This window comes from Streptomyces sp. NPDC005774, assembly GCF_042871645.1.
In the GTDB taxonomy this organism is placed as follows: domain Bacteria; phylum Actinomycetota; class Actinomycetes; order Streptomycetales; family Streptomycetaceae; genus Streptomyces; species Streptomyces pratens.
This window is the reverse complement of sequence record NZ_JBIAIV010000008.1, coordinates 1-230686: the sequence shown is the minus strand read 5'-3', so window position 1 is coordinate 230686 and position 230686 is coordinate 1. Positions and strand designations below refer to the sequence as shown.

Here is a 230686-nt window from a genome sequence, read left to right as displayed (position 1 = left end):
ACTTCGAGGTGAAGGACGGCACGGTGGCGCGGTCCTGGAAGGGCTGAGACGCGGCGACGACCCCGGTTCCACGAGGAAACCGGGGCAGGGGTGTGCGTACCGGGCTGTCGCCGCGGGGCCCGGCGGGACCGTCAGGAGCGGGTTGCCGGGGTGTTGCCGCGCGGATGACGTTCGCCGTGCGGCGGGCGGCGGCTGCCGGCCGGGGTGAGCGGTGTGCGCTCCGCGCGCGTCGAGTGCGGCCCCGGCGCCAGATAGGCGGGTGACCGGCCGGCCGGGCGGGACGCGGAGACCGGTTCGGGAGCCGCGCCGGCCTCACGGCCGGTGAGTGGCTTGAGCATGACCGGCGTCGCGACGGGGGCCGCGGGCGCCGTCCGGCCCCGCCGGGCGTACCAGCGGTCCCGCCAGTGGTCGCGCCGGTCGAAGATCCGGTCCTCGGCACGGGCGATCAGCGGCTCGAACCAGGGCAGGGCCAGCAGGATCAGCAGGCCCGCCACCCAGCCGAGCAGGACGTCGCTCAGCCAGTGGGTGCCGAGGTAGACGGTGGACAGTCCGACACCGAGCGAGGTCACGGCGGACACGGCGGACAGCCAGCGCCGCGCTCTCGGAGTGGAGGCCAGATAGGCCAGGATTCCCCAGGTCACCACGGCGTTCGCGGTGTGACCGCTGGGAAATATGCTGCCGCCGAGCCACATCTCGCTGGAGCCGATCTCGGTCGCGTAATGCGGTCCGAGGCGTCCCATGCCGTACTTCGCGGCACCGACGGTGAAATTGAGCAGCAGCAGGGAGACCGCGAGCGCGAGCAGCGGACGCAGGGTGTGCTGCCGCCAGGAGCGCCAGCCCAGCCAGGCCGCCACCATCACCGCGGTCGGGCCGCGCTGGCCGAGCACCACGTAGTAGTCGACGAAGGCGTGCAGCTCCGCCCACTGCTCGTACGGGCGGAAGAACATCACCTGCCAGTCCAGCCGGACCAGCCAGGACGCGGTGACGACGGCCCACACGATCGCCAGGTAGAAGGCCAGGGTGGAGCCGAAGAGCACCGTCCGGTGCCGGCTCATTCGAGGCACGTCGAGGTGGGCCGGTCGTTCCGGCTCACGATCCAGCCTCGCGAACACCCGGTCCAGACGGGTGGTCTTCCGTTCGGTACGCACCCAATCGACGTTACAGGGAGTGAACGGCCAGTCCTGGCGAATCAGCGGCTTTGTAATGACGATGTGATGTGGGATCGCTCTCAAGGTGGCCTTTGTTTTCCTCGAATCGGCAATCTCCGACCGTCGCCGCCTTCAATTCTTTTGATCATTCGAGAGGGTGGTTTTATCGCGCTTTTGGAATGCGTTCACCGAAGGTCGGCGCAAATTTTCCCCGGTGCTCACCGCCCGTCGGCAAGGGGAGGGGGCGGGCGGGGCCCGCGGGGCCTTTCAGGGCGGTCCGGAGCCGTTCAGCCAGAAGGCGCCGTACACCGCCGAGGCCACCGCGACGGACCCCACCACCAGCGTCGACCTGGGCGTACGCAGCCGCGACAGGGGCAGGGCGAGGGGCAGCAACAAGGGGAAGGCGGGCATCAGCAGACGCGGTTTCGAGCCGAAGTAGCTCGACGCGCAGAGGGCGAGGACGGCGACCGTGCCGGCGTACACCAGCAGTGGGAGCGGCTGGCGCTGCCGTGCGCAGAGCACGTACAGCCACACCAGCAGGCCGACCCCGACGATCAGCCCGAGCCCCGCAGGGGCCGACGGAAACGACGTGAACTTCTCTGCCGTGAACCGGGCGAAGGCAAAGCCGCCGTCGAACCCGTTCCGCCAGCCCGCCTGTACGTCGAGATACCCGAACGGGCCCTTCCCGGTCCGGTGCCCGACCCACAGAACGTAACCGGCGGTGCCGAGCGGAGCGGCGAACAGGCCGACCGCCCGGCGGACGCCCACGCCGGGGGCGCCCGGCGGGACGGGCGCGCCCCCGGCGGAAGGTGTGCGCGGGGTGTTCCCGCCGGAGGCGGCGCGGCCCCCCGAGCGAGCGCCGTCCACCGCCGCCGCGCCACGGCTCCCCCCGAACGAGTGGTGCTCCTCCCCGGCGCCGCGACGGTCGTGCAGGAAGGAGACGACGCCCGCCGCCCAGACCGCCGCGACCACCGCCAGCCCGACCGGGCGGGTCAGACCGGCCAGCGACGCCAGGACCCCGGCCGTCACCCAGCGCCCGGTCAGCACCGCGTACAGCGACCAGGCGGCGAGCGCCGTGAACAGGGACTCGCTGTACGCCATCGACTGGACGACCCCGACCGGCAGCACCGCCCAGAGCAGCACCGCGCAGACCCCGGCCCGCGGCCCGTACACATGGTCCGCCACCGCGAAGATCCCCCACGCCGCGGCGAGCGAGGCCAGCACGGCCACCACGAAGCCCCCGTCCGCGTACGACAGTGGCGACACCGCCGCAACCAGCCGCTCCAGCCAGGGGAGCAGGGGGAAGAAGGCCAGGTTCGAGTGCACGTCCCCGTTCGCCAGGCGCACCTCGTAGCCGTACCCCAGCTCCGCGACCCTCGTGTACCAGAGAGCGTCCCAGCGGGCCGTGAGCAGGGTGTACGCGCTTTTGCCGCGTGCCTCGCTCCACAGGGCCAGGACGAGGAGGCCCAGGGCACGCACGGCCGCGTACCCGAGGAGCGCCGGCGCGGCCCTGCGCAGTGCTCCGGGGCGGGCCGGGGCGGCACGCGTCTCGAGATCGGTCACGGGCCCGATTATCGACCGGTTGCGCGGCCGGTCCGTCCCGCGGGTGCGTGAACCCGGAGCGGGCCGCGGAAGTGGTGCACGCCACACCTGTCGGCCACAGATGTGAGAGGCCCACCACTCAATACCGGCACGTCCTCGCGTACGCTGCCTGTCACTCGCCGTTCGTTGCGCGGGCCGGAGTCCGTACCGATCCTCTCCGGCCGAGTCACGGGGGAGTCCCCCACCCCGTGAGCCCGCCGAGGGCGAGGGAGCATCTGGGAGGTCTGTGCATGTCCGGGACGACCACGGCTGCCGCGCTGCGCCGTCGGGCGGCCGGGGCCGGTGCCAACCGCTGGGTGGTACTGGTCGTCCTCTGCGTCAGCCTGCTGCTCGTGGCCGTGGACGCCACCGTGCTGCATGTGGCGGTCCCCGCCGTCACGCAGGATCTCAGGCCCGGTGCGATGGAACTGCTCTGGATCGTCGACGCCTACCCGCTGGTCTGCGCCTCGCTGCTGATTCTCTTCGGCACACTGGGAGACCGGGTCGGCCGCAGACGCGTGCTCCTGCTCGGTTACGCCCTGTTCGGTGTCGCCTCGGGGCTGGCGGCCCTCGCGGACAGCGCGCCCGTGCTGATCGCGGCGCGGGCGCTGCTCGGCGTCGGCGGCGCGATGATCATGCCCGCGACGCTGTCGATCCTGCGACAGGTCTTCCCCGACCGGCGCGAGCGGGCGTTCGCCATCGGTATCTGGAGCGCGGTGGCCGCGGTGGGCGCGGCGGCCGGACCGCTGCTCGGCGGCTTCCTGCTCGAGCATTTCTGGTGGGGCTCGGTCTTCCTCATCAACATTCCGCTGATGCTGGTCAGTCTCCCGGTGGGACGGATCCTGCTGCCCGAGTCGAAGGGCGACGGCATCGGTCCCTGGGACGTGACGGGCGCGCTGACGGCCGCCGCCGGACTGTTCGCGGTGGTCCTCGGTGTGAAGCGGCTCGGTGGTGAATCCGCCGGGGGCCCGTGGACCGTGCTGTCGCTGGCCGTGGGCGCCGCCCTGCTGGTCTTCTTCGTCCGCCGGCAGCGGCGACGCACGCACCCGCTGGTCGACCTGCGCATGTTCGCCCGGCCGGTGTTCAGCACGTCGGTGGGCTGCATCGTGCTGGCGATGCTCGCCCTGGTCGGACTGGAACTGATCGCCGCGCAGTACCTCCAGCTCGTCCTCGGGCTCTCCCCGCTGGAGACCGGGCTGAGGCTGGTGCCGCTGACGTTCGCCGCGATGGCGGCGGGGCTGGCGGGCGCGCGGCTGCTGCGCCGGTTCGGACCGCGCCGCATGGTCTTCTCCGGCTTCTGCCTGACGGCTGCGGCGGTCCTGCTGCTGACCCCGATGGGCGAGCAGGACAACCGGGCCCTGCTGCTGGGCGGGTTCGTCCTGCTCGGCTTCGGTCTGGAGACCACCCTCTTCGGGGCGTACGAGTCGATGCTGAGCGAGGCGCCCCCGCAGCAGGCGGGCGGGGCCGCAGCCATAGGTGAGACCTCGTACCAGCTGGGCGCCGGAATCGGGATAGCGCTCCTCGGCAGTGTGATGAACGCGGCCTACGCGCCCGGCCTCGGAGAGGTTCCCGGGGTGCCCGCCTCGGAGTCCTCCGCGGCGCGGCACTCGCTGGGTGAGGCCTACGAGGTCGCCGCCCAGCTGGGCGGGCCCGCCGAAACCGCCCTGAGGGACGCGGCCCGCCATGCCTTTGTGCACGGGCTGCATGTGACCCTGCTGGCCAGCGCGGTCCTGCTGCTGCTCGGGGCCGTGATGGCGCTGCGGTTGCCGCGGACGATGCAGTGCGAGCCGGCGGCCGCCGGGGAAACGCCCGCCGAGGCGCCCACGGGTGGGCCCGCCCGGGCCCGGGCCGAGGTGGCCGATGTCCCCGCGCCGAGGGAGGCCGCGGAGTCCCGCGTCCCGGTGTGAGGCGTGCCGCGGGGCAGCCGGGTGGACGTGCGCGACGCCGCGTCGTAACGTCGGCCCGAACCTGACTGGCAGCGCTGGTTGAGCAGCACGAGCCGAATCCGTACCGGTCGTATCCGTAGTGGTCGTATCCGCACCGGCCGAGCCCTGCCGGCGCGGCCGGTACCGGCCGCGTCCGCCCGGATCCGCACCGGCCCGATCGCCCCGGAGAGTGTCCATGTCCGCGTCCGCGAAGTTGCCGCCCTTCGACCCGGCCGACCCGCTCGGTCTCGACGACCTGCTGGAGCCGGAGGACCTGGCCGTCCGGGACACCGTGCGTGCCTGGGCGGGGGACAGGGTGCTGCCGTACGTCGCCGACTGGTACGAGAAGGGCGAGCTGCCCGGTGTCCGCGAGCTGGCCCGGGAACTCGGTGGGATCGGCGTGCTCGGCATGCCGCTCAGCGGCTACGGCTGCGCGGGGACCTCTGCCGTGCAGTACGGGCTCGCCTGCCTGGAACTGGAGGCCGCCGACTCCGGCATCCGGTCCCTGGTCTCCGTACAGGGCTCACTCGCCATGTACGCGATCCACCGGTTCGGCAGTGAGGAGCAGAAACAGCGGTGGCTGCCGGGGATGGCCGCCGGCGAGGTCATCGGCTGCTTCGGGCTCACCGAACCCGACCACGGCTCCGACCCCGCCGCCATGCGGACCTACGCCAAGCGCGACGGCGGGGACTGGGTGCTGAACGGCCGCAAGATGTGGATCACCAACGGGTCCGTCGCCGGCGTCGCCGTGGTGTGGGCGCAGACCGACGACGGGATCCGCGGATTCGTGGTGCCCACCGACAGAGCCGGGTTCTCGGCGCCCGAGATCAAGCACAAGTGGTCGCTGCGCGCCTCCGTCACCAGCGAGCTGGTCCTCGACGACGTACGGCTGCCCGACGATGCCGTACTGCCCGAGGTGACCGGGCTGCGCGGACCGCTCAGCTGCCTGACGCACGCCCGGTACGGGATCGTCTGGGGCGCGATGGGCGCGGCGCGCGCCTGCTTCGAGGCCGCCGTCGACTACGCGACGTCGCGGGAGCAGTTCGGGCGGCCCATCGGCGGATTCCAGCTGACACAGGCCAAACTCGCCGACATGGCGGTCGAACTGCACAAGGGGATTCTGCTCGCCCATCATCTCGGGCGGCGCATGGACGCCGGCCGCCTGCGGCCCGAACAGGTCAGCTTCGGCAAGTTGAACAACGTCCGCGAGGCCATCGACATCTGCCGTACGGCCCGCACGATCCTGGGTGCCAACGGGATCTCGCTCGAGTACCCCGTCATGCGGCACGCGACGAACCTCGAATCGGTGCTCACCTACGAGGGCACCGTGGAGATGCACCAGCTCGTGCTGGGCAAGGCACTGACCGGGATCGACGCGTTCCGGTAGACCGGTTCGGGAGAGGGAGAGGGAGAGGGAGAGGGAGAGGGAGAGGGAGAGGGAGAGGGAACGGGGGCAGGGACGGAAGGGAGGGGGCAGGGCCGGTGAGCGGCCCTGCCTCAGCTCTGGTTGAAGAAGCCGTCCGACCGGTGCGCCGCCGGTTCCCCGCTGACGACCTCGGTGTCGGCCGGGCTCAGCAGGAACACACGGCTGGACACACGCTCGATGGAACCACGCAGACCGAAGATCAGCCCGGCGGCGAAGTCGACGACGCGCTTGGCGTCCCCGGCCTCCATGGCGGTGAGGTTCATGATGACGGGGACCCCGTCCCGGAACAGTTCGCCGATGACGCGGGCGTCCCGGAAGCTGTCCGGGGTCACCGTGCCGATGCGGCGGCCCTTCTCCGCGGCGACGTCCGTGGCCACCCGGACCCGCGGATCGGTGACCCAGGCGTCCCCGGGCGCGGTCCCGTCGGAGTAGTCGTCGTCGTAGTAACGCTCGTCTTCGTTGTCGTCGACGAGGCCAAGCCAGGCACTTGCCTTGCGTACCGATCCCATGGACGCCTCCTCTCACAGCGGTCCTTCTTGCTTTCCGCATCCCTATGGTCGTCCATGATGCGGATGGCGCGCCAAGTGATGGGACGCCGTGCGGGGGGTTTGTGACGGTACTGGTGCAGGGCGCATCCGTCGAGAGCCCAAGCCCCCCAAGGGTCCTCATGTAAGCAAATGCTGACTGTGAGTGAAATATGATTCTTCTCGGCGCATGGGTGAGCGGCGGCGCGTACGGGTGAACGCGGCAGTGAGTACGATGCCGCCGCTCCACTTCGGATCTCCCACGGGGGGACGTCATGTTCGGAATGGTCAGGCCCTGCCGGCACCGGCTCGGTGAACGGCTCACGGCTCAGTGGATGGCGCATCTGTGCGGGCTGTGTCTGGCGCTGCGCGGGGACCACGGGCAGCTCGCACGCGTCGTCACCAACTACGACGGGCTGCTCGTCTCCGTCCTGACGGAGGCTCAGGCCGAAAGCGCCGCCGCCGGACGGCGCACGGCGGGGCCGTGTCCGCTGCGCGGCATGCGGACCGCCTCCGTCGCGCACGGTGAGGGTGCGCGGCTCGCGGCGGCCGTATCGCTGGTCCTGGCCTCCGCCAAGGTGCGTGACCACGTCGCCGACCGGGACGGGCTGCTGGCCCGCCGTCCGGTGGCGCTCGCCGCTCGCCGCGTCGCGGTGAGCTGGGACCGGGCCGGGGCGCGGACCGGTAAGGAGGTGGGGTTCGACACGGCCGTACTGGTCGATGCCGTCGACCGGCAGACCGGCATCGAGACCCTCGCCGGCCTCGGCACCCCGATCCTCACCGTCACCGAACCGACCGAGACCGCCACCGCGGCGGCCTTCGCGCACACGGCGGTGCTCGCCGGGCGGGTGAACAACGCCGGGCCGCTCGCCGAGGCGGGGCGGCTCTTCGGCCGGCTCGCCCATCTCCTGGACGCGGTGGAGGACCGGGAGGCCGACGCCGCGTCGGGCGCGTGGAACCCCCTCACCGCCACCGGTACTCCGCTCACCGAGGCCCGCCGGCTCGCCGACGACGCCGTGCGTGGCATCCGTCTCGCGTTGCGCGAGGTGGCCTGGGGGGCCGGGGTTTCCCCGGGAGGGCACAGCACCGACGGCGGTCTCGCTCACCGGTTGCTCGTTCATGAACTGCCCAACTCCGTAGATCGTGCCTTCAACACCGTTTCCTGTGCCCACGGTTCCCACCCCTACGCACCGCCCGGCGTGCCCGGAGCCCCGGGCGCGCCGGGCGGTCCCGGCGGTCCGGTGCCGCCCGGGCCGCCGCGCCGGCGTGGGCTGATCGCCGGGTGCGCGGTGTGGGTCGGGCTGTTCTGTACGTGCCAGTTGTGCTGCGGTACCCACGAGGACCCCTGGACCGGGGAGCGCAAGCAGGCCTGTTCCCCCTGCGACTGCGGCGGGTGCTGCGACTGCTGCGAGTGCTGCAGCTGCTGTGGCGAGGGCGGCGGCTGTGACTGCGGGTGCGACTGCTGAGCCCGTGGCGGGGGAGGTGTCCGTGGGCGGGTCTGAGCCGGGGGGGCGGCCCGGAGGGTGTACGGGGCCGGTCGGGCGGATGCCCGGTGGGATGTCCGGTCAAGCGTTCGGCGGTGCGTCGGACGGGGCGCCCGACGAGCGCCCGACGGGGTGTTCGAGGGTTGCCGAGTTCTTTGGTGGTGGGTTCGGAGGAAGGTCCGCAAGAACATTCGGAGGGTGTACTTCCGGACACCTCCGGGGTGGTGGCGGCCGGTCGGGGCGCAGGGGAACCGGCTGGTGGCACAGGGTTCTCGAGGGTCGCGCCGCACGGGTGGTTCCCAGGGTGACGTCCGAAAGGCACTCTTGCGTCGACCGGTCCGTCGGCCGAATACTCACCCCCAGCGCTTGTCAGGGTCACGGCATGTTCGGAATCCGGGCGACCGTTCACCTGACTGCGTCTCACGGGCCCGAACCCCACCGGGGCCCCCTACGTCCTTCATGGAGGAACGAGAAGTGAGGATCAAGCGCACCACCCCCCGCAGCGGCATATCGAGACGCACCCGGCTGATCGCCGTCTCCACCGGCCTCGTGGCCGCCGCCGCGATCGCGATCCCCAGCGCGAACGCATCCGAAGCTCCCACCACCTTCAGCTCCGCCGAACTCAAGGGCGTCAGCGGTTCGGTGCTGGAAGCGGACGTCCCGGGCACCGCCTGGGCCGTCGACAGCAAGACCAACCGGGTCGTCCTCACCGTCGACAGCACGGTGTCCGAGGCCGAGATCGCGAAGATCAAGCAGGAGGCCGGCGCCGACGCCGACGCGCTGCAGATCAAGCGCACGCCCGGCACGTTCACCAAGCTCATCCAGGGCGGCGACGCCATCTACGCGAGTAGCTGGCGCTGCTCCCTCGGCTTCAACGTGCGCAGCAGCAGCGGCGTCGAGTACTTCCTGACGGCCGGTCACTGCACCGACGGCGCGGGCACCTGGTACTCCAACTCCGCCCGCACCACGGCCATCGGCACGACCGCCGGCTCCAGCTTCCCGGGCAACGACTACGGCATCGTGCGCTACACCGGCTCCGTCAGCCGCCCCGGCACCGCGAACGGCGTGGACATCACCAGCGCGGCCACCCCGAGCGTGGGCACCACCGTCATCCGTGACGGCTCCACCACGGGTACGCACAGCGGCCGGGTCACCGCGCTCAACGCGACCGTGAACTACGGCGGCGGTGACGTCGTCTCCGGTCTCATCCAGACCACGGTCTGCGCCGAGCCCGGCGACTCCGGCGGCTCGCTCTACGGCAGCAACGGCACCGCGTACGGCCTCACCTCCGGCGGCAGCGGCAACTGCTCCTCCGGCGGCACGACCTTCTTCCAGCCGGTGACGGAGGCCCTGAGCGCCTACGGAGTCAGCGTCTACTAGGCCGGCGCCCGCCCACCAGCCCGCCGGGGCCGGCCGGTACCACCGGTCCCGCGGCACAGGGCCTCAGCACGGCCGACACACGACGACGAGCCCCCGCACGCAGCCGGCGTGCGGGGGCTCGCCCTTGCGCGGACACGGAGCTACCTTCGAGGGCCACGCCAGGACTCACCAGGACTCACCAGGCTCCATCAGGACGTATCAGGGCGTAGCGGACAGTACCGGCCGCGAGAGGTCACGCCAGTCCCCCACCAAGACGTACCGGGACGCACCGGGCAGCGCCGGCCGAGGGAGGCCCCGGAGCGGGCGCGGGAATCGGTGCAGGAGCAACTTCCGCCCGCCGCGCTCCGCTCGAATCCGGACCAGGCAAGGGTGATTTCAAGCCAAGGGTAGATCTCCCGAATCGGGGCTCCGGTTACTCGCTCGTAGTATTTGCAGTGCGAACTGCCCTGCGTGTCCATGACCTGTCAGGACATAGGGGGCGCACGTTCGTTGCCGTACGCGCGTCCTGAAGTCGGCCTTGTGTGCCCCTCGTGGATCTCGGAATAGTGGGCGGCGTTCAACGGCCAGGGGCTCGGCTTTTTCTGTGCGCCGCGCCCGTGGCCGTACGCCTTCCGGTTCGTGAGGTCCCCACAACCTCCCGAGCCGTCCCCCCCCCACAGGAGGACGCGAGTTGAAGCACCGACGCATACCCAGGCGGCGTGCGGCCGTGACGGGTGCGGGCATCGCCGCACTGGTCGCCGCGGGAGTCACCTTCCAGACTGCGAACGCCAGTGAGTCACCGGAGGCCTCCGCGCCCCGGACCCTCTCCATCACGGCGGCCGGAAACCTCGCCTCGACGCTCGCCGAGGACCTCGGCGCCGACGCGGCCGGAACGTACTACGACGCGAAGAGCAAGAGCCTCGTGGTGAACGTGCTCGACGAGGCCGCCGCCGGAACCGTCGAGGAGGCCGGCGCCAAGGCGAGAGTCGTGGTGAACTCCCTCGCCGAACTGAAGAGCGCGCGCACCACCCTCAAGCAGGACGCGACGATCCCGGGCACCTCCTGGGTGACCGACCCGACCACCAACAAGGTCGTCGTCACCGCGGACCGCACGGTCTCCGAGGCCGAGTGGGCCAAGCTGACGAAGGTCGTCGACGGACTCGGGGCCAAGGCCGAACTCCAGCGCATCAAGAGCGAGTTCACTCCGTACGCCGCGGGCGGCGATGCCATCACCGGGGCCGGTGGGCGCTGCTCGCTCGGCTTCAACGTGACCAAGGGCGGTGAGCCGTACTTCCTCACCGCGGGGCACTGCACCGAAGGCATCACCACCTGGTCGGACTCCTCGGGCACCGTGATCGGTGAGAACGAGGTGTCCAGCTTCCCGGGCGACGACTACGGCCTGGTCAAGTACACCGCCGACGTGGACCACCCGAGCGAGGTGAACCTCTACGACGGCTCCACGCAGGCGATCTCCGGCGCCGCCGAGGCCACTGTCGGCATGGAGGTCACCCGCAGCGGTTCCACGACCCAGGTGCACTCCGGCGCGGTCACGGGCCTGGACGCCACCGTGAACTACGGCAACGGCGACATCGTCAACGGTCTGATCCAGACCGACGTCTGCGCCGAACCCGGTGACAGCGGCGGCTCGCTCTTCTCGGGCGGCAGCGCGGTCGGTCTCACCTCCGGCGGCAGCGGCGACTGCACCTCCGGTGGTACGACCTTCTTCCAGCCGGTGACGGAAGCGCTCTCGGTGACCGGCACCCAGATCGGCTGATCCGCCCCTCGCGGAACCGCAGACCCGCAGGACCCGCAGTACCCATTGGACGTCCCGCCCCTCCGTGCGAGGGGCGGGACGTCCGCATGTGCGGCCCGCCGGGCCGCGAGGCCGGCCGTGCGGCGTGACGCCCCGCGGGTCAGTTGGCCCACGGCGGGGCGATCCGGGTGCCGTCGGCCAGCTCGTCGACGAGCTGGTCCGTAGGGGTTACGCCGAACGCCGGCCGCATCCCGCCGATGCGCGGGCCCGGCTGGTCGTGCTGACCGGATCGGGGTGGGCCTGCACGCGGGCCGCGGAGGAGGAGGCGGCGGAGGCCGTACGCGCATGGGTCGACGTGCTCGGCGAGGTCGAGGTCCGCGCGCTGCGCGACCGCCTGCGACGCGTCGCGCCCAAGGGGCCTGTGCGGCCTGTTTGGTGACCTTTTATCACCTGTGGTGCCGCCAATGTCGTTGGTCGCTGGAAGTTTTTACCGACCCGTAACTTCACAGTTGTACTACTCACTCGTAACTTGACGAGTGAACAGCATCCTCGTGATCCGGATCACAGGGCGTTCTTTCGCCGCAACTCCCCTGAGCCGTAAGGAGATCACTCGATGCTGCCTTGGAGACGAGTGCTCGGACCGCTGACCGCGCTGCTGTTGACCGTCGCGGTCGCCCTGCTCCCCGCCACCACCGCCCACGCCGCGGGGGCGCCCAGCTCCGGCTGGAACGACTACTCCTGCAAGCCGTCCGCCGCCCATCCCCGCCCCGTCGTCCTGGTCCACGGCACCCTCGGGAACTCCGTCGACAACTGGCTGGGCCTCGCGCCCTATCTGACCCACCGCGACTACTGCATCTTCTCCCTCGACTACGGCCAACTGGCTGGTGTCCCCTTCTTCCACGGTCTCGGCCCCATCGACAAGTCCGCGCAACAGCTCGACGCCTTCGTCGACAAGGTGCTCGCCGCGACCGGCGCGGCGAAGGCCGACCTCGTCGGGCACTCGCAGGGCGGGATGATGCCCCGCTACTACCTCAAGTTCCTCGGCGGCGCGGCCGAGGTGAACGCCCTCGTCGGGATCGCGCCCAGCAACCACGGCACCACCCTCGCCGGCCTCACCAACCTGCTGCCGTACTTCCCGGGCGCAGGGGACCTGCTGAACGGGGCGACTCCCGCCCTCGCCCAGCAGGTCGCCGGCTCGGACTTCCTCACCCGGCTCAACGCGGGCGGCGACACCGTGCCCGGCGTCCGCTACACCGTCATCGCCACCCGGTACGACGAGGTGGTCACCCCGTACCGCAGCCAGTACCTGAGCGGGCCGAACGTGCGCAACGTCCTGCTCCAGGACCTGTGCCCGGTCGACCTGTCCGAGCACCTGGCGATCGCGCTGATCGACCGGATCGCCTTCCACGAGGTCGCCAACGCCCTCGACCCCGCCCGTGCCCGCCCCACCACCTGCGCCTCGGTGTTCAGTTGACACGTGTAGTCGAAGCGGGCCGCTGACACGTGCAAGTCGCCGGTACGCATGTCGGGGCCTGTCCGGCCTGAGCCGCCGGACAGGCCCCGGTTCACGGTCGACGCGGGGTCAGCGGTCGACGTGGGGTCAGCGGCCGTGCCGCCCGCTCGCCGCGCGCCGCCGGGTGGAGGCGAACAGCGCTGCCGAGCCGAGTGCCAGGGCGGCGGCTCCGCCGACCATCAGGTACGCGGTGTTCCCGTCGCCGCCGGTCTCCGCGAGGTTCTCCGAAGTGCCGGCCGCCTTGGGCTGGTTGGCGGTGGCGTCGGCGGTGGCGTCGGTGCCGTCCGAGTCGGTGCCGTCGCCCGTCGCGTCACCGGCGGTGTCCTCGCCGGCCGGGGCAGGCTGCGCGGTGGTGTGCGGGTCGTCGTCCCCGTGGCCGTGGTTCTCGATGGTCGACTTGTCGGTGCCGTCGTCGATCTGTTCCTCGGAGGGCGCGGAGGCGACCGGGGCCGGGGCCGGGGCGGCCTCGTCCTTGGGCGTGTCACCGGCGCCGGACTCGCTTCCGCCGTCGTCGGGGCCCTCGCTCGCGCCACCTCCTTCTCCTCCTGCGAAGGCGACGTCGGAGCAGGAGTAGAACGCCTCCGGGCTGTCCGAGCGCTGCCACACCGCGTACAGCAGCTGCTTGCCCGAGCGCTCGGGCAGGGTGCCGGTGAACGTGTAGAAGCCGTCGGTGGCGGCCGGGTCGGTGGCCGTCGCCACCGGGTTCGCCAGGTCCAGGTCGCCCCAGCCCAGAGGCTTCGCCGGGTCGTAGCCGGGCTTGGTGATGTACACCTGGAAGGAGCCCTTGTGCGGGGCCGTCACCCGGTACTTGAAGGTGTACGAGCCGCTGCTCACCGACGTCGCGGGCCAGTCGGCGCGAGCCAGGTCGAGCCCCTTGAACGCCTCGTTGTCCGCGCTGCACAACTTGCCGTCGGGGATCAGCTCCTCGTGGCGTCCGCCCGCGTCGCCGATGCGTACGCCGTTCCAGTCGTAGAGCGCCTGGGTGCCGCCGGCCGCGACCGCCGCCCGGCACGCAGCCGACTTCGGGCTCTCCGGCCCCTCGGCGAAGCACTGCGCGACCCTGCTGACCGGATCACCCATCGAACCGTGCGCGGCCGCCGGTGAGGCGGACAGCCCGGTCAGGGCGAGCGGGACGATACCGACGGCAGCGACAACGGCCTTGCGGCGTGCGGGCATGGGACAGCAACTCCTCGGGCGATCACTGGGCTTGGGGAGAATCCCGTGGGGGGATGGTTCAGAAACTAGCCCCAGGAACCCGGGAAATCGCCTGCCGAGGGCCGCTCGCGGAGATCCTTATGGCCCCGTTAAGGAAGTGCTCAGGCTGGGATCAGGTAGGAGCCCGTGAACGGCCGGCCGAGGAGTTGTGTGGTGGGCGGGAGGGGGCGGACGGATGTGGTCAGGGAGTGGGCCACCAGGTCCGGGCTATGTCCTCGCGGATTTCCGGACGCGGGGCGGGACGGTCCTCGGGTTCGTCGCGAACCCGGGGGGTGTTCGTCCTCTTCAGCGGCTTGTGCACGGTGACACGGCGCATGGCTGCCTCCTTCGGGGTCCACGGGTGCCGCGGTCTCGCGGGGGGTGGGCCTTTCGGGGGAGAGTTCCTCATCGGCTCCGGTCTGTCTGTGGCCGCGGCCACCCGGCGAGTGTCAGTGGCGGGTGTCACTCTTGGCCGCATGACCGATGACAGTGAGGCCGCGGGCACAACGGGTGTCGACTGGGACGCGCGGGCGGCCGGTTTCGACGAGGAACCCGATCACGGCCTGCGCGACCCACGAGTGCGCGAGGCATGGGCGGGGCGGCTGCGTTCCTGGCTCCCCGAGCGGGCGAGCGATGTCCTCGACCTCGGCTGCGGCACCGGCAGCCTGTCGCTGCTCGCCGCGGAGCAGGGGCACCGGGTCACCGGGGTCGACCGGTCGCCGGCCATGGTGAGGCTCGCGCGGGAGAAACTCGCCGGACGCGACGCGGTGTTCCTCGTCGGGGACGCCGCGGCACCGCCGACGGGGGAGCGGCGCTACGACGTCGTGCTGGTCAGGCATGTCCTGTGGACGCTGCCCGATCCCGGCCGGGCGCTGCGGCACTGGCGGGGGCTGCTGCGCCCCGGCGGGTGGCTCGTCCTGGTCGAGGGGGTCTGGGGGACGGTGAGCCCGGTCGGGATATCCGCGGGCCGGCTCACCGCCCTCCTGGCTCAGCTCGGTGGGCAGGTGAGCGTGGAGCGGCTGTCGGACGACGCGGCGCTGTGGGGCCGGGAGGTGGACGACGAGCGCTACACCGTGGTCGCGGTGCCGGACTGATCCGGACCCTCACGCGAGCAGCGCGCCGAGCCCGCCCTCGCGGGCCAGGGCGTCCAGCTCGTCGAGGGCGGCCACCGCGGCGGCCGCGGCTCCGGGGTCCGTCGCGGCCAGGCCGCTCGCCGCGAACTCGTCCTCGTCCAGCCGCCGTACGTCCGTGCCGTCCGCCGAGACCCACAGGTCCAGGTCGAGATCCTCGACCACCACCCGTCCGGCCGAGAGCTCGGCCGGACGGGTGACGTCGCAGTAGTGGCCCTTGAGGGCGCCCGTGGCGGTGCGCACCTCCTTCACCGCGTACCACCGGTCGCGCCAGTAGTGCTCCGTGAAGACGTCACCGGGTTCGAAGCGCACGAAGCCGAAGTCCCGTACGCCGTCACCAGCCCAGGGGGCGCGCACGGTGACGCGGATGCCGTCGTCGGTGAGGAGTTCGGCCGGGTAAGTGATCTTCGTGCGCCCTGTCTTGACGAGGACGACGTCCAGGAAGGCCGGACGTTCAGCCGAGTTCACGGACATACCGCACCTCCGTGGCGCAGACCTCGTAGCCGAACCACTCGTTGATCGCGATCATGGGTCCGTTGCCGGTGTCGTTGCCCGTGAACGCCTCCGTGTACCCGGCGGCGCGGGCGCGGTGCAGGGAGTCGTTCTTGGCGAGCTTGGCCAGGCCCCGGCCGCGGTGGGCCCGGGCGGTGCCGGTCATGGCCGTGCCGTACCGGGTGCCGCTGTCCGTGCGGGCCGCGGAGAAGGCAGCGGGCCGGCCGGCCACCACGGCCACCGAGGTCAGCTCGGGGCTGAACAGCGGGTGCCGCCAGGTCTCCTCCAGCCAGGCCTCGTAGTCGGTGAACTCCGTGTCCACATCGCTCGGTTCGTCCGCCGTCGTCTCCGCGTCCAGTGCGAACAGCGGGCGCGGATCGTCGGCGAAGTCCGATCCCGTGCACAGTTCCACGCCGGGCGGCGGGTCCTGGAGCGGGGGGAGGGTGCCGTTCGCCAGGTCCAGGCGGAGGAAGTGGGCGGCGCGGCTCGCCCGGTAGGCGTGCCGCTCGGCGAAGGCACGGTTGCCCGGCTCGTCCAGCACCCAGGCGAGCAGCCTGGTCGCCCCGTGAGCGGCCAGGTGCTCCTCGGCGGCGCGCACGAGCAGTGCCCCGGCGCCCCGGCGCGTGTGCCCGGGACGCACGTACACGTTGACGTTGCCCTGGCCCGGCTCGGAGCTCTCGTGGGCCAGGTGGACCTGAGCCGTGCCGATCACCTCGCCGTCGGCCACGGCGACGAGGGGACGGTAATGGGCGTCAGGGTGCATACGGGTGAGGTCATGGGCCAGGGAGTCCGGGGTGAGGAGGATGAAAGGGAGAGCGTCGTGCCGGACGCGGGCGAAACCCTCGAGGTCGGCACGGGCGTCGGGGCGAAGATCGCGGACGGTCACAGTCACGGAGGTGCACGCTACGGGGGAAGGTGCTGCGGCTGCCTCTCATTTTTTGCCGGGTGCGGGACAATCGGGCCGTGACCTTGAAGATCCATGTCGACGACAGCGCGCCGCCGTACGAGCAGGTGCGGGCCCAGATCTCCGAGCAGGCCCGGTCGGGGGTGCTGCCGGTGGGCCACCGGCTGCCGACGGTACGGGGTCTGGCCCAGACGCTCGGCCTCGCCGCGAACACGGTGGCCAAGGCCTACCGCGCGCTGGAGGCGGACGGCGTGATCGAGACCCGCGGCCGCAACGGCACGTTCGTCGCCGCCGCGGGCTCGGCCGCGGAGCGCGAGGCCGCGGCGGCGGCCCAGGCGTACGCGGAGCGGGCGCGACGGCTCGGACTGGACGAGGACGCGGCTCTGACCGCCGTACGGGACGCGCTGCGGGCGGCGTACGAGGCGTAGTCGCGGGCGGCTGCGCAGGCGCGGGGGAGCGGGGGCGGCCGGCTCGGTCCCCCGCGCCCCGTGCCTACAAGTACAGCCCCGCCTCCGTGTTCCCGCGCGGTTGCGGCAGGGCTGTCGGGGAGGTGCCCCTGCGCAGGGCGTACAGCTCGGCCAGGGTGGCGCCCTCGCGGCCGACGCCGTCCTCGTGGCCCAGCCAGTCCACCGCCTCGGCCCGGGTCAGCGACCCGACCTCGATCCGGGCGAGACAGCGCCCCGGGCGGACGACGGCCGGGTGGAGGCGCTCCAGGTCCTCGTTGGTCGTGACGCCCACCAGGACGTTGCGGCCCTGGCCGAGCAGGCCGTCGGTGAGGTTCAGCAGCCGGGACAGGGCCTGTCCCGCGGTGTGCTTGGCCTCGCCGCGGATCAGCTCGTCGCAGTCCTCCAGCAACAGCAGCCGCCAGCGTCCCTTGCCCGTCGTCTCGTCCTCCTCGCCGATCGCGATGTCCATCAGATAGCCGACGTCGGAGAAGAGCCGCTCCGGGTCCAGGACGCAGTCCACCTGGCACCAGTCCCGCCAGGAGCGGGCCAGCGTGCGCAGCGCGGACGTCTTCCCGGTGCCCGGCGGACCGTGCAGCAGGAGCAGCCGGCCCGCGATGTCCTCCGGCGTGGTCTTCATCAGGCGGTCCATGGCGTCCGCCACCGGCGCGGTGTAGTTGGGCCGGATCTCGTCCCAGGTGCCCGCGGAGATCTGCCGGGTGGTGCGGTGCGGGCCGCGGCGCGGGGACACGTACCAGAAGCCCATGGTGACGTTCTCCGGCTGCGGTTCCGGTTCGTCGGCCGCGCCGTCCGTGGCCTCGTCGAGGATCTTCGCCGCGAGTTCGGCGGTGGTCGCGGTGACGGTGACGTCGGCGCCCCGGCTCCAGCGGGAGATCAGCAGCGTCCAGCCGTCGCCCTGGGCCAGGGTGGCACTGCGGTCGCCGTCCCGGGCGGCCCGCAGCACCTCGGCGCCCGTCGGCAGCAGGGTCGCGCCGGAGCGCACACGGTCGATGTTCGCCGCGTGCGAGAACGGCTGCTCGCCCGTCGCGAAGCGGCCGAGGAACAGCGCGTCGACGACATCGGACGGGGAGTCGCTGTCGTCGACGTTGAGCCGGATCGGCAGTGCGTCGTGCGGGTTCGCAGGCATACCGTCATGATCGGGTACACGGGCACCCCCGCGCACCCGGTTTCCCCGAGGCGCGCGGGGCGCGTGACGTGCGCCGCGCACCTGTGTCACTGCCGAACGCACGCCGCCGACCGCCGTGCGTGCCGGGCCCGGCGGACCACCGCGTACCCCTTGGTCAGGGCCCGGTCCCGGGCGAAGACGCGGGTGAGGCCGCGGCCGTCCACCAGCCGCTCGAACTCGGCGGTGTCCGTCGACCGGCGCACGGTCACGCGCCGCAGCGCGTAGGGCCCCTGCCCGCGACGGGCGAGCCCGTTGCCGACGGCGAGGGCCTGCGCGTACCCCGTCTCCCGTACCGCCTCCCGCACCCGGCGGCTCGAATAGCCGTAGGGATAGGCGAACGACGTGGGCGCGCGGCCCAGCTGGTCCGAGACGACCTCCTTGCACAGGATCAGCTCGGAGCGCAGCCGCCGGTCGTCGAGCTGGTCGAGCTGCGGGTGGCTGTGGCTGTGGCCGCCGATCTCCACGCCCGCGGCGGCCAGTTCGCGGACCTGGTCCCAGTCGAGCATGGTGTCCGGGCCGCCGCCGGTGTCGTGGGGCCCCCGGAGCCAGCCCGTGGAGACGAACAGCGTGGCGGGGAAGCCGTGTTCGGCGAGGACCGGCAGGGCGTGGCGGTGCACGCCCTCGTAACCGTCGTCGAACGTGATGAGGACCGGCCGTGCGGGCAGCGGCCGCCCGGTGCGCCAGCAGGCGGCCAGTTCGGCCGTGTCGACGGGGGTGAGGCCCCGCGCGGCGATCACCGCCATCTGCTCGGTGAACGCCCGTGGGGTCACGGACAGTGCGCGGGTGGCGTCATTGGGGTCGGCGGCCACCGAGTGGTACATGAGGATCGGCACCCGTTCGTCAGTCACGGTCACCCCCTCGCTCCCTGTCCGGGTGGTCCCCCGCACGGTGCGCCCCGCCCCCCGCGTCCGACACGTCGACCACGCAGAACGTGACTCCGCCCCGCCGGGCCCGCACGCTGCCCACCACGTATCCGCCCGCCGCCGTGAGCACTCCGGTGACGATCGCACCCGCGCGACCCGCGCCGCCCGGCCGGGCCAGCAGAGCGTCCCGCAGTCCCCGCACCACCCCGGCCGGCAGGACCCGCGTGGCGTACCGGCGTTCCGACTCCAGCCCTTTCCCGGCGCCGACGCTGCGCGCCACCAGTGCCTTGGACAGGCCCTCGGCGTAGGTGCGGGTGCGGAAGTAGCGGAAGTCCTCGCGTGCCTCGGGCACCCGGTGGTGGATCACCGCGCGGTCGTCGATCAGCAGGACCGCGTCGGGCCGGGCGCGGCTGAGGCGGATGCACAGCTCCGTCTCCTCCCCGCCCAGCGGGCGCTTGTTCCCGTCCCGCCCGATCCCGGTGGCGAAGCCGCCCGCCGCGTCGAAGGCGGTGCGCCGGAAGGAGGCGTTGCCGCCGAGGACGTTGCGCACCCGTACGCGTCCGGGGGGCAGGCCCCGGTAGGTACAGCCCACGACCCAGTCGAACTCCTCGGGGAACCAGCCGGGACGCCGCCCCGACGCCCAGAGGGGTTCGGTGCGCCCGCCGACCGCCATCACGCGCGGATCGGCGTACGCCTCGGCGAAGTGCCCGAGCCAGTCGCGTTCGGCCACGGCGTCGTCGTCGAGGAACGCGACGATCCCGCCGCGTGAGGCGGCGATGCCGGTGTTGCGTCCCGCGGACAGGCCCCGGGGGCCCGCGTTGGCGAGCACCCGCACGTCGTCGGTGTCCCGGTACTCCTTGGCCAGCCGGTCCAGCAGAACCTTGTTGTGGTCCACGACCAGCAGGGTCTCCAGGGCCGGCCGGGACTGCGCCCGCACCGAGGCGACCGCCGCGAGGACGTCCTCCCAGCGGTCCTCGGTGTAGGCACAGATCACGACCGAGATGCCGGGCGCGCCGGACGCGCCCGGCCCGCCCGGTGTGCCCGTGGTGCCGGACTCGCTCAAGACACCTTCCCCCGGACCGTGTCGAGCAGCGGGGAGTGGTGCGGGCGGCGGCGCAGCGCACGCCGGTTGGAGCGCTCGCCGAGGATCACCCTCAGGACGCGGAACCCGTCCCGCACGGCCCGCAGATTGCTCGTGCCGTGGATGCGCAGGTACTCGTGGCTCGGTATCTCCTGCACTCTCAGCCCGGCCTTGACGACCCGGATGTTCATCAGGGTCTCGACCTCGAAGCCGGTGCAGTCGAGGTCGATCTTGTCCAGGCAGTGCCGCCAGAACGCGTTGTAGCCGTAGCAGAGATCGGTGTAGCGGGCGCCGAACTTGCGGTTGACGACACCGCACAGGATCCGGTTGCCGAGCTTGCGGATGAAGGTCATGTCGTCGGTGCCGCCGCCGTTGGCGAAGCGGGACCCCTTGGCGAAGTCCGCGCCCGAGACGAGGGCGGAGACGTACGACACGATCTCGTTGCCGTCCGCCGAGCCGTCCGCGTCGACCATCACGATGATGTCGCCGGTGCAGGCCTGGAACCCGGTGTTCAGGGCATCTCCCTTGCCCTTGCCGCGCTGTTCGACGACCTTGACGTCCGGCCACAGCTCCCGGGCGACTTCGACGGTGTTGTCGGTGGAGTTGCCGTCGACCAGGACCACTTCGTGGATCCAGCCGGGAAGCGTCTTGAAGACGTACGGCAGGTTCTCCGCCTCGTTCATGGCCGGTATCACCACGCTCACCGGCGGTGCGATGGCCAGGTGCGAGGAGACGGGCCGGTACTTCTTGGCGGCCGGCGGATTCTGGTCCGCGGTCGCCGGCTGCAGAACGGAACTCATGAGTCTGGTCCCTCTCGTCCGGTGGGCCGCCCGCCCCTGGGCAGCCCGGCTATTCGTCCGGTTCGAAAGGGGGGTTCTCACCCGCGCACGATGCGAAAAGCCCCGTGCACGCCGGGTGAGCTGGCAAAACTGGCCGACCGCGGCACACGCCGGCCGACCGCGCGGCCCGGCCCGGTTCTCTTGCGGTCACCGAGCACGGCACCCCCCTACCGCGCCCCGCGCCGGTACGTCGCGGTCCTGAGCCCTCCCCTGGAGCCGCGTACTGACGGACCGATGCGGGTGAGATGTATTGCGATGTATGACGGTATTGACGATTGAGCCCGTATGGCAAGACCTGAAACCAGGCCTCACGTTTTTGTTGGTTTGGCTGTTACGTACCCCTCTGGTTGCCCCCGGGCCACCAGCGTGCCGCCGTGGCGCACGGATGCAACCACGCCCCGGGGGCGGTCGGTTGGTTCTGGCTGTTCGGCTCCGACCGTGCGGCGTCGACCGTGCGGTGGCGGCTCACGCGAAGAGGCGTGTGGGCGCGGATGGTCCGCATGGCCGTCTTTGCCCCCCGAAGCGTCGGATGCCGGGCTTCAATCTGACGCAGCCCGTTGTGGGCGTCAAGGGCCGAACGGGCCCAAGGCCTGAATTCGTCCAGGATTGAACAGGTGTTCCGGTGGCCGGTGATGGCGGTCCGGTGGCGGTCCGGTGGCGGTCCGGTGGTGGTCCGGTGGTGGGGGTGTGGTGGGGTCCTGGTGGTTGCAAGGTGAACAAGTTGTGGGGTTTCTGAGGAGTGGTCAATGTTTTTGGCATGGACACTTCCAGTCAACGCGCGTAGTCGCTATGAAGGTTGTGGCAGAGATCCTGCTAAAGGAGGTTCCATGAGACGTTCCCGACTTTCCGTCCTCCTCGGTTCCATCCTCCTCGCCGTCGGCACCGCCCTCACCGGGGCGACCGCGGCGCACGCGTCCCCACAAGCCGCCGCCGACGGCTATGTGGCGCTCGGCGACTCCTACTCCTCCGGCGTCGGAGCGGGCAGCTACATCAGCTCCAGCGGCGACTGCAAGCGCAGTACGAAGGCCTATCCCTACCTCTGGGAAGCCGCCAACTCACCCTCGTCCTTCGACTTCACCGCCTGCTCGGGCGCCCGAACGGATGAAGTTCTGGCGTCGCAGCTCGGTCCGCTCAGCACCAGCACCGGTCTCGTCTCGCTCAGCGTCGGCGGCAACGACGCGGGCTTCGCCGACGTCATGACGACCTGTGTGCTCCAGTCCGAGAGCACCTGCCTCTCCCGGATCAACACCGCGCGGTCGTACGTCACCTCGACGCTGCCCGGCAAGCTCAACAACGTCTACTCGGCCATCCGTAACCGGGCCCCGAACGCCAAGGTCGTCGTCCTCGGCTACCCCCGCTTCTACAAGCTCGGCGCCACCTGCATCGGTCTCTCCGAAGCCAAGCGGGCGGCGATCAACGACGCGTCCGACCTCCTCAACAGCGTCACCGCCCAGCGCGTCAACGCCCACGGCTTCGCCTTCGCCGACGTGCGCACCCCGTTCACCGGCCACGAGATCTGCTCCAGCAGCTCCTGGCTGCACAGCGTGAACTGGACCAACATCGGCGAGTCCTACCACCCGAAGGCGGCCGGCCAGTCCGGCGGTTACCTTCCGGCGTTCAACAACGCGGCCTGATCCGCCGGGGGGAGTCGCCTTCCTCGTGGGCGGCTCCCCCACAGGCCCTCTCAGGGAGCGGCCGCCGAACCGGTGGGAGAGGGGTAGGCCCCGTCCGGCGGGGTCTCCGTCTCGCACGTCACCGAGAACGGCACCGGGTCCGACATCGTGTGCACGGGCTCCCGCACCTCCACCCCGATGCTGTTCTCGAACGTCCCGGACTCCAGGTACGTCGTCACGATCACCGTGTCCTGCTTCGTGCGCCCGCCCCCCTGCGGGAACGACAGCGTCCGCCATCCCGGGTCGGCCACCGAGTCGTCCTCGCCCACCCAGCGGTAGGACACCTCCGCGGGCAGCCGCCCCACCGTGAACGTCGCCGTGAACGAGGGCGACTGCTCCTTCGGCGGAGGGCAGGCGCCGGAGTACTCCGTGTGCGTGCCCTTCACCGTCACACGCACCGACTGCTGCGGTGGGGGACTCTCCTCGCCGCCCTCCCCCTCGCCGTCCTCGCCGTCGTGCCCGGAGGTCGCCGGAGCAGGGCCGCCGGTCCGCCCGGTTGTGCCGTCGCTTCCGGTCCCGTTGCCGCCGTCACCGGTTCGCGCGGACGAACTCGCCCCGCCCGTAAGGCCGTCCGTGCCGTCCGTGCCGTCCCCGCGATTCAGCAGCGCGTACGTCAGACCGGCCAGCGCCAGGGCCAGTACGGCCACGCCCGTGACCAGGACGACGGCGGTCCGACGGCTGCGCCCGGGACGGGCGGCCGTAGTGTCCCCGGTGGACGGGGACGAGGGCGGGGTCTGCGTCGGGGCCGCAGGGGCGGGCCGAGGAGCGGGTGCCGCGTGCGGGTACGCGTGGGTGGTCACGATGGGGGCGTACGGGGCCGGTCCCGTCGTGCCGGCGCGCGCTGTACCGTCGCCCGGTGTGCCTCCCCCGGAGGGGGTACCCCCAGCGCCGACGAGCCGCAGGTCCTGCTGTGCCCGCACCGCGGACAGCCGCTCGGCCGGGTCCTTGCGCAACAGGCCCTCGATGACCGGGGCCAGCGGACCCGCCCGGCGCGGGGGCGGCAGCTCCTCGTCGACGATAGCGCGCAGCGTGCTCAGCGGGGTGTCCTGACGGAAGGGCGAGCTGCCCTCGACCGCCGCGTACAGCAGCACGCCGAGCGACCAGAGGTCGGACTCGGGACCGGGGGTGCGGCCCAGCGCCCGCTCCGGGGCGAGGAACTCGGGTGATCCGATCACCTCACCGGTCATGGTCAGCGCGGAGCTGCCCTCGACCGTGGCGATCCCGAAGTCGGTGAGCACGATCCGCCCGTCGTTCGCGAGCAGCACGTTGGCGGGCTTCACATCGCGGTGCAGCACCCCGGCACCGTGCGCGGCGCGCAGCGCGGCGAGCACCTCCGCGCCGACGTGCGCGGCACGCTGCGGGTCCAGCGGGCCCTCGGCGTCCAGCACCTCGGCCAGGGACAGGCCGCGGACCAGCTCCATGACGATCCATGGGCGTCCGTCCTCGGTCGCCACGTCGTACACCGTCACCACATTGCGGTCGGCGATCCGGGCGGCCGCCCACGCCTCCCGCTCCAGCCGGGCGTACATCCGCTCCACGTCGGGCGCCGGCAGCCCGGCCGGGGCGCGGACCTCCTTGACGGCGACCTCGCGGCGCAGCACCTCGTCACGGGCCCGCCACACGGTCCCCATGCCGCCCTCGCCCAGCGGTGACAGCAGCCGGTACCGGCCCGCGATCACCCGCTCACTGCCCGGTTCCTCGGACATGGCGCCCCCCATCACATCCGGGCGAATTCTCCGTTTCCTCATGAAAGTAGCTCAGCCCAGCGCGGATGCCGCCCCCCTGAACACCAATCCGGCTCCCAGGGCCACGACGACGAATGCCGATCCCAGGGGCGCACTCCGGCGTATCAGCGCGACCACCGGGCGTGCGGTCCAGTGCGGGCGCCGGGCCAGGAGCCGGTTCACGCCGCTGCCCGCCTTCACCACGGCGTACCCGGCGGCGGTGAGGGTGAGAGCCAGTCCGACGCCGTACGCGACGACGAGCAGCAACCCGAACCAGGCCTGCCCGAGCGCCGCGGCGCCCACCAGCACGACCACGGCGGACGGACTGGGCACCAGCCCGCCGGCGAGACCGAGCAGAATGGTGCCGCGCAGCGTGGGGGCGACGGCGTGGGTGTGGGTACGACCCCCGTGGGTGTGCTCGACGGTGTGGGCGTGGGTGTGCGCGACGGTGCGGGGGTGTGCCCCGTCCGCCTGGGCGTGGCCGTGGTCATGGTCGTGCGTGTGGTCATGCCCGTGTTCGTGCCCGTGGTGATGCGGGTGGCCCTGCCCGGCGTTCCGGTTGCGCAGGGCCCGGCGCAGGAGGCTCGCGCCCGCCAGGGTGACAAGGGCGCCGCTCGCGATGCCGAGCCAGGCGACGACCGAGGGCGTGGCGGCCGAACCGGCCGTGACCAGCAGGCCGAGCGCCACCACGCCGAGGGTGTGGGTGACCGTCACCGAGGCGGCCATCGGCAGGACGTCCCGCAGTCGGGCCCTGCCGCCCCGGGCCGCCGCCGTCGCGGCCATGAGCGTCTTGCCGTGACCCGGCGCGAGCGCGTGCATCGCGCCGAGAACCACCGCGATCAGCAGAGCGAGCGCCGCGAACCCCGCCGTGAGGTCGTGCCGGGCGACGAGGTCGTCGAGGGCACGGGTCCACCGGTCCGCACCGCGGGGCAGCACGGAGGCGGCGGGCGCTTCGGTGTCCTTCCCCGCCAGCGCCGGCCCGCCCGCGCGCACCCGGAGGGACGCGGTCGCCGTGTCGGCCGGTGAGGACAGCAACTCCTCAGGGTAATCGGTCAGTTCACGTGACATCGACGTCTCGGGCACGTCCGACGCGGCCAGCGTCATCCGGTCACCGCGGGCGGTGACCTCCCGCCAGCCGGGACCCGAGGACGCCCCGGCCCCGCGGAAGGAGACGTCCACCGTGCCGTCCTCGGGCAGCGGAGCGGCCAGCCCGCACTCCACGCGCAGCGTGTCGAGCCCGGCCTGACCGGGGCGCACCCGCGCGCGGCTGCTCCGCACGGTGACCGGGACCGTACGCCCGTCCACCCGGACCTCGCTGTCGCGGGCGGCTCCGGCGCATCGCCGACGCGCCCACTCGGCCGCGCCCAGTGCCTCGACGTCCGGCTTCGCCTGGGTGGCCGGGATCTCGGCGAGGTCCTCGACGTGGTGGACGCGGAGTTCGCCCGGCGCGGCGACCAGGCCGTCGTACCGGTTGACGGTGAAGTTGCCGAGCGGATGCGCGCTCGCCGCTGTCGCCGGGACCAGCGTGAGTGCGCAGGCGGCGGCGAGGAGGGCAGAACCGGTGGCGAGACGGCGGCCGGCGCCGTCGGCCGGGGAGCGGCGGAGGTTCACCGTGCCGCCTCCAGGTCCTCGAGGGCGGCGCGGGCCGCGCGGGCGCCGAGGAGGGAGAAGCCGGGGTTCAGTTCCAGGGCCGCAGTGAGGGACCGGCGGGCGTCGCCGTCGTGGCCGGTGGCGAGTTCGATCATGCCGCGGTGGTGGAGGAAGGCGGCGTTGCGGTAGCCGGTGGCCGTCGCCCGGCGGGCGTGGGGGAGCGCCTCCTCGGATCGCCCGCTCCGGTGCAGCGCCCAGGCGAGCGCGTCCGCGGTGTGCACACTGTGCCGGCGGTCCCATTCGGCGCGGGCCGCGCGCAGGGCCGTTTCGGGGTCGCCGTGGTCGGCGGCGGCGAGCGCGGTGTCGAGGTCGGCGTTGACCCCGCCGGCGCGGGCGAGGGCGGCCTGGGCGTCGACGAGGGCGTACTGGTCGGCCGCCTTCGTACGGTCGCCGTCGGCGCCCCGGGCCTCGTACAGCTCGCCGAGGGCGACCAGCGGGCCGGGTAGCGGGGAGCGGGCGACGACCCGTTCCAGCGTCCCGATCGCGCCCGCGCGGTCACCGTTCGCGGCCTGCGCACGGGCCCGGCCCTCCAACGCGGGAAGGTGGTTCTCGTCGGCGGCGAGAGCACGGGCGAAGTGGGTGAGCGCGGTCTCGTGGTCGCCCTGGTTCCAGGCCAGTTGGCCGAGCGCGGTCGCCACGTACGCCACGTCGGCGGGTGCGGACGCGCCCTTCAGGGCCCGCTCCAGCACCTCGCGCGCGGTCCGCACGTCGCCGTGCAGCTCCCGCACGTACGCGTACCGCGTGAAGACGGGCACCCCCGGCCGCCTGCTGTCCGCCGTGTCGGCTGCCTCGGCTGCCTCGTCGTACCGGCCGAGCTCCACGAGGGCGTCGATACGGGAGGACAGGGCGCGCTCGCTGTAGGGGTTCTGCTTCAGGGCCCGGTCGGCGTACTTCAGGGCGCCGGAGAAGTCGTGCCGGGCCGCGGCGAGGGCGGCACGGCCGGCCAGGGCCTGCTCATTGCCGGATTCGAGTGCGAGGGAGCGGTCGAACGCCCGCTCGGCCTGCGGGTAGCGTGACGGGTCCCCCTTGGTCCGCGCCTGCTCGACGTAGGCGAGCCCCAGGCTTGCCCAGGCGCTGACGTCCCGTGGCTGGGCGCGGAGATGGGACTGCAGGGCACGGATCCCCGCGTCCAGGTCACCCCCAGCGAGCACACCGGCCGCGAGCGCCCCGGCCGCGGGAGCGGCATCGGTGCCGGCCCGCGCTCCGGACTGTGCTCCGTCCCGGCCGCCGGCGGCGACCGCCCCGGCGGTCATCGCGACCGCCAGCAACGCGGCGCACACCGTGAGATGCGCCCCGCGCGAGCGGCGCGCGGCGGCGGAGAACCGGCGCAGAGAGGCCACGCGCACGCCGGGTGGGGAGGCTCCCGGGCCGGGCCCGGCGGTCTCGGCCCCGGCCCTGGACCCGGAGCGGCCGGTGGCCCCGGCCCCGGTTCCGGCCTTGGCCTCGGTCCTGGTCCCGGCCCTGGTTCCGGTCTTGGCCTCGGTCCCGGCCTCGGTCCTGGTCCCGGCCCTGGTTCCGGTCTTGGCCTCGGTCCCGGCCTCGGTCCTGGTCCCGGCCCTGGTCCCGGCCCTGGTCCCGGTCTCGGCCCCCGTCTGGGTGTGGGTGGCGGCCCCGGGCCCGGTGTCGGTGCGGGCGTCGGCCCGGTTGCCGGCGTCCGGCCGCGTGTCCGTGGTGCCCGGCGGTGCGGCGGGCCCCGTGGGTGCGGAGGGCCCGGACAGCCCTGTGGGCTCCGCCGGCCCGGTGTCCCGGCCGCTCTCCGGGTCGTGGTCGTTCGTACGCGGAGGCATGCCTCTCCTCGGTTGCTTGCTCACTTGCTCGTTTGCCCGCTTGCCCGCTGGGTGCGGGGGGTCGGCGGCGCGGCCCGTGCCGCGGGGATGGAGGGGACGGGCCGCGCCTGCTCACCGGGGCGGGCCGGAGGCCCGCCTGCCGGTGGGGGGAGGGAAGGCCGGAGCCCGGGACCACCCGCCCCGCTCCGGTGGACGCGGAGGGCTCAGTACGCCCGGCCGCGCATCCTGCGCCACCACATCAGGGCCCCGCCGATCAGCAGGATCCCGAAGGCTCCCGCCCCCGCGGAGGCGGCGATCAGAGTGGTGTCGTCGGAGCCCCCGGCCCCGGCCGGCCGCAGCGCGTCACCGAGCTGGTTGCGTACGTCGTTGCCGCTGTCCACACCCTCGGCGAGCGGACCGCGCGACCCCTCCGTCGGGTTGGCCAGATACGGGAACGAGGCGCCGAACTCCTTGTCGTTGGCGTCGACCGCGTCACCGAGGTCGTTCGCCGCGCCGACCAGCTCGCCCTCGACGACCTGGAGCGCCGCGTCGATCACGTCGTCCGTCAGCCGGCGCCCGTTGGGGAAGCCGGCGTTGTCGCCGTCCAGCACACCGAGCCGCTTCGGTTCGGCCGCGGGCTCGATCGACGTGTTGAGGCGCAGCATCTCCGACGGCGTCACGTGCGGCGGCTGGTTGAGCCCTTCGACGCCCTTGAGGAAGACGTCGACGAGGTCGTTGCGCGGCTCGGCGGGCGCCTCGATCTTGTAGATCGCCTCGATGAGCTTCGGCAGTTCCGGGTTCGTGACGTTCTTCAGGAACTGTGCGTCGTCCCACGGCGCGGACGCGTTGAACGTGTCCTTGTCCTTCAGCGGGTTGACGACCTCGTTCACCAGCGGATTGCCCAGCCGCGACACCTGGGTGAACTGCCCCTTGGCGTTCTTGCGCTGGGTCGTGGACCAGATGCCGACGACCGGCTGGTCCGCCGACTCGGCGATCATGTGCGTCGGCAGCTGGAGGGCCAGCGAGTTGACGTTGTACCCCTTGAGGGTGTCATTGCCGACCTCGGAGAGGTTCCCGCCGTACAGCAGGTCGAAGACGCGCAGGTCCAGGAAGAACGGGTCGTCGGCCTGCCCGGCGAACGTCGTCGCCCCGCCCGCCAGTTCGTGCACGGCCTGCTTGCGGAGCGCGTCGTAGTCCGGCATGGACGCCTTGCCGACGTTCGACGGCGCCACCGGGACGTCGTCCGCGATCTTCGTACGGGACACCAGGTGCTGGTCCTTCAGCTTCAGCAGCTCGATGTCGTAGGTCTGCGTGATGTTGAGGTCCGGGTCGTCCAGGCTGGTGACCGGGCCCGTGTTGTAGAGGAACGTCTTCTCGTTCTTCGTGTGTGTCCTGAAGGTGTAGCGGAACAGCAGCTCGCCCTGCGCGTCGCCGTTGGTGTCGATGTGGATGTCGTACTGCGCGTCCTCGGCGAACGTGAAGAAGTTCGGTCCGCCGGCCGGCTCCTCGAACGGGATCCAGTTCGCGATGATCGTCGTCGTGTCCGGCTTGTCGGGGCTGACGAACGCGTACAGGTCGGTGTTGTCGTACTGCGGAGTGCCCGAGACCAGCGGGGCCTCCCGGTGACTGGAGGCGGCGGCCGCCCCCGGTTCCAGCGCTGCCGTGCCGGCGGCGGCCAGCCCACCGGCGGCCAGCGCGCCACAGATCAGGGTCGCGAGGTTCCTGCGTCCCGCGCCGGTCCTGGAGTTAGGTGTCATGCCGTCCGTCCTCAGTGCCAACTTGCCTGACGCACCGGGATTCGGAGCCGCGCCCGGACCGGATTGGTCGGGAGGCGAAAATGTTCCGACGGGTCCGCCGCAGCTGAACGCCCTTAGTATTTCTCGCTGTTCGACCCGCGTTTTCGATCCGTTGATCCGTAATCCCATCCGGAGGCGCGCTCGCTGCGCATGCCTCGGGTGACCGGGTGGCCCGAAGGGGCCGGGAGAGGGGGGTGCGCGTTGGAGGCGGACGAGCTTCTGGTGCGGGTGGCAGGGGGCGACCAGAAGGCATTCGAGACGCTGTACGGACTGGTGTCCGGGCCGGTGTACGGACTGGTGCGAAGAGTGGTGCGCGACCCCGCCCAGTCGGAGGAGGTCGTCCAGGAGGTGCTGCTCGAGCTCTGGCGCTCCGCCGCCCGGTTCGACCCCGAGCGGGGCAGCGCACTGTCCTGGGTGCTCACCCTCGCCCACCGCCGGGCCGTCGACCGGGTGCGCAGTGCCCGTGCGGCAGGGGAGCGCGAGCAGCGTGAAGCCGCCCGGCGCGGCAGCGGGCCCGCGTTCGACCAGGTCGCCGAGGAGGTCGAGGCCGGCCTCGAACGCGAGTGGGTGCGCCGCTGCCTGGACCGGCTCACCGCGCTGCAGCGGCAGTCGGTCACCCTCGCCTACTACGACGGCTACACCTACCGAGAGGTGGCCGAACGGCTCTCCCTGCCGCTCGGTACGGTCAAGACCCGCATGCGCGACGGCCTGACCCGACTGCGCCACTGCCTGGGAGGTGCCGCATGAGCTTCCTGGACCGGTTCTTGGGCCGCGGGGGTCGCGGAGACCTCCATTCGCTGGCCGCACCCTACGCGCTCGACGCACTCGAACCCGCCGAACGCATCCGTTTCGAGCGGCATCTGACGACCTGCCGTCGCTGTGCCGCCGAGGTACGCGTCCTCGCCGAGGACGCCGTCCGCCTCGCCTGGTCCACGGCCGCCCCCGCGCCCCCCGCCCTGCGCGACCGGGTCATGGCCGCCGTGCGGGCCACCCCGCAGGACCCCGCACCCGGGACCCAGGAACAGAAGGGCGCGCGGGCACCGCAACTCCCGCCCCACGTATGGGGGACCGGGCCCGTGCCGCAGACCGGCGGGCCGCGCCGGATGCCGCTGTTCGTGCCCTTCGCGACGGCCACCGCCGCCGCTGCCCTCGTCGTCGCCGCGTTGTTCGCCGTCCAGGCGAACCGGACCCAGGACCAACTGACCGCCGAACGGGACCGGGGACGTGAGATCGCCCACGTTCTCGCCGCTCCGGACGCCCTCGCGAGCAGCGGCCGCGACGCCCGGGGCGGCACGATCGGAGTGATCGCTTCCGCATCGGAACGGAGCGCCGTTGTCACCCTCGGCGGATACGACAACCCGCCGAACGGACGTGTGCGTCAGCTCTGGCTCATGCGCCCCGGCGCGCAACCGCGCTCCCTCGGGCTCTTCGAGAGCGACGCGCCCCTCGTCGCCTCCGACCTCGACATCTCCGCGACGTCACTCGCCGTAACCGTCGAGCCGGGGGGAGGATCGCCGCAGCCCACAACTCAGCCGGTCGTCCAACTCGCCCTGAAAGCGGTTGGATTCGGAGAGTAACCGTCGAGTGTTCGTCAACCTCCTTACGGGGAAGGTGAATCCTGCGACTGAGATACGCGAGCGCCCGGGCGGGGCGATAGGGTTAACCTGCCCGGGCCGGGCGGACTCGTACGGGTGGGGAGTGACATGGATCAGATAACGGTGCGCAGCAGGGCCAGGGTCCCTGCGATCACCTGCGGAAGCAGCGCGACCAGTACGCGCCTGGACCGTCACCTCTCGGTACTGGCGGGACCCGCCGTCCCGCAGCGGGAGACGGCCGAGGCGACGTCACTGATGCGCGAACTGACAGCGCGTGACAGGCACGACCGCGGAGCCAAGGGCTCACGGGCACGGACGAGCCGTGTCTCGCTCTTCGCCCCGCTGCGCCGGCTGCGCCGCTCCCTCTTCGGCAGCCACTAGTTCCGCGTTCGGGCGGGCTCCCCGTCCCGGCGTGACACACCGCGCACGCGCCGCCCGCCACCCCACGGCGTGCGGCGCCGCCCACCGGTGCGCTCCGGCACAGGCACGTCGTCCTCCTCCGGCACCCCTCTCGGTACCTCGTTCTGGTCACGTTCCTCCCGGCGCCCCGATCCACCCGGCAGTGATCCGGGGGTGTGCGGGCTTCTGCCGTCCCGCCCCCGGCCCCTGTCGCTCCCCGGCACTCGCTCCTGCCGCCCACCGGCCTGTGCCCGTGAGCCCTGCGGCTACAACCTTCCGTGCGGCGTGAGTCCCACGGCCTCCCGCGTGTGTACCGCCGTACCGGGAGCGGAACGAACATCGCGACCGGTACCGCGTACCAGGTCGGCGATCCGCGACCGGGTGTGCCATGGGTCGGGCCGCCCCTTTTGGTACAGAAGCGTTGCCGAAGAGGTCCCGCAGCGCTGCCGGCACCGCGCCGATCGGATTCCGCTCCGCGACCGTGCGCAGCCGGCCCGGCGGCCCTGGTCGCAGGAGCAGGAGAGCGCGGGGCCGGCCGCCACGGATGCGGTGTTCGAACAGACCCCCGAACGGGTGCTCGATGGCTCCGGCGACGGTCACTGACGAGGGCCGGTGGGCCGGATCCGGTGGGGGACCGGCAGGGAGCGGGGCCGGTCCGGATCCGCGGTGTGTCGTGTCAGATCAGCGTGAGCTGGCCCTCCGGTCCTTCCTCGTGCGCGTCCAGGACCGAGGCGGGCCCGTGCGCCGACCGTGGTACGGGGAGCACGCCCGCCCGGCGCAACTCCGTCGGCGTGATCGGATCGGCCGTCGCACGGTCTGCCAACGCGGCTTGCCGCGGGCGCAGCTCGGCGAGCAGAGTGAGGACCGTGATCAGCTCCAACAGCTCCGACGTCCAGCTCTGCGGCCAGCAGGCCGGACGGATCGCCTCCAGCGTCCCGGGCTCGGCCTCCTCCGTACGGGCCGCACACCACTGCTCCAGCACCGGGACCCCGGCCACCTCATAGTCCCAGGCCGCCGGCGGCACCGGCGAGATGCGGCCCTCGTCGAAGAGCAGGGTCTCCTCGTCGCGGTCGTACCGGACGGTCGGCGGGCGGGACGGGAGCGGGGCGCGGACGTAGGGGCGGCGTCCGCCCGGGAGCCGGGGGCGCTCCCCGTCGCGCCGCATCAGCCACAGCACCCGGCGCCCCACCTCCACACCCGCGTCCCACACGCCGAGGTCCCCGGTGAGCGGCACCGCGAGCCCTCCGGGGCCGGGCCGCACCACGGCCGTCATCCAGGCGAGCACGTCGACGGCCGGTACCTCCCGGCCGAGGCGTGCCGTCAGGTGCCCGGACAGGCCCGGGGCCAGGTTCGGTTCCGCGCCCCCGGGCCGGCGGTACAACGGGCGGACCCGGCCGGGACGGAGCACCGGCAGCAGGCAGGTGACGAGGAGCTGAGGACCGGCGGTGGCACCGGCGTCGCCGGTGCCGGCAGCGCTGCCCCTGGTGCTTTCACCCCGTGTGCGTGCCCCGCGTCCCGTCACGGTCCCGGTCTCGACGAGGAAGATCTGCCGCTCGTCCGCCACCCGCCACAGCTCGGGGCGGGCCGCGTCGATCAGCCGTTGGTCGGGAATCAGCCACTGCTCGTCGAAGGGGGAGCGCAGCACGCGGACCGGCTCCGGGCACGGGCCCGAGGCGCGCGTCAGTCGCTCCGTGCCGCCCGACCGGCCCGGAAGCTGCCCGACCGCCGTGTGCCCGGTCCGTGAGCGGGTCGGCTGCAACAGGGTCTCCCTGTCCGGTCCCGCGGCCTTCATCAGAGCATCCCAACGGGCTTTCAGGGCCGCCGGATCGGGTGCCGCCGGCCATGCCCGGCCGAGCCGTGGCGGTGCGACGGACCACGGCATGAGGTCCGCCAGCAGCGGAGCGTCGTCGTGCGTCACGCTGGGCATCGTACGACCTGAGGGGCGGGCGGGATCAGGTGGCGTCCAGGGTCACGGTGAAGGAGAAGCGGTCGCCCCGGTAGTTGATCACGGCCACGTCCAGAGGGACGCCGTCGGTGTCGTAGGTGATGCCGGTGTAGTGCAGGATCGGGCTGAGCAGCGGAACCCGGAGCAGCCGGGCCGTCTCCGGATCCGCGAGCCGCGCCTGAACGGTGTCCGTGATGCGGCTGATCTCCACCCCGACGACGTCACGCAGCACCTTGGTCATCGGCCGGCGTCGCAGCTCCTCCAGGTCGATCCGGGCGGCGAGTTCCGGACGGACGTAGTTGCGGGCGTGGTTGGTCGGCTCGCCGGTCTTCTCGTCACTGCGCAGCCGGTGGTAGGCCGCCGCCTCCGTCAGCCCGGGGAAGTACTCGGCGAGTTCGGCAGGCACCGGCGCGGTGCCGTGCTCCAGCAGTTCGGTCGTCATGCCGGACTGCTGGGCCACGATCGCGTCCACCGACCCCAACAGCCGCACCGGGGCGCCCCGGAGGGCATGGGGCTCGATGAACGTGCCGCGCCGGCGGTGCCGGGTGATCAGCCCTTCGTCCTCCAGCTCCTTCAGCGCCTGCCGCATGGTCAGCACACTCACTCCGTAGTGCCCCGCCAGTTGTTCCTCGGTGGGCAGGCGCAGTGGGTCCCGGGCCGAGCGACCGAGGATCGAGGCACGCAGCGACTGCGACACCTGATACCAGAGCGGCAGCTTGCGGTTCAGGACGATCGAATCCGGCGCGAAGGAGGTCACGGGCTATCCGTACCGGTCGGGAACGTCCAGTGCAATGTGAGACGTGGGGGTGTGCCGACACCGGCTGTGACACCCCGGAGTCGAACCGGTCCGCCCGGGCCGTCCTTGACGACCCGGGTCACCCGGACTGCACCGTGCGGAAATGACGTTCGAGGCCCTGCCACACGTCGTCGTAACGCTGCTGCAGATGTTCCGCGCGTGCCGCCTGCGGTGTCAGGGACATCGGCCAGCGCGTCTCGAACATGAACGCGAGACCGTCGTCGATCTTCTGCGGGCGCAGCTCGGCGGCGCTCGCCCTGTCGAACGTCTCCCGGTCCGGCCCGTGCGCCGACATCATGTTGTGCAGCGAGCCGCCGCCCGGCACGAACCCCTCCGCCTTCGCGTCGTAGGCGCCTTCGATCAGGCCCATGTACTCGCTCATCACGTTCCGGTGGAAGTACGGCGGCCGGAAGGTGTCCTCGCCCACCAGCCAGCGCGGCGCGAACACCACGAAGTCCACCCCCGCCAGCCCCGGCGTATCGCTCGGCGCCGTCAGTACGGTGAAGACCGACGGGTCCGGATGGTCGTACGAGATGGTGCCCATCACATTGAAGCGGCGCAGATCGTAGGCGTACGGCACATGGTTGCCGTGCCAGGCGACGACATCCAGCGGGGAGTGGCCGTAGGTGGCCGACCAGAGGTTGCCGCAGAACTTGTTCACCACCTCCACCGGCCCCTCGACCTCCTCGTACGCGGCGACGGGCGCCCGGAAGTCCCGTGCGTTCGCCAGACCGTTGGCGCCGATGGGACCGAGGTCGGGAAGCCGGAAGGAGGCACCGTAGTTCTCGCACACATAGCCGCGGGCCATATCGTCCAGAAGCTCCACCCGGAAGCGCACCCCACGGGGAATCAGCGCGATGTGTCCCGGCTCCACATGCAGCAGCCCGAACTCGGTCCGCAGCACCAGCCCGCCCTGCTCCGGGACGATCAGCAGTTCACCGTCGGCATCGCTGAACACCCGGTCCATAGACGCGTTCGCGTGATAGAGATGCACCGCCATGCCGGCGCGCTGGGTGACGTCGCCGTTGCCGCCCAGCGTCCACAGGCCGGCCAGGAAGTCCGTGCCCTCGGCCGGTGCGGGCAGCGGGTTCCACCGCAGGCGGTTGGGGTCGGGCACCGTCTGGTTGAAGGGTGCGCTGCGGATCGCCCCGTTGCCCGTGCGGGTGAACGCCGGGTGCGCGGCCGACGGACGGATCCGGTACAGCCACGACCGGCGGTTGTGGGCCCGCGGCTCGGTGAACGCCGTACCGCTCAGCTGTTCCGCGTACAGCCCGAGCGGCGCGCGCTGCGGCGTGTTGCGTCCCTCGGGCAGGGCGCCCGGGACCGCCTCGGAGCTGTGCTCGTTGCCGAAACCGGAGAGGTGACCGAGTCCCTCGACGGCCTTGCGCGCTCCCCCACGCTCGAATGCGCTCGCGCGGGCGGTGCCCCCATCGCTCATCTTCGCTGCTCCCTTGCGTGCGATTCCTATGCATCACCGTAGGATTGCGATTTCCCCGGCGCAAGAGGGACACGCGACATCGCCTCCCGAGGTGCGGCGGTGCCCGCCTCCCCCGAATGCCGCTCGCCCCACTCCGGCCCACTCCACCCCGGCCCGACTGTCGCTCTCCTCCCGTAGTACCCCGCCCTCCTCTAGAGGGAGGAGGCGGAACCCGACTCCAGGGGGATCCGTGCGACCGGACGCCTGTTCTAAGCTCCCCCGCATGGCGTGGACGGGGAGGCTGATCACCGCGCTCGCGGTGTGCGGTGTACTGCTGGCCGGATCCGCGGGCTGCGGCTCGCGTGCCGCCCAGGAGAAGGAGCAGGGCGCCGGGACGCCGTCGCCGGTGGGCGAACTCCTGGAGGAGCGGGACGATGAGGGCCGGCCCTACCGCGAGGTGGAGGAGGAGGGTGCTCCCGAGGTCGGCGTAGAGGTCACGCCCGACACCGACGGCGGCTGGGACGTACGACTGCGCATACGCAACTTCCGCTTCTCGCCGGACGGCACCGCCGACCGGGCGGTGCCCGGCCGCGGCCTCGCGCACCTCTACGTGAACGACCGCCTCGTCGCCCTGCTGCGCACACCCGGCCACCACCTCTCCGCGCACACCGTCCGGCGCGGCACGCACCAGGTCACCGTCCGCCTCTACGCGGACGACGGCTCGGTGTGGGCCGTGGGCGGAAAACCGGTGGAGAGCACGGCCGACATCACGGTCTCGGAATCGAGCCCCACCACGGCCCCGAACGAGACGGAGCGAGGAACGGCGGCCCCCGGCCCCGCCGGGGGCCGGGGTTCACCCGACCGGGGCCGAAGGGCAGGATGAACCCGTGCCCGTGCCTGTGCCCGTGTCCCACGCGACCTCGCTGCGCCGCGCGCCCGTGCAGCGCCGCAGCACCGAACGGCTGGCCAGAATCCTGGACGCCTGCGCCGCGCTCCTCGACGAGGTCGGCTATGACGCCCTGAGCACCCGCGCCGTCGCGCAGCGCGCCGGTGTGCCCGTCGGCTCCGTCTACCGCTTCTTCGGCAACAAGCGTGAGATGGCCGACGCACTGGCCCAGCGCAACCTGGAGTGCTTCACGCGGCAGGTCACCGACCGCCTGAATGCGGTCACCGGCGACCCGGGCTGGCGGCAGGCCATGGACGTCGTGCTCGACGGTTACCTGGACATGAAGCGCACCGCGCCCGGCTTCTCCCTGGTCGACTTCGGCAACCAGATTCCCGTCGGCACCCGCCGGACCGAACCCAACCACCGCGTCGCCGACCACCTCACCGGCCTGCTGTCCGGCTACCTGGACCGCGAACCGGACGAGGAACTGCGCCGTGGCTTCCTCATCGCCGTCGAGACCGCAGACGCCCTCGTCCACCTCGCCTTCCGGATGGCGCCCGAGGGTGACGAGGAGATCATCGCCGAACTGAGGGAGATGCTGCGTGCCTATCTGGCACGCGTACTGGACTGATCCGGAAGCCGGCCCGCCCGCCTCTCGCCGCGGGACCGGGCGGCGAACCGGCCGTCGGCCCGCGACGGGCCCCTGCCGTTCGGCCGAGAACGAACCGGTACGGGGCTCCCGCGCATGCGTACCGGTCGGTATGCTCGGTCCGTCGGCCGGTCCGTGCGGCTGTCTCCGCGCTTGCCCGTGCGCCTGCCCGTCCGCCCGCCTGTCCGTGCGTCACCGCCGCCGTACCCGGGAGGTTCCATGTCCCGCACCGCCCTTCGTATCTGCCCTCTGTGCGAGGCCACCTGCGGCCTGACCCTCACCCTCGACGAAGGCAGGGTCACCGGTGCCCGGGGCGACCGCGACGACGTCTTCAGCAAGGGATTCATCTGCCCCAAGGGCGCCTCCTTCCCCGCCGTCGACGCCGACCCCGACCGGCTGCGCGGCCCGCTCGTCCGGGTCGACGGCGTGTTGCGCGAGGCCAGTTGGGAGGAGGCGTTCGACGCGGTCGCCGCCGGTATCCGGCCCGTCGTCGAACGCCACGGCCCGAACGCCGTCGGAGTCGTCCTCGGCAACCCCAACGTGCACACCGTGGCCGGCGCCCTCTACCCGCCCGTCCTGATCGCCGGGCTCGGCACCCGCAGTCTGTTCACCGCCTCCACCGTCGACCAGATGCCCAAGCACGTGTCCAGCGGACTTCTCTTCGGCGACGCCAACGCGATCCCCGTGCCCGATCTCGACCGCACCGACCACCTACTGCTGATCGGCGCCAACCCCCTGGAATCCAACGGGAGTCTGTGCACGGCACCCGACTTCCCCGGCCGCCTCAGGGCGCTCAGGGCCCGTGGTGGCACCCTCACCGTCGTCGATCCGCGCCGCACCCGCACCGCCCGCCTCGCCGACCGGCACATCGCCATCCGGCCCGGCACCGACGCCCTGCTGCTCGCGGCGATGGCGTCCGTGCTCGTCGAGGAGCACCTCGTCGACCTGGGGGACTGCGCTCCCCATGTGCAAGGTGTCGCCGAACTCGCCGACGCCGTCCAGGACTTCACCCCCGAGGCCGTCGCCCCGGCCTGTGACGTCGACGCGGACACCATCCGCATCCTCGCCCGCGAACTCGCCGCCGCCCCCACCGCCGCCGTCTACGGCCGCATCGGCAGCTGCACCGTCCCGCACGGCACCCTGGCCAGCTGGCTCGTCGACGTTCTCAACATCCTCACCGGCAACCTCGACCGGCCCGGCGGGGCCCTCTTCCCCCGTGCCGCCACCGACAAGACCCCGCGCCCCGCCGGACCCGGCCGCGGCTTCGCCCTCGGACGCTGGCACTCCCGGGTGAGCCGGCACCCCGAGGCCAAGGGCGAACTGCCGCTCTCCGCCCTCGCCGAGGAGATCGACACCGCCACCGAGGAAGGCGAACCGCTGCGGGCCCTCATCGCCGTCGCCGCCAACCCGGTCCTGTCCGCACCCGACGGTGACCGTCTGGACAAGGCCCTCGGCTGTCTCGACTTCATGGTCAGCGTCGACCCGTACCTCAACGAGACCTCGCGCCACGCCCACGTCGTCCTGCCGCCGCCCCCGCCCGCGCAGAGCCCGCACCACGACTTCGCCTTCAACACCCTCGCCGTACGCAACCAGGTCCGCTACACCCGCCCCGCCCTCCCGCCGGAACCAGGGCGCATGCCGGAGACCGAGATCCTGGCCCGGCTCGTCCTCGCCGCCACCGGCGGGCACGGCGCCGACCCGGCGGCCGTCGACCGGCTGGTCGTCGACCAGACCCTCGGCAGGGCGGTGAAAGACCCGCACTCCCCGGTGCACGGCCGCGACCCGGAGGAACTCGCGGGGCTGCTCACCGGCCACGACGGCCCCGAGCGGCGGCTGGACATGATGCTCCGCCTCGGCCCCTATGGCGACGGCTTCGGCGCAGACCCGGACGGCCTCACCCTCGACCGGCTGCTCGCCCACCCGCACGGCATCGACCTCGGACCCCTGAGCCCCCGCCTTCCGCAGCCCTTGAAGACCCGCAGCGGGCAGGTGGAGCTTCTGCCGGAACCGATCGCCGCCGACCTTCCCCGGCTGCGCGCCGCCCTCGACGAACGCCCCGACGGCTTCGTCCTGGTCGGCCGCCGCCATCTGCGCTCCAACAACAGCTGGATGCACAACGTGCCCGCCCTCACCGGCGGCACCAACCGGTGCACCCTGCAGATCCACCCCGACGACGCCGAACGCCTCGGCATCCGGGACGGACAGCCGGTACACGTCCGGGGCGCCGGGGGAGAGGTGACCGCGCCCGCCGAAGTGACCGACGGGCTGCGCCGGGGCGTGGTGAGCCTGCCGCACGGCTGGGGCCACGACCGGCCCGGCACCCGACTGCGGCACGCGGCGGCCGACCCAGGCGTCAACGTCAACCAACTGCTCGACGGCAGCCTCCTCGACCCACTGTCGGGCAACGCCGTGCTCAACGGGGTGCCCGTCGAGATCGCACCGGGGATCGCACCCGGGACCGCGTCCGGGGCAGGGCACGACGTCCCGGCGCAACTGCCCGACCTGGACGAGTGACGCGGCGAGCGCCGTCCGTACACACTCGTACACACCCGTACCCGCATCGGCCGCTGCCGGTCCGTGGCCGTGGCCCTCTGGCGTCATTAAATTAGCGCCGCTAGTTTATGAGGTGGATGACGACGCCCCGCCCCGGAGGAAGTGCGATGAAGGCATACGACGGCATGTACATCGACGGCGCCTGGCGCCCCGCCGCCGGCCCGGACGTGATCGAGGTCGTGAACCCGGCCGACGGGCAGGTGATCGCCACCGTCCCCGCCGGCACCGTCGAGGACGTGGACGCCGCCGTGCGGGCGGCCCGCGCCGCCCTCCCCGGCTGGGCCGCGACCGCGCCCGCCGAGCGCGCGGCCCGTCTCGCCGCCCTCCGTGACGTGCTGGTGGCCCGGCAGGACGAGATCGCGCAGACGGTGACCGCCGAACTCGGAGCACCCCTGAAGCTCTCGCAGACCGTGCACGCGGCCGTGCCGATCGGGGTGGCGGGCTCGTACGCCGAGCTGGCGGCGACGTACCCCTTCGAGGAGCGGACGGGCAACTCGACCGTCCTCCACGAGCCGGTCGGGGTGGTCGGCGCGATCACCCCCTGGAACTACCCCCTGCACCAGATCGTCGCCAAGGCCGCCCCGGCCCTCGCCGCCGGCTGCACGATCGTGGTCAAGCCCGCCGAGGACACCCCGCTGGTCGCCCGGCTCCTCGCGGAGGCGGTGCACGAGGCCGGTGTCCCGGCGGGCGTGTTCAACCTGGTCACCGGCCTCGGCCCGGTGGCCGGCCAGGCCCTCGCCGAACACCCGGACGTCGATCTGGTCTCCTTCACCGGTTCCACCGCCGTCGGCCGCCGGATCGGCGCCGTCGCCGCGGCCGCCGTCAAGAAGATCGCCCTCGAACTCGGCGGCAAGTCCGCCAACGTGATCCTCCCCGGCGCCGACCTGGCACGGGCGGTCAACGTCGGGGTCGCCAACGTGATGTCCAACTCCGGCCAGACGTGCAGCGCCTGGACCCGCATGCTGGTCCACCGCGACCAGTACGACGAGGCCGTCGAGCTTGCCGCGGCCGCCGCCGCCAAGTACGGCGACCGTATCGGCCCCCTAGTCAACGCCAAGCAGCAGGAACGGGTGCGTGGTTACATCGAGAAGGGCGTCGCCGAGGGTGCGCGCCTGGTCGTCGGTGGTCCCGACGCGCCGCGCGAGCAGGGCTGCTTCGTCAGCCCCACCGTCTTCGCCGACGTCACCCCGGACATGACCATCGCCCAGGAGGAGATCTTCGGCCCCGTCCTGTCCGTCCTGCGCTACGAGGACGAGGAGGACGCCCTGCGCATCGCCAACGGCACCGTCTACGGACTCGCCGGGGCTGTCTGGGCCGCCGACGAGGCACAGGCGACGGCGTTCGCCCGCCGCATGGAGACCGGTCAGGTCGACATCAACGGTGGCCGCTTCAACCCCCTCGCGCCCTTCGGCGGTTACAAGCAGTCGGGCGTGGGCCGCGAACTCGGCGTGCACGGCCTGACCGAGTACCTCCAGACCAAGTCCCTCCAGTTCTGAGCCGGTTCCGAGCCGGTTCCGAGCTGGTTTCGACCCGGCTCGGTACCGGCTCCTTGAGCACTGACCAAGTCCCTCCGGTTCCAGGGGAGTCCCACCATCATGGTTGTCCGCGCCGCCGTACTGTCCGCCGTCGACGCCCCGTTGGAGATCACGGGGATCGACCTGCCCGAACCCGGCCCCGGGAAGGTCCGGGTCCGGCTCGCCGCAGCCGGGGTCTGCCACTCCGACCTGTCCCTGACCAACGGCACCATGCGTCTCCCGGTCCCGGCCGTGCTGGGCCACGAGGGGGCCGGCACGGTCGTCTCCGTCGGTGAGGGCGTCACCCATGTCGCGCCCGGCGACGGCGTCGTCCTCAACTGGGCGCCCTCCTGCGGTGTCTGTCCCGCCTGTGTGCGCGGCGAGGTGTGGCTGTGCGCCGACGCCCTGAGCGGCGCCGCCGCGGTGCACGCCCACCGCGCCGACGACGGCACCGCGCTCCACCCCGGCCTGAACGTCGCCGCCTTCGCCGAGGAGACGGTGGTGCCCGCTTCCTGCGTCCTGCCCGCCCCCGACGGCGTGCCGCTCACCGACGCCGCCCTGCTCGGCTGCGCCGTGCTCACCGGCTACGGCGCCGTCCACCACTGCGCGCAGGTCCGGCCCGGGGAGTCGGTCGCCGTGTTCGGCGTCGGGGGAGTGGGCCTCGCCGCCCTCCAGGCGTCCCGGATCGCGGGCGCGGCGACGATCGTCGCGGTCGACGTCTCCCCGGAGAAGGAGGAACTGGCCCGCTCCGCCGGGGCGACCGAGTACGTCGTGGCCTCGGACACCACCGCCCGCGAGATCCGGGCCCTCACCGGGAAGCAGGGCGTGGACGTGGCCGTCGAGTGCGTGGGCCGAGCGATCACCATCCGCACCGCCTGGGAATCCACCCGGCGCGGCGGACGCACCGCGGTCGTCGGCATCGGCGGCAAGGACCAGCAGGTCACCTTCAACGCCCTGGAGATCTTCCACTGGGGCAGGACCCTGTCCGGCTGCGTCTACGGCAACTCCGACCCCGCCCGCGACCTCCCCGTCCTCGCCGGACACATCCGGGCCGGCCGGTTCGACCTGGGCGCCCTGGTGACGGAACGGATCGCCCTGGACGGCATCCCGGCCGCCTTCGACACCATGCTGGCGGGCAAGGGCGGACGGGCCCTGGTGGTCTTCTAGAGCCTGTCCTTCGGATCGGATCGGGCCGGGCCTGGCTCGCGGGCCCCGGCACCGCACCTCGCCGCGTTGCCGCGCACATGCGAAGGCGCCCGCAAGGGCTACGGCACGACACTCCGGACCCGGCGAGCGGGTCGGTGGGCGGGCCGGTGGCCGCCGGCCTCCGTCACAGGGTCGACTGCTCGATGCCCAGCAGCTCCGACAGTGCCCGCGCGCCCTCCTCCGTCACCTTCACCGCGCGCTCGGAGCCGATGCGGACGCACCACCGCACGTCCAGGGCATGCCGGCACAAGGCCGCCCCGGCGGCTCCGGCGAGGTGGGGGCGGCGTTCCGTCCAGTCCAGGCAGGCGCGGGCCAGCGGGCGGCGGGCGCTCCGGTCGAGGCCGATGCCGAGGGCGTCGAACCAGCGCAGGCCCGTCCCGGTGAGCGCGAACCCGGTGTCCTGGAGCAGCAGCCCGCGGGCCGTGAACGCGTCCGTGACCGCGATTCCGAGCCGGCCGGCGAGATGGTCGTAGCAGGTCCGCCCGCGGGCCGCCGCCGAGCCCGCACCCGCCTGCCGCAGGGTGCGCGGACGCCGGTGCGCATCCGGGGCGATCTGCGCGGTCAGTTCCTCCACCAGCTGGGCGGCCCGCGCGTCGGCGAGCCGTACGTACCGGTGCCGGCCCTGCCGTTCCTCGGCGAGCAGCCCGCCGGCAACGAGCTTGCCCAGATGCCCGCTCAGCGTGGAGGGGGCGACACCCGCGTGCCGCGCCAGCTCGCCCGCCGTCCAGGCCCGGCCGTCCAGCAGTGCCAGCAGACACGCGGCCCGGGTCTCGTCGGCGAGCAGTCCGGCGAGCCGTGCGAGTCCGGCGGCCCGGGGGTCCTTCGTGGTCATGCGCCCCAGCATGCGGTACGGACACTTCGGCGACGGCCGAACCGTACGGTCGGGCTGACCCCCTGACCCCCTGACCCCTGTCCGCACCCGTGTCGCCCGCGGGAGGTCCTGAGGTCCTACTCGGCGCTCCGCACCTGCTCGTACTGCCCGGCCAGGCCGTCCAGCAGCGCTGTCAGGCCCGTCTCGAAGGCTCGCTCGTCGATCTTCTCCTGCTTCTCGGCGAGCAGATGGGCCTGGCCGAGGTGGGGATAGTCGGCGGGGTCGTAGGCGCCGGCGTCGTCCACGAAGCCTCCAGCGAAGGAGCCGAGCGCCGAACCCATGATGAAGTACCGCATCAGCGCGCCGATGGACGTGGCCTGCGCGGGCGGCCAGCCCGCCTCGGCCATCGCGCCGTAGACCGCGTCGGCGAGCCGCAGGGCGGCCGGGCGGCGGCCGGGACCGCGGGCCAGGACCGGCACGATGTTGGGGTGGGCGCGCAGCGCCGCCCGGTAGGAGACGGCCCAGTCGTGCAGCGCGGTCCGCCAGTCCCGGGCGTCCTCGAACATCGACAGGTCGACCAGTGCGCTCACCGAGTCGGCCACCGCCTCCAGGATCTCGTCCTTGGTGCGGAAGTGGTTGTAGAGCGAGGGCCCGCTGACCCCCAGCTGTGCGGCGAGCCGGCGTGTGGAGAGGGCCGCCAGGCCCTCCGCGTCCACGAGCTCCCGGGCCGTTTCGACGATCCGGTCGGTGCTGAGCAAGGGCTTGCGCGGTCGGGCCATGGCGCACATAGTAGGGCTGGACCAGAAAACTAGCAGTGGTAATTAAAATCCCGGGGTTGGGTGACTGTCATGAACCTGGAGCTCAGCGAGGAGCAGAGCGCCGTCCGCCGGCTCGCCCGGGACTTCGTCGAGCGTGAGGTCGTGCCCCACGCCACGGCCTGGGACCGAGCGGAGGAGGTCGACCGGGGCATCGTGAAGAAACTCGGCGACCTCGGCTTTCTCGGGCTGACGATCGACGAGCGGTACGGCGGCTGCGGCGGCGACCATCTCGCGTACTGCCTGGTCACCGAGGAACTGGGCCGCGGCGACTCCTCCGTGCGCGGGATCGTCTCCGTGTCCCTGGGGCTGGTCGCCAAGACCGTCGCCGCGTGGGGCAGCGAGGAGCAGAAGCGGACCTGGCTCCCCGGGCTCACCTCCGGCACGTACGTCGGCTGCTTCGGCCTCACCGAGCCGGGCACCGGTTCCGACGCCGGCAACCTCTCCACCCGGGCGGTGCGCGACGGCGACGACTACGTCGTCAACGGCACCAAGGCGTTCATCACCAACGGCACCTGGGCCGATGTCGTCCTGTTGTTCGCCCGGTCCACCGACGCCCCCGGCCACAAGGGCGTGTCCGCCTTCCTCGTGCCCGCCGACGCCCCCGGCCTGACCCGCCGCACCCTGCACGGAAAGCTCGGCCTGCGCGGCCAGGCCACCGCCGAGCTGGTGCTGGAGGACGTGCGTGTGCCCGCGTCGGCGATGCTGGCCCCCGAGGGCAAGGGTTTCTCCGTCGCCATGTCCGCCCTCGCCAAGGGGCGCATGTCGGTCGCCGCGGGCTGTGTCGGCATAGCCCAGGCCGCGCTCGACGCGGCCGTGCGGTACGCGGGGGAGCGCGAGCAGTTCGGGAAGACCATCGCCCATCACCAGCTCGTCCAGGAACTGATCAGCGACATCGCCGTGGACGTCGACGCCGCCCGGCTGCTGACCTGGCGGGTCGCCGATCTGATCGACCGCGGCCGGCCGTTCGCCGTCGAGTCCTCCAAGGCCAAGCTCTTCGCCTCGGAGGCGGCCGTCCGCGCCGCCAACAACGCCCTCCAGGTCTACGGCGGTTACGGCTACATCGACGAGTACCCGGCGGGCAAGCTGCTGCGCGACGCCCGCGTCATGACGCTCTACGAGGGCACGAGCCAGATCCAGAAGCTGGTCATCGGCCGTGCGCTGACCGGGGTTTCGGCGTTCTGAGACGGGGAGACCGCCGGGCGGGACCGCACGGACGGGGCGGACCGGGCGGGGCGGATCAGGGGGAGGAGGCGGACCGGCCGGTCTGAGTAGCCGGTCCGTGGCGGGTCTGAGTATCCTGACGGATGCGCGGAGTACCGCGGTCGCCGACCCTGTTCCCATGAGCGACACACCCCTCAAGCAGCACAATACGGCGGCCTTCTACGGTCAGGCCGTCGCATCGTTCGCCGTCGCCCTGGGCGCGACCGCCTTCGGTATCGTCCGGCTCGACGCCAACGCCTGGGTGCGCGGCTTCATGGCGATCGCCGTCCTGTACCTCGTCACCTCCGCCTTCACCCTGGCCAAGGTCATCCGTGACCGCCAGGAGGCCGGGCAGATCGTGAGCCGGGTGGACCAGGCGCGGCTGGAGAAGCTCCTCGCGGAGCACGACCCGTTCGAAAAGCTGTGAGCGCTCCGTGGCGTGGCGGCCGGTCCCCGCTCGGGCGAGTGGGCGGGAACCGGTCCTAAGCGATCGCTCACCCTTGCCGGTATGGTGTTACCCCTGCCAGTGAATGGGGTGAGCGATGAGTACGGCGGAGGAGACGGCCGGCGCCGAGGCGCAGCCGTGGGGTGAGGTCACGCCCGACGCGGCCCGACGGCTGCTGCTCGCCGCCGTCGAGGCGTTCGCGGAGCGTGGCTACCACGCCACGACGACCCGCGACATCGCGGGCCGCGCCGGCATGAGCCCGGCCGCGCTCTACATCCACTACAAGACCAAGGAAGAGCTGCTCCACCGCATCAGCAGGATCGGCCACGAGAAGGCCCTGGACATCCTGCGTACCGCGGCCCGTGCCGAGGGCAGCCCGACCCGGCGCCTCGCCGAGGCCGTGAGTTCCTTCGTCCGCTGGCACGCGGGCGGACGCACCACCGCGCGGGTCGTGCAGTACGAACTCGACTCGCTCGGCTCCGACGCCCGAGCCGAGATCATTGCCCTGCGCCGGCAGGTCGACGCCGAGGTGCGCGGGATCATCGAGGAGGGTGTGCGCTCGGGCGAGTTCGACGTCCCCGACGTGCGGGGAACCACCCTCGCCGTGCTCTCCCTCTGCATCGACGTGGCACGCTGGTTCAACGTCAACGGCTCCCGAACCCCCGAGGAGGTCGGCGCCCTCTACGCCGACCTCGTCCTGCGCATGGTCGGCGCCGAGCGCACGGACACGACCCAGGGGGAGTAGCGCGCGGCCCGCCGGGCCTCAGAGGTAGTACCGGGCCACCGACTCGGCCACGCACACCGGCTTGTCGCCGCCCTCGCGCTCCACGGTGAACGCCGTGGTCACCTGGACACCGCCCCCCACCTCGTCGACGGCGGTGATCTTCGCGGTGGCGCGCACCCGTGATCCCACCGGGACGGGCGCGGGGAAACGCACCTTGTTCGTTCCGTAGTTGACGCCCATCCGCACGCCCTCGACGGAGAGCAGCTGCGGGCCGAACAGCGGCAGCAGCGACAGCGTCAGATAGCCGTGCGCGATGGTCGTGCCGAACGGCCCCGCCGCGGCCCGCTCCGGGTCGACGTGAATCCACTGGTGGTCCCCGGTGGCCTCGGCGAACAGATCGATCCGCTTCTGGTCGACCTCCAGCCAGTCCGTGTACCCCAGCTGCTCACCCACCGCCGCCTTCAGATCGTCGACGGACGTGAAGATTCTCGGCTCTGCCATGTCCCGGCCTCCCGCGTCACGTGATCGCACGCGCCACCCGCGCGCATGCCTAAGCGACTGCTTAGCATGGTCGGCCGTACGGCCCTTGTCAACGGACCGGCGACCGCGTCGGAGTGGGTAGCCTTCGGGGCGTGCCCCAGATTCCGGAGAAGATCCACGAGCTCACGGTCGGCCGGCTCGCCGCGCGCAGCGGCGCCGCCGTCTCGGCCCTGCACTTCTACGAGTCCAAAGGCCTGATCAGCAGCCGGCGCACCTCGGGCAACCAGCGCCGCTACACCCGTGACACCCTGCGCCGGGTCGCCTTCATCCGGGCCGCCCAGCGGGTCGGTATCCCGCTCGCCACGATCCGCGGGGCGCTCGCCGAACTGCCCCAGGAGCGCACCCCCACCCGGGAGGACTGGGCCCACCTCTCCGAGGTGTGGCGTACGGAGCTGGACGAGCGCATCAAGCAGCTCAACCGGCTGCGCGACCACCTCACCGACTGCATCGGCTGCGGCTGCCTCTCGCTGGACACCTGCGTTCTGTCCAACCCGGACGACGTCTTCGGCGACCGTCTGACGGGCTCCCGGCTGCTGACCGAGAAAGGACTCTCCGGGCCGGGCACCCCGCAGGCCGGCACCGGCACCGCGTGACAGTGGGGGCGCGGCATCCCCGGCGCACCCCCACACTCCTCAGGCCGACACCAGCGCCTTCGACCGCCTGGCGTCCGCCAGCGCCTCGGTCGTCAGGACGGGGCGCGGCACCAGGATTCCGCAGTTCGCGCAGACCGGTCCCGCCGATGGCTCGTGGTCCAGGCCGTACCGCCACCTGAGCCGTTCCCCCCGGCACACGGGGCAGGCCGCGCCCGGCTCGCGCTCCAGCGCGGCGATCAGCCGCCGCAGCACCTCGGCCAGCGCTTCCCGCGGATGCACCCCCGGGTCGTCGCACCAGGCCACGCCGAAACCGCCCCAGGTCAGCCGGTGCCAGTCGTCCACACTGCCCGGCCTACGCAGGCCGCCGTGCTTCTCCTTCCTGCGGCGCTCGGCGAATTCCACCTCGTAGCCCAGCCAGACCGCGCGGGCCTCCTCCAGCTCGTCCAGTGCGGCCACGAGCCGCGCCGGGTCGACGGAGCGGTCCTCGGGGTCGAACCCCGCACGCGCGCACAGATGGTCCCAGGTCGCCCTGTGCCCGTACGGAGCGAACCGTTCAAGGCACTTGCGCAGCGAATAGCGCCGCAGTGCCAGGTCGCACCGCGGATCTCGGACCTGTCTCGCCAGACTTCGGAAACCGGCCATCGTCCTGCACCTCCGTCACACCTGCACCTGTAATCCGGTCACTTCGGCGTCGTCGAACGGACGTCGTCGAATAGACGTATCGACAAGCGAATCGGCTCCATCCTTTTTTCCGACGGCCTCCCTCGGCCGGTCGCGCGGAGCTCTGAGTCAACTTCATTGACCCGTGCTTCAGTCGTGATTCCCCACGGCGGTCCCGTGGTCCGCTCCACGGTCGTCTCCGCGGTCATGCCCATGGTTGCCTCCCTCGCCGTTCCGCTCGCCGCCCCGGTTCCCGGCGGCTGCCCGGGCGGGCCCGTGCGCATACCCGGCGGGAACCTCCCGGCACTCCGGCCCGTCGGGGAGACGCCCGTGCCGCGGCGTACCGCGCGCATCACCCTCGACAGACGGAGAACTCCCCGCGGCCTCCACGGGTTCCTGAAGGCCGCGGTGTTATGCGCACCGATCGTGTCCCTGATCACCCCGCCGTCCCGGAGAGCGCCACCGGGGCGGTGTCCACGCAGGTGACAGCGGTGAAGGGCCGGCACATGCCGAGCGCCCCGGACGGCGGCGGTCGGCCGCTGTCCGGGGCGCCGGTGTCCGGGGCGCGCGCTCAGCGGTACAGCAGGTACTCCCGCCGCGTCTGCCGGAACGCCGCCAGTTCCTCCCGCCAGCCGGCCACCACCTCGTCCGTGTCCGCACCCGCGTCGACCATCGTGCGCACCCGTTCGGAGCCGGTGAGCTTGTCGATCCAGTAGTCCGGGCGCCAGGCGAAACCGCTCCACGTCCGTTTCGCGCTCACCAGCAGTCCCACCCCCGTACGTACCGGATCGAACGCCTCCCGGTCGTGCACATGGAGCTGCACACCCCCGACCGTCTTCCCCTGGAACTTGGAGAAGGTGGGGGCGAAGTACGCCTCACGCAGCCGCACGCCCGCCAGACCCAGGCCGTTCGCCTCGGCCGCCCAGCGCCCGTCGATCCCCTCCGCGCCCAGGAGCTCGAACGGCCGGGTCGTCCCGCGTCCCTCGGACAGGTTGGTGCCCTCGAACAGGCACGTCCCCGCGTACACCAGGGCCGTCTCGGGCGTCGGCATGTTCGGGCTGGGCGGCACCCAGGGCAGCCCCGAGGCGTCGTAGAAGTCGGACCGCCGCCAGCCCGACATCCGTACCGTCTCCAGCCGCACCGGCGCGGTCAGGAACTCGGCGTTGAACAGCCGTGCCAGCTCCGCCACCGTCATCCCGTGCGCCTGCGCGATCGGCTGCCGCCCGACGAACGTCGCGAACTCCGGGTGCAGCACGGGCCCCAGGGCTGCCCGCCCGGTCACCGGGTTCGGCCGGTCGAGGACCACGAACCGCTTGCCCGCGAGCTGCGCCGCTTCCATGCAGTCGTAGAGCGTCCAGATGTACGTGTAGAAGCGGGCGCCCGCGTCCTGGATGTCGAAGACGACCGTGTCGACGCCCGACGCGGTGAAGACGTCGGCGAGCGGCCGGCCGCTCTTCAGGTACGTGTCGTAGACGGGCAGTCCGGTCGCCGGGTCGTCGTAGCGGCCCTCCGAGCCGCCCGCCTGCGCGGTGCCCCGGAAACCGTGCTCGGGGCCGAACACGGCGGTCAGGTCCACGCGGTCGTCGGCGTGCATGACGTCGACGATGTGCCGCACGTCCCGGGTGATGCCCGTCGGGTTGGTGACCACGCCGACCCGCTCCCCGTCGAGCGGCGCGTAACCGTCCGCGGCGAGCTGCTCGAAGCCGGTGCGCAGGCGCCGGCCCCCGGTCGCCGGGGCCGCCCGCCCGGATTCCGTGGGTCCTTCCGTAGGGCCCGTACGGCCCTGGGCGGCCGCCGCGGAGGCCGCCGGGGTCGCGGCGGAGGCCGCGAGGGTGGCTGTGGTGGTGGCGAGCAGGCTCCGTCTGGACAGTCTCATACCGTGACCTCCGTGATCGCTGCCGGTGTCATGCCCACGCACGTTAACGCGCGTGAACCGCTCGGGGAACGAGCCGGACCGCCGCCGTTCGGCGCTTCTCTTCCGCACGGCATACCGACCGGTTAGTCTGGCGCGACGCGTCGCACGGCCACGTGGTCGTGCGGCCGAGGCGGCCATGTGGTCATGCCGTCACATGGCCGGGAAGCAACCGGGCAGCCGTGCCGAAGGAGCCGATGGTGGAAGCCGTACAGGGTGCGAAGGTGATCGTCACGGGGGCCGGGGGCGGCATCGGGGCGGCACTCGCCCGCCGCTTCGCCGGCCAGGGGGCCCTGGTCGTCGTCAACGACCTGGACGCCGACCGAGCCAAGGCCGTCGCCGACGAGATCGGCGGCATCGCGGTCCCGGGCGATGCCTCGTCCGTCGTCACCGACGCCCGCGACGCGCTCGGCGGCACGGTCGACGTCTACTGCGCCAACGCCGGCGTCGGCCGCGACGGCGGGGAACCCGGCGAACCGCTCGACGAGCAGGGCTGGGCGCTCTCCTGGGACGTCAACGTCATGGCCCACGTCCGCGCGGCGCACGCGCTGCTTCCGGACTGGCTGGAGCGCGGCAGCGGCCGCTTCGTCTCCACCGTCTCCGCCGCCGGACTCCTCACCATGATCGGCACGGCCCCCTACAGCGTCACCAAGCACGGCGCCTACGCCTTCGCCGAGTGGCTGTCGCTGACGTACCGCCACCGGGGGGTGAAGGTCCACGCGATCTGTCCTCAGGGCGTACGCACCGACATGCTCACCGCCAGCGGCAGTGCGGGCGACCTGGTCCTCAGACCGACCGCGATCGAGCCGGACGACGTGGCCGACGCGCTGTTCCGCGGCATCGACGAGGACCGCTTCCTGATCCTGCCGCACCCCGAGGTCGCCGAGTACTACCAGGCCCGCGCCGCCGACCCTGAGCGCTGGCTCGGCGGAATGAACCGCATCCAGCGGCACTGGGAGTCCACCCGGTGAAACCGGTACGCGGGAAGGTCCCGCGTACCGCGATGCGGTCCTGCCCGACGCGCCGGGGCCGCGGGGTGGGAAGATCCTTGTCGGGGTAACGGACCGAGCGCCCCGGCCGATGACGGCCGGCGGTACCGGCAGGGTCCGACGACGACCGGCAGTGACACGGAAGGCAGGTGGCGGAAGTGGCCAGGACGACGGACGGCGACGGGCCCCCGGTGCCGCAGCGGCTCCTGGCCGCCGCCACCCGGCTCTTCGCCGAGCAGGGCTACGACCGCACTTCGGTGCAGGAGATCGTCGAGGCGGCCGGAGTCACCAAGGGTGCGCTCTACCACTACTTCGGCTCCAAGGACGACCTGCTGCACGAGGTCTACGCGCGCGTGCTGCGTGTCCAGCAGGAGCGTCTGGACGCCTACGCGAACGCCGACGAGCCGATCGAGAAGCGCCTGCGGGGCGCGGCGGCCGACGTCGTCGTCACGACGATCGAGAACCTCGACGACGCGTCGATCTTCTTCCGCTCCATGCACCATCTGAGTCCGGAGAAGAACAAGCAGGTACGGGCCGAGCGCCGCCGCTACCACGAGCGCTTCCGCGCGCTGGTCGAGGAAGGCCAGGCGGCGGGCGTGTTCTCCACGGCGACCCCGGCCGACCTGGTGGTGGACTACCACTTCGGCTCCGTCCACCACCTGTCGACCTGGTACCGCCCCGACGGCCCCCTCACCCCGCAGCAGGTCGCCGACCACCTCGCCGACCTGCTGCTGCGCGCCCTGCGGCCCTGAGGCGCCGGGGGCCCCGGGCCCCGCAGAACCGGGGCCCGGGCACCGGGGCCTAGCGGTACTTCTTGATCTCCCGCCGCGCCAGCGACCGCTGGTGCACCTCGTCCGGTCCATCGGCGATCATCAGGGTCCGGGCGGCCGCGTACAGCTCGGCCAGCGGGTGGTCCTGGCTGACCCCGCCCGCACCGTACAACTGGATGGCCCGGTCGAGGATGCCGACGACCGTGCGCGGGGTCGCGATCTTGATGGCCTGGATCTCGGTGTGCGCGCCCCGGTTGCCGACCGTGTCCATCATCCAGGCCGTCTTCAGCACCAGCAGCCGCAACTGCTCGACGGCGACCCGCGCGTCCGCGATCCAGTTCTGCACGACACCCTGCTGGGCCAGCGACTTACCGAAGGCGTCACGGGACACGGCCCGCCGGCACATCAGCTCGATCGCCCGCTCGGCCATGCCGATCAGCCGCATGCAGTGGTGGATCCGACCGGGACCGAGCCGGGCCTGCGCGATGGCGAAGCCGCCGCCCTCCTCGCCGATCAGGTTCGACACCGGCACGCGGGCCCGGTCGAAGACCACCTCGGCATGGCCGCCGTGGGAGTGGTCCTCGTAGCCGAACACCCGCATAGCGCGTGTGATCGTGACGCCCGGGGTGTCGCGCGGCACCAGGACCATGGACTGCTGGCGGCGGACGTCGGCCCCGCCCGGGTCGGTCTTGCCCATCACGATGAAGATCCGGCAGTCCGGGTGCATCGCCCCGGAGATGTACCACTTGCGGCCGGTGATGACGTAGTCGTCGCCCTCCCGCTCGATCCGCGTGGTGATGTTGGTGGCGTCCGAGGAGGCCACGTCCGGCTCGGTCATCGCGAACGCCGAGCGGATCTCACCCGCCAGCAGCGGCTCCAGCCACTGCTTCTGCTGCCGCTCGTCGCCGAACTGCGCCAGCACCTCCATGTTGCCGGTGTCGGGCGCCGCGCAGTTCGTCACCGTGGGCGCCAGCTGCGGGGAGCGGCCCATGATCTCGGCGAGCGGCGCGTACTGGAGGTTGGTGAGCCCGGCACCGTGCGCGGAGCCGGGCAGGAACAGGTTCCACAGGCCCCGCCTGCGTGCCTCGGCCTTGAGCTCCTCCACGACCGGAGGGCTCGCCCACGGCGAGTCCAGCGCGGCACGCTGCTCGTCGGCGACCCGCTCGGCGGGGAGGACGTGCCCGTCCATGAAGGCGAGGAGTGCGGCCCGCAGTTCCTCGGTGCGCGCGTCGAACGTGAAGTCCATGGTTCAGCCCTTCCGGAGGCCTTCGCGAAGCGTGGTCAGACCGTGCTCGATAAAAACGGGGACGAGATCGCCGATGCGGTCGAAGCCGGGGCCGACGGTCTGCCCCAGCGTGTAGCGGTAGTGGATGCCCTCGAGGATCACCGCGAGCTTGAACCAGGCGAACGCCGTGTACCAGGCGACCCCGGAGACGTCGCGGCCCGAACGGGCGGCGTACCGCTCGATCAGCTCGGCGGGCGACGGATGCCCGGGGGCCTCGGCGGTCGTGGAGACCGGGGAGTCGGGCATGCCCAGCGGCATGCCGTACATCACCAGCAGACCGAGGTCGGTCAGCGGATCACCGAGTGTGGACATCTCCCAGTCGAGGACCGCCCGGATCGAGTCGGCGTCCCCCTCGGCGCTCGCGATCAGGACGTTGTCCAGGCGGTAGTCGCCGTGCACCACGGACGGCGCGGGGGAACGGGGCAGCTCCCGGCCGAGCGCGGCGTGCAGTTCGTCGATCCCGGCCAGCTCCCGGTTGCGGGAGGCGTCCAGCTGCTTGCCCCAGCGCCGCAGCTGCCGGTCCAGGAAGCCCTCGGGGCGGCCGAAGTCGGCCAGGCCCACCTCACCGGGGTCCACCGCGTGCAGGTCGACCAGCGTGTCCACCAGGGCGAGCACCACCCGCCGGGTGCGCTCCGGGCCGAGCGGTGCCAGCTGGTCCGCCGTCCGGTACGGGGTGCCCTCGACGAACTCCATGACGTAGAAGGGCGCCCCGAGCACCTCCTCGTCCTCGCACAGCAGCACCGTGCGGGGCACCGGGACGGGAGTGGGGTGCAGCGCGCTGATCACGCGGTGCTCGCGCCTCATGTCGTGCGCGGTGGCCAGGACATGCCCGAGCGGCGGACGCCGTACCACCCATTTCGCGGTGCCGTCGGAGACCGCGTAGGTGAGGTTCGACCTGCCGCCCTCGATCAGCCGGCCGGAGAGCGGGCCGTTCACCAGACCGGGCCGCTCCCGGCCGAGCAGCGCGCCCAGCCGGTCGAGATCCAGTCCGGGCGGGTGGTCGGGGCTCATACTCGCTCCTACGGGCCGGTGACAGTACCCGACACATGATGCCGACCAGTCGGTATGCCGTCCAGGGCGAGGGTGAAACGTGATCGGGGCCACGAGGAGAACCCGCCCCGCCGGTGTGCGGCAGGGAGGCCGTGCCGTGAACGGCCCGACCCCGGTATTCCGGCCTCGGTATTCCACTTGCGCGGCGGGAGACGACAGCGAAGGCTCTACCCCATGAAGGCGATCAGCTATGCGCGGTACGGCGGCCCCGAGGTACTCGAACTCACGGAGATGCCGGAGCCCCGGGTCGGCCCCGACTCGGTGCTGGTGAAGGTGCGGGCGGCAGCCGTCAACCCGGTCGACTGGAAGTGCCGCGAAGGCTACCTCGACCAGGTCCTGGCCCCGGTGTTCCCCGTGGTTCCGGGCTGGGACGTCTCGGGCGTGGTGGTACGACCGGGCGCCGCCGTCCCCGAGTTCGCCGCCGGCGACGAGGTCATCGGCTATGTGCGTGAGGACTTCCTCTCCCGCGGCACCTTCGCCGAGTACGTGGCCGCCCCGGTACGGGCCCTCGCGCGCAAGCCGCGCACCCTGTCCTTCGAGGAGGCCGCGGGACTGCCCCTCGCGGGACTCACCGCCTACCAGGTGCTGCACAAGGTCCTGCGGGTGAAGCGGGGCGAGACCGTCCTGGTGCACGCCGCGGCCGGCGGTGTCGGCTCCATCGCCGTCCAGCTCGCCGTGCACCTCGGCGCCCGCGTCCTCGGTACGGCGAGCGAGCGCAACCACGACTTCGTCCGAAGCCTGGGCGGGGAGCCGGTGGCCTACGGCGACGGCCTCGCCGAGCGGCTGCGGGGGCTGGCCCCGGCCGGCGTGGACGCCGCGTTCGACTCGGTCGGCGGTGACGCCCTGAAGGCCTCCGCCACCGCCCTGGCCTCCGAGGGCCGGCTCGCGTCGATCGCCGACCCCGCCGTCGTGGAGTACAGCGGCAGCTACTGGTTCGTCCGCCCCGACCCGCAGGATCTGGGGCACCTGTCCGAACTGGCGGAACGGGGTGTGGTGAGCGTGCACGTCTCCGAGACGTTCCCGCTGGAACGCGCGGCGGATGCCCACCGCCTCAACCAGGAGGGCCGGACCAGGGGGAAGATCGTGGTGACGGTGGACGGGGAGACGGTGGACGGGGAAGCGGGAGGGAGGGACGGCCGGTAGGACGGCCGTCCGTCGGCCACGTACGTCAGCCCTGGAGGACGAGGGCCGCCCCGCACACGGCCAGGGCCGTGGTGCACAGCACCGCAGCGGCGAGGTGCCGCGGGGTGGCGGCGGCCGGGGCGCCGGTGGCCGAGAGGGTGCGGATCCGGCGGTGGGCGACCAGGAGGAACCCCAGCCAGCAGGCGCAGCACAGCGCGCACAGGACCACCCCGGGGGCCGAGACCCCGCCGTGCAGCGCGGTCCGTACCGCCAGGACGGACGCGACCGTGCACGCCAGGGTCGTACGGCGCCACGCGAGCCGGGTCCGCTCGGGCTGCAGCCCCGGGTCCCGGTCCGCCCGTACCGCGGCCGGGCCGGTCACCCGTTCCACCCGGCGAGCACCACGACGACCATCACCACGGCGACGACGGCGACGACCAGACTCAGCATCACCGGGAACTGAGACACCGGAAGGTCCTCGCCGCGCCGCATGGCCCGCTCGCAGCGCACCCAGTGGTTGACCGCGCGCAGCGCGCACAGCACCCCCGCGGCGAGCAGCGCCAGCGCGAGCCCGACCCGCCAGCCCCAGCGCAGGTCCGGCAGGAACTGGTCCACGGCGAAGCCGCCGCCGATCAGTGCGAGCGCGGTCCGCAGCCAGGCCAGGAACGTGCGTTCGTTCGCCAGGGAGAACCGGTAGTCGGGCGTGTCCCCCTCCTGCCGCACGTCCTGGGGCGCGAACCACAACCGGACGTTCCGTACGAAGTCGATCACTCCGCGACCCTACCCGGGACGCCCGGACCCGGGCCCGGCCGGCCCGCTCCCTCGGCCGGTGCGAGCCCCGGTGGCGCGGTCACCCGCGCTGGGCCTTGAGGCGTTCGTACGCTTCCAGGCCGTCCGGAGTCCATGCCCATTCGCCCAGGCGGCGCTCCAGTTCCGGCTCGGTCAGGAAGGTGTGCCAGGCCACCTCCTCGGTCTGGGGCCGCACGGGCAGGTAGCAGCGGACCTCGTGGACCGCCGACCACCAGCTCCGTCCGTCGTCGGCGTCGTAGAGGAACGTGAAGAGGTGCGTGGGCTGCGCCAGCCCGGACACGCCCAGTTCCTCCTCGGCCTCGCGCAGGGCCGCCTCGGCGTAGCTCTCGCCGGCGCCCACGACCCCGCCGACGAACATGTCGTACAAGGAGGGGTACACCAGTTTCGTCGGGGTGCGCCGGTGCACGAAGATCCGGCCCTCGGCGTCCCTGACCAGGATGAACGAGCAACGGTGCCGTAGCTTCCGCGCATAGGCCTCGCCGCGCGGTGCCTGGCCGGTCACCCGGTCGTTCTCGTCCACGATGTCGAGGACCTCGTCCGCGGCGGGCGCGGGTTCATCGGCAGTGGTCATGCACCCATCGAAGCAGGACCGCGCCCGGCCCCGTGCACGAGGGCCTGATGACACGTCACGAACCCGCCCCGCGAACCCGAACTGGAACCCTCCTCCGGCCTCGTCCGTATGGTTGCGGCTTTCAAGTGATGTGTCTGTGACGCCAGTTGACGCGTGTAATGCCTCGGACGCCCTTGACGTCAACCGTTGGCTGGCGGTTTGCTGTCTGTGATCAGCCCATGGCTGACGGCAGCCGACCACTGCCGTACGGGCCGACCACCCGCCATGGGCCGAGCCACTGGAAGAACGCGTGAGGAAGTCCGCGGTGTCCCCACCTCCGCCTCCCCTCGGCCGTGTCCGCAGACGGGCGGCACAGGCCTTCGACGAGGCCCTCGACGACGAAGAGCTTGTTGCCGCGTGCGCCGCGCTGGCACAGGGCCGGTGGCAGAACAGCCGCTCGCTGCTGGTGCGCACGGGGGACGACTGGGACCGCCGCGGCCACCGGATCGCGGTGCTCGCCCGGGAGTCCTCCTGCGACGCCTGGGCCCGCGACTGGCTGCTGGCCGAACCCGACTCCGGGGACGGGACCGTCCTGCTCGCCCTGGCCCAGGTGCGGCGCGCCCTGCGCGGCAAGGAGAAGGCCGACCGCGCGCGCGAGTCCTGCCACCGGGCCGCCGCCGCGCTGCCCGCCGACCCCACCCCCTGGCTCGGCCTGCTCCTGCTGGAGTGCGCCCAGGGGGCCGACGGCGACGCGGTCCGCGTCTTCGAGCAGATCCGCTCCCGGTACGCGGACCACCACCACGCCCACCACCTGGTGGTCGCCTGGCTCGCCGAACGCCGTGTGGAGGCGGGCCCGGACCCGCTGCACGAGGTCTACGACTTCGCCAACTGGTCCGCGGAGCAGGCGCCGACGGACTCGCCCCTGGCGATCCTGCCGGTCATCGCGCACGCCGAGCGCTACCGCGCCCTCGCCGCCGCAGGTCAGGAGTGCGACGACCCGGCCGCCTCCGGACACTGGGTGGGCCGCCGCGCCCGGCAGGTGATGAAGGCCGCCTTCGACTGGTGGCTGGAGTGGGAGCACGAAGAGCATCCGCGCCGCCTGATCGACCTGAACTTCCTCGCCCACGCCAAGGTCTGCGAGGGCCGGAGCGCCGAGGCCGCCGCCCTGTTCCACCGGATCGGCGACAAGGCCACCCCGGTCCCCTGGTCGTACCCCGACCGCGACCCGCTCACCGCTTTCCGCACCGCGCGGATCGCCGCCCTCGGCACCGGATGACCCCCGTGCCCCTGTGATCCCCCGGAACCCGGCCCGCTCCACCCGCCACGCAGCACCCACTCCCGACCCAAGGACGGTTCTCCCGATGACGACGGACAGTTCGCGCAGTTCGCGCACGAGCAGATCCGCAGCGGACGGCATCAGCACCTTCAAGGGGCAGGAACGCGCCCTGCGTGCCGACCGTCTCGGCACGGGCGGTCTGCTGCTCTCCGTGCTCGCCGCGACCGCTCCCCTCATGGTGGTCGCTGGTGTCATGCCCACCACATTCGCGGTGATGGGTATCGTGGGTCAGCCGCTGCTCTTCGTCGTCCTCGGCATCGTGCTGGTGCTGTTCAGCCTCGGATACGCCGAGATGAGCCGGCACGTGCACAACGCCGGCGCCTTCTACGCGTACATCTCCCGCGGCCTCGGCGGCACCGCCGGAGCGGGCGCCGCGATGGTCGCGCTGGTCGCCTACAACGCCCTCCAGGTCGGCATCTACGGCATCTTCGGCTTCGAGGTCTCGGGGCTCTTCGCCACCTACGCCGACCTCGAGGTCGCCTGGTGGATACCGTCGCTGGTGGCCCTCGCCGCCGTCGGCGCGCTGGGCTGGCTGAAGATCGACGTCAACGCGCGCGTGCTGGGCGTCCTGCTGGTCATCGAGGTGCTCCTGGTCGTCGTCTTCGACATCGCCGCCATCGCCGACCCGGGCAAGGAAGGGCTGTCGCTGCACGCCTTCAACCCGGACACCCTCACCGGCGCCGGCGTCGGCACCGCCCTGTGCTTCTGCATCGCGGCCTTCCTCGGCTTCGAGCAGGCCCCGGTGTACGCCGAGGAGACCAGCAGGCCGCACGTCCTGGTGCCGCGCGTGATGTTCCTGGCCGTCACGGGCGTCGCCGTGTTCTTCGCGATCAGCAGTTGGGCCCTCACCGTCGCCACCGGTCCCGCGGGCATCGTCGCCACCTCGCAGGAGCAGAGCGCAGGACTGCTGTTCTTCCTCACCGAGTCCCGGCTCGGCGGCACCTTCACGGACGTCCTGCACATCCTCTTCGTCACCGGCATGTTCGCCGCGATGCTCAGCTTCCACAACGTCGTCGCCCGGTACGCGTTCGCCATGGGCCGCGAGGGCCTGCTGCCCTCCGCCTTCGGCCGCACCACCGGCACCAGCGGTGCCCCCGGCACCGGGTCGCTGCTCCAGACGGGTATCGCCGCGGTGCTGGTCCTCGCCTTCGCGTTCACCGACGACAAGCCGACCGGCGACCCGACTGCGCCCGTCCTGCACCTGTTCACCTGGGGCGGCAACATCGGCGCCCTCGGCGTGATCGTCCTGATGGCGATCGCCTCGCTGTCCGTCGTCGTCTTCTTCGTCCGCCGCGGTGCCGCGGGCGCCCAGGCCTGGCGGCTGGTCACCTCGGCGCTGGCGGGCCTCGCCCTGGCCGTGATCGCCGGCTACACCGTCAAGGACTTCGACGTACTCGTCGGCACCGGACCCGACTCCGCCCTGAGCCTGCTGCTGCCCGGCATCATCGGGCTGGCCCTCGTCGCCGGCCTGGTCCAGGGTCTGGTGCTGCGCTCCCGTGCCCCCGGGACGCACGCCCGGATCGGGCTCGGCAACGAGGCGTTCCAGCTGGACAAGGAGGCCGGGCGCAAGCCGTAGCCCGTGCCGAAGTACGGACGGGGCAGGCCGGCCGCGCGGCCGGCCTGCTTACGGAAATCCGACGGGCACCCGCGAACCCTGGTCCCACCGGGGCGCGGATGTTCGAATGGCATAGTGAACTCCGAACAACCGGAAGCACGCGACCATCCGGAAGACCGCGAACGGCCGGAAACACACGATCGGCCGGACGACCGGGAACGGCCCGCAGCACGCACACCGCCGGACGAGGCGGCGCCCGACGACCGGGGCCGGCCCATCGGCCGCCGGGTCCTCCTGGGCACCCTCGGACTCGGTGCCCTCGGCGTGGCCGCCGCCCCCGTACTCCAGCGCGGACTGGAGTCCTTCCTCGCCGGAGCCTCCGACAAGGACCCCACCGGACTGACCGGACTGCTCCCGAACGGCGGTGGCTTCCGCTACTACTCCGTCACTTCCTCCGTTCCGAGGAAGAACGCTCGGACCTACCGCCTCACCGTCGACGGCCTGGTCGACCGTCCCACCTCCTACACCCTGGCCGACCTGAAGGCCCTGCCACAGACCCGTATGGTCCGTGACGTCCAGTGCGTCACCGGCTGGCGGGTGCCCCGCACGCCGTTCGAGGGGGTACGCCTGTCCCGCCTCCTGGATGCGGCGGGCGTGCGCGCCACGGGCGGGGCGGTGCGCTTCACCTGCTTCGACGGCGCCTACTCGGAGAGCCTCACCCTCACCCAGGCCCGCCGGGCGGACGTCCTGGTCGCCCTGCGCATGCAGGACGAGGACCTCGGCCACGCCCACGGCGGCCCGGTCCGCCTCTACGCCGCCCCCATGTACTTCTACAAGTCGGCCAAGTGGCTCTCCGGCATCACCGTCACCGAGGGCGTCGAACCCGGCTATTGGGAGCAGCGCGGCTACGACATCGACGCCTGGGTCGGCCGCTCGAACGGACGCGACGATGAGCCCACGAACTGACCTCCCGTCCACCGCCCCCGCCACTGCCGCAACCGGCGTCGCGCGCTTCACCCGCGCCGCGCGGTGGGCACACCGCACCACGGCCGCGCTGATGGGCCTCTGCGTGTTCACCGCCGCCTGCCTGTACGTCCCCCAGCTCGCCCAACTGGTCGGGCGCCGCGCCCTGGTGGTCACCGTCCACCAGTGGTCCGGGCTCGCGCTGCCGGTCCCGGTCCTGGCCGGACTGCTCTCCCGGGCCTTCCGTACCGACCTGGGCCGCCTGAACCGTTTCGGCCCGCACGACCGCACGTGGCTGCGGGCCGCGCTGCGCCGCGACAAGCACCCCTCGCAGCGGCCGGCCGGAAAGTTCAACGCCGGACAGAAGATCTACGCGGCCTGGATCGCCGGTGCCACGCTGGTGATGCTCGGCACCGGTCTGATGATGTGGTTCACCCACCTCACCCCGCTGGTGTGGCGCACCGGCGCGACCTTCGTCCACGACTGGCTGGCCCTCACCCTCGGCGTCGTCCTCGCCGGCCATATCGGCATGGCCCTGGCCGACCCGGAGGCCCGACGGGGCATGCGCACCGGAACCGTCGGCCGGGACTGGGCGCAGCGAGAGCATCCGCTGTGGCGGCCCTGAGCACAGGGTGAACGGCCGCGACCGCGGCACCGCATGGGCGGTGCCGCGGTCGCGGCCGTTCCGGACGGTCAGCTGCGTGACCAGCAGGGCCGGCTAAATGACCAACGAGAGCAGCAGAACCAGCGCTCCCGCGACCACCGAGATGATCGTCTCCATGACCGACCAGGTTTTGATCGTCTGGCCGACGGTGAGCCCGAAGTACTCCTTCACCAGCCAGAAACCGGCGTCGTTGACATGGCTGAAGAAGACCGAGCCGGCGCCGATGGCGAGCACCAGCAGGGCGGCGTGCGTGGTCGACATGTCGGCCGCGAGCGGTGCCACCAGTCCGGCCGCCGAGATGGTCGCCACGGTCGCCGAACCGGTCGCCAGCCGGATCGCCACCGCGATCAGCCAGCCGAGCAGCAGGGCCGGGATCGCCCAGTCCGCGGAGATGTCGAGGATCATCTGACCCACACCGGAGTCGATCAGCGTCTGCTTGAAGCCGCCGCCGGCGCCGACGATGAGCAGGATGCCCGCGATCGGGCCGAGGCCCTTCTCGACCAGCTGCGAGATGCGGCTCTTGTCGTATCCGGCGGGCAGGACCAGCGTGAAGATGCCGACGAGCACGGACGCGAGCAGGGCGATCATCGGGGAGCCGATGACGTTGAACACGCGCTGAACGCCGCTCTCCGGGTCGTCGACGACGATCTCGACCAGGGCCCTGGCCAGCATCAGCACGACCGGCAGCAGAATGGTCGCCAGCGTCGGACCGAACCCGGGACGCTTCTCCAGGTCTTCGGAGGGGCGCTGCGGGATCATCCGGTCCGGGGCGGGGACGTCCACCCAGCGGGCGGCGTACTTGGAGAAGACCGGACCGGCGATGATCACGGTCGGTATGGCGATGAGTACACCCAGCGCGAGCGTCACGCCGAGGTTGGCGTCGATCGCGTCGATCGCGACCAGCGGGCCGGGGTGCGGAGGCACCAGGCCGTGCATCACGGACAGACCGGCGAGCGCCGGGATGCCGATCCGCATCAGCGAGTAGTTGCCGCGCTTGGCGACTATCAGCACGACCGGGATCAGCAGCACGACGCCGACCTCGAAGAACAGCGGCAGACCGATCACCGAGGCGATCAGCACCATCGCCCACGGCATGGTGCGGCCGTTGGCCTTGGCGAGGATCGTGTCGACGATCTGGTCGGCTCCGCCCGAGTCGGCGAGCATCTTGCCGAGGATCGCCCCGAGGGCGATGAGCACGCCGACACCGGCGACGGTGGAACCGAGCCCGGCGCTGAAACTGGTGATGACCTTGTCCAGCGGCGCACCGGCGAACGCGCCGAGTGCCAGCGAACCGATGGTCAGCGCCAGGAAGGCGTGCAGCTTGAAGCGGGTGATGAGCAGAACGATGACGGCGATGCCGGCCAGGACGGCGATGCCCAGCTGAGCGTGGCCCGCCGAGGTGATCGGCTCGGGTACGTCCGCTGCCAGCAGCTCGACTCTGAGACTGGTCACGGTGGATTCCTTGTGAGTACGGGGAGGAGGGGGATCAGGGAGAGGACCGGGACGGTGGGGGCGTCCCGGAGTTCATGGGGGTCCGGCCCGGGTGGGGGAGAACTCGCCGAGGCCGACGGGGAGGACCGGCCGATGCCGGTGCCGGGCGGGAGCTAGGAGGAGGCTCCGGAGAGATCCGCGAGGGCGGCGACCGCCTGGTCGGTGATCTCCTCGGGGCTGCCCGAGACCTCCACGGCGACCCCGGCCTCGTCCGGCTCCAGCGGCTGGAGCGTGGCGAACTGGGAGTCGAGCAGTGCCGTGGGCATGAAGTGCCCCTCGCGGTGCGACATCCGGTCCTCGATGAGCGCACGGTCACCGGTGAGATGCACGAAGACCACGCCGGGCGCGGCCGCCCGAAGCCGGTCGCGGTACGACCGCTTCAGTGCCGAGGAGCTGACCACACCGCCGAGTCCGGCCCGTTCGTGCGCCCACGCGCCGATGGCGTCCAGCCAGGGGTGGCGGTCGTCGTCGTCGAGCGGGGTGCCGGCCGACATCTTGGCGATGTTGGCCGGCGGGTGGAAGTCGTCGCCCTCGGCGTACGGGACGCCGTACCGGGCCGCGAGCAGGGGACCGATGGTGGTCTTGCCGGTGCCCGCGACGCCCATGACCACTACGACGTGGGGGGTGTTCATCGCTGCCTCACTGTCTGCTGTCGTCGTCGACAACCTGATGTCGAGGCAACTGAAACTTAAAAGTACGACAAATTCAAGAGTCTGTGACGAATAAGTCCGACCTTTGATTCCGGTGATCCGCCCCGTACTCTGAGTGCATGAGCACCAATGGCCGGGGGCTGCACGGCCACGTACTGGACACCCTCGGTCCCGAGATCACCGCCGGCGAGTACCCGCCCGGCAGCGTGCTCCGGACCGACGAACTCGCCCAGCGCTTCGACGTGTCGCGGTCCGTGATGCGTGAAGTGGTACGCGTCCTGGAGTCCATGTACCTCGTGGAGTCCCGGCGCCGCGTGGGCGTTACGGTCCGCCCGGCCTGCGACTGGAACGTGTACGACCCCCAGGTCATCCGCTGGCGGCTGGCCGGCGCGGACCGCCCCCGGCAGCTGCGCTCGCTCACGGTGCTGCGCTCGGCCGTCGAACCGGTCGCGGCGGGGCTCGCCGCCCGCAACGCCACCGCCGAGCAGTGCGCCGAACTCACCGAGTGCGCCCTCGGTATGGTCGCCAACTCGCGCGGCCACCGGCTGGAGGGGTACCTCTTCCACGACATGGCCTTCCACCGCGTGATCCTCACCGCGTCCGGCAACGACATGTTCGCCCGCCTCGGCGACGTCGTCGCCGAGGTCCTCACCGGCCGCACCCAACACGACGTGATGTTCGACGACCCCGACCCGGCCGCGGTCACCCTGCACGTCCAGGTCGCCGAAGCGGTCCGCGAGCGCGACGCCGCCCGCGCGGAGGAACTGACCCGCGAGATCACCGTGGGCGCCCTCCAGGAACTGGACATCCTGGCACCGTGACCGGGGCGGGCCGGGTCGGGGCGTCGCCTCGTCCGGCCGACGGCGACCGACGCGTCCGGAAGCGTCCGGCTCCGGCCGCGCCGGCGAACGGAGCGTTGTCCTGGTCGCTACGCGGAATGACGCTCCGCTCTGTCGGTGGCGGCCCGAAGCGAGGGGCTGGACGCGCCCGGCGGATGGGAGCCCGCCGACGGGCTCAGCTCAGGAACTCCCCGTCGACGTACACCCACGCCCCGTCCACCCGCTCGAAGCGGCTGCGCTCGTGCAGCGAGCCGCCCCGATAGGACGCGCGGAAGGTCACCGTCCCGGTGGAGTGGAAGGCGGACCCGCCGTTCGTCTCCAGGATCTCCAGCCCGGTCCAGCGCGTCCCGGGATCGAGATCGACCCGCTCGGGCCGCGTCCGCGGATGCCAGGTCCGCAGCAGATATCCGGCGTCCAGCCGTACGAAGGCGCAATACCGCGACCGCATCAGCCGCTCGGCGGTCGGCGCGGCGGCCGCCCCCATGGGGGTCCCCCCGGTCGAGCGGAGCCGAGACTGGGGGAGGAAGCGGCCGCAACAGGCCTCGTACGCCTCGGGGAGCCCGCAGGGGCAGGGGTGAGGGTGATCGGCCATGCTCTTCCTCCGTGACAGGACGCGACAATGCGCGAGGGCCGCGACCTGATGGTCGCGGCCCTCGCGTTCATGTGTCCGAGGGGGGACTTGAACCCCCACGCCCGTTAAAGGGCACTAGCACCTCAAGCTAGCGCGTCTGCCATTCCGCCACCCGGACAAGGTGTCTGACGCGCGGGTTTCCCCCGCTGCGACGACGTAAACATTACCAGGCTTTCCGGGGTGGCCGATCACCCCCGGTGGGCGGGTGACCCGGCCGCGCCCGTTCCGGCCGCACTTCCGCCCGGCTCGCACTCAGGGGTGTGCCCCGTCCCGGGGTGAACGCCGTGTGACGGGCCGGGTCCCGTCTTGGGGCGGGGCCGCGCAGGGGAGAGGATGAGGGGAGAGCCACGAACAGTGACAGCGTGCAGGGAACAACAGTGTGCAGCGACAGCGGGAGGAACGACGTGAGCGCGACGGACGGCACGGCCAAGGGCGTCACCGGTGAGGACGAGGTCGTGGACCTCTGCCGCGACCTGATCCGGATCGACACCAGCAACTACGGCGACCACTCGGGCCCCGGCGAGCGCAAGGCGGCCGAGTACGTCGCCGAGAAGCTCGCCGAGGTGGGGCTCGAACCGCAGATCTTCGAGTCGCACAAGGGCCGCGCCTCCACCGTGGCCCGTATCGAGGGGGAGGACCCCTCCCGGCCGGCCCTGCTGATCCACGGCCACACCGACGTCGTACCGGCCAACGCCGACGACTGGACCCACCACCCCTTCTCCGGCGAGATCGCCGACGGATGCGTGTGGGGGCGCGGCGCCGTCGACATGAAGGACATGGACGCGATGACCCTGGCGGTCGTCCGCGACCGCATGCGCAGCGGGCGCAAGCCCCCGCGCGACATCGTCCTCGCCTTCCTCGCCGACGAGGAGGCCGGCGGCACCTACGGCGCCAAGCACCTGGTCCGCGAGCACCCCGAGCTGTTCGAGGGCGTCACCGAGGCGATCGGCGAGGTCGGCGGGTTCTCCTTCACCGTGAACGAGAAGCTGCGCCTCTACCTCGTCGAGACCGCCGAGAAGGGCATGCACTGGATGCGGCTCACCGTCGACGGCACGGCCGGCCACGGCTCGATGACCAACGACGACAACGCGATCACCGAACTCTCCGAGGCGGTCGCCCGGCTCGGCCGCCACACGTGGCCGGTACGGGTCACCAAGACCGTACGGGCCTTCCTGGACGAACTCTCCGACGCCCTCGGCACCGAGCTCGACCCGGAGAACATGGACGAGACCCTCGCCAAGCTCGGCGGCATCGCCCGCATGATCGGCACCACGCTGCGCAACTCGGCGGCGCCCACCATGCTCGGCGCCGGCTACAAGGTCAACGTCATCCCGGGCCAGGCCACCGCCCATGTCGACGGCCGCTTCCTGCCCGGACACGAGGAGGAGTTCCTGGCCGACCTCGACCGGATCCTCGGCCCGCGCGTGAAGCGCGAGGACGTGCACGCGGACAAGGCACTGGAGACCGGTTTCGACGGCCGGCTCGTCGACGCCATGCAGCTGGCGCTCGGCGCCGAGGACCCGATCGCGCGGGCGGTGCCGTACATGCTCTCCGGAGGCACCGACGCCAAGTCCTTCGACGACCTCGGTATCCGCTGCTTCGGATTCGCCCCGCTGAAGCTGCCGCCGGAGCTGGACTTCGCCGGCATGTTCCACGGGGTCGACGAGCGGGTGCCGGTGGACGGCCTGAAGTTCGGTGTGCGGGTGCTCGACCGGTTCCTGGACGCGTCCTGAACGACCCTTTCAATAATCGTGCAGATGTGCGGAATTAGCTGGGAAGGGTGAATGCGACGATAAGCTCGTATCCCCATTACTCCCCCCTCGTTACCCGTGATGTGATCCGCGGATTTGGATCGCATTGCCAACGAGGAGGAACAATGCTCAAGAAGGTCGTCGCTGTCGCTGCCGCCACCGGTGGACTGGTTCTCGCGGGTGCGGGCATGGCCGCCGCCGATTCCGGTGCCCAGGGTGCTGCCGTGAATTCCCCGGGTGTCGCCTCGGGCAACGTCGTTCAGGCCCCGGTGCACGTCCCGGTGAACGCCTGCGGCAACACGGTCTCCGTGATCGGGCTGCTGAACCCCGCGTTCGGCAACACCTGCGTCAACCAGTGACGTTGTGCCTCGCCCATTAGGGCACGCCCTTTCAGGGTTTGAGCTTGTCGGCCCCGGAGTGCGCGCCATGCGCTCCGGGGCCGACCGGTTTTCAAGTACATCCCGAACAGCGAAAAGGGAATCCGCGGATTCCGGGGACTCCGAGAAATCCCAGAAATCCGTGGAACACCCTCCCGGTACTTGGTCGAAGGCAGGGAATCAGTACATGCGACAGGTCACCCGTAAGGGTCTGATGACCGTGGCAGCCGCGTCCGGCGTGCTCGCCGCCGCCGCGGGCGGGGTCGCGCACGCCGACTCCGGCGCGCAGGGCGCGGCCAAGGGTTCACCCGGAGTGCTCTCCGGGAACTCGCTCCAGGCACCGGTGCACGTCCCGGTCAACGTCTGCGGAAACACGGTCGACGCCGTCGGCGTCCTCAACCCGTCCGTGGGCAACTCCTGCGCCAACCAGGGCGGCTCACCGTCGAGCGGTCACGGCGGCGCGCAGGCCGACGGGTACACCGCCGACTCGCCCGGCGTGGCGTCCGGCAACCGCATCGAGGCGCCGGTCCACATCCCGGTGAACGTCTGTGGCAACAGCGTCAACGTCATCGGCCTCGGCAACACCGCCCTGGGCAACGACTGCGCGAACGGCGGATCCGGCGCTCAGGAGGCGCCCGGCCTGCCCGGCGAGCCGGACGAGGGTGAGCCGGACGAGGGTGAGCCGGACGAGGGTGAGCCGGACGAGGGCGAGCCGGGCACACCGCCCACCCCGGGTGAGGCCACCCCTGGCGGCTCCGCGCCCGGCAATCAGCCGGTCACCCACACCGCCGCCCAGCCCCTGGAAGAGGTGGAGCTCGCCGCGACCGGCAGTGAGTTGCCGATCGGTCTCGCCCTGCCGGTCGGCGCAGGCGCGCTGCTCGCCGGCGTGGTCCTCTACCGCAAGGCACGAGCCGCCGCGTGACACCGGCCGCGACAGCGGCCCGCACCCGGTCGTGCGGAGCGGCCCCGGCTGTGCCGGGGCCGCTCCGTGGGTGAAAGGGGACCGGTCGGCGGGGTGTCCGAACTCACCAGGTCGCACGTACCTGTCGGATGATCCGTCGCCGCAGCCGCACCTTGCGGCTCCCGTCGCGCAGCAGGCTCAGTCGGTCCAACTCCCAGTGACCGTACTCCGCGTGGTCCGTCAGCAGACGGGCCGCCTCCTTGCGGGAAACCCCACGCGGTACGTACACGTCGACAAATTCGTATTCCGGCATCGCATCTATTGTGCGGGCTGGGCCCCGGTACGGATAGCGTCTGCACTATGTCTGATGCTGCGCAGCCCACCGCTGCCGAGGTACGCGCCGCCGCCGAGGCGGTCAAGACCGCGCTCGACCGCCACCTGGCCGCGGTCGAACGCCGGTCGGGGGAGGACGACCCGGCCGTCTACGAAGCGTTCAACGAGCTGGCCGTGGCCGCCGAGTCGTACGACGAACTGCTCTACGACCGCTACGACGAGGTGACCCCCTTCGAGATCCCCGAGGCCGAGGACGCACTGCCGCCCTACACCGGCCCCGAGGAGCCCAGCGCGCTCAGCGTGCTGATCCGCCGCGACTACGCCGTCGCGGAGCCACAGCGACTGCTGGCGCACGCGCAGCGGATCGAGGCGGCGGACGACGACATCTCGGACGCCTCCGACACCTCCGACACCTCGGGCACCGTCCACGGCGCGCTCGGCCTCCTGTTCGGTGAGTACGAGCCGGACGAGGTCGCCTCCCGGCACAAGGAGTTCGGCCTGGAGGAGGGCGACTCCACGCTCTGGGTGACGGCATCGGACGAACCGACGGAACCCGGTGAATGGCTGGAGGCCCCGTTCGAACAGGTGGACCCGGCGCAGGTCGTGTGCCGCTTCGACGTCAGCGCCGTCTTCGACGAGGACCCCGACGACGATCCGGGCGACCCCGACGACGACCTCGAGGACGGGCCGGTTCCGGCCCTCGGCACCGATCGCTGATCACGCCCGGAGCCACGCGGACGGCATGGGCGACGGCGGCGGCGAGAGCGGCATCGGCAGTGGCGGTGGCACCGAGGGTGTCACCGCCACCGCGGTCACCGTCGCGGGTGAGGTCCGCAGTCAGCCGGCCGCTGCCGGGACCTGCGGCGCCAGCAGTACCGGCAGCCGGGTCGTCCGGGGCTTCGCCGCCACCTCCGCCACGGCACGCGGCAACGCCTGCTCCACCCCGTGGACCACGGACAGATGGCGGTCCGCCCTGCTGAACGCCGTGTACACCCAGGGCCGGCTCAACGCCTGCACGGCATCGCCGGGCAGGACCACGACCACGGCCGGCCACCGGCCCCCCACCGCCTGGTGCGCCGTCAGCGCCCAGCCGTGCCGTACCGACTGCTCCACCCGCTCCTGCGGCACGACGACGGCCTCGCCCGCGCAGGCCAGGTGCAGCCCGTCGGCATCGGCCTTCACCACCCGGCCCGGCACCGTACGCCCCAGGGCGGGGGAGTAGGCGATCCGGTCACCCGGGTCGAACCCGCCGAAGCGCCCCGGCCCCGGATTCAGCCGCTCCTTCAACGCCGCGTTCAGCGCGCGCGTGCCCACCGCACCCCCGTGCCCCGGCGTGATCACCTGCGTCTCCTCCGCCGGTACCCCGATCGCGCGCGGCACCGAGTCGACCACGAGCTGTACCGTCCGGTGCACGGCCTCACCCGGGTCCCGCACCGGCACGATGACGACCTCCTTGCCGGGTGCCGTCACCTGGTTCAGCTCACCGACCCCGATACCGGAGACCAGTTCGCCCAGCGGTCCGGGATCCGGCCGTCGGGAGGCGATCTGCGGGCACACACGCGCGGCCAGCACATCGGCGAACACCCGCCCCGGACCGACGGACCACAGCACGCCCGGGTCCCCGGCCAGCAGCAGCCGGGAGCCGTCCGGCAGCGACTCCGTGACCAGCGCGGCCGTCTCGACGTCCAGTTGAGGAGCGTCCAGCACGACGAGCAGGTCCAGCAGCAGCGCCCCGTCGGCGTCCCGCCCCGGTCCCTCGGCACCGGCCAGCAGCCCGGCGACGGTGGCGACCACGGGGCCCTCGGCCCTCTCGCCCCCCGCCGCGGTGACGCCGGCGTCCGTCCCTCCGGCGTCCGTCCCTCCGGTCTCCATGTCCCCGGCCGTGGCGGCCTCCAACAGGGCCGCGAACCGGGCACGCCCGACCGGGGTGTGGGCGGCGGCCCAGGCGCGCAGTCCGAGACCGTGCGCCGCCCGGAGCAGAGCCGCCGGCTCGACGAGGGACGCCTCCCCGCCCGTGTGCAGCACCAGTCCGTGACCGGCGACCGCGCGGATCAGCTCCCCCGCGGACCCGCCCGCCGAGGCGGCGGCCCGCTCCCACTCCGCACCCGGACCGTCCTGCTGGGGAGCGGAGTTGACGAGCCGGGCCAGCCCGTCGGCGAGGCTCTCCTCGGCCATCGCATACCGCTCGAGCCCCACGAGTACCCGGACGGGCCGCTCCTCCTCGGCGTCGTCCGCGCCGCCCGCGGCACCGTCCCGCCGGGGTGCTGCCGGGGCGCCCGTCTCCGGCAGCGGGTCCTGGAAGACCAGGACGTCACCGTCGGCGATTGCGGCCCGCACCGCCTCCTCGGGATCCGGTACCCCCTGCCGCGCCAGCACGGTGGTCAGCGCGGACATCTCCAGGGCGGTGTGCCCGGCCGCCGCGGCCTGCTCCAGCAGCCATCCGGTGATCGCCCGCTCGCGCCGCCCGTCCTCCGACCCGGCCTCACCGCCGAGCAGCGCCCGTGCGAAACCGTCCGCCTGCTCGGGCCGCACACCCGCCACCCGCAACAACTGCCAGGGATCGGCCCGCAACGCCTGTGCGGCCCCCTCGCCCAGCACACCGGCAGCCCGCACGGCGAGCCCTTCGGGCGCGCCGCCCTGGACGAGCACCTCACGCACGGCCGTGACCACGCCGTCGGCGGGGGCCGGCTCGACGGTCACCGGCGGCGCCGGCCGCACCGGTTCGGGAGCAGCCCGCCGCGGCGCGGGCCGGGCCTCCTCGGACACCGCGGTCGCCGGCTTCTCGCCGCTCTCCACAGCCCGTACGGCGGCGAGCAGATCGGCTGCCGTGCCGCTCAGCTTGCCGCCGGCCTCGATCGGCCCCTGCCGCTGTGCCTTCCGCCGCTCGATCCGCTCCCGCTCGGCCCGCTGCGCCAGCAACTCGGCCTCGGCCTCGGACACCTGCCGGGCCTCAGGCGTCTGCACGCCCTCCGCCTCCGTGCCCTCCGCCTCCGTGCCCTCCGCCTCCGTGCTCTCCGCCTCCGCGGGAGCATCCGGGGCGGCTCCGGGAGAGATCTCCGCGGTGCCCGAGGCCGCCGCGGTCTCCGAGGTGTCCGCCGCCTCGCCCGGTGTCCCCGGCTCGGCGTCCTCCGTGGTCTCGGGCGGCTCCGTGCTCACAGCGTGCTCCAGTCGTGATCGGGATAGCGGTGCACGGGCGCCGACACGTCGTCGAGCGCCCGGCAGATCTCGTCAGGAAGACTAAGGGCCTCCACTGACAACGCCGCCGCGAGCTGCCGCGCGTTGCGTGCGCCGACCACGGGGGCGGCCACGCCCGGCCGGTCCCGCACCCATGCGAGAGCCACCTGGAGCGCGGTCACGGCGAGCCCGTCCGCCGCCGTCGTCACCGCGTCCACGATCCTGCTCGCCGTGTCGTCCAGGTACGGCTCCACGAACGGCGCCAGGTGCTCGGAGGCGCCCCGCGAGTCCGGCGGCATGGCGCCGCCCCGGTACTTGCCGGTCAGCACGCCCCGCCCGAGCGGGGACGAGGGGAGCAGCCCGATCCCGGTGTCGACGGCGGCCGGCAGCACCTCCCGCTCCACGCCCCGCTGGAGCAGCGAGTACTCCATCTGGGTACTCGCGAGCCGGGCCCGCGAACCGGGCGCGGCGAGCTGCCAGGTCGCAGCCCTGGCCAGCTGCCAGCCGCAGAAGTCGGCCACGCCGGCATAGCGGGCCCGCCCGCTGGCGACGGCGATGTCGAGGGCCTGGAGCGTCTCCTCCAGCGGGGTGGCGGGATCGTAGGAGTGGAGGTGCCACACGTCGACGTGGTCGGTGCCCAGGCGTGCGAGCGAGGCGTCCAGCGCGGAGAGCAGATGACCGCGCGAGCCGTCGACCCTGCGATCCGGGTCCGGCACGCTGCCGGCCTTGGTCGAGATGACGAGATCCCGGCGCGGCACCAGCCCGCCCATGAGCTGCCCGAGCAGATACTCGGCCTCCCCGTCGCCGTACACGTCGGCGGTGTCGACGAGGTTCCCGCCCGCCTCCCAGAAGGTCTTCAAGAGGTCCGCGGCGTCGTGCTCGTCGGTGTCCCGACCCCAGGTCAGGGTCCCGAGACCGATCCGGGACACGCGCAGGCCGGTACGGCCGAGATGCCTCTGCTCCATGAACGCCGAGATTACTGGCCAGACCTTGTGGTGTGGGTACCTGTGGACAACGGATTCGCCCGGTCACCGGGCCGCCGGGTCCCTGCCCGGCCCTCGCCCGGCCCGAAGACCGGGTGCGGCGTCGCATGCCCCGCCCGGCCCCCCGCGGTATAAGGTCTCCGCACACACGACGTTACTGATCGGTAAGGGGAGACGGCCATGCAGCTCGGGATCAACCTCGGCTACTGGGGCGCCGGAATGGACGCGGACAACCTCGCCGTGGCACAGGAGGCCGACCGCCTCGGGTACGCGGTCTGCTGGGCGGCCGAGGCCTACGGCTCCGACGCCGCCACCGTGCTCACCTGGGTCGCAGCCCGGACCGAACGCATCGACGTGGGCTCGGCCATCTTCCAGATCCCGGCCCGCCAGCCCACGATGACCGCGATGACGGCCGCCACCCTCGACTCCCTCTCCGGCGGCCGGTTCCGCCTCGGCCTCGGGGTCTCCGGCCCGCAGGTCTCCGAGGGCTGGTACGGCGTCAAGTTCGACAAGCCGCTCGCCCGGACCCGCGAGTACGTCGAGATCATCCGCAAGGCCATGACACGCGAGCGCCTCACCCACGACGGCGAGCACTGGACGCTTCCCCTTCCCGGAGGCCCCGGCAAGCCCCTCAAGCTCACCGTGCACCCGCAGCGCGAGCACATTCCCCTCTACATCGCCGCGATCGGCCCGAAGAACCTCGAACAGACCGGCGAGATCGCCGACGGCGCCCTGTTGATCTTCCCCTCCGCCGACCACCTGGAGGACACCGCCGTCAGGTACCTGAGGGCGGGCCGGGAGAAGGCGGGCAAGACCCTCGACGGCTTCGACATCTGCCCCACACTGCCCCTCGCCGTCGGCGACGACAAGGACGTCACCGCCCTCGCCGACACCTTCCGCCCCTACACCGCGCTGTACGTCGGTGGCATGGGCAGCCGCAAGCAGAACTTCTACAACCAGCTCGCCGGGCGCATGGGCTACGAGCGGGAGGCCGCCGAGATCCAGGACAAGTACCTGTCCGGTGACAAGCAGGGCGCCGCCGCGGCGGTACCGCACGACCTGATCGACTCCACGACGCTCCTCGGCTCCGTGGACCGCATCGCGGACCGGATGAAGGCCTACGCGGCGGCCGGGGTCACCACCCTCACCCTCGCCCCGGCCGGTTTCACCCTCGACGAGCGGCTCGCGTCGCTGCGCGCCGGTACCGAGGCCCTGGAACGCGCCGGGCTCGCATAGGACTGCCCGCGGGGCCGCCCGCGAGGAATTCCACAGCCGTGGCGGGGGCTCGGGGGCCTTCCCCGCCACGGCCGTCACCCACCACAACGCCCGGCGGCCCCCGCGGTTACGCCCGGTGCCCCCTCGCCCGTCCTCCGTTCGGCGCAGTTGTGGGCCATCCCTGTTGCCCTGCGCCCCTCCTCGCATTTGACTTCTTCTTCGCGGACCACTTCGGACCACCGCGGACCGCGGCACTGCGGACGTACGGAATCCTCGCGGAGAGGGGCCCATGATGCTTTCGGCCAAGAGTCTGTTCCAGGAGATCCTCGACGACGACGAGTCCTTCGCGCTGTTCTGTTCCATCGCCGCCAGTGGGGAGTCCCAGGGCGGCTGGGAGAACGCCCGGATCGCCGCTCTGGTCCCCGAGTCCCAGCGCGCGCTCGCTCCCAAGATCACCAGGCACGGCACCGACGAGGACAAGCACGGCCGCATCTTCAACGCACTGATGAAGAAGCGCGGCGTGCGGCCCGTCCCCGTCCCGCCCGAGACCGACTACACGATGCTCCTCGAGCGCGGCGGCATCGGCCTGGCGCACGACAAACTCAGGCACGACAAGCCGCTCACCGTCGAGGACATCGTGACCTACCTCGCCCACAGCCGGGTCACCGAACAGCGCGCCTCCGAGCAGATGGAACTGCTCCGCAAGCACTTCTCCGACCACCCCGAACTCGGCCGCGCGATCAGGATGATCTCCGACGACGAGGACAACCACCTCGCCTACTGCCACGAGGAACTCCTGCGCTTCGCCTACGCCGGACACGACCGCGCCATCCAGCGCACCCTGCGCGCGAGCGCGCTCGCCGAGATCCGCGTCTACCGGGACGTCAGCCTCGCGGTGATGGACCGGATGGGCCGCATCCTCGGCTGGTCCAGGTCCAGGGCGGCACTCCTGGCGGCCGGCATCCACGCGGTCTACGTCTACGAGCGCCTGGGCGGCTGGCGCCGCATGGTCTCGCTGAGGATGCCGGACCGCCGCAACGCCCTGGGCGACCCGGCGAGCACGGCCCCCGGGTTCGCCTGAGCCGCGGACGGAGCCGGAGGAGGCCGCGTCCCGCCGGAGGGGGCCGGCCCGCACCGGGCCGGACGCCGGCCCGCCGCCCGCTACATCCAGCCGCGCCGTTTGAACAGCCAGTACAGCAGCACCTCCAGCACGGCCATCACCAGAATCACCGCCGGATAGGACCACTCCCACCGCAGCTCCGGCATGTGCCGGAAGTTCATGCCGTAGATCCCCGTGAGCATCGCGGGAACTGCCGCCATGGCCGCCCACGCGGAGATCTTCCGCATGTCGTCGTTCTGCCGGACGCTCACCTGGGCCAGATGCGCCGAGAGGATGTCCGAGACCAGCCGGTCCAGGCCCTCCACGGACTCGTTCACCCGCGTGAGGTGGTCGTGCACGTCACGGAAGAAGGGCTGCGCCTTCTTGGCCACGAAGGGAACCGCCGCACCGAACGCGCCCATCCCCGCCAGCCGCGCCATCGGCGCCTTCAGCGGCCCCGTCGCCCGGCGGAACTCCAGGATCTGCCGCTTGAAGGTGTAGATCCGGGACGCGGTGTGCCCCGTACCGGCGCCGCCCGGAGAGAAGACCTCCGCCTCCAGCTCCTCCAGGTCGGTCTGCAGCTCGGTCGCCACGTCGAGATAGTGGTCGACGGCGGCGTCGGCGATCGCGTACACCACCGACGTCGGCCCCTTGCCCAGTATTTCCGGTTGGTGCTCCAGACGGCTCTGTACGGCGTTCAGCGGGGAGCCCTCGCCGTGCCGGACGGTCACCACGAACGCGTCCCCCAGAAAGATCATGATCTCGTCGGTGGAGACGGTGCCGCTGTGCGGCTCGTAGACGACCGGCTTGAGGACCATGAACAGCGAGTCGTCGTACACCTCCAGCTTGGGCCGCTGATGCGCCTTGAGGGCGTCCTCGACTGCCAGCGGATGCAGCCTGAACACCTGCGAGACCAGGCCGAACTCGGCCGCCGTCGGCTCGTGCAGCCCGATCCAGACGAAGCCCCCCGAGGTCCGCGCCTGCTCGAGCGCGTCGGAGGGGCCGGCGGGATCCTCCGTCCGGCGCCCCTCCCGGTACACGGCACAGTCGACGATCACGGAGCGCACCCTCCCCTCACCGGCCGGACGGCGCATCCGGCAGCGCACCGGACAGCACACCTTGCGACGCACCCGGCCACGCACCCGCGCGTGCGCTTACTCTGGGCCGCATGCCCACGTTGCTCCTGGTCCGGCACGGACGATCCACCGCCAACACCGAGGGACTGCTCGCCGGCTGGACGCCCGGCGTCGCCCTCGACGAACGCGGGGCCGCGCAGGCCGCCGCTCTGCCCGGACGGCTCGCCGCCCTGCCCCTCTCCGAGGTCGTCGCCAGCCCCCTCCAGCGCTGCCAGGAGACGATCCGGCCGCTCCTGGAGGCCCGGCCCGGCCTCACCGCCCACACCGACGATCGCATCGGGGAGTGCGACTACGGCGACTGGACGGGCCGCAAGCTCGCCGAGCTGAAGGACGAGCCCCTCATGGAGGTGGTCCAGGCCCATCCGTCGGCCGCAGCCTTCCCCGGCGGGGAGTCCATGCGCGCGATGCAGACACGCGCCGCCGAGGCGGTGCGCGAGTGGAACGCGCGCGTGGAGCGTGAGCACGGCGCCGACGCCGTCTATCTCATGTGTTCGCACGGGGACATCATCAAGTCCCTCGTCGCCGAAGCGCTCGGACTTCATCTGGACCTCTTCCAGCGGATTTCCGTCGATCCGTGTTCCGTCACCGCGATCCGGTACACACGACTGCGCCCCTACCTCGTGCGACTCGGCGACACCGGCGACTTCGCCGCCCTGGCACCGCGCGAGGAGCCGCCCTCGGACGACGCCCCGGTGGGGGGCGGCGCGGGCGCACCGTGATCGTCGGCCGCAGTAGGGTGAAGCCGACGCGGCAGCGCCGTGGATACAGGTACCCACAACTCTCGATGGAGTCAGGACGTGTCCCGTCAGGTGTTCCTCTACGACCAACCGGAACGTTTCGTGGCCGGTACGGTCGGACTGCCAGGGCGCCGTACGTTCTTCCTCCAGGCCTCAGCCGGCTCCCGGGTGACCAGCGTGGCCCTGGAGAAGACCCAGGTCGCCGCACTCGCCGAGCGCATGGACGAACTGCTCGACGAGGTCGTACGCCGTAGCGGCGGCGGCGCGGCCGTGCCCGCCGTGGCACCGACGGAGATCGCCGACACCGCCCCGCTGGACGCCCCCGTGGAGGAGGAGTTCCGCGTCGGCACCATGGCGCTCGCCTGGGACGGCGAGGAGGAGTGCATGATCGTCGAGGCGCAGGCGCTCGTCGAACTGGACGCCGAATCCGAGGAGGACCTCGCCGAGGCGGAGGAGCGGCTGCTCCAGGACGAGGAGAACGGGCCCCCGATGCTCAGGGTCCGGCTCACCGGCGTCCAGGCCCGTGCCTTCGCCAAGCGCGCCCTCGACGTCGTCAGCGCGGGCCGGCCGCCGTGCCCGCTGTGCAGCCTCCCCCTCGACCCGGAAGGACACGTGTGTCCGCGCCAGAACGGATACCGACGCGGAGCGTGACCACCGCAGACCCCACCGCCGCGGTGCTGCTCGCCCAGGGCGGGCTGACCGTACGCGGACGCATCGGTGAGGCGTCGAACGCGGCGCTGTACTGCACCGTGGCCCACGAGGGCCGCGAGGCCGCCTGTGTCTACAAGCCCGTCGCGGGGGAGCGGCCCCTGTGGGACTTCCCGGACGGGACGCTCGCCGGGCGCGAGGTCGCGGCGTACCTGGTCTCCGAGGCGACCGGCTGGGGACTGGTGCCGCCCACCGTGCTGCGGGACGGGCCGCACGGCGAGGGCATGTGCCAGCTGTGGATCGAGACCGCCCCGGACACGGAACTCCTCGCCCTGGTCGACCGGGAGGAACCCGGACCCGGCTGGAAGGCCATCGGGTTCGCCGAGGTGGGCGAGGGACGCACCGCGCTGCTCGTGCACGCCGACGACGTGCGGCTGCGGCGGCTGGCCGTGCTCGACGCGGTGATCAACAACGCCGACCGAAAGGGCGGGCACCTCCTGCCCACCCGGGACGGCCGGCTCTACGGCATCGACCACGGCGTCGCCTTCAACGTCGAGGACAAGCTGCGCACCCTGCTGTGGGGCTGGGCGGGGGAGCCCCTGACCGGGGAGGCGTGCGAGGTCCTCGAGGCCCTCGGGAAGTCACTCGCCGAGGGCGGCCCGCTGGCCGCCGCGCTGGCCGCGCTGATCACCCCCGCCGAGATCGACGCCACGCGCGCGCGTGTGGCGTCCCTCCTCGCCTCCGGTACCCATCCCGAGCCCCGCGGGGACTGGCCGGCGATCCCCTGGCCGCCGGTCTGAGACCCGGGTCCCGCGGCGGGGTCCGGGCACGGTGGTGTGGGCCCGGACACAGTGCTCCGGATCCGGTCCGGCCCGGCCCGCCCCCCCGCCCGGCCGGGTGGGGCGGCCCCGCACACCCCCCGCCCGCGCGTCACCTGCACGTTCGGCGGTGATGCGCAAGAGCGCCTTCCCGGCCGTCCGGCCCGCTCCGGTTCGTATCCTGGACCATGGTCCGGTTACGCTCAGGACATGCATGCCTGGCCCGCTTCCGAGGTCCCCGCCCTGCCCGGTCAGGGACGCGACCTGAGGATTCACGACACCGCGACCGGGGGCCCGATCACACTCGACCCCGGCCCCGTAGCCCGTATCTACGTCTGCGGCATCACCCCGTACGACGCCACCCACATCGGACACGCGGCGACATACAATGCGTTCGACCTCGTGCAGCGCCTATGGCTCGACACCAAGCGGCAGGTCCACTACGTCCAGAACGTCACCGACGTCGACGACCCGCTGCTGGAGCGGGCCGAGCGGGACGGCATCGACTGGGCCGCGCTCGCCGAGCGGGAGACCCAGCTCTTCCGCGAGGACATGACGGCCCTGCGGATGTTGCCGCCGCGGCAGTACATAGGCGCCGTGGAGGCGATACCCGGTATCGTCCCGCTCGTCGAACGGCTGCGTGACCTCGGCGCCGCGTACGAACTCGAGGGTGACACCTACTTCTCGGTCGAGGCCGACCCGCACTTCGGTCAGGTCTCGCATCTCGACGCGGCCGCCATGCGGCTGCTGTCCGCCGAACGCGGTGGCGACCCGGACCGGCCGGGCAAGAAGAACCCCCTCGATCCGATGCTCTGGTCGGCCGCCCGCGAGGGCGAACCCAGCTGGGACGGCGGGTCGCTGGGCCGGGGCCGTCCGGGCTGGCACATCGAGTGCGTGGCCATCGCCCTCGACCACCTGGGCATGGGCTTCGACGTCCAGGGCGGCGGATCCGACCTGGTCTTCCCGCACCACGAGATGGGCGCCTCGCACGCCCAGGCGCTCACCGGCGAGTTCCCCATGGCCAAGGCGTACGTCCACGCCGGGATGGTAGCCCTGCACGGCGAGAAGATGTCCAAGTCCAAGGGCAACCTGGTCTTCGTGTCCCGGCTGCGGCGCGACGGCGTGGACCCGGCGGCGATCCGGCTGGCGCTGCTCGCCCACCACTACCGTGCGAACTGGGAATGGACCGACCAGGTCCTCCAGGACGCCGTGACGCGGCTCGGACACTGGCGGGCCGCCGTCTCCCGCCCCGACGGCCCGTCCGCCGAGGCCCTGGTGGACGAGATCCGCGAAGCCCTGGCCAACGACCTGGACGCCCCGGCGGCGCTGACCGCCGTCGATCGCTGGGCCGTGGCCCAGGAGCAGCAGGGGGGCACGGACACGGGCGCGCCCGGGGTGGTCTCCCGCGCCGTGGACGCCCTGCTCGGCGTGGCGCTGTAAGCGACCGAGAACGCGGTGGGGCGCCCCACCGCGTTCGTCCGGGCCCGCTCGCCCCGGCCCACCGAGTTCGGTCCTTCGCGTTCGGTCCTTCGCGTCCGCCCGCGCTCAGTCCTCCGAGGAGTCCTCGCCGTCCGTGTCCGGTTTCGGCGGGCGGGGCCGGCTGCCCGGGGTGTCCCGCCGGAACGACGGGCCGTCCCCGCCGTCGGCCGTGGCGTGGCCGCCGGGCTGCGGAGGGCCGGACGAGCCGTCACGGCGCCGCAGATAGCGCTCGAACTCGCGGGCGATCGCCTCGCCCGACGCCTCCGGCAGCTCGGCCGTGTCCCGGGCCTCCTCCAGCGACTGGACGTACTCCGCGACCTCGCTGTCCTCCGAGGCCAGTTGGTCCACGCCCACCTGCCAGGCGCGCGCGTCCTCGGACAGTTCACCCAGCGGGATGTGCGTGTCGATCAGGTCCTCCAGCCGGTTCAGGAGGGCCAGCGTCGCCTTCGGGTTGGGCGGCTGCGACACGTAGTGCGGGACCGCCGCCCACAGCGACACCGCCGGGACGCCCGCGTGCGTGCACGCCTCCTGGAGAATGCCGACGATCCCCATGGGACCCTCGTACTTGGTCTCCTCCAGGTTCATGCGGCGGGCCAGGTCCGGATCGGACGTGGTCCCGCTGATCGGGACCGGACGGGTGTGCGGAGTGTCACCCAGCAGGGCGCCCAGGATGACCACCAGCTCCACCCCGAGTTCATGGGCGAAGCCCAGCAGCTCGTTGCAGAACGAGCGCCAGCGCATGGACGGTTCGATCCCGCGGACCAGCACCAGATCGCGTGGCTTGTCACCACCGACCCGGACCACCGACAACCGCGTCGTCGGCCACGTGATCTTCCGCACGCCGCCGTCCATGAACACCGTGGGCCGGTTGACCTGGAAGTCGTAGTAGTCCTCGGCGTCCAGCGCCGCGAACACCTCGCCCTTCCATTCCCTGTCCAGATGCGCGACCGCGGTGGAGGCGGCGTCGCCGGCATCGTTCCAGCCCTCGAACGCGGCCACCATGACCGGGTCGATCAGCTCGGGAACCCCCTCGAGCTCGATCACCCAGCGCCTCCTTCCGACGTGCCCTCGCGTACGCCCCAACCTTACGGCGTGCCGGGGGGAGCGCCCGCAGCCCCCTCGCAGGGGGAATGCCCCAACACTGCCCCGGCGGACGCCGGGAAACACCCCGCATTGATCCGAGCCGTCCGGGAGGACCGCCTGGGAGAGCCGCCCGGGAGAGCCGCCCGGGAGAGCCGCCCGCTCACGGTGCGGACGGGCGGGCCCGCACGACGTGGAGCGCAGCCACTGTTCGATCCCCGCGATGTGGACGGTGGCCCACGACCGCGCCGCCTCCGCGTCCCGGTCCCGCAGGGCCGCCAGGACGGCCCGGTGCTCGCGCAGGGTCCGGTCGACGGCGTTTCCCTGGACGAGCCCCCGCACACCCCGAGGATTCACTGGGAACAGACGTCCGATGCCTCCGGGCTGTCGCGCGTGGCCTAGGGGCGGGCCCACAGCCGGAAGGGGCGACTCCGCCGGCCCGCAGGCCGGTGGGGAGTCACCCCTTCGCGTCACCGTCCCCGTGCCGGAGGAAGGACCGCTCCCGCGCGGGCAGGGCCGGTGACCGCGCGGTCACTTCCTGTCGAGCAGGTCCTGGACCTCCGCCCGGACCTCGTCCGTGGCCAGTCCCCGGATCGTCAGCGTCGTACGGCGGCGCAGCACGTCGTCCGCGGTCTCGGCCCACTCGTGGTCCCGGGCCCAGACGACCTGCGCCCAGATCTCCGGCGCGTCCGGGTGGACGCGCCGGGCCAGCGCCGGGTCGTCGTTGGCCAGCCGGGCGATGTCGAAGGCCAGCGAACCGTAGTGGGTGGCCAGGTGCCGGGCGGTGTCCGCCGCCATGCGCGGACCGGGCGCCGGGCTGTCCACCAGCAGCCGGTGGGCGACCGCGCGCGGGTTGGCGACACCCGGCAGCGGCAGCTTGCTCGGCAGCGCCGCCACGGGCTCGAAGTCGTCGCCCAGCGGGTGGCCGGGCAGTTCCTGGAGCTTGCGCATCACCGTGCGGCCGATGTGGCGGAAGGTGGTCCACTTGCCGCCCGCGATGGACAGCATCCCGCCGCGGCCCTCGCTGACGACCGTCTCGCGCTTTGCCTTCGCGGTGTCCCCGGGGCCGCCCGGCAGCACCCGCAGGCCGGCGAAGGAGTACGTGATCAGGTCCCGGTCCAGCTGCTGGTCGCGGATGGAGAACGCGGCCTCGTCGAGTATCTGGGCGGTGTCCTTCTCGGTGACCGCGACATCCGCCGGGTCGCCCTCGAACTCCTCGTCGGTCGTGCCGAGCAGCAGCATGTCCTCCCAGGGGAGGGCGAAGGTGATGCGGTACTTGTCGATCGGCGTGGCCAGCGCGGCCCGCCACGGGGCGGTCCGCTTCAGCACCAGGTGAGCGCCCTTCGACAGGCGGATGGACGGTGCCGCCTTCGGGTCCTCCATCCGGCGCAGGTGATCCACCCAGGGCCCGGTCGCGTTCAGCACCAGACGGGCGTCGACGCCGAACTCGTCGCCCGACAGCCGGTCGCGCAGTTCGGCACCGGTCACCCGGCCCCTGGTGAACCGCAGACCGGTCACCTCGGCGTGGTTGAGGACGACCGCGCCCGACTCGGCCGCCGCGCGGACCGTCATCAGCGCCATCCGCGCGTCGTTCATCTGGTCGTCGCCGTACACGGCCACGGCCTTGAGGTTGTCGGTGCGCAGCTCCGGCACGTCCCGCGCGGCCTTGGCGGGGGAGAGCAGATGGCCCACTCCGTCACCGAAGGCCGACAGGGCCGAGTACGCGAAGACACCTGCTCCGAGCTTCGCCGCGCCGTGCGGCCCGCCCTTGTACACGGGGAGGTAGAACGTGAGCGGGTTCGCCAGGTGGGGTGCCACCTGGCGGGAGACCGCACGGCGCTCGAAGTGGTTCTCCGCCACCAGCTTCACCGCGCCGGTCTGCAGATAGCGCAGACCGCCGTGGAGAAGCTTGGAGGAGGCGGAGGACGTGGCGCCGGCGAAGTCGCCGGCGTCCACCAGAGCCACCCTGAGGCCGGACTGCGCGGCGTGCCAGGCGGTGGAGATGCCCAGGATGCCGCCGCCGATCACGAGAAGGTCGTACGACGCCTTGGAGAGCTGCTCCCGGGTCTCGGCCCGGCTCGGGTTCGAGCTGGAAGCCGGGTGCGTCCCCAGGGCAGGCACGGACTGCAGGGTGGACTGAGTGGTCATGTCGGGTCTTGCTCCTCGTCAGTCTTCGTCCTCGAGCCAGCCCATGGTCCGCTCGACGGCCTTGAGCCAGCTCTTGTACTCACGGTCGCGGATCTCCGCGTCCATGCGGGGGGTCCACTCGGCGGCCCGGCGCCAGTTGGCGCGCAGGTCGTCGGTGTTGTTCCAGAAACCGACGGCGAGGCCGGCGGCGTAGGCGGCACCGAGGCAGGTGGTCTCGGCGACCATGGGGCGCACCACGGGTGCGCCCAGGAAGTCCGAGAGGGTCTGCATCAGCAGGTTGTTGGAGGTCATGCCGCCGTCGACCTTGAGGGCGGCCAGTTCGACGCCGGAGTCCTTCGTCATGGCGTCGGCGATCTCCCGCGTCTGCCAGGCGGTGGCCTCCAGAACGGCGCGCGCGAGGTGCGCCTTGGTGACGTACCGGGTCAGGCCGGCGATCACACCGCGGGCGTCGGAGCGCCAGTACGGGGCGAACAGGCCGGAGAAGGCCGGTACGAAGTAGGCGCCGCCGTTGTCCTCGACCGAGAGCGCGAGGGTCTCGATCTCTGCGGCGGTGGAGATCAGGCCCATCTGGTCGCGCATCCACTGCACCAGCGAACCTGTGACGGCGATGGAGCCCTCGAGGGCGTAGACCGGCTTCTGGTCGCCGATCTGGTAGCCGACGGTGGTCAGCAGCCCGCTGTAGGAGTTGATGATCTTGTCGCCGGTGTTCATCACCATGAAGGTGCCGGTGCCGTACGTCGACTTGGTCTCGCCCTCGGCGAAACAGGTCTGGCCGAACAGGGCCGCCTGCTGGTCGCCGAGCGCGGAGGCGACCGGGATGCCGCCGAGCAGGTCGCCCAGGCTGCCGCCCTTGATCTCGCCGTAGACCTCGGCGGAGGAGCGGATCTCGGGCAGCATCTCCGCCGGTACGCCGATGGACTCGGCGATCTTCGCGTCCCATTGCATGGTGTGCAGGTTCATCAGCATGGTGCGGGACGCGTTGGTGACGTCGGTGATGTGCTTGCCGCCGTCCGCACCGCCGGTCAGGTTCCAGATGACCCAGGTGTCCATGGTACCGAAGAGGATGTCGCCCGCCTCGGCACGCTCCTTGAGTCCTTCGACGTTGTCGAGCAGCCAGCGGGCCTTGGGACCGGCGAAGTAGGAGGCGAGGGGGAGACCCGTCTCGCGGCGGAAACGGTCCTGCCCCACATTGCGGCCGAGTTCGCGGCAGAGGGCGTCGGTGCGGGTGTCCTGCCAGACGATGGCGTTGTGGACCGGCTCACCGGTGTGCCGGTCCCACAGCACGGTGGTCTCGCGCTGGTTGGTGATGCCGATGGCCTTGATGTCGTCCCGCGTGATGCCGGCCTTCTCGACGGCGCCGGCGACGACCTCCTGGACGTTGGTCCAGATCTCGGTGGCGTCGTGTTCGACCCAGCCCGGCTTGGGGAAGATCTGCTCGTGTTCCTTCTGGTCGACGGCGACGATGCGGCCGTCGCGGTCGAAGACGATGCAGCGCGACGAGGTCGTGCCCTGGTCGATGGCGGCGATGAACGGACCGTGGCCGTGGGAGGCGATGCCGGCGGAGTGGTCGTCGGTCACTGTGTGCTCCTGGAGGTTCCTTGGGTACGGGGCTGTACGTACGGCGCTTCTACAAGACTCGGGGTTCCCCGGCAGTGGGGGCACCCTCAGGCGAAGGCGATGTTGTGGACGCCCGCCGCGAGGGCGCCGCCGATCAGCGGACCGACCACCGGGACCCAGGCGTAGGTCCAGTCGGAGCCGCCCTTGTTGGGCAGCGGCAGAAGGGCGTGCACGATGCGCGGTCCGAGGTCACGGGCCGGGTTGATCGCGTAACCGGTCGGCCCGCCGAGGGACAGACCGATGGAGACGACCACGAGGGCCGTGATCAGACCGCCCAGCACGCCGAGGCCGTTGCCCTCGTCGTTCAGGCCCTGGGTGAGCACGGCGATGATCAGTACGAAGGTGCCGACGATCTCCGTGGCGAGGTTCTGTACCGCGTTGCGGATCTCCGGGCCGGTGGAGAAGATGCCGAGCACCGGTCCGGCGCCCTTCTCCCGGGCCTCGACCGCCTTGGCGCCGGCGGCCTGCGTGCCCGGGTCGCCGACGATCTCCTTGTCGGTGAGATGGGCCTGGAACTGGCCGTAGTAGGCCACCCAGACCAGCGTCGCGCCGATCATCGCGCCGAGGAACTCTCCGGCGAAGTAGACCGGAACGTTGCTCCAGTCGCCGTCCTTGATCGCGAGCCCCACGGTCACGGCCGGGTTGAGGTGGGCTCCGGAGAGCGGAGCGGAGATGTACACCGCCGTCATGACGGCGAAGCCCCACCCGAAGGCGATGGCGAGCCAGCCGGCGTTGCGGGCCTTGGAGGCCTTCAGGGTCACGGCGGCACACACACCGCCGCCGAGCAGGATGAGTATGGCGGTACCGATGGTCTCGCCGATGAAGATGTCGGAGCTGGACACCCGCGACTCCTTTGTCCTTCGTCCAGGGAAGCCGACCCCCGGGTCCCGTCGGAGGTCGGCGCCCTCACTGGTGAGAGCGATGCCGGCCCTTGTCACACCCTAACGCGTATTGCCGTTAGGTGTTCGACAATGCCGACCGATGGACGGGAGTCTTCTTCTCTCTCACCTGTGCGTCAAGAGTTTGGTTGCCGAAAGTGCGATCGTTATCGGTTGCCCCGAGATGTCGATCTTCGGAATCGATCCATGGGTGTATGTACCGGACTGTCCGTCACGGAGCACGACGACGACCGGAACGCCGTACGGCGTCCCGGTCCGGGTCTCGTGATGTGTCCGTCGTGCCGGTGCCGCGCGGTGTCCGGCCGGTGTCCGCCCACGGTCCGCACAGGGGCCGCCCGCGGCCCGCAAGGTCTGCCGGGTCCGACCGGCGAGCCCGCGCCGCGCTCAGAACCGCCGGGCGCCCAGGTCCCGCGAGACCGAGCGGGCGCAGTCCCGGACCGCCGCGATCAGCTCGGGACGCAGCTCGCCGTCCTGTTGCAGCCGCTCCACCGCGCCCGTGACGCCGACCGCGCCGACCGGCATGCGCCGCCGGTCGTGGACGGGGGCCGCGACCGAGGCCACGCCCTCCCAGGTCTCCTCGACGTCCGCCGCGTACCCGCGGGCGCGAGTGGCGTCGAGGATCCGTTCGAAGGCGTCCGGATCGCACACCGTCCGGTCGGTGAACGCCTTGCGGTCGGCCTCCAGGGCCTCGCTGTGGGCCACCGGGTCGTAGGCCGCCAGCACCTTGCCCAGAGCCGTGGAGTGCAGGGGCTGCATGGCCCCCACCTCCAGGACCTGCCGGCTGTCGTCGGGCCGGAACACGTGGTGCACGATCAGCACGCCCTGCTGGTGCAGTACCCCCAGGTAGACGCTCTCGCCGCTGGAACGGGCCAGGTCGTCCGTCCACACCAGGGCACGCGCCCGCAGTTCGTGCACGTCGAGATAGGTGGTACCCAGGCGCAGCAGCTCCGCACCCAGCTGGTAACGCCCGGAGGCTTCGTCCTGTTCGACGAAGCCCACCTGCTGGAGGGTGCGCAGGATGCCGTGGGCCGTCCCCTTGGCGAGGCCCAGCGACGAGGCGATGTCCGACAGGCCGAGCCGCCGCTCGCCGCCCGCCAGCAGGCGCAGCATCGCTGCCGCCCGTTCGAGCGACTGGATGTTCCGTGCCATCGCCGTGCTGCCTCCGTCCCCTTCGACCGCCGCCCCGCGACGCTACCTCTGTTCGGCAATGCCGAACACTACCGCCCGATGCCGACCTCCCGCCAACGATCCATCGTCATCGGCCGAGAACCGCGGTGTCGTCCACCGCGTCACCCGAACGCGGGACACCGGGGCCCGTCCATCATGGTCCGGCTTGTGGACGGCCTGAGCGTCGGGGAGCGGTCCCGGCTACGCTGACGGCGTGCCCTGCCCGGGAAGCTCCACCAGGGATCGTTCCGGGCAGCCGCAAAGCCGACAGCCGTCGCACCTGAGGGAGCCCTTTACATGGCCTCGTTGCCGCTGACCCCTTCCCCCGACAGCCGGACCCGCGTGTCCGCGCTCCGAGAGGCCCTCGCCACGCGCGTGGTGGTCGCCGACGGAGCGATGGGCACCATGCTCCAGGCACAGGACCCCACCCTCGAGGACTTCGAGAACCTCGAGGGCTGCAACGAGATCCTGAACCTGACACGCCCGGACATCGTCCGCTCGGTCCACTCGGAGTACTTCGACGCCGGCGTCGACTGCGTCGAGACCAACACGTTCGGCGCCAACCACAGTGCCGCCTCCGAGTACGACATCGCCGACCGGGTGCACGAGCTCTCCGAGGCCGGCGCCCGCATCGCCCGCGAGGTCGCCGACGAGCACGCCGCGCGCGACGGCCGCACCCGCTGGGTGCTCGGCTCGATCGGCCCCGGCACCAAGCTGCCGACCCTCGGCCACATCGGCTACGGCACGATCCGTGACGGCTTCCAGGCCAACGCCGAGGGACTGCTCGCGGGCGGCGCCGACGCGCTGATCGTCGAGACCACCCAGGACCTCCTCCAGACCAAGGCCTCCGTCCTCGGCTCCCGCCGCGCCATGGAGGCGACCGGTGTCGACGTACCGCTGCTGGTCTCCATGGCCTTCGAGACCACCGGCACCATGCTCCTCGGCTCCGAGATCGGTGCCGCGCTCACCGCGCTGGAGCCGCTCGGCATCGATATGATCGGCCTGAACTGCTCGACGGGCCCCGCCGAGATGAGCGAGCACCTGCGCCATCTCGCGCGGCACTCCCGCATCCCGCTGCTGTGCATGCCCAACGCGGGCCTGCCGGTCCTCACCAAGAACGGCGCCCATTTCCCGCTCGGCCCCGAGGGCCTGGCCGATGCCCAGGAGACGTTCGTCCGCGACTACGGACTGTCCCTGGTCGGCGGCTGCTGCGGTACCACCCCCGAGCACCTGCGCCAGGTCGTCGAGCGCGTCCGGGACCTCGCTCCCGTCGAGCGCGACCCGCGCCCGGAGCCGGGCGCCGCCTCCCTCTACCAGAGCGTCCCCTTCCGCCAGGACACCTCCTACCTCGCGATCGGTGAGCGCACCAACGCCAACGGGTCCAGGAAGTTCCGCGAGGCCATGCTCGAGGGCCGCTGGGACGACTGCGTGGAACTGGCCCGCGAGCAGATCCGCGAGGGCGCGCACATGCTCGACCTGTGTGTCGACTACGTCGGCCGCGACGGCGTCGCCGACATGGAGGAACTGGCCGGCCGGTTCGCCACCGCCTCCACCCTGCCGATCGTGCTCGACTCCACCGAGGTCCCCGTCCTGAGGGCCGGCCTGGAAAAGCTCGGCGGCCGGGCGGTCATCAACTCGGTGAACTACGAGGACGGCGACGGCCCCGAATCCCGCTTCGCGCACGTCGCGCAGCTGGCCAGGGAGCACGGCGCGGCGCTGATCGCGCTGACCATCGACGAGGTGGGCCAGGCCCGCACCGCCGAGAAGAAGGTCGAGATCGCCGAGCGCCTGATCGCCGACCTGACCGGCAACTGGGGCATCCACGAGGAGGACATCCTCATCGACTGCCTCACCTTCACCATCTGCACCGGCCAGGAGGAGTCCCGCAAGGACGGCGTCGCCACCATCGAGGGCATCCGCGAGCTGAAGCGCCGCCACCCCAAGGTGCAGACCACCCTGGGGCTGTCGAACATCTCCTTCGGCCTCAACCCTGCCGCCCGCATCCTGCTCAACTCCGTCTTCCTCGACGAATGCGTCAAGGCGGGCCTGGACTCGGCGATCGTGCACGCGTCGAAGATCCTGCCCCTCGCCCGCTTCAGCGAGGAGGAGGTCACCACCGCCCTCGACCTGATCCACGACCGGCGCCGCGAGGGCTACGACCCGCTGCAGAAGCTGATGCAGCTCTTCGAGGGCGCCACCGCCAAGTCCCTGAAGGCGGGCAAGGCCGAGGAGCTGGCCTCGCTCCCCCTGGACGAGCGCCTCAAGCGGCGGATCATCGACGGCGAGCGCAACGGCCTGGAAGCCGACCTCGACCAGGCGCTCGAGACCCGTAAGGCCCTCGCCATCGTCAACGACACCCTGCTGGACGGCATGAAGGTGGTCGGCGAGCTGTTCGGCTCCGGCCAGATGCAGCTCCCGTTCGTGCTCCAGTCCGCCGAGGTCATGAAGAACGCGGTCGCCCACCTGGAACCGCACATGGAGAAGACCGACGAGGACGGCAAGGGCACCATCGTGCTCGCCACCGTCCGCGGCGACGTGCACGACATCGGCAAGAACCTGGTCGACATCATCCTGACGAACAACGGCTACAACGTGGTCAACCTGGGCATCAAGCAGCCGGTCTCGGCGATCGTGGAGGCCGCCGACGAGCACCGGGCCGATGTGATCGGGATGTCCGGGCTGCTGGTGAAGTCCACGGTGATCATGAAGGAGAACCTGGAGGAGCTCAACCAGCGCGGTATCGCCGCCGACTACCCGGTCCTCCTCGGCGGCGCCGCGCTGACCCGCGCCTACGTCGAGCAGGACCTGCACGAGATCTACCAGGGCGAGGTCCGCTACGCCCGCGACGCCTTCGAGGGCCTGCGTCTGATGGACGCCCTCATCGGCATCAAGCGCGGCGTGCCCGGCGCGCAGCTGCCCGAGCTGAGGCAGCGCCGGGTCCGCGCGGCCACCGTGGAGATCGACGAGCGCCCCGAGACCGGTCACGTCCGCTCGGACGTCGCCATCGACAACCCGGTCCCCGAGCCCCCGTTCCGGGGCACCCGGGTGATCAAGGGCATCCAGCTCAAGGAGTACGCGTCCTGGCTCGACGAGGGCGCCCTGTTCAAGGGGCAGTGGGGCCTGAAGCAGGCCCGCGCCGGCGACGGGCCGACGTACGAGGAGCTCGTCGAGACCGAGGGCCGGCCCAGGCTGCGCGGCCTGCTGGACCGGCTCCAGACGGACAACCTGCTCGAGGCGGCCGTCGTGTACGGCTACTTCCCGTGCGTCTCCAAGGACGACGACCTGATCGTCCTGGACGAGGCGGGCAACGAACGCACTCGTTTCACCTTCCCGCGCCAGCGCCGCGGACGACGCCTGTGTCTGGCCGACTTCTTCCGCCCGGAGGAGTCCGGCGAGACCGATGTCGTCGGCTTCCAGATCGTCACGGTCGGCTCCCGCATCGGCGAGGAGACCGCGCGGATGTTCGAGGCCAACGCCTACCGCGACTACCTCGAACTGCACGGGCTGTCCGTGCAGCTGGCCGAGGCGCTCGCCGAGTACTGGCACGCGCGGGTGCGCTCGGAGCTCGGGTTCGCCGGTGAGGACCCGGCCGGGATGGAGGACATGTTCGCCTTGAAGTACCGGGGCGCCCGCTTCTCCCTCGGCTACGGCGCCTGCCCCGACCTGGAGGACCGCGCCAAGATCGCCGAGATGCTCCAGCCGGAGCGCATCGGCGTCCACCTGTCCGAGGAGTTCCAGCTGCACCCCGAGCAGTCCACCGACGCCATCGTGATCCACCACCCGGAGGCCAAGTACTTCAACGCCCGCTGACTCCGCCAGGGGGCCCGTGAATCACCAGAAGCGGTCGCCCCGGGCGCGACGTACACTGGTCGGTCCACCGCAGGCCGGTTCCCCCAAGGGAACCGGCCTGATCGTCCCTTTGACGGAGGTACGTGGATGACCAGTACGGTTCCCGCGCTCGACGCCCTTTCCCAGAGCCTCCGGCCCGCACGGACGGGGAAGCCCCGCCCGGCCGGAGGATCCACCCTTCAGGCCGTATTCCTGGACATGGACGGCACCCTGGTCGACACCGAGGGCTTCTGGTGGGACGTCGAGGTCGAGGTGTTCGCCTCCCTCGGCCACCCCCTCGACGACTCCTGGCGCCACGTCGTGGTCGGCGGCCCCATGACCCGCAGCGCGGGCTTCCTCATCGAGGCGACCGGGGCCGACATCCCCCTCGCCGAACTGACGGTGCTGCTCAACGACGGTTTCGAGGACCGTATCGCCGACGCCCTGCCGCTCATGCCCGGCGCCGCCCGCCTGCTGGCCGAGCTGTCCGAGAACGGCATCCCCACGGCCCTGGTCTCGGCCTCGCACCGGCGCATCATCGACCGGGTGCTCGCCTCTCTGGGCCCTCAGCACTTCGCGCTGTCGGTCGCCGGTGACGAGGTCCCGCGCACCAAGCCGCACCCCGACCCGTATCTGGCCGCCGCCGTCGCACTCGGCGTGGACCCCCTGTGGTGCGCCGTGGTCGAGGACACGGCGACCGGTGTCGCTTCCGCAGAGGCCGCGGGGTGCCACGTCGTGGCGGTGCCCTCGGTGGCCCCGATCGAGGCGGCTGTCCGGCGGACCGTCGTCCCCTCGCTGGAAGCCGTCGACCTGACTTTTCTGCACAGCCTGATGACGGAAATGCGCTAGGTGTTCACCGAACGTAGACCGGCGTACAGGACTGAAATTCCGGGAGTCCGCACCAGACGGCCCCAGCGGGTGTCCGAAGGAATTCGGACCGCTACCGAACGTTGAATTCCGCCCCCTCGGGTCGGATTTCACCTGTGATGTTCACCACTCATAGGGGGCTCGACGGGAGGGTCGGCATGTGATGTCCGCCCCTTTTCGACGGGCCTCCGCGTTCCCTTGTGTCCCGATTGGTGGATCACTGCACCAATCCTGCCGCACCGGCGTTTGTCGGTGCGTTCACACCCGGTTCCACTGCGTGATGGAGGCTCAACTTCGGTGGCTGCGGCCCTTCCCGCGAGTCCGGACTAACCTCATCGCGAGAACCTCGCCCCCATCCCCGTGATCGGTAGCAATACCCCTGTATGCCGCATACACGGAGTCGACAGCTCTGGAGAAACTCGAGCATGAACCGCAAGACTTTGGTGTTGGCGGCCGCGATCGGTCTGCTCGCGCCGGTACTCGCCGGCTGTGGCGATACCGGGGGCGGGAGCGGAGACGGCGACGCGATCGTCGTCGGCACCACGGACCGGTTCACCCTCTCGAAGAGCGACCCCGCGCCGGTCGACCCGGCGTACGCCTACGACGTCGGTACCTGGAACATCCTGCGCCAGACCGTGCAGACGCTGCTGATCCAGCCGCGCGGTGACGGAGCGCCGGTACCCGAGGCGGCCGAGAGCTGCGGTTTCACCGACTCCGGCAACGAGCGGTACACCTGCACCCTGCGCGAAGGCCTGAAGTTCTCGAACGGTGACCCCATCACCGCGGCCGATGTGAAGTACTCCCTCGACCGCGCCCTGGCGATCGAGGCCGACAGTGCTGTCTTCGCGCTGCTGTCCAGCATCGACACCATCGAGACGCAGGGCGACCGCGAGGTGATCTTCCACCTCAAGTCGGCGGACGCCACCTTCCCGTACAAGCTGTCCACCCCGGTCGCGGGCATCCTCCCTGAGGGCTCCTACGACAAGGACAAGCTGCGCGACGGGTTCGACATCGACGGCTCCGGGCCGTACACGTTCGAGCCCGAGGTCAAGGACGGCGAGCTGGTCCGCGCCACCTACGTCAAGAACCCCTCCTACAAGGGGTCCCTGAAGGTCGGCCACGACAAGATCGAGATGCTCTCCTACGAGAGCGCCGAGGCCATGGGCGAGGCGCTCGAGAGCAACGAGATCGACATCATGACCCGAGGCATGTCGCCGGAGCAGATCACGAAGCTCGGCAGCGACTCCGACGACACCGTGGACCTCGTCGAGTCACCGGGTCTGGAGATCCGCTACCTGGTCTTCAACACCGATGCCCCCTCCGTGGAGAACAAGGCCGTCCGCCAGGCCATGGCCCGGGTCATCAACCGCAGCGAGCTGGTCGCCAAGGTCTACGGCTCCCAGGCCGAGCCGCTGTACTCGCTGGTCCCCGCGACCGTCACCGGTCACTCCAACGCGTTCTTCAACCTGTACGGCGACCCCGACGTCTCCAAGGCCCGCGGGCTGCTGGAGGAGGCCGGCATCACCACCCCGGTGAAGATGACGCTGCACTACACGACCGACCACTACGGTCCCGCGACCAAGGCGGAGTTCGAGCAGCTCAGCAAGCAGCTCAACGACAGCGGTCTGTTCGACACCGACATCGAGGGCGCGGGCTGGAACACCTTCAAGACGGCCGGCCAGGAGGGCAAGTTCGACGTCTACGGCATGGGCTGGTTCCCCGACTACCCGGACGCCGACAACTTCCTCGCCCCGTTCCTGGACGAGGACAACTTCCTCAACTCGCCGTACGCCAACACCGAGATCCGCAAGAAGCTGATCCCTGAGACCCGCCGTCAGGCCGACCGGCTGGCCGCTGTCAACAGCCTGAACGCGATCCAGAACATCGTTGCCGAGGAGGTGCCCGTGCTGCCGCTGTGGCAGGGCAAGCAGTACGTTGCCGCGCACGACAGCGTCACCGGCACCGCATACCTGCTCAACTCCTCCTCCACGCTTCAGCTGTGGGAGCTGGGCCGTGGCGTGAGTGGCTGACACGGCGGGCCCGGACCGGGCCCGCATACGCCGAGGGCGCCTCCCGAAAGTCGGGAGGCGCCCTCGGCGTATGCACGTGCGGCGCGTAGCGGCGCCGGGTGAGCGGGCGGGCGCTACTGCGCTCCCGGGCGCACCAGTCCGCTCTCGTACGCGTACACCGCTGCCTGCACCCGGTCGCGCAGCCCGAGCTTCGTCAGGACATGACCGACGTGCGTCTTCACCGTCGTCTCGCTGACGAACAGGTCCGCGGCGATCTCCGCGTTGGACAGGCCCCGCGCCACCAGCTTCAGCACCTCGACCTCCCGGTCGGTCAGCGTGTGCAGTGTGTCCGGCACCGGCTCGTCACCGGACGGCAGATGCGTGGCGTACTTGTCCAGCAGCCGGCGCGTGATGCTCGGGGCGAGCATCGCCTCACCGGCGGCCACCACCCGGATCGCCTGCACCAGCTCATTGGCCGGGGCGTCCTTCAACAGGAAGCCGCTGGCGCCCGCGCGCAGCGCCTCCACCACGTACTCGTCGAGATCGAACGTGGTCAGCACCAGGACCTTCGCCGGGCCGTCCCGCTCGGGGCCGGTGATCTGCCGGGTCGCCTCCACGCCGTCCATCCGCGGCATGCGAATGTCCATCAGGACCACGTCGGGCTGCAGCGCCCGCACCTGGTCCTGGGCCTGGAGGCCGTCCCCGGCCTCGCCGACGACCGCGATGTCCTGCTCGGCCTCCAGGATCATCCGGAAGCCGGTGCGCAGCAGCGGCTGGTCGTCGACCAGTAGGACGCGGATGGCCACGTAAGTCTCCTTCGCTAGTCCGCCCTCATTGTGCCCTGCGCCCTCCGTCCCGCCGGAGTCCGGGGCACCTCACACCGCGTCGGACCCGGCGGTCCGTACCGGCAGCGGATAGGGCGGGGGAGTGCCGCCGAACTCCGGGCAGTGCGCCTGGTGGTCGCACCAGCCGCACAGCTTGGTGGGGCGCGGCCGCCAGTCACCCGTCTCCGTGGCCTCCCGGATCGCCTCCCACAACGCCAGCAGCTTGCGCTCGACGCGCTCCAGATCGGCACGGACGGGGTCGTACGTCACGACATCGCCGCTGCCCAGGTACACGAGCTGCAGCCGACGCGGAATCACCCGCTTCAGCCGCCACACCACCAGGGCGTAGAACTTCATCTGGAACAGCGCGCCCTCCGCGTACTCCGGCCGCGGCGCCTTGCCCGTCTTGTAGTCGACGATCCGTACCTCGCCGGTGGGCGCCACATCCACCCGGTCGATGATCCCGCGCAGCCGCAGCCCGGAATCCAGCTCGGCCTCCACGAACAGCTCCCGCTCGGCGGGCTCCAGCCGGCTCGGATCCTCCAGGCCGAACCAGCGCTCCACCAGCTGCTCCGCCTCCGCCAGCCAGCGCGCCAGCCGCTCACCCTCCGGATCCTCGGCGAACAGCTCCATGACCTCCGGCCGGGACTCCCGCAGCCGGTCCCACTGCCCCGGCACCAGCGCCTTCGCCCGCGGCGCGGTGCGCTCGGCGGCCGGGATGTCGAACAGACGTTCCAGTACCGCGTGCACCAGCGTGCCTCGCGTCGCCGCCTCGCTCGGCTTCTCCGGCAGCCGGTCGATGACCCGGAACCGGTACAGCAGCGGACACTGCATGAAGTCACCGGCCCGCGAGGGGGACAGTGAAGCGGGCGGCGCGGCGGGCCGCACGGCAGGCGCCGCGGCCGCCCCGGCCGTCTCCCTGCCCCCCGTCGTCTTCCCGGCAGTGACCGGCGCGTCCGCCGCCACGACCGGCGTGCTGTCGGACCGCCCCGCGGCCCCGGTGCTCGTCTCCATGTCCACAGACTTTACGGCCCGGCACCGACAGTGACCGCACACGGCGGGGTGACCGAAGGGGGACAAGGGGAAGGAGAGGGAGGGCAGGCGCGGTGACGGAGGGGAACGGAGAGGGGTGCCGAGGCGAAACGTGTGGCAACGGCCGCATACCATCGACTCGAGACCCTCCCGTCCGGCAGGCGCGGGAGACGCAGCGACGAGGGGACACCGGTGGACGCAAGCGGCGGACGCGGGCAGCCGCGCTCCGGCAACGACGAGCCGGCCGAGCGCCACGCAGGGCGCCCGGCAGGCGAACCCACCACGGACGGGGGCCGCTTCGACCCAGCCGAAACCACCCCGAACCCCTCGGACACCCCGAACCCCTCGGACGACCGGTCCGCCGAGCACGCTGCCGACCGCACCCCGCCGACCTCCCAGGACACTCCGCAGAGGACCGGCGGTGCCCCGGCGGAGGCCGGGCCCACACCCCGCAACGGGCCGCCCGAGCAGCCCTCCACCCCGGTGACCTCGCAGGAGCCGGACGAGACCACCGGGGCCCGTGACCCGAGGACCCCGCACGGAACCGACCCCACCGAAACCGACACCCCGACCGGCACCCGTGCGACCGGTCCCCCACCCGACGAGACCCCCGCCGGCCACCGGCCCGCACCCCCCGAGCCGGACCCACCGCACCAGCCCCACCACCACCCCGACCGCCCCCTCGCCCACCCGGCACCCGGCAAGGAATCAGCGCCGCAGCGCCCGGTGGAGCAGCCGCGCGGCGGACTGCTGATGGGACGCCCTTTCGGCGTGCCCGTCTACGTCGCGCCCAGCTGGTTCCTCGTCGCCATCCTCATCACCTGGGTCTTCGGCGGCCAGATCGACCGCGTACTGCCCGAGCTCGGCGCCGCCAGCTACCTGGTCTCACTGTTCTTCGCCGTCGCCTTCTACGCCTCGGTGCTGGTCCACGAACTCGCCCACACACTGGCCGCCCTCCGCTTCAAGCTCCCGGTGCGCCGTATCCAGCTCCAGTTCTTCGGCGGCGTCTCCGAGATCGAGAAGGAGGCAGAGACACCCGGACGGGAGTTCGTGCTCGCCTTCGTGGGCCCCCTGCTCTCCCTCGTCCTGTCCGGCTTGTTCTACCTCGGACTCCTCGCGGTCGACCCCGGCTCCGTACCCGGCGTCCTGCTGGCCGGCCTGATGATCTCCAACCTCATCGTGGCCGTCTTCAACCTCCTGCCCGGTCTCCCCCTCGACGGCGGACGCATGCTCCGCGCGGTCGTCTGGAAAATCACCGGCAAGCCGATGAGCGGCACCGTCGCCGCCGCCTGGGTGGGCCGCGCCCTCGCCATCTCCGTCCTGGTCGGCCTCCCCCTGCTCACCCAGTCCGGAGCCCTCGGCTCCGACGCCGCGGACGGCGTCGGCATGGACACCGTCCTCGACGCCCTGCTCGCCGCCATCCTCGCGGCGATCATCTGGACCGGCGCCGGCAACAGCCTGCGCATGGCCCGCCTGCGCGAGCACCTGCCGGAACTGCGCGCCCGCGCACTGACCCGCCGCGCGGTACCCGTCGAGACCGACACCCCCCTCTCCGAGGCGCTGCGCCGCGCCAACGCCGCCGGAGCCCGCGCACTCGTCGTCGTCGACCCCGACGGCACCCCGCTGTCCCTGGTGCGCGAGGCCGCCATCGTCGGCGTACCCGAACACCGCCGCCCCTGGGTCGCGGTCAGCGGGCTCGCTCAGGACCTCACCGAGGGCATGCGCGTCTCCGCCGAGCTCGCGGGGGAGGAACTCCTGGAAGCCCTGCGTGCCGCACCCGCCACCGAGTACCTGGTCGTCGAGGCGACCGGCGAGATCTACGGCGTCCTGTCCGCGGCCGACGTCGAGCACGCCTTCGTCAAGGCCATGGCCCGCCCCGCCTGACGCCGGCCGTCGCCCGACGGCCGTTTCGCCCGCCGCACGCCCTCGGGCCCCGGATGGTCAGTGGCCCGCGCCGGGACCGGTAGGCTGGTCACATGTCCGAACCGACCGGTGCCGCCCGCCGCCGCGGGCCCTTCAAGGTCGGGGACCAGGTACAGCTGACCGACCCCAAGGGCCGCCACTACACGTTCACGCTCGAGGCCGGGAAGAACTTTCACACCCACAAGGGTTCCTTCCCCCACGACGAGCTGATCGGTGCACCCGAGGGCAGCGTTGTCCGCACCACCGGGAACGTCGCCTACCTCGCGCTGCGCCCCCTGCTCCCCGACTACGTCCTGTCCATGCCCCGCGGGGCAGCCGTCGTCTACCCGAAGGACGCGGGGCAGATCCTCGCCTTCGCCGACATCTTCCCCGGCGCCCGCGTGGTGGAGGCCGGTGTCGGCTCCGGCTCCCTGAGCAGCTTCCTGCTGCGCGCCATCGGCGACCAGGGCATGCTGCACAGCTACGAACGGCGCGAGGACTTCGCCGAGATCGCCCAGGCCAACGTGGAGCGCTACTTCGGCGGCCCGCACCCCGCCTGGCAGCTCACCGTCGGCGACCTCCAGGACAACCTGTCCGACACCGAGGTCGACCGCGTCATCCTCGACATGCTCGCTCCCTGGGAATGCCTGGAGGCAGTCTCCAAGGCGCTCGTCCCCGGCGGCATCCTCTGCTGCTACGTCGCGACCACCACCCAGCTCGCCCGGACCGTCGAGTCCATCCGGGAGATCGGCTCCTTCAACGAGCCGACCGCCTGGGAATCGATGATCCGCAACTGGCACATCGAAGGTCTCGCCGTCCGCCCGGACCACCGCATGATCGGCCACACCGGCTTCCTGCTCACCGCCCGCCGGCTCGCCGACGGCGTGGAGCCCCCCATGCGACGCCGCCGCCCGGCCAAGGGCGCCTACGGCGAGGACTACTCGGGACCCAACGCCGACGCGGGCATCGCACGCTGACACGACCCGCCACCACGACAACGCACGAACGCCGTGGCGCAGTTCCCCACCCACACCGGGAACTGCGCCACGGCGCTCTTCTGTTGACGCGACGCGACGCGACGCGACGCGATGGGACGGGAGGAGACGGGACCTTCCTGCACCACAGCCCCGCACCCCGCCGTTCCCCCGCACTGTGACGTGTGGCACGATGCTGGCCACCCCACCGGCACAGCTCTCACAGGAGACGCTCCTCGTGCAGTCACCCGCCGTTCCGGAGCTCGCACACACGCACACCCGCCCGATCCACTGGGTCGCCACCGCCACGGCCGTCGCAGGTGTAGTGGCGCTCTCCTCCCTGATGCAGCCCAGAGCCGCGACAGCGGCCCAGGCCCCCGCCCCGGAGACGAAGAACGCCCCGGCGCACATCGCACCCCCCGACCCGGCGGCCGTCGAGTTCCCGCTCGAATGCGGTCCGGTGAACGTGGTGGTCAAGAAGCACGCGGCCGGTGACCTGGACGGCGACGGCCGGCCCGAGACGGTGGCGGCCGTCCACTGCGACGCCTCCATGGGCACCCCGCCCGACGGCATGTACGTGCTGACCCAGGCCGCCGGAGCCGCCACGCCCCGCGTGGTGGCCACCCTCGTCGACCCCAAGGACCGCACCAACGTCGACGACTTCGCCGTACGCGAAGGCGAGATCACCGCGGCGATTCTCGACTACTCGTCCACCGACGTGCCCCGTTGCTGCCCCGACGTGCGCAAGAGTGTGAAGTGGCACTGGGACAACGGGGCGTTCGTCCAGTCCGAGCCCTCCGGCGCCCGGAGCGTGTGAACCCGGCGCGGACGCACCTCGCGCAACTCGGGGCACACACCCCGGCACACGCCCACGCTCCGGAGCGCCCGAGAACGCGTGAAAAAAGGACAGTGGCGACGAGCGGTGCCGAACCGGTCACCCGGCGTCCGGCCCGTACACCTCCACGCCGTCCGCCACGCGACGCACATGGATGCACTCGCCCGGACACTCCTTCGCGGAATCGACCACGTCCGTGAGAATCGGCAGTGGCACACGCGTCGTAGCCCCTGTGGCCTGCAACAACTCGTCGTCCGAGCCCTTCACGTACGCCAGCCCGTCGATATCCAGCTCGAACACCTCGGGCGCGTACTGCACGCAGATGCCGTCGCCGGTACACAGGTCCTGGTCGATCCAGACCTCCAGGGCCGCACCCTCGACTCCGGCCTCCTGCTGCACGCTCATCTCTCCTGCCGTCTCCCCGTGTCCCGGTCTCACGCGTCGAACCGAACGGGAATCCGGCCAGCTCCGACGGGTGTTGAACACATCGACCCTACCTCCGCCGGGGTTCCCGTCACCCTCGGTGGGTATTCCCCTGGCGTGAGGGAGAGCGCAAGGGTGAAGATCGGACACACCCCGACCGTCTTTGTGATCTAGGGGTTTCAATCGACACCCGCCCAGGTAGGGTCTGGAAGCGTCCAGCTCCCCTTGGAGGAGGTGAGGACCGTGGCAGCCCACGACGACGACATGAACCGCGGCATCCGCCCGGGACGCGGGTCTGAGGACCCGGCCGGGCAGATTGCCTACCTTGAGCAGGAGATCGCCGTCCTGCGACGCAAGCTCGCCGACTCTCCGCGACACACGAGGATTCTCGAAGAGCGGATCGTCGAGCTGCAGACCAACCTGGCCGGCGTGTCCGCCCAGAACGAACGACTCGCCGGCACGCTCCGCGAGGCCCGCGACCAGATCGTGGCCCTCAAGGAAGAGGTCGACCGGCTCGCACAGCCCCCGGCCGGCTTCGGAGTCTTCCTCATGGCGAACGAGGACGGCACCGCCGACATCTTCACCGGCGGCAGAAAACTCCGGGTGAACGTGAGTCCCGGCGTCGACCTCGACGAGCTCCGGCGTGGCCAGGAAGTGATGCTCAACGAAGCGCTCAACGTGGTCGAGGCCATGAAGTACGAGCGCGTCGGCGACATCGTCACCCTCAAGGAGATCCTCGAGGACGGCGAACGGGCACTCGTCCTCGGGCACACCGACGAGGAACGCGTGGTCCGGCTCGCCGAGCCCCTGCTGGGCATCACCATCCGCCCCGGCGACGCGCTCCTGCTCGAACCCCGCTCCGGGTACGTCTACGAGGTCGTCCCCAAGAGCGAGGTCGAGGAACTCGTCCTCGAAGAAGTCCCCGACATCGGCTACGAGCAGATCGGCGGCCTCGGCAACCAGATCGAAGCCATCCGCGACGCCGTCGAGCTGCCCTACCTCCACCCGGACCTGTTCAAGGAGCATGAACTGCGCCCGCCCAAGGGTGTCCTGCTCTACGGGCCCCCCGGATGTGGCAAGACGCTCATCGCCAAGGCCGTGGCGAACTCGCTGGCCAAGAAGGTCGCCGAAGTGACCGGAGTGGCCGCCGGCAAGAGCTTCTTCCTCAACATCAAGGGCCCCGAGCTTCTCAACAAGTACGTCGGCGAGACCGAGCGGCAGATCCGCCTGGTCTTCCAGCGGGCCCGCGAGAAGGCCAGCGAGGGCACCCCCGTCATCGTCTTCTTCGACGAGATGGAATCCCTCTTCCGTACCCGTGGCTCCGGCGTCAGCTCCGACGTGGAGAACACGATCGTCCCGCAGCTCCTCGCAGAGATCGACGGCGTGGAGGGCCTGCAGAACGTGGTCGTGATCGGTGCCTCCAACCGTGAGGACATGATCGACCCCGCCATCCTGCGGCCCGGCCGGCTCGACGTGAAGATCAAGATCGAACGTCCGGACGCCGAGGCGGCCAAGGACATCTTCGGCAAGTACCTCACCCCACGCCTCCCGCTGCACAGCGACGACCTCGCCGAGCACGGCGGCGACCGGGGCACAACGGTCCAGAGCATGATCCAGTCCGCTGTGGAACACATGTACGCCGAAACCGAGGAAAACCGCTTCCTGGAAGTCACCTACGCCAACGGAGACAAGGAAGTCCTCTACTTCAAGGACTTCAACTCCGGCGCCATGATCGAGAACATCGTCGGCCGCGCCAAGAAGATGGCGATCAAGGACTTCCTCGAAAAGACCCAGAAGGGCCTCCGCGTCTCCCACCTGCTCCAGGCCTGCGTGGACGAGTTCAAGGAGAACGAGGACCTGCCCAACACCACCAACCCCGACGACTGGGCCCGGATCTCCGGAAAGAAGGGCGAGCGGATTGTTTACATCCGCACCCTCATCACCGGAAAGCAGGGCTCGGACACCGGACGCTCCATCGACACGGTGGCGAACACCGGTCAGTACCTGTAAAAGACAGGGCGGCTGCGGGTGCCCTCAGTGGGTACCCGCAGCCGACTGTTTTCTGCAGCCACCACCGGAACACAGCAATGACGCAAATGATCTCCCCACCAGTGCAAAGGCGTTCTAGGCTCTTCAATACCGCCGAGTCGCACAGTGCGGGGACGGGCACCGCACACGCACCGGAGCGCCAGCGGTACTTGAGCAGCGCCCCCGACCGGGGACGCCGCCAGGCAAGGAGGGCCGCATGACCGTACGGCGAGTAATGGGCATCGAGACGGAGTACGGGATCTCCGTCCCCGGCCACCCCAACGCCAATGCCATGCTCACCTCGTCCCAGATCGTGAACGCCTACGCGGCGGCGATGCACCGGGCCCGCCGGGCCCGCTGGGACTTCGAGGAGGAGAACCCGCTGCGGGACGCGCGAGGCTTCGACCTCGCCCGCGAGGCCGCCGACTCCAGCCAGCTCACCGACGAGGACATCGGCCTCGCCAATGTCATCCTCACCAACGGCGCACGCCTCTACGTCGACCACGCACACCCCGAATACAGCGCCCCCGAGGTCACCAACCCCCGCGACGCCGTCCTCTGGGACAAGGCCGGCGAACGGATCATGGCCGAAGCCGCAGAACGGGCCGCCGCGCTCCCGGGCGCCCAGCCCATCCACCTGTACAAGAACAACACCGACAACAAGGGAGCCTCCTACGGCACCCACGAGAACTACCTGATGAAGCGGGAGACGCCCTTCTCGGACATCGTCCGCCACCTCACCCCGTTCTTCGTCTCACGCCAGGTCTTCACCGGCGCGGGACGCGTCGGCATCGGCCAGGACGGCCACGAACACGGCTTCCAGCTCAGCCAGCGCGCGGACTACTTCGAGGTCGAGGTCGGTCTCGAGACCACGCTGAAGCGCCCCATCATCAACACCCGCGACGAACCCCACGCCGACGCCGAGAAGCACCGCCGGCTCCATGTGATCATCGGCGACGCGAACCTGTCCGAGATCTCGACCTACCTGAAGCTCGGCACGACCGCGCTCGTACTGTCGATGATCGAGGACGGCTTCATCGCCGTGGACCTCGCCGTCGACCAGCCCGTACGGACGCTGCACCAGGTCTCGCACGACCCCACCCTGAAGCGGCTGGTCACGCTCCGCAGCGGCCGCACACTCACCGCCGTCCAACTCCAGATGGAGTACTACGAACTCGCCCGCAAATACGTCGAGGAACGGTACGGAGCCGACGCCGACGACCAGACCAAGGACGTCCTGACCCGCTGGGAGGACACCCTCAACCGCCTGGAGAACGACCACATGAGCCTGGCCGGCGAGCTGGACTGGGTCGCCAAGCGGCAGGTCATGGAGGGCTACCGGCGCAGGGACGAGCTGGACTGGGACGCCGCCCGGCTGCACCTCGTCGACCTCCAGTACGCCGACGTACGGCCCGACAAGGGGCTCTACAACCGCCTCGTCGCCCGCGGCAGCATCAAGCGGCTGCTGGACGAGACAGAGGTCGAGCGGGCCCGGACGAAGCCGCCCGAGGACACCCGCGCCTACTTCCGCGGACGCTGCCTGGAGCAGTACGCGGACGACGTCGCGGCGGCCTCCTGGGACTCGGTGATCTTCGATCTGCCCGGCAGGGACTCGCTCCAGCGCGTCCCAACCCTGGAACCGCTTCGCGGAACGCGTAATCATGTCAAGGAGCTTCTGGACCGCTGCCGAACGGCAGAAGACCTGGTCAGGGTGTTGTCCGGCAACTGAGCCGGCCCACACGACCGGGCCGCCGGACAGGGTGGAAAGTCCGGCGAAAGGGAATCATCGAGGTGGCCGCCGTACGTTGTAGGAACTACGGGGCCCATGTCGGATCCTGCTTGTAGGGTCTGATCAAGAACGTCGAACCGAGCGGGGTGAGGGTTATGGCGACCAAGGACACCGGCGGCGGACAGCAGAAGGCGACGCGTTCCACCGAGGAGGTCGAGGAGGCGCCCGAGGCGCAGGCATCCGAAGACCTCAAGGAGCGCCAGGAGCAGCTGAGCGACGACGTGGACGACGTCCTCGACGAAATCGATGACGTACTCGAGGCCAACGCCGAGGATTTCGTGAGGTCCTTCGTTCAGAAGGGCGGGCAGTAGGCGCCACATTCCTTCGAATTGAAGGTGGGCGGGGAGTTCGGGGTGGTACAAGCCTCAGGGGCGAAGCGCTGCTCGCGCTGCAAGCCACGTTTGCCGCGATCGGCCTTCGCCAGTGACAAATCCATGCCCGACGGCCTCCAGGCGTACTGCCGAGAGTGCTCTGCCGAGTACTACAGGCAGCGCCAGGAGGCCAAGGGGAAGAAAGTTCGCGAGAAGGTTTCGGTGCCGTCGGGTCACAAGCGGTGCCCGCAGTGCGAAGCCGTGAAGCCGCATACCGAGTGGGAACGAAACAGTTCCTGCTCGGACGGCTGGTCGAGCTACTGCCGCGACTGCCGGGCGGAGCGGAACCGGATCAGCTATTTCAAGCGCAAGTACGGGCTCGCTCCCGCGGAGCTGGACGCGATGGTCGCGGAGCAGCACGGTCTCTGTTGCATCTGTCTTGCCGCTCCCGCCGCACATGTGGATCACTGCCACAGGACGGGTAGGGTCCGTGGCGTACTGTGCTTCAGTTGCAATGCCGTGCTGGGGCAGTTCAAGGACCGGCCCGATGCCATAAGGCGGGCTGCCGCTTACGTGGAAGGAATCGCGTGGAAGCCAACACTCGTAGCACCGGGCGTCTGCCGGCTGCCTTCCTGACTCCCGGGTCGTCGTCCTTCATGGACTTCCTGTCGGAGCATCAGCCGGAGATGCTCCCGGGGAAGCGGCAACTGCCGCCCATCCAGGGCGTGATCGAGGCACCGCACGGGACCACGATCGTCGCCGTGAGCTTCCCCGGTGGTGTCGTGCTCGCCGGTGACCGCCGGGCCACCATGGGCAATGTCATCGCCCAGCGGGACATCGAGAAGGTGTTCCCCGCGGACGAGTACTCGGCGGTGGGTATCGCCGGCACGGCGGGGCTCGCCGTGGAGATGGTGAAGCTGTTCCAGCTGGAGCTGGAGCACTTCGAGAAGGTCGAGGGCGCGCAGCTGTCCCTGGAGGGCAAGGCGAACCGGCTGTCGACCATGATCCGGTCCAACCTCGGGATGGCGATGCAGGGCCTGGCCGTGGTCCCGCTGTTCGCGGGGTACGACGTGGACCGGGAGAAGGGGCGGATCTTCTCCTACGACGTCACGGGCGGGCGTTCGGAGGAGCAGGGGTACGCGGCCACCGGTTCCGGGTCGGTCTTCGCGCGCAGTGCCATGAAGAAACTCTTCCGGAGCGATCTGAGCGAGTCCGAGGCGACCATCCTGGTGGTGCAGGCCCTGTACGACGCCGCGGACGACGATTCGGCGACCGGCGGTCCCGATGTCGCCCGCCGGATCTACCCGATCGTCACGGTGATCACCGAGGACGGCTTCCGCCGGCTCACCGAGGACGAGGCGTCCGGGATCGCCCGGTCGGTGCTGGAGCGGCGGCTGGAGCAGCCGGACGGTCCGCGTGCCGCGCTGCTGTAGGGCACGGGGTTCGTTGGTGACGGTCCTTCATCCAGCCTCCATCCAGTGACTTCGACAGAAAGGGACGGTTGACCCGTGTCGACGCCGTTCTATGTCTCACCCCAGCAGGCGATGGCCGACCGGGCGGAGTACGCCCGCAAAGGAATCGCGCGCGGCCGCAGTCTGGTCGTGCTGCAGTATGCCGACGGCATCGTATTCGTCGGCGAGAACCCGTCCCGTGCGCTGCACAAGTTCAGCGAGATCTACGACCGGATCGGTTTCGCCGCCGCCGGTAAGTACAACGAGTACGAGAATCTGCGGATCGGCGGTGTGCGCTACGCAGATCTGCGGGGTTACACCTATGACCGGGACGACGTGACCGCCCGGGGTCTGGCGAACGTGTACGCGCAGACGCTGGGCACGATCTTCTCGAGTGCGGCGGAGAAGCCGTACGAGGTGGAGCTGGTGGTGGCCGAGGTCGGTGAGACCCCGGAGGGTGACCAGATCTACCGGCTGCCGCACGACGGTTCCATCGTCGACGAGCACGGCTCGGTGGCGGTGGGGGGTAACGCGGAGCAGATCAGCGGTTATCTGGACCAGCGGCACCGGGACGGCATGACGCTGGCCGAGGCGCTGGCGCTGGCGGTGCAGTCGCTGTCGCGGGACACCAATGGCGGTGAGCGGGAGATTCCCGCGGAGCGGCTGGAGGTGGCTGTGCTGGACCGTACGCGGCCGCAGCAGCGGAAGTTCAAGCGGATCACCGGTCGGCAGCTGGCGCGGCTGCTGGAGGTCGGCGGTGCGGAGACGGCGTCCGAGGCGGAGGCCGATGTGGAGGCGGAGGACGAAGCTTCAGGTGCGTCCGGGGGTCGGTCCGAGGGCACGCCGGGGGGCAAGGAGTAGCACCGGCCGGCATCCGTTTCGTTCGGGTGGGCCGGTGGGCCGGTGGGCCTGTGCGGCCCGGTGGGGGTGTGAGTCCGTGGTGCGGGCGGGCACCCCCACCGGGCGTTTCAGGGGTGTGGGGCGGGCGGGGCCGTCGATTCCCGGATCACCAGGTGGACGGGGATGTCGCCGGCGTCGGGGGTGCGGTGGTCGAGGACTGCGAGAAGGGCTTGCATGCCGCGTTCGCCGAAGAGTTCCGCGTCGAGGCGGACGGTGGTGAGTTCCGGGTCGAGGGCCGTGGCCAGAGCCAGGTCGTCGAGGCCGGTGACGGAGAGGTCGTCGGGGATGCGCAGGCCGAGCCGGCGGGCTGCCTTGTAGGTGCCGGCGGCGAGCTGGTCGTCGTCGCAGACGACGGCGGTGGGGCGGCCGGGGGTGGCCAGGGCGGCGTGGGCGGCGGCGACGGCGCCCTGGATGGAGATGGGTGACCGGGCGGTGCGCAGGGTCGTGCCGGGGACCGCGGCCAGCTGGGCCGCCAGTTCGCGGGCGCGTACGTCGAAGGTCCAGGAGGGGACGTCCGCCGCCAGGTGGAGGACGTCGCGGTGGCCCAGGTCCAGGAGGTGGCGGGCGATGTGGCGGATGCCGTCGGCGATGTCGAGGTTGACCGTCGCGGCGCCCAGGGTGCTCCCGGGGTCGCTGTCGAGCATGACCAGGGGGAGCTGGTCGCCGCGGATCGCGGTGAGGGCGTCCGCGGCCATGGAGGAGGCGATGACGCCGTCGAGGGCGGCCTGCCCGGAGGCGAAGGGGTTGCGGGCGGGGCCGATGCCTTCGGGGGAGGGGTAGAGAACGACGCCGAAGCCGTGCTGGGCGGCGACGCGCGCGGCTCCGGTGTAGACGCCGGCGAAGAACTCGGTGGTGAGGGCGGGGACGACCAGGAGTACCGTGCGGGTGTGGCCGAGGCGCAGGTTGCGGGCGGCCAGGTTCGGGCGGTAGCCGAGGGTGTGCGCCGCCTCGCGTACGCGTTGCGCTGTGGTTTCCGAGACGCGGCCGCGCCATTTGTCGCCCATGACGAGGGAGACGGCGGCCTGGGAGACGCCGGCGGCCTGCGCGACGTCCCGGCTGGTGGGGCGGGTCTGGGCTCGGGCCACCGTGGGACCGCTCCTTCGACTGGACTCCGTCTGGACTGGCGAACAGCGGACATGGTACGTATGAAGAACTAGGTTATACGTACAACGTCGGGGTTCCGGGGGAGCACCGGCGGGTGAGTGGAGGGTGCTGCATGGCCACGGGATACCTGGAGATCCTCCGGGTGCGGCACGCGGCCCGGCTGCTGGTGGGCACGCTGGTGGGCCGGCTGCCCAACGGGACCGCGGCCATCGCGATCGTGTTGTTCGTCCGCGCGGAGGGCGGTTCGTACAGTCTGGCCGGTGCCCTGGCGGCGGTGTACGGCGTGGCCAACGCGGTCGGGCAGCCGGTGCTGGGGCGGCTCGTGGACCTGCGGGGCCAGCCGCGGGTCCAGTTGCCCGCCGCGGTGCTGTCGGCGCTGGCGATGGCGGTCTTCGCGTTCGTGGGGATCGATCCGCGGGCCGCGGCGTATGCGGCGGTGGCCGCCGCGGGGCTGTTCACGCCGCCGCTGGAGGGCGGGCTGCGGGCCCTGTGGTCCTCGGTGCTGCACCGCGAGGACCAGGTGCACCGGGCGTACGCGATGGACGCGGTGGCGCAGGAGGTGATGTTCACCGTCGGGCCGCTGCTCGTCACGGTGTGCGCGTCGCTCTGGTCGCCGGCGGTCGCCCTGCTGGTGCTGAACGCGCTGGGGGTGCTGGGCGCGTTGTCCGTGGTGGTGTCGGCGCCTTCGCGTGCGTGGCGGTCGGCGCCGCGCGAGGCGCACTGGCTGGGGGCGCTGCGCTCGCCGGGACTGCTGGCGCTGCTGGGTGCCTTCCTGTTCGTCGGCATCGCGCTGGGGTCCATCACGGTGGCCTCGGTGCCCTATGGGGACGAACACGGCGGCGCTCATGTGTACGGCTGGCTGATGGCGGGCCTGGGGCTCGGCGCGCTTGTCGGCGGCATGGCGTACGGGGTGCGGCAGTGGGCGGGTGAGCCGGCGCGGCGACTGCAGGTGCTGGTGGCCTTCCTGGCGGTGTGTTACCTGCCGCTGACGCTGATGCCCGGGCCGGTGGCGATGACCCTGCTCGCGGTGGTCGCCGGTGTGTTCCTGGCTCCGGCGATCGCGTGTGCCTTCGTGCTGGTGGACCGGCACGCACCGGCCGGGACGGTCACGGAGGCGTTCTCGTGGCTGGTGACGACGTTCACCGTGGGCGCCTCGGTGGGGACGGGTCTGGCCGGGCCGGTGGTCGAGGCGGGCGGCGCACAGGGGGGTTTCGCGATGCCGGCTGTCGCGGGTGGCGTGGCTTTTCTGGTTTTGATGTGCACCGGAAGGGTATTGGCGGTTCCCGTAGGCGGGGCCGTAGTTGCGGCCGGTTTGGAAAATGATCCGAACCGTGCCCTCGAACCCCGTTTGGGTTCAGGGGATCGGGCGTAATGTTCAGTCATGGACCGCCGCATTTTCGGGCTGGAGAACGAGTACGGCGTCACGTGCACGTTCAGGGGACAGCGTCGTCTGTCTCCTGACGAGGTGGCGCGGTACCTCTTCCGCCGTGTCGTGTCATGGGGCCGCAGCAGCAACGTCTTTCTGCGCAACGGCGCCCGCCTTTATCTCGACGTGGGTTCGCATCCGGAATACGCCACACCCGAATGCGACAACCTGACCGAGTTGGTCACCCACGACAAGGCTGGGGAGCGCATTCTCGAAGGACTCCTGGTGGACGCCGAACGACGCCTGCACGAGGAGGGAATCGCGGGCGACGTCTACCTGTTCAAGAACAACACCGACTCGGCGGGTAACTCGTACGGGTGTCACGAGAACTTTCTGGTGGCCCGGCACGGGGAGTTCTCGCGACTCGCGGACATCCTCATCCCGTTCCTGGTGACCCGCCAGCTGCTGTGCGGCGCAGGGAAGGTGCTGCAGACGCCGCGTGGCGCGGTGTACTGCGTCAGCCAGCGGGCCGAGCACATCTGGGAGGGCGTCTCCTCGGCGACGACCCGGTCCCGGCCGATCATCAACACGAGGGACGAACCGCACGCGGACGCCGAGCGGTACCGCCGGCTCCATGTCATCGTCGGCGACTCGAACATGTCCGAGACGACCATGCTGCTGAAGGTCGGTGCCACCGATCTGGTGCTGCGCATGATCGAGGCGGGCACGGTGATGCGTGACCTCACGCTGGAGAACCCGATCCGGGCGATCCGTGAGGTGAGCCACGACATCACGGGCCGCCGCAAGGTCCGCCTGGCGAGCGGCCGTGAGGCCTCCGCCCTGGAGGTGCAGCGCGAGTACTACGAGAAGGCGGTGGACTTCTGCGAGCGCCGTGGCATCCGCACCGGAACGGTCGAGCAGGTGCTCGAGCTGTGGGGCCGCACGCTGGACGCGATCGAGGCCGAGGACCTCGACCGCATCGGCACCGAGATCGACTGGGTGATGAAGTACAAGCTCATCGAGCGGTACCGGGCCAAGCACAACATGACCATGTCGCATCCGCGGGTCGCGCAGATAGACCTCGCCTACCACGACATCCATCGTCGTCGTGGTCTGTACTACCTGCTGGAGAAGAGGGGGCAGGCCGCCCGGATCTGCAACGACATGAAGATCTTCGAGGGCAAGTCCGTTCCGCCGCAGACCACCCGGGCGCGGCTGCGCGGTGACTTCATCCGCCGGGCGCAGGAGCAGCGGCGGGACTTCACCGTCGACTGGGTGCACCTCAAGCTCAACGACCAGGCGCAGCGGACGGTGCTGTGCAAGGACCCGTTCCGGTCGGTGGACGAGCGGGTGGAGAAGCTGATCGCCGGCATGTGAGACGCGTTGTTCCGCGGTTCTCCCGAACCTCGGAACGCCACAAGGGCGCCGTACGTTACTCAGTGCGGCGCCCCTCTCACGCCGTAGAGTTGCGCGGACGCCACCGACAAGATCGATGATTACGAGGCCCCCACCGTGCGCCGACGCTCACTTCTCATTGCCGTACCCGCTGGACTGGCCACTCTCGCCGCGTGCGGCGACGGCGGGTCCGATTCGAGCAAGGCCAGCGAGAGCGCCTCGCCGTCCGTGCCGGACGCGTCGGCCGCGCCCCCGCCGAAAATCGTCGACGGTCCGCTGCCGGCGATCACCGAGGGTGTGAAGTTCGGTGAGAAGCCCACCGTGGCCAAGGGCAGCGGCGACCCGTCCAAGGACCTCGCGGTGAAGACCGTCATCGCGGGCGGTGGCAAGGCCATCGCGGAGAACGACTTCGTGGTGGCCCACTACCTGGGCCAGGTGTGGAGCACCGCGAAGGTGTTCGACAACTCCTACGACCGCAAGGCTCCGCTGGCGATCCAGCTGGCCCAGGGCAGCATCATCGACGGCTGGCGGTACGGGCTGACGGGGAAGAAGGCCGGCAGCCGGGTCCAGATGGCGATCCCGCCCACCTGGGGTTACGGCACGCAGGGCAATGAGCAGGCGGGCATCAAGGGCACCGACACCCTGGTGTTCGTGGTGGACGTGCAGGACACGTTCAACGCGAAGAGTTCTGCCGAGGGTGACAAGGTCGCCCAGGACAACGTCGATCTGCCCAAGGTCGGCACGAACACGGACGGCAAGGCGCCCTCCATCGAGATGCCCGACGCGGACCCCCCGAAGAAGCTCGTGTCGAGCTACATCCTCGAGGGCGACGGCGAGGAGGTCGGCGCCGGCAACAGTGTGCTCGTGCAGTACAAGGGCGTGTTGTGGGACGGGGGCAAGGAGTTCGACTCGACGTACGGGCGGGGGCAGCTGACCTCGTTCTCGCTGCAGCAGGTCGTCAAGGGCTGGGCGCAGGGGCTGACCGGCAAGAAGGTCGGCAGCCGGGTCCTCATCGTCATCCCGCCGGAGCTGGGATACGGCGACACGCCGCCGGAGGGCAGCGACATCAAGAAGGACTCCACGCTGGTCTTCTCCGTCGACATCCTCGCGAAGTTGTGACCGCGTGTGATGTAAGACTGTGTCTGTTCGCCTTTCCGTAAACAAGCAGGAGCGTTAGACGTGAGCATCGACAAGCCCGAGATCGACTTCCCGGGTGGCGAGCCCCCGGCGGACCTCGAGATCAAGGACATCTGGGAGGGCGACGGAGAGGTGGCGCAGGCGGGTCAGACCGTCACCGTCCACTACGTCGGTGTCGCCTTCAGCACGGGCGAGGAGTTCGACGCCAGCTGGAACCGAGGGACTTCCTTCCGCTTCCCGCTGGGCGGCGGCCGGGTCATCAAGGGCTGGGACCAGGGAGTGCAGGGCATGAAGGTCGGCGGCCGTCGTCAGCTGACCATCCCCGCGCACCTGGCCTACGGCAACCAGAGCCCGACTCCGGCGATCAAGCCCGGCGAGACGCTGATCTTCGTGGTCGACCTGCTCGGGGTCTGACCACTCACCCGATCGCCGACCGGTCGCCCGTGCGGCATCGGGTCGGGTTGCGACCGGAGTCGATCACCTGGGGTCCATGCCTGTCCGGGCATGGGCCCTCGGCTTTTGCCGCGCCGCCACGGGGCGGTACGGTCATCGGACTGAGCAGCATGAGGAGGCGAAGGGCGTCGATGGCCATTGCCAAGGCCGAGCGGCTGATGAACCTGGCGCTGTGCCTGCTGGGCACGCGGCGGCCACTGAGCAAGCGTGAGCTGCGCGAGTCCGTCGAGGCCTATCTCGAGGCGGCCTCGGACGACGCCTTCAACCGCATGTTCGAGCGCGACAAGGACGATCTGCGCGAACTGGGGCTCGTCATCGAGACCGTGGAGAACCTCGAGGGCGAGATCGGATACCTGGCCCGGCGCGACAGCAACCGCCTGCCTCCGATCACCCTCGACGCCGAGGAGGCAGCCGCACTGGGCCTGGCGGCCAAGGTGTGGCAGCAGGCCAGACTGGCCGGTGCGGCCAGCGGCGCCCTGCAGAAACTGCGCGCGGCGGGACTGCCCGAGGACGTCGATCCCTACGAGGCCCACAGCGCGCTCGAGCCGCGCATTCCCGTGCACGAGGCCTCCTTCGAACCGCTGATGCTGGCCTGCCGCGACCGCCGCCCCGTCGTCTTCGACTACCGCAAGGCCACCGCCGCGCAGCCCGAACCGCGCAACGTCGAGCCGTGGGCGCTGGAGTGCTGGCGCGGTCACTGGTACCTGGCGGGCTGGGACCGCGACCGGAGAGCCGAGCGGGTCTTCCGGCTGTCCCGGATCACCGGCAAGGTGCGCTCGCGCGGCACCCGGTACACCGCTCCGGTGCCGGACGTCGTCACGGTCCGCGAGACGGTCGCGAGCTGGGCGGGGGAGAGCGCCGACCGCACCGCGCGGATCCGGCTGCGCACCGACGCGGGGTACCCCCTTCGGGCGAAGGCCACCTCGGTGCGGGAACTCGGCGACGGCTGGGAAGAGTTGGAGATTCCGTACGGGCACGGCCTGGACGCCTGGCTGGTGGAGTTCGGAGCGGACGTGGTGGTCCTGGAGCCCGCCGAGCTGCGGGCCGACGTGATGGACCGGCTGCGCGCCGTGGCCAAGGGCTGAGGGGGACGGACAAGAACGTGGCAGGCAAACCGGTCAGGCCAGTGAACGCCATCGACCAGACCCGCAGGATGCTCTCCCTGGTCACGTATCTGAGGGAGCGTCCGGGCGCCCGGATCGAGGACGTGGCGCGCGCCTTCGGCATCACCGAGGACGAGCTGGTCTCGGACCTCGACGTGCTGCCCATGTGCGGCACCAGTTTCCGCGGCGGCGACCTGCTGGACATCGACACCGACGGGGAGCGTATCTGGTGGCACAACCCGGCCGCGCTCGGGGCGGAGGCCGCCGAGCCGCTGCGGCTCGCCGCGGACGAGGCCACCGCCCTGCTCGTCGCCGCGCGCGCCGTGGCCACCCTGCCCGGACTGCGTGAGAGCGACCGGCAGGCGCTGCTGCGGGCCACCGCCAAGGTGGAGACCGCGGCCGGTGAGGCGGCGGGCGCCAGTGCCCGGCTGTCGGTGACCTTCGAGTCCGAGGGCGGTGTCTTCGCGGACGTCGACCGGGCCATCGCCGAGCGCCGCAGACTGTGGATCCGCTACTACTCGCCCGCCCGTGACGAGCTCACCGAGCGCGAGATCGACCCCATCCGCCTGGTCAGCGTCGGGCACACCTATGTGGAGGCCTGGTGCCGCCGCTCCGAGGCGCGCCGCACGTTCCGGCTCGACCGGGTCGCCGAGATCAGGATCCTCGACGAGCCGTCCGCGCCGCCCGAGGTCGAGCTGCGGGACCTGTCGGAGGGGCTGGTGCAGCCGGCGGCGGAGGATCCGGAGGTCGTGGTCGAGGTCGGGCCGGGCGGTCGCTGGGTCGCCGAGTACTACCCGCACGACAGCGCGGACGAGCTGCCCGACGGCGGGCTGCGCATCACCTTGCGGACACCCGACCCGGCGTCGCTCAAGCGGCTGGCACTGCGGCTCGGGCAGGACGGCCGGATCGTCGCGCCGGACGACCTCGCGGACAGTGCCCGGCGGGCGGCCCGCGAGGCGCTGGCGGCGTACGACGGCGCCGGGACGGCCGGATGAGCGGGCTGCACACGGTGTGCGCGGTCCGGGGCGGGCAGGACGACAGGCAGGAGCGAGGACTGTGAGCGAGTCGGCGATCCCTGGAGTACGAGCCATGACGGTGGCGTCCGCGTTCTCCGGGATGAGGAGTGTCGCGCCGGTCGTGTTCCGGGCGGGCTGCCCGGACTGCAGGGGGCGTTTCGAGCTGGGCGCGAGCGCGCTGAGGCTGGTCATAGGTGCCAGCAGGCGCACCACCTTCTACTCGTTCACCTGCCCCGCGTGCGAGGCCGCGGTCCGCAGGCCGGCGGGGGAGCGGGTCGTCGAACTCCTCACCGGCGGCGGGGTCAGCACCCTGCGGCTGCACTCAACGGCGTAACGGCCCCGTGACGGCCGGTGGCGGCCGCGGGACGGCGGAGACCCCCTTCCCGGGCGCCGGGCGTTCCGTACGGGCGGGGACCGTCTAGGCTCGCCCTCATGTTCTGGGCGATGTTCGCGGTTGCGGTGGGGTTTCTGGGGCTCGTGGTGCTCGGGGTGTTCGCCGTACGGGTCTTCGTCGAGGCGGAGCGGCTCGGCAGACAGGTCACCGACTCGGCGCGGCGCATCGGCCGGGCCGCGGAGGACCTGGAGCGGGCGGCGTCCGGCGCGGCCCGCTCCGCGGAAGCGCTCTGACCGGATCCCGGACGGTCTTCGAGCCGCATGCCCTGTCGAGTTGCCGACTTGGGCGGGTACGCTGCTGACCGCGGTTCGAAGAACGAGGCCCGGACCGCGGACGGGAGTACGCACGGGGATTGCCCTACGTTCACCCCTGAGAGTTACGATCGCTGGCAACACGGTCGTCGGACGCGTGTCCGAACAGTCGGACAGGGCAGCACCCCCACCCCAGCAGCCTCGGTGAGAAGGTAAAGAAATGTTCGGAAAGCTCGGAGCTCCCGAGATCATTCTCATTCTCGTCGTCATCATCCTGCTGTTCGGCGCGAAGAAGCTTCCGGACATGGCGCGGTCGCTCGGGAAGTCCGCCCGCATCCTCAAGAGCGAGGCCAAGGCGATGAAGGAGGACAAGGACAAGTCCTCCGCCCCCGCCGATCCGCCGGCCCCCGGCGACGAGTCCCCGGCGCAGCGCACCATCCAGGCCGCCCCCGGTGACGTGACCAGCTCCCGCCCGGTCACGGAGCCGACGGACACGACCAAGCGCTGACGCAGGGCCGGGGGACACTTTCCGGCCCGCCGCACGAGATGGGAACGTGGGTTGCCCAAGTCTGCCCGCAAGCAGGAGAGGGATCCCGAGGGACGGATGCCCCTCGCGGAGCACCTTCGTGAACTCCGCAACCGGCTCGCGAAAGCGCTGCTGGCCATCGTCCTGGTGACGATCGTCGCGGCCTTCTTCTACAACGAGATCATCAACTTCTTCACCGACCCGGTGCTCAAGTCGGTCGGCTGCGGATACTCCTTCGAGGAACTCGCCGCCTCCACCCGCAACGAGGGTCCCTGCGCGCAGATCACCATCAACGGCCTGATCACGCCGTTCACCCTGGCGCTGAAGGTCTCGCTGATGGCCGGTGTCGTGCTGGCCTCGCCGGTCTGGCTGTACCAGCTGTGGTCGTTCATCGCCCCCGGTCTGCACCGGCACGAGAAGAAGTACGCCTACGCGTTCGTCGCCACGGGCGTCCCGCTCTTCCTCGGCGGCGCCTACTTCGCCTACCGGGTGCTGCCGACGACGGCGAAGGTGCTCATCGATTTCACGCCGGTCAGCGTCGACAACCTGCTGCCGCTGGACGACCTGCTCGACCTCGTCACGCGCATGGTGATCGTCTTCGGGCTCTCCTTCGAGCTGCCCCTGCTGCTGATCATGCTCAACTTCACCGGAGCGCTGACCGGCAAGCGCATGCTCGGCTGGTGGCGCGGCATGATCATGGGCATCACGCTGTTCGCGGCCCTGGCCACCCCGAGCACCGATCCGCTGACCATGATGGTCCTCGCCGGACCGATCTGGGTCCTGTACTTCGGCGCCGTCGGCGTCTCCCTGTTCAACGACCGGCGCAAGCGCCGGCTGGAAGCCATGGGCCCCGCCGACGACGAGGCCTCCGACCTCGACCTCACCCCCGAGGACATCGGCGAGACCGAACCCGTGCCGGCCAGGAGCGCCCGGCCCGAGCAGACGAGCACGGACCGGGTCAACGGTTATGACGACGTGACCTGAACACCGGGCCCGAGCTCATAGGGTCACGGGGTGACCAGCGAGATCACCCTCTTCGTCAACCCCACCGCGGGCCGCGGCCGGGGGGCCCGGGCGGCGCGGCCGGCCGCTTCCGCGTTGCGCGCGGCCGGTTTCTCGGTGCGGACCGTGCTCGGTGAGGACGCCGCGGACGCGCTCACCCGTGCGCGCGACGCCGTGGAGGCGGGCACCGGCGCTCTGGTCGCCGTCGGCGGCGACGGCATGGCGAACCTGGCCCTGCAGGCCGTCGTCGGCACCGGCACCCCGCTCGGCCTGATCGCCGCCGGCAGCGGCAACGACTTCGCCCGCTCGCTCGGCATGCCGCTGAAGGAACCGGCCGCCGCCGGCCGGATGATCGCCGACGCCCTCAAGTGCGGGCGGGTGCGCGACATCGACCTCGGGCGGGTCGGCGACCGCTGGTTCGGTACCGTCCTCGCCTCCGGCTTCGACTCCCGGGTCAACGACCGCGGCAACCGGATGCGGCTGCCCGCCGGGCGCTTCAGGTACGACCTCGCCATGGTCGCCGAACTCGCGGCCCTGCGTCCGGTCCCGTACCGGATCACCCTCGACGACGGCGACGTCCGCGAGGTCGAGGCGACGCTGGTCGCCGTCGGCAACGGGGCGTCGTACGGCGGCGGCATGCGGATCTGCCCGGGTGCCGACCTCACCGACGGGTTGTTCGACGTCACGGTGGTCGGTGACTGCGGCCGGGCCACACTGCTGCGGGTCTTCCCCACCGTGTACCGCGGAACGCACGTCGACCGGCCCGAGGTGAGCGTGTTCCGGGCGTCGCGGGTGGAGCTGGCCGCCGAGGAGGTCACCGGGTACGCGGACGGGGAACCGCTCGGACCACTGCCGCTGACCGCGAGCTGTGTGCGCGGCGCGGTACGGGTCGTGGGCCCCTGAGCCGGGCGGAACCGCCCCTGAGCCGGGCGGAACCGCCCCTGAGCCGGGCGGAACCGCCCCTGAGCTGGGCGGACCGAGGGCCGGCGGGCATGGATCCGGATAATGATCGTCCTGTTGTCGGTGCGGCCCGGTACGCTCGAAAGCACGATGACAGAGGATCTTTCACCGGCCGAGCGGTACGCGGCAGCACGCAGGCGCGCTGTCGAGCAGGCCACCACACTCGCCTCCTTCCGCGAGATGTACGACTTCGGTCTCGACCCCTTCCAGATCGAGGCCTGCCAGGCGCTCGAAGCGGGGAAGGGCGTGCTGGTGGCCGCGCCCACCGGCTCGGGCAAGACGATCGTCGGCGAGTTCGCCGTCCACCTGGCCCTGCAGCAGGGCAAGAAGTGCTTCTACACGACACCCATCAAGGCGCTGTCGAACCAGAAGTACGCCGACCTGTGCCGCCGTTACGGCGCCGACAAGGTCGGTCTGCTCACCGGTGACAACAGCGTCAACTCCGGTGCCCCCGTGGTCGTGATGACCACCGAGGTGCTGCGGAACATGCTGTACGCGGGCTCGCAGACACTTCTCGGCCTCGGCTACGTGGTCATGGACGAGGTGCACTACCTCTCCGACCGCTTCCGGGGTGCCGTCTGGGAGGAAGTGATCATCCACCTCCCCGAGTCGGTGACCCTGGTGTCCCTCTCGGCGACGGTGTCGAACGCGGAGGAGTTCGGCGACTGGCTGGACACCGTCCGCGGCCACACCGAGGTCATCGTCTCCGAGCACCGGCCCGTGCCGCTGTTCCAGCACGTCCTCGCCGGGCGCCGGATCTATGACCTGTTCGAGGAGGGCGAGGGCCAGAAGAAGGCCGTCAACCCCGACCTCACGCGGATGGCCCGGATGGAGGCGACTCGCCCTTCGTGGGGCGAGAAGCGCCGCGGCCGGAACATGCGCGAGGCGGACCGGGAGCGGGAGCGCAGACAGCGCACGCGGGTCTGGACACCGGGCCGGCCCGAGGTGATCGAGCGGCTCGACGCCCAGGGCCTGCTGCCCGCCATCACCTTCATCTTCAGCCGCGCCGCCTGCGAGGCCGCCGTCCAGCAGTGCCTGTACGCGGGGCTGCGGCTCAACGACGACCAGGCGAGGGAGCGGGTCCGCTCCCTCGTCGAGGAGCGCACCGCCTCCATCCCCACCGAGGACCTGCACGTCCTCGGCTACTACGAGTGGCTGGAGGGCCTGGAGCGCGGCATCGCGGCCCACCACGCGGGCATGCTGCCGACGTTCAAGGAGGTCGTCGAGGAGCTGTTCGTCCGCGGCCTGGTCAAGGCGGTCTTCGCGACCGAGACCCTCGCCCTGGGCATCAACATGCCCGCCCGCTCGGTGGTGCTGGAGAAGCTCGTCAAGTGGAACGGCGAGCAGCACGCCGACATCACTCCCGGCGAGTACACCCAGCTGACCGGCCGGGCCGGCCGGCGCGGCATCGATGTCGAGGGTCACGCGGTCGTGCTGTGGCAGCGCGGCATGGACCCCGGGCACCTCGCGGGGCTGGCCGGTACCCGCACCTATCCGCTGCGCTCCAGTTTCAGGCCGTCGTACAACATGGCGGTCAACCTGGTCGAGCAGTTCGGCCGGCACCGCTCGCGCGAACTGCTGGAGACATCGTTCGCCCAGTTCCAGGCGGACCGTTCGGTGGTCGGCATCTCGCGGCAGGTGCAGCGCAACGAGGAAGGCCTCGAGGGCTACCAGGCCTCGATGACCTGCCACCTCGGCGACTTCGAGGAGTACGCGCGGCTGCGCCGCGACCTGAAGGACCGGGAGACGGAGCTGGCCCGCCAGGGCGTATCCCAGCGGCGCGCCGAGGCGGCCGTCGCCCTGGAGAAGCTCAAGCCCGGCGACATCATCCACGTACCCGCCGGCAAGTACGCCGGGCTGGCGCTGGTCCTCGACCCGGGACTGCCCGCGGGCCGTGCGGGCGGGCACCGCGGCGTCGAGTACCACGACGAGCCGCGCCCCCTGGTGCTGACCGCGGAGCGGCAGGTCAAGCGGCTGGCGTCGATCGACTTCCCGATGCCCGTCGAGGCGCTGGAGCGGATGCGGATTCCGAAGTCGTTCAATGCGCGCTCGCCGCAGTCCCGCCGCGACCTGGCTTCCGCACTGCGCACCAAGGCCGGGCACATCGAGCCGGAGCGGCATCGCAAGCGGCGCTCCCAGGCGGCCGACGACCGGGAGATCGACCGGCTGCGCAAGGCGATCCGTGCCCACCCGTGCCACGGCTGCGACGACCGTGAGGACCACGCCCGCTGGGCCGAGCGCTATCACCGGCTGCGGCGGGACACCAAGCAGCTGGAGCGGCGCATCGAGGGCCGGACGAACACCATCGCCCGCACCTTCGACCGTATCGTCGCCCTGCTGACCGAGCTGGACTACCTGCGCGGCGACGAGGTCACCGCACACGGCAAGCGGCTCGCCCGGTTGTACGGCGAACTCGACCTGCTGGCCAGCGAATGCCTGCGCGAGGGCGTCTGGGAGCAGCTGGGCCCGGCCGAACTCGCCGCCTGTGTCTCGGCGCTGGTGTACGAGGCCCGGGTCAGCGACGACGCGGCGGTGCCCAAGGTGCCCTCCGGCGGGGCGAAGGCCGCGCTGGGCGAGATGGTCCGTATCTGGGGGCGGCTGGACGCCCTGGAGGAGGACTTCCGGATCACCCAGACCGAGGGTGTGGGCCAACGCGAACCCGACCTCGGCTTCGCCTGGGCGGCCTACATGTGGGCGTCCGGCAAGGGCCTCGACGAGGTGCTGCGCGAGGTGGAGATGCCTGCGGGGGACTTCGTGCGCTGGTGCAAGCAGGTCATCGACGTGCTCGGCCAGATCTCGGCCGCGGCACCGGCGGTGGAAGGATCCACGGTCGCGAAGAACGCCCGCAAGGCGGTGGACGGACTGCTGCGTGGAGTGGTGGCCTACTCCTCCGTGGGCTGACCGCCCGGTGCCCCGCACCGCCCCGCCCCACCCGGCCGACGGGTCCGGCCCCTCCGACAGGCCCGGCCCGTCCGGGTCGCGGTGAAGCCCGGCGCGCTCCGTGCGCGCCGGGCTTCGGCGTCCCTGGGACTGGATGGTTCCGTGGCCGTCGGCGGTGTTCCTCACCCTGCACGGTGAGTGATTTTCGTGCACCCGTACGCCATTACACTGTGTGTTCGAATGGTTTCTCGGCGTGTAAATGAGCTCGAGCGTACTCCTGCCCCAAGGGCCATTTCCGGCACTTGCCGAATATGACACGGCGTTGATCCTGTCGGACTAAGCTCGCCCGCAGCGCACCGAGTTGGGATGAATTCGTGTGTCTGTTCCCTATTACGCGGATGATTCCCATGATTTCCCGGTCCATCCCCACCCGTATGTCCCCCGACCACCAGTCGATTCGTTTTCAGAGGCTTACATGGTGAGTGTCCAATCCCCGCCCGGTCGCCGCGAACTTCCCTACGCGCGCGTGCTGTTGATGCCGGCCATAATGATGGCCGCGGCAACCGGAGCCGCCGTTGCCCTGGTGACGGAGCCCGCCCGGATCGCCGTCGGCGCCTGTGGTGTCGTCGCCACCCTGCTGGTGATCGCCGCCGCGGCCGAGGCGGTGCGCCGCGGCCGTGTCCTGCGGGACGAGCGGGCCGAACACGACCGTCACCGCGCGTATCTGGAAGCGCGGATCGCCTCCCATGACACGGAGACGCTGCACTTCGCGGACGCCGTGGTCCCCGAGGCCCTGGACTTCCTGCACCGCGGAAACACTCCCAGGGAAGTGCTCCTCCACCTCAAGGAGGTCAACCCGGCCTGGCGCGATCTGCCCGAGTACCAGATCAAGCTGCTCAAGACGATGCTGAAGATCATCGACGACGAGGAAGCCCTGCGCGACTCCTCCCAGCGCTCCTTCGTCAGCATCGCCCGACGCGTCCAGGCGATCGTCCACCAGCAGGCCAAGGAACTGCGGGAGATGGAGGAGGACCACGGCCGCAATCCCGAGGTCTTCGACGACCTGCTGCGCATCGACCACGGCACCGCGCTGATCGGCCGCCTCGCCGACTCCATCTCCGTACTCGGCGGCGGCCGGCCCGGACGCCAGTGGCCCGAGCCCGTCGCCCTCTACAGCGTGCTGCGCGGCGCGATGTCCCGCATCCTCGAGTACCGGCGCATCGACCTGAAGTCCATCGCCAAGGTCAACATCAAGGGCATCTCCGTCGAGCCGGTCATCCACGCCGTCGCCGAACTGCTCGACAACGCCACGCGCTACTCGCCGCCCCACACCAAGGTCCACGTCACCGCCATCGAGGTGCAGACCGGCGTCGCCATCGAGATCGAGGACGCCGGAGTCAGCCTCGACGAGAAGGCACGCGCCCGGATCGAGGACAAGCTGGAGCAGGCCAAGGCGGGCGTCGACCTCCAGGACCTCGGCACCAGCCCTCGCCTGGGCCTCGCCGTCATCGGCCGGCTCTGCTCCGGGTACAAGATGCAGGTCTCGCTGCGGGCCTCCGCCTACGGCGGCGTCCGCGCGGTCCTCATCGTGCCGAGCGACATGATGACCACCGAACCCGGCGTCGGTCTCGCCCACGGCATCGGCGCGACCGCGGTGCCGATGCAGGTCGACGCGCTCCCGGGCCCCAAGCGCGTCCCCAAGAAGCGCCGCCCCACCAGCCCGAGCATCCCCGCCACCGTTTCCATGGAGGACGACGTCCCCGAGGTCACCGAATGGACCTCCAACGGGCTGCCGCAGCGCCGCAGCCGGGTGAAGACGTCGCTGACCCAGCGGTACGCCGAGCAGGCCGCCGAAGAACGGGCCGAGCGGGAGGCCGCCGAGCGGGGCGAGACCATCCGGTCCCCCTGGCCGGCACCCGAGCCCGAACCGGCCGAGCCGAAGGACGAGCGCGAACCCGGTCTGTGGGTCGACGCGTTCTGGGACGGCCTGAAGAAAGACCTCGAACCCGGCGTCCATCCCACCGACTTCACCCGGAATCCGACCGCGTACCTGCATCTGATCAACGAACCGGCCCGCACCGAGGCCGACGACGAGGGGGACCTCAAGTGATCCAGCAACGCGCCAACTTCGACTGGATGCTCAAGGAGCTCGCCGACGGCGTACCCGGCGTCGAGATGATCGTGGTGCTCTCGGCCGACGGCCTGCGTATCGCCCGCTTCGGCGGCGAGCCGGACGCCGCCGACCGGGTCGCCGCGGCCTGTGCCGGCGTGCAGAGCCTCGCCGGTGCCGTCGCCGGGGAACTCCCGCGCAGTGACGGCGAGATGAAGATGGTGATCATCGAGATCAACGGCGGCTACTTCTACCTGATGGCCGCCGGCGCCAACGCCTATCTCGCGGTGCTCTCCGACATGACCTGTGAACCCGGGCGGATGGGGGCCATGATGCGCGACCTCGTCGTCCGTATCGGCGCCCATCTCACCAGCCCGCCCCGCCGGAACGGGACGACCGTATGACTCCTCCGCAACGCCAGAGGCGCTCCCCGCAGGAGGATCCTCCTCCGCAACCGGCCCAGGACAAGAAGGAGGACGAACGGCCCAACCCGGAGCGGTTGTACGTCGTCGCAGGGGCGGACGGGAACCGCGCGGACCTCGACCTCGTGACACTGATCGTGGCGCGCGTCGAGGACCCCCCGCACTCCGCCACGCCCGAGCAGGCGGCACTGCTCCGGCTCTGTGCCGCCCCCCTGTCCGTGGCCGAACTCTCGGCCTACCTCAGCCTGCCGTTCGGCGTGGTGACCATGCTGCTCACCGAGATGCTGGCGGCGGAACTGGTGCAGGCGCGCGCCCCGATCGTCCGGAAGGCGCTGCCCGACCGTTCCCTTCTCGAAGCGGTGATGCATGGACTTCAAAGGCTCTGAGACCATCCCGGGCCCACGGACCGAGGATCAGCTGCCGCACACGGCCGAGGCCGCGGCGAAGATCGTGATCGTGGGCGGCTTCGGGGTCGGCAAGACGACCATGGTCGGGTCGGTCAGCGAGATCAAGCCGCTGACCACCGAGGAGACCATGACCCAGGCCGGCGTCGGAGTCGACGACAACTTCGGGTCCGCGTCCAAGACCGCCACCACGGTGGCCATGGACTTCGGCCGCATCAAGATCACCGAGCAACTGGTGCTCTACCTCTTCGGTACCCCGGGCCAGGAGCGCTTCTGGTTCCTGTGGAACGGTCTGTTCGAGGGGGCGCTCGGTGCGGTGGTGCTGGTCGACACGCGCCGCCTGGAGGTCAGCTTCGACGTCATGGGACGGCTGGAGGAACGCGGCGTGCCCTTCGTCGTCGCCGTCAACACCTTCCCGGACGCGCCCCGTTACCCGGTCGAGGATCTGCGGACCGCGCTCGACCTGTCGCAGGACGTCCCGATCATGGACTGCGATGTGCGACGCCGCGCCTCCAGCCGGGACGTACTGATCACGCTGATGCGGTTCCTGCACTCGCTCGCCATGACGGGCTCGCGCACCTGACACCCCGACCCCTGCTCTCCCCCCTGCTCTCCCCCCTGCTCTCCCCCTGTTTTCCGGAGCGACCACTGTGACGCCTGAATCCCACTCCCCGACCGGAACGGACGACTCCCGTCCCGCCCCGCCCCCCGGCTGCCCCGCGCACGGCCAGGGCCCCGGAGGACTGCCCCGGCTGCACGAATCGGCGGACCTGAAGAAGCTGTACGAGGATCTCCGTGCCGAGCACGGCCCCGTGGCGCCCGCGCTGCTCCACGACGACGTGCCGGTGTGGGTGGTCCTCGGCCACGCCGAGAACCTGCACATGGTGCGCACCCCCGCGCAGTACACCAAGGACAGCCGTATCTGGTCCCCGCTCCGGGACGGCCTGGTCAAACCCGACCACCCGCTGATGCCGCACATCGCCTGGCAGCCGATGTGCGCCCACGCCGAGGGCGACGAACACGAGCGGCTGCGCGGCGTGATCGACTTCGCCGTGTCGACCATCGACTTCCGCAGTCTGCGCCGGCATATCAACCGCTGCACCCAGCGTCTCGTCAACCGGTTCTGCGAAGTGGGCGAGGCCGAGGTCGTCAGCCAGTACGCCGAGCACCTGCCGATGGCCGTGATGTGCCACATCCTCGGCATGCCCGACGAGTACAACGACCGGATGGTCGAGTCGGCCCGCGACATGATCAGGGGCACCGAGACCGCCATCGCCAGCAACGCGTACGTCATGGACGTGCTGGGCCGGCTCACCGCGCGCCGCAGGCTGGAACAGCAGGAGGACTTCGCCAGCCATCTCATCACCCACCCGGCCGGACTGACCGACGACGAGGTCAGGGAGCACCTGCGGGTGGTGCTCATCGCCGCCTACGAGTCGACCGCCAACCTCCTCGCCAACGTACTGCGCACGGTGCTGGTCGACCCGCGCTTCCGGGCCCAGCTCAACGGCGGACAGATGACCGTGCCGGAGGCGGTGGAGCAACTGCTCTGGGACGAACCGCCGTTCAGTACCATCTTCGCCTACTTCGCCAAGCAGGAGACGGAACTGGGCGGACAGCGCATCCGCCGGGGCGACGGACTGCTGTTCGCTCCGGCCCCGGCCAACGTCGACCCGCGGGTACGCCCGGACCCGACCGCCCACATGCAGGGCAACCGCTCCCACCTCGCCTTCAGCGGTGGCCCGCACGAGTGCCCCGGTCAGGACATCGGACGTGCCATCGCCGAGATCGGTGTCGACGCTCTGCTGATGCGGCTGCCCGACCTCGAACTCGACGTCGACGACGAGGATCTGCGTCACACCGAGTCGATCGCCTCACGCCATCTCATCGAGCTGCCCGTCCGGTTCACCCCGAGGGCGCCGCAGGACATCACCGAGCGGCCCAACCACGACCACCAGCCGGCGGCCCCGCGCCGCGACTGGCACATCGGCAGCACCGAACCGGGGGAGCCGGCTCCGTCGCCGGCCGCCCGCCCCGGTCCGTTCGATCACCATGACATCCCCGCCCCGCGGCCCGCGGCCACGGCGGGGACACCGGACGAGCAGTCGGCCGAGCAACCGGTCGCCGAGCCACCGGTCGCCGAGCCACCGGCCGTCGCCGGCCCCGCGGAACCGGTTCGCGCGCCGGGCGCCTGGCAGCGCTTCCTGCTCTGGTGGCGCGGCTACTGACCGGAGGCCCGGGGCGCCGAGGTCCGGGGCGCCGAGTGCCGGTGAGCAGCGGCCCGGTCAGCGGTGGCCCGGTCCACGGTGGTTCGTGCCTCGGCGGCGCGGTCGTCCGAGGCGCAGTCCTCGGTGGCGTGGTCCTCTGCGGCCCAGTCCCCGTACGAGGCCCATGCCGCGAGCGTTCGGCCACTGCGCAACCGGTGCCGCGCTCCCGTCACCGGGTCGGTGAACTCCATTTCCCGCGCCAGCAGTTGCAGCGGACGCCGGAAGTCACCGGCCGGGACGGGGCCGGCCACCTCCGGATACAGGGGGTCACCGAGGATCGGCACGCCCAGGGCGCTCATGTGCACCCGCAGCTGATGGGTCTGCCCGGTGCCGGGGACCAGCCGGTACCGGGCGAGGCCGTCGGCCCGGTGTTCCAGGAGCTCGACCCGGCTGAGCGCGTTCGGCTCGCCCTCGACCTCGCGGGCGGTCAGCACCCCGCGCTCCTTGACGATCCGGCTGCGTACGGTCCGGGGCAGGGCGAGCGCCGGATCGTGGGGGGCGACGGCCTCGTACTCCTTGTGGATCAGCCGGTCGCGGAACAGCGTCTGGTACGCGCCACGTTCCTCGGGCCGCACGATGAACAGCATCAGCCCGGCGGTGAGCCGGTCGAGGCGGTGTGCGGCGCCCAGCAGCGGGATGCCCAGTTCGCGGCGCAGCCGGGCCAGCGCGGTCTGGGCGACATGGCTGCCGCGCGGTGTGGTGGCCAGGAAATGGGGTTTGTCGGCGACGACGATGTGCTCGTCCCGGTACACGATCTCCAGCGGGAAGGGCACCGGTACCTCGGTCGGCAGCTCCCGGTGGAACCATACGAACAGCCCCGGCACACAGGGGGCGTCGGCCGGCACGGGCCGCCCGTCCGCGCCCACGATCAGCCCCGCGTCGAACATGCCGTCGACGACACCGGAGCCGGCCGGGAGCCGGGTCACCAGATGGTCCCGCACGGTGGCCCACTGCCCCGTGCCGGGCAGGCGCATCCGCACCGGGTCCACGCCGTCGCGCTGCGGCAGCGGGGAGGGCGGGACGGTTCTGCGTCTGCGGGTCACGAGGGCCAAGGCTACGTGTCCGCCCCGCCCTGCTGCTCGTGCCGTACCGCCTGCCTGACCTCGGCCTCGACCACGTGGCGCGGTTTCCCCCCGGCCCGCGCGAAGTCGCTCACCGCCACATGGAGCTCACGGGCGAGGTCGCGCCAGGCCCGCCAGGCCGTCTCCCAGGTGGTGGTCTGCAGGCTGCTCCACTTGGTGTCCGTGGGAGGCCCGTACGTCTCCTGCAGATGACGCACGCGGACATGTGCCTCGTCCGCCGCGCGCTGCTTGGCCACGAGTTCTTCGAAGGTGTCTGTCACGCGCCCGGATCCTCGGGCAGCGGGCGGGGGCGAGGCGCCGCGCCACGCCGTCCGCCGCGACGCGGGGTCCGGGGTTCACCCGACCGGCGCTGCCGGGTGTGCCGGCCGGGAACCCGGGATGCCGGTTCGGCCGGGGCAGCGGATCAGCGGTGCTTCGAAGAGGGTTCCGTGGTGACTCAGGTGCGGCTCAGCGGTGACTCGGTGGCGGCTCAGCCCGCCGCGGCCGATGACTCCGCCTGCCCCTGCTCCTGCTCCGCCTCGACCCGCGTGTTCCACTCCTGCTTCGAGGCCTGCCAGCCGTCCTCGTTGTGACCGCGCCGCCAGTAGCCGGAGATCGAGAGGTCCTCGCGCGCGACCTGCCGCTCGACCCGCAGCAGACGGCGTAGCTCCTTCACGAAGTGCGCCTCGCCATGGACGAAGGCGTGCACCCGGCCCTCGGGGAACTCCAGTCCCCGCACGGCCTCCACCAGCGCCTCGCCGACCGGACGGTCCCCCCGGTGCAGCCAGGTGACCGCCACCTCGGAGTCGATCTTCTGCTCCTCCTGGGGCCCCTCGACCTCCACGAAGGCGTAGACCCTGGCCCCGCCCGGCATGGCCTCCAGCGACCGGGCGATCGCGGGCAGCGCGCTCTCGTCGCCCACCAGCAGATGCCAGTCGGCGCTCGGGTCGGGGGTGTAGGCGCCGCCGGGACCGGTGAAGAACACGGTCTCGCCCGGCAGGACCCGCCGGGCCCAGGGGCCCGCCAGCCCTTCGTCGCCGTGGATCACGAAGTCCAGGGTCAGCTCGCGCTGCTCGGCGTCCCAGTGGCGCACGGTGTACGTCCGGGTCACCGGCCACTGGTCGCGCGGGAACTCCTCGCGGATCCGCTGCATGTCGAACGGCTCCGGGTAGGTGACGCCCTCGGCGGGGAACAGCAGCTTCACGTAGTGGTCGGTGCAGGTGTCCGCCGTGAAGTCGGCCAGGCCCTCGCCGCCCAGCACCACCCGCTGCATGTGCGGGGTCAGCCGCTCGGTGCGGAGCACCTGCCCGGAGCGGGGTGTGCGCGGCTGGCGTCCCGGTCGCTGTGCCATGTGGGGCCTCCCTGTCACTTAGTTAGGTTTACCTAAGTTAACATCTTTGTCCGGCGATTACCCGTGCACATGGCGGTGGTTCCTACCGCGCGAGGGTCGTCAGCAGCCGCTCCAGGGAGCCGCCGAGACCCCAGCGGGCCGCCAGTTCCCGTACGGCGTCCGGGTCGCGCGGGGTCCGTGGCAGTGTCGTGTCGACCTCCGGGAGCGGGACGTCGTCCGCGACCCGGACGACCTTCGGGGCGACCGCCAGGTAGGGGTGCGCCTCGGTGAGGCGCTTGCGCTGGGCCGGGGTGAGCCTGGCCTTCGGATCGTCGACCGCCGCCAGGATCCCGGCCAGGTCGCCGAACTCGGCCAGCAGCTTGGCGGCCGTCTTCTCACCCACCCCCGGCACGCCCGGCAGGCCGTCGCTCGGGTCGCCGCGCAGCAGCGCCAGGTCCGCGTACCCCGCACCGTCCACCCCGTACTTCTCGCGCAGCACGGCCTCGTCGGTGATCTGGAGCGTGCCGACGCCCTTGAGCGGGTACAGCACCCGCACCCCACGCGCGTCGTCCACCAGCTGGTACAGGTCGCGGTCGCCGGTGACGATGTCCACCGGACCGCGCGCCCGTGCGGTGAAGGTGCCGATCACGTCGTCCGCCTCGTACCGGTCGACACCCACGCGCGCGATGCCGATGGCGTCCAGGACGGACTCGATCACCGGCACCTGGGGGGACAGCGTGTCGGGCACCTCCTCCTCGTCGGGGCCCGACGGGCGCTCCTCGGCCACGCGGTGCGCCTTGTAGGAGGGGATCAGCTCCACCCGCCACGCCGGGCGCCAGTCGGCGTCCATGCACGCCACCAGATCGTCCGGGTGATGGTCCCTGACCAGGCGGTCGATGAAGTCGAGCAGCCCGCGCACGGCGTTCACCGGCGAGCCGTCCGGGGCCCTGACGGAATCCGGGACTCCGAAGTAAGCACGGAAATAGAGGGAGGCGGTGTCTAGAAGCATCAGTCGTCCGGTCACGCTCCGCATCATGCCGCACGCCACCGACAGGGCTCCGCAGCCGCATGACCGCGAGGGCGGGAGGGCGGGAGGCGGCATTCGCTATAGAGGGCGGACCGACTGTGAGGCAGGACACGTATGCGTTTGCGACCGGCGAAACGGGGGAGGCGCGGCCCCGGAGTGGCGCCGGTTGCAGGTTCAACTGTCAGGAACGCCTGAACCGTCCCGACGGGCGCCGCTCCCTTCCATTGCCGCCGAGTCAAGAGGTACGCGTGTCAACGAGGCTTGAAGCCGAGCATCTGTACAAGGTGTTCGGCAGACGACCGGGCCAGGCGGTCGAGAGACTGCGCCAGAACAAGGCCGACCGGGAGGAGTTGCGCGACCAGGGCACCACGGCAGCCGTCATCGACGCCTCGTTCACCGTGGAACCCGGCGAGATCTTCGTCGTCATGGGCCTGTCCGGCTCGGGCAAGTCCACCCTGCTGCGCATGCTGAACGGCCTGTCGGAGCCGTCCGCCGGACAGGTGCGATTCGACGGCCAGGACCTCACCGCGCTGTCCGACCGCGAGCTGCGCGAGGTCCGTTCCAGGAAGATCAGCATGGTCTTCCAGCACTTCGCGCTCTTCCCGCACCGCAGCGTCCGCGAGAACGCCGCATACGGCCTGGAAGTGCAGGGCGTGCCCCGCGCCGAGCGCGAACGCCGCGCCGACGAGGCGCTCGCCCTGTGTGGCCTGGCCGGCTGGGAGAAGTCCTGGCCCGACGAACTGTCCGGGGGCATGCAGCAGCGGGTCGGCCTGGCCCGCGCGCTCGCGACCGACGCCGACCTGCTGCTGATGGACGAGTCCTTCAGCGCGCTCGACCCGCTGATCCGCCGCGACATGCAGGACCAGCTGGTGGAACTGCAGAAGAAGCTGAAGAAGACGATCGTCTTCATCACGCACGACCTCAACGAGGCCATGCGCCTGGGCGACCGCATCGCGATGATGCGCGACGGCCGCATCGTGCAGATCGGCACCGCGCAGGACATCCTCATCCGCCCCGCCAACGACTACGTCGCCTCCTTCACCCAGGACGTCGACCGCTCCCGGGTGCTGACCGCCGGAGCAGTGATGGAGCAGGAGGTGCGCGGCGACGAGGCCGACTGCGCCTGCGAGACCGCGACGGCGCAGACGCCGTTCACCGACCTGTGCGCGATGAGCGCCCGCGCGGCACACCCCGTGGCGGTCCTCGACGGCGAGGGCACGGTCATCGGCGTAGTACCCCGGCAGCGGCTCGTCGGCTTCCTCGGCGACGAGGACGGTGCCCCCGGAACCTGCGACTCCCCGCGCGGCAAGGGTGGGAAGGTGCTGGCCCGTGCCTAGGATTCCGCTCGGCGAATGGGTCAACAGCGCCGTCGACTGGCTGCTCGCCCATGTGACCTGGCTGTTCGACTTCTTCAAAACCGTCTTCACCGGCGCCTACGACGGCGTCAACGCCGTCCTCCAGGCGCCCGAGCCGCTGCTGCTCGCCGGTATCTTCGCGGTGATCGCCTTCTGGCTGCGCGGCACCGTCGCCGGTGTCCTCACCTTCGTGGGCTTCGCCTTCCTCGACTCGCTCGAGCTGTGGGGCGACTCGATGGTGACGCTGGCCCTGGTCATCGTCGCCACCGTCATCGCGCTCGTCATAGCCGTGCCCGTGGGCATCTGGGCGGCACGCTCGGACCGGGTCAGCGCCTTCGTGCGCCCGGTCCTCGACTTCATGCAGACGCTGCCCGCGATGATCTACCTCATCCCGGCGATCCTCTTCTTCGGGACGGGCCCCGCCCCCGGCATCGTCGCCACCCTGATCTTCGCGCTCGCCCCCGGCGTGCGCATGACCGAGCTGGGCATCCGCCAGGTCGACAAGGATCTCGTGGAGGCGGCCGAGGCGTTCGGCACCACGCCCCGCAACACCCTGCTGCGCGTCCAGTTGCCCCTGGCGCTGCCCACCGTGATGGCGGGCGTCAACCAGGTGATCATGCTCGGCCTGTCCATGGCCGCGATCGCCGGTATGGTCGGCACCGGCGGCCTCGGCGGCGCCGTCATCGAGGCCATCGGCCAGCTCAACGTCGGTCTCGGCGCCGAGTCCGGCCTCGCCATCGTCATCCTGGCGATCTACCTCGACCGCATGACCAGCGCCCTGGGCACCCAGGTGTCCCCGCTCGGCCGCCGCGCCGCCGCCAAGGCCCGCACCGCGCAGGGCCTGAAGATCTGGTCCTACCGGCCGCGCCCGCAGGTCGCCGTGATCGGTGTCGTCGTCCTGGCCCTGGTGGCCGGTGGCATGGGCATCTTCGGCGGCAGCGGCAAGAGCGGCGGTACGGACACCGCCGCCGACGCCGAGAACGTCGGCAACGGCAAGAAGATCTCCATCGGTTACATCCCCTGGGACGAGGGCGTCGCCTCCACCTTCCTGTGGAAGGAGGTCCTCGAGCAGCGGGGCTTCGAGGTCGAGGCCACACAGTTCGACGCGGGCCCGCTCTATACCGCGCTCGCGCAGGGCAACATCGACTTCCAGACGGATGCGTGGCTGCCCACCACCCACGAGGCGTACTGGAAGAAGTACGGCGACAAGCTCGAGGACCTCGGCACCTGGTACGAGGAGACGACGCTCGAACTCGCCGTGCCCGCCTACATGGAGGACTTCGACTCCCTCGAGGACCTCAAGGGCGAGGCCGGCACCTTCGGCGGGGAGATCACCGGCATCGAGTCCAGCGCCGGAATGATGGGCCTGCTCAAGGACAAGGTCCTCAAGGAGTACGGCCTGGACGAGGAGTACAAGGTCGTCGACAGCTCCACGCCGGCGATGCTGGCCGAGCTCAAGCGCGCCTACAGCAAGCAGGAACCGGTCGTCGTCACGCTCTGGTCACCGCACTGGGCGTACAGCGACTACGACCTGAAGAAGCTGAAGGACCCCAAGGGCACCTGGGGCGAGGGCGACGGGGTGCACACCCTGGCACGCAAGGGCTTCACCGCAGAGAACCCCGCCATCGGCCAGTGGATGAAGGACTTCTCGATGACCGAGGAGGAACTCACCAGCCTGGAGGCCGAGATCAACAAGGCCGGCAAGGGCAAGCAGCAGGACGCCGTCCGTGCCTGGCTCAAGGACAACCCGGACGTCGTCGACAAGATGGCGCCCGTGCAGTCCGGTTCCGGTGACACTCCCGCCGAGGCGAAGCGTCCGCTGGACGTGGCCTGGTTCCCCTGGGAGGAGGACATCGCGATCACCTACCTGTGGAAGAACGTCCTGGAACGGCGCGGCTACACGCTGAACCTGAAGCAGATGGAGGTCGGCCCGGTCTACACCGGCCTCTCCACCGGGGACATCGACCTCAACTTCGACGCCTGGCTGCCCCATGCCCAGAAGAACTTCTGGGACCAGAGCAAGGGCAAACTGGTCGACCTCGGCACCTGGTACGAGCCGACCTCCCTGGACGTCGCCGTTCCGTCGTACGTCGAGGGCGTCGAGTCCTTCGAGGACCTCAAGGGCAAGGCCGACCTGTTCGACGGGCGGATCATCGGCATCGAACCGGGCACCGGCCAGATGGACCTGCTCAAGAACAAGGTTCTGCCGGGCTACGGCCTGGACGAGGAGTACAAGGTCGTCGACGGCTCCACGCCGGCGATGCTCGCCGAGCTCAAGCGCGCCTACGCCAAGAAGGAGCCCGTCGCGGTCACCCTCTGGTCGCCGCACTGGTCGTACAGCGAGTACGAGCTGACCAGGCTGAAGGACGACAAGAAGCTCTTCGGCGAGGGCAACACCATCCGCACCATCGCGAACAAGGCGTTTCCCGAGCAGTACCCCGAACTCACGAAGTGGATCAAGGGGTTCACGATGAGCGAGGACGAACTCGGCACGCTCGAGAAGGAGATCAAGGACCGGGGCCAGGGCAAGGAGGAGGCGGCCGTCGCCACCTGGCTCGAGGAGCACCCCGACGTGGTGGGGCGCATGACCCCGCAGTGACGGTGACGTCACCACGGTGATCACCGGTCGCCGTGGTGACCTCGCACCGCTCGCCCCGGGGGGCGGGCCCGGCCCCGCACCTGACAGCGGGACCGGGCCCGCCCCTCGGAACATGTGCGGGGCAAGCCGAACGGGGGCCACGGCCACAACGGGCACCTGGCGGCAACGGAGCACGGCCGCAACGGGCCCGCAGCGGCAACGGGCACACGACCGGGACCGGAACACGACCGGGGCGGGCACACAACCCGACGGGCGCACGATAAGGATCCGGCCAATCACGCAGCGCTACGTCCTCCCCGGGCCTCCGGGCCCTCGCCGTGACCTCCCGCCCCACTTCGGGTGACAATGGCGGAAACACCCCGCATCCTGCGCACACCGAACCGGACGGCTCGCGCATCGGCCGGCGTGAACTGTGGGGTCGTGCACGATCGCACAGGGCGACGACGTGACAGGCGCCTGAAACGGTTTGCCGAACATGCGTAGGGTGCAGACAGCTCAACAGGAGAAGTGCGCCGGGACAGCGGGGCACGGACACGGAGCGACGGGCGAAGGAGGGAGCCGGGGCGATGGGCGATCACAAAGAACAGCCGCTGCGCGTGGGCGCGGCCGTGCGACGGCGGCGTCGTGCGCTGGATCTCACGCTTGCCGTCGTGGCCCAGCGCAGCGGCCTGTCGGTCCCGTTCCTGAGCCAGATCGAGAACGAGCGCGCGCGCCCCAGCCGGAGTTCCCTGGAGAAGGTCGCCGACGCCCTGCGCACCACCGCCGTGGAACTCCTCGCCGCCGCCGACCCGGCGTGCAGTGTCGACGTCGTCCGCGCGGAGGGCGCCGAGCAGTTGCCGACACCCCGCGTCCGGTCCCTGGTACGGGGCCATCACCAGATGCACGCCTCCGAATTCACCGGCGACCACGACGCCGGGCGCGAATTCCAGTTCCGCAACGATCAGTTGATGTACGTGGCGGACGGTGCCGTGGAGATCGAGGCGGAGGGCCGCGCCTACCGCCTCGGCCGCGGCGACACCCTGTACCTCACCGGAGGCGTCCGGCACCGGTGGCGGGCCACGGTCGCGGAGACCCGGCTGGTCGTCGTCGCCGTCGCCGAGCACATCGAGGCCGTCCGGGACAAGCCGCGCCGGTGAGTTCCGTGCGGATCGTCTCCCTCGTCCCATCGCTCACCGAGGCCGTGGCGCTGTCCGCTCCCGGCGCCCTGGCCGGCGCCACGGACTGGTGCACGCATCCCTCCGGCCTGGACGTGGAGCGGATCGGCGGCACGAAGAACCCGAAGGTCTCCCTGATCACCGCCCTCGCCCCCGATCTGGTGATCGCCAACGAGGAGGAGAACCGCGCCCCCGACCTCGACGCCCTGCGCGCGGCGGGCCTCGAGGTACTGGTGACGGAGGTACGGACGCTGCCCCAGGCCTTCGACGAACTGGCCAGGGTGCTCACGGCGTGCGGTGTGGTCGCCCGGCCCCGGTGGCTGGACGAGGCCGAGGCCGCCTGGGACGCCGTGCCGGCCCCCGCGGCCCGCCGGACCGCGGTCGTGCCGGTCTGGCGGCGGCCCTGGATGGTGCTGGGCCGCGACACCTTCGCCGGCGACCTGTTGTCCCGCCTCGGCGTCGACCACCTCTACGCGGAAGACCCGGAACGCTATCCGCGCGTACCCCTGGACGAGTTGCGCGCGGCGGCCCCGGACCTCGTCGTGCTGCCCGACGAGCCGTACCGCTTCACCGCCGACGACGGCCCGGACGCCTTCCCCGGGCTGCCCTGCGCCCTGGTCGGCGGCCGGCACCTCACCTGGTACGGGCCGTCGCTGGCCGAGGCGGCGGCGGTGCTGCCCCGGGAACTGCGAGCGGCGGGCCGCCGGCAGCACCGGGCGACATAAGCTGGCGTGATGAGCACGAGGGACGACCACGTGGGACATCGGCCGGTGACCGCGGGGACCCTCGCCCACCGGGTGCCGGACCTCGGAGGACTGGAGCTGCTGCTGGCGGTGGCGCGCGTCGGGAGCCTGGGTGGCGCGGCGCGCGAGCTGGGCATCACCCAGCCCGCGGCCAGCAGCCGGGTCCGGTCCATGGAGCGGCAGCTCGGCGTGGCGCTGGTGGACCGCTCACCGCGCGGATCACGCCTGACCGACGCCGGAGCCCTGGTCACCGACTGGGCGCGGCGGATCGTGGAGGCCGCGGAGGCCTTCGACGCCGGCGCGCAGGCGCTGCGGGACCGCCGGGACTCACGGCTGCGGGTGGCGGCGAGCATGACGATCGCCGAGTATCTGCTGCCGGGCTGGCTGCTCGCGCTGCGCGCGCAGCGGCCGGACACGGCGGTGTCCCTGCTGGCCGGGAACTCCGCGACGGTCGCGCAGCGGCTGCTGGCGGACGAGGCGGACATGGGTTTCGTCGAAGGGCTGACCGTGCCCACGGGCCTGGACTCCGTGGTGATCGCCCACGACCGGCTGGTCGTGGTGACGGCACCGTCCCACGCCTGGGCCCGCCGCAGTCGGCCGCTCGCCGCCGAGGAACTGGCGGCCACTTCGCTGATCCTGCGCGAGGAGGGCTCCGGCACCCGGCAGGTCCTGGACACCGCGCTGGGCGGCCTGGCCCGCCCCCTGATCGAACTGTCCTCCACGACCGCGGTGAAGGCCGCGGCGGTCAGCGGAGCGGGCCCGGCCGTCCTCAGCGAACTGGCCGTCGGGGAGGAGCTGGCGATGCGCCGCCTCATCCGCGTTCCCGTGGACGGCATCGCCCTGGCCCGCGAACTGCGCGCGGTCTGGCCGACCGGCCACCGCCCCACGGGCCCGGCCCGTGACCTGCTGACCCTGACCCGCGGCTGAGCACCTCGCGCACCTCACGCGCCGGGCACGCGGGTGGCCGGCGGTCGGGGTGCCGTCGCCGCTCGCGTGGGTCGCGGTGGGGTGGCCGCCTGGATCAGGTGGCGTACGACCCGCAGGTCCTCGCCCATCTCCGGATGGCCGTCATGCCGTGCTCCTCCGTCTCCGGCACCGGTCGAGTCCCGCCCGTCCGGTTTCCTGGCGCGTTCTCCGGTTCAGTCCCGGGACAACTCCGCCTCGGCCGCCGCCAGCGCCGCGAACTCCTCCTCCGGCGCCTTTGCCACCAGATGCCTGCGGCTGTACGGCCCGAAGTACGCCACGGCCACGATGTACACCGCCAGCGCGATGAACGCCGCCGTCACATCCACGAGGAAGGTCGCCACCAGCGCCGCACAGGCGAGCACCAGCGCGACCGACGAGGTCAGCACCCCGCCCGGCGTACGGTAGGGCCGGGGCAGCTCCGGTTCGCGGCGGCGCAGCACGATGTGCGACAGGGACATCAGCGCGTACGAGATGGTCGCGCCGAAGACGGCGACGTTCAGCATGCGCGCGCCGTTGCCCGTGCCGGCGGCCGGCGCGAAGCCGATCGCGCCGGGCACCAGCAGTCCGAGGTACGGGGCCTTGCGGCGGCTGGTGAGGGACAGGAACTTCGGCAGATAGCCGGCGCGGGACAGCGCGAACAGCTGACGGGACCCGGCGTAGATCAGCGAGAAGAACGACGCCACCAGGCCGGCGAGCCCCGCGTAGTTCACGATCCGGCTGAGCCCCGTCGCCTCGCCGTCCGGCACACCGCCGGGGCCGTGACCCGTGCCCCCGGCCGGCGGTGAGGTCGAGGAGGAGGACGGCGAGGAGGACGAAGAGGGAGAGGACGGTGGTGGCGGAAGGCTCACGGGGTGACTCCCCAGGGGGCGGTGGCGAGGAAGCGGGAAATGGAGCGGATCCAGACCTTTGTGGGCCCATACCTTCCCGGCGCGGACGGCGGGACGCAAGACCCCCACCCGGAGCCCGCCCCGGATCCGCCCCGGGCGGGTATCACCGCCCCGCCGCCGGCATGTCACGCCAGGAAGCCCCGCAGCAGTGCCGCCGTCCCCGCGCAGTGCTCGCGCGCGATCTCCCGCGCTCCGTCGGCGTCCCCCTCCAGTACCGCCTCGACCAGGTCGGTGTGCTGCCGCTGCGAGTGCTCCAGGTTGCGCACCAGCAGCGGGATGCAGTCCAGCAGGTCGTTCACCGTCGCCCGGACGGCCGCGTACTGCGCGGTCAGCGTCGGCGAACCGGACAGCTCCGCCAGCGTGAGATGGAACAGGGTGTCCAGGCGGCGGTACTCGGCCGGCGGGGCGTCACGCGTGCCCGCCAGCGCCTCCCGGAGCCGGGCCGCCCGCGCGTTCGACAGGCCGTGCGCGGCGCACAGGCCCGCCGCGCCCACCTCCAGCACCTCCCGGAACCGCAGCACGTCCTCGATGTCGACCTCGGCGATCCGCCGCCGCAGCTCGGACCCGCCCGCGTCCGTCGGCCGGGTCAGTACGAACGTGCCGCCGTACCGGCCGCGCCGGGACTCCACGAGACCCTGGTCCTGGAGCACCTTCAGTACCTCGCGCAGCGTCACCCGGCTGATCCCCAGCCGCTCCGCCAGCGCCCGCTCGGCCGGCAGCCGCTCCCCGCCCGGGACCAGGCCCAGCCGCACCACCTGAAGGATCTGCTCGAGTGCCTCCTCGAAGCCGTTGCCCGCGCGCACCGGCCGCAGCACCGGTGCGAGACGGTCTCCGACCGCGCCGGCCCCGTCCTTCGGCCTCCCCGCCCTCACCGATTTCTCCGAGTCCTCCGGCATACGGCCGCGTCCCCTTCCCAAGCAATGGTCGTCCGCAATACCTTATGGCTCCCGGCCGACCGAACCGAAGCCCGCAGAAGCCGCACGCCGTCACCGGCGGCCGCATGTGGCCAGAAGTGCCAGAAGCAGCCCGAGGAGGCCCTTCCGTGGCAGACCCCACACCCCCGCTCGGTGTCGAGGAGCTGCACGCCCTCGTCGCGGGCGGTGAGATCGACACGGTCGTCCTGGCTTTCCCCGACATGCAGGGGCGGCTCCAGGGCAAGCGGTTCGCCGCGCGCTTCTTCCTCGACGAGGTGCTCCGGCACGGCACCGAGGGCTGCAACTACCTGCTCGCCGTCGACGCCGACATGAACACCGTCGACGGCTACGCCATGTCCTCCTGGGAGAACGGCTACGGCGACTTCGCCATGTTCCCCGACCTCGACACGCTCCGCCGCGTGCCGTGGAACGAGGGCACCGCCCTGGTCGTCGCGGACCTGGCCTGGGCCGACGGCTCCCCGGTCGTCGCCGCCCCCCGCCAGATACTGCGCCGCCAGCTCGAGGGCCTGGCCGGACTCGGGTACACCGCCCAGGTCGGTACCGAGCTGGAGTTCATCGTCTTCCGGGACACCTACGAACAGGCCTGGGACGCCGGCTACCGCGGACTCACCCCGGCCAACCAGTACAACGTCGACTACTCGGTGCTCGGCACCGGCCGGATCGAACCCCTGCTGCGCCGCATCCGCAACGAGATGGCCGCCGCCGGCCTCACCGTCGAGTCCGCCAAGGGCGAGTGCAACCCCGGCCAGCACGAGATCGCCTTCCGCTACGACGAGGCCCTGGTCACCTGCGACCAGCACACCGTCTACAAGACCGGCGCCAAGGAGATCGCCGCCCAGGAGGGCGTGTCGATCACCTTCATGGCCAAATACAACGAACGCGAGGGCAACTCTTGCCACATCCACCTCTCCCTCGCCGCCCCCGACGGCACCAGTGCCATGCCGGGTTCCGCCCAGGACCCGGACGCCATGTCGGACGTCATGCGGCACTTCCTCGCCGGACAGCTCGTCGCGCTCCGCGAGTTCTCCCTGCTCTACGCCCCGCACATCAACTCCTACAAGCGGTTCCAGCCGGGTTCCTTCGCACCGACCGCCGTCGCCTGGGGGCACGACAACCGCACCTGTGCCCTGCGCGTCGTCGGCCACGGCCGCTCCCTGCGCTTCGAGAACCGGCTGCCCGGCGGTGACGTCAACCCGCATCTCGCCGTGGCGGGCATGGTCGCGGCCGGGCTGTACGGCGTCGAGCACGGGCTGGAACTGCCCGAGCCCTGCCGCGGCAACGCCTACGCCGCCGGCTACGAGCACGTCCCGACCACCCTGCGGGAAGCCGCCGAGCTGTGGGAGAACAGCACCCTCGCGAAGGCCGCCTTCGGCGACGAGGTCGTCGCGCACTACCGCAACATGGCGCGTGTCGAGGTGGACGCCTACGACGCCGCGGTCACCGACTGGGAGCTGCGCCGCTCCTTCGAACGCATGTGAGGCCCCCGTTGCCGCTGCCCGACGCATTGCCCGGTGAAGTGTCCTCGCCCGACGAACTGCGCGTACTGAACCCCGCCACCGAAGAGGTCGTCGCCACCGTTCCCGCCGCTTCCGCGAACGACGTCGACGCTGCCGTCGCGGCGGCCGCGCGGGCGCAGACGACCTGGGCCGCCCTCGCCCCCGGCGACCGCGCCCGGCTGCTGCGCCGCTTCGCCACCGTCGTCGACGGGCACCTGGAGGAGCTGGCCCGCCTCGAGGTCCAGGAGGCCGGGCACACCCTCGGCAACGCCCGCTGGGAGGCCGGAAACGTCCGGGACCTGCTCGACTACGCCGCCGGGGGAGTGGAGCGGCTCACCGGCCGGCAGATCCCGGTCGCCGGCGGCCTGGACGTGACGTTCCTCGAACCGCTCGGCGTCGTCGGTGTCATCGCACCCTGGAACTTCCCGATGCCGATCGCGGCCTGGGGCGCGGTGCCGGCCCTCGCGGCGGGCAACGCGGTCCTCCTCAAGCCCGCCGAGACGACCCCGCTCACCGCACTGCGTCTGGCCCGGCTCGCCCTGGAGGCGGATCTTCCCGAGGACTTGTTCCAGGTGCTCCCCGGACACGGCCCGGTCGCGGGCGACGCTCTCGTCGCACACCCGGGCGTCTCCAAGATCGTGTTCACCGGGTCGACCGCCGTGGGCCGGCGGGTGGCGGCCAGGGGCGCGGCGCTCCTCAAACCGGTCACCCTCGAACTCGGCGGCAAGAGCCCCAACATCGTCTTCGCCGACGCCGACCTGGAGGCCGCCGCGGCCGCCACCCCGATGTCCTTCCTGGACAACGCCGGCCAGGACTGCTGCGCCCGCACCCGCATCCTCGTCCAGCGCTCGGCGTACGACCGCTTCCTCGGCCTCCTCGCCCCCGCGATCGAGTCCGTCCTGGTCGGCGACCCGGCCGACGAGCGGACCGACATGGGCCCGCTGATCTCCCGGACCCAGCTGGACCGCGTCCGCTCCTACGTCCCCGACGACGCCGACGGCATCCGGGGCAAGGCCCCCGAGGGCGGCCCCGGTTTCTGGTTCCCGCCCACCGTCCTCACCGGCGTCGACCCGTACGCGCGCGTGGCCGTCGAGGAGGTTTTCGGGCCCGTCGCCGTCGTCCTGCCCTTCGAGGACGAGGCCGACGCGATCCGCCTGGCCAACGCCACCGACTACGGTCTGTCCGGCTCGGTCTGGACCCGGGACGTCGGCCGCGCCCTGCGGGTCTCGGGCGCCGTCCGCGCCGGGAACCTGTCCGTCAACTCCCACGCCGGCGTCCGTTACTGGACCCCCTTCGGGGGGTTCAAGCAGTCCGGCCTCGGCCGCGAACTCGGCCCGGACGCCCTGGCCGCCTTCACCGAGACCAAGAACGTCTTCATCAGCAACGTCCCGTCGAGCACGGAGGGCTCCGCACAGTGAGCGAAGCGACCGAGGACATCATCTGCCGTCGCCTGGCCGGCCGCAGTGCCGTCGTCACCGGAGCGGGCAGCGGCATCGGCCTGGCCACCGCCCGCCGGCTCGCCTCCGAGGGCGCCCGTGTCGTCTGCGGCGACATGGACGCGGCGCGCGGCAAGGCGGCCGCCGAGGAGACCGGCGGCACCTTCGTGCACGTCGACGTCACCGACCCCGAGCAGGTCGAGGCACTGTTCGGGACGGCGTACGACACCTACGGCAGGGTCGACATCGCCTTCAACAACGCCGGCATCTCCCCGCCCGACGACGACTCCATCCTGGAGACCGGACTCGACGCCTGGAAGCGCGTCCAGGAGGTCAACCTCACCTCCGTCTACCTGTGCTGCAAGGCCGCGATCCCCTACATGCGCCGTCAGGGCAAGGGCTCCATCATCAACACCGCGTCCTTCGTGGCCCGGATGGGCGCGGCCACCAGCCAGATCTCCTACACCGCCTCCAAGGGCGGCGTCCTCGCCATGTCCCGCGAACTCGGGGTGCAGTTCGCCCGCGAGGGCATCCGCGTCAACGCGCTCTGCCCCGGTCCGGTGAACACCCCGCTGCTGCGGGAACTGTTCGCCAAGGACCCGGAGCGCGCCGCCCGCCGGCTCGTGCACATCCCGCTCGGCCGGTTCGCCGAGGCCGAGGAGATCGCCGCCGCCGTCGCCTTCCTGGCCAGCGACGACTCCTCCTTCGTCAACGCCACCGACTTCCTCGTGGACGGGGGCATCTCGGGGGCGTACGTCACACCGCTCTGACGCCCGCCACGGGTGCCGCCGCTCCGGGGCCCGGCGTACGCCGCGCGCGTCGCCGGGCCTGCCGTCGCGTTCCCGTCCGCCGCCCCACCGCTCCTTTCCTCCACGCCCCACCACTCCTTCACGCCCCCACTCCTCCTCCCCCCTCCTCCGCGCCTTCCGCCACCACCGGACGCGGACACCGCCGTTCCGTGCCCTGCGGCAGCGCGTGAACCAGTCGCCGTCGATCCCCTCCTCCACGGCGGCAGTCCGCTCTGCTCGCGGTGCTGCGTCTTCTTCCCTATGGGCCCCCGGCCGCCGACGGCAGTCTGCTGCGAAACACGGCTTGGAGGCTCACAGTGACAGCAGGACCGGCCCCCGAGAGGGCACCGAACGGCGTCGACTCCCCCACGGCATCCTTCGCGCAGCGCCGGCTGTGGTTCCTGGACCAGTTGGCCGGTTCCTCCACCGGATCCATGCTCCCGCTGGTTCTGCGGTTGCGGGGTTCGCTGGACGCGGACCGCCTGGAGCGGTCGCTGTCCGGGATCATGGCGCGGCACGAGGTGCTGCGCACCCGGTTCCGCGCCGTCGGCGGGGAACCGGTGCCGGTGGTCGACGCCCCCACGGGCATCGAACTGGAGCGGGTCGACGTGGACGGGTCCGAGGAACTGTTCGCCCGCCGGCTGGGGCGCCCCGTCGACCTGTCCGCGCAACACCCGGTCCGGGCCGTGCTCGCCCGCCTGGCGCCCGACGAGCACCTGCTGCTCGTCGAGGTGCACCACATCGCCGTGGACGGCTGGTCGTGGGGCGTTCTGCTGGACGAACTCGCCGCCGGATACCGAGGCGAGCCGGTCGCCGCGCCCGCCCTGCGGTACGCCGACCTCGCCCGCGCCCAGTCCGAACGTCTGCGCGGCGAACGGCTGGAACGGCTCCTCGGCCACTGGCGCGAGCGGCTGCGCGGTCTCACCCCGCTCGACCTGCCCACCGACCGGCCGCGACCGCGCGTGTGGGACGGCTCCGGCGACGTGGTCCGCTTCGACCTGCCGGCCGACCTGGTCGACGCCGTCGACGCCCTGGCCCGCTTCCGGCGCGTCACCCGCTACACGCTCCTGCTCACCGCCTACCAGGCCCTCCTCGGCCACTGGGCGGGCCGCAGCGACGTCGCCGTCTGCAGCACGCTCGCCGACCGGGCCCGGCGCGGCGCCGACGCGCTCATCGGCCCCCTGGTCAACACCGTCGTGCTGCGCACCGACCTGTCCGGCAGGCCCGGCTTCGGCGCCCTGCTGGACCGGGCACGCGGCCGGGTGCCGGTGGACCTCGCTCACGCCGAGGCCCCCTTCGACCTCGTCGTCGGCGCGCTCGGCGGCTCCCGGGACCTGTCCCGGCACCCGCTCGCCCAGGCCTCGTTCACCCTGCTCAACGCACCGATCAAACCGGTGGAGATGCCCGGCCTGGAGGTGGCGCTGGCCGCCCCGCCGCTCACCGGGACCCCGCTGGACGTCTTCCTGGACCTGACCCTGCGGACCGACGGCAGCGTCGCCGCCCTCCTCCAGTACGCCACCGCGCTCTTCGACGCCGTCACCATGCGTGCCTTCGCCCGTTCCTACACGGCCCTGCTCAGGGCGGTCCTGGCCGACCCCGACACCCCCGTGCGGGACCTGATGCGCGCCCTGCCCGACGGCCCCGGCGGCCGCGGCCGTCCCCGGCCCGACTGGCACCGGGCGCCCGACCGCACGGCGGACCCCGCGCCGCCGGTCGCCTTCTCCGGCAGCCCCGACGTCACCGCGCTGCGCTGCGGCGAGGACAGCGTCAGCTATGCGGAACTGGACGCCATGACCGGCTCACTCGCCACCGCGCTGTGCGCCGCCGGGGTCACCGCGGGCGATCCCGTGGGCGTGCTCCTGCGCCGCGGCCTGTGGTCGGTCGCCGCCATCGAGGGCGTCTGGCGGGCCGGAGGGGCCTATGTGCCCCTCGACCCCGAACTCCCCGCCGAGCGGCTGCGGTACATGGCAGAGGAAGCCGGACTGGCCTGCGTGGTCGCCGAACCCGCCACCGCCGCCACCGCCGCCCCGCTCGCGCCGGTGACGGTGGACGTCACCGCGGTCGGCCCGGCCGCGGACGGTCCCCGCCACCGGCCGCACCCCCGTGAACTGGCCCACGTCATCTTCACCTCCGGGTCCACCGGCCGGCCCAAGGCGGTCGGCGTCGAACACGCCGCCCTCGCCTCGCACGTCGCCGCCGCCCGGCGGCGTTTCGGGATCACCTCCGCGGACCGGGTGCTGGCCTTCGCCTCCTTCGCCTTCGACGCCTCACTGGACCAGGTGCTGCCCGCCCTCGCCTGTGGTGCCACCGTCGTCATGCGGCCCGACGAGCCCTGGCTGCCCACGCAGGTGCCCGAGATCGTCCAGCGGCACGGCCTCACCGTCGTCAACGTGCCGCCCACCTACTGGTCCGAGCTCACGCTCTGTCTCGACCGGCGGCTGGCCGCCGCCCTGGGCTCCCTGCGGCTGCTGATCCTCGGCGGCGAGGCCGTCCCGCCCGACACCCTCGCGCTCTGGCGTGCCGCCGTCCCCGGGGCCCGGGTCTGCAACGCCTACGGCCCCACCGAGACCACGGTCACCGCCACCACCCACGTCGTCGCCGACCCGCCCGGGGACACCGTGCCCATCGGCCGGCCCCTGGGCGACCGCCGCGCCTACGTCGTCGACGCCGACGGCGAGCCGGTGCCGGTCGGCGTCGGCGGCGAACTCCTCATCGGCGGCACGGAGGTGGCCCGCGGCTACCTCGGACGCCCCGCGCCGACCGCCGAGCGCTTCGTGCCCGACCCCTACGGGCCGCCCGGCAGCCGCCTCTACCGCACCGGTGACCTGGTGCGCTGGACGCCCGGCGGTGAACTGGAGTTCCTCGGACGCCGCGACGACCAGGTCAAGATCCGCGGCTTTCGGATCGAACTCGGCGAAGTGGAGACGGTGCTGCGCGCCTGCCCGCTGGTCGCCGCTGCCGCCGCCCGCCCCGACCGGGCCACCGGCCGCGGCCTGACCGGCTACGTCGTACCGGCCCCGGACGCGCCCGCCGCCCCCGACCGGGCGGACCTGCGTGCCTGGTGCGCCCGCTACCTGCCGCACTACGCCGTACCGTCCGAGTTCGTCGTCCTGGACGCCCTCCCGGTCGGCGTCTCCGGCAAGCTCGACCGTTCCGCCCTGCCCGACCCCGCGTACACCCGTCCCGCCGACGACCCCGCGTACACCGCGCCCCGAGACGAGACCGAGCGGATCGTCGCCGAGGTGTGGGCCGACGTCCTGGGCCTGGACCGGATCGGCCTGGACGACAGCTTCTTCGACCTCGGCGGCCACTCCCTGCTCGCCACCATGGCGGTCTCCCGGATCGCCCAGCGCCTCGGCCGCGAGATCGAGCTGCGCACCGTCTTCGAGCACCCCACCGTCCGGGGGTTCGCCCCGCGGGTGGCCGCCGCCCGTGTCGGCGGCGCCGCCGGCATCGTCCCCGTCGACCGCGACGGGCCGCTGCCGCTGTCCTTCGCGCAGGAGCGCCTGTGGTTCCTGGACCGCACCTCCGACCGGGGCGAGTCGTACCTGCTGCGGTACTGCTGGCGGGTGCGCGGAGGCCTGGACCGTGCCGCGTGGCAGGCGGCCCTGAACGACCTGGTCGAGCGGCACGAGGTGCTGCGCACGGCCCTCGTCGAGTCCGACGGCCGCCCCGTGCAGCAGGTCCGCGACCCGGCCCCGGTACCCCTGCGCTGGGAGCGGGCGCCGCAGGCCCCGGACGAGCGGGCCCGCATGGAGGCCGTACGGAGCCTCGCCGCGGCCCATGCCGGGCGCCGCTTCGACCTCGCCCGGCCACCGCTGCTGCGGGCCGGCGTGTGGGAGCTGTCCGGTGACGACCACGTCGTCCTGCTCGCCTTCCACCACGCCGTCACCGACGGCTGGTCCAAGGGAGTCCTGCTGGACGAACTCGGCCGCCACTACGCGGCCCGCCTGACGGGCGGGGGCGCCACGGCGGCGCCGCTGCCCGTGCAGTACGGAGACTTCGCCGTGTGGCAGCGCGACCGCGCCGACCGCGGCGCCCTGGAACCGCAACTCGCCTACTGGGAACGGGCCCTCGAGGACGCCCCCGTGCTGGAGCTGCCCACGGACCGGCCGCGGCCCCCCGCCTTCACCGGCCGGGGCGGCGCGGTCGAGATCGACCTGCCCCGCGCACTCGTCGACCGGACCGACGCCCTCGCCCGTGAGCGCGGCGCGACCCGCTTCATGGTGCTGCTGGCCGCCGCCCAGACGGTGCTGGCCCGCTGGACCGGGCGGACCGACATCTGCGTGGGCACGCCCGTCGCCGGACGCGGACGCCTCGAACTGGAGCCGCTGGTCGGCTTCTTCGTCAACACCGTCGTCCTGCGCACCGATCTGTCCGGACGGCCCGCCTTCGACACGCTCGTGGACCGGGTGCGCGATGTCGTCCTGGGCGCCTTCGACCACCAGGAGGTGCCGTTCGAGCAGGTGGTGGAGCGGCTTCGCCCGGAGCGCGACCTGTCCCGCAACCCGCTGTTCCAGGCCATGGTCGACGTCCAGGAGTCCACGGAGGCCGGCAACGGCCTGCCCGGCCTGGAGACCACCGACTTCGCGCTGCCCTGGAGCTCGGCCAAGTTCGACCTGACCGCCACCTTCGTGATCCGGCCGGACCGGTTCGCGCTCAACGTCGAGTACGCCGCCGACCTGTTCGACCCGGACACCGCGACCCGGTTCGCCCACCACGTCGGCCGCGTACTCGAAGCCCTGCTGGCCGACCCCACCGCCCGCGCCGACGAGGCCGCCCTGCTCTCGGCGGACGAACGGCACCGTCTCGTCACGGGCGCCGGGCGGGACACGGAGCCGGCGCCTCCGTTCGAGGTGGCGGGCGCGCCGCACGCCCACGCCGTCGTCTGCGAGGACACGACCCTCGACTACGCCCGCCTGGACGCCCTCGCCGGAGGGCTCGCCGCGGCCCTGACGCGCGCGGGCACGGCCCCGGGCGACGCCGTCGGCGTGTGCGTCGGCCGCGGCGTGTGGTCCGTGGCGGCGATGCTCGCCGTCTGGCGGGCGGGCGGCGTCTACGTCCCGCTCGACCCCCAACTCCCCGAGGAACGCCTGCGGTACATGTGCGAGGAGGCCGCCGTACGGCACGTGGTGTGCGACCTGAGCACCCGGGACCGCGCCGCCGCCCTCACGACCGGTGTGGTCGACGTCGACGACGTCCCGCCCGACCCCGACGGGCCCCGCCACACCCCCCACCGCGACGACCTCGCCTACGTCATCTTCACCTCGGGCTCCACCGGCCGCCCCAAGGCCGTCGGGGTCGAGCACCACGCCCTGGACGCCCATGTGCGCGCCGCCCGCGAGACGTTCGGGCTGACCGCGCGGGACAGGGTGCTCACCTTCGCCTCGACCTCCTTCGACGCCTCCCTCGAGCAGATCCTGCCCGCGCTGAGCACCGGGGCGACGGTGCTCGTACGCCCCGACGACATCTGGGCGCCCCAGGAGCTGGCCGCCCGCGTCGCCGCCGAGCGGGTGACGGTCATGGAACTGACACCGTCGTACTGGACGGAACTGGTCGCCCGCCTGGACACGCTGGCTCCCCGACTGGCCTCCCTGCGCCTGCTGGTGACCGGGGGAGAGGCACTGCCCGCCGACCCTCTGCGGCACTGGTTCGCGCACCTGCCCGCGGTGCCCGTGGTCAACACGTACGGCCCCACCGAGACGGTGATCTCCGCCACCGCGCACACCCTGGCCGGACCACCGGCCGGCCGGGTACCCATCGGCCGCCCGCTGGGCGGCCGCCGCACCTACGTGGTCGACCCGCTCGGCGAACCCGTACCGCTCGGCGTGCCCGGCGAACTCGTCATCGGCGGACCGGAGACGGCCCGCGGCTACCTGGGGCGGCCCGCCCTCACCGCCGAACGGTTCGTCCCCGACCCGTTCGGCGCGCGCGGCGGCCGCCTCTACCGCACCGGCGACGTGGTGCGCCGACTGGCCGACGGCGAACTGGAGTTCCTCGGCCGCAACGACGATCAGGTCAAGATCCGCGGCTTCCGCGTCGAACCGGGAGAGGCCGAGGCGGTGCTGCGCGGGCACCCGGGGGTGCGGGGCGCGGCCATAGCGGTGCGCACCCTGAACGGCGAGACCGTCCTCGTCGGCTACGCCGCGGGCGGCGGGCTGTCGGAGGAATCCCTGCGCACGCACTGCCGGACCCATCTGCCCCACTACCTCGTCCCTTCCGCGTTCGTCCTCCTGGACTCCCTGCCGCTGACCGTGCAGGGCAAGCTGGACACCGCCGCCCTGCCCGAGCCCGAGACGCCCGCGCCGCGGACCGGCGTCGCACCGCGCACCCCGGCCGAGACGGTCGTGGCGCAGATCTGGTGCGAGGTGCTCGACCTGCCGAAGGTCGGCGTACACGACGACTTCTTCGCCCTGGGCGGCCACTCCCTGCGCGCGGTGGCGGTCGCCTCCCGCCTGCGGACCGCCTTCGACTGCCCGCTCCAGGTCCGGGACCTCTTCGAGCACCCCACCGTCGAGCGGCTCGCCGCCGAGGTGGAGCGGCGGCTGCTGGAGCTGATCTCGCAGATGAGCGACGACGAGATCGGCCTGTCCCTGACGGCCGACCTCTGACCTTCCCCGACAGGCGACTTCCGGCCGTCCATGGCGCCCGGCCCCGCCGTCGAGTCCGCGCGACCTCGCCCCTCACCGACTTCCTCTCCTCCAGAACCGAGATCGGAGTGCCCTCATGACCACATCCGACGTGCGTCCCGGCCCCGCCGCCACGGGCGGCGGCCTGTCCCCGGCGGCCCGGCGCCTGCTGGAGCAGCGGCTGCGCGGCCGGACCGCGTCCCGGGACACGGGACCGGCCCGAATCCGGCCCCGCCCGGAGCGGATCCCGTTGTCCGCCGCCCAGCAGCGCCTGTACTTCCTGGACCGGCTCGACCCCGGAGCGCCCACCTACCTGCTCCCCGCCGCCTGGCGGACGACCGGCCCGCTGGACGTGCCGGCCCTGCGCGCGGCCGTCGCCGACCTGGTCGCCCGGCACGAGCAGCTGCGCGTGGTCCTCCCCGAGCACGAGGGGGTCCCGCACCAGCGGGTGCTGCCCGCGGGCAGCACGGTCCTGGACGTGACCGAGGTGACCGGCGCGGACGCCGGGGACCGCGAGCGCCGCCTGGCCGCCGCCGTGCACGCGGCCGCCCTGCGCCCCTTCGACCTCGCCCGCGAACCTGCCTTCCGTGCCACGCTCGTGCGCGCTGCCACCGACGACCACGTACTCGTCCTGGGCATGCACCACATCGTCTCCGACGGCTGGTCCCTCGACCTCGTCGTCCGCGACCTGGCCGAGCTGTACCGAGCCAGGACCCTGGGACGCGTCGCGGACCTGCCCGAAATTCCCCTGGAGTACACCGATTACGCGATCTGGCAGCGCGAGAGCGACCAGTGCGCCGCGCTGGAATACTGGCGCACCCGCCTGGCCGGACTCACCCCGCTGGAGCTGCCGGCCGACCACCCCCGCCCCGAAACCCCCGGCAGCCGGGGGGCCGTCCACCGGGTCACCCTGCCGCCCTCCCTCACCGACGCGCTCGCCGCACTGGGGCAGCGCGCCGGCACGACCCCCTACATGACCGTGCTGGCCGCCTTCCAGGCCGCGCTGGCCTTCCACACCGGACAGCGCGACATCGCCGTCGGCACCGTCGTCGCCAACCGGGAACGCGCCGAGACCGAACAACTCGTCGGCTTCTTCGTCAACACCCTCGTGCTGCGCGGCGACCTCTCCGACGACCCGACCCCGGCCGCGCTGCTCACCCGGACCCGGGACCAGGTCCTGGAGGCGTTCTCGCACCAGTCACTGCCGTTCGAGAAGGTCGTCGAGACGCTGAGCCCGGACCGCGACCTGGCCCGCAACCCGCTCGTGCAGGTGCTCTACACGCAGTCCGGCACCGCCGCGTCCGGCCTCACCCTCGGGGAGGCGGTGATGACCCCGTACCGGATCGGCCTCACCACCGCCAAGTTCGATCTCACCCTGGACCTGCAAGACGGTGAGGACCGCACCGAGCTGGCCCTCGTCTACCGGCCCGACCTGTTCGAAGAGGCCTCCGTCGCCGCCCTCGCCCGGCACACCGTCACCCTCCTGGAGGCGTTCTGCGCCACCCCCGACACCCCGCTCAGCACTATCGACCCGCTCACCCCCGCCGAACGCGGCCACCTCCTCGGCCCGGACGGCCCCGCCAACACCGGCACCGGCACCGCCCCCGCCCCGCGGACCGCACCCGACCGGTTCGCCGAGCACGCGGCCCGTACCCCGCACGCGGTCGCCGTCAGCGGATCGGGCCGCTCCCTGACCTACGCCCGGCTCGACGCCCGTGCCTCCGCACTGGCACGGAGACTGCGGGCCGCCGGCGTGGCCCGCGGCTCACTCGTCGGCGTCTGCCTCGACCGCACCCCCGACCTGGCGGTGGCCCTGCTCGCCATCTGGCGGGCCGGCGCCGCCCACCTGCCGCTCGACCCCTCCCACCCGCGGGCCCGGCGCGAGTTCACCGTCACCGACGCGGGCATCGACTGGATCGTCACCGACACCGCCACGCGCACCGCCGCCGGCTCCCTGCCCGCCCGGATCGTGCTGCTCGACGACTCCGACGACGAGCACGGCTGCGACGAGGGCGGCTGCGACGAGCACGGCTGCGACGAGGGCGGCGACATCCGTCCGGCCCCCGACGACCTCGCCTACGTCATCTACACCTCCGGCTCCACCGGCCGCCCGAAGGGCGTGGAGGTCACCCACGCCAACCTGGCCTGGCTGCTCGGCGCCGCCGACCGGCACTTCGGCTTCGGCCCCGCCGACGTGTGGACGCTCATGCACTCGCCCGCCTTCGACTTCTCCGTGTGGGAGCTGTGGGCGCCGCTCGCCACCGGCGGACGCGTCGTGGTGCTCACCCCGGAGGAGGTGCGCGACCCGGCGGCCGTGCACCGCGTGCTGCGCGAGGAGCGCGTCACCGTCCTCAACCAGACCCCCGCCGCCTTCAAGGGCCTGCGCGCCCACCTGAAGGACGCCGGAGCCGGCTTCGGCGACCTGTCCCTGCACACGGTGATCTTCGGCGGCGACGCCTTCGACGTGCGGGACTACCGCGACTGGTTCACCACCCCCGGGCACCGGCCCGCCCTGGTGAACATGTACGGCATCACCGAGACCTGCGTGCACGTCACCCTGCGCACCATCACCGAGGACGACGTCCACGGCACCGTCCGCTCGCCCATCGGCCGGCCACTGGCCGGACAGCACGGCTACGTCCTCGACCCCTGGGGCCGGCTCGTCCCGCCCGGCACCGTCGGCGAGCTGTACGTCTCCGGCGGCGGCGTCGCCCGCGGCTACCGCAACCGGCCCGAACTGACCGCCGCACGCTTCCCGGAGAACCCCTTCGGCACCCCCGGCGCCCGCATGTACCGCACCGGCGACCTGGTACGGGTACTGCCCGACGGCGAACTCGCCCACGTGGGCCGCGCCGACCACCAGGTGAAGATCCGCGGCCACCGGATCGAACCCGGCGAGATCGAGACCGCGCTGCGCACCCTGCCCGGCGTCGCGGACGTCGCCGTGGTGGCCCGCGCCGATGGCAGCACGGCCCGGCTGGTCGCGCACGTCGTCACGCCCGAGGGCCGCCCGCTCGACCCGCCCGCCCTGCGCGAGGGACTGCGGCTGAGCCTGCCCGACCACATGATCCCGGCGCTGTTCGTCCGCCACGAGCGGCTGCCGCTGACCGCCAACGGCAAGGTGGACCGGGCCGCGCTGAGCGCCGTGCACGCCGACGCCGCCACACAGCGCACCCACGTACCGCCCGAAGGACCGGCCGAGCAGGCCCTGGCCGGCGTGTGGAGCCAGGTCCTCGGCACCGAGCACGTCGGCCGCACCGACAACTTCTTCGACCTCGGCGGCGACTCCATCCTCGCGCTGCGTCTGGTCGGCCTGGGCCGGCTCGCCGGGCTCGCCTTCACCGTCGCCGACGTCTTCCGCGCCCGCACCCTCGCCGACCTGGCCACGCTCGTCTCCGAAGCGACCGACACCCCCGAGCCGGTCGCCCCCTTCTCCCAGGTGGACCCGGCCGACGCCGACCGGCTGCCCGAAGACCTCGCCGACGCCTACCCGCTCACCATGCTCCAGGCGGGCATGCTGCACGAAATGCTCGCCGACCCCCGGCGCGGCGCCTACCACAACGTCACCGACCTGAAGATCACCGTCCCCGAGGGCTTCGACCTCGACGCCTTCCAGGCCGCCGTGGACGCGCTGGTCGCCGGACACCCGATCCTGCGCACCTCCGTCGACCTCGTCTCCTACCGCGAGCCCCTCCAACTCGTCCACCGCACCGCACACCTGCCCGTCGGCTACACCGACCTGCGCCGACTGCCCCGCGAGGAACAGCGGGCACGGCTGCGCCGCTTCGTCGACGAGGAGTTCGACCGCCGTTTCGACCTGGCCGCGGCACCCCTCGTGCGCCTCCACCTGCACCACGTCACCGACCACGACCTGCGGCTCGTCCTCACCGACTGCCACGTGGTCCTCGACGGCTGGAGCCTGACCTCCCTCGTCGCCGACCTGCTCGCCCTGCACCGGGAAGCCGTCGCCCACCGCACCTCCCCGCGGCCGCCGAACGCGCCTCCGTTCGCCGAGTACGTCGCCCTGGAACGCGCCGCGCTGAACAGCGAGGAGTCACTGGCGTACTGGCGCGACCGGCTCGCCGACCTGAGACCGGTGACCCTCCGCCGCCGGGCGGACGCCGCCGAGGGCCACCCGCCGGTCCACGAGGTCCGCCGTTCCTACGCCCACCTCGCCGAACGCATCGGCCGGCTCGCCAAGGAAGCGGGCGTGCCACGCCGCACCGTCCTCATCGCCGCCTTCCACCACACCATGAGCCTGTTCGCCGACCGCGACGACAGCGTCCTCGGCCACAGCATCGGCCTGGTGACCAACGGCCGTCCCGAGCTTCCCGGCGCCGACCGGATGCGCGGACTGTTCCTGAACACCGTGCCGTTCGGGGTGGCCCGCCCGCGCGGCACCTGGATCGCCCACCTGAAGGACGTCTTCCGGGCCGAGCAGGACATGCTGCCGCACCGCAGGGTCCCCCTGGTCCGCATCGCCGAACTCCGGCCCACCGAACCGCGGCTGACCGACGCCGTCTTCAACTACGTCAACTTCCACCGCCTCTCCCACGACTCCTGGGACGACTCCCTGGAGATCGCCCGCACCATGTTCCCGCTGCTGGTCAACGCCAGCGTCAACGCCTTCACCCTCGACGCCGACCCGGAGTACGTGGCCCCCGCCACCGCCGAGCAGCTGGCCGACGTGTACTGCGCCCAGCTCGAGGCCATGACCGCCGACCCCGACAGCCGTGTCACCCGTCCCGCCCTCACCGGCGCCGCCCGCGCCACCGCACTCGACGAGTGGGCCCGCGGCCCCCTCGTCCCCTCCTCCCCGCTGCTCCTGCACGAGCACATCGCCGCCCACGCCGCCCGCACCCCGCACGCGGCCGCCGTCGAGCACCACGGGCAGCGGGTCACGTACGCGGAACTCCACGAGCAGGCCGAACAGCTGGCGCGTCGCCTCAGGCGGCTCGGGGTGGGACCCGAGACGGTGGTCGGCATCTGCGCCGAACGCGGCCCGGACCTGGTGCGCGCCGCCGTCGGTGTGCTGCGCTCCGGCGGCGCCTTCCTGCCCCTGGACCCGCAACACCCCACCGACCGGCTCGCGTTCATGGCGCAGGACAGCGGCATGCGGGTGCTGCTGACCCAGCGGGCCCTCGCCGAGGCGGTGCCGTTCGACGGGCCGGTGCTCCACCTGGACGTCCCCGAGGAACCCCAGCAGCCCACAGTGGGCCCGGAGGCCGACGCCGACACCCTCGCCTACCTCATCTACACCTCGGGCTCCACCGGCACGCCCAAGGGCGTGGCCATCGCGCACCGCGGCCTGTCCAACATGATCGAGGGCCAGCGCGACCTGGTGGACCCGGCCACCGAGGACCGCGTCCTGCAGTTCGCCTCCTTCGGCTTCGACGCCTCGATCCTGGAACTGACCTGGTCCCTCGCCAACGGCGGCTGCCTGGTCACCGCCCCCGGGGACGACCTGCGCCCCGGCCCCGACCTCGCGCGCACCCTGCGCGAGCACCGCGTCACCGGCGCCATGCTGCCGCCCAGCGCCCTCGCCGTGCTCGGTGAGGACGCCTTCCCCGACCTGCGGGTGCTCCAGGTCGCCGGCGAGGCCTGCCCGGCCGAACTCGCCGACCGGTGGTCGCGCGGCCGGCGCTTCCAGAACGTCTACGGCCTCACCGAGACCACCGTCTGGTCCCTCGCCGCCGACCTCGCCCCCGGCCAGGGCCGTCCGCCCGTCGGCACCCCGATGCGCAACACCCGCGTCCACGTCCTGGACGAGGACCTGCAGCCGGTCCCGGTCGGCGTACCCGGCGAGATCCACCTCGGCGGCGACGCCGTCGGCCGCGGCTACCTGGGCAGGCCCGCCCTCACCGCCGCCACCTACGTACCCGACCCGTACGGCGCCCCCGGCGACCGCCTGTGCCGCACCGGCGACCTCGGCACGCACCGGCCGGACGGCTCCGTGGAGTGGCTGGGCCGCCTCGACTCCCAGGTGAAACTGCGCGGCTTCCGCATCGAACTCGGCGAGATCGAACACGCCCTCCGGCAACTGCCCGAGGTCCGCCAGGCGGTGGTCCTGCACCGCACCGACCTGCCCGGCGAACCCGCCCTCGTCGCCTACCTCGTCGTCTCCACGGAGCGCCGGCCCGCCCCGGAGGAGCTGCGCGGCGCCCTGCGGGCCGCACTGCCCGCGTACATGGTGCCCGCCCGGTTCGTCGTCCTCGACGAGATGCCCGTCAACCGCAGCGGCAAGACCGACAAGCGGGCACTGCCCCTGCCGACGGCCGAACCCGACCGCGCGGACGCCGAGTACGCCGCCCCCTCCAGTGCCGCCGAGAAGATCCTGGCCGAGATCTGGCGCGAGGTCCTCGGCCTCTCCCGGATCGGCGTCCACGACGACTTCTTCCGCATCGGCGGCAGCTCCCTGTCCACCGTCCGCGTCTCCCTCATGGCCGCCGCGAGCGGTCTGCCGGTCTCCGTGGGCGACCTGATCGAGCACCCCACCCTCGCCCGGCTGGCCGAGCACGCCGTCCGGGCGGCGGGCGAGGGCCTGCCGGCCGCCGTCACCTCCGAGGTACGGCTCCGCGAAGGCGCGGGGGAGCCCCTGTGGTGCGTGCACCCCACCGGCGGCAGCGCCGCCTGGTTCGTCCCCCTCTCCCGCGCCCTGCCACCGGGCCGCCCCGTGCACGCCTTCCAGGCGCGCGGCCTGCTCGGCGGTATCGATCCGAGCACCGTGACGGGCATCGCCGCCAACTACGTGGCCGAGATCACCGAACGCGGCGACATCGGCCCGCACGCCCTGCTCGGCTGGTCCATGGGCGCCAACATCGCCCTGGAGATGGCCACCCAGCTGCACCGGGCCGGACACACCGTCGCACCGCTGGTCCTGATCGAGCCGTACCTGCCCAACACCGCCGCCCGCACCCGTCTCGACGGGGTCACCCGCGACCTGCGCGAAGCGCTGCGCCTGCGGGACCGGCTGCGTGAACTGCGGCCCTCGCCGCAGCGCGACCGGGCCACCGCCGAGCTCATCGCCACCCTGCTGGGAGCGGGCATGAGCCCGGCCGAGGCGGCCCTCGTCGAAAGCGCCCCGATCGAGGTGTGGCACTCGCTGCTCGCCGCCCTCGCCGCCTACGAGGTCCGCCCCTATCCCGGACACGTGCACCTCGTGGTGGGCAGCGAGGCCGCCGGACTGCCGCGCGGGCGCACCATGCCCGGCCTGGACGTCGACTACGACACCTACGTCGCCCGCTGGCGCGAGGTGGCCGGCGGCGGGCTCACGCTGCACATCAGCGACGGCGACCACATGTCGATGATGGCCGAGCCCCGGGTGCACGGCATCGCCGCCCTGCTCGCCGGCATCGAGCACACCGGCACCACCGCAGCCGCCGGCACCACCACGAGCACCACCCCCGGCACCGGGACGGGAGAGACCCGATGACCACCCATGCCCCCGCACCCGTCCTCGCCGAGCGCTACCTGCTCTCCCCGGACATGATCGCCGACCCATACGGCCACCTCGACGCCCTGCGGGAACAGGCCCCCGTCCACTGGAGCCCCCTGCACCACGCCTGGCTCGTCACCGGCTACGAGCAGGTGATGAGCTGCCTGCGCGACCCCGCGGTCTCCGCCGACCGGGTACGGCCGCTGATGGACGCCGTCCCCCAGGGCGCCCGCGAGGACGCCGAGCGGGCCTTCGGCATCCTCTCGCGCTGGATGGTCTTCAACGACCCGCCCCAGCACCGCAGGCTGCGCCGGGTCTTCCAGGAGGCGTTCGCCGCCCGCGCCGTCACCCGCTACCGCACCTTCACCGAGAAGGCGACCCGCGCCGTCCTCGCCCGCAAGGCCGTGCCCGGCAGCACCGGCGACCTCCTGGCCGGCGTCGCCAAGCCGCTGCCCGCCCTGGTGTTCGCCCGCTGGCTCGGTATCCCGCCCACCGACGGACCCTCCTTCTGGTACTGGAACACCCGCGTCGCCGACCTCGTCCTCGGCACCGCCCAGGAGGAGAGCGAGTACCGGGCCTCCCTCCAGGCACTGGTGAGCCTGGAGGACTACCTCGGCGCCCTCGTCGCCCGGCGCCGCGCCGAACCGGGCGACGACCTGATCAGCCAGGTGCTGCGGGAGGGCCGGGTCGGCGACTCGGTCAGCGAGGAGGAGTTCGTCGGCATGCTCACCCAGATGGCGTTCGCCGGCGGGGAGACCACCAGCAACCTCATCGCCAACACCGTCCTGGCCCTGCTCACCCGCCCCGACCAGCTGGCCGCCGTCCGGGCGGAGCCCGAACTGGCCCAGGGGGCGGTGGAGGAGACCCTGCGGCTGGACGGCCCGTCGAAGATGTCCATCCGCACAGCCGCCCGTGACATCGGCCTCGACGGCCGCACCCTGCGGGCCGGGGACCGGATCTTCCTCGTGACCGCCGCCGCCAACCGCGACCCGGCCCGCTTCCCCGACCCCGGCCGGTTCGACGTCCGCCGCTCGGGCGCCACCCACCTCGGCTTCGGCTTCGGCGCCCATTTCTGCATCGGCGCCGCCCTGGCCCGGCTGGTGGCCGTGGCCGTCGTACGGACGCTCGTGTGCGACCACCCCGGTCTGACCCTCGCCGACCCCGGTGGCCCGGCCTGGCAGCCCTCCCTGCTCAACCGCGGCCTCATCGCCCTGCCCGTGCACTACTGACCGGACCCCGGTCCGACGAAAGGCACACCATGGCCACCACCCTCACCGGCGCCGGTCCGCGGCTGTGGGCGCCCGCCCGGCACCGGTCCTTCCGCCTCCTGTGGGCGGGACAGTCACTGTCCCTGCTCGGCGACGGCTTCAGCGTCGTCGCGTTCTCCTGGATCACCCTCGGCCTGACCGGATCCACCCTCGCCCTCGGCTACGTCCTGGCCTTCCAGGCCGTCCCGCGGGCCCTGTTCACCCTGGTGGGCGGCAGCCTCAGCGACTCCTGGTCCCCGCGCGCCCTGATGGTCGCGTCCAGCTGGGCACGGGCGGTGCTGATGGCGGCCGTCGGAATCGCCGGACTGGGCGGTCACCTGACGGTGTGGACGCTGTGTGCCGCGGCCGCCGCCTTCGGCACCGTCGACGCCTTCTTCCAGCCCGCCCGTGTCTCCATCCTGCCCTCGGTCGTGGACGACGAACTGCTCACCCCGGCCAACGCGCTGATGGGGGTCGGCGCGCGGACCGCCGCCGTCGTCGGCCCGGCCGTCGGCGGCCTGGTCATCGCCCTGACCCGGGCGCCGGTCGCCTTCCTCGTCGACGCGGTCTGCTTCGCCCTGTGCGGCCTGTGCGTGGCGCGCGTGCGCACCCGTCCCGCGGCGGCCCGCGAAGCTTCCGCCGGCACGGTGAAGGAGCGGGAATCCCTCCTCGCCCGTATCCGCGAGGGCGTCACCTACACCGCGCGCGACCCGCGGCTGCGGACCGTCGTCGCCCTCGACACCGCCGTCAACTTCTGCTACGCCGGGCCCTTCACGGTCGGCTTCGCCACCCTCGCCGACCAGGTGCTGCGCGGCGGCTCGGCCACGCTCGGCGTGCTCAACGGCTCCCTCGCCGGGGGAGCGGTGCTCGGCACACTCGTCGGAGGTGCCGTCGGCGGGCGGCCCAGGGTCGGCCTGCTGGTGGCCGCGTTGGCGGGCTGGCTCGGCGCGGGGATGGCTGTCCTGGGACTGGTGCACAGCACTCCGGTCGTCGTGGCGACCGTCCTCGCCATGGGCTTCGCCATCGGCTTCCAGGGCGTGTTCGGACTGAGCTGGATCCAGCGCAACATCCCCCAGGAGGTACTCAGCCGCGTCGTCTCCGTCGACATGGTCCTCGGCTACGCCGTGGCCCCGCTGTCGCTGATCCTGTGCGGGGCGCTGGCCGGGAGGGACACGTTCGCCCTGTTCGGGGTGGTGGCCCTGGTGCTCGCCGCGACAGGGCTGGCGGTGCTGGGGTCCAGGGCGGTGCGCGAGATGCGGTAGCCGGCGCGCCCTACCCCCGGAAGGCGGCCGACCGCGCGCACAGGTCCGCGCGGTTGGCCGCCCCGGTCTTGGTGATGAGGCTCGCGATGTGCTTCTCCGCCGTGCGGGGCGAGATGAACAGACGGTCGGCGATGTCCTTGTTGCTGAGCCGCTCCGCGAGCAGCCGGAACACGTCGAACTCCCGGACGGTCACGCCCTGCGCGCGCAGCTTCTCGGGGATCCGGCTGGTGCCGGAACGGTGTTGGTGCACCGGGGCGCCGAGCCTGCGCAGCCCCGCCCGGCAGGCGCCGGTGACGGCCGCGACGTCCCGTTCGTGGAAGTAGTGCTCGGCCCGGCGCAGCCAGCCCACCGGATCGCCCCAGCCGTCCCGGTGCCCCGCGTCCGCGACCAGCCGCAGCCCCAGATGCCGGGCGAGCGGATAGGGCTGCGCCACCGCCAGCGCCGACTCCACCGCCGCCGCCGCGCGCGGCCCCGCTCCCTCCCGGCCCAGCAGCACGGCGTCGGCGAGCAGCACGAACTGGCGGTTCCACCGCATCCGGGCCATCGCGGTGGCGGTGATCTCCTCATGCCGTGCCCGCCCCGCGTCACCAGCGAGCACGTCCAGCAGCAGGACCAGGCCGTGGGTGCCGCCGAGGTGGTAGGTGGAGGGGTTGCCCGCCTCCAGCGTCTGCACCGACCGCAACTCCGCGCGCGCCAGGTCGCGGTCCTCCTCCAGCAGCGCGCAGAAGGCGCGGGCCAGGCCGAGACTCAGTGGCTCCTCCTGGGAACCGGCGCCGTCCCACTCGGTGAATGCCGCCAGAGCCGTCTCCATCGCCGCCCGGTCCGCGCGGTGCGCCTCCAGGACGGCCCGCGCCATCAGGACGTACCGCACGGCGGGCGCCAGGCGCAGCCGCCGCACCACGGCCAGACAGCCGTCAGCCGCCGACTGCGCGCTCTCGTGGTCGCCGCGCAGTACCGCGTCCAGGATGAGAATGCCGTCCACCGTGTGCATGATGTTCACCGAGCCGAGCCGCAGCGCCTCCTCGCGGGCCGCCAGCAGGCCGGAGGTGTCGCCCTCGGCGAGCCAGGCGTTGCCGCCCATACGGGTGGCCGCGTACATGCGCTGCAGCGGCAACCGGTGCCGCTCCGCGGTCGCCAGGGCCTGCTGGAGCATTGCCGCGGACTCCTCCGGGTCCCGCTCGCGGGCGACGGTGGCGAGAAGCTCCCGGGCCTGGCAGGCGACCACGGGCAGGCCGTGGCGCTCGGCGGTGTCGGCCGCCGACCTGGCCAGCTTCTCCGCGTGCTGGGTGCGGTCCGACCCCGGCGTGTCGAGGGCGAGATAGGCGGCCGTGACGTCGACGGCCGCCTCCGTCGCCTCGTCCGGGGCGGTCGCCAGGACCTCGCGCGCCCGGTCGATCTGCCGGTTGCCGTCGCTCCACCGCCCCGCCGTGTGGGCCACCTTGGCCAGCCGGGCGTGCAGCGTGACCAGCCGCACGGCGCTCAGCCCGGTGCCGCCCAGCGCGTGCAGGTCCTCGGCCAGGTCGAAGGCGCGGGTGAAGTCGCCGGCCTCCGCGAGCGCGGGCAGCAGGTTCTCCAGCACCGAGGCCCGCGCCTGCGGATCGTCGGCGTCGGCCAGCAGGCCCTCGGCCCGGCTGAGCAGCGTCACGGCGGAGCCCAGGGCACCCGCGGCCAGGGCCCGCCCGCCGGCGTCCGCGTACAGCAGCCCCGCCTCCACACGGTCCCCGGCCTCACAGCGCAGCCCGGCCGCGAGCGCGCACCAGTCGCCTTCCAGCCCCGGATGGAGTTCCTCGACTGCCCGCGCTCCCCGCCGAGCCAGGTCCGCCCGCTGACCTGGCGTCATCTGTGTGAACAGGGCCTCGACGGTGGGGGAGTGGCGAAAGGAGTACCAGTCGGGGGCGGGCTCGTCGGGGATGACCAGGCGGGCGGCGACGCCCGCGTGCAGATGACTGAGCAGTGCCCGGTCCTCGACACCGGTCATGCGCTGGAGCACGGTGAGGGGGAAGCGGCGGCCCAGGACGGCGGCGGCCGACAGCAGGGTCAGGCCCTGGGTACCGAGCCGGTCGATGCGCCGCAGGATGCCCCGGGCCAGCGTCGAGGAAACGTCACGGCGCAGATCGCCGACCGCACGCCAGCCGTCGGTGCCCTGCACCAGCGTGCCGGCCCCGATCATGGACTGGAGCAGTTCCTCGACCAGGTACGGACTGCCCGTGCTGTCCTCCCACAGGCGGTCCAGCACCGCCGCCGGCACGCTCTTCGGACCGTCGGCCCCCAGATGCGCCGCCGTCATCTCGTCCACCTGGGGCCGGGTCAGGGGCGGCAGTTCGGTCAGGGTCGCGACGCCCCGGCGACGGGCGGACTGTGCCAGGTCCAGCGCGTCGCTGAAATCGGTCCGCACCGTCGCCAGCAGCAGGACCGGCGTGTACTCCAGGTTGTCCACCAGGTATTCGAGGACGCCGAGCGTCTCGGGGTCGGCGTCGTGCAGGTCCTCCAGCAGCAGTAACTGGCCCTGCCCGCGCCCGGCGGCCAGCAGCAGACGCAGCACCGCCTCACCCAGGATCACCATGGAACTGCTCTCGCGCTCCCCGGTGTCCCAGTCGGGTATCAGCCGCCCGAGGACCGGCCGGTAGGGGCCGAGTGCCAGGTCGTCCAGGGGCTCGCCGCCGCGGAACAGTGACATCAGTGCCTCGGTGAGCGGACGGAACGGCACGGCGGGCCCGGTGGTGCTGCTGCGGCCGCGCAGCACCCGCATACCGGAGCCCAATGCGCCGCCCACGGCCTCCGCCGCGAGCCGCGACTTGCCGACTCCGGCCTCGCCGATCAGGAAGACGACGCCGCCGTGTCCCTCTCTCGCCCGGGCCATGGCACGTTCGAGCAGGGTGAGTTGGGAGTCCCGCCCGACGAGGAAAGGCGCATGGGAACGCATGAACGCAGATGGTAATCGGGATTCCGGGGCCCGGGCAGATCGCGGTCCCGGGGAGAACCGCCGGACGTACCGCGGCGCGGGCCCGTCCGGCGGGCCCGCGCCCTCACGCGACTCGACCGCCGCACGGGGTCAGCTCGGCGCGGAGACCGAGGTGTCCAGGGTGCTCAGCGTGATGACGATGCCGCTGGTCAGCACCATCCCGGCCAGGACACGGGCGCGGGCGCAGGCCCGGTTGCGGCCGGTGAGCGTGATCCCGCCCGCCGCGTCCTGCTCGTCGGCGCTGTGCTGGGCGGAGTCGACGGTGGTGGTGGAGAGGTGCTGATCCATGAAAGGTGTTCCCCTTCTGTTTTCCGTACGGCGAGCACGGGATGGAGGTGGAGATGCCATGGGGCCGATGAGCGCAGGCGCCTTACCGGTCAGTGGTCGGGGTGGGCCAGGAGCAGGACGGACGGGACGGTGCCGGGGTGGGCCAGACGGAGCAGGCCGTAGCCGATGCCGGACAGCCCGTCGAGCAGCCCGGGGGAGGGAACGTGGTCGGGGGTGGCACAGCGGTGGCCCTGTGCCTCGACGAGGGCGAGTGCCTGACCTGTGCGCCGGACGAGCGCTGCGGCGGCGGCCGGGTCGTCCCTCCCGGCGCGTACGGCCAGCGCTTCCAGCGTGCCGAGCGTGCCCCGCCCGAGGCTGAGGTCGGGACGGACCTCACCGTCCGCGGGCCGGACCGGGCGCCGGGACACGAGGGACGCGGGGGACAGGTGGGCGGCGACGGCCGCCGCTCCGGCGAGCCCGCCGGACCAGGACACGTCCGCGGATGCCGCCCCGGTGCCGCGCAGCGCGGCGTCCAGCAGCGTCCGGGCGGCGGCCATGTGCGCGGTGGTGTCCCCGGGGCGGCGGGCCGCGTACCGCAGCAGGGCCCACGCGATGCCCGCGGCGCCGTCGGCGAAACCGGCGGGAAGGCCGTGCGCGGCGGCGGCAGACCGGTCCGCACCGGGCGGCACGGGGCCCTCGGCACCGGTGATCCCTTCGGTCACCGAACCGAGCAGCCGGTCCGCCAGAGCGTCCGCCAGATTCAGTGCCGCCGGATCGCCGGTCGCCTCGTGCGCCGCGACCGCGGCGGTCAGGGCGCCCGCCGTGCCGGTGGCGAACCCGGGCTCGGAGCTCACGCAGGCGGCGTGGCCGAGAGCGGTGAGCGCGTCCGGCAGGCAGTCCGCGACGTCCGGGCCGAGCAGCGCCGACAGACGCAGCACGGCATACACGATGCCGCCGAGACCGTCGTACGCGCCGGGTCCCGCCGCCGCGCTCAGCCCGGGCTCGTCCGCCAGCGCCTTCAGCAGGACGGGCAGGGGGCGGACGGCCTCCCGGGCGAGCGCGGCGTACCGGCCCGCTCCGGCCAGTGTGTCGGTGTGCGCCAGGAACAGCGCCACTCCGCAGTAGCCCTGCGCGAGTCCGGCGCCCATCGGCAGCACCGCCCAGTGCGGCCCGGACACCCGCTCCAGACCGAGCCAGTTGGTCCGCCCGCCCTCGCGTACCGCGCGGGCGGCGATCTCGTCGGCGATCCCGCACGCGGCGGCGAGCAGCCGGGACGCGTCGGGCGCGACAGCCGGCACCGGCTCCACCGCGAGTTCGGACCTGGGCCGGTCCAGGGGGGAGCCCGCGCCCCGGGCGGCGAGCGTGGCCGTGATGATCCACTCCTGGTCGTGGCAGTCGACCTCGTCCATCCGGGCGATCTTCTCCCGCACCGCGGCCACGCCCGCCACCGGCAGCACGCCCGGCAGCCACGTGCCGTCGTCGGCCCGGACCGCGGTCCCCGACGGCCGATGGGTGAAGAGCGGCACGTCACCGCGCCACAGCGCCGCCGTCTCGTGCTCGATCAGCCGCCGGCGTGTCTCGTCGTGCTCGGACTCGGTCCACAGCACCGCGAACACCCCCTCCCGGGCAAGCGCGTCGCCCAGTAGCGACGGATGGGCCGACTCCTCCAGCAGCGTCACGTACAGACGGGTGGAGCGGGCGATGAGCCGGGCGGGACGGTCGGCACGGGCCATCAGCGGGCCGTCACCGCCGAGCAGTTCACGGCCGTGCGCCGCGAGCGCCGCGTACGCGGCGCGGAACCCCTCCAGCAGGGCCGCCCGGTGATCGGCGCCCTCGAGAAGGCGGCCGGCGGGCAGCGGCTGGTTGTGCGCCGCGGGGCTGAGGACCGGGGCGCGGACGGCCCGCATGGTGTCCAGACCGCTGTCCCGCCAGTGCAGGCCCTCGCTCGGGTAGGTGCCGTCGGTGGACCGGCCGAGCGCGGAGATGTCGAGCGCTCCGTGTTCGCCGATCAGCAGGTGCGGCAGCAGGCAGGTGCGGTGCACGGAGGCGTGCAGCGCGTCCGCCGCCGGGTCGGCGCCCGCCGTCATGGACTGCGCGAGCCCGGTGTGCAACAGCGTCTCGGCGTCCACCAGGACCGGCTGGTCGCCGCAGGCGATGACGTTCTCGTAGTGCATGTCGGCGCCGTCCACCGCGTACAGCAGGGCCAACAGGGCGCCCTGGCGCCGGTAGAACGCGTCCGTCTCGGTCACCGAACGGCACCAGCGGTGCTCGACGAACTCCAGCCAACCGTACGCCTCGCGACGCAGGCTGCGCGGGGTCCGCAGGTCCAGTCCGGCCACCTTGGCGTTCAGCCAGTCCACCAGGTCGTCGAGGAGCGCGTGCTGGTCGAGCGGCCGGGGCTTGTAGACGAGCCGGTCGCCGCCGGCGAACCGCAGGACGGCGACGGACCGGTTGCCCTGGTGGGCGTCCCCGCGGCCGAGGTCCACCCCGGCGAGCGGTCCGGGGTCGCGTCCGTCGAGGAGTCCGGCGGCCAGGTCCTCCCGGTCGGCCGCGAAACGGGCCGCCAGTTCGGCCGTGGCCGCCGTCGCGTCCAGGGAGGTCTGCGCGAGCATCCGGGCCAGCACCGGGTAGGCGGCGAACAGCGCACAGAGGCCCTGTCGGGTGCCTGCGGCGGCGGCGAAGGCGTCGAACCGCTCGCGGGCGCCGGCGCCGGCCAGCCGCCCGGCGCGCCGCGCCGTGTCGAGTTCGTGGACCAGGGTCCGCGCCGCCTGCCGGACCAGCTGGTGCGTCAGCCGGCGCGCGAACGCCTCCCGCCACACGGCCGGTTCGGTGTCCGCGAACGCCGGCAGCAACTCGGCCAGCCGCGCGGTGGCGGTGGCGACCAGCGGCCGGACGACCGGAGCGAAGGCGTCGGGCCCCTCGCCGGGGGCGACCGTCTCCACCGGTGCCGTCGCGGCGGTGTCCAGGGCCGCTTCGGCGTACCGCGCCCAGTCGGGCTTCGGGGCACGGGCGGCCAGTCGCGCCGCGGGCTCCGCGGCCAGCGCCGCGGCCGTGGCGCCGTCCACGCCCAGACCGGTCAGCCGCAGGGCGAAGCCCTCGGCGTCCCCGGCGGCCCAGGGGGCGCCCCCGGCGGCGGCTCCGGCGGGAGCCCCGGCAAGGCCGGGGGCGGCGAGTCGTTCCGCGAGGGACAGCGCCGGTGCCCACCACGAGGGCGGGAGGCCGGTGCTCCGGGACGTCGGGAGGCTGGCGGTCTCAGTCACGAGAAAGAAGGTCGCAGACCTTCCGCGACCCCCACATGGGTAAGCGGCCCCCATATTCTGCGCGACCCCCGCTCCGCTCCAGCGGCCGGGAGCGCCCGAAACCGTCCCCGGGCGGCAAACCCGCAGTTCGGATGCGGGGTCACCCGTACAGCTCGGATGGGGGACGGAGCACCGGACGGAAGCGTGATCCTGCGCGTTCGGCCCTTGTGACCGCCCCCGGCGTATGCGAGGACCCCCATGCGCACCCCTTCTCCGGGCCGCGGTCCCCCATGACCGGTCCTTTCCCGTCCCCCGGATCCCAGGTCCGCTGATCACGCCGCCGCCCGGACCGGCCGGGGGCCGCCGGATGCCGGACCGGGGAGGAGGACGCGAGGGGATCACGAGCCGATGGGGCTGCCCCGCCCGGGGAAAGGTGGGGGCCGGTTACCGATGCCGCCGTGTCCCCGCGCCCGGCACGGTGGTGCGCAGTCCCCACCGCATACCGCCCGGAGTGCCTACGACCGGGCGGACCGACTTCCTAGGAGCAGCAGATGGGAGCACCCGTATCCGTCGGCGTGGTCGCCCTGGATCCGGTACTGGAGGCCGGCACGCGTACGACCCTGCTGGCCTGCCCGGAACTGACCGTGTGCGAGCCCGCCGAGGCCCGGGTCGCCGTCCTCACCGTCGACCGCCTGGGCCCGGGTGAGCTGGACATGGTGCGCGCCACCCGCGCCCTGAGGCACGGCCCCGCCGTCGTACTGGTTGCCGGTGTCCTGGCCTCCGGCGACGCCCTGCACACCCTGGCCGCCGGTGCCCGCGGCCTGCTGGTGCGCCGGGACGCCGACGGCCCCCGCCTCGCCCACGCGGTGCTGGCCGCCGCCCGCGACGACTGCACCCTGCCACCCGGCCTGCTCGAACAGCTCCTGGACCGCCCGTCGGAGGTCCGGCACGGCACCGGCGGCTGGACCGACGGCATGCTGTCCGACCGGGAGCGCTCGGTGTTGCGGCTGGTCGCCGACGGCCACGAGACGGTCGAGATCGCCCAGCGGCTCGCCTACTCGCCGCGCACCGTGACCACCGTGGTGCACGACATCACCCAGCGGTTCCGGCTGCGCAACCGCGCCCACGCGGTCGCCTACGCGCTCCGGGCGGGCCTGTTGTGACCGCGACCCTGACCGCCGCGCCCGCGCCGCCCCTGACCGCCGCGCCCGCCCGGCCCCCGGCGTTCGCCGCCACGGCCGGCGCGTTCCCGGCCCTTCACATCCCGCACGCACGGGGCGCCGACCGAATCCGCGCAATGGCCCGCCGCGCCGGTCTGGTCCACACGGCGGAGCACGACGGGCCCGGGACCGTCACCGTGGTGGCCGCCGCCGACGTCGCACAGGCCCTGCGCGGTCGGCACGGCGCGGGCCCGCCGGTCCTGGTGTGCGACACCGTCGGCCGCACGGGACTGCGGCTTGCGCTGCGGGCCGGGGCGGTCGTCCTGCGGGCCGCCGACCTCACCGAGGAGAGCCTGGCGGCGGCGGTGCGCCGCGCGGCCCATCCGCATCCGAGCATCCCCTACCCGGACCTCTCCCACCTGCTGGCCGGCGGTCCGCGGCCCGGCGACCCGGCCGCCGACGGTGGTGGCCGGCCCGCCCTGACCGCCCGGCAGACGTCGGTGCTGCGCCTCATGGCCGAGGGCCACGGAAACGCGGACATCGCCCTGCTGCTGCGCTGCTCCGGACACACCGTCAAAAACGTCATCTACGAGATCATGGCCCGGTTGCAGGCCCGTAACCGGGCCCACGCGGTCGCCCACGCGGTACGCCACGGCCTGGTCTGAGGCGGTGGAGCGACGCGGGGACGGAGGCGGGAGCCGTGGCCACGGAGCCGCGACGGCCGCGCGCGGTGCCCGTCACCCCGCGCGGTCGCCGTCTCCTTCGCACGGTTGTCCGGCCGGCGGGTCAGCCGGGGGGCGAGGGCAGCAACCGCGGCTCCATCCGCTCCTCCACGGCCCGCTCGCCGTCCCGGCGCACCACATAGGCGGCCTTGTCCGGCTCCTCCGCCACCGCCTCGACCAGTTCGGTGCCCCGGTAGACCAGCCCCACACCGTCGTCGGTGCAGTGCGCTGTCGTGAAGACGCCCCGGGCCACCAGCCGGTGGATCAGCGGACGCCGGTCCTCGTCGCTGTCGTAGTGCACCCCGTTGCCGTACGGCAGCAGGCCCAGCCCGTCGGTGACCGGGCGCAGTCCGGGACCGAAGGAGTCCGTGGTGCCGCCCTGGAACCAGCAGATGGAACCCGCGCTCACCCCGGCAAGCACCACACCCGAGTGCCATGCGCGCCGCAGGACCACGTCCAGCTCGTGCGCCCGCCACACGGCGAGCAGGTTGACCACCGAGCCGCCCATCACCCAGACCACGTCGTGGTCGAGCACCGTGCCCTCGACGTCGTCCACGTTCGGCATCGGGAAGAGCTGGAGCGGGGTGAGGTCGAAGCCCGCCACCCGGGCGGCCTCGCCCACCCGCGCCGTGACGTGCTCGGCGTCGCCCACCGCCGTGCCCAGGTAGAGGACGCGGGGGCGTCGGCCGTGCACACCGGAGAGATCGACCGCGTGGTGGACCAGGGAGTGGAAGAGGACCCGGGTGCGCGTGCCGACGCGGTGACCCCCGGAGGTGGCGACGATGGTCGGTTCCGGAGCGGTCACGCCGGTGATCGTAGCGCGCCAACTCCGTTTCAAATGTGGGTTATTGGTGAAGCCGTCGCGTTCCTCGCCCACGTGCGGGGCGCAGGGCCGCGTCAGGAGGCCGCAATACCGCGGCGGGGACCGGGCCCCCTCGGCCCGGTCCCCGCCGTGTTCGCGCGGACGCCGTCAGGGCGTCCGCAGGGCCACCGCCGCCGCGTACCCCGCCGGGACCAGGATGTCCCGTACCGTCCACCCCGGTGCCGGGGCGGTAGGCAGCGGCCCCGTGCCGACGTAGTCCAGCGCCGGATCGCGCACCAGACCCGTGCCCAGGCCCTTGAGGTAGGCCTCCTTGCGCACCCAGGCCCGGGTGAACGCGGCCGGACGCTCGTGCGCGGGCAGCAGCGCCAGCTCGTCCGCCTCCGCCAGGTGCAGCGCCGACTGCGCGCCGAGCACCGCCCGCATGGTGGCCAGCCCCTCCACATCGACACCGACCGGCGCGGGGGCGAGCGCCACCATCACCAGACCCCCGCTGTGGGACAGCGAGAAGTGAACACCCGGCATGCGCAGGGCCGGCCGCCCGTGCGGTCCGCCGCAGCCCGTGCACGGTTTCCGCATCAGCGGCAGCGCGTCGGCGGGCACGCCGAGCAGGGTGCTCAGCACGTCGCGCAGGGCCGCGTGCGCGACCACGTACGCGGCCCGGTCGCGGTCGTGCCGGAACGCGCCGGCCCGGTCCCGCTCCTCCGCGTCCAGCAGTTCCCGCGCGTCCCGCAGGGTCCGCTCGTCCAGGGCACCGACGTGGGCCAGGTACAGCTCCAGCGGTCTCCTCAGCACGCGCGGACCCGGCGCCCGCGCCCGGTGCCGCAGCCCGGACAGGTCCAGTACGGCCGGGCACAGCAGCCCGGACGGCGCCGGCGGCGGGGCGTGCGCCGGCGGGTCCAGGAGCCGGCCCGCCCGTGGCTCAGACATCCGCCCCGGCCAGCCGGCGGCGCAGGCTGAGCGGGCGCATGTCCGTCCAGATCACGCCGATGTGGTCCAGGCACTCCTGCCGGCTGCCCCGCCGGCCCTCCGGGTACCACCCGGCGGGCACTTCACGGTCCGCCCGCCAGATCGAGTACTGCTCCTCGTCGTTGCGCACCACGAGATACACCTCGTCGGTGCCCGGGCGGGCCTCCTCGGCGCCCGAACCGGTCGCGGAGTGGGATTGCGTCACGGTGAACCTCCCGCAGGTGATGGGGCCGGCCGCAGGTCGGGACCGACGCCGACAGCGTGCCGGGCGGCCCCCCTGCCGGGGCAGGGACGAACGCGCCGAGCCCGCGGCGCGCGTTGCTGCCGGATCTTCTCTGGTGCCCTGCCGCCCCGGCGCGGGACGGTGCTGTACGCCCGGGGAGCTGGGCATCCCGGCGGCGGCCACGGCCCGGCCGAGCGGCCTCCCCCGCGCACCCCCTTCCGGAAGGAGCACGTGATGTCGGACGAGCACGCACCGGTCCTGCTGCCGGGCGGAGACTGGCGGCTCTGGGAGGAGTTCGCGCTGCGCGGCCCCGGCTTCCCCGCCGACGGCGTGCTGCGCCTGGCCCCGCCCGGACTGGCCGAGGCCGCCGACAAATTCGGCCCCGGCACCGATCTGTCGGGACCCGAGTGGCAGGCCTTCGCCGAGGAATTGTCGGCGGCCGCCGTGGACACCGCCCGCCACCTCCAGGAAGTCGCCGCCCAGCCCCGTTTCCAGGCGGCCCTCGCCTGGCAGAACCCTGCCGTCCTGCGCACCGGCATCGCCCCGTTCCTGCGCTGGACGCCCGGCGTGGACAGCCGCAGCAGCATGCCCCGCCAGCGCGAGGAACTGGTCGCCCACTACTGGCAGCGGTTCTGCGTGAAGAACGACACCATCGGCTTCTTCGGCCCCGTCGGCTGGGGCCGCTGGGACCTGTCGGCGCCGCACGCCGTCGCCGTGGACGCCGGCCGGGGCTTCCTCGCCGCGCAGGAGGTCTACTTCTCCGGCTGGGCCATCGACGCCCTGGCCAAGGTGCTCGCCGAGGACGAGGAACTGATGCGGTGGATCCCGCCGCGCCGGGTCTCCTTCGTCCACTGCCAGGACGGCACGGTACGGATCCCGGGACGGCCCGCCCAGCCCGTCGGGGAACTCCACCAGGCCGTGCTGCTGCGCTGCGACGGCACCCGGCACCTCGCCGCCGTCGCCGCCGACCTGGGCCTGGAGAGCGACGACGTCGCCGGCATCGTGCGCGAACTGGCCGGACGGCGCTGGGTGCAGTGGCGTCTGGAGGTGCCCGCGGCCACCCACCCCGACCGGGCCCTGCGCCACATCCTGGAGCGCGTACCCGACGAGGCCGTCCGCGGCCGGGCGCTGGCGAAGCTCGCCGTGCTGGAGCACGGCCGCGACGCCGTACGGGACGCCGGGACCGACGCCACCGCGCTGACCGCCGCGATCGGCGCCCTGGAGGCCGACTTCGCCGCCCTCACCGACAGTGAGGCCCAGCGCGCCAAGGGCGCACGCACCGCCCCCTGCCGGGGACTGGTGTACTCCGACGCCCGACGGTCGGCCACTGCCACGGCCGGACCCGCACTGCTGGCCCGTCTGGAGCCCCTCCAGCTGTGCCTGACGGCCGCCCGCTGGATGACGAACCGCTTCGCCGATGCCATCCGCGCCCGGCTGCGCACCGTCCACGACCGCCTGAGCGCCGACGGCACGCCCGTGGACCTCGCCACCCTGTGGATGAACACCCTGCCCTCCCCGCACCCGGACGCCGGCGACCTGATCGACGCCGTCCAGGCCGAACTGCGCGCCAAGTGGGCCCGGATCCTCGACGTCCCGCCCGGTGCCCGCCGCGTCCGCCTGACCACGGCCGAGCTGGCCGACCGGGTGCGCCGGGAGTTCGGCGAGCCCGGCGACGGCTGGTCCCTCGCCCGCTACGTCAGCCCCGACATCCTGGTCGTCGCCGAGGACGCGGACGCGCTCACCCGCGGGGACGTCGACCTCGTCCTCGGCGAGATGCACTGCGCTCTGAACACCATGGGCGCCTCCCTCTTCGTCCACCAGCACCCCGACCGCGACCGGCTGATCACCGAGACCAGCCGCGACTTCCCCGGCCCGCGCCTGCTGCCCACGCTGCCCAAGGAGCTGCCCCTGCGCTGGTCCACCCGCAGCCGGCCGTCCCTGGAGCGGCCCGAGGACCACTACGTGACCCTGGTCGACCAGACCGGCGACCCGCACCGCCCGAACTCGGTGCCGAGCGCCGACGTCCGCGTCGAGAACCGGGACGGCCGGCTGACCGCCGTGCTGCCCGACGGCAGCGCCCACGACGTGCTCGACGCCTACGCCAACACCCTCACCCAGCGCGTCATGGACCGCTTCACCCTCCGCGCCGAGGGCGAACACACCCCGCGCATCACCGTCGACCGCATGACCGTGGCCCGCGAGACCTGGCAACTTCCCGTCTCGGAAGTCGACTTCGCCGACGAGAAGAACGAGGCCGCCCGATTCGTGCGCGCCCGGCACTGGCGGCGCCGCCACGACCTGCCCCGCTTCGTCTTCATCGTCTCCCCGACCGAACCCCGCCCGTTCTACGTCGACTTCGACAGCCCCGTGTACGTCACCATCTTCGCCAAGGCGGCCCGCCGGCTCGCCCGCAAGGACCCCGGGGCCCGTCTGAAGGTCAGCGAGATGCTGCCCACCCCCGAGCAGTCCTGGCTCACCGACGACGACGGGCACCGCTACACCTCCGAACTCCGTTTCGTGGCCGTCGACCGGACCGTCACCGGCACGGAGGAGGCGTGATGCGCACCGTCGCCGACGACCTCGCCGCGCACGCCGCCCGCCACCCGGGGCGGATCGCGCTGGACACCCCCGCCGGTGAGATCACGTACGGTCGGCTGGCCGCGCGCGCCGAGGAGCTGACCCGGCTGCTGCGGGCCCATGGCGCCGGACCGGAGACGGTGTGCGCCGTCGCCGTCGAGCACGGCGCCGACGCGGTGGCCGCGATGTCCGCGGTCATCCGCTGCGGAGCCGCCTTCCTCACCCTGGACGTGGCCCAGCCCCGCGAGCGGCTGGCGGCCTTCGTCCGCGGGGCGGACACCCGTCTGCTGCTGAGCACCTCCGCGCACGCCCACGCGCTCGGCCTGGACATGCCCACGGTCCTGCTGGACCGTCCGGGCGCCGAGCCGGAGCGTTTGGGTACCGAGCCGGGCCGTCCGACCGCCGAGCCCGACGGTCCCACCGCCCCGCCGGACGAACCCGCGACGCCGCCCCCGCCCGTCGACCCGCAGGCCCTGGCCTACGTCAGCCACACCTCCGGCAGCACCGGGGATCCCAGCCCGGTCCTGGTCGAACACCACGCCCTCGACGCCTACCTGCGCGACACCGCACGCGCCTTCGGCCTCGGCCCGGACACCGTGGCCCTGCAGACCGCGCCGCTCGGCTACGACGCCTCGATCCGGGACACCTTCGCCCCGCTGCTGGCCGGCGCCCGGCTGGTGATCGCGGAGCGCGCCCGGCTGCTGCGCCCCGGCGACTTCGTCCGTACCGTGCGCGAACACCGGGTGACCGCGCTGCTCAGCGTCACCCCGTCCTTCCTGTCCCACCTGGCCGGGCAGCCGGACCCGGCCGACCCGCTGGCCGGCGTCACCCTGGTCGCCTCCAGCGGTGAGTCCCTGCGCCCGTTCCTCACCGCCGGCGGACGGCGGACGGTACCGGGCACGCTCGTCAACCAGTACGGCCCGACCGAGTGCACCATGACCACCACCCGCCACGCCGTCCCGGCCGATCCCGACACGGCCGCCGACGTGGTGGGCACGCCCCGGGAGGGCACGGTCGTCCGGGTGCTCGGCGCAGGCCTCGCACCGGTCCCCGACGGCAGCGTGGGCGAGGTGTACATCGGCGGCGCGGGCGTGGCGCGAGGCTACGGCGGACGCCCGGCCCGTACCGCCGAGTGCTTCCTGCCCGACCCCTTCGGACCGCCCGGCGCCCGCCTCTACCGCACCGGCGACCTCGGCCGGTGGGGCCCGCGGGGCCTGACCTACGTCGGCCGCACCGACCGGCAGGTCAAGATCCGCGGCCACCGGGTGGACCCCGCCGAGATCGAGGGCGCACTGCTGTCCCACCCGCGCGTCAGCGGCGCCGCGGTCACCGCGCACACCGACGACCGGGGACGGGTGTACCTGACCGCCCACGTCACCGGCGACCTGACCGCCACCGCCGACGCGGAGCTCCGCACCCACCTGGCCCGCTCCCTGCCTCCGCATCTGATGCCCCGCCGGTTCCAGCGCCACGACGAGCTGCCCACCACCCGGGGCGGCAAGGCGGACCGCCGCCGGCTGGTCGTCGGGAGTGCCCCGTGACCGCCACCGGTCTGCGGCCGGCCGCGGTCGGCACCCTGCCCGGCCCCGCCGACGTCGCCGCGGCGGCCACCCGGATCGCCCCTCATGTCCTGCGCACGCCCCTGCTGCGCGGCCCGGTGACGGCGACCCACGGGCCGGACCTGCTGCTGAAGGCCGAACACCTGCAGACCGGCCACTCGTTCAAGATGCGCGGAGCCGCCAACGCCGTTCTGGCGCTGGACGCCGACCGGGTCGTCACCGGTTCGTCCGGCAACCACGGCATCGCACTCGCCCGGCTCGCCCGCTCCCTCGGCATCCGGCTGACCGTCGTTCTCGCGGCGGGCGCGACCCCCGCCAAGGCCGCCGTCATCCGCGCGCTCGGCGCCGAGACGGTCCAGGTGGGCGGGGGAGTGGCCGAGCGGGAGGAGCGGGCCGGCCGGCTCGCGCAGGAGACCGGCGCCACCCTCGTGCCCTCCTCGGACCACCCCCTGGTGGTGGCCGGGCAGGGCACGGTCGGCACCGAACTGCTCGCCGACGCCCCCGGCACCGAGACGGTCTACGTCCCGACCGGCGGCGGCGGGCTCCTCGCCGGCGTCTGTCTCGCCGCCGCCGGCCACCCGGTCCGGGTGGTCGGCGTCGAACCGGCCCTGACCCCCCGCTACGCCCGCTCCCTGGCCGAGGGGCACCCGGTCCAGCTGCCGCCCTGCGCCACCGTCGCCGACGGCCTGCGCGGTCAGCGGCCGGGGCGCGTCCCCTACCCGATCATCCGTGACCGCGTCGACGACCTGATGGCCGTCGGCGACGCCGAGATCCTCGCCGCCGCCGCCCTGCTGCACCGCCTGGGCGTCGACGCCGAACCCAGCGGGGCCGTCGCCCTGGCCGGAGCCCTGCGCGCCGGCCGCCGCGAACGGGCCGTGGCCGTCGTCTCCGGCGGCAACACCCCCGCCCGCCTGCACGCCCTTCTCCGCCCACACACCGCGACACCCACGGAAACAACCGTGGAAACACCCACCGCGACAACCACCGAGGAGCGCACACCATGACCGAGAACGCCGCGACCGCAACCCGCACCGCCGACCTGCTCGTCGAGATCTTCCGCGACGTCCTGGGCCTGCCCGACCTGACCGCGGACACCGACTTCTACGAGGCGGGCGGCGATTCGCTCACCGCCTTCCAGATCACCGGCCGGCTCGAAGAGGTCCTCGGCGCGGAAGTTCCGGTCTCGCTGGTCTTCGCCTACCCCACACCGAGGGATCTGGCCGAGGTCGTCGACGCCGACCACGGCCGCTCCTGACCCCGCGGCACCCGCTCCACATCCACCGTGCGCCCCACCGGTCCCTGGCCCCGACGCGACCGCACGAGGACCAGGGACCGGCGCGCGCCGCGCACCCGTCCATGCCCGGTGCCGGCCCGAACTCTCTCTGCCCGCTCCCGACTGTTTCCCTCCCTGCCGTCGTGCCGCGTGCCCGCCCGACGTGCCATACCCGACGCGCCCACCCGACCCGCCCCTCCGCCCACCCGTTTCCCGCGCTCGCCAAGGAGAGCCCTGCCATGACCGAAGACCTCGTACCGTCCCTCGGCCGATGGCGTCTGTGGGAGCAGTTCGCGCTGCGCGGCCCCGGCTTCCCCGCCGACGGGGTGCTGCGGCTGGCCCCGCCCGGACTGGCCGAGGCCGCCGACAAGTTCGACGCGGACACCCCCCTCGACGGCACCTGCTGGGCGGACTTCACCCGTCTCTTCTCCGACGCTGCCGTGGAGACCGCGCACACCCTCCAGGACATCGCCCGCACGCCGTCCTTCCGGGAGGCGGTGGCCTGGCAGAACCGCCCGGTGCTCACCTCCGGCATCGCCCCGTTCCTGCGCTGGACGCCCGGCGTGGACAGCCGCAGCAGCATGCCCCGCCAGCGCGAGGAACTGGTCGCCCACTACTGGCAGCGGTTCTGCGTGAAGAACGACACCATCGGCTTCTTCGGCCCCGTCGGCTGGGGCCGCTGGGACGCCGCGACGTCCGGCGCCGTCGTCGACAGCGGATCCGGAATCGTCGCCGAGTCCACCGTCTACTGGGCGAGCTGGGGCATCGACGCGCTGGCCAGGACCTTGGACGCCGACCCCGGCCTACGGGAGTGGATCGCCCCCCGCCGGGTGCCCTTCGTGACGGTGGACGGCTGCCGGGTCCGTGTGCCCGGCCGGCGCCCGGTGACGGTCCCCGCCGAGACCGCGGCCGTTCTCGCCCTCTGTGACGGCGTCCGCCCCGCGCGGGCGATCGCCGCCGCGCTCCCGGATCACGACGTGTTTGACGTCCTCACCGACCTGGTCGCCCGCCGCTTGGTGGTATGGCGTCTGGACGTCCCTGCGGGCACCCACCCCGACCGGGACCTGCGTGCCTGGCTGGAGACCGTCGACGCGCCGGAACCGCGCCGACGGGGGCTCGCCGCGCTGGACCGGCTGGAGGAGGGCCGCGCGGCGGTGGCCGCCGCCCACGACGTGGACGCGCTGGCCGGCGCGCTGACCGGCCTGGAACGGGACTTCACCGAACTGACCGACACCGCCGCCGTGCGGGAGAAGTCCGCGTCGACCGCGCCGTGCCGGGCGCTGGTATACCACGACGCCCGCCGGTCCGCGACGGCCCGCCTCGGTCCCGATGTGCTGGAGGCACTGCGTCCGCTGCGGCTGCTCATGGACAGCGCCGGGTGGCTCACCTCACGGCTCGCCGACGTCGTACGGACCGGGACGCGCGCGGTGTACGAACGCCTCGCCGCCGAGGGACCGGTCGACCTGGCCGCCTTCTGGTTCGCGTGCCTGCCGGTGCTGCACGGCACCGCGCGCGCCACCGCCGGCGAACTCCAGGAGGAGTTCGCCGCCACCTGGCAGCGGATCCTCGCGATCCCCCCGGGCACCCGCCGGGTGACCGTCCGCTCCGCGGACATCGAGGCGGCGGTGCGGGAGGAGTTCACCGGCTCCGGCGGCTGGACGGCGGCCCGCTACCTGAGCCCGGACATCATGATCGCCGCCGACGGTGCCGAGGCGGTGGCCCGCGGCGACTTCACCCTCGTCCTCGGTGAACTCCACCTGGCCGCCAACACGCTGGGCGCCTCCCTCTTCACCCACCAGCACCCGGACGCCTGCGAACTGCTCCGTCTCACCGACCGGGACCACCCCGGGCCGCGCCTGCTGCCGCTGATCCCCAAAGAGCACCGTGCGCGCCTGTCCGCACGGGTCCGGCACACGCTGATACGGCCCCAGGACTACCAGGTCGCCCTGACCGACTTCACCGCGGACCCCGCCCGCCCCCGGGCCGTGCGCAGCGCCGACGCCGTCGTCGAGGAGCGCGACGGCGACCTCGTCGTCCGGCTTCCGGACGGCGCGCGGTTCCCGGTGACGGACGTCTTCTCACACGTCCTGACCACCCTGTCGATGGACCTCTTCCACCTCCTGCCGCCGGAGGGCCACACACCGCGCGTCACCGTCGACCGGCTGGTGGTGGCCCGGGAGACGTGGCGGCTGCCCGCGTCGGAGGCCGGTTTCGCCGACGACAAGGACGAGGCCCGGCGCTTCGTCCGCGCCCGGCGGTGGCGCGCCCGGCTCGGCCTGCCCCGCTACGTCTTCGTCGTCTCCCCGGCCGAGTCCCGGCCGTTCTACGTCGACTTCGACAGCCCCGTGTACGTCACGATCCTCGCCAAGGCGCTGCGTCGGCTGGCCCGCAGGGACCCACGGGGCACGGTCACGTTCACGGAGATGCTGCCCTCACCGGAGCAGACCTGGCTCCACGACGACGAGGGACGCCGCTACACCTCGGAGCTGCGCTTCGTGGCGTTCGACACGGAGACGATGCCGACCGGGCACCGCTGAACGCCGACGCCGACGCCGACGTCCGCGACCGGGGCGGCAACCTGTTTTGGGCGCGGACGAGTCACGGGAACGGAGGCGGGCTTCGCCGGTACTCCTCCTAGAGTGCCCGGATGAGCATGACGCCCGCACCCGGCTGGTACCCCGACCCGCACGCCCCGCACCTGGAACGCTGGTGGGACGGTGCGGCCTGGACCGGACACCGGCGTACCCCCGGGGTCCCCGGAGGGCCGGTGCCGCCGTCCCCCGGTGGCTCCGGCAGCCGTACCCCGGTGATCGCCCTCGTCACGGCGGCGGCCGTGCTCGTCGCCGCGATCGTCACCGGCGCGGTGCTGCTGGGCGACGACGACCCGGAGATCAGGACCGGCCCGACCACCGCACCGTCCGCCCAGGTACCGGACGGCGTCGGCCCCACCCCGTCCGGGCCCCCCTCGGAGTCCGCGTCCGGACCTCCCGCCGACGATCCGAACATCGTCGAGGACCAGCTCAACGGCATCACCTTCCCGCTCCTCGACGGCTGGGTGCGGCCGGAGAACGTCAGTCAGGACGACGTCGTCATGACCACCCCCGGCACTCACGACTGCCCGGGCGAGGGCAGCGTCTGCCGCCACGGCCTCGTCATGTCCCGGACGGTGACCGCGACCGATGAGACCTCGCCCGAGCTGCTCGCCGAGGAGGACGTCTCCGACGCGGTCGAGGACGCCTTCGAGGAGGACGCCCTCGACCGGAAGCCCTACGGCGGCATCGAGTCCCACAAGGTCGTGAAGTCCGGCCCGGTCGCGGTGGCGGGCCGCGCCGGGTACTTCGTCCGCCGGCAGGTGACGACCGGCAAGGGCCCCGGCGGGTACGTGCAGTCGCTGGTCTTCCCCTCCACCATCGGCACCGGGGCGCCGATCGTCGTCCGCTACGTCTTCGAGGCGGGCGACGGCGCACCGCCCCTCACCGACATGGACCGCATCACCCGGGGCATCCGCGCGGTCGGCGACGCGGACCCGGGCGGCGGCGTGGGCGACAGCGTCGGCCCCACCCCCTGACCCGCGCCGGACCGGACCTAAAGGAACGTCATGCCCTCGCCGCGGTACGTCGGTACGGTGTCCGTCACCGCGTCTCCCTCGATCAGCCGCAGTGCGTCGAACCGCTCGCACAGCTCGCCCGCCTTGGCGTGCCGGAACCACACCTTGTCGCCGATCAGCAGATCGTCGGCCGGCGGGCCCAGCAGCGGCGTCTGCACCTCGCCGGCCCCCTCCTGGGGGTCGTAGCGCAGACCTTCGGGCAGACAGGGCACCGGCAGCCGGTCGGTGCCGGCCGCGCCGGAGGCCGGATAACCGCCGCCGAGCACCGTGACCACGCCCACGCCCGGCCGCCGTACGACGGGCAGGGCGAAGAGCGCCGCCGGACGCCCGGTGAACGACGTGTAGTTGTCGAACAACCGCGGTACGTACAGCCCCGAACCCGCCGCGATCTCGGTGACCGCGTCCTCCTCGGCGGTGTACTGCACGCTGCCCGTACCGCCGCCGTTGACGAACTCCAGATCGGGCACGACCTCCCGCACCGCCCGCACCACCGCCGCTCGCCGCGCGGCGAGCTCCCGCCGGGCGGTGGCCTGCATCAGCCGCACGGCCCGGGACCGCAGCGGCTGCCCGGCCACCGCGTCGCCGACCCCCGCGACATGCCCCTCGTACGCCATGATCCCCACGACCTCGAACCCGGGGCGCCGGGCCGCCGCGCGGGCCACCTCGGCGACCTGCGCGGGGGAGTGGAGCGGGGACCGCCGGGCACCGACCCGCACCCGGCCGCCGAGCAGCTTCAGCGAGGTGTCCAGCTCCAGACAGACCCGCACCACCTCACTGCCGCCGGCGCGCGCGGCGTCGATCAGGTCCAACTGCGCCGGGTCGTCGACCATGACGGTGACGGCGGCGGCGAGTTTGGGATCGGCGGCCAGTTCGGCGTAACCGGAGCGGTCGGCGGAGGGGTAGGCGAGCAGGATGTCGTCGAAACCGGAACGGGCCAGCCACAGGGACTCGGCGAGGGTGAACGACATGATGCCCGCGAAGCCGTCCCTGGCGAGCGCCCGTTCGAGCAGGGCGCGGCAGCGCACGGACTTGCTCGCCACCCGGACGGGCTTTCCCCCCGCCCGGCGGAGCAGATCGTCCGCGTTGGCGTCGAAGGCGTCCAGATCCACGATCGCGAGCGGGGCGTCGAGATGGGCGGTGGCCTGTTCGTAACGGGCCCGGTCGGAGGCGCGCGCAGTCATGAACGCAGCCTGCCAGACAGGTCTTCCGAACGGGTAGGGGGACGTTCCGGGCAGATGCCGCGGGCCTGTGGACTGGTTCCCGTTCGGCCGGGGTCACGCCGTAGAGTGACGCGCACGCCCGGCGGCCCACGCCGGACAAAGGCCCGTGCCGGGATGACGCTTCTCCCGTGCGGGTATCTGTGCCCGGGACGACTTCGTACCGGGTCCGGCGGCAGACACCGGCCCGCGGCGAGGAAACGGTCCGGGCACGAGGAAACGGGGGGTGCATGAGCACGGAAGCGCGGCGCGCCTCCCACTCCCCGGGCCCCACGACTCCTCCGCCACCGTCCACGCCCCCGCGCCCGTCCCACCCGCCGGCCGGCGCGGACGAGGACACTCGTGAGCCGGACCGACGGCAGCCCGACGTCGGCACCGGACCGCATGAGACGCCCGCTGCGACGCCCACCGGGAGAGCGGCGGACGGCGCCGCACCGGTGCAGCCCAAGGGACGGACCTCCGGCGGAACCGGCGCGTTCGACGTGCGCCGGCCGGCCGCGGCGCCGTCCGCCGACACGGGCCGTGCGGAGGGCGGCGCAGGAGACACGCCCGTGCCCGCTCCCTCCTCCCCGGTGTCTCCCTCCGCCTCCTCGGCCTCGTCCTCGGTGGCTTCGCCGTCCCGGCCCCGCTTTCCGGGTTTCGGTGCCGGCGGGCAGGGCCGGCCGGTGGGCACGGGCGGCACGCCGCCGCCCCCGCCGAGGGCGTCCGCCCGCTTCCCGGACACCCCGCCGGCCGTGGGCCACGGGGCACCTTCCCCGGGCACCCCGCCGACCGGCTCGGCCACCGTGCCACCGCAGCCCACGCACGGCCCCACCCGCACCGGACAGCAATGGCCCGCCGAGCGGCGCCCCACCGCGGGCCGCGCGGACGCCCGCAGCACCGACGCGCGCCCCGAGCCCCCGTCGGAGACGACGACCCGTCTGCGTCCGGTCTCCGTACGGGCGTCCGCGCCGGCCCGGCCGGCCAGCCGGCCGGACGTGCCGCCGTACCCCGCCACGCCGGCCGGACCGGAGCGGGACCACGCGGCGCCCCCGGGGCCGCGGTTCGGCCCCGGGCACTCGGCCGCCGCGCCGCCGCCCCCGGCCGGGCCGCCCCGGCCGACCGGACCGGCGCCGGATCCCGCGCGGGACGAGGCGGCGTGGGTTCCGGCCTCGCGTCCGGGCGCCGACGAGCCGTACGGCACCGGGTGGGCGACCGCCGCGCCCTCCGGTCCAAGCGCCCCCGACCCCGGGTTCTCCTGGAGCGCTCCCATGGCACCCGGCGGTGCCTCCGGCTCCGGCCGGCCGGTCGTGACGTTCGCGCAGCCCGAGGGGTACGACGAGAACGCCCGGCCGCACCCGCTCGGCCGGAGGGGCCGCTCCCAGGTCGTGGCCGCCGCGGTCTGTCTCGTCCTCGGTGTGGGACTGATCGGCGGTGCCGTCGCCGGGAGCTGGCTCGCCGGGGACTCCGGTGAGAAGGGGGCCGACACCGGCTTCGCCGCCGCCGCAAGCATGTGGCACAACGTCCCCGTCGACGAGCTGTTCCCGCCCACCGTGCAGGGCGAAGGTGCCGGCCCCGGCGACGCCGACCGGGTCTGGACCCGGATAGCCGTGGCCCCGGACAGCGGCTGCGAGGACGCCTTCGACCCGCTGCTGCGCAAGCTGCTCGCCCCCCTCGGCTGCGAACGCCTGCTGCGCGCCACCTACACCGACGCCACCCAGAGCCATGTCACCACCGTCGGCCTGCTGTTCACCAAGGCCGACGCCGCCAACATGGTCTCCCTCGCCGGCCGCTTCGACAAGGAGCGCCTGGACCGCCGTACCGACCTGATACCCCGCCCGTACGCGGCGAAGGGCACCGCGGCCGCCGGCTTCGGCGCCGGGCAGCGCGCCGCCTGGGCGATCTCCGTCCTCACCGACGCCCCCGCCGTCGTCTACGCCGTGTCCGGCTGGGCCGACGGCCGCGACGCCGGCACCCCGCTGCCCGCCGAGGACGGCATGGAGTCCGGCGCCACCACCGCCCCCGCCCAGGCAGGCCTCGGCCACGAGGCGCGCGGCCTCGCCGACCGGGTCGAACGCGGCCTGCGCAAGAACGTCGATACGACCACGGAGCAGCCGTCATGAGGCCCGCGACCGCCCGAGCCGCCACCCTGAGCGTTCTACTGGCCGCGGGCCTCGCCCTGCTTCCCACCACCGCCCATGCGGACGGCATCCGCGACCGGCAGTGGGGACCGGAAGCCCTGCACACCCAGGAGGCCTGGCGCACCACCCGGGGCGCGGGCGTCACCGTCGCCGTCCTGGACACCGGGGTCGACGCCGAGCATCCCGACCTCGCCGGGAACGTTCTCGCCGGAAAGGACCTGGTCGGCTTCGGAGCCGAAGCCGGAGACCGCCCCTGGGCCCGGCACGGCACCGCCATGGCCGGCATCATCGCGGGCCACGGACACGGCGTGGGGAACGGCGAAGGCGTCCTGGGCATCGCGCCCGAGGCGAAGATCCTCCCCGTCCGCGTGATCCTGGAGGACGGCGACCCCTCCCGCGCCAAGGCCCGCAGGACCCGCGGCAACGCCCTCGCCGAAGGCATTCGCTGGGCCGCCGACCACGGCGCCGACGTCATCAACCTCTCCCTCGGCGACGACTCCGCCTCCGCTCACCCCGAGTCCGGCGAGGACGAGGCCATCCAGTACGCCCTCCGCAAGGGTGTGGCCGTCGTCGCCTCCGCGGGCAACGGCGGCGAGAAGGGCGACCGCGTCTCCTACCCGGCCGCCTACCCGGGTGTCATCGCCGTCACCGCCGTCGACCGCTACGGCACCCGCGCCCCGTTCTCCACCCGCCGCTGGTACGCCACGGTCAGCGCCCCGGGTGTCGACGTGATCATCGCCGACCCCGACCGCAAGTACTACGAGGGCTGGGGCACCAGCGCCGCCGCCGCGTTCGTCTCCGGAGCCGTCGCCCTGATCAAAGCGGCCCACCCCGGGCTGACCCCGGCCCAGCTCAAGAACCTCCTGAAGGACACCGCACGCAACGCCCCCGCCGACGGCCGCGACGACTCCCGCGGCTTCGGCTTCGTCGACCCGGCCGCCGCCATCGAGGCCGCCGCCCGGCTGAAGCCCGAGGGCCTGAAGTCGGCGGCCTACGGCGAGCAGTACTTCGGCCCCGGTCCGGACACCGCCGAGTCCGACACCGGAACCGCCGACTGGGCCGCCCCCCTCGCGGGCAGCGCGGGCGGCGTTCTCCTGGTCGCCACGATCGTCCTGTGGCGCGGGCGCCGCCCGGGCCACGAGGACGGCTGAGAGTCCGCCCGGGCGCGAGGACGGCTCGGCGGAGGGAGGGGGCCCGATGAGCGCTGTGGAGACGACCCGCGCGGAGGCGATCGCGCTCGTGCGGCGGATCATGCGAGCGGACCATGCCCCGGAGGACGAGGTGGCCGACTGGCTGGACGGACTCGACCGAGCACTGGGATGCCCGTCCGGACATGTCGGCGACTTGATCTTCTGGCCGCCGGAGCGCGGCCTCTCGGCGGACGAGGTGGTCGATCAGGCTCTGGCACATCGGCCGATCGCCCTGTGACGTGCTCCCGCGGGCCTTTCGGGGAAGGGCCCGCCCACGTGCGTCATCGCCGCTTGCCCCTGACTTGCGCGCGGAGGCCCAACCGCCCCGACGTCCTTCGTCGGTGAACGCCGCCACCGCGGCCCGCGCCGCCGCCTCCACCAGCGCCACGCCCCGGGCCATCGACGGATTACCGTCGACAGCGCGGCCACCATCAGGTCCCGGCCCCCGACCGTGACGCGGCCGGACGCTGTTCACGACCCACAGGCCGGTCGCGTCGCGCGGCACCCACCCGTTCTTCACCGCCCACGGCCGCCCGCCCACGTGCGAGCCTGCCGTCCCGGGCCGATAGGGTCGACGACCGTGGCGAACAAGAACATTCCCGACCCCGGCTACCGTGACGACGACGGCTCCGCCGACCCCCGGCTGAGTGCGGCACTCGCCGCCTGGGCCGAGGACGGCAACGCCGTCGCGCCGGTCCTCGACGCGCTCAAGGGCACCCGGCTGCTGGTTCCCGTGGTGGCCGTGCTCGGCGAGACCGAGGAGGACGAACGGGGGCTGCGCCGGGAGAAGACCAGTGACATGGCCGTCCCCACGCTGAAGGCCGGTGACCGCACCGCGCTGCCCGCCTTCACCTCCACCGACTCGCTCGCCCGCTGGGACCCGGCGGCCCGCCCGGTCGCCGTACCGCTGCACCAGGCCCTGCAGGCCGCCGCGCACGAGAAGGCGGACACGGTCGTCCTCGACATGGCCGGGCCCGTGCCCTTCGAACTGACCGGCCCGCTGCTGCTCGCGCTCGCCGAGGGGCGTACGACGACCGACCCGCTGGCCGACCCCCTGGTCATCGAGGCCCTGCGCGCCGTCGTCGCCGCGGAGCCCGCCGTCCTGCGCGCGCACCTCGGACCGGGACAGGCCGACGGCACCCTCGCCCTGGTCCTCGACCCCGCGGCCCCCGTCGCCGAGGCCGCCCGCGCCGTGGCCCAGCGCCTGGCCGCCGACGAAACACTGAGGGCCCGCCTGGTGCGCGGCCTCGACCTGGCAGTACTGCCGGCCGGGACGACGCCGCCGGGCGAGCCCTTCTACGTACGCGGGTGATCCGTACGTACCCGCATGCGGAGCCCGGACCACCGGGCTCCGGCACGCTCAGCCGTAGATCGCGCCCGTGTACTTCTCGCCCGGGCCCTGCCCCGGCTCGTCCTTGACGAGCGAGGCCTCACGGAACGCCAGCTGGAGCGACTTCAGGCCGTCGCGCAGCGGCGCCGCGTGGAAGGAGCTGATCTCGGTCGCGGACGCGTCCAGCAGGCCGGCCAGCGCGTGCACCAGCTTGCGGGCCTCGTCCAGGTCCTTGTGCGCGTCGCCGTCCTCGGTCAGACCGAGCTTCACGGCCGCGGCGCTCATCAGATTGACGGCGACCGTCACGATCACCTCGACGGCCGGGACTTCGGCGATGTCACGGGTCATGGCGTCGAAGTCGGGGCTGTCGGCGGTCTCGGGGGTCTCCGAGGGGGAGGTCTCACTCATGCCCCACACGATAGGGCCCGGCGCGTGTCCCCTTGACAGCAGGAGGGGCGCCGGCAGAAAGCGCGGGACAGGCGGTTAGCGCACCCCCGCGGAAGCTGGTAACCTCGTGTAACGACCGGTCGGACCCGTCTGCCCACAGCATGCGTGCCCGGCCCACAAGTGGAGGCTTTCGAACTCCCACCTGATCGTCCCCCCGGATGACAGGTCACCGGTCAGGCGGAGCCGCTCAGCGGTGACCCGCCCGAAAGTGCGCCCCGCGGTGACCGCGGCGGTGCTCCGGTAGTTCGAGGAGCCCCGCCTGTGATCGTCCGGGGCATTTTTGTTGCTTCGGCGCGGTTAGGTCTAACGAACACAGACGTTACGCGGCTGTCCGCCAGACCGTCGCGTGGTGCTATCGAGGAGGATCCATCAGCGCCGAACCCCGTATCAACGACCGGATTCGCGTTCCCGAGGTGCGACTTGTCGGTCCCAGTGGCGAGCAGGTGGGCATTGTCCCGCTGGCCAAGGCACTGGAGCTTGCGCAGGAGTACGACCTGGACCTGGTCGAGGTCGCGGAGACTGCCCGCCCGCCCGTGTGCAAGCTCATGGACTACGGGAAGTTCAAGTACGAGTCGGCCATGAAGGCCCGTGAGGCGCGCAAGAACCAGGCGCACACGGTCATCAAGGAAATGAAGCTCCGGCCGAAGATCGACCCGCACGACTACGACACCAAGAAGGGTCACGTCGTCCGGTTCCTCAAGCAGGGCGACAAGGTCAAGATCACGATCATGTTCCGTGGTCGCGAGCAGTCCCGGCCCGAGCTGGGTTACCGGCTGCTGCAGCGGCTCGCGGAGGACGTCCAGGACCTCGGGTTCATCGAGTCGAACCCGAAGCAGGACGGCCGGAACATGATCATGGTTCTCGGTCCGCACAAGAAGAAGACCGAGGCGATGGCCGAGGCCCGCCAGGCGCAGGAAGCCCGCAAGGCGGACGCGAAGGCCCACCCCGGCCGCTCGCAGAACGTCGCGGAGTCTGAGGATTCGGCGGACGCTGAAGCACCGGCTGAAGCACCGGCCGAAGCGCCGGCCGAAGCACCGGCTGAAGCACCGGCCGAAGCTCCCGCCGACGTGTGACCGCATGACCTCGGGGGCCCGCCGGCCCTCAGGACATAACCGAAACAAGTACGACGCTCCACCGTGCCCGGTTTTCGTGACCGGGCACCGGAGCGCCACCGACGAGGAGATAACGGCGCCATGCCGAAGAACAAGACGCACAGCGGTGCCAGCAAGCGCTTCAAGGTCACCGGCTCCGGCAAGGTGCTCCGTGAACGTGCCGGCAAGCGCCACCTGCTCGAGCACAAGTCGTCCCGTGTGACGCGTCGCCTCACCGGCAACGCCGAGATGGCCCCGGGCGACGCCAAGAAGATCAAGAAGCTTCTCGGCAAGTGACGTTCCGGCGCTCCGGCGCCCTAGGTACGTCAGGACCGGGACCCAATCGATTTCGGGCCGCGTGACCATCAACCGCGGCCCCGCTACAAGGAGTTAAAAAGTGGCACGCGTCAAGCGGGCAGTCAACGCCCACAAGAAGCGCCGGGCGATCCTCGAGCAGGCCTCCGGCTACCGCGGTCAGCGTTCGCGCCTGTACCGCAAGGCCAAGGAGCAGGTCACCCACTCGCTGGTCTACAACTACAACGACCGCAAGAAGCGCAAGGGTGACTTCCGTCAGCTGTGGATCCAGCGCATCAACGCCGCTGCCCGCGCGAACGGCATCACGTACAACCGCTTCATCCAGGGTCTGAAGGCCGCGAACGTCGAGGTCGACCGCAAGATCCTGGCCGAGCTGGCCGTCAACGACGCCACCGCCTTCGCCGCGCTCGTCGAGGTCGCCCAGAAGGCGCTGCCGGCGGACGTGAACGCGCCCAAGGCCGCGTGACGCCGCGCCGGCCTCGAACCGGCGTGATCCAACGGACCCGCAGGCGCTGCCTGCGGGTCCGTAGTCTGTGCGGAAGCTTCCGTGGCACCGCGCGGGAGCTGCCACGGAAGCCGAGAGCGAAAGTGAACCGAATGCCCCCCGCCACCCCCGAGTTGATCTCCTCCCGCTCGCCCCGCGTGTCCGCCGCGCGGCGGCTGGCCAAACGGAACTTCCGGGGCAAGGAGCGCCTGTTCCTCGCCGAGGGGCCGCAGGCCGTACGAGAGGCCGCCGTTCACCGGGGCACCGCCGTTCACCGGGGCACCGGCGCCGCCACCCTCGTCGAACTGTTCGCCACCCCGGAGGCCGCCGAGCGGTACGCGGACATCATCGGCGCCGCCCGGGACGCCGGCGCCCGCATCCACCTCGCCGACGAGCAGGTCGTCGCCGACATCTCCACCACCGTCACCCCGCAGGGCCTCGTCGGCGTGTGCCGCTTCCTCGACACCCCCTTCGAGGAGATCCTCGCCGCCCGCCCCCGGCTCGTCGCCGTCCTCGCCCACGTACGCGACCCCGGCAACGCCGGCACCGTCCTGCGGTGCGCCGACGCCGCCGGCGCCGAGGCCGTCGTCCTGACCGACGCCTCCGTCGACCTGTACAACCCCAAGGCCGTACGCGCCTCCGTCGGATCGCTGTTCCACCTGCCCGTCGCTGTGGGCGTCCCCGTCGAGCGCGCCGTGGCCGCCCTGCGGGACACCGGCGTACGGGTCCTCGCCGCGGACGGCGCCGGCGACCGCGACCTCGACGACGAACTCGACCACGGCACCATGGGCGGGCCCACCGCCTGGATCTTCGGCAACGAGGCATGGGGGCTTCCCGAGGAGACCCGGGCGCTCACCGACGCCGTCGTGCGTGTTCCGATTCACGGAAAGGCCGAAAGTCTGAACCTCGCCACCGCCGCCGCCGTATGTCTCTACGCGTCGGCGCGTGCACAGCGCGCCGTCGGAGGGTGCCGCTCCGTCACCGAGAGCTAGTAAGGTGACCTGCCCGGGGACCCTCCCCCAGCTCTCGGCCGTACCCCAGGCTCCCCGGCTCCGACCGGACCGGGGCACCCCGCCCGAGCGCGGGGCACCCCGAGGAAGTGCGGAGAGGTGGGATACGGGGATGACCGTCGGCACGAGCAGTGCACCGGGAGCACCTCGGGCGGCGCGCCCGCCCGCGCCCCGGTCCGCCGGCCCCGCCGAACTCGGCATCGACCCCGACCAGCTGCCCGACGGCCTCGTCGTCGCCGACGAGCACGGCAGGGTGATCTGCTTCAACGCCGCCGCGGCCCGCATCGCCGCCGTCCCCGCCGAGCGTGCCCTCGGCCAACGGCTCGACGAGGCGCTGCCGTTGGAGGACCTGGAAGGCCGGCGCTGGTGGCAGCTCACCGATCCCTACGGCGGCCTCGCCATCCGGGTGGGGCAGCCCGAGCGCAACCTGCTGCTGCCCGGCGGCCGGGAGGTCCTCGTCTCCGCTCGCTACGTCCGCACCCGGCCCACCGGACCGGTCCACCGCGTCGTCGTGTCGCTGCGCGACACCGAGGCCCGGCGCCGCACCGAACGCAACCACGCCGAACTGATCGCCATCGTCGCCCACGAACTGCGCTCCCCGCTCACCTCCGTCAAGGGCTTCACCGCCACCCTGCTCGCCAAGTGGGAGCGGTTCACCGACGAGCAGAAGCAGCTGATGCTGGAGACCGTCGACGCCGACGCCGACCGGGTCACCCGGCTCATCGCCGAACTCCTCGACATCTCCCGCATCGACTCCGGGCGCCTCGAACTGCGCCGCCAGCCCGTCGACATCGGAGCCGCCGTCGGACGGCACATCCAGGCGTACGTCGCCGCCGGACAGCCCGCCGACCGGTTCCTGCTGCGGATCCAGCACCCCCTGCCCGACCTGTGGGCCGACCCCGACAAGGTCGACCAGGTGCTGAGCAACCTGCTGGAAAATGCGGTGCGCCACGGCGAGGGAACCGTCACCATCGACATCACGCCCTCGGCGTCCCCCCGAGACCGGGAGAACGGCGAGCACGCGGCCACGTCGGTCACCGTGAGCGACGAGGGTCCCGGCATCCCGGAGGAGTCCATGAACCGCGTCTTCACCCGCTTCTGGAGGGGCAGCAAGCGCGGCGGCACCGGCCTTGGGCTGTACATCGTCAAGGGCATCGTCGAGGTCCACGGCGGCACCATCACGGTCGGCCGCGCCCCCGGTGGCGGTGCGGAACTCCGATTTACGTTGCCCGTGGCGGCCCCCGCGTATCTCAGCTAGCGCGCGCCCGGGGCCCCACGGGCGCATTCACGGTCCCTCACCCCGTTAGACTCGGCCTCTGGCACCTTTGTGTCCCACAGACGGAGACGCTTCGGCCACGAGCCGGTGACGGGGACCATCAGCCAGTCAATCGGAAGTACGGGAAGAGATGTCGGCACCCAATAAGTCGTACGACCCTGTCGAGGTCGAGGCGTTGAAACCGGAAGAGATCGAGCGCATGCGGGACGAGGCGTTCGCCGCCTTCGCCGCCGCGGACTCCCTCGACGCCCTCCACGAGGCCAAGATCGCCCACACCGGCACCGCCTCGCCGCTGGCCCTCGCCAACCGCGAGATCGGCGCCCTGCCCCCGCACGCCAAGGCCGACGCGGGTAAGCGCGTGGGCCAGGCGCGCGGTGCGGTGAACAAGGCCCTCGCCGGCCGCCAGAGCGAACTGGAGGCCGAGCGGGACGCCCGGGTCCTGGTGGAGGAGGCGGTCGACGTCACCCTGCCCCACGACCGCGTACCGCCCGGCGCCCGGCACCCGCTGACCACGCTGTCCGAGCGCATCGAGGACATCTTCGTGGCCATGGGCTACGAGGTCGCCGAGGGCCCTCAGGTCGAAGCCGAGTGGTTCAACTTCGACGCCCTCAACATCGGCCCGGACCACCCGGCCCGCGGCGAGGCCGACACCTTCTTCGTGCAGGGCCCCCAGGGCGGCACCGAGTCCGGCGTCGTGCTGCGTACCCACACCTCGCCCGTGCAGATCCGCTCCCTGTTCGGCCGCGAGCTGCCGGTCTACGTGATCTGCCCCGGCCGCGTCTACCGCACCGACGAGCTGGACGCGACCCACACCCCCGTCTTCCACCAGGTGGAACTCCTCGCCGTGGACGAGGGCCTCACCATGGCGGATCTCAAGGGCACCCTGGACCACATGGTGCAGTCGCTGTTCGGCGAGGGCATGAAGACCAGGCTGCGGCCGAACTTCTTCCCCTTCACCGAGCCGAGCGCCGAGATGGACATGCTCTGCTACGTCTGCAAGGGCGAGTCCGTCGGGAACCCCGACCGCCCCTGCCGCACCTGCTCGTCCGAGGGCTGGATCGAGCTCGGCGGCTGCGGCATGGTCAACCCGCGGGTGCTGACCGCCTGCGGCGTCGACCCGGAGAAGTACAGCGGCTTCGCCTTCGGGTTCGGCATCGAGCGGATGCTGATGTTCCGCCACAACGTCGAGGACATGCGAGACATGGTCGAGGGTGACGTCCGGTTCACCCGGCCGTTCGGGATGGAGATCTGATGCGGGTCCCGCTTTCCTGGCTGCGGGAGTACGTCGACCTGCCGGCCACCGAGACCGGCCGCGACGTGCAGGCCAAGCTGATTTCGGCCGGCCTCGAGGTCGAGAGCGTCGAGCATCTCGGTGCCGACCTCAAGGGCCCCCTGGTCGTCGGCCGGGTGCTGACCATCGAGGAGCTGGAGGGCTTCAAGAAGCCGATCCGCTTCTGCACCGTCGACGTCGGGCAGGCTGGGGGCACCTCCCAGGCTTTCGGCTCTGGGGGAGGCACCGGTGAGCCCCAGGAGATCGTCTGCGGCGCCCGCAACTTCGCGGTCGGCGACAAGGTCGTCGTGGTGCTCCCCGGCGCGGTCCTGCCCGGCGGCTTCGCGATCGCCGCCCGCAAGACCTACGGCAAGGTCTCGCACGGCATGATCTGCTCCAGCGACGAGCTGGGCATGGGCGACGACGGCACCAAGGGCATCATCGTGCTGCCGCCGGAGACCGAGATCGGCAAGGACGCCGTCGAGCTGCTGGAACTGGTCGACGAGGTCCTCGACATCGCCGTCACCCCGGACCGCGGCTACTGCCTGTCGATGCGCGGCGTGGCCCGTGAGACCGCCACCGCCTACGGGCTGCCGCTGCGCGACCCGGCCCTGCTCGACGTTCCCGGCCCGAACGCCTTCGGCTACCCGGTCAAGGTTTCCGACCCTCTGGGCTGCGACCGCTTCACCGCCCGCACGGTGACCGGACTCAGCCCCGACGCCCGCTCCCCGATCTGGCTCACCCGCCGGCTGCAGAAGGCCGGCATGCGCCCGGTCTCCCTGGCCGTCGACGTCACCAACTACGTGATGCTGGAGCTCGGCCAGCCGCTGCACGCTTACGACCGCTCCCTGGTCCAGGGCACCATCGGCGTGCGCCGGGCCGAGCAGGGCGAGAAGCTCACCACGCTCGACGGGGTGCAGCGCACCCTCGATGCCGAGGACCTGGTGATCACCGACGAGCGCGGCCCGATCGGGCTCGCCGGTGTCATGGGCGGCGCCGACACCGAGATCGCCGACCTCCCCCGGTCTCGAACAGACTCGACCGGGGGGACCCCCACCCTCGGCCGGGCGACCTCCGAGGTCGTCGTCGAGGCCGCGCACTTCGACCCGGTGCCGATCGCCCGTACGGCCCGCCGGCACAAGCTGTCCTCCGAGGCGTCCCGTCGCTTCGAGCGCGGCGTCGACCCGCAGGCCGCCGCCGCTGCCGCGCAGCGCACCGTCGACCTGCTGGTGCTGCTCGCCGGCGGTACGGCCGAGGCCGGGGTCACCGAGTTCGTCGCCCCGTCCGCGCCGCACACCCTCACCATCCCGGCCGACCACCCGGACAAGGTCGCCGGTGTCGCCTACGGCCGGGAGACCGTCGTACGCCGCCTCCAGCAGGTCGGCTGCGACGTCTACGGCCAGGACGAGTTGATCGTCACCGTGCCGTCCTGGCGGCCCGACCTCACCGATCCGAACGACCTGGCCGAAGAGGTCATCCGGCTCGAGGGCTACGAGAACCTGCCCGTCACCCTGCCCCGGCCGCCCGCCGGACGCGGGCTGACCTCCCGGCAGCGGCTGCACCGCCGGACCGGCCGGGCCCTGGCCGGCGCCGGATACGTCGAGGCGCCCAACTACCCGTTCATCGGCGAGCAGATCTTCGACCAGCTCGGCTTGGACGCGGACGACCCGGCCCGCCGGGTGGTGAAGCTGACCAACCCGCTCAACGACGAGGAGCCCGCGCTGCGCACCTCGCTGCTGCCGGGCCTGCTCGGCGCGCTGCGGCGCAACGACGGACGCGGCAGCCACGACGTCGCGCTGTTCGAGACCGGCCTGGTCTTCAAGCCGCGCGAGGAGCAGCGCGCCGCCGTCCGCCTGCCCGTGGACCGGCGGCCCACCGACGAGGAACTCGCCGGGCTCGACGCGGCGCTCCCGGACCAGCCGCGGCACGTCGCCGCCGTTCTGGCCGGCGCCCGCGAACAGGCCGGCTGGTGGGGCGCGGGCCGCCCGGCAGACTGGGCCGACGCGATCGAGGCCGCCCGCAGCGTCGCAGCCGAGGCGGGCGCCGAACTCGTCGTCCGCCAGGGCCAGTACGGCCCGTGGCACCCGGGCCGCTGCGCCGAACTGGCGGTCACCGTCGACGGCACCGAGCGCGTCGTCGGCCACGCGGGTGAGCTGCACCCGCGCGTGGTGAAGAACCTGGGTCTGCCCGCGCGCACCTGCGCGATGGAGCTCGACCTGGACGCGCTGGAGCAGGCCGGCGAAGGCACCCCGCAGGCGCCGGGCATCTCCACCTTCCCGGTCGCCACGCAGGACGTCGCCCTGGTCGTCGACGGCTCCGTGCCGGCCGCGGACGTCGAGGCGGCCCTGCGCGAGGGCGCCGGTGAACTGCTGGAGTCCCTCCGCCTGTTCGACGTGTACGAGAACGCCGAGCAGCTGGGCGAGGGCCGCAAGTCCCTGGCGTACGCGCTGCGGTTCCGCGCGCCCGACCGCACGCTGACGGTCGACGAGGCGTCCGCGGCCCGCGAATCGGCGGTCGCCCTCGCGGGCGAGCGCACCGGGGCAACCCTGAGGGGCTGACGCCCTCCGGGCCCGGAGGACTCCTCGGGGCCCACGGCGTTCTTCGGGGACCGCGTGTCCGCCGCGCACGGCTCGTTCGTGCCGTGGCCGGATACGCGGTCCCCGCGCGCTCGAGGGGTCCACGACCGCCCGGCGGATCATGCCGGAGGTCCGCCGGGCGGTCGCGGGGCCCCAGGGTTACTGCGAGCAAGACCCGCGGTCTGTGGCTGTGGGTGGTGGGGGGTGGGGCCTCCGCGAAGCCGGACAAGGTTCAGCCGTCCCACAGGGCCGTATGCGCCCCACGCACATCCGTTCCCTTCGGTTACCTCACTCGTTCGGGTGACATTTCCGGGCGATACGTCCGGATCGGGTGATCCGGTCGACAGAATCGGACCGGCCTCTCGAGGCCGGTCTGTACTGGCAGGGCCAAAATGGGGGGCCATCGGCATGATCCGCTTCAAGGGTGGGGCGCCCCGCACAGGGCGGTCCAGGACCAGCTCACGGGGGCCGAGCGCCCCCTGGCGACCCGACCACTGCCCGCTGCTGCGCCGAGCACTCGCCTGCGGACTGCCGCCCACGGTCCTCGGCGCTCTCGGTACCGGACTGGCCCTGCACGTCGGGCGGAGCCTGCTGCGGGAGGTGCGGCGCAGCCGCACGATCACCCGTACCGCGCAGCGCATGCTGCGGCCGCCTCCCCGCGTCGACGGGCTGGCCGTCGCGGCCGTCCAGCTGTCCGCCGGCCGGGGCGCCCGGATCGGCGGCGATCTGTATGAGGTGGTCGCCACCGAGTACGGCGTACGGGCGGTCATCGGCGACGTCCGCGGACACGGGCTCGGAGCCGTCCCCACCGTCAGTGCCGTTCTCGCCGGCTTCCGCGAGGCCGTGCACGAGGAGCCCGACCTGGCAGGAGTCCTGCGCCGGCTGGAGCGGGCGATGGACCGGCACCTGCGGGAGCGGGCACGTGCCGAGCGCCTGTCGGCGGGGACCGGCCACGCCTTCCGGACCGCCGAGGAGTTCGTCACCGTCCTGCTGCTCGAGATCCTCCCCGGCGGGGAGATGCGGGCCCTGAACTGCGGGCACCCCTGGCCCCATCTGCTGAGCGGTCCACGGGCCGAACCGCTCTCCCGCACGGACCCGCTCCCGCCGCTCGGCCCGTTTCCGCTGCCCGCCGAACTCCCCGTCATCGTCTGTGCCCCGCTGCTGCCCGGCGACACGCTCGTCCTGCACACGGACGGCGCCGAGGACGCACGGGACGCCGGCGGCCGTTTCTTTCCGCTGCCCGAGGTGCTCGCCTCGGCCGCCCGCGAGGACCCGCCCACACCGCAGGCCGTCCTGCGGACGATCCTCACGGCGCTGGTCCACCACACCGATGGCCCGCCCAAGGACGACGTCGCCCTGCTGATCCTCAGGAACGAGCGCCCGTCCCCCCGCGCCCCTTCGGGGCCGGGGGGCACCGCGCGGTCCGGCACGACGGACCTTTCCCCGGCGAACCCGCTGCAGCATCCGGCATGACCCGGGCGCCCGGAGGGATCGCCGGGGCCGGCGATGCCGTCCGCCCCGCCACGGAGTGTCGGGCAGGCAGCCGGGCGGACGGCATGGAAGCGGGCCGCCGCACTGTAGGAGGGGGAGCCGGCGGCCCGGCCGGCCTCTTTCGAGGCACCTCAGTCAATCCGTCGGCAACTCTCCGCAACAGTGCGCACACCCTGCGGATGCGAGCACTCCGTTCGCACCCCGTGTGAACACCCAGCCACTACTCTGTCGGCACCGATCCCCCCGGGGGGCCTCATGCAGCCCAACACTCTGCTCGACGCGGTCCTGGACGAGGCCGGTATCTCGCACGCGGGCCTGGCCGCGCACGTCAACCAGGCCGGCCGGGCGCGCGGTCTGTCCCTCAGATACGAACACACCGCCGTGGCACGCTGGTTGAAGGGGCAGCGACCCCGGGGCCAGGTTCCCGACCTGATCTGCGAGGTGCTGGCGGGCCGGCTGCACCGCCCGGTCACCCTCGACGACATCGGCCTCGGCGTCCCCGGCGAACCCTCCGCCCCGCACACCGGCACGCTCTCCGGCTTCGTCGAGCGGGCCACCGCGCTGTGGCGCTCCGACCAGCAGAGACGCCCGCACATACTGGGCGCACCCGCGGTCACCGGGACCCCCGCCGTGATGCCCGTCTGGGAGTGGGAGAACCCGCCCGAGGACGTCGATGTCTCGCGCGGCGGCCGCCACCGGGTCACCCCCGGCGACCTGGACATGCTGCGCGCCGCCCGCAGCCACTACGAGCAGATGTACCGCAAGGCCGGCGGCGTCGCGACCCGTGACCGCATCGTCGGCTTCCTCAACGCCGAGGCCGCACCCCTGCTCCGGGGCGGCTACACCGACGCCGTGGGCCGCCAACTGCACCGGGCCACCGGAGGGCTGGTGGCCGTCGCAGGGATCTGCGCGTACGACTCCGACGCCCACGGCCTCGCCCAGCGCTACTTCCACCAGGCGCTCCGGCTGGCAAAGGCCAGCGGGGACCGGGGACTCGGCGCGTATGTGATCGCGCTCCTCGTCAACCAGTCGCTGTTCACGCGGGAGTACCGGCAGGCCATCGCCTTCGCGGAGGCCGCGCTCCGCGCCGCCGGCAAGCACATCACCCCGGCGCTCGCCTCCGACCTGTACGCGATGCAGGCCAAGGCGTACGCGCACCTCGGCGACGGCTCCGGCGCGCTGTCCTGCATCCGGCGTGCCGAACAGGCCGCCGAGCGCATCCGGCGAGGCCACGAACCCGACGAGACCGGCTATGTCCAGCCCGGCCTGGTCAACGTACAGGTGGCGGAGGCCCTGCTCAGCCTCGGTGAGCTGGCGGCGGCGGGTGAGCACGCGGCCGCCGCCGTCGACAACCCCGCGCACGACCGGGGCCGGGTGCACCGCCTCGCCATGCTGAGCACCGTCGAACTGCGGCAGGGCAACGCCGACAACGCGGTCGCCATCGCCGTGCAGATGGCCGAGCAGGCCCGGGGAATGGAGTCGCAGCGGCTGCGCGACAGACTCCGGGCCGTGCGCGGGCATCTGGTGCGCAACGGCTGTGAGGGTTCCGCCGAGGCGGCCGAACTCATCGACGGGGCACTGCGCGTACCGCTGTAGCCGCTGCGACGCGGCGGAGGTGGAGAGGAAGGGCGTTCCCCCTCCCGGATGCCCGCGCCGTGCGCTGTATGCCGTGCGCCGTGCCGCGCCGTCCGTTGCGCCGCCGGCGGCCTCCTGTGCGCCTGCTGCCGGACCCCTTGCTGCTGCGATATTGCCACCTGTCGAACGAAAGGTGGCATAACCATGCAATGGGCGAACAAGAGCGAGCGCACCGTGTATGCGAATCGCTGGTTCAGTGTCAATCTCGCGGATGTCGAGCTGCCGGACGGCCGGCATCTCGACCACTTCCTCATCCGGCTGCGGCCCGTCGCCGTGGCCACGGTGGTGAACGAGGCCAACGAGGTGCTCCTCCTGTGGCGCCACCGCTTCATCACCGACAGCTGGGGGTGGGAACTCGCCGCCGGAGTCGTCGAGGACGGTGAGGACGTCGTCCGCGCGGCGGCCAGGGAGCTGGAGGAGGAGACCGGCTGGCGGCCGGGACCCCTGCGCCATCTCATGAGCGTGGAGCCGTCCAACGGGCTCACCGACGCCCGGCACCACATCTACTGGGCCGACGAGGGCGAGTACCTCGGGCACCCGGTGGACGACTTCGAGTCGGACCGCCGGGAGTGGGTCCCGCTCAAGGTGGTGCCCGACCTGGTCGCCCGTGGCGAGGTCCCGGCCGCGAACATGGCGGCCGCGTTACTCCTGTTGCACCACCTCAGGCTGGGACAGGACGCCATGCCCTGACCCCTCCGCCGCAGCCTTCGGCCGTCCGGCCCGGGTGTGTGCGTCAGTGGCCGAACGCCTGCCAGGCCGTCACGACGAGTGCGCCCACGGCCGTGACGGCCGCGACCGCCTGGAGCGGCCAGCGGGCGTGTTCCAGGGTGACGAGCCGGGTGTTCAGCTCGTCCAGCTCCCTGGCCGCCTCCTCGGTGCGATGGCTGAGCAGCGCCAGGCCGCCCTCGACGCGGGCGTATGCCACATCGAGGCGGCGCCGTAACTCCGCGACCTCGCCCTGGAAGGCGGGCTGTTCGGGATCGGCGGTCACAAGTCCGCTCCTCTCCGCTGTTTTTCTTGCTTCGTGTCTGCGGAGTTCGAGTCAACTCCCCTGGTGGACGCGGAGTAAGAGTGTGCGGGAGGCATATGCGGGCCCGGGGCGCACACGGCGTGTGAACGCCACGGGCCCGGCACCCTTCGCGGTTCAGGGGTGCCGGGCCCCTGCGCGCGGCCGGAACGCGACGGTCGGTGAACGCGACGGTCCGTCGGTCCCCCGTCGCGGGTGACCGCCTCAGCCGTAGCTGTAGAAGCCCGAGCCGCTCTTGCGGCCCAGCCGCCCCGCGTCGACCATCCGCTGCAGCAGCGGGGGAGCGGCGTACAACGGCTCCTTGTACTCCTCGTACATCGAGTACGCGACCGAGGCCACCGTGTCCAGGCCGATCAGGTCGGACAGCTTCAGCGGGCCCATCGGGTGGGCGCAGCCCATCTCCATGCCGTTGTCGATGTCCTCACGGCTGGCGATGCCCGACTCGAACATCCGGATCGCGGAGAGCAGGTACGGGATCAGCAGCGCGTTCACCACGAACCCGGAACGGTCCTGGGCGTGGATCGCGTGCTTGCCCAGCACCTTCTCGGCGAAGAGCTGCGCCCGGCTGATCGTGCCCTCGGAGGTGGTCAGCGCCGGGATCAGCTCGACCAGCTTCTGCACGGGGGCCGGGTTGAAGAAGTGGATGCCGATGACGTGGTCCGGCCGCGAGGTGGCGACCGCCAGCTTCACCAGCGGGATCGAGGAGGTGTTGGAGGCCAGGATCGCGTCCGGCCGCGTCACCACCTGGTCGAGCACCTGGAAGATCTCGTTCTTGACCTGCTCGTTCTCGACGACGGCCTCGATCACCAGATCGCGGTCCGCGAACTCGCCCAGGTCCGTGGTGAAGCTCAGCCGGGCCTGGGTTGCCTCCAACTCCTCCGCTGTGATCTTGCCGCGCTCGGCCGCCTTCGTCAGGGAGTTGAACAGCCGGGTACGGCCGATCTCCAGGGCCTCGCCGGTGGTCTCGGCGACCCGCACGTCCAGTCCTGCGCGGGCGCACACCTCGGCGATCCCCGCGCCCATCTGGCCGCAGCCCACCACTCCGACGCGTTCGATGTCGGTCACATCGTCCCTTTCGCTTCCTGGGCGCGGCTCGGGTCCTTCTGGCCTGCGCTGTCTACGACTCCTGGCAGGATCGCCGGGCTCCGGCCGCCTGCTCCGTTCGTGCACGTTACCCGGAAGTACCGATGATCGATCGCCGAGGTCGGGCATCCTTGGGCGCGGAGCGGTCCGCGACCAGGTGGAACGCGGCTTTTGTGATGGATGTGAAATGGGACGAGTGTCACGCAGGGCGTTCGCGGCGGCGGCGCTGTCGGCGGTGACGATGGTGACGACCGCGTCGGCCGCCCCGGGACGGCCGATGTCCGGACCGTCGGCCGGGGCGGGAGGCCGGGGCGCGGCCGTCGGCGAGATGCGCGGCGTGTGGCTGGCGACGGTGGCCAACCGGGACTGGCCCTCCCGTGCGGGACTGAGCGCCGCCGCGCAGCGGACCGAGCTGACCGCCCACCTCGACGCGGCCGTCCGCAACCGGCTCAACACCGTGATCTTCCAGGTACGGCCCACGGCCGACGCCCTGTGGCCGTCCCCGTACGAACCCTGGTCCGCCTGCCTCACCGGCACCCAGGGCGTGGACCCCGGCTGGGACCCGCTCGGCACCGCCGTCACCGAAGCCCACGCCCGCGGCCTGGAACTGCACGCCTGGTTCAACCCGTACCGGGTCGCCGCGCACACCGACCCCACCCGGCTCACCGCCACGCACCCGGCCCGGGAGAACCCCGGCTGGGTGGTCCCGTACGGCAGGAAGCTCTACTACAACCCCGGCCTGCCCGAGGTCCGCGCCTTCGTCCAGGACGCGATGCTCGACGCGGTGCGCCGCTATCCCGTGGACGCGGTCCACTTCGACGACTACTTCTACCCGTACCCCGTGGCGGGCCAGACCTTCGACGACGACACCGCCTACGACACCCACGGCGGAGCCTTCCCCGACCGGGCGGCCTGGCGGCGGGACAACATCGACCGCCTGGTGCGCGAGACGGCGGCCCGGATCAAGGAGATCCGTCCCGGCACCCGCTTCGGCATCAGCCCTTTCGGGGTCTGGCGCAACGCCGGAACCGATCCCCTCGGCTCCGACACCCGGGCGGGCGTGCAGACCTACGACGACCTGCACGCGGACACCCGCCGGTGGGCGCGGGAGAACTGGATCGACTACATCTGTCCGCAGCTCTACTGGAACATCGGCTTCGCCGCCGCCGACTACGCGAAGCTGCTGCCCTGGTGGTCCGCGGTCGTGGAGGGCTCCGGGACACAGCTGTACGTGGGCGAGGCGCTCTACAAGGCGGGCGACCCGGCGCAGCCCGCCGCCTGGCAGGACCCGGCCGAGCTGTCCCGGCACCTCACGCTCGCGGCGTCGTACCCGCAGGCGCGCGGGCACGTCTTCTTCGCCGCGAAGGAGGTGGCCGTGGACCGGATCGGCGCGATGGCCCGCGTGGTCGCCGATCACTACCAGCGGCCGGCGAAGACGTCCTGACGGCGGACGGCAGCGGTAGAGGGCTCGATGGCTCCTGTGCCCTGCTTGCCGAGCTCCTCGATCAGCACAGCGAGCGGGAGCGAGCCCACATATGTGGGGCGGTGTTCGGACCTGAGGTGCTGACGAGGACGTCGACCCGACCGAAGCGGTCCGGTCCGGACGAACGACACCACGAACCGGGCGCGGTCGGTCACGTCCGGAGTGACGGGGGTCAGGCTGCCGCCCGTTCCCCCGGCCGTCGGTGCGGAGCGCGGCGGCGGAAGCGTTCGCACGGGCCCGGGCCCGGGGCCGGCGCTGGGACGGGTCACGACGAGCCTCCGGGCGGGAGGGCGCGGCCCGGCGGGCCCTCCTTCGCGTCCAGGGCCACCAGCGGCGGGTCGCTCAGGGATCCGGTGCCGGCGCCGTACGCGGAGTTCGCGAGGAAGTCCATGGAGGGCTTCACCGGGCAGGACGAGTTCACACAGGAGCGGGGACGTGGCCGAGACGGTGTGGCGGGCCGTCCACGACACGACCGGGCAACTCCGGTTCCCGGCCGGTCCCGACGCGGTCCGGCCCGCCCGGGCGAAGTGACCGGCTCGCGGGCCGGAGCAGGGAGCGATGACCCACCGGGGGCGCAGGCCCGCGCCCCCACCGCCCCTTTCGGGCCGGGGCGACGCGTCAGTCCGTCGCCCCCCGGGCCGGGGTGCCGGCGGAGTCGGTCAGAGACCAGCTCGCCAGGAGGTCCAGTCCGCGTTTCGCGTCCGAGCCGGGCTCCGCGGAGTAGATGTACAGGGTCGTGTCGGGATCGCCGGGGAGGGTGAGGGTCTCGTACCGGACCGTCAGTTCGCCGGCCACCGGATGCCGGAGGCGTTTGGAGCCGTGGGTGCGCCGGTGGACGCGGTGCTGCTCCCACCACCGGTCGAACTCGCGGCTGTGCTCCCGCAGTCCGGCGACGAGGGAGACGGTGGCCCGGTCGTCGGGGTCGCGGCCCACTTCGAGGCGCAGGCTCTCCACCACCGTGCGCGCCTGTTCCTCCCAGTCCACGAACAGGGAGCGGGCGGTGTCGTCGAGGAACATCCAGCGGGCGTAGTTCCGTCCGCGCGGCGGCAGCCGGTCGAAGTCGGCGAACAGGGCGCGCGCCATACGGTTGGCGGCCAGGATGTCGGTACGGCGGCCCAGGACGAGCGCGGGCTCGCCGTCCAGGGCGTCGAGGAGCTGGTAGAGGCCGGGACGGACCCGCTGCACGCCGCGGGGAGACCGGCGGGCCGGTGTTCCGGCCGCTCCGATCAGGTCCCGGAGGTGGGCCCTTCCGGCGTCGTCGAGCTCCAGGGCGCGGCCGACCGCCTCGATCACCGCGGACGACGGTGTGATGCGCCGGCCCTGCTCCAGGCGGGTGTAGTAGTCGCTCGACACCCCGGCCAGGAGCGCCACCTCCTCGCGGCGCAGCCCCGGCACCCGGCGGACACGCCCGTCCGGGGGGAGGCCGGCCCGCGAGGGGTCGACCTGGCTGCGGGCTCGTCTCAGGAAGTCCGCCAGTTCACGGTTGGTCTCAGCCACACGCACAGTTTCGCCCATGTCCGGCGTTCCCGACTGGCCCTGCGCGTCCTGGGTTCCCCGTTCCCCGTCCCCGCAGGGCGCGACATGGCGCCCTGCGGGGACGTACCGCGGCGCACGCTGGAGTCAGGCCGATCAGGGGCCACCTGAGGCCGATCCGACCGACACGACCACACCCCGAGGATCATCATGACTTCTCCCACCGGACGACCCGCGACCTGGTTCGTGACCGGCACCTCCCGCGGTCTGGGACTCGAACTGGTCCGGCAACTGCTGGCACGCGGCGACCAGGTCGCCGCGACGACCCGGTCGCCGGAACGGCTCCTCGCGGCACTCGGTGACGACACCGACACCTCGCGTCTCCTCCCCCTCGCCGTGGACCTGCGGGACGAGGCACAGGTGCGGCGGGCCGTGCACGGGACGACCGAGCGGTTCGGCGGCCTGGACACCGTGGTGAACAACGCGGGATACGGTTTCCTCGCCGCGGTCGAGGAAACCGGCGACCGGGAGGTCCGCGCCATGCTGGACGTCCAGGTCACCGGCGTGTGGAACGTCCTGCGCGTCACCCTGCCCATCCTGCGGGAGCAGCGCGGCGGCCACGTGGTGAACGTGTCGTCGATCCTCGGCCTGACGGCGCTGCCGGGCTGGGCGCTGTACTGCGCGGGGAAGTTCGCGCTGGAAGGACTGAGCGAGGCCCTGGAGGCCGAGATGGCCGAGTTCGGGGTCGAGGTCACCCTCGTCGAGCCCGGCTACTTCCGTACGGACTTCCTCACCCGGGACTCGCTGGCACTGCCGGCCGAGACGACGGACGCCTACCCGGCCATCCGCGAGATGACCGCCGATCACCTGAAGCTCCAGGGCAGCCAGTCCGGCGACCCCGTGCGGGGCGCCGCCGCGATCATCGGCCGGGTACGGGAGGGCAAGGGCCCGCTGCGGCTGCTGCTCGGCTCGGACGCCCACGCCTACGCCACCGCCAAGGTAGCGGCACTCCAGGACAACCTCCGGGCCACGGCCCACAGCGCCCCGGCCACGGATCACCCCGCCGCGGCCTGACCGGGGGCGGCCCCGCCTCCTGCGAGGGAGGGCCGCCCCCGGTTCGGCGGACCGCGTCCGGCAGTGCGTACATCACCTCGTCCGGGCGTTCCGTCACTCTCGCCGCGTGACTGGAATGAAAGCCCTCAAAACCGGCAGCGCGGACTCGACGAAGGACATAGAGGCACCCCCGGCCTGACGAGCCGGGGGTGCCTGACGAGCCGGGGGAGCCCAGGAGGTGAAGGGCCGTTCTCCGGTCTAGCGGTTCCTGTGCCGGATCTCGGAGTCGGGGCCGGGCGAGCACACGGCCTCGTGCCCGTCCTCGAAGCGGACACGGTAGGGCGGATCGCCCTTCCGGCCCAGCACCTCGACGATCTCGGCCACCTTGTCGTGCTGACCGACCACCCTGCCGTGCTGGACAAGCTGGTCGCCCTCGGTTGCGCGCATAGGGATCTCCTCACCATGTGCGGGAGCAGCGGTCCGTGGCTCCGAGTCTACGGCGGGACGGGCCGCCCGGCAGGGCGTCCGCCGGGTGGCCCGGCACTTCGGGCCCGGTGCCCGCGGTGGGGTGCCTCAGCCGCGTGCTCGCTGGGTGACGGCGATGCACACCAGGACCGCCGCCGCCGTCAGCGGTGCCGCCGCGCTCGGATGCTCGCCCAGGAGAAGCACCGACCACACCAGGGTGAGCAGCGGCTGGGCGAGCTGGAGCTGACTGGCCCGGGGGATGCCGATCACCGCCATGCCCCGGTACCAGACGACCAGCCCCAGGAACTGGGAGCCCGCCGCCACCCACAGCACTCCGGCCACGCTGTGCGCGGTCAGCCGTACCGGCTCGACGGCCAGCGCGAGGACGGCGGCCGGCACGGCGAGCGGCAGGCACAGCACCAGCGCCCAGCCGATCACCTGCCAACCCGGCATCACCCGGGCCAACCTGCCGCCCTCCGTGTACCCGGCCGCGCACACCACCAGCGCCGCGAAGAGGTACAGATCGGCCGCGGTCAGCGCGCCGCCGCTCTGCCGCACCGTGAAGACCGCCACCGCGGCGGCACCCGCGAGGGCCGCCGCCCAGAAGGTGCGCGAAGGACGGGAGCCGACGCGCAGGGCGGAGAACAGCGCGGTGGTGAGCGGGAGCAGGCCGACCACGACGGCCGCGTGCGCGGTGGTCGACGTCTGCAGGGCCAGCGTGGTCAGCAGCGGGAACCCGAGGACGACCCCGGCGGCGACCACCGCGAGCCCCGGCCAGTGCCGGCGGGCGGGCAGCGGCACACCGCGCCACCGCGCCGGGCCCTTCCGGGAGCGCACCGGGACACCTGCCGCTCCTGCCTCCGGGGTCCCCGCTCCCGCTTCCGGGGCTTCCGCCCCCGCCTTCAGGGCCCCTGCCCCCGCCTCCAGGGTCCTCGCCCGCGCCCCCGCCGCGAGCAGGCAGCCACCCGCGATCAGCCCCGCCAGCACGCAACGCACGGCCACCAGGGACCAGGGGCCGAACCCCTCCAGCCCCCAGGCGGTGGCCGGGAAGGTGAGCGAGAAGGCGATGACGCCGAGGGCGGCCTGCAGGGTGCCGAAGCCGACGCGGTCCCGGCGAGTGGGAACCGCTATCGGGTCCGCCACGGTAGCGCTACTCTCTGCTCTCATGCATGAGCGTAGCAGCGTCACCGAACTGGCGGATCGACTGCGGCGGGAGCTGGACCGCTACTCGCCGGGTGGAAAGCTCCCGTCGAGCCGGGCGCTCGTGGAGCGGTTCCGGGTGAGCCCCGTGACCGTCTCGCGGGCGCTGGCCCAGCTCGCCGCCGAGGGGCTGGTGGTGACCCGGCCCGGTGCCGGCGCGTTCCGTGCCGCCCGGTCCGCGCCCCCGGCCCCCGCGGCCGGTGACACCTCCTGGCAGGAGGTCGCGCTCAGCGCCGGGAGCACCGCCGGCCTCGTGCCGCGCTCGGTCGACGCTTCCGGCGTCCTGGCCTCGCTCGCGGCCCCGGCACCCGGCGTGATCGAGTTCAACGGCGGCTATCTGCACCCCTCGCTGCAGCCGGAGCGCGCGATGGCGGCCGCACTGTCCCGGGCCGGGCGCCGGCCGGGAGCCTGGGGGAGGCCGCCCGTGGAAGGACTGGTGGAGCTGCGCGAGTGGTTCGCACGCAGTGTCGGGGGCGCGGTCACCGCGGCGGGGGTGCTGATCACCGCGGGCGGCCAGTCCGCGCTGACCACCGCCCTGCGCGCGCTCGCCCCGCCCGGCGCCCCCGTCCTCGTGGAGTCGCCCACCTACCCCGGCATGCTGGCCGTCGCCCGCGCCGCCGGGCTGCGCCCGGTGCCCGTGCCGGTGGACGCGGACGGAGTACGGCCGGAGCTGCTCGCCGACGCCTTCCGGGCCACCGGCGCCAGGGTCCTCGTCTGCCAGCCCCTGTTCCAGAACCCCACCGGCGCCGTCCTCGCCCCCGAACGGCGCGGCGAGGTGCTGCGCATCGCACGCGAGGCGGGCGCGTTCGTCGTCGAGGACGACTTCGTCCGGCGCCTGGTCCACGAGGACGCGGGCCCTCTGCCCCGCCCGCTGGCCGCCGACGACCCCGACGGTGTCGTCGTCCACGTCTGCTCGCTCACCAAGGCGACCTCGCCGAGCTTCAGGGTGAGCGCCCTCGTCGCACACGGCCCGGTGCTGGAGCGGCTGCGCGCCATCCAGATCGTCGACACCTTCTTCGTCCCCCGGCCCCTCCAGGAGGCCGCCCTGGAACTCGTCGGCTCGCCCGCCTGGCCGCGCCACCTGCGGGCGGTCTCCGCCGAGCTGAGGGCCCGCCGCGACACGATGACCGCCGCGCTCCGGCTCCGGCTGCCCGAGTTCGCCCTGCCGCACATCCCGGCCGGCGGTTACCACCTGTGGCTGCGCCTGCCCGACGGGACCGGGGGCACCTCCCGGGCCTTCGGCCCCGGGGGAGAGTCCGCCCTGACCGCGGCGGCCCTGCGCGCCGGTGTCGCCGTCGCTCCCGGCCGCCCCTACTTCAGCGCCGAACCCCCGGCCGCCCACCTGCGGCTGAGCTTCGCGGCGGTCGCGGGCACCGGCGAGATCACGGAGGGGGTACGGCGACTGCGTACCGCCTGGGACGAGGCGCTGGGGCGGACGGGATGAAGGGGCGGCGCTTCCGGCAGGTTTGTCCGGCAGGTCCCGGCTCCCGTCCGACGACCTGATGGACTCCGGGTAACACCATGGCCGTACCCCTTGATTTGCACACTTCAGGGACTGACCATCGCGGCATGGCACTTCGGGTCACGTTCGTTGCCGCGGCGGGGAGCCTCTCGCGGCTGACCGAGCGTTTCGAGGACGACCGGCCACTGGATCACGCCGGGTGGAGCGATGTGCAGCGGGTAGCCCGTGAGCTGCTGCCGCTCGCCGCCGCCGATCTGCGCTACTGCTCACCGAATCCGCGCAGCCGTGCCACCGGTGACGGGCTCGGCTACACCCCGCTGGTCCAGCTCGCCCTGCGCGACTGCGGCATGGGCCGCTGGCGCGGGCTGACCCTGGGCGAGGCGATGGCCCGGGAGCCGGAAGCCGTGGACGCCTGGCTCGCCGATCCGCGCGCGACCCCGCACGGCGGGGAGTCGCTCCTCGACTTCATCACCCGCGTCGGCAACTGGCTCGACACCCGTCCGACGGAGGACGACTGCCGGATCGTCGCGGTCGCCGAACCGTCCGTGATCCGTGCCGCACTGGTGTACGCGCTGAAGGCGCCGCCCGCGACCTACTGGAACATCGACGTCCGCTCGCTGTCACGGGTGAGCGTCACCGGACGGGCCGGCCGCTGGAGCCTGCGCATCGAAGGGGTCTCCACCCGGACGACGCGGATATAGCCGTTCGCCGCCCAGGTGGAGAGGGCCGTCACTTCACGCGGACGTAGCCGGTGTCGAGCTCCAGGTCCTTGGCCGGGCCGCGCACCCGCCAGACCGTCCGCCAGCGGTCCTCGTCGCGGACGGTGAACTCGCCCCGGTACAGGTCCGCGGAACAGGGGTGGTCGGCGACGTACCGGCCCGTCGAGAGATCCAGGTCGTGGAACGGCCGGCCGTCCGCGAACCGCACGTCCACCGCGCCCCCGGGGCCGGGCAGGAAACGCAGAGTGCGTTCGGCGGGCCGGGGGACGTCCCGCCAGGTGAAAGTGCCGGATTCCTGGTGCAGCAGCCCGCCGCCCTCCAGCGGGCCGAAAAGCGTGGTGCCCTCGAACCGTCCCAGGTCGCCACTGGCGAGGTCCCGCACGGACCGGGTCACCCGCCAGCTCCCCCTCAGGTAGGTCAGTGCGTCCGGTACCGGCCAGAACCCGCCCATCCCGCCCCGCTCCCGTCGTCTCCGGCGCGCACGCACCATTGACGTGCTCCCGCCTCCTCCCTATCTTGCCGTTCGAAGTGCTGACCGATGATCGATATGTCGAACGCAATCGAGAGCGTCACGTCAGGCGAAGCTCCTCCCCTCCCACCGAGAGCCGCGGAGTATCCATGTCACGCACAGCCCGCACCCGTCCACGCAGCCGCACCCGCCTCAGAACGGGCCTCACCGCCACCGCGTTACTGACCGCCGCCGCCCTGCTGCCGGCCCCCGCCCACGCCGAGGACGTCACCGACTACACGATCACCGTCGACCCGCGTGCCGAGGGAGCCGCGATCGGTGACAGGATGTACGGCGTCTTCTTCGAGGACATCAACCGGGCCGCCGACGGCGGGCTGTACGCCGAGCTGGTGCAGAACCGGTCCTTCGAGTACTCCACCGCAGACAACGGCTCCTACACACCCCTGACCTCCTGGACGGCCGGTGGCACGGCCGAGGTGCGGGACGACTCCGGCCGGCTGAACGAACGCAACCGCAACTACCTCTCCCTGGATGCCGGTTCGTCCGTCACGAACGCGGGCTACAACACCGGCATCCGGGTGGAGCAGGGCAAGCGGTACGACTTCTCGGTCTGGGCCCGCGCGGAGAGCGGCAGTACCCTCACCGCCACGCTCAAGGACGCCGCCGGCACCCTCGCGAACACCCGCCGGGTGGCCGTCAGGGGCGACTGGGCCCGGTACGAGGCCACCTTCACCGCCACCCGGACCAGCAACCGCGGCCGCCTCGCCGTCGCCTCCTCCGGTACCGCGGCCCTCGACATGGTGTCCCTGTTCCCGCGCGACACCTACAAGGGGCAGCCGAACGGTCTGCGCAAGGACCTCGCCGAGAAGATCGCCGCCCTGAAGCCCGGCTTCGTCCGCTTCCCCGGCGGCTGCCTGGTCAACACCGGCTCCATGGAGGACTACAGCGAGGACTCCGGCTGGCAGCGCAAACGCGCCTACCAGTGGAAGGACACCGTCGGGCCGGTCGAGGAGCGCGCCACCAACGCCAACTTCTGGGGATACAACCAGAGTTACGGACTCGGCTACTACGAGTACTTCCGCTTGGCCGAGGACGTCGGCGCGATGCCGCTGCCCGTCGTGCCCGCCCTGGTCACCGGATGCGGCCAGAACAGGGCCACTGACGACGAGGAACTGCTGAAGCGGCACATCCAGGACACCCTCGACCTGATCGAGTTCGCCAACGGCCCGGCGAACTCGACCTGGGGCAAGGTGCGCGCGGAGATGGGCCACCGCAAGCCCTTCGGCCTGACCCATGTCGGGGTCGGCAACGAGGAGAACCTGCCCAGGGAGTTCTTCACCCGCTTCGAGCGGTTCCGCGCGGCGATCGAGGCCGAGTACCCGGACATCACCGTCGTCTCCAACTCCGGCCCGGACGACACCGGTACGACCTTCGACGCCCTCTGGCAGCTCAACCGCGACGGCGACGTCGACATGGTCGACGAGCACTACTACAACAGCCCGCAGTGGTTCCTGCAGAACAACGACCGCTACGACTCCTACGACCGCGGCGGCCCGAAGGTCTTCCTCGGCGAGTACGCCTCGCAGGGCAACGCCTGGAAGAACGGCCTGGCCGAGGCCGCGTTCATGACCGGCCTGGAACGCAACGCGGACATCGTCGAACTCGCCTCGTACGCACCGCTGCTGGCCAACGAGGACTACGTCCAGTGGTCGCCCGACATGATCTGGTTCAACAACCACGCCTCCTGGGGCTCGGCCAACTACGAGGTACAGAAGCTCTTCATGACCAACACCGGTGACCGCGTGGTCCCGTCGGAGGCGAGCGGCACACCGGACGTCAGCGGCCCCATCAGCGGCGCGGTCGGCCTGTCGACCTGGGCCACCAGCGCCGCGTACGACGACGTGCGGGTGACCGCCGCCGACGGCGCGCCCCTGCTCGACGACGACTTCTCCGGCGACGCCTCACAGTGGACGCACAGCGGCGGCGGCAGCTGGAGCGTCCAGGACGGGCAGTACGTCCAGACCGACGAGGCCGCCGAGAACACTCTGGTCACGGCGGGCGACCCGGCCTGGCAGGACTACGACCTGCACGTGAGGGCGACCAAGAAGTCCGGCAAGGAAGGCTTTCTCGTCGCCTTCGGGGTCAAGGACACCGGAAACTACTACTGGTGGAACCTGGGCGGCTGGAACAACACCCGGTCCGCGGTCGAACAGGCCGTGGACGGCGGCAAGTCGACGCTGCTCTCCAAGGCCGGATCGATCGAGACGGGCCGCGCCTACGACATCGACGTCAAGGTGCGCGGCCGCCAGGTCACCCTCTCCCTCGACGGACAGGAGTGGGGCAGCTTCACCGACGACAAACCGGCCGAGCCGTTCCGTCAGGTCGTCACCGAGGACGACCGCACCGGTGACCTGATCGTCAAGGTCGTCAACGCCCAGCCGGCCGAGGCCCGTACGGCCATCGACCTCGGCGGCGTGCGGACCGCCTCCACCGCCCGGGTCACCACCCTGGCCGCCGACGCGGACGCGGTGAACACCGAGACGGACACACCGGTGACCCCGGTGACGTCCACGCTCCGGGGGGTGTCCGGCGGATTCACGTACACGTTCCCGGAGAACTCGGTGACGTTCCTGAGGATCAAGCGGCGGTAGCGGACCGGCGGTGCCGGGTGCGGGCCGTCCAGGACGACGGCCCGCACCCGGCACCGGCCGGGAAACCGCCTGCCGCACCTCAGTGCCTCAGTGGCGCAGCAGCAGGGTGACGCCGGCCACCACGGCGCCGAGCACGACCGCGGCGATGCCGTACTCGAGGCGGTGCGAGCGCAGTCGGGGCAGCAGCCGGTCCACGGCGATCCGGCCGGGGCCGGTCAGGGCGAGCGCCACCGCGGCCAGGGTGAGGACGAGCTCGTACTCCACGCCCTCAGGGGCGAAGAAACCGCCGCCCCACTTCACGGCGATCGCGTTGACCATCGTGCCGGCGACGGCCGCGGCGGCGAGCGGGGTGAGCAGGCCGAACGCGAGGCCGAGTCCGCCGAGGGTCTCGGTGAGCCCGGCCACGACGGCGAACGCCTCGGGCGAGGGGTAACCGAGGGACGCGAAGAACATCCCGGTGCCCTCGACCCCGCCCCCACCGAACCAGCCGAACAGCTTCTGCGCGCCGTGCGCGGCCATCGTCAGACCGAGCGCGAGACGCAGCACCAGCAGTCCGACGTCATAGGCGCGGGCGGGGACGGCGGGGGCGTCCTGCCCGGAGGCGGTCGCGGGGCGGGACAGGGTGGTGGAACTGGCCATGGGGGGACTCCTCGAAAGGGGACGGCGAAGACGGTGGGGGTGCCGCGCGTCACTGAGCGACGGCCCGATCCGGCAAACTTGAACCTTCAAGCTAAACCACAATCGCCTTTGCTTCAACTTTCAAGCAGTAGGAGTACGCTCGGCCGTGTCCGGCCCCGAGCCGAAGTGCGCGTCCGCCCGCACCTTTGTCCGCCCTTTCACCTGCTTCTGTCTGTCCCGCACCGCCCGAGGAGTGCCGTAGTCATGCCGTACACCGCCGCCCCCACGGTCACCTGGTCCACCGAACCCGACCGCAGGCCCGGCACGCCGCTGGTCGTCGCCCTGCACGGGCGGGGAGCGGACGAGGTGTCGTTCGCGCAGCTCGCGCCACATCTGCCGCAGGACGCCACGGTGGCCTTCGTGCGCGCACCGCTGGCCGAGGGCGGCGGATACGCGTGGTTCGCCAACCGGGGCGTCGGGCGCCCGCTGTCCGACTCCCTCGCGGCCACGGCCGACTGGCTCTTCGACTGGCTCGACACCGAGGCCGCCGGCCACACGTCGGTCTCGCTCCTCGGCTTCTCCGGCGGCATGGCCATGGCGGGCGGCCTGTTGCTCGCCCGTCCGGAGCGGTTCGCCGCCGCCGTCCTCCTGTCCGGCACCCTGCCGTGGGACGCGGGTCTGCCCGAGGAGCAGGGCCGCCTGACCGGGGTGCCGGTCTTCTGGGGCCGGGACGTCGCCGACCGGGTCATCCCCGCCGACCTCGTCACCAGGACGGGCACCTGGCTCCACGAGAACTCCGGCGCCCGCCTCGAGGAACGCCGCTACCCGGGCCAGGGTCACGGCATCAGCCTCCCGGAACTGACGGACGCCTCGGCCTTCCTGCGGCGCGCGTGGGAGGGCGCGGCCTGAGGGATGGATCCGGGGCGGTGAGGGGAGGGCGCACCGCCGGCCCCCGCCGGGTCCTTACCCGCTGTGCACGATCTGGATCAGGTTGCCGCAGGTGTCGTCCAGGACCGCAGTGGTGACCGGGCCCATCTCCAGCGGCTCCTGGGTGAACCGCACCCCGAGTCCGCGCAGCCGGTCGAACTCCGCGTGTACGTCGTCCACGGCGAAGGAGAGGGCCGGGATGCCGTCCTCGGCCAGCCCCGACTTGTACGCCGCCACGACGGGGTGACGGGAGGGCTCGAGCAGCAGTTCGGTCCCGTCGGGATTCTCCGCCGAGACGACGGTCAGCCACCGGTCCTCGCCCAGCGGGAGGTCGTGCTTCTTCACGAAGCCCAGCACCTCGGTGTAGAAGCGCAGGGCCTTTTCCTGGTCGTCGACGAAGGCGCTGGTCAGATGGATCCTCATGGTGTGCTCTCCGGTCTGTCGGGCTTGAGCCACCGGGCCGCGATGTGCTCGAGGGGCTCGGTGTTCAGATCGTGGAATTTGTACCGGCCCTGGCGCCGTGCATGGACCAGTCCTGCGGATTCCAGTACGGCCAGGTGCTGGCTGATGGCCTGGCGGGACAGCCCCAGGCCGTGCTTGGTCACCAGTCGCGTGCATATCTCGAACAGCGTCTGGCCGTCACGTTCCGCCAGCTCATCGAGGATGCGCCGACGGGTCGGGTCGGCCAGCGCCTTGAAGACGTCCTCCGCCATGACCGACACGATAGGCAAGTATCGACTTGCCTATCAAGTGAGGTGAGGAAGAGCGCTCGTGCGGCGGGGCGAACGGCGTGCACACGCCTGGGCGCTGTACGGCGCCTGTCGGTGCGTGTGGGCGGGGCGGAGCGTGTCGCTTCGACGCGGAGCCGCGTTGACGGGAGAGGCGGTGATGCACATGAGCGAACTGATGGGACGGGCTGCCGAAGAGCCCGGTGCGGAAGAGGGCGAGCAGGATGCGGGGGCGGACTCCGGCATCCTGCGTGTCTTCGGGCGGCAGCTGAAGCGGTTCCGGATCCGGGCGGGCCTGGAACGGCCCGATTACGCTTCGACGACGGGTTACTCGCCCTCGACGATCGCCGCGTACGAACAGGGCCGCAGGATCCCGCCGCCGAAGTTCATCGACCGGGCGGACGAACTCCTGGACGCGGGCGGCGTCCTCCAGGAGATGAAGGAAGAGGTCGCGCGAGCGCAGTATCCGGCGTTCTTCCGGGACGCGGCACGGCTGGAGGCGGAAGCGGTCGAACTGTACGTGTACGCGAATCAGGCGGTGCCGGGGCTGCTGCAGACGGAGGAGTACGCGCAGGCGGTGTTCGGCATGATGCGTCCGCCGCTCGACGAGGATGCCATTGCCCGACGAGTCGTGGCACGCCTGGCGCGTCAAGAGGTCTATGGCCGGAGCCCTCAACCGATGATGAGCTTCGTCATCGACGAGTCCGTGCTGCGAAGGCCGATCGGCGGCCGGGGCGTGTTGCGTGGCCAGTTGGAACGGATTCTGCTGGCAGGGCGGAAGCCGACGGTCGAGATCCAGGTCATGCCTCCGGGTAGCGAGGAGAATGCTGGAATGGCCGGTCCCTCCATCTTGATCGAGACGGCCGAAGGGCGCAGGATCGCTTACGTCGAGGTTCAGAATGTCAGCCATGTGCACACTGAGCGGCGGCTCGTGAAGGGTCTTGAGGTCAAGTACGGCATTCTGCGGGCACAGGCGCTCACGCCCCGGGCGTCGCTCAGCCACATCGAGGAACTGCTGGGGGAGCTATGAAAGCCGGGGTACGGGAGCACACGTCCGGGCTTCTGTGGGTCAAGAGCAGCTACAGCAGTGAGGAAGGCGGTGAGTGCGTCGAGGTGGCGTCCTGCCCGCACGGAATGCAGGTACGCGACTCCAAGGACATACGCCGTCCCGGTGTCTCGGTCCACCGCGCGGCCTGGTCGGCGTTCGTCGGTTTCGCGGCCCGATAGGGCTTGCTTCTGCGGTCTGTTGATCTCTGCCCCTGGCACGGTGTCAGGAACAGATGCAGGATGACCTTCGTGGATCATGTTCTGTGCGGGCTCGCCGCCAATCCGGTCCTGCCGGCCGAGCTGGTCGACCGACTGATCGCGGTCGCGGACGACGACATCGCCGTGGGTCTCGCCGCTCGGGAGGACCTGAGTCATGAGCAGGCGGTCGCGTTGGCCGCACGGGTTCCGGCGAGCGGTGTGCGGCTTGCGTAGGCGGGCCTGTTGGCCGCCGCCGACGTCGATCCGGTGACACAGCCGCACGTCGCCCTCGCCCTGCTCGACGAGCGAGCCGGTACTCCGGAATGGGCGCGCAGCTTCGCAGCCGATCCGGTCCTGGAGCACCGGGAGAAACTGGCCGCCTGCCCCGGCCTTCCGGCGGATGTGAGGGAGACGCTCGCCGCGGACCCGGATATCCGCGTCGTCACGGAGCTGGCGTTGTGGACCACGCCCGCCATGGCCACCAGGCTTGCCGGCCATCCGCACACTGAGGTCCGCCGTGCGGTGGCCGTCAACGAGGCGACGCCTCCGGACGTACTCGCAGCGCTCATCGGTGAGGGGCTACCTCCGGCGCGTCGATGTCTGGTCTGTGACCGTGCAGCGCCGCCCTTCGTGCACGATCCGCAGTGCCCGCAGCCCGCTGCGTGCTGCCGCCGGGCGCTTCCTGCGACGGGTCCCACGAGTCCACGATGCATGAGATCCGGGAGGCCGCGTTGCGGAATCCGGGGACACCCACCGAAGCGGTGGTCGGCTTCGTGGACCATCCTTCGACGCTGCTGCGCTGGACGCTTGCCGCGCGCCCCGGTCTGCCCGCGGAGGTGTACCGACGGCTGGCCGCAGACCCTGTTCCCGGTGTCCGGGCCGACCTCGCCGGGAACCCCGCGATCGACGCCGCCCTGATGCGCACCCTGGCCGACGACCGTGGCCACGACGTACGGCGCAGGCTCGCGGGCAACCCGAAGGTGCCGCTCGACGTACTCGTCCACCTGGCCGACGACACCAGGATCGGCGCCATTCTGCTGCCAAGGATCGCTGTCGCGTCGCCTGGTGAGGTTCGGCAGCTGGCCCAGTCACCGAACCCGGCCGTGCGCATGCTCGTGGGTCAACGACGTGACCTGCCACCGGAGATCCGCGACGCGCTGGCCGACGACCCCGACGCGAAAGTAACCAAATCCGTTGCTCCGCACCCGGGCCTCACCGAAGCTCAGTTGTGGGCCATGGTCGACCGCCACGGAGTCCGGGTCCTGGCCAAGGTGGCGGCCGACCCGGACGCGAGTCCGGCGCTGCTGGAGTACCTGACCCGGCACGAACCGCCGGCGCAGAAGGCATTCCGCGAGATTGCCCGGCACCGGAACGCACCAGCCCGAGCGTTGCTCGCCTGCCTGGCGGACAGGCAGGCGAGACCCATAGCCGCCGGCCGTCCGGCCCTCCCGCCGCCGGTCGTCGTGGACCTGCTCACCGACGCCGACCGGCAGGTGGTGGAAGCGGCGGCGGCCAACCCGTCGCTGCCGCTTGCCGTGTTGTCGGGCCTCGTCCTCCACCTGTAACTGTCCGGCCTGCACGCCCATCGCTCATCCCCGCCGGCTCGGGTCACCACGCCCGTTGGAGTGCACGGCCTTGAGTCACCTCGGCCCATTGCGGGAAATGGACTTCGCCGGCAAGTCCCGGTGCGGGCATGATTCCTCCGATGCGCGGAGGAAGAGACCATAGAGGGCGCGAGAGGTACGCGCTCACGGACACCCACCATGGCCACGTCTGGGGTGTGTGCGAGGGAGTGGACGGGCTGTTCAGTGAGCCCCGGCGCGGGACGTACGAACTGCTCGGCTGGGTCCCGGAAGGTGACGACGTGCGGGGCCAGGTGGGCAGCAGGGTGTGGCTGGTACCGGATGACGGAGCCCTCGAACCCTGGCTGCTGGAGGACACGGAGAGCCTCGGGCTGCTTCCCGGCTCGGACAGCCTCGTACTCACCGGCCGGGACGACTACGAAGGCCCGCCCGAGGGGTGTCGGGGCCCCGTCCGCGTCCATGACGGAAGCCGGTGGCTGGGCTCCTGCCGGGAATTCGCCCGCGTCCTGCCGACGGAGAGAGCGGCGCCCCCACTTGTCCTGCGAGGGCTGGCCCAGGGTGATCGACTGCGAACGGCACTGAGGACGGGCACCCGGCGGGCGCTGGACCTGGAACAGGCCGCGCTGGAGATACGGGACGTCCGGGGCGAGCCGCTCACCGAGCGGTTGCTATGGGCCACCGTCCGCGACTGGGGGCCGTCCTCCTGTGGGACGGACCTGATCGACCTGGAGCTGGACGGAGACTCCTTCACACCCGTTCCGCCCTACGCTCAATCCGTCTGGGATCAATGGCTCGCCGGGCCGCCGGACACTCCTGGCGCCTGGGGTGGACTCGATACGCGGCATCGCGAAGTCTGGCTCGACCTCGTCCGGGACCGGGCCTGCCGCCGTATGCATCGGGACCGGCCGGCTGCCCACGCCTACGAACTCGACGGCCGGCGGATCACCGACGAACCGGGCCTCTACCTGGCGCTCGGCGAGGCGGCGAACGGACCGGGCGGCTACTTCGGCGGCTGCCTGGATGCCCTCGCCGACTGCCTGCGCGGCACCTTCGGCTACACCTCTTCCGCGACCCTGCTCTGGCGGGACGCTGCGATCGCGCGCTCCCACCTGTCCCGCGTCCTGACGCCGGGCGGTCGGCCGTACGACCTGTTCGCCGACGTGCTCGATGTCCTGGCCAAGGGCGGGATGCGGGTCACCCTGACGTGACTGAGCGCCCTGCCTGGCACCTCCGGACAAGTACAACGCTCAGCGTGGGGCGGACCAATGTCCGGCACAGAGCGGCTGCACCGGCGCCGGCCCCGGCAAGCCGGAACGCTCGAACCCACCGTACCGACAGCCTGGGGCGGGCCGGCCGGAGCAAGCGCAGGACCGGGGGTGGCCGAGCGCACTGGTCGGCCCGGCCGGCCGACCAGTGCGCTCACAGGAGGTGCTGGGCGGCGAGGCCTCCGAAGCAGGGCCGCCCCGGTTTCCGGTCAGCCGGTGGCGAGGAGTTCGAGCGTGTCGATCACGCGGTTCGAGAAGCCCCACTCGTTGTCGTACCAGGCGACCACCTTGACGTGGCGGCCGTCGACGCGGGTGAGGGCCGAGTCGAAGATCGACGAGGCCGGATTGCCCGTGATGTCGGACGACACGAGCGGGTCGTCCGAGTACTCGAGGATGCCGGCGAGTGGCCCCTCCGCCGCGGCGCGGTACGCCGCCAGCACGTCCTCACGCGTCACGTCGCGGGCGACGGCCGTGTTGAGTTCGACGATCGATCCCACCGGAACCGGTACGCGGATCGAGTCGCCCGACAGCTTGCCGTCGAGGTTCGGCAGCACGAGGCCGATCGCCTTGGCGGCGCCGGTCGTGGTCGGCACGATGTTGACAGCGGCGGAGCGGGCACGGCGGGCGTCGCGGTGCGGACCGTCCTGCAGGTTCTGCTCCTGTGTGTAGGCGTGCACCGTCGTCATGAAGCCGTGCTCGATGCCGGCGAGGTCGTCGAGTACCGCGGCCAGCGGCGCGAGGGCGTTGGTCGTGCACGAGGCGTTCGAGACGATCGTGTGCACCGCCGGGTCGTACGCGTCGCTGTTGACACCGAACGCGAGTGTGACATCGGCGCCGTCCGCCGGCGCGCTGATGAGTACCCTTTTCGCGCCCGCGTCGATGTGGGCGCGGGCGGCCGTGGCCGACGTGAAGCGGCCGGTCGCCTCGAGCACGATGTCGACGCCGAGCTCGGCCCATGGCAGCCGCGCCGGTTCACGCTCGGCGAGCACGGTGATGCGACGGCCGTCGACGACGAGGGCGTCCCCGTCGGCATTCACCGGGCGGCCGAGCCGGCCCGCCGTCGTGTCGTAGGCGAGCAGCCGCGCGAGGGTGGCGGGCTCCGTGAGGTCGTTGACGGCGACGACCTCCAGGTCGCTGTCGCGTTCGAGCAGCGCGCGCAGCACATTGCGTCCGATGCGGCCGAATCCGTTGATGGCGATGCGAGTCATGAGTGCTGTCCCTTCGGGTTCGCCACCAGGTTCGCGTGCGGCGTCCGCCGGTGACAGCGGCGTGATCGCCACGGTCCGAAAGGATCGCGCCATGTGGTGGTGGCGGGCTACTGCCCCTGGGCGAAGGTGCGCCGGTACTCGCTCGGCGTGGTGCCGAGGATGCGATGGAAGTGCAGCCGCAGATTCGCACCGGTGCCGAGACCGACGTCGGCGGCGATCTGCTCGACGCTCCGCTGCGAACGCTCGAGCAGTTCGCGGGCCACGTCGATGCGGGCGCGCATGACCCACTGCATCGGCGTGTATCCCGTGTCCTCGACGAAGCGCCGCGAGAACGTGCGCGGCGACACCGCCGCGTGCCGGGCGAGCGCTTCAAGGGTGAGGGCCTCGCCGAGCCGGTGCAGCGCCCACTCCCGGGTGGCGGCGAACCGCTCGCCGAGCGGCTCGGGCACGCTGCGCGGTACGTACTGCGCCTGACCGCCGCTGCGGTAGGGGGCCGCCACCAAGCGCCTGGCCGCGTGGTTCGACGCGGCCACCCCGAGGTCGCCGCGCAGAATGTGCAGGCACAGGTCGATGCCCGAGGCGGCGCCGGCCGACGTCAGCACGCTGCCCTCGTCGACGAACAGAACGTTCTCGTCGACCTGGACGAGCGGATGCTTCGCCGCGAGTGCCCGCGTGTAATGCCAGTGCGTCGTGGCGCGCTTGCCGTCGAGCAGGCCCGTGGCGGCGAGCGCGAAGGCGCCCGTCGAGATGGCGGCGAGCCGCGCGCCCCGGTCGTGGGCGCCGATCAGCGCGTCGACGACGGCCTGCGGCGGGTCGTCGCGGTCCGGGAACCGGTAGCCGGGGACGAAGACGATGTCGGCCCACTCAAGTGCGTGGAGGCCGTGGGCGACGTAGTACGACAGGCCGTCGCCGCCGGTCACGAGACCGGATTCCGCGCCGCACACCCGCACCTCGTACGGCATGCTCGCGCGGGTCGTGAACACCTGCGCGGGAATACCGACATCGAGAGGCTTCGCACCCTCGAGCACGAGGACGGCGACGTGATGCGGGGACGGGGCAGGCACGGGGAAGAGGGTACGCGGGGGTGCGGGGGCGTATCGGCCTGGTTCCGAAAGCCGGGCAGGTCCGCCGGGGCCCCGGCTCACCTGCGGGCCGGCTCGACCGCTCACGGGCCACCTCAAGAACTCGGTCACACCCGGCACGGGCAGGCAGCTCGACCCCCATTGCATAAACCTGCGGCTATACGTATAGTCATGCCGTCGAGGAGGAGGTTTCCGTGAGCGTACGAGTAGCTGTGGCCGGGGCCAGTGGATATGCGGGCGGGGAGCTCCTGAGGCTGCTGCTCGCGCACCCGGGGGTGGAGATCGGTGCGCTGACCGGGAACTCCAATGCCGGGCAGCGGCTCGGGAGCCTGCAGCCGCATCTGGTGCCGCTCGCCGAGCGGGTGCTGGAGCCGACCACCGCCGAGGTGCTCGCCGGGCAGGGCCGGCGGCATGACGTGGTCTTCCTCGCGCTGCCGCACGGGCAGTCCGCCGCCGTCGCCGAGCAGCTCGGTCCGGAGGTGCTCGTCGTCGACATGGGCGCCGACCACCGGCTCGCCGACGCCGTCGACTGGGAGAAGTTCTACGGCTCCCCGCACGCCGGCACCTGGCCCTACGGCCTGCCCGAACTGCCGGGTGGCCGCGCCGCGCTGGAGGGGTCCAAGCGCATCGCGGTGCCCGGTTGCTACCCGACCGCCGTCTCGCTCGCCCTGTTCCCCGCGTACGCGGCGGGCCTCGCCGAGGCCGAGGCGGTGATCGTCGCCGCCTCCGGCACCTCCGGCGCGGGCAAGGCGGCCAAACCGCACCTGCTGGGCAGTGAGGTCATGGGGTCGATGTCGCCGTACGGCGTCGGCGGCGGCCACCGGCACACCCCCGAGATGATCCAGAACCTCAGCGCGGCGGCGGGGGAGCGGGTCTCCGTCTCCTTCACGCCGACACTCGCGCCGATGCCCCGCGGCATCCTGGCCACCTGCACCGCGAAGGCCCGGCCCGGCGTCACCGCCGAGTCCGTCCGGACCGCCTACGAGAAGGCGTTCGCCGACGAACCCTTCGTCCGCCTCCTCCCCGAGGGCCAGTGGCCCGCGACGGCGTCCGTTTACGGTTCCAACGCCGTTCAGATCCAGGTCGCGTACGACGGGGCCGCGGGGCGGATCATCGCGATCAGCGCCATCGACAACCTCACCAAGGGCACCGCGGGCGGCGCTCTGCAGAGCATGAACATCGCCCTCGGGCTCGACGAGTCCACCGGACTGACGACGATCGGAGTCGCGCCGTGAGTGTGACGGCAGCAAAGGGATTCACGGCGGCGGGCATCGCCGCCGGGATCAAGGAGAACGGCAACCCGGACCTGGCCCTCGTGGTCAACAACGGACCGCGCCGCGCCGCCGCGGGCGTCTTCACCTCCAACCGCGTCAAGGCCGCACCCGTGCTCTGGTCCGAGCAGGTACTGAAGAGCGGCCAGGTCGCCGCCGTCGTCCTCAACTCCGGCGGTGCCAACGCCTGTACGGGGCCGAAGGGCTTCCAGGACACCCACGCCACCGCGGAGAAGGCCGCCGAGGTGCTCGGGGCCGGCGCGGGCGAGATCGCCGTCTGCTCCACCGGGCTCATCGGCGTCACCCTCCCCATGGACAAGCTGCTCCCGGGAGTCGGGACGGCCGCGGGCCGGCTGTCCGAGCACGGCGGTGAGAAGGCCGCCATCGCCATCAAGACCACGGACAGCGTGCACAAGACGTCCGTCGTGACCAGGGAGGGTTGGACCGTCGGCGGCATGGCCAAGGGCGCCGGCATGCTCGCCCCCGGCCTCGCCACCATGCTGGTCGTCCTCACCACCGACGCCGACGTCGAGGCCGGGGCACTGGACCGGGCCCTGCGCGCCGCGACCCGGGTCACCTTCGACCGCGTCGACTCCGACGGCTGCATGTCCACCAACGACACCGTGCTGCTGCTCGCCTCCGGCGCCGCCGGCGTCACCCCCGGGTACGAGGAGTTCGCCGAGGCCGTACGCGCCGTCTGCGACGACCTCGGCCAGCAGCTCATCCGTGACGCCGAGGGCGCCAGCAAGGACATCAAGGTCGAGGTGGTGGGCGCCGCGACCGAGGACGACGCCGTCGAGGTGGGCCGCTCCATCGCCCGCAACAACCTCCTCAAGTGCGCCATCCACGGCGAGGACCCCAACTGGGGCCGGGTGCTCTCCGCGATCGGCACGACGAAGGCCGCCTTCGAGCCCGACGCGCTCGACGTCGCCATCAACGGCGTCTGGGTGTGCAAGAACGGCGGCGTCGGCGAGGACCGCGACAAGGTCGACATGCGCTACCGCGAGGTCCACATCGTCGCCGACCTGGGCGCCGGGGACGCGACCGCCACCATCTGGACCAACGACCTCACCGCCGACTACGTCCACGAGAACAGCGCGTACTCGTCGTGAGCGCCACCCGCAAGCACACCGCCCTGCCCAAGGCGCAGATCCTCATCGAGGCGCTGCCCTGGCTGACCCGGCACCACGGGAAGACCGTCGTCATCAAGTTCGGCGGCAACGCCATGGTGGACGAGGAACTGAAGAACGCCTTCGCCCAGGACGTGGTCTTCCTGCGGCACGCCGGCCTCAAGCCGGTCGTCGTGCACGGCGGCGGCCCGCAGATCAGCGCCGCGCTCGACCGGCACGGCATCGTCAGCGAGTTCAAGGCCGGCCTCAGGGTGACCACCGAGGACGCCATGGACGTCGTACGGATGGTGCTGGCCGGACAGGTGCAGCGCGAACTGGTCGGGCTGCTCAACCGGCACGGGCCCTTCGCCGTCGGCCTCACCGGCGAGGACGCGCACACCATCACCGCGACCCGGCACCGGCCCGAGATCGACGGGGAGTTCGTCGACATCGGACGGGTCGGGGAGATCACCGAGATCGACACCGGGGCCATCGAGGCCCTGCTGGCCGACGGCCGTATCCCGGTCGTCTCGTCGATCGCCCGTTCCCAGGACGACCACCATGTCTACAACGTCAATGCTGATACGGCGGCTGCGGCACTCGCTGCTGCTCTGGACGCCGAGACCCTCATGGTCCTCACCGACGTCGAGGGGCTCTACGAGGACTGGCCGAACTCCGACGAGGTGATCAGCCGTCTCACCGCGTCCCAGCTCGAGAAGCTCCTGCCGGAGCTGTCCTCGGGCATGGTGCCGAAGATGGAGGGCTGCCTGCACGCCGTGCGCAACGGAGTGACCACCGCCCGCGTCATCGACGGCCGGGTCCAGCACTCGATCCTGCTGGAGATCTTCACCGACGAAGGCATCGGCACCATGGTCGTCCCCGACGAGGACACCGTGGCCGGACCCGCACAGGACGAGACACCGCACGCACAGGGGGAATCGTGAGCAACGAGGAGCTGAGCGCGCGGTGGCAGGGCGCGCTCATGAACAACTACGGCACGCCGAAGCTGTCCCTGGTCAGCGGCGCGGGTACCACCGTCCGCGACGCCGACGGCAAGGAATACACCGACTTCGTCGGCGGGATCGCCGTCAACGCACTCGGCCACGCCCACCCTGCCGTCGTCGAGGCCGTCAGCCGGCAGATCGCCTCCCTGGGTCACGTCTCCAACCTGTACGTCGCCGAGCCGCCCGTCGCGCTCGCCGAACGGCTCCTGCGGCTCTTCGGCCGTGACGGCCGGGTGTACTTCTGCAACTCGGGCGCGGAGGCCAACGAAGCCGCGTTCAAGATCGGACGGCTGACCGGCCGGGCCCACATGGTCGCCACCGACGGCGGCTTCCACGGCCGCACCATGGGCGCCCTCGCGCTGACCGGCCAGCCGGGCAAGCGGGAGCCGTTCGCACCGCTGCCCGGGGACGTCACCCACGTCCCCTACGGTGACGCGCAGGCCCTGGCCGCCGCGGTCACCGCGGACACGGCGCTGGTCGTCATCGAGCCGATCCAGGGCGAGAACGGGGTCGTGGTCCCCCCGCCCGGCTATCTGAAGGCCGCCCGCGCCATCACGGCCGCCACGGGCGCGCTGCTCGTCCTGGACGAGGTGCAGACCGGCATCGGCCGCACCGGCAACTGGTTCGAGTACCAGGCCCACGAAGGCGTCCTGCCCGACGTCGTCACCCTCGCCAAGGGACTCGGCGGCGGGCTGCCGATCGGCGCGACCGTCGCCTTCGGCCGCGCCGCGGACCTGCTGCACCCCGGCCAGCACGGCACGACCTTCGGGGGCAACCCGGTCGCCTGCGCCGCCGGGCTCGCCGTCCTCAACACCATCGAGAGCGAAGGACTGCTCGAGAACGTCAAGCGGCAGGGCGAGCGACTCCGCGACGGGATCGAGGCCCTCGGCAACCCGCTGATCAGCCATGTCCGGGGCGCCGGCCTCCTCCTGGGTATCGTGCTCACCGAACCGCTCGCGCCCCAGGCGCAACAGGCGGCTCAGGACGCCGGTTTCCTGGTGAACGCGCCCGCCCCCGACGTCGTACGGCTCATGCCGCCGCTGATCCTCGGGGACGACGCGGTGGACGCCTTCCTCGGGGCGCTGCCCGGCATCCTGGACGCGGTCGGCCGGGCGGCGGACGGGGAAGGACGAGCCGGACGGTGAGCCGGACCACGCACCGGGGCGAGCACCGCACCACAAGCCGAAGAACGCCCCAGAGGACAACCGGAGAATGAGACGACGATGACGATGAGCCACGATCAGGACCACGGACAGCCTGCCGGGCCTGCCGTACCGCAGACCCGCACCGCGCGCCACCGCCGGATCGTGGACATCCTCAACCGACAACCAGTGCGCTCCCAGAGCCAGTTGGCGAAGCTGCTCGCCGACCACGGACTGACCGTCACCCAGGCGACGCTCTCCCGGGACCTGGACGAGCTGAACGCAGTGAAGATCCGTGACACCGACGGCGACCTCATCTACGCGGTGCCGAGCGAGGGCGGCTTCCGCACCCCGCGCGCACCGCTGGGGGAGTCCGCCAAGGAGGAGCGGATGCGGCGGCTCTCCCAGGAACTGCTGATCTCCGCGGAGGCGTCCGCCAATCTCGTCGTCCTGCGCACCCCGCCCGGCGCCGCCCAGTTCCTGGCCTCGGCGATCGACCAGGCCGAACTGCACGACATCCTGGGGACCATCGCCGGCGACGACACCCTCATGCTGATCAGCCGCGACCCGGCGGGCGGGCAGGCCCTGGCCGAGCACATGCTGCGACTGGCGCAGAACGGGAACTGAGCAGAACGGGAACTGAGCAGAACGGGAACTGAGCAGAACGGGAACTGAAAGGGGCCGCGCGGCTGCCCGCGGCCCCCGTGCGGACGGCCTCGGCGTCCCCCGGCACCGGTCGGGAATCACCCCAGCCGGGACGCCAGGCCCCCCGTGCAGCGCACCTCGTCGCCCGCGGTGATCAGCAGCGCCTCCACGTCCGGCAGCGTCTCCAGCCATGCGAGCCCCTCCCGGGACCCCATCGCGAAGGCGGCCGTGGCCCAGCAGTCGGCCCAGGTCAGCCGGGGCGCCACCACCGTCACCGCGACCAGGTCGGTCACGGCGGAGCGGCCGGTGCGCGGATCGACGATGTGATCGCCGCGCTCGGCGGTGCCCGAGGTGGCGACGGCCAGCTCGTCGGTCCCGGCGGCGGAGACGACGGCCGCCAGGCCGCCCGGACGGAGCGGGTCCGACACGCCCACCCGCCACGGCCGCCCGGCGCCCGGCGTCCCCAGCAACTGCACGTCACCGCCGCCGTTGAGACTCACGCCGACCGCCCCGGCCTCCGCGAGCCGTCGTGCGGCCCGCTCGGTGGCCCAGCCCTTGACGATGCCGGTCGGGTCGAGCCCGCCCCGGTAGCGGGTGCTGAACCAGCCGTCGCTCACCCGTTCCGCCTCCGCGGCCAGCTCCAGCACCTCGGCGACCTCGGGGTCGCACTCCCCGACCGTCAGCTCGCCGCGCGCGAGCCGCGAGATCTGCGAGTCGTCCCGGTAGGTGCTGAACACCTCGTCGACGCGGCGCAGTCCGGCGGCCGCGTCCTCCAACGCCGCGTGCACAGCGGCGGGTTGCCCGCCGCGGACGTCGAAGGAGAAGACGGTACCCATCGTCTCCTCCGTACGACGCACCGCGGCGGGAGCCTGTGCGGACTCGGCCACCGTCTCAGCCACCGGCCTTGTCCAGTGCGGACTGCAGCGACTTCTTGTACCCGGCGCTGGTGTACGTGGCGCCCGACACGGCGTCGACGTCCGCGCCGCCGGACTTCACGACGGCCTGGTTGAGCCTCGGGACGGACTGGTTGGTGACCCGGTCGCTCTGGCCGCCCTTGGGCGCCTGCACGGCCACGGCCTTGGTGATCTTCCCGCCCTCGACGGTGATCCGGACCTGCACGGCTCCGTACTCCGTCTGCACCGCGTCACCTGTGACGGCGCCGTCCTTGAGGGCGGCCGGGGCGTTCCCCCCGGCTCCGTCCTGCCCGCTCCCGGCGGAACCGTCACCGGCGGAACCGCTGCCGGCGGACGCGTCCGCGGCGGAGCCGCCACCGCTCTCGGCGGCTTCGGCCGCTCCGGCGGCCTTCGCCTTGTCCAGTGCGGACTGCAGGGACTTCTTGTAGCCGGCGCTGGTGTACGTCGCGCCGGACACCGCGTCGACGTCCGCGCCGCCGGCCGCGACCGCGGCCTGGTTGAGCCTGGGTACGGCGTTGGCGTTGATCTGGTCGCTCTGGCCGCCCTTGGGGGACTGGACGGCCTCGGCCTTGGTGATCTTCCCGCCGCTCACGGTCAGGCGTACTTGTACCGCGCCGTACTGGGTGTCGGCCGCGTCACCGGTGACGGTGCCGTCGCCGAGGGCCTGCGCGCTCCCCGCGCCGCCCTGCCCGTTCCCGTTCTCGGCCGCTCCGGCGGCCTTCGCCTTGTCCAGTGCGGACTGCAGGGACTTCTTGTAGCCGGCGCTGGTGTACGTCGCGCCGGACACCGCGTCGATCTCGCCGCTCTGCGCGGCGACCGCGGCCTGGTTGAGCCTGGGTACGGCGTTGGCGTTGATCTGGTCGCTCTGGCCGCCCTTGGGGGACTGGACGGCCTCGGCCTTGGTGATCTTCCCGCCGCTCACGGTCAGGCGTACTTGTACCGCGCCGTACTGGGTGTCGGCCGCGTCACCGGTGACGGTGCCGTTCGCGATGGCCTGGGTGCCGCCCTGCGGGGACTGCGCGGCCGCGGGCGGGACCGTGCCGCCGGCCGCGTCCGCCGAGCCCTGGTCGGAACCGGGCTTCAGCGTCAGCAGCAGCACGATCCCGGAGACGGTGGCGGCGGTGGCCAGCACGGCACGCCTGACGGGGTGACTCTTCCTCATCGCTTCTCAAGCTCCTGATGGGTATGGATGACCCGTCGCTCACATCTCGAACGACTCGTGGTGGATACGGCGGGCGGGGACCCCGGCGCCGCGCAGTGCGTCGTAGACCGACTGGGCGAACCCGGGCGGGCCGCACATGAAGACGTCGTGGTCGTCGATGTCGGGGATCTTGCGGCGCAGACTGTCCGCGGAGATGTCGGGGCGCTCCCCGTCGGGGCTGTTCACCGCGTACATCAGACGGGCGCCGCGCTCGTCGGCGATCTTGGCCAGCTCGTTCCACAGGGCCAGGTCGTGCGTGGTGTTGGCCCGGTAGAGCAGGGTGATGTCGCCGGAGGCGCCGGGCAGCGTCTCGAACAGGGCCCGCATCGGCGTGATGCCCACGCCACCGGCGACCAGCAGCACCTTGCCGCGGCTGCGGCGCTGGGCGGTCAGCGCCCCGTAGGGGCCCTCCGCCCACACCCGGGTGCCGGGCTCCAGCTCGCGCAGCCGGGAGGTGTGGTCGCCGATCGCCTTCACCGTGATCCGCAGCATGTCGGGACGGGGCGCCGCCGACAGCGAGTACGGGTGGGAACTGAACCGCATCCCCGGTGCCAGGAACCGCCAGCGGAAGAACTGCCCCGCCTCGGCGCCGATCCGGTGCAGCTTGCGCCCGCCGATCAGCACCGACACGATGCCCGGCGTCTCCTCGATGACCGCCTCGACCCGCATCCTGTGACGCAGGTTCAGCCGGATCGGGGTGAGCACCCGGTACCAGAGGACCAGCGCGGTGACGACTCCGTAGAGCCCGTACCAGAAGGTCTTCGCGGACGGCTGCACGGCGAACTCGTTGCCGGTGGTGATCTGGTGCCAGAACGTCAGGTACATCGCCGCGTACGTCAGCAGGTGCACGTGGTACCAGCTGTCGTACGGCAGCCTGCGGCGGACCGGGCCGATCGAGAGGAAGGCGATCAGGAACAGCAGACCCGTTCCGATGGCGGCCTTGCCCATGTCCGGCAGCTGATCGACCGAGGTGATCGTCTGCTGGACGATGTCGCCGAGGGTCTTGCCCGCCTGGAGGGCGTAGCCCCACATGATGAGGAAGACATGGGCGATGACCAGGCTGACGGTGTAGCGGCCGCTCATCGCGTGCCAGCGGGCGACCCGGTCCGAGCCCACCCGGCGTTCCAGTGCGGGCACCCGGGCCATCTGCAGCACCACGAGGGCCATCAGATAGCCGGCCAGGAGGCCGGTGATACGGCCCGCGGCGATGATCCTGCCGGTGGTGTCCGAGATGGACGGTGTGTTGTTCCACCACAACCACAGCACGGCCACCGCGCCCGCCCCCACGGCGAGCAGCAGGGGCACGGCTGGGGAGCGGCGCGGACGGATGCGGCGCATCGTCTGGCGGCGGGCGGCACGTCCGCCTGCGAGCGTGGTGGTCACGGTTCCTCCGTGGGACTTGGCCCTTGACCCACACATACGTGCCGTGACCCGGGAGCGTTCAGCGATACCCGGAGGCGGGACGGACTTTCGCAGCAGGCCTAAGACGCGTCCGTGGCCGCGGTCTTCCGGGGCGCCGGAAGCTCCGGCTCCGGCTCCGGCTCCGGCGACGGGGGCAGTGGCAGGGGCAGCCCGGGGAGGCCGTCGAGGCTCGTCGCGACGTGTTCCTTCTTGGTGAAGTACGCGTCCAGCGAGGCGTCGTCCTCGCGCGCGAACCGCTTCCCGTGCAGGTCGCGGTCCGCCTCGTACGCCATGAAGGGGACGGCGTAGCCGCAGGTGTCGCGGATGAGGTCGGCGGTCACCACGACGATCGCGCGCAGGCCGTGGGCCGTCGGGTCGATGCCGGGGAAGCGGACGAGCAGCTCCACAAAGCGCGGGTCGTCCCGGAAGACGGGCTCCCCGCGGCCGTGCACGCGCACGATGTTGGGCGGCCCCTGGAAGGCGCACCACATCAGGGTGATGCGGCCGTTCTCCCGCAGATGGGCGATGGTCTCGGCGGTGGAACCGGCGAAGTCGAGGTAGGCCACGGTGAGTTCGTCGAGGACCGCGAAGGACCCCTTGAGGCCCTTGGGTGAGAGGTTGACCGTGCCGTCGGCGGACAAGGGCGCGGTGGCGGTGAAGAAGACCGGCTGCGCCTCGATGAATGTACGCAGGCGGCCGTCTATGCGCTCATAGGTTTTTCCCATGGTCACCGAGTATGAACACAGTTCGTTTGTCTGTCTAAGGATTTCGGCGGCCGACGCGGGTTCCGGGCAGAGCCGGGGACCCGCCCGTGGCCGCCCCGGCCGGCGTGTCGCGGGGCGGCCACGGCGCCTGTCACGTCACTTCGTGAGCGTGCAGGCGGCCAGGGAGTCGAGTCCGGCGGGGCGTTCGGCGGTGCGGCCGATGGCGGTGGCGATGCGGTTGATGGCGGCCACGCGCTTGTCCTCCAGGGGGCCGAGGATGGCGTTCTGGACGAAGTTGGGTCCGCCCTGGCCGACGGTGTCGACGAGTCGCTGGTTGGCTTCGGCGATCTGGGTGTCGAGTTGGCCGAGGTTGCGGTCGACCTCGGCCTGGGCGGAGGCGGGGATCGCGGGAAGCTCCGGCGCGACGGCGGGGCAGCTGATCGTGCCCGCGCCTGCGTTCCCGGCGTCGTCCGCGCCGTTGCCGCCCTCCTGGCCCGCGTCGCCCTGGTCCGCCCCTTGGCCGGCGTCGTCGGCAGGTGGGGTGGCGGCTTCCCCGCCGTCGTCGCCGCCGGCCTCCCCGCCCGCCTCCGCCGCGCCTTCCGCGTCGAGCGTGCAGGCGGCCAGGGAGTCGAGTCCGGCGGGGCGTTCGGCGGTGCGGCCGATGGCGGTGGCGATGCGGTTGATGGCGGCCACGCGCTTGTCCTCCAGGGGGCCGAGGATGGCGTTCTGGACGAAGTTGGGTCCGCCCTGGCCGACGGTGTCGACGAGTCGCTGGTTGGCTTCGGTGATCTGGGTGTCGAGTTGGCCGAGGTTGCGGTCGACCTCGGCCTGAGCGGAGGCGGGGATCGCGGGAAGCTCCGGCGCGACGGCGGGGCAGCTGATCGTGCCGGGTCCCGCGAGCGTCCGGGCGTTCGTGTCGTTGCCGTCGGACGACTCGCCGGCGAGGGCGGATCCGGCGATCACCGCACCGGACAGCGCCACCGCGGCAGCGCCGCCGATGAAGCCGACGCGACGCTTGTTGTACTTCGGAAGGGCCCTGGACATGGGAATGCCTCACTCGGGTCGGGGGTGGCTCGGGGTGCGTGGGGGCGAGCCCGTGGGGGAGGGCCCGGATGTGCCGACGCGGCGCCTGCGTCCAGCGGGAGATACGGGAAAGCGGTTACCCGCGTTCAACCACCCGCCGAATCGGCCCCGGTTTCCGCACCCTCCGCGCGGAGGGCTCCGCACACTCCGCACACTCCGTGCCGAATCGACCCTTCCGAGGGGAGTCGGACCCTCCGGAACGGAGCCGGATTGACGAATCATGCATCCTCCTGCATACTCATGCATATCAGCGAATGCACTGTAAGGAGAATCCCGTGACCGAGCGCGTCGTACTCGCCTATTCGGGCGGTCTGGACACCTCCGTCGCCATCGGCTGGATCGCCGAGGAGACGGGCGCCGAGGTCATCGCCGTTGCGGTCGACGTCGGCCAGGGCGGCGAGGACCTGGACGTCATCCGCAAGCGCGCGCTCGCCTGCGGTGCCGTCGAGGCCGAGGTCGCGGACGCCAAGGACGAATTCGCCGACGAGTACTGCCTCCCGGCGATCAAGGCCAACGCCCTCTACATGGACCGCTACCCGCTGGTCTCCGCACTGTCCCGGCCGACGATCGTCAAGCACCTCGTCGCCGCCGCGCAGAAGCACGGCGCCACCACCGTCGCCCACGGCTGTACCGGCAAGGGCAACGACCAGGTCCGCTTCGAGGCCGGCATCGTCGCCCTCGCCCCCGATCTGAAGTGCATCGCCCCGGTCCGCGACTACGCCATGACCCGCGACAAGGCCATCGCCTTCTGCGAGGCCAAGGGCCTGCCGATCGCGACCACGAAGAAGTCGCCGTACTCCATCGACCAGAACGTGTTCGGCCGCGCCGTCGAGACAGGCTTCCTCGAGGACATCTGGAACGCGCCGATCGAGGACGTCTACGAGTACACGCAGAACCCCGCCGTGGCGCGCGAGGCCGACGAGGTCGTCATCACCTTCAAGGAGGGCGTGCCGGTCGCCGTCGACGGCAAGCCCGTCACCGTCCTCCAGGCCATCCAGCAGCTCAACGAGCGCGCGGGCGCCCAGGGCGTCGGCCGGATCGACATGGTCGAGGACCGCCTCGTCGGCATCAAGTCCCGCGAGGTGTACGAGGCTCCCGGCGCCATCGCACTGATCACGGCCCACCAGGAGCTGGAGAACGTCACCGTCGAGCGCGAACTCGCCCGCTACAAGCGCCAGGTCGAGCAGCGCTGGGGCGAACTGGTCTACGACGGCCAGTGGTTCTCCCCGCTCAAGCGCGCCCTGGACGGCTTCATCACCGAGGCCAACCAGCACGTCAACGGCGACGTCCGGATGACCCTGCACGGCGGGCGGGCCGTCGTCACCGGCCGGCGCTCCGAGTCGTCCCTGTACGACTTCAACCTCGCCACCTACGACACCGGCGACACGTTCGACCAGGCGGCGGCCAAGGGCTTCATCGACATCTACAGCCTGTCGTCGAAGATCGCCGCCAAGCGCGACCTCGCCTGACCGTCCGACCGCCGGATCGCCCGACCCGGACAGACCCCGGCGGCCTGACCGGCCGACGAACCGTCACGCACTACTCTGACACCGCCTCCTCACTCTCCTGCGCCTGAGTGAGGAGGCGGTGGCACATCCCTGACCTGCCTGTCTTCGAGGAGCAACGCAAGTGAGCAGCAACAGCGGTGACGTACGGCTCTGGGGCGGCCGTTTCGCCGACGGTCCCGCCGAGGCCCTGGCCAAGCTGTCCGCGTCCGTCCACTTCGACTGGCGGCTCGCGCCCTACGACATCGCCGGTTCGCGGGCGCACGCGCGCGTGCTGCACGGGGCGGGCCTGCTCACCGAGGACGAGCTCACCCGCATGCTCGAGGGCCTCGACCGGCTGGAGGCGGACGTCGCCGACGGCTCGTTCACCGGCACCATCGCCGACGAGGACGTGCACACCGCCCTGGAACGCGGCCTGCTGGAGCGCCTCGGCCCCGACCTCGGCGGCAAACTGCGCGCCGGACGTTCGAGGAACGACCAGGTCGCGACCCTGTTCCGGATGTACCTGCGGGATCACGCCCGTACGCTCGGCGGCCTGATCGTCGAACTCCAGGACGCCCTCGTGGGCCTCGCCGAGGCCCACCCGGACGTGGCGATGCCCGGCCGCACCCACCTCCAGCACGCCCAGCCGGTGCTCTTCGCCCACCACGTCCTCGCCCACGTCCAGGCGCTGTCCCGGGACGCCGAGCGGCTGCGTCAGTGGGACGAGCGGACCGCGGTCTCGCCGTACGGCTCGGGCGCACTGGCCGGCAGCAGCCTCGGCCTGGACCCCGAGGCGGTGGCCCGCGACCTCGGCTTCGAGCACGGCAGCGCGGCCAACTCCATCGACGGCACGGCATCGAGGGACTTCGTCGCCGAGTTCGCCTTCATCACCGCGATGATCGGGGTGAACCTCTCCCGGATCGCCGAGGAGGTCATCATCTGGAACACGAAGGAGTTCTCCTTCGTGACCCTGCACGACGCCTTCTCCACCGGCTCGTCGATCATGCCGCAGAAGAAGAACCCCGACATCGCGGAGCTGGCGCGCGGCAAGTCGGGCCGGCTGATCGGCAACCTGACCGGCCTGATGGCCACCCTCAAGGCCCTCCCGCTCGCGTACAACCGCGACCTCCAGGAGGACAAGGAGCCGGTCTTCGACTCCATCGACCAGCTGGAGATCCTGCTGCCGGCCTTCACCGGGATGATGGCCACCCTCACCGTGCACCGTGAGCGCATGGAGGAGCTGGCCCCGGCCGGGTTCTCGCTGGCCACCGACATCGCCGAGTGGCTGGTCAAGCAGGGCGTGCCGTTCCGCGTCGCGCACGAGGTCGCCGGCGAGTGCGTCAAGACCGCCGAGGCCGAGGGCAAGGAGCTCGACGAGCTGACCGACGAGCAGTTCGCGAAGATCTCCGCCCACCTCACCCCCGAGGTGCGCACCGTCCTCAACGTTCCCGGCGCCCTCGCCTCCCGCGACGGCCGCGGTGGCACGGCACCGAGCGCGGTCGCCGTCCAGCTCGCCGAGCTCAGGACGGACCTGGCCGCCCAGCACGCGTGGGCGGCCGCCAAGAAGTAGCGGCCGCCAAGAAGTAAGGGAGCGGGTGTCGCGGGGGCATCACGGGTTACCAGGACTCTTGCAGAAGTCCCCGGCGTTCACGCCGGGGATGGATGCATCTCAGGACTGCTCTGACGTGCATCTTAAAGCGGACTTTTTGCTGCTCGATGTACTGACGGACGATCGCCAACGGCGCTCCGCCGCACGATGCGGAGAAATACGAGGGCGACCACAAGTGCTCGTGCATGATGGCGCGGTTGACCTGTCCGGTGAACTCTCCCCCGGCCTTCGGCCGGGAGGTGCCCCAGCCGTGTCCGGCGGGCGGAGACGCCCTTGAGGCTGCTGACCGGCGTGGAGACGGCGACCTTGGGCGGATGGTGCACCAGGAGGTGGACGTGATCGTGTCCGCCGGTGGGCTTCTTCGGCTCCGCCTCGAGGTCCTCGCACACCGTGCGCATGATCTCTTCGCAGCGCGTCAGCGTCTCGTCGTCGAACACCCCGCGCCGATACCTTCGCCACAAAGACCACGTACACATCTCCGTCATGGAAACAATGCGTCTTATATGCCTTTCGTCGTTCCGTGCCGTGATGAGGTCAATGACCGTAAGGTCTTGAGCTGTGCAGCTCCGCTGCAACTACCGCGTGCGACACGAGGTCGCACCGTGCAAGTGGGGGCCCGCGACTCGCGGCGATCCCCCGGGCCAGTGCTCAAGGCCCGATCCCATGTCCACATGCGTCACTGGCAACGGTGGGGTGTGAAGCTGGGCACTCAAGGCCCAAGGGCGCCAAGGTATCTGGCGCTACAGACCGAGGGGTAGTTCGGACGGGTGAGCGAGAGCGAACCCTCATGTAAAGCCTCGTGAATGTAAGCCGCCCGGTACCAAGCAACGGTGGCGGTCGATGACCTGGATGCGGAAGAGCATCAGGTGAGCCTGCGGATTCGGAGCCGCAGGTTGTGAGTACCACCGGTCACGGGGCAGAGAGGGTACCCTCCCCGAGCGCATCTTGACGGTGCGGAACGTGGAAACCCAGTCGAGGTCCAGGAACCTGGTAGGCCGACCGCAAGGGAAGCGGAATCCCTCAGCTGGACAGGAAGACCCAAAAAGCGAAAGCCGGCCCCCGAAAGGGAAGGGGAAAGCGGGGTTATCCCGTATAACCCGCCGGATACGGGGCTCGTCCCCGGCCCGAAAGGGAGCAGACGTGGGTCTGGTGAGCCTTGAAGTGAAACTGCGAAGAAACCAGAACCGAGGGACAAGTTAGACGCCAGGGAGGCGATGAACCATGACAGGCGCGTCGCGCGACCTGGTGAACGGACCCGAGGACGCTTCCCAGCTCTGGCACCAGATTGATTGGAATCAGCGCGAGGAAGAGGTGCGGCGACTGAGGCAGAGGATCTTCAGAGCGGTGGAAGAGGGGAACTGGCCAAAAGCCAGGAATCTCCAGAAGCTCATGCTGCGAAGCCATTCCAACACTCTTACGAGTGTTCGGAGGGTGGCCCAGCTGAGCACGGGCCGTAAGACCGCTGGTGTGGACAGGAAGAAGGCACTCACGCCGAAGACGAGATGGAACAAGGATGCCATCAAGAGAATCCGGAAAAGGCTCAGTGCAGAGGTGAAGGGCCTGTACGGGTCCAACGCCGCAGGAATGCTGAGTGCACTGACGCCGATCATTCGGGGTTGGTCTGCCTACTACCGGAAGGCAGTCTCGTCGCAGATATTCTCGAGTCTCGACCACTACGTGTGGAAGTTGACATGGGAATGGGCGCGACGGAGCCACCCGCAATGGCCATGAGTTAAGCCGTGTGGGGTGTGAGCTGGTGGAGCACGATGGTGCGGGTGACTCGGCGGGTGCCGGGGTCGGTTGAGCTGCGGGTCTGGTAGCTCAGGTGGGGACGTTTCGTGGTCCGGG

194 protein-coding genes, 1 tRNA gene and 5 pseudogenes (1 of these 200 cut by a window edge) are annotated in these 230686 nt (G+C 72.1%); 122 read left to right on the top strand and 78 right to left on the bottom strand.

All coding sequences use genetic code 11. From position 1 onward, the window contains the following. Positions 1–47 carry the end of an I78 family peptidase inhibitor gene (locus ACFYQA_RS10835; RefSeq protein WP_386399875.1) on the top strand. The gene continues 169 nt to the left of window position 1, outside the view, so 47 of the gene's 216 nt are visible here — the last part of the coding sequence; the start codon falls outside the window, past its left edge; it ends in the stop codon at positions 45–47. Between the two features lie 84 nt (positions 48–131). Here ACFYQA_RS10835 and ACFYQA_RS10830 read toward each other — a convergent pair whose 3' ends face one another. Together ACFYQA_RS10830 and ACFYQA_RS10825 are read right to left on the bottom strand one after the other, a co-directional pair. Then, positions 132–1148, bottom strand: a complete 1017-nt coding sequence (locus tag ACFYQA_RS10830; protein ID WP_388914601.1) for a phosphatase PAP2 family protein — start codon at positions 1146–1148, stop codon at positions 132–134. Between the two features lie 267 nt (positions 1149–1415). Then, positions 1416–2711: a glycosyltransferase family 39 protein gene (locus ACFYQA_RS10825; RefSeq protein ID WP_388914598.1), complete on the bottom strand. Its 1296-nt coding sequence runs from the start codon at positions 2709–2711 to the stop codon at positions 1416–1418. 269 nt (positions 2712–2980) lie between these two features. On the opposite strand from ACFYQA_RS10825, the gene ACFYQA_RS10820 reads away from it, so the two are divergent. Together ACFYQA_RS10820 and ACFYQA_RS10815 are read left to right on the top strand one after the other, a co-directional pair. Beyond that, a complete protein-coding gene (locus ACFYQA_RS10820) occupies positions 2981–4636 on the top strand; it encodes an MFS transporter (protein ID WP_388914595.1) in 1656 nt (551 codons plus the stop codon). A 214-nt stretch (positions 4637–4850) separates the two neighbouring features. After that, positions 4851–6041, top strand: a complete 1191-nt coding sequence (locus ACFYQA_RS10815; RefSeq protein ID WP_388914592.1) for an acyl-CoA dehydrogenase family protein — start codon at positions 4851–4853, stop codon at positions 6039–6041. A 110-nt stretch (positions 6042–6151) separates the two neighbouring features. Here ACFYQA_RS10815 and ACFYQA_RS10810 read toward each other — a convergent pair whose 3' ends face one another. Continuing rightward, positions 6152–6589, bottom strand: coding sequence for a cell division protein SepF (locus ACFYQA_RS10810; protein ID WP_388914589.1), 438 nt, complete (start codon positions 6587–6589; stop codon positions 6152–6154). A 290-nt stretch (positions 6590–6879) separates the two neighbouring features. Here ACFYQA_RS10810 and ACFYQA_RS10805 point away from each other — a divergent pair, with 290 nt between their 5' ends. The 5 genes and pseudogenes from ACFYQA_RS10805 (at position 6880) to ACFYQA_RS10785 (ending at position 12674) form a co-directional block, all read left to right on the top strand. Continuing rightward, positions 6880–8070, top strand: coding sequence for a DUF5685 family protein (locus ACFYQA_RS10805; RefSeq protein WP_388914586.1), 1191 nt, complete (start codon positions 6880–6882; stop codon positions 8068–8070). Between the two features lie 492 nt (positions 8071–8562). Further along, entirely contained in the window at positions 8563–9468 is a 906-nt protein-coding gene (locus ACFYQA_RS10800; RefSeq protein ID WP_388914583.1) for a S1 family peptidase, read from the top strand. 670 nt (positions 9469–10138) lie between these two features. Beyond that, complete coding sequence (locus tag ACFYQA_RS10795) at positions 10139–11221, top strand: S1 family peptidase (protein WP_388914580.1); 1083 nt, start codon at positions 10139–10141, stop codon at positions 11219–11221. A 169-nt stretch (positions 11222–11390) separates the two neighbouring features. Continuing rightward, positions 11391–11639, top strand: a pseudogene (locus ACFYQA_RS10790) (MarR family winged helix-turn-helix transcriptional regulator); the annotation flags it as partial. 174 nt (positions 11640–11813) lie between these two features. Next, positions 11814–12674 (top strand): esterase/lipase family protein, encoded by an 861-nt coding sequence (locus ACFYQA_RS10785; RefSeq protein WP_388914578.1) that lies wholly within the window; start codon positions 11814–11816, stop codon positions 12672–12674. Positions 12675–12800: 126 nt separating this feature from the next. Here the strand turns inward: ACFYQA_RS10785 and ACFYQA_RS10780 are convergent, their stop codons facing one another. Both ACFYQA_RS10780 and ACFYQA_RS10775 read right to left on the bottom strand, forming a co-directional pair. Continuing rightward, on the bottom strand, positions 12801–13889 hold the full coding sequence (locus ACFYQA_RS10780; RefSeq protein ID WP_388914575.1) for a lytic polysaccharide monooxygenase: 1089 nt from the start codon (positions 13887–13889) through the stop codon (positions 12801–12803). Positions 13890–14109: 220 nt separating this feature from the next. Next, positions 14110–14244, bottom strand: a complete 135-nt coding sequence (locus ACFYQA_RS10775; protein ID WP_388914572.1) for a hypothetical protein — start codon at positions 14242–14244, stop codon at positions 14110–14112. Positions 14245–14383: 139 nt separating this feature from the next. Between ACFYQA_RS10775 and ACFYQA_RS10770 the strand changes: the two genes are divergently transcribed. Further along, complete coding sequence (locus ACFYQA_RS10770; RefSeq protein WP_388914569.1) at positions 14384–15001, top strand: class I SAM-dependent methyltransferase; 618 nt, start codon at positions 14384–14386, stop codon at positions 14999–15001. Between the two features lie 9 nt (positions 15002–15010). On the opposite strand, the gene ACFYQA_RS10765 is transcribed toward ACFYQA_RS10770, so the two are convergent. Next, positions 15011–15511, bottom strand: a complete 501-nt coding sequence (locus ACFYQA_RS10765; RefSeq protein WP_388914566.1) for a DUF402 domain-containing protein — start codon at positions 15509–15511, stop codon at positions 15011–15013. Beyond that, positions 15492–16421 carry a GNAT family N-acetyltransferase gene (locus tag ACFYQA_RS10760; protein WP_388914563.1) on the bottom strand — a complete coding sequence of 310 codons (930 nt, stop codon included), beginning with the start codon at positions 16419–16421 and terminating at the stop codon, positions 15492–15494. Before ACFYQA_RS10760 ends, ACFYQA_RS10765 begins: the two co-directional genes overlap by 20 nt. A 71-nt stretch (positions 16422–16492) precedes the next feature. Here ACFYQA_RS10760 and ACFYQA_RS10755 point away from each other — a divergent pair, with 71 nt between their 5' ends. Next, the gene (locus tag ACFYQA_RS10755) at positions 16493–16861 is read left to right on the top strand and encodes a GntR family transcriptional regulator (protein WP_388914560.1); all 369 of its coding nucleotides are present in this window, start codon (positions 16493–16495) and stop codon (positions 16859–16861) included. 64 nt (positions 16862–16925) lie between these two features. Here the strand turns inward: ACFYQA_RS10755 and ACFYQA_RS10750 are convergent, their stop codons facing one another. The 4 genes from ACFYQA_RS10750 to ACFYQA_RS10735 form a co-directional block, all read right to left on the bottom strand. Continuing rightward, on the bottom strand, positions 16926–18023 hold the full coding sequence (locus ACFYQA_RS10750) for a DUF5925 domain-containing protein (protein WP_388914557.1): 1098 nt from the start codon (positions 18021–18023) through the stop codon (positions 16926–16928). An 86-nt stretch (positions 18024–18109) separates the two neighbouring features. Next, positions 18110–18910: a polysaccharide deacetylase family protein gene (locus ACFYQA_RS10745; protein ID WP_388914647.1), complete on the bottom strand. Its 801-nt coding sequence runs from the start codon at positions 18908–18910 to the stop codon at positions 18110–18112. Further along, complete coding sequence (locus ACFYQA_RS10740) at positions 18903–19919, bottom strand: glycosyltransferase (protein ID WP_388914644.1); 1017 nt, start codon at positions 19917–19919, stop codon at positions 18903–18905. The genes ACFYQA_RS10745 and ACFYQA_RS10740 overlap by 8 nt, the downstream gene beginning before the upstream one ends. A 65-nt stretch (positions 19920–19984) precedes the next feature. Next, positions 19985–20806 (bottom strand): glycosyltransferase family 2 protein, encoded by an 822-nt coding sequence (locus ACFYQA_RS10735; protein ID WP_388914554.1) that lies wholly within the window; start codon positions 20804–20806, stop codon positions 19985–19987. A gap of 866 nt (positions 20807–21672) precedes the next feature. On the opposite strand from ACFYQA_RS10735, the gene ACFYQA_RS10730 reads away from it, so the two are divergent. Further along, positions 21673–22479 (top strand): SGNH/GDSL hydrolase family protein, encoded by an 807-nt coding sequence (locus ACFYQA_RS10730; protein WP_388914551.1) that lies wholly within the window; start codon positions 21673–21675, stop codon positions 22477–22479. 50 nt (positions 22480–22529) lie between these two features. Here ACFYQA_RS10730 and ACFYQA_RS10725 read toward each other — a convergent pair whose 3' ends face one another. The 4 genes from ACFYQA_RS10725 to ACFYQA_RS10710 all read right to left on the bottom strand — a co-directional run bounded on the left by ACFYQA_RS10725 (position 22530) and on the right by ACFYQA_RS10710 (position 29415). After that, positions 22530–24224, bottom strand: a complete 1695-nt coding sequence (locus ACFYQA_RS10725; protein ID WP_388914548.1) for a serine/threonine-protein kinase — start codon at positions 24222–24224, stop codon at positions 22530–22532. A 51-nt stretch (positions 24225–24275) separates the two neighbouring features. Further along, positions 24276–25853: a sulfite exporter TauE/SafE family protein gene (locus tag ACFYQA_RS10720; protein ID WP_388914545.1), complete on the bottom strand. Its 1578-nt coding sequence runs from the start codon at positions 25851–25853 to the stop codon at positions 24276–24278. Next, entirely contained in the window at positions 25850–27679 is a 1830-nt protein-coding gene (locus ACFYQA_RS10715) for a tetratricopeptide repeat protein (RefSeq protein ID WP_388914543.1), read from the bottom strand. The genes ACFYQA_RS10720 and ACFYQA_RS10715 overlap by 4 nt, the downstream gene beginning before the upstream one ends. Before the next feature lie 203 nt (positions 27680–27882). Next, positions 27883–29415: a DUF4331 domain-containing protein gene (locus ACFYQA_RS10710; RefSeq protein ID WP_388914540.1), complete on the bottom strand. Its 1533-nt coding sequence runs from the start codon at positions 29413–29415 to the stop codon at positions 27883–27885. A 240-nt stretch (positions 29416–29655) separates the two neighbouring features. Between ACFYQA_RS10710 and ACFYQA_RS10705 the strand changes: the two genes are divergently transcribed. The 3 genes from ACFYQA_RS10705 to ACFYQA_RS10695 all read left to right on the top strand — a co-directional run bounded on the left by ACFYQA_RS10705 (position 29656) and on the right by ACFYQA_RS10695 (position 31430). Next, on the top strand, positions 29656–30201 hold the full coding sequence (locus tag ACFYQA_RS10705) for a sigma-70 family RNA polymerase sigma factor (RefSeq protein ID WP_388914537.1): 546 nt from the start codon (positions 29656–29658) through the stop codon (positions 30199–30201). Beyond that, positions 30198–31031: an anti-sigma factor domain-containing protein gene (locus ACFYQA_RS10700; RefSeq protein WP_388914534.1), complete on the top strand. Its 834-nt coding sequence runs from the start codon at positions 30198–30200 to the stop codon at positions 31029–31031. Before ACFYQA_RS10705 ends, ACFYQA_RS10700 begins: the two co-directional genes overlap by 4 nt. A 126-nt stretch (positions 31032–31157) precedes the next feature. Further along, positions 31158–31430, top strand: a complete 273-nt coding sequence (locus ACFYQA_RS10695) for a hypothetical protein (RefSeq protein ID WP_386399943.1) — start codon at positions 31158–31160, stop codon at positions 31428–31430. 319 nt (positions 31431–31749) lie between these two features. Here the strand turns inward: ACFYQA_RS10695 and ACFYQA_RS10690 are convergent. From ACFYQA_RS10690 to hmgA, 4 genes and pseudogenes are all read right to left on the bottom strand, one after another. Next, a pseudogene (locus ACFYQA_RS10690) lies at positions 31750–31952 on the bottom strand (ABC transporter permease); the annotation flags it as partial. Between the two features lie 172 nt (positions 31953–32124). Continuing rightward, positions 32125–33375 carry a type ISP restriction/modification enzyme gene (locus tag ACFYQA_RS10685; RefSeq protein ID WP_388914531.1) on the bottom strand — a complete coding sequence of 417 codons (1251 nt, stop codon included), beginning with the start codon at positions 33373–33375 and terminating at the stop codon, positions 32125–32127. A gap of 25 nt (positions 33376–33400) precedes the next feature. Beyond that, the gene (locus ACFYQA_RS10680) at positions 33401–34150 is read right to left on the bottom strand and encodes a GntR family transcriptional regulator (protein WP_332426367.1); all 750 of its coding nucleotides are present in this window, start codon (positions 34148–34150) and stop codon (positions 33401–33403) included. Between the two features lie 118 nt (positions 34151–34268). Beyond that, positions 34269–35627, bottom strand: a complete 1359-nt coding sequence (gene hmgA, locus ACFYQA_RS10675) for a homogentisate 1,2-dioxygenase (protein ID WP_388914527.1) — start codon at positions 35625–35627, stop codon at positions 34269–34271. A 262-nt stretch (positions 35628–35889) separates the two neighbouring features. Between hmgA and ACFYQA_RS10670 the strand changes: the two genes are divergently transcribed. The 5 genes from ACFYQA_RS10670 (at position 35890) to ACFYQA_RS10650 (ending at position 42375) form a co-directional block, all read left to right on the top strand. After that, the gene (locus ACFYQA_RS10670; protein ID WP_388914524.1) at positions 35890–36489 is read left to right on the top strand and encodes a hypothetical protein; all 600 of its coding nucleotides are present in this window, start codon (positions 35890–35892) and stop codon (positions 36487–36489) included. Positions 36490–36493: 4 nt separating this feature from the next. Then, positions 36494–37123, top strand: coding sequence for a TetR family transcriptional regulator (locus tag ACFYQA_RS10665; protein WP_388914521.1), 630 nt, complete (start codon positions 36494–36496; stop codon positions 37121–37123). Between the two features lie 237 nt (positions 37124–37360). Further along, positions 37361–39655 carry a molybdopterin oxidoreductase family protein gene (locus tag ACFYQA_RS10660; RefSeq protein WP_388914519.1) on the top strand — a complete coding sequence of 765 codons (2295 nt, stop codon included), beginning with the start codon at positions 37361–37363 and terminating at the stop codon, positions 39653–39655. A gap of 146 nt (positions 39656–39801) precedes the next feature. Continuing rightward, on the top strand, positions 39802–41190 hold the full coding sequence (locus ACFYQA_RS10655) for an aldehyde dehydrogenase family protein (RefSeq protein WP_388914516.1): 1389 nt from the start codon (positions 39802–39804) through the stop codon (positions 41188–41190). Positions 41191–41289: 99 nt separating this feature from the next. Beyond that, positions 41290–42375, top strand: coding sequence for a Zn-dependent alcohol dehydrogenase (locus tag ACFYQA_RS10650; protein WP_388914512.1), 1086 nt, complete (start codon positions 41290–41292; stop codon positions 42373–42375). A 163-nt stretch (positions 42376–42538) separates the two neighbouring features. On the opposite strand, the gene ACFYQA_RS10645 is transcribed toward ACFYQA_RS10650, so the two are convergent. Together ACFYQA_RS10645 and ACFYQA_RS10640 are read right to left on the bottom strand one after the other, a co-directional pair. Next, a complete protein-coding gene (locus ACFYQA_RS10645) occupies positions 42539–43246 on the bottom strand; it encodes an ArsR/SmtB family transcription factor (RefSeq protein ID WP_388914509.1) in 708 nt (235 codons plus the stop codon). Between the two features lie 116 nt (positions 43247–43362). Further along, entirely contained in the window at positions 43363–44004 is a 642-nt protein-coding gene (locus ACFYQA_RS10640; protein ID WP_388914506.1) for a TetR/AcrR family transcriptional regulator, read from the bottom strand. A 69-nt stretch (positions 44005–44073) separates the two neighbouring features. Here ACFYQA_RS10640 and ACFYQA_RS10635 point away from each other — a divergent pair, with 69 nt between their 5' ends. The 3 genes from ACFYQA_RS10635 (at position 44074) to ACFYQA_RS10625 (ending at position 46433) form a co-directional block, all read left to right on the top strand. Then, positions 44074–45225, top strand: coding sequence for an acyl-CoA dehydrogenase family protein (locus ACFYQA_RS10635; RefSeq protein ID WP_388914503.1), 1152 nt, complete (start codon positions 44074–44076; stop codon positions 45223–45225). Between the two features lie 157 nt (positions 45226–45382). After that, the gene (locus ACFYQA_RS10630) at positions 45383–45670 is read left to right on the top strand and encodes a YiaA/YiaB family inner membrane protein (RefSeq protein WP_388914500.1); all 288 of its coding nucleotides are present in this window, start codon (positions 45383–45385) and stop codon (positions 45668–45670) included. 115 nt (positions 45671–45785) lie between these two features. After that, the gene (locus ACFYQA_RS10625; RefSeq protein ID WP_388914497.1) at positions 45786–46433 is read left to right on the top strand and encodes a TetR/AcrR family transcriptional regulator; all 648 of its coding nucleotides are present in this window, start codon (positions 45786–45788) and stop codon (positions 46431–46433) included. Between the two features lie 18 nt (positions 46434–46451). Here ACFYQA_RS10625 and ACFYQA_RS10620 read toward each other — a convergent pair whose 3' ends face one another. After that, positions 46452–46913: a MaoC family dehydratase gene (locus ACFYQA_RS10620; protein WP_388914494.1), complete on the bottom strand. Its 462-nt coding sequence runs from the start codon at positions 46911–46913 to the stop codon at positions 46452–46454. A gap of 131 nt (positions 46914–47044) precedes the next feature. On the opposite strand from ACFYQA_RS10620, the gene soxR reads away from it, so the two are divergent. Beyond that, positions 47045–47545 (top strand): redox-sensitive transcriptional activator SoxR, encoded by a 501-nt coding sequence (gene soxR / locus ACFYQA_RS10615; protein ID WP_386399977.1) that lies wholly within the window; start codon positions 47045–47047, stop codon positions 47543–47545. Between the two features lie 39 nt (positions 47546–47584). Here the strand turns inward: soxR and ACFYQA_RS10610 are convergent, their stop codons facing one another. After that, positions 47585–48187 carry a hypothetical protein gene (locus ACFYQA_RS10610; protein ID WP_388914491.1) on the bottom strand — a complete coding sequence of 201 codons (603 nt, stop codon included), beginning with the start codon at positions 48185–48187 and terminating at the stop codon, positions 47585–47587. Between the two features lie 589 nt (positions 48188–48776). Further along, positions 48777–50081 carry an exo-beta-N-acetylmuramidase NamZ domain-containing protein gene (locus ACFYQA_RS10605; RefSeq protein ID WP_388914488.1) on the bottom strand — a complete coding sequence of 435 codons (1305 nt, stop codon included), beginning with the start codon at positions 50079–50081 and terminating at the stop codon, positions 48777–48779. A gap of 233 nt (positions 50082–50314) precedes the next feature. Between ACFYQA_RS10605 and ACFYQA_RS10600 the strand changes: the two genes are divergently transcribed. Both ACFYQA_RS10600 and ACFYQA_RS10595 read left to right on the top strand, forming a co-directional pair. After that, a complete protein-coding gene (locus tag ACFYQA_RS10600) occupies positions 50315–51088 on the top strand; it encodes an SDR family oxidoreductase (RefSeq protein ID WP_388914485.1) in 774 nt (257 codons plus the stop codon). A gap of 176 nt (positions 51089–51264) precedes the next feature. Then, positions 51265–51858 (top strand): TetR/AcrR family transcriptional regulator, encoded by a 594-nt coding sequence (locus ACFYQA_RS10595; RefSeq protein WP_388914482.1) that lies wholly within the window; start codon positions 51265–51267, stop codon positions 51856–51858. Positions 51859–51907: 49 nt separating this feature from the next. On the opposite strand, the gene ACFYQA_RS10590 is transcribed toward ACFYQA_RS10595, so the two are convergent. Continuing rightward, the gene (locus tag ACFYQA_RS10590) at positions 51908–53122 is read right to left on the bottom strand and encodes an acyl-CoA dehydrogenase family protein (RefSeq protein ID WP_388914479.1); all 1215 of its coding nucleotides are present in this window, start codon (positions 53120–53122) and stop codon (positions 51908–51910) included. A gap of 3 nt (positions 53123–53125) precedes the next feature. Continuing rightward, positions 53126–54172, bottom strand: coding sequence for a phosphotransferase family protein (locus ACFYQA_RS10585; RefSeq protein WP_388914476.1), 1047 nt, complete (start codon positions 54170–54172; stop codon positions 53126–53128). Between the two features lie 213 nt (positions 54173–54385). On the opposite strand from ACFYQA_RS10585, the gene ACFYQA_RS10580 reads away from it, so the two are divergent. Continuing rightward, entirely contained in the window at positions 54386–55354 is a 969-nt protein-coding gene (locus ACFYQA_RS10580; protein ID WP_388914473.1) for an NADP-dependent oxidoreductase, read from the top strand. A gap of 25 nt (positions 55355–55379) precedes the next feature. On the opposite strand, the gene ACFYQA_RS10575 is transcribed toward ACFYQA_RS10580, so the two are convergent. The 3 genes from ACFYQA_RS10575 to ACFYQA_RS10565 form a co-directional block, all read right to left on the bottom strand. Beyond that, positions 55380–55715, bottom strand: coding sequence for a DUF202 domain-containing protein (locus ACFYQA_RS10575; protein WP_388914641.1), 336 nt, complete (start codon positions 55713–55715; stop codon positions 55380–55382). Beyond that, complete coding sequence (locus tag ACFYQA_RS10570) at positions 55712–56104, bottom strand: YidH family protein (RefSeq protein WP_388914470.1); 393 nt, start codon at positions 56102–56104, stop codon at positions 55712–55714. The genes ACFYQA_RS10575 and ACFYQA_RS10570 overlap by 4 nt, the downstream gene beginning before the upstream one ends. Before the next feature lie 79 nt (positions 56105–56183). After that, positions 56184–56714 carry an NUDIX hydrolase gene (locus ACFYQA_RS10565; protein WP_388914467.1) on the bottom strand — a complete coding sequence of 177 codons (531 nt, stop codon included), beginning with the start codon at positions 56712–56714 and terminating at the stop codon, positions 56184–56186. A gap of 304 nt (positions 56715–57018) precedes the next feature. On the opposite strand from ACFYQA_RS10565, the gene ACFYQA_RS10560 reads away from it, so the two are divergent. From ACFYQA_RS10560 to ACFYQA_RS10545, 4 genes are all read left to right on the top strand, one after another. Then, positions 57019–57969: a hypothetical protein gene (locus ACFYQA_RS10560; protein WP_388914464.1), complete on the top strand. Its 951-nt coding sequence runs from the start codon at positions 57019–57021 to the stop codon at positions 57967–57969. Between the two features lie 85 nt (positions 57970–58054). Next, on the top strand, positions 58055–59605 hold the full coding sequence (locus tag ACFYQA_RS10555; protein ID WP_388914461.1) for an APC family permease: 1551 nt from the start codon (positions 58055–58057) through the stop codon (positions 59603–59605). Between the two features lie 255 nt (positions 59606–59860). Further along, positions 59861–60550 (top strand): molybdopterin-dependent oxidoreductase, encoded by a 690-nt coding sequence (locus ACFYQA_RS10550; RefSeq protein ID WP_388914638.1) that lies wholly within the window; start codon positions 59861–59863, stop codon positions 60548–60550. Beyond that, a complete protein-coding gene (locus ACFYQA_RS10545) occupies positions 60534–61172 on the top strand; it encodes a cytochrome b/b6 domain-containing protein (RefSeq protein ID WP_388914458.1) in 639 nt (212 codons plus the stop codon). Before ACFYQA_RS10550 ends, ACFYQA_RS10545 begins: the two co-directional genes overlap by 17 nt. A 93-nt stretch (positions 61173–61265) precedes the next feature. On the opposite strand, the gene ACFYQA_RS10540 is transcribed toward ACFYQA_RS10545, so the two are convergent. Next, entirely contained in the window at positions 61266–62663 is a 1398-nt protein-coding gene (locus ACFYQA_RS10540) for a gluconate:H+ symporter (protein WP_388914455.1), read from the bottom strand. A 152-nt stretch (positions 62664–62815) separates the two neighbouring features. Further along, positions 62816–63334 carry a gluconokinase gene (locus tag ACFYQA_RS10535; protein WP_388914452.1) on the bottom strand — a complete coding sequence of 173 codons (519 nt, stop codon included), beginning with the start codon at positions 63332–63334 and terminating at the stop codon, positions 62816–62818. A 137-nt stretch (positions 63335–63471) separates the two neighbouring features. Between ACFYQA_RS10535 and ACFYQA_RS10530 the strand changes: the two genes are divergently transcribed. Then, on the top strand, positions 63472–64173 hold the full coding sequence (locus tag ACFYQA_RS10530; RefSeq protein ID WP_388914449.1) for a FadR/GntR family transcriptional regulator: 702 nt from the start codon (positions 63472–63474) through the stop codon (positions 64171–64173). Between the two features lie 193 nt (positions 64174–64366). Here ACFYQA_RS10530 and ACFYQA_RS10525 read toward each other — a convergent pair whose 3' ends face one another. Both ACFYQA_RS10525 and ACFYQA_RS10520 read right to left on the bottom strand, forming a co-directional pair. After that, positions 64367–64783, bottom strand: a complete 417-nt coding sequence (locus ACFYQA_RS10525) for a YchJ family protein (RefSeq protein WP_388914446.1) — start codon at positions 64781–64783, stop codon at positions 64367–64369. A gap of 72 nt (positions 64784–64855) precedes the next feature. Further along, a tRNA-Leu gene (locus ACFYQA_RS10520) sits at positions 64856–64940 on the bottom strand. Between the two features lie 286 nt (positions 64941–65226). Between ACFYQA_RS10520 and ACFYQA_RS10515 the strand changes: the two genes are divergently transcribed. The 3 genes from ACFYQA_RS10515 (at position 65227) to ACFYQA_RS10505 (ending at position 67872) form a co-directional block, all read left to right on the top strand. Then, the gene (locus tag ACFYQA_RS10515) at positions 65227–66555 is read left to right on the top strand and encodes a M20/M25/M40 family metallo-hydrolase (protein WP_388914443.1); all 1329 of its coding nucleotides are present in this window, start codon (positions 65227–65229) and stop codon (positions 66553–66555) included. Positions 66556–66698: 143 nt separating this feature from the next. After that, entirely contained in the window at positions 66699–66932 is a 234-nt protein-coding gene (chpH, locus tag ACFYQA_RS10510) for a chaplin ChpH (RefSeq protein ID WP_388914440.1), read from the top strand. A 205-nt stretch (positions 66933–67137) separates the two neighbouring features. Continuing rightward, on the top strand, positions 67138–67872 hold the full coding sequence (locus ACFYQA_RS10505; protein ID WP_388914437.1) for a chaplin family protein: 735 nt from the start codon (positions 67138–67140) through the stop codon (positions 67870–67872). A gap of 103 nt (positions 67873–67975) precedes the next feature. Here ACFYQA_RS10505 and ACFYQA_RS10500 read toward each other — a convergent pair whose 3' ends face one another. Continuing rightward, positions 67976–68164: a DUF5703 family protein gene (locus ACFYQA_RS10500; protein ID WP_020276814.1), complete on the bottom strand. Its 189-nt coding sequence runs from the start codon at positions 68162–68164 to the stop codon at positions 67976–67978. A gap of 47 nt (positions 68165–68211) precedes the next feature. Here ACFYQA_RS10500 and ACFYQA_RS10495 point away from each other — a divergent pair, with 47 nt between their 5' ends. After that, on the top strand, positions 68212–68901 hold the full coding sequence (locus tag ACFYQA_RS10495) for a hypothetical protein (protein WP_388914434.1): 690 nt from the start codon (positions 68212–68214) through the stop codon (positions 68899–68901). Positions 68902–69021: 120 nt separating this feature from the next. Here the strand turns inward: ACFYQA_RS10495 and ACFYQA_RS10490 are convergent, their stop codons facing one another. Then, positions 69022–71340: an ATP-binding domain-containing protein gene (locus ACFYQA_RS10490; protein ID WP_388914431.1), complete on the bottom strand. Its 2319-nt coding sequence runs from the start codon at positions 71338–71340 to the stop codon at positions 69022–69024. After that, positions 71337–72323, bottom strand: coding sequence for an aldo/keto reductase (locus tag ACFYQA_RS10485; protein WP_388914428.1), 987 nt, complete (start codon positions 72321–72323; stop codon positions 71337–71339). The genes ACFYQA_RS10490 and ACFYQA_RS10485 overlap by 4 nt, the downstream gene beginning before the upstream one ends. Before the next feature lie 198 nt (positions 72324–72521). Here ACFYQA_RS10485 and ACFYQA_RS10480 point away from each other — a divergent pair, with 198 nt between their 5' ends. Next, complete coding sequence (locus ACFYQA_RS10480) at positions 72522–73577, top strand: LLM class F420-dependent oxidoreductase (protein WP_388914426.1); 1056 nt, start codon at positions 72522–72524, stop codon at positions 73575–73577. A 271-nt stretch (positions 73578–73848) separates the two neighbouring features. Further along, complete coding sequence (locus tag ACFYQA_RS10475; protein ID WP_388914635.1) at positions 73849–74637, top strand: ferritin-like domain-containing protein; 789 nt, start codon at positions 73849–73851, stop codon at positions 74635–74637. An 80-nt stretch (positions 74638–74717) separates the two neighbouring features. Here ACFYQA_RS10475 and corA read toward each other — a convergent pair whose 3' ends face one another. Continuing rightward, positions 74718–75713: a magnesium/cobalt transporter CorA gene (gene corA / locus ACFYQA_RS10470; RefSeq protein WP_388914424.1), complete on the bottom strand. Its 996-nt coding sequence runs from the start codon at positions 75711–75713 to the stop codon at positions 74718–74720. A gap of 110 nt (positions 75714–75823) precedes the next feature. Between corA and ACFYQA_RS10465 the strand changes: the two genes are divergently transcribed. The 4 genes from ACFYQA_RS10465 (at position 75824) to mshC (ending at position 79434) form a co-directional block, all read left to right on the top strand. Then, entirely contained in the window at positions 75824–76510 is a 687-nt protein-coding gene (locus tag ACFYQA_RS10465) for a histidine phosphatase family protein (RefSeq protein WP_388914421.1), read from the top strand. Positions 76511–76588: 78 nt separating this feature from the next. After that, positions 76589–77179: a DUF3090 domain-containing protein gene (locus ACFYQA_RS10460; protein WP_332426316.1), complete on the top strand. Its 591-nt coding sequence runs from the start codon at positions 76589–76591 to the stop codon at positions 77177–77179. After that, positions 77176–77976, top strand: coding sequence for an SCO1664 family protein (locus tag ACFYQA_RS10455; protein ID WP_388914419.1), 801 nt, complete (start codon positions 77176–77178; stop codon positions 77974–77976). The genes ACFYQA_RS10460 and ACFYQA_RS10455 overlap by 4 nt, the downstream gene beginning before the upstream one ends. A 228-nt stretch (positions 77977–78204) precedes the next feature. Then, complete coding sequence (gene mshC / locus ACFYQA_RS10450) at positions 78205–79434, top strand: cysteine--1-D-myo-inosityl 2-amino-2-deoxy-alpha-D-glucopyranoside ligase (protein ID WP_388914417.1); 1230 nt, start codon at positions 78205–78207, stop codon at positions 79432–79434. Between the two features lie 105 nt (positions 79435–79539). Here mshC and ACFYQA_RS10445 read toward each other — a convergent pair whose 3' ends face one another. The 5 genes from ACFYQA_RS10445 to ACFYQA_RS10425 form a co-directional block, all read right to left on the bottom strand. Further along, entirely contained in the window at positions 79540–80517 is a 978-nt protein-coding gene (locus ACFYQA_RS10445) for a PAC2 family protein (RefSeq protein ID WP_388914414.1), read from the bottom strand. Between the two features lie 567 nt (positions 80518–81084). After that, positions 81085–82701, bottom strand: coding sequence for an FAD-dependent oxidoreductase (locus ACFYQA_RS10440; protein ID WP_388914411.1), 1617 nt, complete (start codon positions 82699–82701; stop codon positions 81085–81087). Positions 82702–82719: 18 nt separating this feature from the next. Next, the gene (gene glpK / locus ACFYQA_RS10435) at positions 82720–84255 is read right to left on the bottom strand and encodes a glycerol kinase GlpK (RefSeq protein WP_388914632.1); all 1536 of its coding nucleotides are present in this window, start codon (positions 84253–84255) and stop codon (positions 82720–82722) included. 110 nt (positions 84256–84365) lie between these two features. After that, complete coding sequence (locus ACFYQA_RS10430) at positions 84366–85160, bottom strand: MIP/aquaporin family protein (RefSeq protein WP_388914408.1); 795 nt, start codon at positions 85158–85160, stop codon at positions 84366–84368. Positions 85161–85601: 441 nt separating this feature from the next. Beyond that, positions 85602–86366 (bottom strand): IclR family transcriptional regulator, encoded by a 765-nt coding sequence (locus tag ACFYQA_RS10425; RefSeq protein ID WP_388914405.1) that lies wholly within the window; start codon positions 86364–86366, stop codon positions 85602–85604. A gap of 315 nt (positions 86367–86681) precedes the next feature. Between ACFYQA_RS10425 and metH the strand changes: the two genes are divergently transcribed. From metH to ACFYQA_RS10410, 3 genes are all read left to right on the top strand, one after another. Beyond that, positions 86682–90194 carry a methionine synthase gene (metH, locus tag ACFYQA_RS10420; RefSeq protein ID WP_388914402.1) on the top strand — a complete coding sequence of 1171 codons (3513 nt, stop codon included), beginning with the start codon at positions 86682–86684 and terminating at the stop codon, positions 90192–90194. A 126-nt stretch (positions 90195–90320) separates the two neighbouring features. Further along, positions 90321–91061 carry an HAD family hydrolase gene (locus ACFYQA_RS10415; protein WP_388914399.1) on the top strand — a complete coding sequence of 247 codons (741 nt, stop codon included), beginning with the start codon at positions 90321–90323 and terminating at the stop codon, positions 91059–91061. A gap of 443 nt (positions 91062–91504) precedes the next feature. After that, complete coding sequence (locus ACFYQA_RS10410; RefSeq protein WP_388914396.1) at positions 91505–93109, top strand: ABC transporter substrate-binding protein; 1605 nt, start codon at positions 91505–91507, stop codon at positions 93107–93109. A 113-nt stretch (positions 93110–93222) separates the two neighbouring features. Here ACFYQA_RS10410 and ACFYQA_RS10405 read toward each other — a convergent pair whose 3' ends face one another. Together ACFYQA_RS10405 and ACFYQA_RS10400 are read right to left on the bottom strand one after the other, a co-directional pair. Continuing rightward, a complete protein-coding gene (locus ACFYQA_RS10405) occupies positions 93223–93894 on the bottom strand; it encodes a response regulator transcription factor (RefSeq protein ID WP_055597029.1) in 672 nt (223 codons plus the stop codon). Positions 93895–93963: 69 nt separating this feature from the next. Further along, entirely contained in the window at positions 93964–94926 is a 963-nt protein-coding gene (locus tag ACFYQA_RS10400; RefSeq protein WP_388914393.1) for a RecB family exonuclease, read from the bottom strand. A gap of 210 nt (positions 94927–95136) precedes the next feature. On the opposite strand from ACFYQA_RS10400, the gene ACFYQA_RS10395 reads away from it, so the two are divergent. From ACFYQA_RS10395 to ACFYQA_RS10385, 3 genes are all read left to right on the top strand, one after another. After that, positions 95137–96828, top strand: coding sequence for a site-2 protease family protein (locus ACFYQA_RS10395; protein WP_388914389.1), 1692 nt, complete (start codon positions 95137–95139; stop codon positions 96826–96828). Positions 96829–96920: 92 nt separating this feature from the next. Next, complete coding sequence (locus tag ACFYQA_RS10390) at positions 96921–97823, top strand: tRNA (adenine-N1)-methyltransferase (protein ID WP_388914387.1); 903 nt, start codon at positions 96921–96923, stop codon at positions 97821–97823. Between the two features lie 235 nt (positions 97824–98058). Beyond that, the gene (locus ACFYQA_RS10385; RefSeq protein WP_388914384.1) at positions 98059–98637 is read left to right on the top strand and encodes a hypothetical protein; all 579 of its coding nucleotides are present in this window, start codon (positions 98059–98061) and stop codon (positions 98635–98637) included. A gap of 117 nt (positions 98638–98754) precedes the next feature. Here the strand turns inward: ACFYQA_RS10385 and ACFYQA_RS10380 are convergent, their stop codons facing one another. Further along, positions 98755–99060 carry a ferredoxin gene (locus ACFYQA_RS10380; protein ID WP_388914381.1) on the bottom strand — a complete coding sequence of 102 codons (306 nt, stop codon included), beginning with the start codon at positions 99058–99060 and terminating at the stop codon, positions 98755–98757. A 261-nt stretch (positions 99061–99321) separates the two neighbouring features. Between ACFYQA_RS10380 and arc the strand changes: the two genes are divergently transcribed. The 6 genes from arc (at position 99322) to prcA (ending at position 105518) form a co-directional block, all read left to right on the top strand. Further along, positions 99322–101088 (top strand): proteasome ATPase, encoded by a 1767-nt coding sequence (arc, locus tag ACFYQA_RS10375; RefSeq protein ID WP_388914378.1) that lies wholly within the window; start codon positions 99322–99324, stop codon positions 101086–101088. A gap of 235 nt (positions 101089–101323) precedes the next feature. Beyond that, on the top strand, positions 101324–102835 hold the full coding sequence (gene dop / locus ACFYQA_RS10370; protein ID WP_388914375.1) for a depupylase/deamidase Dop: 1512 nt from the start codon (positions 101324–101326) through the stop codon (positions 102833–102835). Between the two features lie 155 nt (positions 102836–102990). Next, positions 102991–103206, top strand: a complete 216-nt coding sequence (locus ACFYQA_RS10365; RefSeq protein WP_055571807.1) for a ubiquitin-like protein Pup — start codon at positions 102991–102993, stop codon at positions 103204–103206. Between the two features lie 123 nt (positions 103207–103329). Continuing rightward, entirely contained in the window at positions 103330–103842 is a 513-nt protein-coding gene (locus ACFYQA_RS10360) for an endonuclease VII domain-containing protein (RefSeq protein WP_388914371.1), read from the top strand. Next, the gene (gene prcB / locus ACFYQA_RS10355) at positions 103794–104639 is read left to right on the top strand and encodes a proteasome subunit beta (RefSeq protein WP_388914368.1); all 846 of its coding nucleotides are present in this window, start codon (positions 103794–103796) and stop codon (positions 104637–104639) included. Before ACFYQA_RS10360 ends, prcB begins: the two co-directional genes overlap by 49 nt. A 75-nt stretch (positions 104640–104714) precedes the next feature. Continuing rightward, complete coding sequence (gene prcA, locus ACFYQA_RS10350; RefSeq protein ID WP_388914365.1) at positions 104715–105518, top strand: proteasome subunit alpha; 804 nt, start codon at positions 104715–104717, stop codon at positions 105516–105518. 107 nt (positions 105519–105625) lie between these two features. On the opposite strand, the gene ACFYQA_RS10345 is transcribed toward prcA, so the two are convergent. Continuing rightward, positions 105626–106642, bottom strand: coding sequence for a LacI family DNA-binding transcriptional regulator (locus ACFYQA_RS10345; RefSeq protein ID WP_388914362.1), 1017 nt, complete (start codon positions 106640–106642; stop codon positions 105626–105628). 131 nt (positions 106643–106773) lie between these two features. Here ACFYQA_RS10345 and ACFYQA_RS10340 point away from each other — a divergent pair, with 131 nt between their 5' ends. From ACFYQA_RS10340 to ACFYQA_RS10260, 17 genes are all read left to right on the top strand, one after another. Further along, on the top strand, positions 106774–108033 hold the full coding sequence (locus tag ACFYQA_RS10340) for an MFS transporter (protein ID WP_388914360.1): 1260 nt from the start codon (positions 106774–106776) through the stop codon (positions 108031–108033). 9 nt (positions 108034–108042) lie between these two features. Then, positions 108043–109404 (top strand): Pup--protein ligase, encoded by a 1362-nt coding sequence (pafA, locus tag ACFYQA_RS10335; protein WP_332426295.1) that lies wholly within the window; start codon positions 108043–108045, stop codon positions 109402–109404. A 135-nt stretch (positions 109405–109539) separates the two neighbouring features. After that, positions 109540–110541, top strand: coding sequence for an FKBP-type peptidyl-prolyl cis-trans isomerase (locus ACFYQA_RS10330; RefSeq protein ID WP_388914356.1), 1002 nt, complete (start codon positions 109540–109542; stop codon positions 110539–110541). A gap of 60 nt (positions 110542–110601) precedes the next feature. Then, positions 110602–110973 (top strand): FKBP-type peptidyl-prolyl cis-trans isomerase, encoded by a 372-nt coding sequence (locus ACFYQA_RS10325; RefSeq protein ID WP_386400101.1) that lies wholly within the window; start codon positions 110602–110604, stop codon positions 110971–110973. A gap of 170 nt (positions 110974–111143) precedes the next feature. Further along, a complete protein-coding gene (locus tag ACFYQA_RS10320) occupies positions 111144–112097 on the top strand; it encodes a helix-turn-helix transcriptional regulator (protein WP_388914353.1) in 954 nt (317 codons plus the stop codon). 17 nt (positions 112098–112114) lie between these two features. After that, positions 112115–113110, top strand: coding sequence for a WYL domain-containing protein (locus tag ACFYQA_RS10315; RefSeq protein WP_332426291.1), 996 nt, complete (start codon positions 112115–112117; stop codon positions 113108–113110). Positions 113111–113171: 61 nt separating this feature from the next. Next, on the top strand, positions 113172–113465 hold the full coding sequence (locus ACFYQA_RS10310; RefSeq protein WP_388914350.1) for a hypothetical protein: 294 nt from the start codon (positions 113172–113174) through the stop codon (positions 113463–113465). A gap of 98 nt (positions 113466–113563) precedes the next feature. Continuing rightward, the gene (locus tag ACFYQA_RS10305) at positions 113564–113758 is read left to right on the top strand and encodes a hypothetical protein (protein WP_388914347.1); all 195 of its coding nucleotides are present in this window, start codon (positions 113564–113566) and stop codon (positions 113756–113758) included. Between the two features lie 238 nt (positions 113759–113996). Further along, complete coding sequence (gene tatA / locus ACFYQA_RS10300) at positions 113997–114284, top strand: Sec-independent protein translocase subunit TatA (RefSeq protein WP_388914344.1); 288 nt, start codon at positions 113997–113999, stop codon at positions 114282–114284. 51 nt (positions 114285–114335) lie between these two features. Continuing rightward, positions 114336–115286: a twin-arginine translocase subunit TatC gene (tatC, locus tag ACFYQA_RS10295; RefSeq protein ID WP_388914341.1), complete on the top strand. Its 951-nt coding sequence runs from the start codon at positions 114336–114338 to the stop codon at positions 115284–115286. A gap of 30 nt (positions 115287–115316) precedes the next feature. Beyond that, positions 115317–116207, top strand: a complete 891-nt coding sequence (locus ACFYQA_RS10290) for a diacylglycerol kinase (protein ID WP_388914336.1) — start codon at positions 115317–115319, stop codon at positions 116205–116207. 102 nt (positions 116208–116309) lie between these two features. After that, a complete protein-coding gene (locus ACFYQA_RS10285) occupies positions 116310–119165 on the top strand; it encodes a DEAD/DEAH box helicase (protein ID WP_388914333.1) in 2856 nt (951 codons plus the stop codon). A gap of 454 nt (positions 119166–119619) precedes the next feature. Further along, a complete protein-coding gene (locus ACFYQA_RS10280) occupies positions 119620–121254 on the top strand; it encodes a sensor histidine kinase (protein WP_388914330.1) in 1635 nt (544 codons plus the stop codon). Next, the gene (locus ACFYQA_RS10275) at positions 121251–121658 is read left to right on the top strand and encodes a roadblock/LC7 domain-containing protein (protein WP_042168469.1); all 408 of its coding nucleotides are present in this window, start codon (positions 121251–121253) and stop codon (positions 121656–121658) included. The genes ACFYQA_RS10280 and ACFYQA_RS10275 overlap by 4 nt, the downstream gene beginning before the upstream one ends. Then, positions 121655–122062, top strand: a complete 408-nt coding sequence (locus ACFYQA_RS10270) for a DUF742 domain-containing protein (protein ID WP_386400124.1) — start codon at positions 121655–121657, stop codon at positions 122060–122062. The genes ACFYQA_RS10275 and ACFYQA_RS10270 overlap by 4 nt, the downstream gene beginning before the upstream one ends. After that, positions 122043–122663 carry an ATP/GTP-binding protein gene (locus tag ACFYQA_RS10265; RefSeq protein WP_386400127.1) on the top strand — a complete coding sequence of 207 codons (621 nt, stop codon included), beginning with the start codon at positions 122043–122045 and terminating at the stop codon, positions 122661–122663. Before ACFYQA_RS10270 ends, ACFYQA_RS10265 begins: the two co-directional genes overlap by 20 nt. 67 nt (positions 122664–122730) lie before the next feature. Continuing rightward, positions 122731–124308 carry a cytochrome P450 gene (locus tag ACFYQA_RS10260; protein ID WP_388914326.1) on the top strand — a complete coding sequence of 526 codons (1578 nt, stop codon included), beginning with the start codon at positions 122731–122733 and terminating at the stop codon, positions 124306–124308. On the opposite strand, the gene ACFYQA_RS10255 is transcribed toward ACFYQA_RS10260, so the two are convergent. From ACFYQA_RS10255 to ACFYQA_RS10240, 4 genes are all read right to left on the bottom strand, one after another. Beyond that, a complete protein-coding gene (locus ACFYQA_RS10255) occupies positions 124302–125390 on the bottom strand; it encodes an RluA family pseudouridine synthase (RefSeq protein ID WP_388914323.1) in 1089 nt (362 codons plus the stop codon). The two genes, ACFYQA_RS10260 and ACFYQA_RS10255, sit on opposite strands and share 7 nt — an antisense overlap. 11 nt (positions 125391–125401) lie before the next feature. Continuing rightward, a complete protein-coding gene (locus tag ACFYQA_RS10250; RefSeq protein ID WP_388914320.1) occupies positions 125402–125689 on the bottom strand; it encodes a hypothetical protein in 288 nt (95 codons plus the stop codon). Positions 125690–125898: 209 nt separating this feature from the next. After that, positions 125899–126759, bottom strand: a complete 861-nt coding sequence (locus ACFYQA_RS10245; RefSeq protein WP_388914318.1) for a siderophore-interacting protein — start codon at positions 126757–126759, stop codon at positions 125899–125901. Positions 126760–126841: 82 nt separating this feature from the next. Continuing rightward, complete coding sequence (locus ACFYQA_RS10240) at positions 126842–127771, bottom strand: 5'-3' exonuclease H3TH domain-containing protein (protein ID WP_388914629.1); 930 nt, start codon at positions 127769–127771, stop codon at positions 126842–126844. A 242-nt stretch (positions 127772–128013) separates the two neighbouring features. Here ACFYQA_RS10240 and ACFYQA_RS10235 point away from each other — a divergent pair, with 242 nt between their 5' ends. From ACFYQA_RS10235 to ACFYQA_RS10215, 5 genes are all read left to right on the top strand, one after another. After that, positions 128014–129102, top strand: coding sequence for a glycine betaine/L-proline ABC transporter ATP-binding protein (locus ACFYQA_RS10235; RefSeq protein WP_388914315.1), 1089 nt, complete (start codon positions 128014–128016; stop codon positions 129100–129102). Next, a complete protein-coding gene (locus tag ACFYQA_RS10230) occupies positions 129095–131719 on the top strand; it encodes an ABC transporter permease/substrate binding protein (RefSeq protein ID WP_388914312.1) in 2625 nt (874 codons plus the stop codon). The genes ACFYQA_RS10235 and ACFYQA_RS10230 overlap by 8 nt, the downstream gene beginning before the upstream one ends. A 566-nt stretch (positions 131720–132285) precedes the next feature. Further along, positions 132286–132855 carry a helix-turn-helix domain-containing protein gene (locus tag ACFYQA_RS10225; protein WP_388914309.1) on the top strand — a complete coding sequence of 190 codons (570 nt, stop codon included), beginning with the start codon at positions 132286–132288 and terminating at the stop codon, positions 132853–132855. A 5-nt stretch (positions 132856–132860) separates the two neighbouring features. Beyond that, complete coding sequence (locus tag ACFYQA_RS10220) at positions 132861–133598, top strand: helical backbone metal receptor (RefSeq protein WP_388914626.1); 738 nt, start codon at positions 132861–132863, stop codon at positions 133596–133598. A gap of 9 nt (positions 133599–133607) precedes the next feature. Beyond that, positions 133608–134543 carry a LysR family transcriptional regulator gene (locus ACFYQA_RS10215; RefSeq protein WP_388914306.1) on the top strand — a complete coding sequence of 312 codons (936 nt, stop codon included), beginning with the start codon at positions 133608–133610 and terminating at the stop codon, positions 134541–134543. A gap of 212 nt (positions 134544–134755) precedes the next feature. Here the strand turns inward: ACFYQA_RS10215 and ACFYQA_RS10210 are convergent. Then, a pseudogene (locus ACFYQA_RS10210) lies at positions 134756–135325 on the bottom strand (amino acid permease); the annotation flags it as partial. A 269-nt stretch (positions 135326–135594) separates the two neighbouring features. Beyond that, on the bottom strand, positions 135595–136365 hold the full coding sequence (locus ACFYQA_RS10205; protein WP_388914303.1) for a FadR/GntR family transcriptional regulator: 771 nt from the start codon (positions 136363–136365) through the stop codon (positions 135595–135597). A gap of 146 nt (positions 136366–136511) precedes the next feature. Here ACFYQA_RS10205 and ACFYQA_RS10200 point away from each other — a divergent pair, with 146 nt between their 5' ends. The 7 genes from ACFYQA_RS10200 to ACFYQA_RS10170 all read left to right on the top strand — a co-directional run bounded on the left by ACFYQA_RS10200 (position 136512) and on the right by ACFYQA_RS10170 (position 156697). Beyond that, the gene (locus ACFYQA_RS10200; RefSeq protein ID WP_388914300.1) at positions 136512–137882 is read left to right on the top strand and encodes a glutamine synthetase family protein; all 1371 of its coding nucleotides are present in this window, start codon (positions 136512–136514) and stop codon (positions 137880–137882) included. A gap of 26 nt (positions 137883–137908) precedes the next feature. Further along, positions 137909–139318, top strand: coding sequence for an aldehyde dehydrogenase family protein (locus ACFYQA_RS10195; protein WP_388914297.1), 1410 nt, complete (start codon positions 137909–137911; stop codon positions 139316–139318). Next, positions 139315–140106, top strand: a complete 792-nt coding sequence (locus ACFYQA_RS10190; RefSeq protein ID WP_388914294.1) for a 3-oxoacyl-ACP reductase — start codon at positions 139315–139317, stop codon at positions 140104–140106. Before ACFYQA_RS10195 ends, ACFYQA_RS10190 begins: the two co-directional genes overlap by 4 nt. Positions 140107–140441: 335 nt before the next feature. Then, positions 140442–146735, top strand: a complete 6294-nt coding sequence (locus ACFYQA_RS10185; RefSeq protein ID WP_388914291.1) for an amino acid adenylation domain-containing protein — start codon at positions 140442–140444, stop codon at positions 146733–146735. Positions 146736–146850: 115 nt separating this feature from the next. Next, positions 146851–154185, top strand: a complete 7335-nt coding sequence (locus ACFYQA_RS10180; RefSeq protein ID WP_388914288.1) for an amino acid adenylation domain-containing protein — start codon at positions 146851–146853, stop codon at positions 154183–154185. After that, positions 154182–155417: a cytochrome P450 gene (locus ACFYQA_RS10175; RefSeq protein ID WP_388914285.1), complete on the top strand. Its 1236-nt coding sequence runs from the start codon at positions 154182–154184 to the stop codon at positions 155415–155417. Before ACFYQA_RS10180 ends, ACFYQA_RS10175 begins: the two co-directional genes overlap by 4 nt. 29 nt (positions 155418–155446) lie before the next feature. Next, positions 155447–156697, top strand: a complete 1251-nt coding sequence (locus tag ACFYQA_RS10170; protein WP_388914282.1) for an MFS transporter — start codon at positions 155447–155449, stop codon at positions 156695–156697. Between the two features lie 10 nt (positions 156698–156707). Here ACFYQA_RS10170 and ACFYQA_RS10165 read toward each other — a convergent pair whose 3' ends face one another. From ACFYQA_RS10165 to lanM, 3 genes are all read right to left on the bottom strand, one after another. Continuing rightward, positions 156708–159620 carry an AAA family ATPase gene (locus ACFYQA_RS10165; protein WP_388914279.1) on the bottom strand — a complete coding sequence of 971 codons (2913 nt, stop codon included), beginning with the start codon at positions 159618–159620 and terminating at the stop codon, positions 156708–156710. A gap of 129 nt (positions 159621–159749) precedes the next feature. Continuing rightward, entirely contained in the window at positions 159750–159947 is a 198-nt protein-coding gene (locus ACFYQA_RS10160; RefSeq protein ID WP_388914276.1) for a hypothetical protein, read from the bottom strand. A gap of 89 nt (positions 159948–160036) precedes the next feature. Next, positions 160037–163186, bottom strand: a complete 3150-nt coding sequence (lanM, locus tag ACFYQA_RS10155; protein WP_388914274.1) for a type 2 lanthipeptide synthetase LanM — start codon at positions 163184–163186, stop codon at positions 160037–160039. Between the two features lie 530 nt (positions 163187–163716). Here lanM and ACFYQA_RS10150 point away from each other — a divergent pair. Both ACFYQA_RS10150 and ACFYQA_RS10145 read left to right on the top strand, forming a co-directional pair. Beyond that, the gene (locus ACFYQA_RS10150) at positions 163717–164328 is read left to right on the top strand and encodes a LuxR C-terminal-related transcriptional regulator (protein WP_388914271.1); all 612 of its coding nucleotides are present in this window, start codon (positions 163717–163719) and stop codon (positions 164326–164328) included. Next, entirely contained in the window at positions 164325–164990 is a 666-nt protein-coding gene (locus tag ACFYQA_RS10145; RefSeq protein ID WP_388914268.1) for a response regulator transcription factor, read from the top strand. Before ACFYQA_RS10150 ends, ACFYQA_RS10145 begins: the two co-directional genes overlap by 4 nt. Before the next feature lie 121 nt (positions 164991–165111). Here the strand turns inward: ACFYQA_RS10145 and ACFYQA_RS10140 are convergent, their stop codons facing one another. The 3 genes from ACFYQA_RS10140 to ACFYQA_RS10130 all read right to left on the bottom strand — a co-directional run bounded on the left by ACFYQA_RS10140 (position 165112) and on the right by ACFYQA_RS10130 (position 166978). Further along, a complete protein-coding gene (locus ACFYQA_RS10140; protein WP_388914265.1) occupies positions 165112–165852 on the bottom strand; it encodes a Type 1 glutamine amidotransferase-like domain-containing protein in 741 nt (246 codons plus the stop codon). Positions 165853–166017: 165 nt separating this feature from the next. Then, entirely contained in the window at positions 166018–166797 is a 780-nt protein-coding gene (locus tag ACFYQA_RS10135) for a 4'-phosphopantetheinyl transferase family protein (protein WP_388914262.1), read from the bottom strand. Next, positions 166790–166978 (bottom strand): MbtH family NRPS accessory protein, encoded by a 189-nt coding sequence (locus tag ACFYQA_RS10130; protein WP_355795245.1) that lies wholly within the window; start codon positions 166976–166978, stop codon positions 166790–166792. The genes ACFYQA_RS10135 and ACFYQA_RS10130 overlap by 8 nt, the downstream gene beginning before the upstream one ends. Positions 166979–167293: 315 nt before the next feature. Between ACFYQA_RS10130 and ACFYQA_RS10125 the strand changes: the two genes are divergently transcribed. The 6 genes from ACFYQA_RS10125 (at position 167294) to ACFYQA_RS10100 (ending at position 176036) form a co-directional block, all read left to right on the top strand. Next, entirely contained in the window at positions 167294–169618 is a 2325-nt protein-coding gene (locus tag ACFYQA_RS10125) for a lantibiotic dehydratase (RefSeq protein WP_388914259.1), read from the top strand. Then, positions 169618–171177: an amino acid adenylation domain-containing protein gene (locus ACFYQA_RS10120; RefSeq protein WP_388914256.1), complete on the top strand. Its 1560-nt coding sequence runs from the start codon at positions 169618–169620 to the stop codon at positions 171175–171177. The genes ACFYQA_RS10125 and ACFYQA_RS10120 overlap by 1 nt, the downstream gene beginning before the upstream one ends. Beyond that, positions 171174–172199: a threonine/serine dehydratase gene (locus tag ACFYQA_RS10115; protein WP_388914253.1), complete on the top strand. Its 1026-nt coding sequence runs from the start codon at positions 171174–171176 to the stop codon at positions 172197–172199. Before ACFYQA_RS10120 ends, ACFYQA_RS10115 begins: the two co-directional genes overlap by 4 nt. Then, the gene (locus ACFYQA_RS10110) at positions 172196–172450 is read left to right on the top strand and encodes an acyl carrier protein (RefSeq protein ID WP_388914250.1); all 255 of its coding nucleotides are present in this window, start codon (positions 172196–172198) and stop codon (positions 172448–172450) included. The genes ACFYQA_RS10115 and ACFYQA_RS10110 overlap by 4 nt, the downstream gene beginning before the upstream one ends. Before the next feature lie 257 nt (positions 172451–172707). Continuing rightward, positions 172708–175005, top strand: coding sequence for a lantibiotic dehydratase (locus ACFYQA_RS10105; protein WP_388914247.1), 2298 nt, complete (start codon positions 172708–172710; stop codon positions 175003–175005). A 116-nt stretch (positions 175006–175121) separates the two neighbouring features. Further along, positions 175122–176036, top strand: a complete 915-nt coding sequence (locus tag ACFYQA_RS10100) for a DUF2510 domain-containing protein (RefSeq protein WP_388914622.1) — start codon at positions 175122–175124, stop codon at positions 176034–176036. 17 nt (positions 176037–176053) lie between these two features. On the opposite strand, the gene ACFYQA_RS10095 is transcribed toward ACFYQA_RS10100, so the two are convergent. Further along, a complete protein-coding gene (locus ACFYQA_RS10095; RefSeq protein ID WP_388914244.1) occupies positions 176054–177256 on the bottom strand; it encodes an amino acid deaminase/aldolase in 1203 nt (400 codons plus the stop codon). 266 nt (positions 177257–177522) lie between these two features. Here ACFYQA_RS10095 and ACFYQA_RS10090 point away from each other — a divergent pair, with 266 nt between their 5' ends. The 4 genes from ACFYQA_RS10090 to ACFYQA_RS10075 all read left to right on the top strand — a co-directional run bounded on the left by ACFYQA_RS10090 (position 177523) and on the right by ACFYQA_RS10075 (position 181914). Then, positions 177523–179394 carry a hypothetical protein gene (locus tag ACFYQA_RS10090; RefSeq protein WP_388914241.1) on the top strand — a complete coding sequence of 624 codons (1872 nt, stop codon included), beginning with the start codon at positions 177523–177525 and terminating at the stop codon, positions 179392–179394. Further along, entirely contained in the window at positions 179391–180563 is a 1173-nt protein-coding gene (gene mycP, locus ACFYQA_RS10085) for a type VII secretion-associated serine protease mycosin (RefSeq protein WP_388914238.1), read from the top strand. The genes ACFYQA_RS10090 and mycP overlap by 4 nt, the downstream gene beginning before the upstream one ends. 46 nt (positions 180564–180609) lie before the next feature. Next, positions 180610–180840, top strand: a complete 231-nt coding sequence (locus tag ACFYQA_RS10080; protein WP_388914236.1) for an e9imm peptide — start codon at positions 180610–180612, stop codon at positions 180838–180840. Positions 180841–181182: 342 nt separating this feature from the next. Next, positions 181183–181914, top strand: a complete 732-nt coding sequence (locus ACFYQA_RS10075; protein ID WP_388914233.1) for an SseB family protein — start codon at positions 181183–181185, stop codon at positions 181912–181914. A gap of 48 nt (positions 181915–181962) precedes the next feature. Here ACFYQA_RS10075 and ACFYQA_RS10070 read toward each other — a convergent pair whose 3' ends face one another. Further along, complete coding sequence (locus tag ACFYQA_RS10070) at positions 181963–182340, bottom strand: DUF1844 domain-containing protein (RefSeq protein WP_386399268.1); 378 nt, start codon at positions 182338–182340, stop codon at positions 181963–181965. Between the two features lie 407 nt (positions 182341–182747). On the opposite strand from ACFYQA_RS10070, the gene infC reads away from it, so the two are divergent. The 10 genes from infC to ACFYQA_RS10020 all read left to right on the top strand — a co-directional run bounded on the left by infC (position 182748) and on the right by ACFYQA_RS10020 (position 194217). Then, on the top strand, positions 182748–183452 hold the full coding sequence (gene infC / locus ACFYQA_RS10065; RefSeq protein WP_388914619.1) for a translation initiation factor IF-3: 705 nt from the start codon (positions 182748–182750) through the stop codon (positions 183450–183452). A 120-nt stretch (positions 183453–183572) separates the two neighbouring features. Next, positions 183573–183767, top strand: a complete 195-nt coding sequence (gene rpmI / locus ACFYQA_RS10060) for a 50S ribosomal protein L35 (RefSeq protein WP_055574739.1) — start codon at positions 183573–183575, stop codon at positions 183765–183767. Positions 183768–183867: 100 nt separating this feature from the next. Then, entirely contained in the window at positions 183868–184251 is a 384-nt protein-coding gene (gene rplT / locus ACFYQA_RS10055; RefSeq protein WP_004933571.1) for a 50S ribosomal protein L20, read from the top strand. 131 nt (positions 184252–184382) lie between these two features. Next, positions 184383–185261, top strand: coding sequence for a TrmH family RNA methyltransferase (locus ACFYQA_RS10050; RefSeq protein WP_388914230.1), 879 nt, complete (start codon positions 184383–184385; stop codon positions 185259–185261). A 130-nt stretch (positions 185262–185391) separates the two neighbouring features. Further along, positions 185392–186537, top strand: coding sequence for an ATP-binding protein (locus ACFYQA_RS10045; RefSeq protein WP_388914228.1), 1146 nt, complete (start codon positions 185392–185394; stop codon positions 186535–186537). A 148-nt stretch (positions 186538–186685) separates the two neighbouring features. Further along, positions 186686–187807: a phenylalanine--tRNA ligase subunit alpha gene (pheS, locus tag ACFYQA_RS10040; protein WP_388914226.1), complete on the top strand. Its 1122-nt coding sequence runs from the start codon at positions 186686–186688 to the stop codon at positions 187805–187807. Beyond that, the gene (gene pheT / locus ACFYQA_RS10035; protein WP_388914224.1) at positions 187807–190383 is read left to right on the top strand and encodes a phenylalanine--tRNA ligase subunit beta; all 2577 of its coding nucleotides are present in this window, start codon (positions 187807–187809) and stop codon (positions 190381–190383) included. The genes pheS and pheT overlap by 1 nt, the downstream gene beginning before the upstream one ends. A 426-nt stretch (positions 190384–190809) precedes the next feature. Then, a complete protein-coding gene (locus ACFYQA_RS10030; protein WP_388914222.1) occupies positions 190810–191874 on the top strand; it encodes a PP2C family protein-serine/threonine phosphatase in 1065 nt (354 codons plus the stop codon). A 273-nt stretch (positions 191875–192147) separates the two neighbouring features. After that, a complete protein-coding gene (locus ACFYQA_RS10025) occupies positions 192148–193488 on the top strand; it encodes a transcriptional regulator (protein WP_388914220.1) in 1341 nt (446 codons plus the stop codon). Between the two features lie 183 nt (positions 193489–193671). Next, positions 193672–194217, top strand: a complete 546-nt coding sequence (locus ACFYQA_RS10020; protein ID WP_388914217.1) for an NUDIX hydrolase — start codon at positions 193672–193674, stop codon at positions 194215–194217. A 43-nt stretch (positions 194218–194260) separates the two neighbouring features. Here the strand turns inward: ACFYQA_RS10020 and ACFYQA_RS10015 are convergent, their stop codons facing one another. Both ACFYQA_RS10015 and ACFYQA_RS10010 read right to left on the bottom strand, forming a co-directional pair. Continuing rightward, positions 194261–194518, bottom strand: coding sequence for a hypothetical protein (locus ACFYQA_RS10015; RefSeq protein ID WP_388914215.1), 258 nt, complete (start codon positions 194516–194518; stop codon positions 194261–194263). A gap of 240 nt (positions 194519–194758) precedes the next feature. Continuing rightward, the gene (locus ACFYQA_RS10010) at positions 194759–195619 is read right to left on the bottom strand and encodes a 3-hydroxybutyryl-CoA dehydrogenase (protein WP_388914212.1); all 861 of its coding nucleotides are present in this window, start codon (positions 195617–195619) and stop codon (positions 194759–194761) included. A gap of 205 nt (positions 195620–195824) precedes the next feature. Here ACFYQA_RS10010 and ACFYQA_RS10005 point away from each other — a divergent pair, with 205 nt between their 5' ends. Further along, positions 195825–197081: a glycoside hydrolase family 10 protein gene (locus ACFYQA_RS10005; protein WP_388914209.1), complete on the top strand. Its 1257-nt coding sequence runs from the start codon at positions 195825–195827 to the stop codon at positions 197079–197081. Positions 197082–197385: 304 nt separating this feature from the next. Here ACFYQA_RS10005 and ACFYQA_RS10000 read toward each other — a convergent pair whose 3' ends face one another. After that, positions 197386–197511 carry a hypothetical protein gene (locus ACFYQA_RS10000; protein WP_388914206.1) on the bottom strand — a complete coding sequence of 42 codons (126 nt, stop codon included), beginning with the start codon at positions 197509–197511 and terminating at the stop codon, positions 197386–197388. Between the two features lie 227 nt (positions 197512–197738). After that, the gene (locus ACFYQA_RS09995) at positions 197739–198617 is read right to left on the bottom strand and encodes a helix-turn-helix transcriptional regulator (RefSeq protein ID WP_388914203.1); all 879 of its coding nucleotides are present in this window, start codon (positions 198615–198617) and stop codon (positions 197739–197741) included. A gap of 186 nt (positions 198618–198803) precedes the next feature. On the opposite strand from ACFYQA_RS09995, the gene ACFYQA_RS09990 reads away from it, so the two are divergent. Next, on the top strand, positions 198804–199667 hold the full coding sequence (locus ACFYQA_RS09990) for an SDR family NAD(P)-dependent oxidoreductase (RefSeq protein WP_388914200.1): 864 nt from the start codon (positions 198804–198806) through the stop codon (positions 199665–199667). A 237-nt stretch (positions 199668–199904) separates the two neighbouring features. Here ACFYQA_RS09990 and ACFYQA_RS09985 read toward each other — a convergent pair whose 3' ends face one another. Both ACFYQA_RS09985 and ACFYQA_RS09980 read right to left on the bottom strand, forming a co-directional pair. Then, positions 199905–200093, bottom strand: coding sequence for a DUF1918 domain-containing protein (locus ACFYQA_RS09985; RefSeq protein ID WP_388914197.1), 189 nt, complete (start codon positions 200091–200093; stop codon positions 199905–199907). 126 nt (positions 200094–200219) lie between these two features. Beyond that, complete coding sequence (locus ACFYQA_RS09980; protein ID WP_388914194.1) at positions 200220–201278, bottom strand: DMT family transporter; 1059 nt, start codon at positions 201276–201278, stop codon at positions 200220–200222. Between ACFYQA_RS09980 and ACFYQA_RS09975 the strand changes: the two genes are divergently transcribed. Both ACFYQA_RS09975 and ACFYQA_RS09970 read left to right on the top strand, forming a co-directional pair. Continuing rightward, positions 201277–202755, top strand: coding sequence for a PLP-dependent aminotransferase family protein (locus tag ACFYQA_RS09975; RefSeq protein WP_388914191.1), 1479 nt, complete (start codon positions 201277–201279; stop codon positions 202753–202755). The two genes, ACFYQA_RS09980 and ACFYQA_RS09975, sit on opposite strands and share 2 nt — an antisense overlap. Before the next feature lie 125 nt (positions 202756–202880). Next, a complete protein-coding gene (locus tag ACFYQA_RS09970) occupies positions 202881–203474 on the top strand; it encodes a histidine phosphatase family protein (RefSeq protein ID WP_388914188.1) in 594 nt (197 codons plus the stop codon). Between the two features lie 28 nt (positions 203475–203502). On the opposite strand, the gene ACFYQA_RS09965 is transcribed toward ACFYQA_RS09970, so the two are convergent. Then, positions 203503–203943 (bottom strand): DUF6314 family protein, encoded by a 441-nt coding sequence (locus ACFYQA_RS09965; protein ID WP_388914185.1) that lies wholly within the window; start codon positions 203941–203943, stop codon positions 203503–203505. A gap of 167 nt (positions 203944–204110) precedes the next feature. Here ACFYQA_RS09965 and ACFYQA_RS09960 point away from each other — a divergent pair, with 167 nt between their 5' ends. Then, complete coding sequence (locus ACFYQA_RS09960) at positions 204111–206612, top strand: alpha-L-arabinofuranosidase C-terminal domain-containing protein (protein WP_388914182.1); 2502 nt, start codon at positions 204111–204113, stop codon at positions 206610–206612. A gap of 87 nt (positions 206613–206699) precedes the next feature. Here ACFYQA_RS09960 and ACFYQA_RS09955 read toward each other — a convergent pair whose 3' ends face one another. Then, a complete protein-coding gene (locus ACFYQA_RS09955; protein WP_388914179.1) occupies positions 206700–207251 on the bottom strand; it encodes a DoxX family protein in 552 nt (183 codons plus the stop codon). 243 nt (positions 207252–207494) lie between these two features. On the opposite strand from ACFYQA_RS09955, the gene ACFYQA_RS09950 reads away from it, so the two are divergent. Continuing rightward, complete coding sequence (locus tag ACFYQA_RS09950) at positions 207495–208139, top strand: alpha/beta hydrolase (RefSeq protein ID WP_388914176.1); 645 nt, start codon at positions 207495–207497, stop codon at positions 208137–208139. Positions 208140–208193: 54 nt separating this feature from the next. On the opposite strand, the gene ACFYQA_RS09945 is transcribed toward ACFYQA_RS09950, so the two are convergent. Further along, a complete protein-coding gene (locus tag ACFYQA_RS09945; RefSeq protein WP_388914173.1) occupies positions 208194–208580 on the bottom strand; it encodes a VOC family protein in 387 nt (128 codons plus the stop codon). After that, positions 208577–208870, bottom strand: coding sequence for a metalloregulator ArsR/SmtB family transcription factor (locus ACFYQA_RS09940; RefSeq protein ID WP_332426244.1), 294 nt, complete (start codon positions 208868–208870; stop codon positions 208577–208579). Before ACFYQA_RS09940 ends, ACFYQA_RS09945 begins: the two co-directional genes overlap by 4 nt. Positions 208871–209051: 181 nt before the next feature. Here ACFYQA_RS09940 and ACFYQA_RS09935 point away from each other — a divergent pair, with 181 nt between their 5' ends. The 4 genes and pseudogenes from ACFYQA_RS09935 to ACFYQA_RS09920 all read left to right on the top strand — a co-directional run bounded on the left by ACFYQA_RS09935 (position 209052) and on the right by ACFYQA_RS09920 (position 212921). After that, positions 209052–209915, top strand: coding sequence for a helix-turn-helix domain-containing protein (locus ACFYQA_RS09935; RefSeq protein WP_388914171.1), 864 nt, complete (start codon positions 209052–209054; stop codon positions 209913–209915). Next, entirely contained in the window at positions 209912–210112 is a 201-nt protein-coding gene (locus ACFYQA_RS09930; RefSeq protein WP_388914169.1) for a DUF397 domain-containing protein, read from the top strand. The genes ACFYQA_RS09935 and ACFYQA_RS09930 overlap by 4 nt, the downstream gene beginning before the upstream one ends. Before the next feature lie 69 nt (positions 210113–210181). After that, positions 210182–211695 (top strand): annotated as a pseudogene (locus tag ACFYQA_RS09925) (hypothetical protein). Positions 211696–211835: 140 nt separating this feature from the next. Continuing rightward, the gene (locus ACFYQA_RS09920) at positions 211836–212921 is read left to right on the top strand and encodes a barstar family protein (RefSeq protein WP_388914166.1); all 1086 of its coding nucleotides are present in this window, start codon (positions 211836–211838) and stop codon (positions 212919–212921) included. A gap of 266 nt (positions 212922–213187) precedes the next feature. Here the strand turns inward: ACFYQA_RS09920 and gap are convergent, their stop codons facing one another. Both gap and ACFYQA_RS09910 read right to left on the bottom strand, forming a co-directional pair. Further along, positions 213188–214186: a type I glyceraldehyde-3-phosphate dehydrogenase gene (gap, locus tag ACFYQA_RS09915; protein WP_388914163.1), complete on the bottom strand. Its 999-nt coding sequence runs from the start codon at positions 214184–214186 to the stop codon at positions 213188–213190. Between the two features lie 107 nt (positions 214187–214293). Continuing rightward, complete coding sequence (locus tag ACFYQA_RS09910) at positions 214294–215250, bottom strand: GlxA family transcriptional regulator (protein WP_388914160.1); 957 nt, start codon at positions 215248–215250, stop codon at positions 214294–214296. A gap of 212 nt (positions 215251–215462) precedes the next feature. Here ACFYQA_RS09910 and argC point away from each other — a divergent pair, with 212 nt between their 5' ends. The 5 genes from argC to ACFYQA_RS09885 all read left to right on the top strand — a co-directional run bounded on the left by argC (position 215463) and on the right by ACFYQA_RS09885 (position 220421). Next, positions 215463–216503 carry an N-acetyl-gamma-glutamyl-phosphate reductase gene (gene argC / locus ACFYQA_RS09905; protein ID WP_388914157.1) on the top strand — a complete coding sequence of 347 codons (1041 nt, stop codon included), beginning with the start codon at positions 215463–215465 and terminating at the stop codon, positions 216501–216503. Further along, entirely contained in the window at positions 216500–217651 is a 1152-nt protein-coding gene (gene argJ / locus ACFYQA_RS09900) for a bifunctional glutamate N-acetyltransferase/amino-acid acetyltransferase ArgJ (protein WP_388914154.1), read from the top strand. The genes argC and argJ overlap by 4 nt, the downstream gene beginning before the upstream one ends. After that, positions 217648–218592 carry an acetylglutamate kinase gene (gene argB, locus ACFYQA_RS09895; RefSeq protein WP_388914151.1) on the top strand — a complete coding sequence of 315 codons (945 nt, stop codon included), beginning with the start codon at positions 217648–217650 and terminating at the stop codon, positions 218590–218592. Before argJ ends, argB begins: the two co-directional genes overlap by 4 nt. After that, complete coding sequence (locus ACFYQA_RS09890; protein WP_388914148.1) at positions 218589–219797, top strand: acetylornithine transaminase; 1209 nt, start codon at positions 218589–218591, stop codon at positions 219795–219797. Before argB ends, ACFYQA_RS09890 begins: the two co-directional genes overlap by 4 nt. An 84-nt stretch (positions 219798–219881) precedes the next feature. After that, the gene (locus tag ACFYQA_RS09885) at positions 219882–220421 is read left to right on the top strand and encodes an arginine repressor (RefSeq protein WP_388914145.1); all 540 of its coding nucleotides are present in this window, start codon (positions 219882–219884) and stop codon (positions 220419–220421) included. A gap of 116 nt (positions 220422–220537) precedes the next feature. Here ACFYQA_RS09885 and ACFYQA_RS09880 read toward each other — a convergent pair whose 3' ends face one another. From ACFYQA_RS09880 to ACFYQA_RS09860, 5 genes are all read right to left on the bottom strand, one after another. Beyond that, positions 220538–221275, bottom strand: coding sequence for an FAD:protein FMN transferase (locus tag ACFYQA_RS09880; RefSeq protein ID WP_388914616.1), 738 nt, complete (start codon positions 221273–221275; stop codon positions 220538–220540). A 55-nt stretch (positions 221276–221330) separates the two neighbouring features. Then, positions 221331–222515 carry an FMN-binding protein gene (locus tag ACFYQA_RS09875; RefSeq protein WP_388914142.1) on the bottom strand — a complete coding sequence of 395 codons (1185 nt, stop codon included), beginning with the start codon at positions 222513–222515 and terminating at the stop codon, positions 221331–221333. 39 nt (positions 222516–222554) lie between these two features. After that, a complete protein-coding gene (locus ACFYQA_RS09870; RefSeq protein ID WP_388914139.1) occupies positions 222555–223937 on the bottom strand; it encodes a ferric reductase-like transmembrane domain-containing protein in 1383 nt (460 codons plus the stop codon). A 98-nt stretch (positions 223938–224035) separates the two neighbouring features. After that, positions 224036–224680, bottom strand: coding sequence for a pyridoxamine 5'-phosphate oxidase family protein (locus ACFYQA_RS09865; RefSeq protein ID WP_388914136.1), 645 nt, complete (start codon positions 224678–224680; stop codon positions 224036–224038). Positions 224681–224815: 135 nt separating this feature from the next. Further along, entirely contained in the window at positions 224816–225703 is an 888-nt protein-coding gene (locus tag ACFYQA_RS09860) for a hypothetical protein (protein ID WP_388914133.1), read from the bottom strand. Positions 225704–226017: 314 nt separating this feature from the next. Between ACFYQA_RS09860 and ACFYQA_RS09855 the strand changes: the two genes are divergently transcribed. Both ACFYQA_RS09855 and argH read left to right on the top strand, forming a co-directional pair. After that, positions 226018–227211 carry an argininosuccinate synthase gene (locus ACFYQA_RS09855; protein WP_388914130.1) on the top strand — a complete coding sequence of 398 codons (1194 nt, stop codon included), beginning with the start codon at positions 226018–226020 and terminating at the stop codon, positions 227209–227211. 160 nt (positions 227212–227371) lie between these two features. Then, a complete protein-coding gene (gene argH, locus ACFYQA_RS09850; RefSeq protein ID WP_388914127.1) occupies positions 227372–228799 on the top strand; it encodes an argininosuccinate lyase in 1428 nt (475 codons plus the stop codon). 133 nt (positions 228800–228932) lie between these two features. Here the strand turns inward: argH and tnpA are convergent. Further along, a pseudogene (gene tnpA, locus ACFYQA_RS09845) lies at positions 228933–229312 on the bottom strand (IS200/IS605 family transposase); the annotation flags it as partial. A 747-nt stretch (positions 229313–230059) separates the two neighbouring features. Here tnpA and ACFYQA_RS09840 point away from each other — a divergent pair. Further along, on the top strand, positions 230060–230569 hold the full coding sequence (locus ACFYQA_RS09840; RefSeq protein ID WP_388914124.1) for a reverse transcriptase N-terminal domain-containing protein: 510 nt from the start codon (positions 230060–230062) through the stop codon (positions 230567–230569). Positions 230570–230686: the final 117 nt, after the last annotated feature.

Bases quoted from the DNA above. Each gene is read 5' to 3' on its own strand.
- ACFYQA_RS10530 (WP_388914449.1), top strand. From the start codon at position 63,472: ATGAGCACCAATGGCCGGGGGCTGCACGGCCACGTACTGGACACCCTC.
- ACFYQA_RS10125 (WP_388914259.1), top strand. From the start codon at position 167,294: ATGTCGGACGAGCACGCACCGGTCCTGCTGCCGGGCGGAGACTGGCGG.
- pheT (WP_388914224.1), top strand. From the start codon at position 187,807: ATGCGGGTCCCGCTTTCCTGGCTGCGGGAGTACGTCGACCTGCCGGCC.
- ACFYQA_RS09960 (WP_388914182.1), top strand. From the start codon at position 204,111: ATGTCACGCACAGCCCGCACCCGTCCACGCAGCCGCACCCGCCTCAGA.
- chpH (WP_388914440.1), top strand. From the start codon at position 66,699: ATGCTCAAGAAGGTCGTCGCTGTCGCTGCCGCCACCGGTGGACTGGTT.
- ACFYQA_RS10535 (WP_388914452.1), bottom strand. From the start codon at position 63,334: ATGAACACCCCCCACGTCGTAGTGGTCATGGGCGTCGCGGGCACCGGC.
- ACFYQA_RS10425 (WP_388914405.1), bottom strand. From the start codon at position 86,366: ATGGCACGGAACATCCAGTCGCTCGAACGGGCGGCAGCGATGCTGCGC.
- ACFYQA_RS10770 (WP_388914569.1), top strand. From the start codon at position 14,384: ATGACCGATGACAGTGAGGCCGCGGGCACAACGGGTGTCGACTGGGAC.
- ACFYQA_RS10280 (WP_388914330.1), top strand. From the start codon at position 119,620: ATGGTGAGTGTCCAATCCCCGCCCGGTCGCCGCGAACTTCCCTACGCG.
- ACFYQA_RS10400 (WP_388914393.1), bottom strand. From the start codon at position 94,926: ATGGAGACGAGCACCGGGGCCGCGGGGCGGTCCGACAGCACGCCGGTC.
- ACFYQA_RS10765 (WP_388914566.1), bottom strand. From the start codon at position 15,511: ATGTCCGTGAACTCGGCTGAACGTCCGGCCTTCCTGGACGTCGTCCTC.
- ACFYQA_RS10080 (WP_388914236.1), top strand. From the start codon at position 180,610: ATGAGCGCTGTGGAGACGACCCGCGCGGAGGCGATCGCGCTCGTGCGG.
- ACFYQA_RS10020 (WP_388914217.1), top strand. From the start codon at position 193,672: ATGCAATGGGCGAACAAGAGCGAGCGCACCGTGTATGCGAATCGCTGG.
- ACFYQA_RS09840 (WP_388914124.1), top strand. From the start codon at position 230,060: ATGACAGGCGCGTCGCGCGACCTGGTGAACGGACCCGAGGACGCTTCC.
- ACFYQA_RS10610 (WP_388914491.1), bottom strand. From the start codon at position 48,187: ATGGCCGGTTTCCGAAGTCTGGCGAGACAGGTCCGAGATCCGCGGTGC.
- ACFYQA_RS10775 (WP_388914572.1), bottom strand. From the start codon at position 14,244: ATGCGCCGTGTCACCGTGCACAAGCCGCTGAAGAGGACGAACACCCCC.
- ACFYQA_RS10555 (WP_388914461.1), top strand. From the start codon at position 58,055: ATGACGACGGACAGTTCGCGCAGTTCGCGCACGAGCAGATCCGCAGCG.
- pheS (WP_388914226.1), top strand. From the start codon at position 186,686: ATGTCGGCACCCAATAAGTCGTACGACCCTGTCGAGGTCGAGGCGTTG.
- ACFYQA_RS10025 (WP_388914220.1), top strand. From the start codon at position 192,148: ATGCAGCCCAACACTCTGCTCGACGCGGTCCTGGACGAGGCCGGTATC.
- ACFYQA_RS10245 (WP_388914318.1), bottom strand. From the start codon at position 126,759: ATGGCACAGCGACCGGGACGCCAGCCGCGCACACCCCGCTCCGGGCAG.
- pafA (WP_332426295.1), top strand. From the start codon at position 108,043: ATGGACCGCCGCATTTTCGGGCTGGAGAACGAGTACGGCGTCACGTGC.
- ACFYQA_RS10270 (WP_386400124.1), top strand. From the start codon at position 121,655: ATGACTCCTCCGCAACGCCAGAGGCGCTCCCCGCAGGAGGATCCTCCT.
- ACFYQA_RS10005 (WP_388914209.1), top strand. From the start codon at position 195,825: ATGGGACGAGTGTCACGCAGGGCGTTCGCGGCGGCGGCGCTGTCGGCG.
- ACFYQA_RS10095 (WP_388914244.1), bottom strand. From the start codon at position 177,256: ATGACTGCGCGCGCCTCCGACCGGGCCCGTTACGAACAGGCCACCGCC.
- ACFYQA_RS10240 (WP_388914629.1), bottom strand. From the start codon at position 127,771: ATGCGGAGCGTGACCGGACGACTGATGCTTCTAGACACCGCCTCCCTC.
- ACFYQA_RS10820 (WP_388914595.1), top strand. From the start codon at position 2,981: ATGTCCGGGACGACCACGGCTGCCGCGCTGCGCCGTCGGGCGGCCGGG.
- ACFYQA_RS10000 (WP_388914206.1), bottom strand. From the start codon at position 197,511: ATGGACTTCCTCGCGAACTCCGCGTACGGCGCCGGCACCGGATCCCTG.
- ACFYQA_RS10135 (WP_388914262.1), bottom strand. From the start codon at position 166,797: ATGTCTGAGCCACGGGCGGGCCGGCTCCTGGACCCGCCGGCGCACGCC.
- mycP (WP_388914238.1), top strand. From the start codon at position 179,391: ATGAGGCCCGCGACCGCCCGAGCCGCCACCCTGAGCGTTCTACTGGCC.
- ACFYQA_RS09935 (WP_388914171.1), top strand. From the start codon at position 209,052: ATGAGCGAACTGATGGGACGGGCTGCCGAAGAGCCCGGTGCGGAAGAG.
- ACFYQA_RS10475 (WP_388914635.1), top strand. From the start codon at position 73,849: ATGCTTTCGGCCAAGAGTCTGTTCCAGGAGATCCTCGACGACGACGAG.
- hmgA (WP_388914527.1), bottom strand. From the start codon at position 35,627: ATGAGCGATGGGGGCACCGCCCGCGCGAGCGCATTCGAGCGTGGGGGA.
- ACFYQA_RS10440 (WP_388914411.1), bottom strand. From the start codon at position 82,701: ATGACCACTCAGTCCACCCTGCAGTCCGTGCCTGCCCTGGGGACGCAC.
- ACFYQA_RS10785 (WP_388914578.1), top strand. From the start codon at position 11,814: ATGCTGCCTTGGAGACGAGTGCTCGGACCGCTGACCGCGCTGCTGTTG.
- ACFYQA_RS10810 (WP_388914589.1), bottom strand. From the start codon at position 6,589: ATGGGATCGGTACGCAAGGCAAGTGCCTGGCTTGGCCTCGTCGACGAC.
- ACFYQA_RS10380 (WP_388914381.1), bottom strand. From the start codon at position 99,060: ATGAGCGTGCAGCAGGAGGCCGGAGTCGAGGGTGCGGCCCTGGAGGTC.
- ACFYQA_RS10780 (WP_388914575.1), bottom strand. From the start codon at position 13,889: ATGCCCGCACGCCGCAAGGCCGTTGTCGCTGCCGTCGGTATCGTCCCG.
- ACFYQA_RS10585 (WP_388914476.1), bottom strand. From the start codon at position 54,172: ATGAGCCCCGACCACCCGCCCGGACTGGATCTCGACCGGCTGGGCGCG.
- ACFYQA_RS10225 (WP_388914309.1), top strand. From the start codon at position 132,286: ATGGGCGATCACAAAGAACAGCCGCTGCGCGTGGGCGCGGCCGTGCGA.
- ACFYQA_RS09860 (WP_388914133.1), bottom strand. From the start codon at position 225,703: ATGTCCAGGGCCCTTCCGAAGTACAACAAGCGTCGCGTCGGCTTCATC.
- ACFYQA_RS10340 (WP_388914360.1), top strand. From the start codon at position 106,774: ATGGCCACGGGATACCTGGAGATCCTCCGGGTGCGGCACGCGGCCCGG.
- ACFYQA_RS09945 (WP_388914173.1), bottom strand. From the start codon at position 208,580: ATGAGGATCCATCTGACCAGCGCCTTCGTCGACGACCAGGAAAAGGCC.
- ACFYQA_RS10110 (WP_388914250.1), top strand. From the start codon at position 172,196: ATGACCGAGAACGCCGCGACCGCAACCCGCACCGCCGACCTGCTCGTC.
- ACFYQA_RS10150 (WP_388914271.1), top strand. From the start codon at position 163,717: ATGGGAGCACCCGTATCCGTCGGCGTGGTCGCCCTGGATCCGGTACTG.
- ACFYQA_RS10635 (WP_388914503.1), top strand. From the start codon at position 44,074: ATGAACCTGGAGCTCAGCGAGGAGCAGAGCGCCGTCCGCCGGCTCGCC.
- ACFYQA_RS10070 (WP_386399268.1), bottom strand. From the start codon at position 182,340: ATGAGTGAGACCTCCCCCTCGGAGACCCCCGAGACCGCCGACAGCCCC.
- ACFYQA_RS10205 (WP_388914303.1), bottom strand. From the start codon at position 136,365: ATGCCGGAGGACTCGGAGAAATCGGTGAGGGCGGGGAGGCCGAAGGAC.
- ACFYQA_RS10415 (WP_388914399.1), top strand. From the start codon at position 90,321: ATGACCAGTACGGTTCCCGCGCTCGACGCCCTTTCCCAGAGCCTCCGG.
- ACFYQA_RS10480 (WP_388914426.1), top strand. From the start codon at position 72,522: ATGCAGCTCGGGATCAACCTCGGCTACTGGGGCGCCGGAATGGACGCG.
- ACFYQA_RS10505 (WP_388914437.1), top strand. From the start codon at position 67,138: ATGCGACAGGTCACCCGTAAGGGTCTGATGACCGTGGCAGCCGCGTCC.
- ACFYQA_RS10805 (WP_388914586.1), top strand. From the start codon at position 6,880: ATGTTCGGAATGGTCAGGCCCTGCCGGCACCGGCTCGGTGAACGGCTC.
- ACFYQA_RS10360 (WP_388914371.1), top strand. From the start codon at position 103,330: ATGCCCGACGGCCTCCAGGCGTACTGCCGAGAGTGCTCTGCCGAGTAC.
- ACFYQA_RS10175 (WP_388914285.1), top strand. From the start codon at position 154,182: ATGACCACCCATGCCCCCGCACCCGTCCTCGCCGAGCGCTACCTGCTC.
- ACFYQA_RS10630 (WP_388914500.1), top strand. From the start codon at position 45,383: ATGAGCGACACACCCCTCAAGCAGCACAATACGGCGGCCTTCTACGGT.
- metH (WP_388914402.1), top strand. From the start codon at position 86,682: ATGGCCTCGTTGCCGCTGACCCCTTCCCCCGACAGCCGGACCCGCGTG.
- ACFYQA_RS10815 (WP_388914592.1), top strand. From the start codon at position 4,851: ATGTCCGCGTCCGCGAAGTTGCCGCCCTTCGACCCGGCCGACCCGCTC.
- ACFYQA_RS10565 (WP_388914467.1), bottom strand. From the start codon at position 56,714: ATGACCACTGCCGATGAACCCGCGCCCGCCGCGGACGAGGTCCTCGAC.
- ACFYQA_RS10525 (WP_388914446.1), bottom strand. From the start codon at position 64,783: ATGGCCGATCACCCTCACCCCTGCCCCTGCGGGCTCCCCGAGGCGTAC.
- ACFYQA_RS09865 (WP_388914136.1), bottom strand. From the start codon at position 224,680: ATGGGAAAAACCTATGAGCGCATAGACGGCCGCCTGCGTACATTCATC.
- rpmI (WP_055574739.1), top strand. From the start codon at position 183,573: ATGCCGAAGAACAAGACGCACAGCGGTGCCAGCAAGCGCTTCAAGGTC.
- ACFYQA_RS09885 (WP_388914145.1), top strand. From the start codon at position 219,882: ATGAGCCACGATCAGGACCACGGACAGCCTGCCGGGCCTGCCGTACCG.
- ACFYQA_RS10265 (WP_386400127.1), top strand. From the start codon at position 122,043: ATGGACTTCAAAGGCTCTGAGACCATCCCGGGCCCACGGACCGAGGAT.
- ACFYQA_RS10730 (WP_388914551.1), top strand. From the start codon at position 21,673: ATGAGACGTTCCCGACTTTCCGTCCTCCTCGGTTCCATCCTCCTCGCC.
- dop (WP_388914375.1), top strand. From the start codon at position 101,324: ATGACCGTACGGCGAGTAATGGGCATCGAGACGGAGTACGGGATCTCC.
- mshC (WP_388914417.1), top strand. From the start codon at position 78,205: ATGCATGCCTGGCCCGCTTCCGAGGTCCCCGCCCTGCCCGGTCAGGGA.
- ACFYQA_RS10590 (WP_388914479.1), bottom strand. From the start codon at position 53,122: ATGGACTTCACGTTCGACGCGCGCACCGAGGAACTGCGGGCCGCACTC.
- ACFYQA_RS10410 (WP_388914396.1), top strand. From the start codon at position 91,505: ATGAACCGCAAGACTTTGGTGTTGGCGGCCGCGATCGGTCTGCTCGCG.
- ACFYQA_RS10090 (WP_388914241.1), top strand. From the start codon at position 177,523: ATGAGCACGGAAGCGCGGCGCGCCTCCCACTCCCCGGGCCCCACGACT.
- gap (WP_388914163.1), bottom strand. From the start codon at position 214,186: ATGACTCGCATCGCCATCAACGGATTCGGCCGCATCGGACGCAATGTG.
- ACFYQA_RS10170 (WP_388914282.1), top strand. From the start codon at position 155,447: ATGGCCACCACCCTCACCGGCGCCGGTCCGCGGCTGTGGGCGCCCGCC.
- ACFYQA_RS09980 (WP_388914194.1), bottom strand. From the start codon at position 201,278: ATGAGAGCAGAGAGTAGCGCTACCGTGGCGGACCCGATAGCGGTTCCC.
- ACFYQA_RS10600 (WP_388914485.1), top strand. From the start codon at position 50,315: ATGGTGGAAGCCGTACAGGGTGCGAAGGTGATCGTCACGGGGGCCGGG.
- ACFYQA_RS09950 (WP_388914176.1), top strand. From the start codon at position 207,495: ATGCCGTACACCGCCGCCCCCACGGTCACCTGGTCCACCGAACCCGAC.
- ACFYQA_RS10500 (WP_020276814.1), bottom strand. From the start codon at position 68,164: ATGCCGGAATACGAATTTGTCGACGTGTACGTACCGCGTGGGGTTTCC.
- ACFYQA_RS10160 (WP_388914276.1), bottom strand. From the start codon at position 159,947: ATGGATCAGCACCTCTCCACCACCACCGTCGACTCCGCCCAGCACAGC.
- ACFYQA_RS10650 (WP_388914512.1), top strand. From the start codon at position 41,290: ATGGTTGTCCGCGCCGCCGTACTGTCCGCCGTCGACGCCCCGTTGGAG.
- ACFYQA_RS09930 (WP_388914169.1), top strand. From the start codon at position 209,912: ATGAAAGCCGGGGTACGGGAGCACACGTCCGGGCTTCTGTGGGTCAAG.
- ACFYQA_RS10100 (WP_388914622.1), top strand. From the start codon at position 175,122: ATGACGCCCGCACCCGGCTGGTACCCCGACCCGCACGCCCCGCACCTG.
- ACFYQA_RS10320 (WP_388914353.1), top strand. From the start codon at position 111,144: ATGGCCATTGCCAAGGCCGAGCGGCTGATGAACCTGGCGCTGTGCCTG.
- ACFYQA_RS10605 (WP_388914488.1), bottom strand. From the start codon at position 50,081: ATGAGACTGTCCAGACGGAGCCTGCTCGCCACCACCACAGCCACCCTC.
- ACFYQA_RS10640 (WP_388914506.1), bottom strand. From the start codon at position 44,004: ATGGCCCGACCGCGCAAGCCCTTGCTCAGCACCGACCGGATCGTCGAA.
- ACFYQA_RS10725 (WP_388914548.1), bottom strand. From the start codon at position 24,224: ATGTCCGAGGAACCGGGCAGTGAGCGGGTGATCGCGGGCCGGTACCGG.
- ACFYQA_RS10545 (WP_388914458.1), top strand. From the start codon at position 60,534: ATGAGCCCACGAACTGACCTCCCGTCCACCGCCCCCGCCACTGCCGCA.
- ACFYQA_RS10030 (WP_388914222.1), top strand. From the start codon at position 190,810: ATGATCCGCTTCAAGGGTGGGGCGCCCCGCACAGGGCGGTCCAGGACC.
- ACFYQA_RS09990 (WP_388914200.1), top strand. From the start codon at position 198,804: ATGACTTCTCCCACCGGACGACCCGCGACCTGGTTCGTGACCGGCACC.
- ACFYQA_RS09985 (WP_388914197.1), bottom strand. From the start codon at position 200,093: ATGCGCGCAACCGAGGGCGACCAGCTTGTCCAGCACGGCAGGGTGGTC.
- ACFYQA_RS10645 (WP_388914509.1), bottom strand. From the start codon at position 43,246: ATGACCACGAAGGACCCCCGGGCCGCCGGACTCGCACGGCTCGCCGGA.
- ACFYQA_RS10620 (WP_388914494.1), bottom strand. From the start codon at position 46,913: ATGGCAGAGCCGAGAATCTTCACGTCCGTCGACGATCTGAAGGCGGCG.
- ACFYQA_RS10685 (WP_388914531.1), bottom strand. From the start codon at position 33,375: ATGCCCAGCGTGACGCACGACGACGCTCCGCTGCTGGCGGACCTCATG.
- ACFYQA_RS10485 (WP_388914428.1), bottom strand. From the start codon at position 72,323: ATGGAGCAGAGGCATCTCGGCCGTACCGGCCTGCGCGTGTCCCGGATC.
- ACFYQA_RS09965 (WP_388914185.1), bottom strand. From the start codon at position 203,943: ATGGGCGGGTTCTGGCCGGTACCGGACGCACTGACCTACCTGAGGGGG.
- ACFYQA_RS10120 (WP_388914256.1), top strand. From the start codon at position 169,618: ATGCGCACCGTCGCCGACGACCTCGCCGCGCACGCCGCCCGCCACCCG.
- ACFYQA_RS10750 (WP_388914557.1), bottom strand. From the start codon at position 18,023: ATGCCTGCGAACCCGCACGACGCACTGCCGATCCGGCTCAACGTCGAC.
- ACFYQA_RS10670 (WP_388914524.1), top strand. From the start codon at position 35,890: ATGGCGTGGACGGGGAGGCTGATCACCGCGCTCGCGGTGTGCGGTGTA.
- ACFYQA_RS10165 (WP_388914279.1), bottom strand. From the start codon at position 159,620: ATGCGTTCCCATGCGCCTTTCCTCGTCGGGCGGGACTCCCAACTCACC.
- ACFYQA_RS10695 (WP_386399943.1), top strand. From the start codon at position 31,158: ATGGATCAGATAACGGTGCGCAGCAGGGCCAGGGTCCCTGCGATCACC.
- ACFYQA_RS10215 (WP_388914306.1), top strand. From the start codon at position 133,608: ATGAGCACGAGGGACGACCACGTGGGACATCGGCCGGTGACCGCGGGG.
- ACFYQA_RS10365 (WP_055571807.1), top strand. From the start codon at position 102,991: ATGGCGACCAAGGACACCGGCGGCGGACAGCAGAAGGCGACGCGTTCC.
- ACFYQA_RS10700 (WP_388914534.1), top strand. From the start codon at position 30,198: ATGAGCTTCCTGGACCGGTTCTTGGGCCGCGGGGGTCGCGGAGACCTC.
- ACFYQA_RS09970 (WP_388914188.1), top strand. From the start codon at position 202,881: ATGGCACTTCGGGTCACGTTCGTTGCCGCGGCGGGGAGCCTCTCGCGG.
- ACFYQA_RS09955 (WP_388914179.1), bottom strand. From the start codon at position 207,251: ATGGCCAGTTCCACCACCCTGTCCCGCCCCGCGACCGCCTCCGGGCAG.
- ACFYQA_RS09975 (WP_388914191.1), top strand. From the start codon at position 201,277: ATGCATGAGCGTAGCAGCGTCACCGAACTGGCGGATCGACTGCGGCGG.
- ACFYQA_RS10735 (WP_388914554.1), bottom strand. From the start codon at position 20,806: ATGAGTTCCGTTCTGCAGCCGGCGACCGCGGACCAGAATCCGCCGGCC.
- ACFYQA_RS10710 (WP_388914540.1), bottom strand. From the start codon at position 29,415: ATGACACCTAACTCCAGGACCGGCGCGGGACGCAGGAACCTCGCGACC.
- ACFYQA_RS09880 (WP_388914616.1), bottom strand. From the start codon at position 221,275: ATGGGTACCGTCTTCTCCTTCGACGTCCGCGGCGGGCAACCCGCCGCT.
- ACFYQA_RS09875 (WP_388914142.1), bottom strand. From the start codon at position 222,515: ATGAGGAAGAGTCACCCCGTCAGGCGTGCCGTGCTGGCCACCGCCGCC.
- ACFYQA_RS10715 (WP_388914543.1), bottom strand. From the start codon at position 27,679: ATGCCTCCGCGTACGAACGACCACGACCCGGAGAGCGGCCGGGACACC.
- ACFYQA_RS10285 (WP_388914333.1), top strand. From the start codon at position 116,310: ATGATCGTCCTGTTGTCGGTGCGGCCCGGTACGCTCGAAAGCACGATG.
- ACFYQA_RS09940 (WP_332426244.1), bottom strand. From the start codon at position 208,870: ATGGCGGAGGACGTCTTCAAGGCGCTGGCCGACCCGACCCGTCGGCGC.
- ACFYQA_RS10050 (WP_388914230.1), top strand. From the start codon at position 184,383: ATGCCCCCCGCCACCCCCGAGTTGATCTCCTCCCGCTCGCCCCGCGTG.
- ACFYQA_RS10655 (WP_388914516.1), top strand. From the start codon at position 39,802: ATGAAGGCATACGACGGCATGTACATCGACGGCGCCTGGCGCCCCGCC.
- ACFYQA_RS10625 (WP_388914497.1), top strand. From the start codon at position 45,786: ATGAGTACGGCGGAGGAGACGGCCGGCGCCGAGGCGCAGCCGTGGGGT.
- ACFYQA_RS10495 (WP_388914434.1), top strand. From the start codon at position 68,212: ATGTCTGATGCTGCGCAGCCCACCGCTGCCGAGGTACGCGCCGCCGCC.
- ACFYQA_RS10390 (WP_388914387.1), top strand. From the start codon at position 96,921: ATGTCCGAACCGACCGGTGCCGCCCGCCGCCGCGGGCCCTTCAAGGTC.
- ACFYQA_RS09920 (WP_388914166.1), top strand. From the start codon at position 211,836: ATGCGCGGAGGAAGAGACCATAGAGGGCGCGAGAGGTACGCGCTCACG.
- ACFYQA_RS10180 (WP_388914288.1), top strand. From the start codon at position 146,851: ATGACCACATCCGACGTGCGTCCCGGCCCCGCCGCCACGGGCGGCGGC.
- tatA (WP_388914344.1), top strand. From the start codon at position 113,997: ATGTTCGGAAAGCTCGGAGCTCCCGAGATCATTCTCATTCTCGTCGTC.
- ACFYQA_RS10580 (WP_388914473.1), top strand. From the start codon at position 54,386: ATGAAGGCGATCAGCTATGCGCGGTACGGCGGCCCCGAGGTACTCGAA.
- ACFYQA_RS10105 (WP_388914247.1), top strand. From the start codon at position 172,708: ATGACCGAAGACCTCGTACCGTCCCTCGGCCGATGGCGTCTGTGGGAG.
- ACFYQA_RS10660 (WP_388914519.1), top strand. From the start codon at position 37,361: ATGTCCCGCACCGCCCTTCGTATCTGCCCTCTGTGCGAGGCCACCTGC.
- ACFYQA_RS10045 (WP_388914228.1), top strand. From the start codon at position 185,392: ATGACCGTCGGCACGAGCAGTGCACCGGGAGCACCTCGGGCGGCGCGC.
- ACFYQA_RS10465 (WP_388914421.1), top strand. From the start codon at position 75,824: ATGCCCACGTTGCTCCTGGTCCGGCACGGACGATCCACCGCCAACACC.
- ACFYQA_RS10305 (WP_388914347.1), top strand. From the start codon at position 113,564: ATGTTCTGGGCGATGTTCGCGGTTGCGGTGGGGTTTCTGGGGCTCGTG.